The sequence below is a fragment of the Acinetobacter sp. KH_038 genome (assembly GCF_057839405.1).
On the sequence record NZ_CM174489.1, the window covers coordinates 1,960,457 to 2,191,142 of the forward strand.

A 230,686-nucleotide genomic window follows, 5' to 3' on the forward strand; every position below is an offset into this window, starting at 1 on the left:
GGCTACTAAAAGCCAAATTATTTTCGAAGTCAGCGTGGACTTCTTTTGTAAAGTTTCCATTCAATCCCTCATATTGTGATGCATATAAATCAGCGCGGTTGTTGTTGTTCGAAGTACTGCTGTTTTCCCTTGCGACTTTACGCCTGTTCTTTTCGCTTTCCTCTAAGACTTTGGCATAAAAAAAGGGATGATCTAGATCATCCCTCTCGATAATAGTCTATTTTAAAACCATTATGCACGTTCTAAATAATCACCAGTACGGGTATCTACACGAACGCTTTCTTCTTGCTGTACGAATAATGGAACACGTACGACTGCACCTGTTTCAAGTTTCGCTGGCTTACCGCCACCGCCTGAAGTATCACCACGAACACCAGGGTCAGTTTCAACGATTTTAAGTACTACGAAGTTCGGTGGAGTTACGTTTAACGGCACACCATTGAACAGCATAATAGTACATTTTTCATTTGAATCGTCTTTTAACCATTTTGCAGCATCGCTCATCGCTGTTTTATCAGCTGCGATCTGTTCAAAAGTTACAGGATCCATGAAGTTCCACATTTCACCGTCGTTGTACAAGTATTCCATTTCTACTTCAACGATATCAGCCGCTTCTAGGTTCTCGCCTGATTTAAATGTTTTTTCCAGTACTTTACCTGATTTTAGGTTACGTAATTTTACGCGGTTGAAGGCTTGGCCTTTACCCGGTTTTACGTATTCGTTTTCCATGATTGAACATGGGTTACCATCAAGCATAACCTTAAGGCCTGACTTGAAATCATTCGTAGAATAATAGGCCATGACTGGCGCACTCCAAACTTACTAACTTTAATCTATAGATGCTAAGGGCTGTTGCAATGTCATTTAGCAAGTCTGACACGAACATTGGGTGCCACATGCACATTCATTTGATGTTGCGTATTCTAAATGAGCAATACACTTTGCCGCAATGAAAAATTCCGGTTTCAGCCGTTGACACTGCCTAAGTTACACTCAGACATGAAATTCTCTTGTTTATTCATGTCTTGCTCAACGCTAAAATGCCATTAGGCTGTCATCATTTTTAGCATATCTGATGATGCGATCAATTTTATCGCGCAGCGGATTATTCTGGTTTGCTACAAGCTGTTAAACTGCAGCCATCAGGCTTTGCCCTCCCATTTCTACTGTTAATTTTCCAGCATGACGAACTATTTATATCAAGAACAAAACTGGCAATCCCAGCTCAGCGACCTGATCACCGACCCGCGCGAACTGCTTGACGTGTTGCAGCTTTCACCAGAGCAGCTGCTTTCGGGCGCGATTTTGGCCACCGAGCAGTTTAAATTGCGGGTGCCGCGAGCTTTTGTGGAAAAAATGCAAGTGGGAAATCCTTTCGACCCGCTGCTGTTACAGGTTCTGCCGCATCATCTGGAACTGCAAGAGCATCCCGAATTTGTTACCGATCCCTTGGGCGAAGAACAGGCCAATCAGCAGCCTGGGGTACTGCACAAATATAAATCACGTTTTTTACTGACCCTCACCGGCGCCTGTGCCGTGCATTGCCGCTACTGTTTCCGCCGGCATTTTCCCTATCAGGAAAACCTGCCTAAAAATGAAGACTGGCACAATATCCGGCAATATCTGGAAAGCCAGCCCGATATTAATGAAGTGATTTTGAGCGGTGGTGACCCACTGACCTTATCCAACCGGAAACTGCAACTCTGGATTGAACGGCTAGAATCTCTACCACAGCTCAAATTTTTAAGAATACATTCACGAGTTCCCATTGTGATCCCAAACCGGATCGATGAAGAGCTACTAAGCATGTTAAAAAACAGTAGGCTGCGTATTATTCTGGTGGTACACTCAAATCACGCCTCGGAGCTGGATGACTTCACCTGCAAGCGTTTGAACCAGTTGGTTCAGCAACAAATTACTGTGCTGAATCAGGCAGTTTTATTAAAAGGTGTGAATGATTCTGCTCAAGTTTTGACAGATTTAAGCTATCGCTTGTTTGATGCCGGGGTAATGCCGTATTATTTACATGTACTTGATAAAGTAAAAGGTGCACATCATTTTGATTTACCGCCTGATGTCATTCATGAGATTTATACTGAAGTTTTAGCGGACCTTCCGGGGTATTTGGTTCCTAAACTGGTTCGAGAAATAGCGGGCGAGAACAATAAGACACCGCTTTTTGGGGTTTCAACATTTTTGAGTTAAATAATAAAGATGAGCAAGCATACGTCCGACATTTTTCAGACACCTACGGAACTCACACGCGATCAGCTGAGCTTTTGCCCGACGACTGCCAAAGCTTTGCAAGAATGGGTTTCAGGGATTTCGATTTTGCAGCTGGGGAATTCATCCAAATCTCTGTTCAATGCCTTACTGGAAGTTTCCGAGCTAAAATGTGCGGAAACTCTGCGCTTCGACCTGATTCAGGTCTTGCATCCAACACTTGAAAATGTCCTGAGCAGTCTGGAAAAACATTTTGTCAATCAGGGACTGATTACTTCGGATCGTAACGATCAGATCATTGAGCTGGCCATGCTGCTACGCAGCCATTTTGCCAAAATCTATATTGATATCGTCAAACGCTGCAGTCACCAGCTGGCCCATCAAAAATTTTCCCTGTTTTCTTTAGGTAAAAAGAAAAGCATTCAGACTGCCCGAATGGTTTCGATTTATTATGCATTGCAACAGCTCAGCCTGCTGTTATATCAACAGCATATGCTATATAGCACACCGGGTATGGGGCAATGGCTGGCTGCACATCAACTGCTTGAATGCGCAATCGAAAATAATTTTTATCAAAGCAATATCAATCAGGTACTGGGTACACAACATGAAATCCAGACTATCGCACATGCTTATGCGCAACTGATTTTACTGGATATTTTCAATACCCACCAGATTCGGCCTGCTGAAATTCAGGGACTGTACCTATGCAGTTTTGACTGGGCCAAACTGGTACAGATTTTACCCAAAGAAACCACACTGTCCCGCTATGTGGTCGATGCCAGCAAAGATTATCCACCGATTTTCAACTCGCATCAGGGTGAACAGTTTCAGCCAAGCTTCTATATTTCCACCCAAAAGCTGATGGAGCATTTGACCAGTACTCAAAGTAAAAATGCCCAGTATCTGTCACGTAATGAAAAACTGTTCCTGACCCCTGCGCTGCATTTTCATATCTACAATCTGCTCTCGAATAATGTCGAGCGTCGTCATGAACGTTATGAATATTCTGCCCAGATCAATCTCTGTTTTGGCTTGAGTGTGGCACATTTCTATCTTTCCAAAGGCAAGAACTTCAACGAAACCCTGGAACTTGGGGCCAATTTTAATTTCCAGAGTGAAAGCAGCTTTGTCAGTTCAATGGAAAATGCCATTCCAAGTGGTTTTAGCAGTATCAAGGCTCTCGACCGGGAAACCAAACAGATTCATAGCGCTGAAGTGCTGGACATTAGTGTCAATGGTTACCGGATTAAATGGTCAGGGATTACGCCGGCCAATCTGAAAACCGGTGAATTCATTCTGGTTCAGGAAAAAACACAAAGTCAGTGGCGAGGCGGTGTAATTCGCTGGATCAAGCAGTCGACCGACAAGAGTCTGGAAATTGGTCTGGAAATTCTGGCTCAGGAACTGTTCCCTTGTGCAGCCTACAGCCGTACAGAACGTCATTATGTCAATTACCAGCCTGCACTGCTGGTAAAAATGACACAACTGGATCAGGTCTCGACCAGTCTTATCGTCTCTGGTTCACAAATGTTTAGGGAAAAACAGACCATTCATTTACGTCTCGGTCAGGAGGAACTCAAAATCTATCTGACCAAAGCACAACTGATTACACAAAGTTTTATCCGTTTTGATTATGAGTTACTCAATGATCAGGAAGAAGACATCATAGAAAACTTTATCGATCAGCAGATGAATGAAAGCAGAAATCATGATTTATGGGAAGCATTGAAGTGAGAAATCCATTATTGTCTAAAAAGTTAAAACGTACCGAAACACGTTTACTGATTATTGATGATAATCAAATTAGATATAACCAAATCCGTGATCTTCTGACCAGCAATGACTACCAGGTTGATGCTGTCCTGCTTGATGATCTGCAATCTTTTGAAAAACAGTTAAATTTCAACTGGGATCTGATTATTTTTGGCCGCGCTTATGATCTGAAATATGAACAGGCCCTAAGTCTGGTGCGTCTTTCCCAACAGCCCCACTTGCCAGTGATCTTGCTTAAACCAGATGATTACCAGGCTGAACAATATGCGCAGTATATTCATAAGGGAATTTATGACATTCTCAATTTTGATTATCTGGAACGCTTTTATGTGGGACTGGTTCGAGCATTGTCATTTAGCCGCGTGTCCCAGGCTCAGCAACATCTGATCAATGAACTGGAAACAGCACAAAGTCAGACTCAATCCTTGGTTGAAGACAGTAACCGTGCCATTGCCACCATTCAGGAAGGGATTCATATCCAGGCCAATGAGGACTATCTGAAGCTGTTTGGTTTACAAAGTGAAGACGAGATTATTGGTCTGCCACTACTGGACTTGTTACAACCTTCTGATCTGAACGACTTTAAAACGCGTTTTAAAAAGATTTCTCAAGGCCAGGTCGATTTGGGCCGGTTTGAAATTCATTCGCTGAATTCGCGTGTCGCAGCCTCCAACCCCTTGAAACTGGAATTCTTGCCCTCCAGTGCTGAAGAAGATGCACTGCAAATTAGCATTGACACCCAGGCTCAGTCTCAAACCGGCAATGCCGAAAAGCCGGCTGGAAAACCAAGTCCTTTCCAGCTGCTTAAACGTGAAATCAGCAAGCAGCCTGCGCCTGTAAATGCATTGGTAACCTTTTCTTTAAGCGCTTATGATCCAGAAGTTCTACAGTCTGACTGGGCGACTTTTAGCGAGTATTTCAAAGCTGTTAAAGAATTCCTCAAGGAACAAACCCATGTTCCGCTGTTTAAACTGGAACATGAAGTCTTTGTCGGGTTATTCCAGGCAGATGCCAAGGCAATTCTCGATTCGAAACTGATCGGATTAAATGCGCTTAGCAAACCACAGCTGATTACAGTGGGACAAAATTCATTCCCTCTAAACCTGCGTATTGGCTATGTAGTGCTGGAGCAGGGTTTAAATGATGAAGCGCATTGCAATGAGCTGATTGCTCAAGCCTTTTCTAGCTCTTTGCCTCAGGCAGAAGCAGCACCTGAATTTGCTCTGGATATTCCTGCAGCACCGGCTAGTCAATCTCCTCTGGGAATGCCGCAGATCGATTTTAGTGTGGCTGAAACCCCAATCGTCAGCCCGACCGTCGCAGCGATCAGTCCTGCAGTCACCGCTATTCCTGCGGCCACACCGCATATTTTGAAAGCGTTAAGCGACTGTCTGGATCGTGGTGAAATCCACCTGAAATATCAGCAGTTGTATGATAAAGAAGATAGCCGTCTCTATACCTATGAAGTCACCAGTGGCTTTATTTATGAAAATAAATGGCAGGATATCTCTACCCTGCTTGAGCTGCATGAAGATGATGAGCTGTCGATTAAACTGGATCGCTGGATTCTGGTAGAAGCGAGCAAACAGTTGCATAACTTTATTACCCAATACCAGGATGCAACCTTAATCATTAACTTGAACCGTGCCGTACTGTTTAAAGACCGCACCTTCCCGGAATTTATTTCCAAGCTGATTACGATTATTCGCAGTAAAGTGCAGCATCCACTGATCTTGCAATTCTCGGAAGAAGATATTTTACTCAATCAGCAGGATGCCCAGAAATATCTGCGTACTCTGCATGAACATGGCGGCCTGATCGCTCTTCGTGATTTTGGTCAGTCCATGTATGGACCAAATTTACTGCGTGAATTACCGCTAGATGGTGTCAGCTTGCATTCCAGCCTGACCCAGATGCTGAATAATGAGCCTGGAATTGAAGAACTACAGGAAAAGATCACCGGTTACCTCGATATCAAGCCGCTGAATATTCTGATCCGCGAATTAAATGATATGACCCTGTTCGCCAATGCCTGGAATGTCGATGCCCGTTTTATTCAGGGAGATTATTTCCAGAAAAAACTTGATCACCTGATTGATGTACAAGAGCATTAACATTAAATAGTTATATGCCTGCCATGCGGTTATTTTCCAAATGGCAGGCACAAAAAAACGGGCTTGAGGCCCGTTTTTTTTATTTTGGGTATTAACGTTTAACAGAACGTGACATACCAGCAAAACGTTGTTTGAACTTGTCGATACGGCCGCCAGTGTCAACGTTCTTTTGCTTACCAGTGTAGAATGGGTGGCAAGCTGAACATACGTCTAGATAAAGTGTATCTTTACCAAGAGCTGAACGAGTTTCGATTACGTTACCACATGAACAAGTAGCAACTAAAGTTTCATATTTTGGGTGAATATCGGCGCGCATCGTCGATTACTCCATTAGATTCAAGAAGGTTTAGCTGTCATCGCTATTGATCACTCTCAAATGAGGAAGCAGGAACCAGAGTTCATGCAGATCAACACCACAACAGACCATTCTTTTGGCCCACCGAGACGGATACCGTCAGAGCTAAGCGCAACAAGTGGGCGTTATTATACGTCAAACAAATCCAATATGCGAATTAATCTTCACTGGCCGGCGCATCCTCTTTGGCCCAGATATTGGCAATAATGCCGCAGACCATCAACTGAATCTGGTGAAAAATCATAATTGGCAAGACAATCATGCCCAGCGGCTGTCCAATAAATAAAATCTGCGCCATCGGTACGCCACTGGCCAGGGTTTTTTTAGACCCACAAAAGAATGCGGTTTTCTGGTCAGCGCGGCTAAAGCCCAGCCAGCGTGGGATATACAGTGATAACAACATGACAATGGTGAGCAACACCGAACACGCCAGCAACAGCAATAACAAGGTACCCAGACTCACCTCATTCCATAACCCGGCCACGACTGCACTACTGAAGGCTCCATAAACCACCAGTAGAATCGAACCCTGATCAAAAATCTTGACGATTTGTGGCATTTTCAGCATATGAGGATAAATCCAGGGACGCAGAATCTGCCCCAGAATAAACGGCACCAGTAGCAACAAGGTAATCTGGATAATCGAGGCAGTCGGATCAAAGCCATGTTGCGATTGACCGAGAATAAAGAATGCCACCAGTACCGGGGTAATAAACATGCCGATGAGATTAGAAAAAGAGGCACTACATACAGCCCCGGCAACGTTGCCATGTGCTACTGAAGTAAAAGCGATTGAAGACTGTACAGTCGATGGCAAGAAACACATAAACAGGAAGCCCCAATACAGTTCCTGTCCGAGCATCGGCAATAAAATCGGCTTGGACAAAAGTCCTAAAATAGGAAACAGGGCAAAAGTCAGTGCAAAAACCAAAGTATGCAGTCTCCAGTGCATAATGCCTTCGACAACTGCCTCACGGGACAGCTTGGCACCATGCAGAAAAAACAGGATGGCAATTGCACCTGTGGTCACCCAGCCAAAGACTTCAGCAGCCTGTCCGGAAACTGGCAAGATACTGGCCAGCAAAACCATTACAAATAACAGTATCGTAAAACGATCCAATGCCAATAATTTAAGCATAGCCCTTTAATCCTTCAAATTTTAGATTTTATTGTTTGATATAAAAATGCCCGGCTATCTTAACAGATGCCGGGCTGATGCTACGCATTCAGATTGATGTAATATTTTCATCTATACATGAATATCTTTCATATATTTCACTACAGCATTCTTAGTTGTTACGTGCATCCTGATCTTGCTGGATCAGCTCGATTTTATAACCGTCTGGATCTTCTACAAATGCAATCACCGTCACGCCACCTTTCATTGGCCCGGCTTCACGCACCACATTACCGCCACGCGCCTTGATCTCTTCGCATGCCTTGTAAGCATCATCAACAGCAATTGCGATATGACCATAAGCATTGCCCAGTTCATAGCGGTCCGTATCCCAGTTATGGGTTAGCTCAAGTACCGTATGGTTTTCTTCATCACCATAACCGACAAATGCCAGGGTAAAACGGCCCTCTTCGTAATCACGCTTACGAAGCAAAGTCATGCCAAGTACTTCAGTATAGAACTTCAGCGACTGTTCTAAATTGCCTACACGTAACATGGTATGCAGCATGCGCATATTAATCATCCTTCTGTACAGATTGTTGTTGGTGTTCACCGAGCAGTTTTGCAACCCAAACCACCAGAATCAGGATGGGTATCCCAATTAATGTGGTCATGAGGAAGAAATTCGGATAACCGATATTGGTGACTATAGTACCGGAATATCCACCTAAAATCTTAGGGGTCAGGGTCATGAGCGAGCTAAAAATCGCATATTGCACCGCAGTAAATGACACACTGGTCAGGCTTGACAGGAAGGCAATAAATGCAGCACCCGCCAGTCCGGCAGCCAGATTATCGACAATAATCGCGAAATAAAGCCACTTGTCGCTATAAGGTTTGATCACCTTGCCGCTGACTTCGATGCTGTCTGAACTGCTGCCATCTACCACCGCCAAAGGCTGAATATCGACATCCAGATTCTGGCTAGGGGTGAGCTGATCATTGACCTGATAAACATGCGTGGTTTGCTGAAGCATCTGTCCATCTTGCATCAATACTGCGCTGAGCATGCGGGTTGGTGACTGAACCAGTTGCTGCGCAGGAATCGCGGCAGTAAAGACACCATCGCTTTCTAATTTGGCATCGGTATTCTGCTCATTAATTTGCAGCACCAGCTTTTGATTCGGCTGCAGGGCTGCACCTACATATTGACCGCGTACCACAATGGTCTTGTCCTGCTCAGTCAGACTCAGGGTATTGTCACTGGTAATCGGTAAAATCTGTAACTGCGTACTGCCCTGTTCTGCAGTCAAATACGGCATCGCGACCTGCACAGGCTGAGTAGTGTTATCTGAGTTGAGATAACTTGCTGTCACTTGCAGCTGTTTGCTCTGTGCCAGCATATCAGCAGGTAGATTCAGCTTCCAGTAGCCGACTTCATCAGTTTCGGCCTGATAAACCTGACTACCCACCGCGACTTCAACAGCAGCCAGTTTTTCACCGGATTTCACCAGTCCAATAAAAATCAGGTTGGTCGAACAGGCCAGTACGGCACCAACAAACATCAGCTTCATGATGTTCATTTTCTGGGCCAATAAACCACCAAGGAATCCACCGACCAAGGAGAAAATCACCCCGTAGACCTTGACCGCTTCTGCAATCTGCTCTTTGCTGAAATTCAGGTCCTGATAGAAGACGTTGGAAATGACACCGGCAATAATATCTGAGACACGATAAAAACCGATCAGCAACAACAGCACCAATGCCAGTTTCAGTCCATAACGCTTAAAGAAGTCTGCTACCGGATGAACCCAGGTTTCGTAGGCCATCTGCTTGTTCACTGCACCCATTTTCACCAGGCTTGCGCCAATGGCAAAGGCGGCTGCACCCGAGCCAATAAAGCGCAAGGCCTCAAAACAGAACAAGGCAAAGGTATCTTGAATGGCAAACTGCCGGGTAATACTGGTTACCAGATTGCCTGAATAAATATAGCTCAGTACAAAACTGATCACCGCGACAAAAAACACGGCCACCAAGCGGAAATAATCACTGCGCACATAGTGTTTACGCACACGGTCAACCTGCGGTTCCCGAATACAAAGTGTGGTGATAATCCCGACCAGCATCACCGCAGCCATGGCCAGATAGGTCCATTTCCAGGCATCGTAGATATAATTACCTTTGGCAGTGCCCAGATAGGCCGCCAGAAACAAGGCCCCTGCACCGGCGACAATCATCCCGATCCGGTAACCGGCATTATAGGTCGAGGCCAATACGGTCTGCATCTGGGTTTCCGCCAGTTCGATCCGGTAGGCATCAATCACAATATCCTGCGTGGCTGCGGAAAAGCCGAGCAGGACTGCACCGAGCGCCATTTGCTGCAAATGGCTACTACCCAGTGCCGGATCAGAAAAGGCCATAATCGAAATGGCACAGACAATCAGAATCTGCGCAACCAGCAACCAGGCACGACGGCGTCCCAGAGCCTTGGTCAGAAAAGGGAGTGGCAGTTCGTCAATGAGCGGGGCCCAGACGAATTTAAACGAATAACCCAACGCCGCCCAGCTAAAAAAAGTCACTGCACTTTTGCTGATTCCGGCTTCACCTAACCATAAAGACAGACTGGAAAAAATCAGAAGAATCGGGACACCGGCCGAAAATCCCAAGAACAGCATGATCAAGGCACGTCGATCTAGGAATGCTGTAAATGCGGATTTCCAACCCGTCGTTTGTGTGGTCATTGCTTTATTATTTTCCGCGGAAAAATCAATTGCTGCTATTCAATCCTGTAATAGCGTATCTTTCAACAAGATTTATATATTTATCACATTTCCGGTTTTTTTATTTTATGACAAAAGCGACATGTTGGCTTGAATTTTCCAAGCAAATCTGTATACCTTAAGCCTTATCAACGTAATATTTCGTTTTGGATTTCAACAGTGACCCAGAGACTCGATCAAATTAATTCTTCTATCGCCAGCAACAATACGACAACACCAGAAAATATCCGCTCAGATTTACTTATCTCGGCATTTGAACAAAGCGAAATTCACAACACCCTAGAACATACCCGCTTAAAATCCACCCAACTGACGCATATTCCAAACCTAGAAAAAATTCCGGCATCAACCAAACGGATCAAGCCACTGAATAATTTTCTGGGGCAAGACCGCGCGCGGGCTTCGGTCGAGGCCGGGATTGCCTTACCTTATTCCGGCTATAACATTTTTGCCGTGGGTACCGCTGGCTTGGGTAAACGCACCATGGTAAAACGCCTGCTGCAACAGCATGCCAAAACCATGGACACGCCCAATGACTGGGTCTATGTCAACAACTTTCAAAACCAGCGCCAGCCGATTGCATTGGAGTTGCCCGCCGGTCAGGGTCCAAAGTTTCAGGCCATGCTAAATCAAAGCTGGCAGACCATTCTGAAACAGCTCGAACGCCGTTTTACCGCAGAAACCTATCACAACCGCATTGAAATGATTCGTCAGGAAACGGGTGATGAACAGCAGCAGGCACTGATCGAACTCACCAAAGAAGGTGCAGAACTCGATCTGAAACTGATCTCGCGACACGATGAACACTGTTTTGTTCCGGTACATCTGATTGATGACAAGTTACAGGAAATGACTCAGGAAGATCTGAATGCACTCAGCAATCAGGATCGGGCCGAACTGGCCACCAATATGCGCTACATGGACAAAAAACTGGAGCGTCTGGGTTTGCATCTGGGCGATCTGGAAGATGATGCACGTGATCGTGTACAGGTGCTGAATCGTGATATTGCCAAACAAGTGGTGATACCGCGTGTAGAGCAGATTCTGTCCAAGTTCAAACATGTGCAGGGTTTGGAACATTATCTGAAATATTATGCCGAAGACATTATCAACAATGTCGAAATTGTGCTGGAACAGGAAGAAGATGATTTTACTCCGGCACTGTTCAGCCGTGTTCCGGCACGCTATCAGGCCAATGTGATTATTACCCACAAGCCGAATAGCGGCGCACCGGTGATCTTTGAAGATTTTCCAACCCATTACAACTTGCTCGGGCATGTAGAACAACTGACCCAGAATGGCACAATTACCACAGATTTCACTTTGATCCGTCCGGGTACACTGCATAAAGCCAATGGCGGTTTTCTGATGCTGGAAGCGGAACAATTGCTGGAACAGCCGTATGCATGGCAAGGCTTGAAACGTGCACTAAAATCCGGGCATTTAAAACTGTCTTCACTAGAGCACATGATTACGCTGACCGGCAGTATTTCGATTGAACCGGCCTCAATTCCACTGAATATCAAAGTGATCCTGCTGGCCGAGCCTGAAATTTATTATGAAATTTTGGAGCTTGAGCCGGAACTGGGCAGCATCTTTAAAATCCGTGCCGATTTTACCGATACATTACAACGTAATGACGACAATGAGCAGGCCTATATGCAGCTGATTGCCGACTATGTGCAATCGGATAAATTACTGCCTTTTGACCGTTCTGCTTTGGCTGCATTGCTCACAGATTCCAGCCGTCAGGCCGAAGATCAAAGTTCATTGTCATTGCATGCTCTGACACTGGGCGACCTGATCCGTGAAGCGCATCATCATGCCTTTCAGGCCGGTGATAAAATGGTCTCGGAAAAGCATATCAATACTGCACTCGATCATCGTAAGTATCGCTTAGGCTATTTACGTGAGTTGTATTGGCAAGACCTGACCCGCGGTACACAGCTCATCGAAACCAGTGGCCATCGTCTGGGACAGATCAATGCCCTGTCAGTAATTCATTATGCCGATGTCGAATTTGGCCTGCCTTCACGTCTGACTGCTTCGGTGTATCAGGGTGGTGGCGACATTCTGGATATCGAACGTAGTGTCGAACTGGGTGGCTCTTTACATGCCAAAGGCGTGTTATTGATGTCATCCTTCCTGAAAGCCCATTTTGGTCGTGAACAGACCCTGCACTTCTCTGCTGCGCTGGCATTTGAACAGAGCTATGGTCAGGTCGATGGCGATAGCGCCACAGTGGCGGAACTGTCTGCCCTGCTCTCGGCGATTAGTCAGTTACCGATTGATCAGTCCTGGGCCATTACCGGCTCCATGAACCAGCTCGGACAAGTACAGCCAGTGGGTGGCGTGAATGCCAAGATTGAAGGTTTCTTCGATGCCTGCAAGCTTCAAGGTCTGACCGGCAAACAAGGCGTCATTATTCCACGTCAGAATATGCAGCATCTGATGCTGCGTAAAGATGTCACCATTGCGGTAGAAGAAGGTCAATTCCATATTCATGCGATTGATACCATCGATCAGGCACTGGAAATTCTGATGGCACGCCCGGTCGGGACGCTGGATAAAAAAGGTCGTTATAGCAAAAATTCAATCTATGCCGCAGTGATGGCACAGCTGGATTACTGGCAAGCGATTGAAGATGGCGGTGAGCTGGTCGAAGTACCGAAGAAAAAGAAAAAAAAGAAGAAAAAAGACAAGAAGCAAATTGCGGAGCCGCAAGCTGAACTTAAAGCAGATGCCTCTACAGTCGAAGCAGCAGCTGCAACGACTAAAGATTAACTCTGACCTTGATCTATCTTTAAAATAGCAATAAAAAAGCGCTTCTCAATGAAGCGCTTTCTTAACAGCTGGGCTTAATTTAAATCTGAATTAAGCATCAGCTGCCGGGCTGTACTGTTCAACCAAAGACTTTAATTCGCCTTTCTGGAACATGTCGAGCATGATATCACTACCACCGATCAACTCACCATTGATCCAAAGCTGTGGAAAGGTCGGCCAGTTGGCGATTTGTGGCAACATCGCACGAATGTCCTGGTTTTCCAGAATGTTTACATAAGCAAACGGACGACCAATCTGACTGAGTGCTTCTACTGCACGTGCAGAAAAACCACATTGTGGAAATTGCGGGGTGCCTTTCATGTAAAGAAGTACTGCGTGTTTTGCAATTTGGTCACGAATTAACGCTTCGGTATCGCGTGCTTGTTCAGTCATTGATAAATCCTCAACTCATCTGTCTCGCATTATACCCAAATCCAGGCAAAACAGTATGTCTAAAGCAATAATTCCAATTATATTTACAATTACTCTTTAAATCCGGGCGGGTTTTTGCTTATATAAGTTTTTCTTTCCACCTAACAGTTAAGAGTTAGTCATGAATAATATTACCCTCGCACCGGTACAAACTGATCAACCTTCTCATTTGATGCCTGTATTTGGCCGTCAACCGATCAGCTTTGTCCGAGGACGAGGTGCATATCTTTATACCGAAGATGGTACAGAGTATTTAGATGCATTAACCGGAATTGCGGTGTGCGGTTTAGGCCATGCACATCCGGTCATTGCCGAAGCGATTGCAGAACAGGCAGCTACCTTGATTCATACCAGCAACCTGTTTGAAGTGCCTTGGCAAACTGCAGCAGCACAAAAACTGGCTGAAGTCGCGGGTATGGAAGAAGTATTTTTCTCCAACAGTGGCGCAGAATCAAATGAAGGTGCAATCAAAATTGCACGTAAATTTGGTCATATGCAAGGCATTGCCTCGCCTAAAATCATTGTTGCTGACCAGTCATTCCATGGCCGTACCATGGCCACGCTGTCTGCGACAGGCAATAAAAAAGTTCAGGAAGGTTTTGGCCCGCTGGTCGAAGGCTTTATTCGCGTACCTTTTGGTGATATCGAAGCGATTGAAGAAGCCGCAATTCATCATCCGGATATCGTGGCGGTACTGATCGAACCAATTCAGGGTGAAGGTGGTGTGAATACCGCACCGCAAGGTTTCAGCTATTTAGACGAAATCCGTCAAATCTGTAACCAGCATAACTGGCTGATGATGCTGGACGAAGTGCAAACCGGGAATGGCCGTACCGGTAAATACTTTGCGTATCAGCACACCAACATTATTCCAGATGTACTAACCACAGCTAAAGGCTTAGGAAATGGCTTCCCGATTGGTGCGGTGATGACTCAAGGGCGTGGTGTGGGTGTATTAACTGCCGGCAATCATGGCTCGACTTATAGTGGTACAGCTTTAGGTTCGCGCGTGGTCTACACGATTCTCGATATTATGCAAAAAGAAAATATCGTCGCCAATGCTGCGGAAAAAGGTACTTATATTGTCGATCAACTGCGAAATAAACTGACAGATCAAAATGTCAGCGTGCGTGGTTTCGGCCTGATGATCGGGATTGAATTACCGAAAGAATGTGCCGAGCTAGTCGCAATTGCCCGTGATGAATACAAGACCATCATCAATGTTACTGCCGGCAATGTGGTACGTCTGTTGCCTACCCTGAATATTACCCAGGAACAGGCAGATCAGCTGATTGAACGTCTAGTGAAAATGATCAAGGCTTTTTTGGCATAAACTTCCTTCTTCAGCATAAAAAGCCGCTTAAAAGCGGCTTTTTTATCTTCTGCAGTTTATGATGCGGCCTGTAACATACGCCCACCAGAAATCTGGTTAAAATATTGTTTCAATGTATCAAGGCAACGCAGAATTTTTATCGGTTGCTGTTCACGTTTTGGCATGACTGCATACAGCGTAATCGGTGGCAATCTCCATTCAGGCAAGACCTCAACCAGAGTACCGTTAAGCAGATCCTTTTTGGCATCCAGATATAAAATCTTGGCAACACCATTGCCCTGCAAGCACATCGATTTCGCCACCAGACTATTGTTGGTACTGAAACGGGATTTCAGTTCAAACTCGGCTTTTTCTGCAGTATTGACATGCTGGAAATGGAAATACTGATGATTTTTGATATGGGTCAAATGCAGCATGTCATGATTTTTAAGATCATCAGGACGTGAAATAATGCTGTTCTGATTAATATAACTCGGTGTCGCCACCAGAATTTGTTCAATCTGCATTAAAGGCATAACCTCAAGATTATGCTCATCATTTTTCTGTTCAAATCTCAGGGCAATATCAATACGCCCATCAAACAAATCAACCTCTTGATTGTTGGTTTCCAGATGTACTGCCAGGCCACGATGTGCGGACATCCAGTGTGAAAGTGCGGGAATCACATGATTCGCGCATAATTCTGGCAAAGAAACGATACGTAATTCACCCACAAGATCATCACGTAACTCATTGATCCGGACTTTACCGCGTTCAGCAGCAGATAGCATTTCTTGACAGCTATAGAAAAAAGCTTGTCCCGCTTCAGTCAGACTTAATTTTCGCGTCGAACGATTTAAAAGTACTACTTCCATATCGTGTTCTAATGAGCGAATCTGCTGACTCACGGCGCTGGTCGTAATCCCTAATTCACGGGCAGCACCGCTAAACGAGTTTTTTTCCACAACACAAGCAAAGACACCCATTGCTCGAAGTTGATCTAACATAAATTTCCCTCTAAACTTATGAGGTGCTTCATCATTTGATAAAAGCAACCTATTGTATTATACGGTGAAATTTACACTTTGCATTATTTTATTTAATTGCTTGGTAAAACTGTCGCTGGATTAATCGGTTTGCCGTCTAAGCGCACCTGAAATTCAAGCATGGTACGCGTAGTGCCGGTTGAACCCATTTCTGCAATTTTTTGCCCCGCTGTGACATTCTGGCCACTTTTCACATCCAGCTTGCTGTTATGCGCATATGCAGTGATATAACCATTGATATGCTTGATCAAGACCAGATTACCGTATTCTTTCAGACCATCTGCGGCATAGACCACCTGCCCATCCGCTGCTGCAAATACAGGATCACCGACATTGCCGCTATAGCGTGTCCCCTTGATATTCGACGCCAGATTATACGGCTCCAAAATCGCGCCATTGGATGGTTTTACCCAGCGCAAGCCTGCGGCAGTAGAGACCGGAGTCACTGGTGCTGGTGTGCTGACGCGTGGCGCAGTTTGTACGGTGGTCGCTGGTGAAACCGGTGCAGGGGTTGGCACGGCTATGGTTTGACGCTGGATAGGTGCTGCCTGAGTGACTGCCTGCGTAGCGGTACTGCGACGTGCAGTATTGTTTTTCAGGCGGATCGACTGACCGACATAAATCCGGTAAGGTGCCGCAATATCATTCATGTCGGCAACACTGATATAATTCAGTCCATAACGTGCTGCGATCCCACTCAATGTATCTCCTGAACGCACCGTATAGAAGTCAGGAGCTGTTGCATAACGCGTCGCATTATTCACTTGCGGTTTGGTAGCACAACCGCTAATCACGACTGTAGAAATAACAACGGTTGATAAAACTAGGGTTTTCATCAGGGCTGCAGGCGAAGCCACGATACATTTCGGTAACACCAAGAACATTATCTTCCTCTCTAAAATCTATACGGTTGCAAAAACCCGTTAAGATTAGCAAAGTTTTACTGCAATATACTTGCAATCGCGACTTTTTCACAAAGTTATAACACTGAGAACGCATTTTCTGCCAATTGTGTTTGCAAATTCTGCAGAACCTGATAATTGGTGGCATCCATATGAATTGGGGTAATGCTGACATAGCCATTGGCGACAGCAAAGAAGTCCGAATCAATCTCGCTGAAGCCTTGCTTGGGTTCTGCCACAGCCTCTCCAGACAGCCCAATCCAGTACACCTGACGACCACGCGGGTCAACATGACTGCTGATCGGTTTAGACTGACGGCGGCGGCCTTGATAAGTCACTTTTTCACCCTGCAATTCAGCGACATCCGGAATATTGATATTAAAAATATGCCGTTCCGGCAGAACCGGCAAGCCGCGTGCAATAAAGTCATGCACCCACTCGGCAGCCAGCTGATAGTCCTGCGGCTGTTGATAACTGCGCACATTTGGGCCACTCAATGACACGGCAATGGCAGGATGCTTGCTTAAGCGACCTTCAAAGGCTGCCCCGACCGTGCCGGAATACAAGACATCATCGCCCAGATTGGCACCACTATTAATCCCACTGACCACCAGATCAAATTCAAGGTCAAATAACCCGTTCATCGCCAGATAAACACAATCTGCCGGAGTGCCATTGACCGCCCAGACATCCGGAGAGATCTGAACCGGGCGTAAAGGACGGTCCAGGGTTAAGGCACTGGAATAGCCGCTGCGTTCACTTTCCGGTGCCACAATCACCACCCTGCCTAAAGGTTTTAACGCCTGTGCCAATGCCTGAATACCGGGTGCAAACACCCCATCATCATTTGAAACTAAAATATTCACTGAAAAATCTCATTACGCCAAAAAATGACTGGTTAGAACATTTAATTGTATTAGTGCTGGAATTATATATATTTATCGCTCGACATCCATCTTTAAAATATGTGGCTCAAGATGATTAAAAAATTCGCTTTATTTGGCACTTTTGCTCTAAGCCTGGCAGCATTGGTTTCTCCCTCTGTGATGGCGAGCGATCTGACTGCTGAAGAAAACAATACTATTGTCAAAGAAGACATCGCATCGGCACAAGTCATGGCCGAGGTTTGCCCGGTTGTGATTGGCAAAAATGCAAAATTTGATAGCACCATTCAAACGCTTATCCAGTCGTATCTGGCAGACTATTCAGATAAAGGCATGAGCTATCAGAAACTACAGGCAGACAGCGAATATAAATCTCTGCTTGAAGAAGCACGCCAGAGTGCCAAACAAACCTCAAGTGACGAGCAAAAAACCGTCTGTGAAGAAGTGCTCGATTATCAGGGCTAAGCTAGTCAAATCCTCAAATAAGGCGGTGTAAACATCGTCTTATTTTTTTCTTACAGATTTCTTCATAATTCTACAGCTTCGCTACATTTCCATACTTTTCAATTTCAAAAATAAGTTTAAGCTAGGCAAATCATTGTTCTAAATCTATTTTTTGAGTTTTTAATGAAATATCCATTACTTCAAGCCATGACAATCTGTGCAGCCTCTGCTGCAGCCCTTTTTACAACGTCTGCATTTGCAGCCGATGAAAATATTAACGTCACCCCTACCCAGCAAGTAACCAAGCAGGAACTGGCGGCTATTTATGTGCTTTCTGAAATCTGCCCAGGCATGGTGAAGGACAAAGCACAGTTCAATCAGGGTTATACCAAACTGGTGACTGAATATATGCCGGGTCAGAACAATCCGGTTGAACGCCTGAATCAGATGGCAAAACAGAACGATTTCCGCAATATTCTGGCCGAAGCACAATCCGATGCCAAGAAAGCAGGCAAGAAAAAAAATCAGGTGATTTGTAATGAATTAACCACCTATAACAATTAATCGTTTTTTCTGCCGACTACTTACAATACTTTTAAAATAAGACCGGGTTTCCCATAGAAGTCTGCCTAGCTTTGTCCTAAAATGCTAGGCTCTTCGTGCTTACATCAAGATATTGGAACCCACTAGAAATGACCCAAAAAACTGCCCTTGCTGCATTATTATTAGTTCCTAGTTTTAGCTTTGCAGCAACTGTCTTATCTGCACCACCAGAATTGAATAATAAATCCTATGTGCTAATGGACTTCGAGACAGGGCAACTTCTCGCTTCAAAAAATGAAAATGAAAAATTAGCCCCTGCTTCAATGACCAAGATGATGACCAGCTACATCATCGAACAAAAACTCTTGAGCGGTGAACTCACTGAAGACGAACAAGTACGCATGAACGAGTCAGCATGGTGTCGTGGTAGTAGCGCGGAATCATGCATGTATGTGCCTTTAAACGGCACGGCCACTGCACTTGAAATGCTTCGCGGGATTATCATTCAATCGGGTAATGACGCATCTAAAGCCATGGCTGAACATATTGCAGGGAACGAGGGTACCTTTGCACATATGATGAACCAGGAAGCTAAACGTATTGGCATGACCAATACCAGCTTCATCAACTCAACCGGTATGCCTGCTGAAGGTCATTATTCGACTGCCAAAGATATGGCTACACTGGCACAGCACATCATTAAAGACAGTTCCAAGTATTATCCGATTTATGCGGAAAAAGAATTTACCTTTAATGGCATTAAGCAAGGCAACCGTAATGCCCTGCTGTATACCGACCCAAGTGTAGATGGACTAAAAACCGGTCATACCAATGAAGCGGGTTATTGCCTGACCACTTCTGCAAAACGTGGCCCGACTCGCTTGATTTCAGTCATTTTTGGTGCACCAACCATGCAGGAACGTGCAACGCAGACCCGCGAATTGCTGGCCTGGGGTTATGCAAACTTCGAAACCAAAAATGTTCAGCCTGCGAAACAGGTACTTGCCAAAGCCAAAGTCTGGTTTGGTAAGGAAGATGAAGTGCAGATCGGTCTGGCTGAAAACTTTAATGTGACCATGCCAAAAGGTCAGGCCAATGCGATTAAAACCCAGCTGGTGGTACAGCCTAAACTGACTGCCCCATTACAGCCAGGTCAGGTCGTGGGTAAATACGTAGCGACTCTGGATGGTAAAGTCATTTCAGAAAAACCGCTGGTGGCTTTAAATGCAGTTGAAGAAGCAGGTTTCTTCGCGCGTATGCTCGACCATATCAAACAGTTCTTCAGCAACTTGTTCTAAGTCTGAACAGATCATTTCAGTCTTGAACCAAGACCAAAGCACTCACTCAGATGGGTGCTTTTTATTTTATACTATACACATGATCCTTCATCATTTATCGGACAGATCTCTATGAGCCAGAATATTCGTTCTTATTTAGACACGACCCCGCAGATTGACACTTCATGTTATATCGATCCGATGGGAATTGTAGTCGGCGATGTGGTCCTAGCTGAAAATGTTTCGGTCTGGCCATTTGCGGTGATTCGGGGTGATGTCAATTCAATTCGGATTGGTAAAAACTCGAACGTGCAAGATCATTCGATGCTACATGTCAGTCACAAGAAAGCCGACAAGCCTGAAGGTTCCCCTTTAATTATTGGTGAGGATGTCACGATTGGTCATCATGTAAAATTACATGGCTGTACCATTGGCAATCGGGTTTTGGTCGGTATTGGTACGATTATTCTGGATGATGTGATTGTTGAAGATGATGTAATGATTGGTGCGGGTTCGCTTGTTCCACCCAATAAGATTCTAGAAAGCGGTTATTTGTATGTAGGTAGCCCGGTAAAGAAAGTACGTCCACTTACGGATAAAGAAAAAGCATTTTTACAGTATTCGGCACAAAATTATGTGAAGGTTTCGGGGAGTTACAAATAAAATATAAAGTCAGATACAGAGTTTCTGTTTAAGCCGATGCTTTTATTCAATGTATCGACTTAAACAGAACAGAATTGATCAAATAGTCTGTTTAAAACTTTCTAAATGGATCAATATTTTTATTCTTGTACTCAAGAAAAGCAAGCGCTGCTGCTATAAAAAATAAACAAGCCACTCCCAAGAAAAAATTATCATGAACACTAACCCCCAAACCTACAAGCCCAACACCTATAAGTATAAGTAAACAAATTAAAAAGCGATAGAAATTTAACAGCATAAAAGTCTCGAATGAATATATTCAAAGCCGCTTATTAGGTAGCCACAAATCCCAATGTAAATCAGGAGAAAACAAATTACCTCAACATCACAAAAATTATACAATAAATATTAATTAATTAATATTTTTTATTAAAATCTCCGAAAAATAAGTATAATTTAAAAAAAATGTGCCCTAGTCGTTGTTTTGGTTTTTATATTATACTCAACAATATATTATTAAGTTTACGTTCATAACGTTTAAAAAATATTCTATAATTTCATATATTTGTTTTATTTTGAGTTGTCTAAAATTATGCTTGATCAAAACAATCATTAGATACCCTAAACAATAAAGATGTTAAGCTTTTCCTGTTTTTTACTTAAATCCGTTAAGAACAACCTCTTTACATCTCTTGATCCTATGAGTTGATATGGTGATTTTGAGCTAGATATTGCCCTAAAAACAGGCTTTTTATTGATAAACTTCTGCTTTAAATTCTCTGCTTTATAGTACACTTTTCAAGCTCATTCACTTTTTGATAAAAGAAGATCAAAACCTATCAATAGGACTTTTTCACATAGCAGGATTTGATTAAGCTTAAAACATCCAATCCCGATTATTTAAACAATTAAAGAAATCCCCACCCCTCATAGCCACACACCGCAAAATTTTATACAATAGTGCATCATTTTCCATGGTGCTGCTTTATGACCGCTTGGACTGCTCACGTCACTGTCGCGACCGTCGTTGAAAAAGACGGAAAATTCCTGTTTGTAGAAGAACATACAGAAGGTGTGACACACACAGTATTTAATCAGCCAGCAGGTCATGTAGAATGCGGTGAAAGCATTGTCGAGGCCGCAATTCGCGAAACCATGGAAGAAACCGGACATACGGTTGAAGTAACCCATCTATTAGGGATGTATACCTACACCCCGCCGATGTTCCCGGATCGTACTTATTTCCGCTTCTGCTTTTTAGCCAAATCGATTGACTACGACCCAAATGCCACTTTAGATACAGACATTGTCGGTGCAGTCTGGATGAGCTTAGATGAACTGCAAGAGTCGGCTCGTGCGCGCAGCCCCTTGGTGATTAAAGCCATTCAAGATGCCCTGTCAGGTCAAAAATACCCTTTATCGCTCATTTACGAGCACCAAAACTCTCCCTTAATTTCAAATTTGGATGCCTAATCCTATGCAACAACGTGTCATCGTCGGAATGTCAGGTGGTGTAGATTCATCTGTTTCTGCTGCGCTTTTACTTCAACAAGGTTATCAGGTTGAAGGCCTTTTCATGAAAAACTGGGAAGAAGATGACGGCACAGAATATTGCACGGCGATGGATGACCTTGCTGATGCTCAGGCCGTTTGTGACAAAATCGGGATTAAACTGCATACCGCAAACTTTGCCATGGAATATTGGGATCGTGTATTCGAACATTTTCTTGCAGAATATGCGGCTGGCCGTACCCCAAACCCAGATATTTTATGTAATAAAGAAATCAAATTCCGCGCCTTTCTGGATCATGCGGTAAATCTGGGTGCAGACTTTATTGCCACAGGTCATTACTGCCGTCGTGGTGAAACTGCTACGAACTCACGTGGCGAACAATATGCACCATTGCTACGTGGCGTGGATCAGAATAAAGATCAAACCTACTTTCTGCATGCCGTACATGGCCGTGAAATTAACAAGACTTTATTTCCTGTCGGTGAAATTGAGAAGCCACAAGTCCGCAAAATTGCTGAAGAATTAGATCTGGTTACGGCCAAGAAAAAAGACTCGACCGGAATCTGTTTTATTGGTGAACGCCGTTTTAATGACTTCCTGAAGCAGTATTTACCCGCTCAACCCGGAAAAATCGTGCTGGAAGATGGTAAAGAGGTTGGTGATCATCACGGCTTAATGTACTATACGCTCGGTCAACGCGGCGGCATCGGTATTGGCGGAATGAAAGGCGTTGCTGAAGGTGCCTGGTTCGTACTACATAAAGATATCGAAGGCAATCGTCTGGTGGTGGGTCAAGGTCATGAACACCCACTGATGCAAAGCACCATGCTTTGGAGTGAAGCGATTGACTGGGTGGCCGGTGAGCAGGATATTCCTGCAGCAGGTTTCCGCTGTACAGCCAAAACCCGTTACCGTCAGACTGATCAAGCCTGTACAATATATCAAGATTCAGAATTACCAAATGGTGTGCGTGTTGAATTTGATGAACCGCAACGTGCAGTGACCCCGGGTCAAAGCGTGGTGTTCTATTCAGGTGAAGTTTGTTTAGGCGGCGGTGTGATTCATCATACCAATGCACCTAAACCTGATTTTATAAAAGGATGAATTCGGCATGACGGAGTTACCATTTCAACCAGCGACAACGTTGAATACTCGTCAAAATCGTGCTTTGGCGTTAGCGGGTGTGTTTCAAGCCACTCAGCTGACTCATATGACCGCATTGAGCGGTCAGCAAAGCATTGGTGAAAATGGTAATTTCTATTTTGAACAGTTGATTAAAGCCAGTCTCAATATCCGTCCCGGCAGCAATCAGAATGCCCAGACCCTAGATTTTTTTAATCAGCTGGCCGATATTGCCTTAGGTTTAAAAACCTTAGAAAGCAGTATCATGCAACCCTTCAATACTTCACCCAAATCCAGAATTCCAAAGCTTTCCAGCACCAAACTTCCCATGAGTTATGCCATGGCACTTCTTCAGTTAGAAAAGAAGGTCTATAGCAATCCAAAATTCGTGGAAATTATCGAACAGTCCCAACAGAAAATTCTCAGACAGCTTTCCTTCTTCGATAACAATTACCTGCACCCCAGTATTATTGCCAATCTTGCCCAGACCTATGTCGAAACTGCGGGATCAATCAATCCGCGCATCATGGTTCGTGGCAATGCCGAAGCCTTTAAAGATGCCGGGCATACCAACCGCATCCGTGCTTCCCTCTTTACCGGTTTGCAAATGGCGCACCTGTGGCGTCAGCTCGGAGGCAGCTCCTGGGGCATGGTATTTGGCAAACGCAAGTTGCTACAAGATATTCAGAATCTGGCGCGTTTACAGTTTCAGGTGGTTTAACTGATACTGCACGTGTTTCGTTTTACGTTTAATTCCAAAATTTAAGGAATCGATATGAACGCTTTAACTGCACTTTCTCCATTAGATGGACGTTATGCGAGCAAATGTGATGCTCTACGTCCCTTTCTTTCCGAGTTTGGTCTCATCCATGCTCGTGTAACTGTTGAAGTGCGTTGGTTACAGGCACTTGCAAACCACCCGGAAATCACTGAAGTTCCGGCATTTTCAAGCGAAACTAATGCAGCGCTTGATGCGATTGTAAGCAATTTCTCTGAAGATGATGCCAATCGCATCAAAGAGATCGAACGCACCACCAACCACGACGTTAAAGCGGTTGAATATTTCCTGAAAGAAAAAATTGCCAATATCGACGAATTGAAAAATGCCGGTGAATTCATTCACTTTGCATGTACTTCTGAAGATATCAACAACCTGTCACATGCCTTAATGCTGAAAAATGGTCGTGATGTGCTGGTTGCATCTATGCAGCAAATCATTGATTCAATCGTTGCGCTTTCTGAAAAGCATGCTGACCAGCCAATGTTGTCTCGTACACATGGTCAAACTGCCAGCCCAACGACTTTGGGTAAAGAAATGGCGAACGTGGCTTACCGCCTTGCACGTCAAATTAAACAGTTCAAAAATGTTGAACTTCTAGGCAAAATCAATGGTGCAGTAGGTAACTACAATGCGCACTACTCTGCTTATCCAGACATCAACTGGCCTGCGCATTCACAAGCATTTGTAGAATCTTTGGGCCTAGATTTTAACCCGTACACCACCCAAATCGAGCCACATGATTACATGGCGGAACTGTTTGATGCGCTACGTCGTTTCAACACTATTCTGATCGATTTTAACCGTGATGTTTGGGGTTATATCTCGCTTGGTTTCTTCAAGCAAAAGCTGAAAGATGGCGAAGTCGGTTCTTCAACCATGCCGCATAAAGTGAACCCGATTGACTTCGAAAACTCTGAAGGTAACTTGGGTCTTGCCAATGCTGTATTGGCTCACTTGGGTGAAAAACTGCCAATTTCTCGCTGGCAGCGTGACCTGACTGACTCTACAGTACTACGTAACATGGGTGTTGGTTTTGCACAAAGCTTAATTGCTTTCGAAGCATGTGCTAAAGGGATCGGCAAACTTGAACTGAATGCTGCACGTATCAATGAAGACTTGGACAATGCGCAAGAAGTATTGGCTGAACCAATTCAAACAGTAATGCGTCGTTACAACGTTGAAAAACCATACGAAAAATTAAAAGCCCTGACTCGTGGTCAAGCCATGACTCGCGACATGATGGTTGATTTTGTAAATGGTAACGAGTTAGAAGCGGTTCCTGCTGCTGATCGTGCGCGTTTAGCAGAAATGACACCTGCTTCTTATACAGGTAATGCTGCTGAACAGGCCAAACAAGTGGCTGAGCTGATCGCTAAAATCTAATTTGCAATAAGACGAAAAGGCGAAGCTCAGGCTTCGCCTTTTTATTTATAATGTCTTTTATTCTAAAAAGATATTTCATAATAACCACATGATTGAACTGCGACTTTCCGCCAAGCATTATGCAAGCCTGGGCATTTTAATTCTGGCGATTCTGCTTGCCAGTATTCGTCCTTTAGAACTGGAAGCGTATCTCTTGCATCAGGCCGGCACGGTTTTCATGATCATCATGCTGCTACTCTGTCTGTATAGAGTTGGGCTAAATTTTTTAAGTTTTAATCTGTATATTCTTTTTTTGATTATTCATGTGATTGCTGCACACTATCTGTATTCCTATGTGCCTTATAACCAGTGGATTGAACAGATTTTTGGTTTTAATCTGAATGAAGCGATGCACTGGTCACGCAATATGTTTGACCGTTTTGTTCATCTGGCCTATGGATTATTACTCTACCCCATTTTCTATCGCCTGTTTCAGGTCTGGTTGCCGCAGCAAAAACCTGTGGTCATTTTCCTGCTGGTGATTCAGTTTGTAGTGGCCAGTAGCATGCTCTATGAATGGCTGGAATGGTTGATCGCGATTGGCTTATCTCCCGAAGAAGCGGAGAAGTATAATGGACAGCAAGGTGATAGCTGGGATGCGCATAAAGATATTCTGCTTGCCACATTAGGCGCGATATTTACCGGTAGTATCCTGCTTTTACAAAAAATAAAAAGCCCACCGAAGTGAACTTTTGAAATCAGAATTTTATTGAATCAAAGTTTGTGATCACACCTTTCATGACATTTATATTTTGCAATTATGGGAGTGGGCAATAGCGCGTCCAGTCATCTTTCATTTTTTGCAATTCACTCCCACTCAACGTTTCGCTGTAATAAATGAAATAGCTTGCATCAGGATATTGGATTTCATGGCGGAACATCATGCCACGCAGTGACACAGATAACTCCTCAGGAAAATCATCCAGATTCAATTCTTCAAACTCATAATTAAAATAACAGTTTTGCGTTGCAAGATATGCTTCAGCTACAGCCATGTTTCTGCTCTAACAGTAAAATATGCTTTATTTTATCTGATTAGCTTCAGCAATGGTCGGCATTTCAGTCGGGTCAATCCATTTAACAAACTTAGACTTTGACAAGTGGGGGTATTTAAACTTATCTAAGTATTCAAAACAGACCTTTTGACCTTTCGGCATTTTCTCAAAATTCTTATCGAAATATAAATAACGACTATACCTGGCACCATTAAAGCGAATGATCACGCTTTCATGCTGAGTTCCACCTCGAGTTTTATATATCTGATACGACTGCACCACACCACATTCTTTCGATGGAGTAACGGGTGGATTATTTGGCTTTAAAACACCATATAATAGAAAAATACATGCACCGGGTAGAAAGCTTAGCCAAAACAAAATTTTCTTTGAATCATCTTTTATGAATTTGGCTTCAGCATAAAGCATAGATAACATCGGAATAAACACGATGCTAAAGAATCCTAATAATAAAATAAACGTGAGCATATGAGCCTAGACTCAACCAAAACACTTCATTTATATCATAATGATTTGATTTCAAAAATAAAAAAGCCCACCAGAGTGAGCTTTTCATATCATTTACAGAGCAATAAATTAAAGTTTCGGATCGCGCATTTGCACCAGATTCGCATTGGCTTTGCTTAAGCTTTCCATGACCTTATTCATTACGGTCGGAACCAGTGAATCCGCAATTTGTGCTGCTTGCAGGCCGAGTTTTTCACCTAAGGTTGGTTTCTTGCGGGTCTGGATCGAATAAACATCATGTTGGGTTAGCAAGTTCAGTAAATATTCATCTGAAGTTTGCAGTTTATCTACCAGATTCAGATCCAGTGCATCACGGCCATACCAGTGCTCGCCAGTGGCCACTTTTTCAACATTCAGCTGTGGGCGATACTTCTCAACAAAGTGTTTGAATAAAGCATGAGTCTGCTGCAATTCTTCCTCAAACTTGGCTTTGCCCTCTTCGGTGTTTTCACCAAACATGGTCACGGTACGTTTATACTGACCTGCGGTATAGAGCTCAAAATCAATCTTGTTTTCTTTGAGCAGACGGTTAAAGTTCGGCACTTGAGCAACTACACCAATTGAACCCACAATCGCAAATGGTGCAGAAATAATTTCATTGGCGATACAGGCCATCATATAACCGCCACTGGCCGCGACTTTATCGACACAGATGGTCAAGTGAAAACCGGCATCACGTAAACGTACCAGTTGAGCAGCAGCCAGACCATAGCCATGCACCATACCACCCGGACTTTCTAAACGCACCACAATACGGTCACGTCCCGCTTTAGCCGTGGATAAGATCAGGGTAATTTCTTCACGTAAACTTTCGACCGCAGAAGCAGCCATATCGCCTTTAAAGTCCAAGACATAGATTTTTTGATTGGTTTTCTTACGGGCACGTGCTTCTTTAGACAGCTGCTGTGACAGCTGTAACAGCTCGAATTTAGATGCAGTCGTTTGCGCTATTTTTTTTCGTTGTTCATTGATACGCGCATTTAAATGACTGATACGGATTTCAGCGGGCAGTTTCGGACTATGAAATAACATAAAAAATCTATTCTCTATTTAATTCGGCTTATACCCTTAGATTAGGTCAATTTCGGCTTTTTTCAACTTTATTTCGCGAATTATTACGATTATCACCATCTACTTCATCTATAAAAAAAGAGCCTTGCGGCTCTTTTTTTATATTTAGGATTAACCAAAACGCCCGGTAATATAGGCTTCAGTCAACTGATGATCTGGCTGGGTAAAGACTTTTTCGGTCGCATTCACTTCAATCAAATCACCCAGATGGAAATATGCAGTACGATCAGAGACACGCGCTGCCTGTTGCATGGAGTGCGTTACAATCGCAATGGTGTATTGCGTTGAAAGTTCAGAAATCAGCTCTTCCACTTTTGCTGTTGCAATTGGATCGAGTGCAGAACATGGCTCATCCATCAGAATCACTTCAGGAGAAACGGCAATGGTACGTGCAATACACAAACGCTGTTGCTGACCACCCGACAAGCCTGTACCCGGCTGGTTCAAACGATCTTTCACTTCTTCCCATAAACCGGCTTTACGTAAACTACCTTCGACAATTTCTTCAAGATCGTATTTATCACGCGCCAAGCCATGCAGTTTCGGGCCATAGGCAACGTTATCAAAAATAGACTTTGGAAACGGGTTTGGCTTCTGGAATACCATACCCACCTGAGCACGTAGCAAGACCACATCCAGGTTTGGATCATAAATGTCCTGATTGTCCAGCATGACTTTACCGGTCACACGACAACTGTCAATGGTGTCGTTCATGCGGTTCAAGGTACGCAGAAAGGTTGATTTACCACAGCCTGATGGGCCAATAAAGGCAATCACTTCATTTTCATAAATGTTCAGGTCAATGCCTTTAATCGCTTCCGCTTCCCCATAGTACACATGCACATCAGATGTACTCAGTTTCACATTCGTCGACTTCGCATCTTTTTTGCTGCTACTTTGCGTATCGAATTGGGAGATAAACGACGTTGCTGGTTTTTGTGTAGCTTCATCACTGGTGAATTGTGTCTGTTGTGGATTCACGGATTGATCCTTTTTTAAGGAGTTTTGAATAACAGTTGTGTTCATGATTCTGCCCCTTCTTACCAACGGACTTCAAATTTTTTACGTAACCAGATGGCCAGACTGTTCAAGCTGATCATCATGGCCAGAAGTACAATAATTGCTGCGGCGGTACGTCCTTCAAAGAAGTTACGCAACTCATTGCCCTGCCACAAGAAAATCTGTACAGGTAATGCGGTCGCCTGATCAAATGGCGTGGCCGGAACGCTGGCAACAAAAGCACTCATCCCGATTAATAACAAGGGTGCAGTTTCGCCCAAAGCTTGTGCGACCCCGATAATGGCACCGGTTAAAATACCCGGCAAAGCCAACGGCAAAACATGATGGAAAACCGTTTGCAGTCGTGAAGCACCCAAGCCCAAAGCTGCCTGGCGAATTGAAGGTGGAACCGCTTTAAGTGATGCACGTGTGGTAATGATCACAGTCGGCAAGGTCATCAGACTCAGAACTAAACCGCCCACCAAAGGTGCCGACAGTGGCATATGCATCCAGCCAATAAAGATCGCGGCACCCAGTAAACCGAATACAATCGATGGGACTGCTGCCAGGTTGTTGATATTGACTTCGACAACATCAGTAATCCAGTTCTTCGGTGCAAACTCTTCCAGATAGATAGCAGATGCCACCCCGATTGGAATCGAGATAAAGATCACGATCATCATCATGAACAGTGAGCCCATGAAGGCGCCTGCCAGACCTGAAGTTGCCGGTGAACTGCGTGAGTCAGGGCTGGTAAAAATATTAGTATTGAAACTATTTTCAATGATTCCAGAAGCTTTCATCTCGTCCGCCACCTGACGTACTTCAGGACTCAGCTGCTGCTGTTCATCTGGAAGATCCCGGTCAATATTCCCCGCCAGCCAGACATCGACATTGGCATCAGCCAGAATTTTAACTTCCTTGCTCTGACCGACCAGACTCGGATCATTCATCACCATGTCACGTAAGCGATAAGCTTCAGAACTGGTATATAAATAACCCAGCGCATCACGCTGGCTTTCCAGCTTGCTGTCTTTCGCAATCATGCCGTTGATAATCAAGGCATCCCAGTCCACCATGCCGACATCCATTTGCCAGGCAATCATACGCTCCTGGAACTGCGCCGGAGACTCTCCAGCAGCTGGCTTGGGTTTTGGACCAATATCGACAATGGCAGGATCGAAATGAATCGGCACACTCATACTGCTTTGCCAGAAGGCAGGCAAACCTTTGGATAAAATACTACCGAACAGCAATACCACAAAGAACAGACCGGCCAATACTGCAGAGAAACCAAATAGACGGAACGTTTTCTCTTTACGATGACGTCGTCCCAGCGAGCTTTGAATGGTCTTCTTACGCTTTTCACGCAGCTCGGCAGCGATGGATGGATCAATACGCTGATCCACAGGCGTTGTATTTGAAGTACTCATTAGTCGTATTGCTCACGATATTTACGCACGATGATCAGTGCAACAATGTTCAAACCTAGGGTAATCACAAACAGGGTAAGACCCAGGGCAAAAGCCACCAGTGCTTGCGGACTGGCAAAGTCAGTATCGCCGGTTAATTGATTGACGATAGTGATTGTGACCGTAGACACGGCTTCAAGTGGATTGGCATGCAGCTGCGGACTGTTCCCGGCTGCAAGAACCACAATCATGGTTTCACCAATCGCACGCGAAGCTGCCAGCAGGAATGCACCAATAATACCGGGCAAGGCAGCAGGTAAAACCACCTGACGGATCGTTTCAGATTTGGTCGCACCCAAGCCTAGTGAACCATCACGTAGGGCACGTGGCACCTGTGTAATAATGTCATCTGACAGCGAAGATACAAATGGAATAATCATGATGCCCATCACCAGACCCGCAGTCAGTGCGCTGGTGGCATTAATCTCGAGTCCCACCATGGCACCCATGGCTTTTAGAAATGGACCGATGATCATCAAGGCAAATACACCATAGACAATCGTAGGAATACCGGCCAATACTTCAATGGTTGGTTTGGCCCAGGAACGGAAGCGCGGTGAAGCATATTCTGCCAGATAAATCGCGATCATCAGGCCGACCGGTACGGCAACCAGAAGTGCGATCGTGCTGACCATGAGTGTGCCCCAGAGCAATGGCAATAAACCATAACTGCCCTCGGCATTACCAGAAGTACTAAAGCCCGGGTTCCACTCGGTGCCAAAGAAGAAGTCCAGTGGACTGACGAAACTGAAGAAGCGCATCGCCTCGCCAAACATCGACATGACAATCCCGAGGGTGGTCAGAATCGCCACACCTGAACACAGTGCCAGGCCGATATTAATCATTTTCTCGACTTGGTTACGTGCGCGGAATTCCTGGCTAATACGTTTTTTGGCCCAGACCAGTCCGGCCAGTGCAGCCGAAATCACCACTGCGAGCTTGGCAAAAGTGCCGATGGTCGAAAACTTCGCCAGCTGCTCGGCAGCGGCCAGTTCATAGGCTGCAGGTGTATCACTGACACCGAAACCTGATGCAAGTGCCTGAACGCGATCAACCACAACGCCCAGACTTGCCTGATCCAGACTGGCCGAAATATCCTGCGGCAAATGGTTGAGTACCACCTGCTCCAGAAAACTTGGCTCAACTATATTCCAAACAATCAAAATTAAAAACGCAGGGATACCACACCACAGTGCAACCAGTGCACCGTAATATCCGGGACGCGAGTGTAGGTTTGCAGAATTGCTTCCCTTACCTGCTAAGCTACGGCTTTTACTTAATCCGATTTGATAGGCTATGGCCATGATGGCCAATAACACACCTATAAGTAGCAGATTCATGTATTCTCCACTGTTTTCTCAATTTTCATGGTTTGAAAAAACTTATTTATCGCAAAAAGCCGATGGTAGGTTGACCCTACCATCAGCGATTTCAAAATCATCGATTACTTTACAACAACCGCTTTACCAGCCTTGAAATTTGCAAGGACTGCTGCACGCTCTTTATCAGACATTGAAATCAGACCGGCTTTTTCCAGTTTAGAACCCTTACCAGACACTTTCTTGCTCAGGAAGTATTCAGTGAACTGTGGCAAGCCTTTGATCGATTTCAAGTGTTCGCCTTTCACGTAGAAGAACAATGGACGTGATACCGGATAAGCACCGTTCAAAATCGTCTTCTCAGAAGGCGCTACATTGTTTACTGTGGCAACACGCAAGCGGTCACGGTTCTGGTCATAGAAGCCCAGGCCAAACACACCGACTGCACTTGGTGATGTTTTTAAACGTGCCAGTGTTTCGGTATAGTCACCTGAAATTTCAACTACACGGCCATCTTTACGGAAATTGGTACAGGCTTTTTTCTTGGCATCTTTGTCTAGAGACTTAATTGCAGCATACGATTCACAACCTGCATCCACCATTTTCTCCTGGAACACTTCGCGCGTACCATGATTCGAAGCAGGAATCACCAGTGTGATCGGCTCATTCGGAAGTGCTTTATCGATTTGGTTCCAGCGTGTATACGGGTTTGCTACCATTTTTCCATTTGATGGAAGTTGTGCAGCAAGTGCAGCGAAGACATGTTGCGGACGTAACTTGTAAGCTGCTTTGTTGGCATTTGACGCAAATACGATACCGTCATAACCGATTTTAATTTCTAATACCTGATTCACGCCGTTCTTTTTACATTCAGCCAACTCGGTAGATTTGATTTGACGAGAAGAGTTAGCGATATCAATAGTGTTATCGCCCACGCCATTACAGAACTGCTTCAAACCGCCTGAAGAACCGCCTGAACCGACAACAGGAGTTTTAAATTGTGGGAAGGTATTACCAAATTCTTCTGCGACGATACTGGCATATGGCAGTACAGTCGATGAACCTGCAATTTGAATTGTGTCACGAGCTGCGTGTGCGGTGGTTACAGCAGTTGCCCCGGTTACTGCTAATGCTAATGCTATATTTGTAAAGCGCATTCTAGTATCTCTCTCATTTATGCAAATTTGGAGTACGCCACTTTTTATTCAGTTTTGTACTTATTTCGATACCTGCATTTTGATTTTAGAATATGACAAATAAGTTACAGCTTTATTACGATTTAGTGATTTTTAATCTGGCAGTCTTATCCCTAAAAAATATCCATACATTTCAATAATTAAAATATTTCTATCACTTTTATGCGGCAAAAAATCAGCTCAGCAATATGTAACACTTTTTGTAAAACTGGATCCCGGACAAATCTTGCTCCCCAGCTTTGCATAAACAGATGACAATTTTATAACAGGCTAAAATAGATCAAGATATTCGGTATTTTTCTGATGATTGTGTAGCTAGAAATTGTCCGTTTTATAACTCAAAAATAAAAAAAGCAGATCATTGCGATCTCCTTTTGAGTTGTTAAATATAAAACTTGAATCGAGCTGACTGACAAAAGATCAGGCAGTTGTTTGAGCTTGTGACATCCGATACTTAATCAGGAATACGCAGCACAGCGCCAATAACAAAGGTATGCCGAGCGCATAAAAATAACCTGAAACACCATATTGAGTGACGACCAGACCACCAATGGCCGAGCCTAAAATCGCCCCCATACGTCCCATGCCAATTGCCCATCCAGTTGCGGTTGCACGAACCTGAGTGGGATATGCAGCAACCACCAAGTAATTTAAAGCCAACTGCTGACCGCCAATTCCAAATCCTGCCAAAGCAATCAAAGCGAAGATATAAGCCCATTGACTGCTTTCAATAAGCAGACCTAAACCCGCCACAATCATTAACCCTGTAACCAGCATAAAACTCAGAATTTTAGCGGTGTTTAATTTAGGCAACCAATACGCCAGTGGCAAGGCAAACAAGATAAAGGCAGCATTTACCGTAACAGACGCATAAGGTGCATTTTCCGCTGCCAGTCCGGCCTGTTTCAACACCGTCGGCAACCACGACAACAACATGAACCAGGCAATCCAGTTAAAGAAATAGGTGCCCCAGACGCCCAGAGTGGTACGTGCTAAATTATCTTGAAACAAGATGCTTAACTTGGCTTTTTGTTCTGTCTTGATCGGTGCAGGCAGATCTTGCGCGTGAATAACCCCAGTTGCTGGAGAAATTCTATTGAGAATTTTCTGAATCGAGGACAAAGAAGAACTTTTATTGTTTTGGGCCAGATATTCTAGAGATTCTAGGCAACAAGAAATACAAGACAAACACTAGCAGCAATGGCAATCCGCCACCAATCAGATAAATCCCTTGCCAGCCCAGCACGGGTAAAATCTTGGCAGCCAGCAGACCACCCAACATTGCCCCTGCTGGTAATGCCAGCAACACACCTGTCGTGACTACACCCTTGAAACGTTGCGGAGAATATTCGGCAGCCAAGGCAAGTAATACAGGTGTCGCCCCGCCCATCCCCAATCCGGCAATAAATCTCAATACTAATATTTGATCAACATTTGTCGCATACGCAATCAACAAGGTTGCTATAGAAAAAATGGCCGTACACATAATTAGGGTTTTTCGACGTCCTAATTTGTCTCCCACCAAACCCAACAACATTGCACCTATGGTCATTCCAATGATGCCTGCCGTTAAAATGGGGGCTAATGCACCAGTTTCCAAATCAAAGTGTATGAGTAAGGCAGGTGCGGTAAATGCAACAGCTTGAGTATCGAAACCATCAAATAATGCAATCAGGAAACAAAGTGCTATCACCATCCACTGATATCTGGAAATGCCTTGATCAATCACGGTTTTAATCAGTGATTTTTCTTGTATATTTTGCTGCATATCCTTAAGTTTTCCAGTTTATTTTGAACAGCTTATAATTTTGAAAAAAATGCAGCAAAGACTTAAAAGGTATATTTATATATTGCAGCAAGCCTGCTCAGTGCAGTCAAAACTAAAATTCAGGCATCAAAAAGGAGATCGTGTCGATCTCCTTTTTCTTACCATAAGCGCTTAAGCGATTGGTGGTGTATAACTACCATCAGCGATTGAAGCCTTGATACGATCTGCTTCTGCCAGCACCAATGCCAGCAAGTTCTTCACATTATCAAGTGTTGCAACCGGACTTAAAGTCGTCATTTTCAATGATTGAACCTGACCTACTTTGGTCACACCAATATTCGCTTCACCACGTGCAAACAGTTCATCTGCAACGTTCTGGTTCAGTGTATCGAGCAATTCAACCGGATAACCCGCTGGAACTACACGGAACAAGACAGATGCGAATTGCGGCTCAAGCAGCAGTTCCAGACCGTCAGTCGCTTTAATGTAGTCTGCCACATCACGGGTTAATTTCACGCCATGATCGATCATTGAACCATAAAGCTCTTCGCCCAGTGCTTCAACCGTCATCCACAATTTTAACGCATCAAAACGACGTGTTGTTTGTAGTGATTTCGATACCAGGTTCGGCACACCATGTTCTTCATCATAAGCAGAGTTTAAGTACTCTGCTTCATAATGCATGAAACGATAGTTGGCTTCATCTTTCAGCAAGAATGCGCCACAAGAAATCGTCTGGAAGTAATGCTTATGGAAATCTAGCGTGATTGAGTCAGAAAGCTCGATACCATCCAACATGTCACGGTGATCATTCGACAGAATTAAAGCACCGCCCCATGCCGCATCGATATGCATCCACGCGCCATATTTGTTGGTGATTTCACGTACTTTATGCAGTGGATCGATTGCACCGGCATCGGTTGTACCCGCAGTTGCAACCACACATGCCACAATTTTACCTTCAGATTGAAGGTGCGCCATGGTTTTCTCAAGTGCGTCCATGTCCATGCGAGCGTTTTCGTCCACAGGAACAGTAACGACCGACTGGAAGCCCATGCCCATCATCGCCATGTTCTTTTGCACAGAGAAATGCGCATTTTCAGAACAGATGACTTTGACATTACGCATCGCATCCGCAGGGATACCATCACGCTGAACCGACCACGGATTGCCGTTTTCGTCTTTCCAGTTTTTCGCGATGCATGCATCACGCGCAAGCAAGACGCCCATCAAGTTCGATTGCGTACCGCCAGAGGTGAATACACCTGCCTGACCTGCACCATAGCCCACTTTTTGGCGAAGCCAGTCAATCAGCTGGACTTCCATCAGTGAACCTGCCGGGCTTTGATCCCAAGAGTCCATTGACTGGTTGGTTGCGTTAATTAGTACTTCTGCAATCTGGCTGGTCACCATGGTTGGGCAATGCAAATGCGCAAGCGAGTGCGGATGATGAACTTTTAAGCTCTTGTTGAGGAACAACTCAACCATACGCTCTAAAGATTTCTCTACACCCAAACCCTGTTTAGAAGGGTTAAAAGCAATGGCGCTACGCAGCTCGTTAATGCTGCCACCGGTGTACATTTTGTCGTTCTGCAACCATGCTGCAACCGCTTTGGTCGCTTGATCCATAGCTGACTGATAGTCAGCGATGGATGCAGCATCATTACAAAGTAAAGCTTTACGATGTTCTGCAAAATCTACCATAAATTATGCGCCTCGAACTGCAACAAGCGCTTCAGCAACTGCTTTCTTAAAGCGAGCAATCACTTCAACACATTCGTCATGCGTGATGATCAATGGGCAAAGTAAACGAATCACTGTACCGTTACGACCGCCTTTCTCAAGCAACAATTTATTGTTGAAACATGCGGTCTGGATCGCTGCAGCCAATTGGCCATCCGCAGGTAAAGAACCCATATGATCCGCCTTTTGGCGCTCGTCGACAATTTCAACACCGATCATCAGACCACGGCCGCGCACGTTACCGATACATGGGAACTCGGCAGCTAATTTTTTAATTTCAGCTTGCAGGAAATCACCGCGTTTTTGCGCATTTTGTGCAAGGTTTTGTTCTTTAATGGTGTTGATCGTTGCCAGACCTGTACCCATTGCCAACTGGTTACCACGGAAAGTACCGGTATGACCAGCAGGTTGCCAAGCATCAAACTTACGCTTGATACCCAGTACTGCAAGCGGCAAGCTACCACCTACAGCTTTAGACATTACCACTACATCAGGTTCGATACCCGCATGTTCAAAGGCAAACATTTTACCTGAACGCGCAAAGCCCGCTTGAACTTCGTCAAGAATCAATACGATGTTGTGCTTTTCAGTCACTTCACGGATTTTCTTCAACCATTTCACAGGCGCTGTAACCACACCGCCTTCACCCTGAATCGCTTCAAGAATGACAGCTGCTGGCTTCGTTACACCGCTTTCAACGTCTTCGATGAAGTTTTCAAAGAAATACGTCAATGCATCAACGCCCGCTTCGCCGCCAAGACCCAATGGGCAACGGTATTCATGCGGATATGGCATGAATTGAACGCCTGGCATCAAGCCATTCACGGCATTCTTCGCAGACAGGTTACCTGTCATGGCCAATGCACCATGCGTCATACCGTGATAGCCACCAGAGAAGCTAATCACTGAGCTACGACCGGTAAAGGTTTTCGCAAGTTTGATCGCTGCTTCTGTTGCATCTGCGCCCGACGGACCACAGAACTGCAAGCAGTACTCTTCTTGACCACCTGGAAGATAAGAAAGAAGTGCTTCAGTAAAAGCATCTTTTAAAGGCGTAGTTAAATCCAGCGTATGCAGGGGCAAACCGCTTGCAATTGTGTCCTGGATACTTTGAATGACCGCAGGATGATTATGGCCTAATGCCAACGTCCCTGCCCCAGCTAAACAATCAAGGTACTCAGTACCTTCAACATCGGTAACCCAGCACCCTTGTGCTTTCGCTATCGCTAACGGTAATTTACGTGGATAACTACGCACATTCGATTCCATCTGACTTTGGCGAGTCAAGTAGTATTCGTTTGTGGAATTGGTGGCAGGGTTTACAGAAGTAACGCTCATATCGAATTACCATCTCTGATATGGGTGAAAGAAATAAGTCTGGTGACGTTTGGTCCTTTGACTCGGCGCTTTATAAAGAGGTTCTAGCTAGCAGTATGTATTTAAATAACTAGGAGGCGGATGATACCGAATTTTTCAGGAAAATAAACAACTTTCAGTCGCATTTTGTCCTAATTTTTATCGAAAAAAAACATCATGCCAACGCATCCCCTGAATTATCATCTTACAGTGTGACAGCAGAAAGAAAAGCGTGTTCTTTTATACTTTTTTGTAGCCTGAGGTACATTCAGGCAATAAATCCTAAAATATTCGAATAAACCTCTAATTATTAATGATAAATATAAATCAAGTAATCGCGTAAATTTAAAGAAAATTTAACATTCTTACCACAAATATTTCGCAAGAAGATCACAATTGAGATTTAATATTTTAACAACGGCTTAGATAGCCAATTTTAAGAAAAACAGGACAATTTCATGCGTCTCTTAGCACTTACCAGTTTTATCCTTGCATCTACTTTAGCCACAGGCGCATTTGCAGCTCCGGCTGAAACGCTGAATTATAATGTTGTGAACCTTTCAGCAGAGGCCAGCCGTGAAATCTCAAATGATGAAATGCATGCGGTGCTTTATATTGAAAAATCCAACAAACAACCGGCTGAACTGGCCACGCAAATTAACCAGCTAATGAATCAGGCGATTGCCACAGCGCGCAAATATCCAACTGTGAAAATCGAAACCGGAGCACAAACGACTTATCCTATTTATGACAATGACAACCGCAAGTTAAAAGAATGGCGTGGGCGTGCCCAGATTCGTCTGGAATCTAAAGATTTTAAAGCGACTTCTCAACTGATCGCCGAGTTACAGCAACATTTCCAGACCCAGTCGATTAACTTCAAAGTTTCAGATGAAAAGCGTAAAAAAGTTGAAAGCGAGCTAATGATTGAAGCCTCTAAAAACTTCCAGCAGCGTGCACAAGCCCTGACTCAAACCTGGAACAAACCGGGTTATCAACTGGTAAATCTCAACCTGAATACCAATAGCTACTCACCGCAGCCAGTACCGCGCATGGCCATGATGAAAGCCGCATCAGCCGATATGGCCGTTCCAGAGCAGGAAGTTGCCGCGGGGGAATCGCAGATGACGGTGAGTGCCAATGGTGCGATTCAATTTAAATAATTAAAGTTAGCTCTCCCCTGAGCAGAGAGCCTGGGAGAGATCAGACAACTTCTCCTATAAGAAATCCCGCTCGAAAGCGGGATTTTTTGAATCTCTAAACCTGAATCACTTAATAAATCGCCATATGATTGCGGTGAATCATCTCAAGTGAACGTGCCTCACCTAAAACCTGATGCACTTTATCAGATGCAAGTCCACGTACAATATCTGCCGACCGTGAACTAAAGTTAACACGCCCAACTGCAATCCGGTGACCCTGTATATCGACACATTCCACCACATCACCGCGTTCAAAATGCCCTTCAACCGCTTTCACACCGACGGGCAACAAGCTGCGATGATTGTCTTTGATGGCCTTAACCGCACCATCATCAATCACCAGACGGCCTGCGGTTTGCAGGTGTGCTGCCAACCATTGTTGATGCGCGGTCATTCGATCCTTGTCAGTCACAAACAAAGTGCCTAACAATTCACCAGACATTAGCCGTGAAAGCACCGCATCACTGTCACCACTTGCAATCAAGGTCGGACAACCCGACTTTGCCGCCAGACGTGCAGCACGAACTTTGGTCAGCATACCGCCACGACCAAATTTACCGCCACCGCCTGCCATGTCAAACAGGCTTTCATCCATTGCACGTACCGTATGGAACAGTTTGGCATCTGGATTAGAACGCGGATCTGAGTCAAACATCCCTTCCTGATCGGTTAAGATAATCAGAAGATCTGCATGCACCTGACCTGCAACCATGGCAGCCAGGGTGTCGTTATCACCAAAGCGGATTTCATCGGTAGAAACCGTATCATTTTCATTGATCACCGGAATCACGCGCCAGTCAATCAGGTTCTGCAAGGCATCACATGAATTGAGATAACGGCGACGGTCTGCCAGATCATCATGGGTTAATAATACCTGCGCAGTCTGAATCTGGTGTTTCTCCAGTACGCTTGACCAGGTATGAATCAGGCCCATCTGACCGATGGCAGCACAAGCCTGAAGACTGGGTAGATCGGTGGGTCGATTCTCAAGTTTCATTCGCACCATACCTTCAGCCACAGCACCGGAAGACACCAGAATAATCTCGTGTCCTGCATTGTGTAGATCTGCGATTTGTCCCGCCCAATGCGAGATGGCATCTAAATCTAGACCTTGTCCGTTTGCTGTGAGTAAAGATGATCCGATTTTAACAACGATTCGTTTACAACCCTGGAGCTGACGCTGCCCATCTACCACTTCTATCATCTTGTCCTCAGACTCTTTTTCAGAGATTAGCGTACGTAGTACACTTCCACATCACTATCATCATCGCCATCTTCATCATCTTCGTCATCGCCCAGAATACCGGCAAGACGTTGCTGACGACGCATCTCACGATACGCTTCTTTTGCAGCGATGGTTTGTTCACGTGTTTCAGCTTCAAGCTGATCACGGAATGCTTTCATTTCTGCTGCATATTCTTGATCTTCAGCTTCGCGTTCACGCTGCTCTTCGATCTGATCCATCAGGTAGTAAACGACGTCTTTGGTGCCTTCGGCGGTTAAGCCAGAAGTTTCAAAAACCGGACCTTCCCACTGCAATTCTTCAAGAATATGAGTACACCATTCTTCACGTGTTTCTTCAGCCAATTGATCGACTTTGTTCAGCACCAGTACGATCGGCAGTTTTGAAAGTGTCGGAGAGAAGTTTTCTAACTCTTTCATAATTGCTTTGGCATTGTGGGCCGGATCTGAGCCATCAATCGGTTGTACGTCAACGATGTGCAACAGGATACGGGTACGTGCCAAGTGTTTCAGGAAGCGGATACCCAGACCTGCGCCCTCAGATGCACCTTCGATCAGACCCGGAATATCGGCCATCACGAATGAACGGTGACTGTCGGCATCGACCACACCCAGATTTGGCACCATGGTGGTGAATGGATAGTCTGCAACTTTCGGTTTTGCCGCAGATACTGCACGAATGAAGGTTGATTTACCCGCATTTGGCATACCCAGCAAGCCCACATCGGCCAGAACTTTCAGTTCCAGACGGATTTCACGGAATTCACCTTTTTGACCATGCGTACACTTACGTGGTGAACGGTTGGTCGATGATTTAAAGTGCGTATTTCCTAAACCACCGTCACCACCTGCTGCCACTTTCACGCGTTGACCGTCTTCGATCAAATCGCCAATAATGTCACCAGATTCAACATCTACAATTGTTGTTCCTACCGGAACTTTTAATACGGTGTCTTCACCGCCACGACCAGCACAGTTCGCCCCACGGCCATTCTTTGCTCGTTCTGCACGATATTTACGTGTATAACGATAATCAACTAGCGTACTGGTATCGTCGTCAGCCTGAATATAAATGCTGCCGCCACGACCACCATCACCACCATCTGGACCACCAAACGGCACGAATTTTTCACGGCGAAAACTGGCTACGCCATTGCCACCGTCGCCAGCCTCTACGGTAATGACTGCTTCATCAACAAAGCGCATATTGCCAATCCTCTAAAAACTTTAAAACCCCATATTCTGCCATATTTTAAAGAATTTCTCGACTATATTTATACGCTATTCCATCAAGATCGCTTATTTACTTCGCCAAGTTTATTTAGCAGCAATCAATTTTTTATAAGTTCAAGAACTGCGTCTTATGTTTTTGTTTTAATATACTTTTCAATGATCGTCTGATTGTTTTTAATTATTTCTGCTTTACTACACAACTGCCTATAGTGCACACAATCTCAAAAGAGTCGAGCATATGAGCAATTCAGAAAGGCAAGCTGTCAGTCCATTGTCATCACAATTTGTATTATTGATGGCAATTGCCTGTGGCTTATGTGCAGGATCTGCCTATTTTAACCAGCCCCTGATCTATTCAATCGAAAGAAGTTTGAATGTCAGTACCAGTCAGGCCGGTTTTGCCGTAGTGATTGCACAGATTGGCTATGTTTTGGGTTTAATGCTCTTGGTGCCATTGGGTGATTTTCTGAATAAACGCAAGCTGATTGTCAGCCTGATGGTTTTTGCAGCCATTTCGCAGATTCTGCTTTCATTCAGCACGACTTTATCAACGCTGTATCTGTTTACCTTGTGTGCGACTTTTGGCGCAATCTCAGCGCAGGTTCTGATTCCTTTTGCTTCTACCATTAGCCCACCAGAATATAGCGCAGCAACTGTCGGAAAACTCATGAGTGGTCTGGTCATGGGAATTATCCTGTCACGTACCTTTGCCGGCTTTGTTTCCACTTACTGGTCCTGGGAGGGCGTGTACTTATCTAGCGGCGTCATTACCTTGCTCTTTGCAGCCCTGATGTGGAAAAAACTGCCAGATACTCAAGCACAGGCCGGCTTAACGATTGGCGATATTTACCGTTCTTTATTAAACATTGCCTTTCAAAATCCACATTTAATCCGTCGCGCCTGTGCGGGTGCCTTGGGCTTTGGTATTTTGTCGATGGTCTTTACCTCGATGACTTTTGTCTTGGGTAGCGCCCCTTATCATTTCACCGACTTTGAAATCGGCCTGTTTGGCTTACTCGGGATCATCGGGATTTATTCATCGAGCTGGTCCGGCAAAACGGTAGGACTAGGCAGAGAAAATCTGGTTGCCAAACTGTGTATTGCCTTGATGTTTGGCTCAACATTGCCCTTATATTTTGCCCAGCAGAATATTGTGATCTATGCGATTGGTGTGCTGATGGCCTACTTTGGTCTGACCGCTTTCCATGTATTGAACCAGAATCTGGTTTATCGGATTGATTTAAAATCGCGTTCACGGATTAATGCGGTCTATATGACGATTTATTTCTCTGGTGCTGCTTTGGGTTCCTTGGGGACAGTCTATGCCTGGGAGCACTTTGAATGGATTGGTTGCGTGATCCTTGGCTTTATTTTTTCGGTAGGGATTTTGCTGATTGATCGATGGGATTTTAGGAAGATGAAATAGTTTTATATCTAATAAATAATCAACTTCTTTCATAAGTCAGAGAATACTCTATATTAAATTTTTAAAATCAGCACTGCCTCACATTGCATTTATTTTGATACCTTTGAGTGGGCAATTGCTCTACTTTTGAAAGGCCAAAAGTAGCAAAAACCTTTTGTTTCCCATACACAACATCCTTGTTGTGATGGGAAACATGTGGCATCCCTGCCACACTCATGAAGCAAATACCAACTCAAATTTATTGTTTATATTAGATATATAATTTACTTATAGTCATTAAAAAGAAATTCCCTCTCCTTGTAGGAGAGGGCTAGGGAGAGGTTGTTTCTAAGAATTACCCTCATCCTAACCTTCTCCCAGAGGGAGAAGGAACTTCCAAACTTCATTAAATATGAATGTAACGATCATTTTTTGATTTATGAAAGATATCTTATGAAAGGAATTTAATAAATTTATTTTTGGTGTTTAAAATATGCCATAAGTAAGTATTTAGCTTCTTTAATTACTTCACGCATTACCTCAACTATGAAAGGAAAATCATTATCTAGAATGATATTTTCAAACTCAGCTCCTTCAAATTTTTCTAATGTCTTATATACTCTTGTAATCTCATCTTTTAGCTCTAATAGCTCATCATGCTTATTAGAGGTAAGTTCATAAAAAAACTGGGCTTTCGATCTTACTTTTAAAGCTATATTCTTAAGATTTTCGAGTTCTACTATAGCTCTTCTTTGGTTCATAATTGCACTATGAATTTCTAAGCATTGACTATCATAATCATTTATTAACATTAATAATGATTGAGCCTCATTAGCTATTACTTCACTACTTTTCTGAGTCTTCCATTCCTTTGAAATCAGCCCTGCCGCTATAAGCGCAGCCATTGCCCCCAGTCTCAATTAGATATATTCATTTACTGTCTCTTCTAAATTCAATCTAATTTAAATTTGTTATATACGTTGTTTATTTTCCAAAATCTCAGGCAGGCTTTTTTCAATCCAGCCAATTAAATTCATTATTTTTTCAGCTGCTTGTGAACCGGTAATGGTCAACTGATATTCCACTTTGGGCGGCACAACAGGATAAACCGTTCTGAGCACAAAACCATCTTGTTCCAGCATTTTCAAAGTTTGGGATAGCATCTTCTCACTCACCCCTTCAATCCGCTGTTTTAGCTCACTAAAGCGGTGCACACCTTCACTCAGGCAACGCAAAACCAAGACCGACCATTTATTGGCCAGATGCTCCAATATTTCACGTGATGGACACTCAGTCGATAAAACCTGTCCTAATAACGGACTAATTGCATAATTTTTCATAAATCTATCCCGGTATTTTTATTACTTACTGATTTTAATATACTTACTCTTTGTAAGCTAACAAATTAATATTTCATCGGCAAGCTGAATTACATTTTGTGATTGAATCGAATCCACCCGACTTCAATAAAAAATAAAGATAAAAAAAGAGCCTCCATAGAGACTCTTTTTTAGACTACATCAACAGATTATGCATTTGTTTCTGCAGGAACTTTAGGATAGCTTACGCCACCCATTTGTTCAGCAATACGCAATACCTGGCAGCTATAACCTACTTCGTTATCGTACCAAACATACGCAGTTAAACGGTTGCCTGAAGTGATTGTTGCTTGCGCATCAAATACACCTGCAGTGCGTGAACCGATAAAGTCAGAAGATACCACTTCAGTCGAGTTGGTATAACCGATTTGACCTTGCAGGCTAGAACCGATTGAAATCTGACGAATATATTCATTCACTTCATCACGATCAACATCTTGGCCTAAAGTCAGGTTCAGAATCGCAAGAGATACGTTTGGCGTAGGCACACGTACAGAGTTACCTGTCAATTTACCTTGAAGAGCTGGAAGCGCTTTTGCTACCGCTTTCGCAGCACCAGTCTCAGTAATAACCATGTTCAACGTTGCAGCACGGCCACGACGGTCCGCTTTATGGTAGTTGTCAATCAAGTTCTGGTCGTTAGTGAACGAGTGAACTGTTTCAACATGACCATTCAACACTGTGTATTTGTCATGCAATACTTTCAGTGTTGGGGTAATTGCGTTAGTCGTACAGCTTGCAGCAGAGATGATAGTATCTTCATCAAGAATATCAGTCTGGTTCACACCGTAAACCACGTTCTTCATGTCACCTTTACCAGGTGCAGTCAGAATTACCCGAGCGGCGCCCGGGCATTTAAGGTGTTGAGCAAGACCTTCTGCATCACGCCATTTACCTGTATTGTCGATTACAAGTGCATTGTTGATACCATATGCCGTGTAGTCTACTTCAGAAGGATTAGATGCATAGATCACTTTAATGAAGTTACCGTTTGCAATAATTGCTTCGTTTTCTTCATCTACAGAAATCGTGCCTGCAAATGGACCGTGAATAGAGTCACGACGTAGTAAAGATGCACGTTTTTCCAAATCACCATCAGATGATTTACGAACTACGATTGCTTTCAGGCTAAGACCACGACCCAGACCTGATTGACCAATCATCAAACGAGCCAGGATACGACCGATACGACCGAAACCATAAAGAACCACGTCTTTATGTTCTACAGCAGCAGCATTGCCTTCTAGAGATTTAACAGCGTCTGCAACAAATGCATCAATGTCGCCGCCTTTTTCTTTAAATTCAACAGCAAGTTTACCTAGATCAACTTCAGCTGAACCGATATTTTCAACTTTCGCCAATGCTTCAAGAATTGGGAATGTATTTACAACTGAAAGTTCAACATCGAGTACGCGAGTACGGCGGTGTGCTTTCAAGATCTGAATAACAGAACGGTTAATTAAAGAGCGACCATAAACTGTAGCTACAATATTTTTTTCACGATATAACTGACCTACAAGGGCAATCATACGTTCCGCAAGTTCTTCACGGTTTTTCCAGCGACCTTGGTGCTCTGCATGTAGGGCAACGATAGTGTCTTTGCTCACAGATACGTCCTCTAATTAATTGTAAATCTAGGCATAAATTTCAAAACCCGATAATTGTAATGGAATTAGCGGCAAGTTTGAATCAAAAGCTCACCGAGACGGGCGGTTTTTAACGTATATTCAGTATAAATTTAAGAAATAGTTGCAATTAGCTAAATGATTTTGCATCCAAAAATTTTAAAAGCATCAATTTTGCCACGCAAAGCAGAAATTTGTTAAATGTTGTTTATTCAAACAAATCTAAAATTTAAAACCCGGCCCATTGTCCTGACTGTATGCAACTTGAATTTTCGCAGAAAACTTTAGCTCCAGAATCATTAAGGAAATGAGGTTGCCAACATCAAAATCAGCATCGGTTTATGCAGTACGACTTTAAGCCCCTCACCTTTCAGTTTGGCTTGCAGTGAAGGAAAAGCCACAACAACCAATATCGCTACATGATCCCATGCTTATGCTTTATCCTTATTCTTTAAACTATTTCACTTTTATTATCGTGCTTGCCTGCATAGACTTGTATACAGTTTAGAGTACAACTCCATCAGTATTTGCTGAAGGATATTCAATTTATTTAGCAAGTGTCACTCAGCATTTTTCTTGATTTTTTCCAGTTGTTGCAGTTTATATTGCAAATTACGTCTATTACGCTGCTGTTGATATAAATGCAGTATGCCTTCTATAACCAGCAGTAGCACAGCCAGCCAGATCGGAATATAAGTGAGCCATTCGCCAGATTCCACACGCTCACCCAATGCCATCGAGGCAAAGGCCAGAAGCACAGGTTCTAAATAGCTCAATAACCCAAAAATAACAAAGGGTAAATATCGGCTGGCGAGAATATAACTCCCGAGTCCTAATGCACTTAAAAAGCCAAGCACCAGTACCGCCCAAATCAAATGAGAATGATCAAACATTAACGGCATCGAGTCGCTATAGACAAAGCCCAGATAAAATGCGACAGGCAAAATCAGACATAAATCCCACCAGAAGCCACCCAAGTGATCGGTCGCGAATTTACGGCGCATAAAGAAATACAGTGGATAGGCCAAAGCCACATAGACTGTTTCCCATGCAATAGAGCCGATACGCCAGATTTCATGTCCCACACCCAGTACAGCCAAAGCCACAGCGACCATCTGAAATAATGATAATTTTTCTTTATAGACCACACAGCCCACCAGTACCATCACCAGCGGCAACAGAAAATAACCGAGTGACACTTCGAGACCGCGACCATTGATGGGGCCCCACAGGAACAGCCATAACTGTGTCGTACATAGGAAGGAACTTATCAGTAGCCAGATCAACAAGGCAGGTTGTTGCAAAACCCGTTTAAAGATACTGCTAATATGTTTTAAATCACCAGACCACCACATAAATGCTGTGAGAAATGGCAAGGTTGCCAGCATGCGCCAGGCAAAGGTTTGTTCACTGTCTAAAGGCTGTAAAAAAGGCGTAAATACATAGAGCACTCCAAAAACCACTGAAGCCAATACAGATAACGCAATGCCTTTATACATAGTCAAACTCTACTTTGATTCGCCAGCATTATAACGATTAGCACCATAGAAAGCTTGATAATTCATCTATTTAAAACAAAGTCTCTATTCAGCTTGCCAACCTGTTTTTAGCTATACAATAAAAAAACCATGCCTTAGCATGGTCTCTATTCTGCAGTTACTTCGCAGTAGCTGTCTATCTTTGACTTTGTTTGGTATGAATTACATCACTCAGGTCATAACCCACCGACTGTGCATATTGCAAATATTCATTGACTACATTTTTATCTAATTGCGGATCACGTGAAAGTATCCACATGTATTTACGCTTAGGCTCGCCTACCAGAACTGTCTGATAATTTTCATCCAGTTTTAAGACCCAATAATCACCACGAGCGACTGGAATCCAGCGAATGAAATCTGGCAGGAAACTTACTTTTAACTTGGTATTCTGCGGTGGATTTTGTACAAATGCCTCACCCAGTGACTGGGTTTGTCCGCCATCTTTTTTAACACAGCGGTTATCGACCACGATATTGCCATTTTCATTCAAAGTATAGGTTGCAGTGACATCACGATCGCATTTATTTTGAAAAGACAAAGGCTTGCGCGCCACTTCATACCAAGTCCCCAAATAACGATCCAGTTCTACTTTTTCAACAGTGGCTAATGGCTCATTTTGCGCATAGGCCATCGTCGCCGCGCCCAAACCCAGAAGAATCGCACTACCCACAGCAATTTTTGCCAGCTTCAATCCATTACCTGAAGAATTTTGAGTTGTCATAAAAATACCTATTATATGTTCACAAAATATTTATTTAAAAATTTTCTGTTCTTACAATAGCCTTATCCAAGCACTTGATTTGTTACATTATGTTTGGTTTATGATTGACTTTAGGTCATTGAAATAAAACTTCATGTAAAAAAATCAATCAAACATCTGGGCTTTCAAGCGCAAAATTTCATCACGCATACGCGCAGCCTGCTCAAACTGCAACTCTTTAGAGGCTTTCAGCATTTCCTTTTCAAGCTTGCTAATATGTTTTGCAAACATTTTCGGATCCGCCATGATGTACCGTTCATCTGCACTGATTGCACGTGCCTGATCAGAGACTTTCAATTCAATTGAATCATCATCCAATATTTCACCGGTATCAATTTCCTTGATTACCTGACGCACAGCGCTGCGCGGAGTAATACCATGCTCTTCATTAAACTGAATCTGCTTGGCGCGACGTCGATCCGTTTCATCAATCGCCTTCTGCATGGAATCAGTAATCCGGTCTGCATACAGAATCGCCTTGCCTTTCAGGTTACGTGCTGCGCGTCCAATGGTCTGAATAAGAGAACGCTCAGAACGCAAGAAGCCTTCCTTATCGGCATCCAGAATCGCGACCAGCGACACTTCCGGCATGTCCAGGCCTTCACGCAGCAGGTTGATTCCGACCAGTACATCGTGTACACCAGTACGCAATTCATGAATAATCTTTACCCGCTCGACAGTATCGATATCCGAGTGTAAATAAGCGACCTTAATCCCGTATTCTTTCAAATAAGAGGTTAAGTCTTCGGCCATACGCTTGGTCAGGGTAGTGACCAATACCCGCTCGTTGATGTCTTTACGCAGATTAATTTCTGAAAGCACATCATCGACCTGTGTCAGTACCGGACGAATTTCAATTTCAGGATCGATCAGACCGGTTGGACGTACGACCTGTTCGACAATCTGCTGCGATTTTTCCAGTTCATAACGTGCTGGCGTGGCACTGACATAAACAGTGGTCGGAACAATGCGTTCCCATTCCTCAAATTTCATCGGTCGGTTATCCAGTGCGCTTGGCAAACGGAAACCATAATTCACCAGATTTTCCTTACGCGAACGGTCGCCCTTGTACATCGCGCCAATCTGCGGCACGGTGACATGTGATTCATCAATAATCAGCAAGGCGTCATCGGGAATATAATCAAACAGGGTTGGTGGCGCCTCGCCGGAAGGACGTCCGGATAAATGCCGCGAGTAGTTTTCAATACCATTGGTATAACCCAGTTGCTGCATCATTTCTAAATCATAACGGGTACGCTGTTCAATCCGCTGCGCTTCCAGCAATTTGTCATTTTCACGGAAGAACACCAGACGCTCTTTAAGTTCTTCCCGAATGGTTTCAATTGCACGGGATAAATTGTCTTTCGGCGTAACATAGTGACTTTTAGGATAAATCGTCACCCGCGGTACTTTACGCACCAGTTTTCCGGTCAGCGGATCAAACCAGCGGATTGAGTCGACTTCATCATCAAACAGTTCAATCCGGATGGCATCCTGATCCGATTCTGCCGGGAAAATATCGATAATTTCCCCACGGATACGATAAGTACCGCGCAGGAATTCCAGTTCATTGCGCGAATACTGCATTTCGACCAGACGGCGGATAATATCATCACGACCAATGCGGTCGCCTTCCACCACATGCAGCAACATGCTCATATAAGCATTCGGATCACCCAAACCATAAATCGCAGATACCGAAGCCACAATAATGGCATCACGACGTTCTAAGAGTGAACGGGTCGCAGAAAGACGCATCTGGTCAATATGGTCATTAATTGCCGCATCTTTCTCGATAAATGTATCTGAAGATGGCACATAGGCTTCCGGCTGATAATAGTCATAATAACTGACAAAATACTCGACGGCGTTATTGGGGAAAAATGCCTTAAATTCACCATAAAGCTGTGCTGCCAAGGTTTTGTTATGTGCCATGACAATGGTCGGACGCTGGGTCTGAGCAATGACATTGGCCATGGTATAAGTTTTACCCGAGCCGGTAACCCCCAGTAAAAGCTGATCATGAAAGCCCTGTTCAATACCTTTGACCAGCTTTTCAATGGCCTGTGGCTGATCACCTGCGGGTTGATAACTGGTTACTAATTCAAAGGGTTGCTTATCAGTCACAGGTACATGTCTCAACTCGAATGCGGATCAGGAATTTTAGCAGATTTCAGAATTTCTGGCGCAGATTCCACAGCCGAAATACCGAAATCCAACAGATGTTGACAGTCGTGAAATATATTGAGAATTCTCATATTTAGTCAGCTTGGCAACATGCTGCTCTTGCCTGCTTTGTACTTGACCCCAACCAAGATCAAAGGCAACATGAAGATCAGGATGGCTTAGAATAGACAATTATGACTTACCACTATCACGATGAAAGTATTGTTAAATCCCTTCCGGAAAATACCGTGTTTGTATTTGGAAGTAATCTGGCGGGACAGCATGGAGCAGGTGCAGCCAGAACGGCGCTTGAGCACTTTGGTGCGGTGATGGGTGTTGGTCGTGGCTGGTCTGGCCAAAGCTATGCCATTCCGACCATGAACGAGCATTTGCAACAGATGCCGCTGTCACAAATTCAGCACTATATTGATGACTTCAAGATTTACACAAAGAACCATGCTAAAAATAAATATTTTATTACATCCTTAGGCTGCGGGATCGCGGGTTATAAGGTGGAAGAAATTGCACCGATGTTTAAAGGCATTTCACGTAATGTGATTTTCCCGCAATCTTTTCGCCCTTTTGTAGAAAAACCTTTACCCAAATTAACAGCAAATTTCCTACATACCATATTCCGTGATTCAGTCATTTTAACTCCGGCGACGGATGAACTGATTGAAGAGCTGCCACTAAGTGAAAATGAAAAAAGTCTGGCGAGAATTATTTTAAATACCCAGATCTATCCGACCGACAGCAATGGGCGGGAACGTGTCTTTGAAATTGAAGATATCCTGCATAATTTAAATACCAAACTGGTCGACTTCCAGAGTCATTCAGAAGGCGGCATGCTGTTTGGCGGTGTAATTTTAGCGCTACTTGAGCTATATAATCTCAATGAAAAAGACTTTATTGATGTATGGCAAGGAGTACGAGAAATTGCGCCACCGAAACCGGAAAATAAAGCGCGTAAAACTATTCGCTAACCAGATCTTACTGAAAGCCAATTTTTGAATTGGCTTTTTTTATGGGGAGAAGCCATGCAATAGCTCAGGTGAACGTTTAGCTTCCCTGTCGATACGATGTTCTATATCTTGAATGCAGCAACTCAAAGGAATAAAGAATATGGATAATTCAATGGGATTCAGACTGTATTTTGCGGAAAAATAAATAGACCAATAAAATTGTGATGGCTTAAATGCCAAATATTACACACAAAAAAAGCCATGGTTCATCATAGCTTTTTAAGTTCGATCAATTAGCGCTTGCCCATTGAACGACGAGTACCGCGTGGCGGCATCCAGGTGCGGTCAGCATAACGCTGCGGTCTTGGTCTTAAATCTTCCAGAACTTCTTCTGCTGCATTCTGTTCTGCCTGCTTGATCGGAAAAGGCAAATTAACCAGGGGCTTTTTTTTGGGAGGCGTTTGGGTGCTCATATGATTCACTCAATAATATATGTGCCTATTGTACAAAAAAACTCAGGTGACTGGGTAGCATGATCTAGGATAAATTCATCCAGCTTTTTTTCTGGCTGCAATCATGCAGAAAAAAATTAGCCAATTCTCAAACCACTTCCCCCCCTGTGCTTTGTCTCAACTCAAACATGAGCGTCAAATATAAAATCAAAAAAGTGCTGATAAAAAGACCAAATGTTTTCTAAGGCCAGCTTGGCATAATGGACTTAAATAGTTATTTTTCAGGTAGTTTTATTTAAACAACTCAACCCCACAAAACATAAAATGTACGATAGATACAAATATTAACCAACGGTTAACCTTTGACCTATTGTTCTATAACTGAATTTTTTAATGAAATTCACATAATAAATTTACTAGAAAAACGAATAAACACAGTGGACATGGAGTTCCAAATCAATGAAAACAATGCTGGCATGTATGGCAGGCCTAGCCACTTTACCTATGGTTGCACATGCAGATTCACCTTATTTTAGTCTGCAGGATGGAGATGGCTTTAAGCGCTTTTCTGTATCAGTCGGTGCCTTGCATGTCATGCCGCAAGGTAAAGCACAGCCATTTTCAGTCAATACTGCTGTCAAAAATGCTGAAACATCACAAGTGGGTGATATTTCAATTGCCTCAGTAAAAAACAACCTTGATCCAGAGATGGATTCTAATCTTTCTACAGTTTTTGTAAATATCCTGGATCAATTCGGTAGCGAAACGCTGCCGGCGGCACTGAGTGGTCGTGCTGAAATTTATGGCCTAGAGAGCTGGAATAACCCGGGTACAGGTCTGGAGGCTGATGATGTCACCACCTTAGGCATTATGACCAACTACTATTTTACCGATAATATTTCCTTTGAAATGAAAGCCGGCATTCCTCCCAAGGTTGATCTGCAAGGCAGCGGTAAAATTTATGCGCCTTTCTCTGCAATCGCTACACCGAGTCTAGGCGTTATTGATCTACCTGCTATCGAATTAAAGAATGATATTCTCATTACTGATCTGGAGGCTTATGGACCAGCAGCTTCAGCACGCGCCTGGACACCCGCATTTGAATTCCAGTATCATTTTGGTAAAACCGGGGTCAATAAATTCCGGCCTTATGTTGGCTTGGGTGTGATGTATGCCTATTTTAACGAGCTGGAAATCAACTCGCGTACCGAACAGGATCTGATTGCTGCAGGACACATGATTGCCAACATCAAACAAGGCAAAGCCGGGGCTTCTCTGGATGGAATAACAAGTGATGCAGATCCGAAAGTAAAACTTGAAGCTTCGGATGCATTTGCTCCCGTAGCGACTGTGGGCTTCACTTATGATTTTAATGATAAATGGTTTGCAGTCGGTTCAGTGTCTTATGCGCATCTGAAAAATGACACCACCATTACTGTCACTGACAGCACACTAGGTGAACTGATTCGTTCTAAGGCCGATATTGAGGTCAATCCTATTCTGGCCTATGCAGGATTCGGGATGCGTTTCTAATTTCAATATCAGATTTTAGGAAAACGGCTTCGGCCGTTTTTTAGGCTTAAAATATTGATAAAAAAAATTTATCTTTTGATTAATTTTTATTTTATCGCCTCCATAGCTTGAATCGAATACCATAAGCGCTTATTTCATCTGCATGCTTGCCCCTATGTCCAGTACTCCATTTTCCAAAGCGCTTATTTTTATGCTGATTGGCTCCGCTATCATTCTGGCATTGTCATTGGGCGTGCGTCATGCATTCGGTCTTTATCTGATGCCAATGAGTGAGGAATTTGGTTGGGGACATAATGTGTTTAGCCTGGCCATTGCCATGCAAAATCTGATCTGGGGTGCAGTCCAACCTATTACCGGTGCTTTCGCAGATAAATATGGCAGCAAGATTGTGGTTGCCGTAGGGGGTGCACTCTATGCCGTGGGCTTGTTGCTTATGGCGGTCAGTTCTACTGGCCTTCTCTTAAATCTGAGCGTTGGTCTGATTCTGGGTCTGGCGCTGTCTGCTACATCTTTCCCGGTTTTACTGTCTGCAGTCGGGCGTGCTGCGCCACCAGAAAAGCGCAGTCTGGCAATGGGTATTGCCAGCGCGGCAGGATCTTTTGGCCAGTTCATCATGCTGCCTTCGACCCTGTTGCTGTTACAGAATGTCGGCTGGTCAGGAGCATTGGTGGTCAGTGCGATTTTGATTGCACTGATTGTGCCACTGGCCTGGATGCTGAAAGCACCGATGTATGTTCATCCAAATGCAGCCTCTACATCCAATAAAGTCTCACTCAGCTTTAAACAGATTCTGGTGGTGGTAAAAAATCATAAACCCTTCTGGTTTCTGTCCATGGGCTTTTTTGTCTGCGGTTTTCAGGTGGTGTTTATTGGCATTCACCTTCCCGGCTACCTGATTGATCACGGTTTTAATGCCACCACAGGCACCATTTTCCTGGCATTGGTGGGTTTGTTTAATGTGGTGGGAACTTATACTGCAGGTTGGCTCGGCGGCAAATACTCCAAGCCCCATCTGCTGATGGGTCTCTATGGCCTGCGCGGTATCGCGATTATTGCCTTTTTAATGCTGCCACTGAGCACATGGACAGTCTATGCCTTTGGTGTCATCATGGGATTACTCTGGTTATCAACTGTGCCACTGACCAATGGCATCGTGGCCAATATGTTCGGGGTAAAATACCTGACCATGCTCAGCGGTATTGTGTTTTTCACCCATCAGGTCGGTTCATTTTTTGGTGGCTGGCTCGGTGGTCTGAACCATGACTTAAGTGGAAATTACAACGCCGTCTGGATTCTGTCGATTGCATTAAGTATTTTTGGCGTGTTGGTACATTTCTGGGTCAATGAGGAGCAAATCGTGCATGACTGATTCTATGCGTCTACTTAAAATCTCGATTACTGTGACCATCCTGCTTTTGCTTGCGCTGTCGATCGGGCTATGGAGTCAAACACCGCAGCTATTTGAGTATTTTAATCAGGCCTTTTGTGCACACTGATCATTAAAAGTTTGATATTGCTCAGCAGCTTTAGGACTTTGTATTGTCAAATTAAATAAAAGATATCAAATCAAGTATTTATATATTTTTCTTTATATTTTCATAAGTTTAGCAATTCTTGTGATTTCATTTCTGCTCTGGATTTTTTTAGATTTTCTGCAACAAGAAAATTCAGAGACATTCAAATGACCAGCCTAAGCCAACTTTCACAAGCGATTCATGATGCACCGCGCTGGCATCAGCCAGATCAATTACAACATCCGGATGAAATCAAAATCGTAGCGCAGACCGATCAAGCCTTAGGTGCCGTGGTTTATGGCCTCGATGCACGCAAGGCGCAATCCGGTGAAACCATTCTACGCCTTAAACAGGCTTTGGCCGAGCATCTGATCTTGATCTTCAAGCAGCAAAGTCTCGATGATTTACAATATCTGGCCTTTGCCACCTATTTTGGGGCAATTTTCCGTCCGGGAGCAGATACACCCGTATTGGCGGCACAATCGGACAGCGGCGTTCCACCCGATGTCGTGCCAGTCTCCAATGCTGTCGGCCAGGGTGACTATACCGGGCATGGTGAACTGACCCCTCATGCCGATCATCAGTGGACGCCATTGCCTTCTTTTGGTTCCCTGCTCTATGCGATTGAACTGCCTCAGGATGGCGGCCAGACCACCTGGATCAACACCATCAAAGCCTATGATGCTCTGGATGATGCCACCAAAGCAGAGATTGATCAGCTGCAACTGATTACCTATAACCCATTTGTACGTCGTCAAAAAACCAAAGATACCAGTAATGATCAGGGTTATGGTTCAAGTCCTTTATATCGTTTTAAAGATCAACCAATCTTAGGTCATGCTTATCCACATCCTTTGGTTCGTATTCATCCTGAATCTGGCCGTAAAGCCTTATGGCTGAATACGCATACCGAAGTTGAGCTGGTGAATTATGACGATCAGGCTGGCAGTGAACTGATTGCCAGATTACGTGAACATATTTCTAAACCCGAATTCGCGTATCAACATCATTGGGAAATTGGCGATATCGTGTTCTGGGATAATCAGGTGACTTTACACTCCCGTCGTCCTTTCCCGGCCGATCAGCGTCGTTTGCTCAAACGGATCAGCCTTGCAGGCAGCCGTCCGTTTTAATCAGGAAAATTACAATAAAAAGAAAGGACGATTCAGCCTTCCAGAATAATAAAATCCATGATTTATACATTTTGCACCATTGAGGAATTGACCGCCTCAATGGTGTTTTATTTTTAGAATGATCGGTTATCTAACTCAAGCTGAGTTCATTTTTAAGTGTGACAAATCAATAGCTCTTTTAATTACTCTTTCACAAATGACAGAATCTGTTTACTTTTCCTCACCGAATTTGCCTGGTGTATTTTCCTTTTCCTGCTTAGCGTATTAAAAAACCTACCTGCCGAATGACTGTATAAAGGAGAATCCAATGAATCAGAATCTATTATCAGATTGTGTTCTGGCCTGTATGAGCTGTTCGCTGGCCTGTAGCAACTGCGCCAGTGCTTGCCTAAAAGAAGAACATTTAGAGATGATGCGGGAATGTATCCAGCGTTGTCTGGATTGTGCCGACATCTGTCAGCTTTGCGCCCGTATGGAGCAGAAACAGTCGCCTTTTATGCAGGAAATCTGTGAATTATGTGCCAAAGCCTGTGATTATTGCGTAGAAGAATGCAGCCAGCATCAACATGAGCATTGTCAGCAATGTGCTGAAGCCTGCCGCCGCTGTGCAGAAGAATGCCGGAAAATGGCGGCTTAAAAAGCTGACTGGATAATATTTTGCTTGATCCGGCATTGACGGGATAAATCGTGTTATTTTTTGCCTGCCTCAAGACTTCCCAATAAAAAACCCGCAAGCCTGCACTTACGGGTTTTTTGATCTGAGAATAGCTAACTTAGAATAGACGGTTCATACCGTTCAGTGTTGCAACACGATACGCTTCCGCCATGGTCGGATAGTTAAACGTCGTTTCAACAAAATACTTGATGGTGTTGTTTGGACTGTTCATGACCGCCTGACCAATATGGATAATTTCAGAGGCATTATTACCGAAGCAATGCACGCCCAAAACTTCCAGGGTTTCACGATGGAATAAAATCTTTAATTCACCCATGGTGTCACCGGTAATTTGCGCACGTGCCAAATGACGGAACGAGGCCTGACCCACTTCATACGGAATTTTTTCTTCAGTTAACTGCTGTTCAGTTTTACCAATCGAAGAAATTTCAGGAATGGTATAAATCCCGGTTGGAATATCCGTTACAGGTGCAACGTCTTTCTCACCGCTCATGTTCGCGCCTGCGCAACGACCTTGGTCATAGGCAGCAGAAGCGAGTGAAGGCCAGCCAATCACGTCACCGGCAGCATAGATATTTTCAACTTCAGTCTGGTATTGATCATTTACTGTCAATTGACCGCGACTGTTCGGTTTCAAGCCGACATTCTCCAGACCCAGACCATCGGTATTGCCGGAACGGCCGTTACACCACAAAATTGCATCGGCTTTAATTTTCTTGCCGCTTTGTGTGTGCATCACCACATGGTCGTCAAATGTTTCTAAAAAGTCGATCTGTTCATTATGACGAATCAGCACGCCCTGTTCACGCAAGTGATATGACAGTGCATCGGAAATTTCATCATCCAGATAACTTAACAGTTTGTGCTGGGTATTAATCAAGTCGACTTTATGCCCAAGACCAATGAAAATCGAGGCATATTCACAGCCAATAACGCCTGCACCATAAATAATGATTTTCTGGATAGAATAGTCCAGATCCAGAATCTTGTCTGAATCAAATACGCGCGGATGATTGAAATCCAGAATCTCGGGACGGTAAGGACGCGAACCGCTGGCAATCACCAGCTGCTTAAACATCAATGTTTCTTTGATCCCGTCCGGATTAAATACAAAAATGGTATTTTGATCCTGTACATAGGCACGACCATGATAGATATCGATCTTATTCCGGTCATAGAAACGTGAATGTGTATCTACTTGTTGTTGAATTACTTTATGCGCATGACGCAGCACTTGCTTCATGGTGAACTGTTTCCAGTCCCCGACTTTTTGAAACAGTGGATCACGTTGATAACGGATAATACTGGATACCGTTTGACGCAATGCTTTACTTGGGATTGTACCGACATGAGTACAGTTACCACCAAGTTGTTCACGCATCTCAACGATCGCAACACGCTTACCAGATTTGGCAAGTTTCATTGCCGCGCCTTCGCCCGCAGGGCCTGAACCTAGAACTACCGCATCATACTTAACGAAAGTCCCACTAACGACCTCTTTCTTACGTGGCATTCAACGCTCCTCAAAATTAAAAAAATTACTTTAATCTACCTCTTATTATGACGTAAATCATGTTGATTTGCTGTATTTAACTCGCATATATTGTTTGATGAGAACATTTTTTAAATGAATACCCCTTTTTGCCCTATTTAGCCCTAAGTCCGTTATAATAAACGCGCTATCTTTGATCATCTCCCCCTTCAAAAACAGTGGAAAAGTTGAATATGTCTGAAAACCGTAAACCTGAACAGGGTGTCAAACTTCGTGGCGCAGAGAAAGTCGCTCGTATTCCTGTAAAAGTGATCCCTACGGTTGAAACACCGCGTAAACCGGACTGGATTCGCGTGAAGATGGCAGCGCCGGAAGAAGTGCAACGGATTAAAACAACACTTCGCGAGCAAAAATTACATACTGTCTGTGAAGAAGCAGCCTGCCCTAACCTGCCTGAATGTTTTGGTGGCGGCACTGCAACCTTTATGATTATGGGGGACATCTGTACCCGCCGCTGTCCTTTCTGCGATGTAGCACATGGCCGTCCTAATGCACTCGATGCCGATGAACCGCGTCATATGGCAGAAACCATTGCCAATCTTGGTTTAAAATATGCCGTAATTACCTCTGTCGACCGCGATGACTTACTCGATGGCGGTGCGCAGCATTTTGTCGACTGTATTAAAGAAGCACGTGCGCTCAGTCCAAAAACCTTGCTTGAAATTCTGGTACCGGACTTCCGTGGCCGCATGGATATTGCGCTGCGTATCATGACCGAATGCCCGCCAGACGTGTTCAACCATAATATTGAAACTGTGCCGCGCTTATACAAAGCCATGCGCCCAGGTTCTGACTATCAGCACTCTTTAAACCTGTTAAAAATGTTTAAAGAATACTGCCCGGACATTCCAACCAAATGTGGTTTGATGGTCGGTATTGGTGAAACTGAAGAAGAAGTCCTTGCACTGCTGGACGACCTGCATGCACATGGCGTGGATTATGTCACCATTGGTCAGTATCTGCAGCCTTCAAAAGAACATGCTCCAATTGATCGCTTCGTAACACCTGAAGAGTTCGAGCGTTATACCGAACACGGCCAAAAACTGGGCTTCCGCAATATCTGGGCGGCACCAATGGTTCGTTCAAGTTACTTTGCCGACCGTCAATACTACGGCGAACCGGTTCCGGCAGTACGTCGTAAAGCCGATCCTGCCAAGAAAATTGCTGTACAAGCCATTGAAGCTTAAAATATGCAAGTGTTGAAAAAGGCCTTCTTATGAGGGTCTTTTTTTTGCCGAATCAAAAATCTTTCTACGATTAAAAATTATGAAAAAATATTTGTATATAAAAATGTATTCGCTGGAACGACTGCTTTAATCATATTTTAGACCCAGGAAATTCGGTCGCCTATCTTCTGTTACATACCTGCCCATACAATAAAAACGATCTAGAGCATCGCTGGTTTTAATTTCCAGATAAAATTTTCAGTATCTGTCTTCATTCTTCTCAAACTAAGTCATTACTTATTTTCACATTTCTTTGCGTGTTCTCACTTGAATACTGTTCATATTTCAAACAATCTCGAAATATAAGATTGCTTTAAAAATATATACTGCTATCGCTTAAAAACGACAACTCTTGCAAGAACATCTAGTGCTATCCAGCATGATTATAGTGAGTCAAGCAAATATCTGAACACTGGAACTAGATGTACAATACTGGAGAAATACAATAATGCTCTTTCTTTTTGCTGTACTGATTTTACTGTTAAGTGTCTGGGCTATTTTTTATTTCCAGCTCTCCCGTAGCACGGGTGCAATCGCACTTATCGTCGTCTCAATTGTCTGTGCCTTTATCAGTCCATGGTCACTCCTGCTTGGTATTCCGCTTATTCTGGCCAGTCTGGTGGTACTGATTGAACCACTGCGTCTGGCATGGATTTCCAGACCGGCCTATAACGCTCTTGCCAATGCCATGCCCAGCATCAGCCCGACTGAACGTGAAGCACTGGATTCCGGCACCAGCTGGTGGGAAAAAGAACTGTTTATGGGTGCACCGAACTGGGAAACATTTAACAGTTATCCCTATCCAAAACTATCGCTCGAGGAACAGGCTTTTCTGGACAATGAAGTCGAAAAACTGTGCAGCATGCTGGATGAATGGGAAATCTATCAGCAAAAAGACCTGCCTGAACCGGTGTGGCAATTTATTAAAGAGCATGGTTTTCTCGGCCTGATTATTCCCAAAGAATATGGCGGTCGTGCTTTTAGCTCTTTTGCCCAAAGCCGGATCATGAGTAAAATCGCCTCCCGCTCCCTGACCACAGCCGTCAGCTGTATGGTGCCCAACTCATTGGGCCCCGGTGAATTACTCCTACATTATGGCACCGAAGAACAGAAAAACCGTTACCTGCCAGGTTTGGCCAAAGGCGAAGAAATTCCCTGCTTTGGTTTGACCAGCCCTGAAGCCGGCTCTGATGCAGGTGCCATTCCCGACACCGGTGTGGTCTGTTATGGACAGTTTGAAGGTCAGGAAGTGCTGGGACTGAAAATGAATTTTTCCAAACGCTGGATTACCCTTGCCCCGATTGCTACCGTCATCGGTCTGGCTTTTAAAATGTATGATCCAGATAAACTACTCGGTGATCAGACCGAATATGGCATTACCTGTGCGCTGCTACCGGCCAGCCATGCAGGAGTAAAGATTGGTGCGCGGCATAATCCCGGCCCACCATTTATGAATGGTACAGTTGAGGGTAAAGATGTGTTTATTCCCCTCGACTGGATTATTGGTGGCGTTGAAAATACCGGCAAGGGCTGGCGTATGCTAATGGAATGTCTGGCAGTTGGTCGAGGTATTTCATTACCGGCCCTGTCTACGGCAACAGCGGAAATGGCCTATTTAAATGTTGGTGCCTTTTCGCGGATTCGCCAGCAGTTTAAGATCTCTGTGGGGAAATTTGAAGGCGTTCAGGAAGCCAATAGTGAAATTGCCAGCGAAACCTATATGCTGGAAGCATTCCGCTACTTGGTGACTTGTGGACTGAATCAGGGTGGCAAACCGGCCGTCATGACCGCAATTGCCAAATATTATGCGACTGAATCGATGCGTCGCGTGGTGAATCTGGGTATGGATGTGGTCGGTGGCCGGGCCATTCAGATGGGGCCACGTAACTTTTTATCACCTTATTATCAGGCTGTTCCAGTCTCAATTACCGTCGAAGGGGCGAATATCTTAAGCCGTTCCTTAATGATTTTTGGTCAGGGTTCCATGCGCTGCCATCCCTATTTATATGAGGAATTACAGCTATTGCAGGCCGAAGACCGTGAATCTGTTTTAAGAAACTTCGATGATCTGCTATTTAAGCATCTGGGCTATACTTTTAACCGCAGCGCCCGCTCCTTTGCCTATGCCTTGAGTGGCGGTTCTGCTGCTGCACCGCAAAGTGCCACCGACTTTAGCCGGCCTTATTACAAAACCATCAATCGCCTCAGTGCCAATTTTGCCCTGACTGCCGATATGTGTCTGGGCTTATTAGCCGGCGATATTAAACGCAAGGAGATGCTGTCTGGACGACTGGCCGATATTCATGCACAGCTATTCATTGCATCGTCAATTCTGAAATTTTTTGAACACAGTAAAAAAACCGAAGCTGAACGCCTGCATGCCCAGCTTGCAGTAGAAAAATCGCTATATAAGGCACAGGAAGCATTTTTTGATCTGTTTGAAAACTTCCCGGCCACCATGACATCGGGACTGGTCAAATTGCTCTGCTTCCCATTTGGTCGCCCTCTGAAAAAACCATCTGACCAACTCAAGCAGCAGGTAGCAAATAGCATGATGGAAGACAACTCATTTCGTCAGGACTTGCAGCAACATGTTTATTACAACACTCTAGACGATGACATGACCGGTCGTATGGAATCGACATTTAAGATGTTGCTTGAGATTGAGCCGCTGTGGGATCGCTTTAAAAAGGCTGAATCCAAGGGACAGTTCAAAGGTTTAAGTTTTGAAGAACGTATCGCAGATGCACAGCTTAATGGTTTTATCAACGATGCTGAGGTAGGAAAACTGCTGACTTATAATGCCAAGCGTTTTGACAGTATGCTGACCGATATTTTTGATCTTGAGCTAAAAGAAACCTTGCCCCTAGATAATCCACATCATGTTCATGCTTCTAACATACAGGTCGATCAGCCTGCACCGGCTGAACTACATAAGACCAACTCTGCTCCGCTTGCTACGCTGGCGGGTGATCACAAGTCCGATGGCAAAGAAGCAGATGAGAAAGAACCCTTTCTACGTTTTTAAATAACCTATTCTTTTAAGTTTCTTTCAAGTGGCTTTCCAGCCACTTTTTTGTACGACCATTTCATAATAGTAGACAGCTCGGAAACGATTAAGCTAGAGCAATAATAAAATCAGGGAAATAAAATGTCACAACAAGATTATGATAATGGTCTAAAGGTGCGTACTGAAGTCATGGGCGAAAGTTTTGTCAAACGTGCGCAGGACAATACTGTACCTTTTACCGAGCCTCTGCAGGACTGGATTAATGAGCATGCCTGGGGTTCAACCTGGCAGCGTGAAGGTGTCTTAACACGTAAATATCGCTCTCTCATCACGATTGCATTCTTGACGGCACTAAAAAGTCCGACTGAATTAAAAGGCCATATCCGGGGTGCATTGAATAACGGTGCCAGTGTTGAAGAGATCCAGGAAGTGTTATTACAGAGCCTGCCTTATTACGGCGCACCTGCTACCCAGGAAGCTTTCCGAGCAGCGCTTGAGGTGATTCAAGACTATCAGGCAAATCAGCAAAATTAAAAATAATTCTTTTTGCAGAATAGGATTGCGCCAAAAATTCAAGATTCTTGGCGCATTCGGATCAGATTTTTTGACTGAATTGATACTGTGATTTTTGCACAAATCATCTAATTAATTCAGCACATTGCTTGATTTAATTCACTAATCTGCTGTATCGACTTTTGATATTTGCAGGATTGGCTATGCCCAATATTCGATATGGTCAGGTTTTGGCAAAATGCTAGAATTCTAATGACGGCCTGTGTGCTTATAGATGAGTAGATGAAAATCTGCTGGTCGCGGGATTGGGTTTTACCCAAGCTCAATAAACACACAGATAAGCAACTTATACTTTAAATATGAGTGCTATACAGCAAGATATATATCGCAATTCTGCTACTTCTAATCAAAAGTGAAAATTATAGCCAGTACACATTAAAGCTATAATAAAACTCCAGCACTTCAAAACGTACGTTATAGCCCAGTTCAGTCAACTCGGCAGATAAGGCCCGAATGTCTTCTAAAGGCAGATGCTTCGGAAAAACAGTAATCACTGCGGTATTTCCCTGTCTGGCATTTTCCTCAATTAATTTGGCTAAACGTGGCTTGTAGACTTCAATATTTAAATTAGCCACATCTGATAAAACCTTGGCCTGATCCGCTGTCATAAAGCTCATATTTGTCTGCTCTTCTTATGTAATTTGATTAAATTAAATGATTTATATCAAGCCTGATATCTTATTTTTGTATCAAATCAGATAAATAGATGACATAAAAAATCCCTCATGGGAGGGATTTTTTAAATCAATGCTTAACAGGCTTACTGGCCTGGTAGTGGAATATATTGTGAAGAACTGCTTTGTGCTTTACGCTCAGTCACCACAACTTCCAGCAGCATCATTTTGCCGCCACGTTCAATTTCAATCTGGATGGTGCTATTCGGCTTTTGCAAGGCTACAAAATTAATCAGATGTGAAGCCGAATTAATTTCTTCTTCATTCACTTTCATAATTTTATCGCCACGCTGGATTCCCGCTTTCGCTGCCGGTCCATCCGCCAGTACTTCTGCGACGGTGACACCTTTTTCTTTAGGCTGCAACACATCATCACGTTCTGTCGGCAATAAACTGATGCCTAACCAGCCACGAACGACACGGCCATCTTTCAGAATGGCATTCATCACCTGCTGACAGATTTTGGCTGGAATCGCAAAACCAATCCCGAGTGAACCGCCAGTTTGCGAGAAGATTGCCGTATTCACCCCAATCAGGTTACCAGCCACATCAATCAAGGCTCCGCCTGAATTGCCCGGGTTAATCGCAGCATCGGTTTGTACGAAGTCTTCATAGGTATTAATTCCCAGATCTGAACGACCTGTTGCCGAAATAATCCCCTGCGTTACGGTTTGACCCACGCCAAACGGGTTACCAATGGCCAGAACAACATCACCCACTTCATTGCCACTCAGTTTAAACGGCAACACCGGTAATTGATCCAGTTCAATTTTAATCACGGCCAGATCGGTATCTGGATCTGTACCCACAACTCTGGCTTCGGCACGTCGTCCATCCTGCAAAGCCACCACAATCTGGTCTGCCTGTGCAATCACGTGGTTATTGGTCAGAATGTATCCATCCGGACGCACAATCACCCCGGATCCCAGACTGTTTTCGTTCGGACTTTGTCCAAACTGATCGGGCAACTGGTCGCCAAAAAACTCGCGGAATACCGGATCTGTCAATAATGGATGGGCCTGTTGTTTGATTTTTTGAGTGGTAAAGATATTGACTACAGCCGGTGCTGCCACTTTCACCGCAGCACTATAGGAGACCACGCCTCCTGAACGCGAAGTATCAATCAACGGCTCTACTTTTTCAGCAGGCATCTTTACGCCATCTGGCGCAACCGGTGCTTTGGGTTTTTGCAGCTGTTGCCACCCCACAAAACCGATAATAACTAAAATCAGTAATATCCAGGGCAACCATGTAAAGGTGCGACGCACGTTGTTATCCTCTAAAATATTTTAATTCGTTGATGACTAAGTAATTTGTATTCTATTGTAATGCCAAATACATAACTAAACACAAAATATTCCACAGAGTTTTGTGCAGCTTTAGTTACAATTCAATCTACAGATAAATAGTGACAAGTTTTTAAACAAACAGGAATTTTATGGCGAATTTGAACGATATTATTCAGTGGTGCGACCAGACTTTAGCATCTCACGAGTTTAAGGATTATGCACCGAACGGTTTACAAATCGAAGGTCGTGCACAGGTCAATAAAATCCTGTGTGCCGTAACAGCGTCCCAGACCGCGATCGAAGCTGCAATTGCACAAGGTGCGGATTTACTGCTGGTTCATCATGGCTATTTCTGGAAAGGCGAAGCCTATCCAATTACCGGTATGCGCGGAAAACGGATCAAGTCCTTAATTCAACATGATATCTCACTGGTGGGCTATCATTTGCCTTTAGACAGTCATCCAACCCTGGGGAATAATGCTGCCATTGCAGACTTGCTTGAGCTTGAAAATATCGAACAGCTTGATCCGAGTGAAAAATGCCCGATTGGCAATATTGGCTATTTAAAACAGCCCATGACTCCAGAAAACTTCAAAACTTTTGTTTCGGAAAAATTAGGCTTTGATGCAATCCATCTACCTGCTGAAAAATCATTGATTCAAAAAGTCGGTTTTTGTACAGGTGGTGCACAGGATTATATTCATAAAGCTGCAGCACAAAACTGCGATGCTTATATTTCAGGTGAAGTGTCTGAACGTACCTTTTATGATGCTCAGGAATTGGATGTACATTATTACGCCTGTGGTCACCATGCGACTGAAAAATACGGTGTACAACGCCTGGCCAAGGCTATTTCAGAACAGTTTAATATTGAGTATGATTATTTCGAATTAAACAATCCGATTTAATTCGACTGACGGTTATACGCAGTGGCTTTATTCATATATTTTCAGGCTTTATTCTGTATTGTTATTTATACACGATGCCCATTTCTGCCCGATTATCTATTACAATAAAGCCACTTATTGTTAAAACCCAGCAAAATGCAAGGAATTGAAAACATGACAACCATTACTTTACCAGCATTACCTTATGGCTACGAAGATCTTGCTCCGCACATCAGCAAAGAAACTTTAGAATACCATCACGACAAACACCACAATACTTATGTGGTTAACCTGAACAACCTGATCGCTGGTACTGAGCTTGAAGGCAAAACTCTAGAAGAAATCATTAAAGCAACTGCTGGTGATGCTTCTAAAGCAGGTGTTTTCAACAACGCTGCTCAAGTATGGAACCACACGTTCTACTGGAACTGTATGGCTAAAAACGGTGGCGGTAAAGCTACTGGTACTTTGGCTGCAAAAATTGACGAAGCTTTCGGTTCTTACGAAAAATTTGCTGAAGAATTTGCTGCTGCTGCAACGACTCAGTTCGGTTCAGGTTGGGCTTGGTTAGTTGCTGACGAAGTAAACGGCAACCTTTCTATCCTGAAAACTTCAAATGCTGATACGCCAATGGCGCACGGTAAAGTTGCAGTATTGACGATTGACGTTTGGGAACACGCTTACTACATCGATTTCCGTAACGCACGTCCTAAGTACATCTCTACTTTCCTGGAAAGCCTGGTAAACTGGGATTATGCAAACGCGAAATATGCAGGTCAGCCTGCAGGTGTTGAGAAATAATATTTTATTTCTTCACTAAAAAAATCACCCATTTCGGGTGATTTTTTTATTTTTATGTCCTAAACGAATATTTATAAAGCAAACAATTCATTTCTTTACATTAATTGATTGACGGCCTGGTGATTCATCCCTAAAATGCCGATCAGATTCTCCAATAGCTCAGTCGGTAGAGCGACGGACTGTTAATCCGCAGGTCCCTGGTTCGAGCCCAGGTTGGAGAGCCAATCTATTCTCCCATAGCTCAGTCGGTAGAGCGACGGACTGTTAATCCGCAGGTCCCTGGTTCGAGCCCAGGTGGGAGAGCCAAGATTCTAAAAAGTCTACTCATGATGCAGTAGGCTTTTTTTATGTCTATATTTTTTAAATCAAGATCGTATTCATTTCTATCGCTTGAGCAGCCAGTCTATTCTAGCCAGCAAGCTGCCTGATCATAAGCACTGCTCATCGCGGTTTAATCTTGCTCTTGGCATTACACAAATATAACATTTTGAACTACAAGCCTTTTCGATTATTTTTAAAACACTTGATTCAATTTCTGCAGCTTTTTTTTAAAAGTGCCTTGACCCCTTTTTAAATCTCTCTATAATCGCTGTCAGATTCTCCAATAGCTCAGTCGGTAGAGCGACGGACTGTTAATCCGCAGGTCCCTGGTTCGAGCCCAGGTTGGAGAGCCAAATCTATTCTCCCATAGCTCAGTCGGTAGAGCGACGGACTGTTAATCCGCAGGTCCCTGGTTCGAGCCCAGGTGGGAGAGCCAAGATTCCGAAAAAACCCACTCATTACGAAGTGGGTTTTTTTATTCTTCCCTATTTGTGATCTGTGTTTAATTTGAGTCAGTTTATATTTTTTGTGATTGGCTGCCTGGCAACTTTTGCATTAGTTTGCCTGCTCTTCCCGCATCTGTTTACCCGTCAAAAGAAATTTTATCCAAAACGTGTGATTACTGCTTTTGAAAGCAGGATGTTTACACGCCTGAAAGAAGCTTTTCCACATCATCATATTTTGGCTCAGGTGGCTTTTAGCGCCCTGATTACCCATGATCAGATGAACATGCGCAATCAGTTCAACCGTAAAGTGACAGATTTTGTGATACTTGATCGTGAATACAATGTACTGGCCATTATTGAGCTGGATGATCCCAGTCATATTGGCAAAGAGCAGGAAGATGCGGAACGGGATGCCATGCTGATTGCAGCAGGCTATACCGTGATTCGCTATACTCAGATTCCAAGTATCAGACAACTGCAAAGAGATTTAAGATAGTTTAAGGTGAAGTTGCCACGCTTTCAGATGCAGCCTGGGTCGAGTTGGCATCCTGTTCAGCCTTGAGCTTTTCCGCAGCTTCTCGCGCTTCAATCCGCGCAATCATCTCTGCCTGTTGCTGCTTGTATTTTTCCTGATTTTTTGCATCACTATTCACCGCAAGAAAAGCCATACTAATTAAAAATACCGGAATACAAAGTGCAAGCGTACCGAAAATCAATAATTTTTTGATACTGCGGGGCTGTGGCTGCTCAGACATAACAAACCTACTTTAATTTCGTAATTTAATTGCAGTGCCCAATATAACAAAATAAAGTCATCACTCAAATCTTTGCAAAATTTTCCTGCAAAAAAAGGAGCCGAGGCTCCTTTATAGATTCTTAGATCAGCATTTGAACAAGGATATTCTTTACTTAGCCGGCATATATTTTTCAATAAATGCGACTAGATCAGAATTTTTCTGCACAATTGCCTCAGTATGTCCTGCACCCTCAACCCCAAGGAAAGTTACATCTGTACCTAAAGCTGCCAAATTCTTTTGCAAACTATCTGTAACATCATAAGGTACTGCCATATCATCCTTACCTTGAATAATCATGACAGGGACATTGATTTTTTTAGTTGCAGGTTGATTTTCCTCCAAAAACTCTCTCACAGATTGGTTTTGATCAAAAGTATCTATCAGCCCCGGATATTCAGCCACTGTGCTTCCAGGATTTTGCTGCAACCACGCATCTATATCTGCACTGAATTCTGTCATTAAATCGCCTAGACACAGGCCATTTTCACCAGTGGTTCCTTCTGCACGCTCAGCAACCAGTCCTGAACTAGATTCAAAAACATCCTGATATACAAAGTTTGGTTCATAGGCTTTAATTCCAACTGCTACATATGCCGCATAGGCAAGCAGTTCCGAATACACAGCTCTGGCGGTTCCTGCAGGAACAACACCAGCACTTTCACCCAAAACCAGTCGATTTAAAGCCTGGGGTGCAACTGTACCAATGATATAACCCAGACTGGATGCAGGGGCTGCAGCAACCGCTGCCTTATAGTTTGGATCATCTCCTGCAAATTGTGCTGTTGCAAGCGAAGCGTGTCCCCCTTGCGATTGACCCACAGAAACCCAGGCGCCATTAAATCGACTCCCTTGCTGCTGCTTAAATCCTCTTACTGCATAAATTGCAGATTGTGCCGCACTCTCTAGATGCAAGTAAGGATGAATGCCCTGTGTACCCAACCCTTCATAATCAGGTGCAACAATCACATAACCTTTGGCAAGCAAACTTTCAGCCATGGCTTTAAAACGTGGGTTAAAAGCATTTCGGCTTGGTGCACAACTGTCACCACTACCCACCGTGCCATGCTCCCATACAACGACACGCCAACCATCTCGTGGTTGTGGTACTCGGGGATAAATCACCAAGGCAGTCGCTTCTGCCGTTTTACCCTGTACATTTGGCATGTTATAACGCATGACCCGAATACTAGATGCTTGAGACATCACGTCTTGAGTATATGCTTGTTCACTGAGAAAAACCTGGGGCTGCGGGACAAAGAAATCATTGTCATCATCATCGTTACACGCAGATAAAAAAAGTACTGAGGAACACAGCACACCCAACATCAATTTTTTATAACCGTTCTGCATATTGCTATCCTCTTATTGTTATTCCCTATCTCTTTCGAGATCATTCAAAATTAAGCATAAAAAAAGCATCCTTATAGGATGCTTTTGTTATTATCCGATACACGGTCATTATCTGAGAGCAAGCAGTATTCCTGCAAAAATAATCAGCCCGATCCAGCGGTTATGGCGAAATGCCCAAAAACATAGTTGTGGATTTTTATCTCGTGTTTTAATCCATTGGTAAATAAAATCAGCAGCAACCAGCAAAAGCGCCAACAAGCCAAATGGAAGCAATAAATTTTCCAGCCAAAGTGCAGCAGCAATCAATACAATACTGCTCGCCTGTAAGGCACTAATGATTGCAATATCATGCCGGCCAAATAGGATGGCAGTCGATTTCACCCCAATCTTTAAATCATATTCACGGTCTGCAATCGCATATTGGGTATCGTAGGCCACGGTCCAGGCCAGATTACCGAAATACAGCAACCAGCAGGTTAAATCGGGAGTTTGCCCGACTGCGGTATAGGCCATAGGGATGGCCCAGGAAAATGCCGCGCCCAAAAATACCTGAGGCAAATGAGTGTAGCGTTTCATAAATGGATAAATGAACGCTAACAGCAAAGCCCCAAAAGACCAGTAAAAGGTTTCGATCGGCAGGAAAAATAACAGACAGGCACTAGCCGCAACCAAGACCAGAAATACCATAATCGCTTCTTTGGCACTGATCACACCGGTGGCCAGCGGACGGTTTTTAGTACGCTCCACATGCGCATCAACCTTACGATCCGCAAAATCATTAATGGCACAACCCGCCGCACGCATAAAAATCACCCCCAGAATCATGGGAATCAAAATTTCAAGGCGTGGCATTCCCTGAGCTGCAATCCAGAGTGCCCACATGGTTGGCCAAAATACCAGTTCAGTACCAATCGGTTTATCAAAACGACAAAGATAATAATAGGCGTTAAGACGTTCACGCCAGGTAATTGCTTGTGCGATTGCCATAAAAGTCACACCTGTGAATTTTGTATAAAATGTTCAAATGCCGGTAAAAATGTTTCTTGTACGATAAATTTACAGCCATGCCAAGTATAGCAGCTCTGACGGGTCCAGCCGTCTTCTAACAGCACAATCCGGCGTTGGCACAGTGGGTTGGTGCGCTGAAATAGAAACCAGCCAATCGGTTTGCTACCAATATGCTGAAAAATTCGGGCTTTTTTTTGCAGGCTCAAGATCGGAAAAATACTTTTAGCCTTGACCCACGGCGTCTGCTCCGAGCCATACAGATAGCTTTCACGCACCCAGGAGGTATGCTGATGTGACATCTGCATCCATTTGGCATCAGCAAAACTTAAACGCTGAAAATGCTCCTGGACCGGTTCAACATGAAATTGCCCCTGGGCCAAATCGGTCAGTTGCTGCGTCAATGAGCCTGATGCATATAACCAATGTTTTAACGCAGGAGATAGAGTCTTATTTATTCTGACTTGCACAGAACCATCCGTTTTGGTGACCATCATTAACCATGATCTGCTTTAGCAATCACTTCAAATTTACCTTGTGGGGTTTTAATTAAAATCAAGCCTTCCGCACTTAAATAAAACTCTTGTGGATAGTCGAATGTAAGTGCCAATTCAGGATTTTTCAGTTCAATAAACTGTGCCTGTTTATAACCTTCAATGGTACGCCCTACTTCCAGATAGGTAACTTCAGAAAAATTTAACTTAAAACCTTGCTCATGGTCTTTAGGATCATTCCAGGGAAAAAATCCGGTATGCTTTTTACGTGGTTTGGCCATAACAATCTAATTCAACATTCTTTTCTTTATATTAACCCAATATAGAAAAAACCCGCGACAAGCGCGGGTTTTTTACAGTGAAATTCTTAAAAGAATTACAGGCTGTAGTACATGTCAAATTCAACTGGATGCGTCGTCGTGTTCAAACGGCGTACTTCTTCAGTTTTAAGCTCGATGTAAGCATCCAGCATTTCTTTAGTGAACACGCCACCTTTAAGCAGGTAATCATGATCTGCTTCAAGTGCTTCAAGCGCCATATCAAGGCTATGTGCCACTGTTGGGATTTTAGCTTCTTCTTCAGGAGGAAGATCGTACAAGTTTTTGTCAGCCGCTTCACCTGGGTGGATCTTGTTCTGGATACCGTCAAGACCAGCCATCAACAATGCAGCGAAACCTAGGTACGGGTTCATCATTGGATCTGGGAAACGAGCTTCAATACGTTTGCCTTTCGGGCTAGAAACATAAGGAATACGGATAGACGCAGAGCGGTTACGCGCTGAGTAAGCCAGCATGATTGGTGCTTCGAAATGCGGAACCAGACGCTTGTACGAGTTTGTAGAAGGGTTGGTCAAAGCATTCAATGAACGCGCATGTTTGATAATACCGCCAATGAAGTACAATGCCATTTCTGAAAGGCCTGCATATTCATCACCAGCAAACAGGTTCTTGCCATCTTTAGAGATTGACATGTGAACGTGCATACCAGAACCGTTATCGCCAACCATTGGTTTAGGCATAAAGGTCGCAGTTTTTGCATATTGGTGCGCAACGTTCCAAACAGCATATTTGAACTGCTGCACTTCGTCCGCTTTGCGAACCATGGTGTTGAAGCTCACACCAATTTCTAACTGGCAAGATGCAACTTCGTGGTGATGTACTTCTACACGACCTGGACCCATGATGTCTTCAATTTTTGCACACATATCTGCACGCATATCATGTGAAGAATCTACTGGAGGAACCGGGAAATAACCGCCTTTTACACGTGGACGGTGACCAGAGTTACCGCCTTCGTAGTCTTTGTTGGTAGACCAGGCAGCTTCTTCAGCAATCAATGTATGGCGCGCGCCAGACATGTCGATTTCCCATTTTACTTCGTCAAACACGAAGAATTCTGGTTCTGGACCAAAGAATGCTGTATCACCAATACCTGTTGATTTCAGGTATTCTTCAGCACGGCGAGCAATCGAACGCGGATCACGGTCATAACCTTGACCAGTTGAAGGCTCAATCACGTCACAAGTCACAACAACTGTAGGCTCAGCAAAGAACGGGTCGATGAAACCAGTTTCTGCATCTGGACGTAAGATCATGTCAGATGCTTCGATGCCTTTCCAGCCAGCGATTGAAGAACCGTCGAACATTTTACCGTCTTCAAAAGTATCTTCGTCGATTGTATCTGCTGGGTAAGTCACATGTTGTTCTTTACCTTTAGTATCCGTAAAACGGAAATCGACCCATTTTGCGCCACTTTCTTGGATGAGTTGAAGGACTTTGTTCGCCATGCTCATTTTGCTCCGATGAATTTTTGTTGCACTCGTTACGTGCGTGTTAGTAGTTGGTAGTCATTAAGCAATTACCGTACCAACTATTAAAAGTATAGATAAAATCTTGAAATCTATATAAGAAATCATGAAGTGACAAAAATACTTTGCGGCTATTATACTAGCTGAAAAACTAAATGCACTATATTCAAGCATTCTTCATTTATTTTATTTCAGCTTTATTTTTTAGCGCACCTAAATAGTGCAATCATCTATAAAAGTGTATTTAAAACATAATTTTTTATATCAAATTTGCTGCTTTTTCGTATTATTGTTTAAAATCCATCCTAATCTTGCTAAAAAGCACATGCTTTCTGATGGTTTTAGGTAAATAGAAAGCTTTGGCAGAGTGTGGTGCAGGTGATTATTTTGAGGCATTTTCTTTAAATGGGCTTGCTAAACGACAGTCTATATAAAGCTTAATTATTCAAGTGATGCTTTTTTCGACAGCTCAACCCTCCATATTCTCGCTTAGATTTTTAATATAAGCTTTTTCCTAAGTTGTCATCTTAATCTTTCTAAAAGTTAGCTAATTCCTTTAAGTTATGTTAAACCTTTATTCAAGTTAATAAAGCTGCCTTCAGGCCAATAAATTGGGCAAAATTGTTGCGCCGAATGCGGCTAATTTTTGCTATGATGAAGCGTGCTTTATTTTCACACAATGAAATCAATGATTTAGTCGTGTCACAACAGTGCTTGCAACAAGCACGAATAAAGTACGATCTGGACAACTTTAGCACAGTTAAGTGCATTAATTTCAATAGGTTAAGCTCATGCTTTTAATGGTCGAGAATTATCATAATAATTAAATACTGTAAAATGCTATTAAATTAAAATCCCTATGTCTTTATTTTCAAGCCTTTCCCGTTAAATACCATAAAATAGAATTAAATTGTATTAATCGCTTTTGTGAGTAATATAGTGAGTAACCACATTTAATCTCTTGCGTTACTCACATGCTTAACGATACCAAGCTAAAAAAACTAAAACCAATGGAAAAAGCATACCGTATTGCTGATCAAGGTGGGCTGTGTATTGAGGTTCGTTCGACCGGCACAAAGCTTTGGCGTGTACGCTATCGTTATGCGGGTAAGGCCTCGATGATTAGTCTGGGTGAATACCCTATCGTAAGCTTGGCGGAAGCCAGACAGAAGCAAGATGAAATCAAATCACTACTCGCTAAAAATATTGATCCAGCCGTGCATCGTCAACAAGAAAAAGCTGCTCTGCTGTGTGATGAAAGTAGTTTTGAAGCTATCGCAAAGGAATATGCTGCGGATCGACTAAAGGATAAATCTCAAACCTATATAGATGCCTTTCACCGGGCAATGGAAAAGGATATCTACAAAGTCATCGGACATAAAAATATTAAAGATGTGACCTCTGCTGACGTTTTGAAGATTATGCAAAATACAGTAAAGCGCGTTAAGGGTCAGGATAACCGTGGCACTGGTGAAGTCACAGCAATTGAAAATAGGAAGAAGATTGGCTCTGTGATGAGATATGCCATTGCTACATTAAGAGCTGAGAATGATCCAACCTATGCGGTACGCGAAGTTATTGCACGACCAGATGTAGAGCATGCAAGACCGTTAAGCCCGGCCGAACGGAAGGTATTTAGAGCGCGGATCGATAGTTATGGTGGCGCCGAGTCGACGGTCAATTCTATTTTATTTTTGTTCTACACTATGCTTCGCACAATTGAGGTGCGCCGACTGCAATGGTCATTTATTGATTTTGACGAAAGGACTATTACTTTTGAAAAGCAAACTAGGGAGCAACTTAAAAAAGGCTTGCGACTGACCAAGAAAAATAGGACTCATGTGGTGCCAATGTCTGAACAGGTTTACCAACTCCTGCTCAAGCAAAAAAAGCTTACTGGCCGGAAAAAATATGTTTTTGAAGGTGTTTATAATGGCGGGATGATGCCAGCCACTACAGTCAACCGAGCATTGCAGTACATCATGCAGAATGTCACAGCACATGACTTTCGGGCTACAGCATCTACACTACTTAATGAACTTGGCTATGATGAAAAGTGGATCGAAACTCAACTAGCCCATGCTGATGAAAATAAAACTCGTGCATCGTATAACCATGCCAAGTATCTAGCAGATCGTAAAAAAATGATGCAGGATTGGGCTGACATTGTGGATGGGTGGAAGGAATGAAAGAAGCTCAAAAAACTATAGTCAATGCGCTGGCTGTTATGATAATTGCAACACTGTTTTTCTTTGCTTTGACATTCATATTGTTTGATTTTTTTAAGGCTGGGACATCATTAAAAGATGCTTGGGATGTGCTTGGGAGTTTCTTTGGTGGAATAACTACATTGGTTGCAGCCTATATTGCTGCTCAACTATTCAATGATTGGCGGGTGGTTAAACAATATGAAATAAATCATCAATATGTTATTTCAATAAAATCTAAAATGGCTGAGTTACGATCCTATATCCGCAATCAGAGAAATTCATTTACAGTGATTCAGCTGAAGTTGAAAAGAGAGAATTTAACTATTAAAGAATACCAATCTTTAAATATAGAAGTTCAACAAACAATTAAAAACATTATCGGCATTTCTGTGGAAATAATTCTTGATATGCAAGAGATAAACTATTTAAAAACACAGAACTCGAAAAGTGACCTAGTCGCCCGCTTTGAGGAAAAATTATCTGAATTACAAGATAAGATAAAGACTGAAGAATACTATTCAAACTTTTGTTCAGTAGATAAGCATGTTGTTTTCGAAAGCTGTTTTAAATTTATAACTAATGATTTTCAAACTTTTGTATACGAGGATGTTTTTATTAATTACCTAGAAGACCTAAAAATATAAAAATATAAAAATTAAAATAACCAAAGCCCTCAAGTGAGGGCTTTTTAATTCACGCACTGTACACATACGGTGACATGAACCCTAGTTGAAATCGAATGAGCTGTGCAGCCCGATAGGAGGAGGCACAGCAAAATGCTTCTTACACCCATTGGCGCAACTTCACAAGATGAGCTTTACGATCTGCAAGACCATTGGTGCCGCCATTGATCCGGCGCGTAATGGTCAGCACATCATCTTTATCAGCCAAGGCATTTAAGCCATTATCAGACCAGAACTTACAAGCAACTATAAGGCCTATGCTTGGAATTGCCACAACTTCAGGATTGTTTTCAAAGTCGATGCCGAGTTGCTGACCATACTTGCGATAGTTTGCGCGGCCAGTCAATTGAATTGGGCCACGACCTTTAAACCGTTTCCCATCTCCTGCCTGAGTATTACCCAAATCCTTTCGACCTTCATACGCCGCACCTGATGCAATTTCTTCCATATAGCGGAAGTTGCCGGACTCATGTGCCAGCTGTGCAAGAAAGTGAATAAAGCGAAGTGGGTTGTCCAGGATGCCATAGGTACGCATGTGAACATTGGCAGCAAGACCGAGTTCTTCAGCGCGTGCTTGGCTGGCACCCAACTTCTTAAATACCGCAGTCAAGGTGCCACGGCCAATAATGCCATCATCATGCACGCCTACTACTTTTTGGAGTTTTTTAATTTGAGTGATGTTCATTGAGTGCCATCCTCTTTGACCAGTTGTGGTTGTTTCACCAGTCGGGCCAGCTGCCCTGCAATCACCAATAATAAACCAATCCACTTAATTGTTTGTGGTGCCAAGAAGGGGAAATAGTCCGCAGCATGAATCATCCACCACGCTGTAATTTCACTGCCATATGCAAACCATGCAGACAATAAAAAAGCGCCTAAAGCGCTCAATCGGATGGACCAGAATTTATACCACTGTCGGGCATTATCTACTAATTTCATTTTAAAGTTTCCTCAAGTCGTGTGACTTTCTCTTTCATTAGTGATTGTGTTTGATTGATTTGAATGATTGATGCGCCAACCCAAATACATGCGCCGAGAATCGAACCACCACAAAGGCCGAGCAAAACCCTTAAAACCCCAAGGCCCCCATCCTGAGTCGCAGACTTGTTTTCAAGGCTTGATACCTTTAACTCAAGGGCATCAAGTTCTTTTTGGATTTTGGCAATTGCATTCTCATGGTGTTCGTTAATGAAGGTTTGGCGTGCAACATGTTCCAGGATCAATCGAATGTCTTTATGGATGGAGTCAATCTTTCCCTCCCATCCATTATTGTTGTACGGCCTATTTTCAGGCATACATCCCCCTATAAAATTGGCATTAAAAAAGAGCCTTTCGGCCCTGGTGGATAATTCGACATTGCGCCCCCTAAATTTTGGTAACAAAAAAGCACCTAAAAAGGTGCTGTTATTTGGTTAAATTTAAACTTCTATTTCTGAGTGCTGACCAGTTGGTGCTGGTCGCAAGATCACCTGATTTGAGATAAATACTCTGGCACCTAAATTATAAGCTGTGCCAGATGTGCAAAGGACTGGACCAGATCCACCATCAATCTGAACCCGATACTCTGGATGCCTCACTGATGTAATGGTGCCAATGTATTCGGCATGGGCTGGATTAAGCAACTTACGCAATTCAAATAAAGGATTATTCACGACTGATACGCTCCACGGTAATGGTTTCATTCACCTTTTCATGCGAGAAACTGCCACTCACCCCATCAATCACGCCCCACCACTGGCCATTAAAGGCAATCGATTTACCGGGTAGCATCTCGCCAATTTCTTGACTGACCGGAATATCTGAGAAAGTATGCAGCTCCTGAATGTTGGCTTTGACCAGTTCATTTTTGCCGAAACTCGCACCCGATACCACATTAAACAATGGACCAGTGCCCGCTTCTAACGGTATATCACCCGAAGTACCACGCTGCTGTACTTTCAGACTTTCACCGCTACGGCTATTCACCACAGTAATGGCATTAAAGTCAGCAATGTATTCATCGTTCTGTTTGATATTTTGCTGCATCACCAGGCTTTCAGATAACAGAATATCGTAATCCCCTACCGTCATCGTATCCCAGTAGCCTTTCTGGTACCGGGGTAAAATGGTTAGTGTATTGCCTGCTTTCTGGCTATAGATAAAGCCACCGCCTGCATCCACTACCTGTTTGATTGCATCGATGGGTGCAAGTTCTGCATAACTCAGGCTCTCAATCGGTACAATCCAACCCAGTTCATCAATCAGTTTCCAATCCAGGTTGGTACCGCTATTCGCCCGATCAATTTCAGCCTGCACCAGTTGAACAGAGGTACGCTCATTGTCCTGAATAAATGAGCGTGTTGTCCCATATTTATCTGAGTTCAAAGCAGTAACACTTCTCCCTGGATAAGTGTAAAGAACACTGGCAAAGCGCCGGGTTTCTTCTGGATCTTCCAGCAAAATATGATGCTCAAATCCATTGATCGTAACTTTAAGGATAACAGGCTGACCATTGATTGGTTGCAGCTTATCTTTTTCGGTATGAGCAACTGTAATCGAGTAGGTCCAGCACCACTGTGATCGGCTGGTACTGTAACTGCCATCCATGACCTTGATCTTCTCGCCGGTATCCAATCGCTCGGCTGTTAATGTATTCACGATATACCACCAGTTCCTTTTCGGCAGTGCTGGAATACAGTCATCTGCACCAAAATTTAAAACAACATTGTGTGAATCAACGTCATGACAGAGACAGATAAAGTTTAAATCTGTACTGCCTTCATATTTGGGTAATTCAGGCTTTGGCCAAGGCAAAACCGGATGCTTGCGATAATGAATCGCTTTGGCTTTATCCCAAGGCAAATCTGACTTGGTGACAATCTCAAGGCCTTTATCCCACTCAAATGAGAATCGCTTTTCAAAGACTTGAGCCACTTCATGTGAATAAGTAAAAGTCTTACGCCGACGGATCATTTCCTGCCAGACTGTTTCCCTGTTATGACGCAGCTTAATTGTTTCTTCATGCAGGTAGCGCTGGTGAATAAAGCGTTTATCGCCTTCTTCCCAAATGACATACGCATCCGAACTTAAACCGGTTGCTTGCTCATGAAGGGATCTAATCGCCCGGGTTAATGATCCTGCCTGCTCATACTGAATATTTGCCTGATTGGAAATCACCAAGCCTTGCTCATAAAAAAGAGCCTCATTCGAGACTCTTAATATTGGCTTGGCCCATGGTACTTCTGTGGTACTCAGACAAGCAATGGCCTTCTGATATCGCATGTCAAAGCCATAAGACACCCCCACCAGATGATTGATATCGAATAGCGCCTGGAATTGGGCATTAAATCCGGTTTGAATCACAGCATCCACTGCACAATACTGATCAATTCGGACTGCAGCCAATTCAGCTATAAAGCCGGTTTGCAGCTGTACATCTAGCTGAGCAGACTGGCCTGTAACCGCACTGAACTCCGCATTAAACCCGGTATTGATCCATGCATCCAGTACATCATTGCTGTAGCTGACTGCCTTAATTTCCGCAACCAATGCTGTACTGAAAACCGCATCCAGAGAGGCAAGATTTTGACCGTCACTACCGAAGTTAAGATCAGTGGAACCTGTGACGGGATCTTTAAAATTAAGGTTTACTTGGTGGCCATCGGGTGGAATATAGTTCGACACATGTCCACCTCATTTATGTTGATGGTCGTAGAATCAGTGAATTCATCATAAGAGTGCTGCCCAGCACTAAATTAGGATTTGCCAGAGTTATGTCAGATCCAACCGCAAAGTCAGCAACTGCTTTCCCTTCACCATTGAATAAACGCGCCCAAACTGCAGTACCTGATTTTATAACTGTCGCCGCATCTGTCTGATTCAGCTCAACGTAATCGGTATGCACCTGTTTAATTGAGGGTTTAGGCAGCGTTAAGGTACCCAATCTGGCGCTATTGTTTGCCGCTACCGTTACATCTGCAGGCTTTGCATCATCATAAAAAATAAAGGTAGCATTTGCGCTACCTTGATCTAAAAAGTTTGCTAGTGCCTGAAGTTGGGCCAGTCCGGCAGCTAAAGAGGTTTGAATCATTTGGCTACCACCTTATCTGAAATCACTGCGTTATATTCTTCATTTGGATCAAAGGCCACTACAAAGCATTCCAGCCCAACTGCAATATTGCGAAATGCATAGGAGCCATCAGTTTTGGATTTGGTTTCCCAAAGCAATTGACGATTATCCCTACGGAATACACAAACAGGGACTGGTGAGTAATTAGTACCCACTTTTTTGGTTGTCCCTTTGATTTGCCCGAGGCCTTGATCAGGGCTTAACACCGTTAATATTGTTTTCGGTAGAGATAGTGTTTTAACTTGATACTGCGTTAGCATGGTAAGATCTGCTTCGTAATCCCCAAGAAAAACACGCATAATTTTAAGCATACTTAATTGGCTCCACTGGAATTGCATAAAAAACTTGGTTTCCAGGTGATTGACTGTTTACAGACAAGTAATGCACAACAATATCACTATCTAAGTCAATATCCTTCGCGAGAAATGGTGAATTACCTCCTCCTATCGCTGGCGCATTTAAAGTCGCATACTTTAATCTAAAGATTCCTAGCATCACTCCAATCAATTGTCCGTTTGCTCTGTGATAAAGCATCATAGGTTCTGCGCTTGTTGTATTAAACCCCAATATGTCACTATCATAAAATGAGCTTGCGGCTTGGTTTGGAGTATCAAAATTTACTGCCCCTTGAGATGAAGTTAATACAACCGCATACTTGCCCACATATGCAAGCTCATTTGTTTGCACTAGATACGAAGATGAACTAGCTGATGATGCTTGATTACCACGACTCTCACCTATTACCACAACCTTTTGCGTATCAACAATTGTTGAGCAAGGTACAACCCCCGCAATTCGGGACTGTCGATTATCGCTACTGCCGTTATAGTTAAAAATTACGTGATACTTGCTTCCCGCCACCAAAGCTTTTCCAAAAGTTGACAATCCTTGACTGTATGTATAGTTATTGAATGTACTGTTTGCTGCGTTTGTAAACTCCCAAGCAAAAACATTTGGCGTTTGTATACCTGATGTTTGCTCTAAAGCAGAACTATCTGTAATAACTCCTGTTGCTTGATCAAAACTACCGCCGACGCAAGGGGCTACACTGTTTCTGTATGCCACATTGTTTTGAAAGCACAGACGTAAAAAAATATCAGACCCATCAAGTTGTTTAAACTTGTAAATATGCACATTGGAGTTTTCATACTCAAGCGACCACCCCAAACTCGCTATACGCGTCGTAAATCCAGCCAACACTACACTTGGCGCACCATCAAGCGTAAACGTCACCGTGTTAGTTGTGACGGAATCAATCCAGAATTCACCATCGTTGATCGAGGCTAGAGTTCCTGAATCCACCTTTAACACACGATCAGATGCATATCCATGCACACCACCGTATGTAAAAGTGACTTGATTGCCTACTACAGCTACACTTGTGACTGTTTGTACGTTATAACCAAGCGACAACATCTTCTTAAAACGATCTGGAAACAGGTTTTTTGAGCCTGCGCTAAAATCCAGCCCAACATCAGAGAAATCAAAAAGTTTGGTTTGTGTCTGCTTCATCACCATATTCTTTTACTCATAAAAAAGACCGCACAAAGCGGTCATATTCGATTTGGATTTTAAACAACGCGATCAATATCGCCACGTAGCATGATCTGGAATTGGTCTGACAATACGGCTGGTTCTGACTGTTTTACGGTGCGAATCACCCAGACAGGGAAATTTGCGGCCACGGTATTGAAACGCAGGACATTTCCATTGGCCCAGCCTGTACCCCAACCTTCTTTTTTAATAATGAAGTATGGAACTCCAGTGACTGGATTTAAGGGCGCATAATCAACACTTATTGAGCCAGTAAGAACCAAGCGACCTATATATTCACCTACACAATAGAATGTTTCATTGCCTGTGAATACGATTGCCCAGCGTTCCTGAATCGCACCCTTATTCATCACTTGAAGTGGGTAAAGCGAATCGTTGAAATTTGCGGATATGCCTGCACCAGTTGGCTCATCATTCCAGATGCTATTCCAGGCTTGCTGTACAAACTTACGGGTATAACGCGCCTGCATATCCCCAATCACTAAAGCAGACCCAACAATGGTATCCACCGCATCATAGTTATGGGTTAAAGGCTTAGTAAATGTCAGCTGACCATTGATCTGCACATCACGGATCAGACCCATATCCTGATAGCGGTATTTAACTATCAGCGGTGCGACCAGATTACCCAGCACAAAGTCGCCACCCAGCGTCACACGACCATAGTCATAATCGACTGTGTAGAGGTCAAATAACACCTTCGTGCCATTTGCATCTTCAAGTTCAGCCCATGAAATGCGCTGATCATTTAGATCGTATGTGGTTCCAGCACTCGCACTTGGCAGCTCTTGCGCTTTGCTTGAGCTGACAATACCAATACCACCAACCCGGAAGATCGGCACCCGACCATCAATCGGCAAGCGTGTAGCAGACAGACCTAGAATTTCAGAGTCTAGTGGGATATAGGTATAAGCCACAGCGTTATAACGCACTGATGAAGCATCGACCCAGACCGGCACATTGATATAAGTATCGACTCCCTCCTGATATTCCAGCAGCGGGTCATACCAATCGTTTGCCTCAATTTCCGCACGGTTAGCTTCGGTGATTTTGGTTTTGGTATAAAAGTAAATCGTGACAAAGCCATTATCCCAATTGACCTGACCATGCGCCCGGCTGGTTTCGATCACCCCATTTTCATCAGCGGTCAGTGTTAGCTGGCCATATTCAAGTGATGTCACCACGATAGTCATCGACTGCGGGCGAACTGGGATAATTGGTGTTCTAAAGCTGATTTTATTGATTGGTGGTAAGTTGGTCGTGGTAATTAGCGACTCAAGTGTCAGTGAATTGGCTTGCCCTGGTGTCCATGAGCTCAGTTCAATTTCACCAGTGCCAAGGCGAATTAAACCCGATTGAATACCACTACCATTGCTCGGATTGATATCACGATAAATCAAACCATCTCTATCAATGAAGGTGCTGTCACCGAGTTTAAAGCGCACCGATCCAGATAAAATCTGCTCACTAAAGCCATAGGTGAGATCAAATTTCATTGCATCTGCTTGCACAGTTTCGGTTGAGCTATTGGTACCCGATGTATCTCGATAATGTGCCTTAATCCCGGCAGTTTCGCTATAGGCTTTATATGTCGTACTTGAAAGCACCACATTACTTGGTTGCGACTGATAAATTGTCATAATTTCACCTATTATGCTGAAACATAGCCAGCCCACGGGTTGACTTGAATTTTGTATTGCGTTACAGCACTTCCACTCACGGAAGGTGTGGCGGCTGGCGATCCTGAGTTTGAACTACCTATGGTTGCACTATTTACCGGTGGCTTAGCTACTTCTTTTTCATAGAAGTAGCCAGTGACAATACTTGGAGTCATTACAACAGCGCCTGTGGTGTAATTTATTGTGCCCTGCGTGACACCAAAGCCGTCTTTCAGATTTCCAAGCCCATCATCAATAACAACCAGTGTGACCTGATCACCTAAATTTGATGTTAACGGGATTTCTAGCATCACAGAGTTTGGCTGTAATGCATTGCCAGTTCCTACGGTAAAATTGATCTGCTGACTTGCGTTTGGAATAACTGGTGGCACTGCCTGCTCTTTCTTATCGCCATAGTTGTAAGTAATGGTGAATATTGTGCCTTTTTGCGGCAACTCATTCGGTATGATTTCACCAATCCCTAAAGCGCTATTCACAAAACCTGTTGCATCGCCAGTTAAATTCCCCGTTGCATTCGATGTTGCTGACTTGGCCACACCATTCAACATCCAGTTAATCGTCAAACTATTCGCTGCAACTGCCTGATGGTTAAGCTCAAATGGTATTTTGGCGGGTAATACAGGTAAGTTGGCGCGCTGATACGTTGCAATTGGTGTTCCCCAGTTCAGCAGAATTGGTGTATCTACATCCGGTAGTGCGCCAGTCGTTAATAACCATGAGCCGGTTTCATAGTTGATCATGCCTGAGCCAAATGACGGACTGGCAGCCTTTAACTGCCCCGAGCCATCATCTTTCAGTTCATAAAACTTGCCTTGTGACATATACGAGATGGACAAAGCGCCTGGTGCCGGAATTGGAATTAAAACTCCGGTCCAGTTGGTGCTCTGGTTATTTTGAGTCACTGGAATCGCATGACTCTGATAATACTGATTTGGTGCAGCTGCAGGCTTGAATGTAATATTTAAATTCACAGTTCCGGCTGGTGCTGCTGCAGTCCATTGAATCAACCCACGCTGATAATCAATCGTTCCGACTTGCGTGCCTTGGGTGTTTTTAAGCAGGCCGCCTTGATCAATGATCTGCTGGCCTTGTAAAGTGAAAGCCACGCTAGATGGAATCACCGCAGAACCGATATACAGGTTTTGGCTCACTCCAATAGTCATACCGGGATAGTTAACCGTGATGGTGCCTTCATTACCCGCCACCAGCACCACGCTTTCACCTGCAGCGTTCACATCAATAATCGGGGTTTCAGTCTGGGCCGATGGAATGAGCTGGGCAAAGATACTCTTGGCATTCACTGTAAACTCACCCACACCCGCATCAGAAGCCAGCGCTGTAGAGGAATAATACAGACCGGTGTCAGCAACAATGGTATCGCGGATGATGGTTTTTGATTTCTCACCGTTGTACCACTGGCGTGCCGATAAACCGACAAAATCAACTTCAAGCGGATCATTAAGTGAGTAGGTCGCCACCTTATATTCAACATTCTTACCATCAATGACCATGATGGCAGTACGGGTTTCAACCTTGGTGATTCGCACGTACTGTTCGCGCTCCAATACCTTACCTTCATCACTGATCAGCACAATGGTATCACCCACGGAAGACTCCACTTCCTGAGGAAACATAGCCACCTGAAGTGAAGACATGCCCTGCCAGTGAGTATCCAACGGCGTACCGGCGATCTGACCACCTTTAGCCAGGTAGTTTTCTACACGGTTCTGGGCAGCCTGGCGCTCATCGTTCCAGTTCTTGGTACTGAAAAGTAATGCCGAGACGTTTGGGTCTTCTGGTAGCTCAGATACAAATACCGTTGCCCCCATCAGTAAATCAGTGTCTTCAGTCGTGACTGCCGGGAAGACCTTACGCATGGAGACGTCACCCATGGTGTGGTCCATCTCTGATACATCATTAAACAGGTTGTTGCTGATCCCGTCCTGCACCACCACACCAGAGTATTTACCACCGCCATCCGAGTTGTCGGTCAAGCGTTCAGACTTGTAGATTACTAAATCCTTGGTTTCAATCGCCATCGTTCAACTCCGTAAAGCGCAAGGTCACATTAAAATAATCATCCAGTGATACCGCTGGAATTCCTTTTACCGGTGCAGCCTCTAAGGCCCCATCCTGGTGATTAAACTTGACGGTGAATTGCCGGCTATCATGTGGCTGTTCAAACTGCAGTCTGAAATTTTCACCCTGCAGCCTGGACCATTCCAAAACAGTCCGTAGTTCACGTAGCTTGATCCAGCCCATTTGCGGATCTGCTGGTTGTAAAGTAATTGGTCGACCCGACTTCTTTTTGCCCTCTTGAATGATTAAAGTGCCATCCATCGTATAGGCCTGATTCTGCTCAATGGCCTTCCATGAAAATTCATCAGGCCATAAAAAACCGTCCTCTAATGGGACGGTTTCGGATGTTGCTAAGCGGATAAGCTTCATGTTGATTTCGCCTGTATTTTTAATTGATTCACAAGTTCATTCATTAAAGATTCCTGTCCAGCAGGCCCGCTAAATTTCATCTGCTTACCATTGAAGTCAAAGTTATAGGCAACCTCCTTGCTTGGTTGTCCTGCATCCCTGACTGAAGGCGCAGAAGGGATAGACGGCGCATAGTCACTCAGACTGGAACCAGTTGAAGCTACATTGATAGAACGAAGCAGCTCATTGATCTTGTTAGTTCCGTGTTGAGTTGTCAGTCCGTTAGCAGCTGCCCGATCAAATTCAGCATTAATCAGTGCTTTCATAGCTGGATTACCATCTTTACCCAGTCCTTGGGCCTTAGCATCACGATCTGCTGCCAGAGCTTTGGACCAGATATCACCAGCCAGTTTTTGAGCCTCTTTGTCGCTATAACCTTTACTTTTCAGCTCGGAAAGTACTTCATCTCTGGTGTAGGAGTCATAGCCATAAATGCCCTTGCTTAATGCATCACCTTGACGCTTCATTTCCTTATTGAAATCACCTTTGGCCTTGTTGACTGCATCAGCCCAGGCTTCGGTAGAAGATTTGGCTTCTTCACGTGCGATCTGGCCAGCATGACGGTATCCATCACCAATGCCGCGTGCTGAATCTCTGACACGATGATTGGATTTCTCCCATTCATCCATGGATTTGACGGCAGCAACGCCCGTATCATCAATCTGGATTTCAAGATTACGGCCAGCATTTGCAGCATTGGTTGCAGCAATGACACCAGCGTCACCGGATGCAGCTGCCGACTGAGCAGCTTTTTCATAGGCCTTTTGAACACCCTCAGCAGTAGCCTTGCCGCTATCCCGGATAGTGATGTAGTCCATCAAAGCCTGTTGAGCTGCAAGCTTTAGATTTTCCTTAGTCTCAATACCGAGACGCCTAAAAGCCTCTGTGACAGGATCGATATCATCCGGTAGGCCTTGAGCCTGAAATTTAATTGCAATCAGGCCTTGCTCTACCTGCCCTGTTGAAATCTTGCCTTGATCACCAAACTCTTGAAGTTTTGCTTTTGCATAGTCAATTTCAGCTTGGCTTTTGGCTGTTTCCAACCATTTAAGCCAGGCTTGATAAGTCATGTCACCGGCCTGCTGCCCCTCAACACCTAAATCTTCTAAGCCACTTGCAAAGTTATCTAGCTGACCTTCTGTTTCCTTGAATTTTGCAGAAACCCGATTAAGCGAAATATCTAAATCAATGCCAAGGGCAGTGGCAGCTTTACGGGCTTTGTCTGTTGCATTAACTTGACCATCAGTGGCGATGGCAGCATCCTGCATCGCTTTCACAACCACCTTGCCAGCACCATCAAATTCAGCCTGTAAACCTTGAGCGGCTAACTGGGCGTTAAGAACCTTTAGTTGTGCCATCCCTGCAGCATCTGCAGATTGAATCATTGCACTAGCTACGACTTGGGCAGCCTGAATTTTGGCATCTGTGATTTTCTGACTTTCAGTCTGATAGGCTTTTTCCTTGGCATCCAATTCAGCAAGGCCTTTTACAGCCTGATCAATTGCAGCCTGATTTCCTGTTTTGCGTGCTTCATGGAGTTGCTGCTCTAGTTGAATACGCTCATCACTGATGGCCTTGTAGTCAGCCTTATGCTTTTCCTCTTGAAGTTTTAATTCATCAAGAGTTTTTTGGCTCTCAGTAATGCGTTCCTGGTTTGCCTCATTCTCAGTCTGACGAATCTCTCGAATTGCTTCTCTGGTAGCTGACTTGCTTTCAAGTGCCAGTCTGTTTGCCTCGGATGCATTCTTTTCCGCCTGCATAAATAGTGCATCTGAAGCATTTTGTGCTTGAGCAGCCAGATCATCAAAACCAAGGAAATCTAATACTGATGCACTAAGCGCATGAATGCCACCGGAAATAAACTGGATACCTGAAAGAAGTAGCTTTAAGGCAATATTTAGCCCAGTTGCAGCATCCGATACTACTCCCAGAGCAACTTTAAAAACATTGAATAGAGTGGTTAATCCACTAACCTCTTCCTTGCCATTAAGTATTGCATTGAATAAAGGAGCTATTGAATCCAGGACAGATGTAAAGGTACTCCATGCTGTTTCAGCAATTCCTGCCATACTGGATATGACATTTTTAATCGTGTCATAGACAGCAGATAAAGTGCTTCTAATCGCCTCAATAGTGGATGGGTCAATCTCTGATAACTGATCTTTAAACCACCCCACACCAGTAGCAACATCATCAAAGAATACTTTTAGAATCCCTAGATTATCTGCAATCACTGATAAAGCATTTGCTACTGTTGCACTCGATCCATTAGCCTGATCCATTTCCCCGATTAGAATCTGCCACTGTGTAGAAATCTTCTGTAGCGCATTACCAATGGTGGTCGGGAACTTGGCATAATCAGCTTCAATCGCAGCAGATTGGCTTTGTAATGCCTTAACGACCTTCTCTGCTGATAACTCACCGTTCTCAGCCATCTTACGCAGCTCACCAGTAGTCACGCCAAGTGACTGGGCCAGTGCTTTTGAGATACCCGGAGCCTGCTCCATGATGGAGTTGAATTCATCACCACGTAAAACGCCTGATTGCAAGGCTTGTGTCAGCTGAACAATTGCGGCTTCTGATGCAGCCGCTGATCCACCACCGGTCTGAATGGCCATGTTAATAGTTTTGACCAGATCCAGGCTTTGCTGCTGGGTCATGCCCATCTGCTTACCAACATCATTCACTTTTGTGAATAGACCTGCAGTAGCATCAAGGCTTGAATTGGTTATTAATGCCACCTGGTGCACACCAGCCATTGCTTGCTGGAAGTTACCACCATCACTGGTTGCGATATTAATTCGAGCTGAAAGGTTGGTATAAGCATCTGCTGTTTCGGCAAGCTCACGAATACCCAAGCCAACACCAATTGCAGCCATAGCACCAACAAGAGCATTTACTGCAAATTTTGCTCCATCTATTCCTTTTTTCGCTGACTGAGCTGCTGTATCCGTTTCTTTTAAACTTGCATTGGCTTTTCCTACTTCTGCCTGAAACCCATTAAAAGCTTGATCTGCCTGCTGCACTTCTTTTTCAAGTTGATCAACCTGAACTTGTGCTTTTTCAATATCTGCAGGTGAGGCTTTAGTTTTTGAAAATGCTTCAAGGTTTTGCTTGGCCTGAGCCAAGTCACTCTTAAGTTGACCTAAGGCTTTTTCAGTTCTATTGCCAAAATCTGTAAAGTTTCCAGCTGTAGATTTCGCATTATCGCCAGCACTTTTAATGATGCCTGTAGCAGCATTTAGGGACTGGGTCAGTTTGTCTGCTAATTCACTAGTGCCTTTAGGGATGATATTTCCCATTTCTTTCGAAGCATCGGTAGTTGCTTGTTTTAATCGATCAGACTCTTGCTTGATCGTATTAAATACTGACTTTGCTACATCTTCAGACTGTCTGATATTGCCAACAAAACCTTTGGTATCGGCATCCATCACCAGTTTAAACGTTAAATTTTTACCAGACATGCTGACCTCTAAATTTTGGCAATAAAAAACCCGCCGAAGCGGGTATTAAAAAACCACCCGTAGGTGGCTAGTTAGAAACTGAAGTTATTCTTCCGTTTGTAAAGTGCAAATACTTAGATCCAGAATATGGTGTTCTATAGACCCATTGCTCAAATACATTGCTTGCAGTAGTTGTCGTATTAATTTTATCTGGATAACCCCATGTGGACTTCTCAGCTTCTGCTTTAGTCATTCCTATGCGTGGTTCTTTTTTTGCAGCTCGCTCAGCTTTTTCTTTGGCAGCTGCTTCTTGTCTGGCTTTGATCTGATTCTGTGATTGTTTAACTTTGTTATCTAAATCTTTGCCAGCACACGGTTTACCTTGATAAACCGTTTTTCCATTTATGGTACAAGTGTAAACCTCAGAAGCGAAAGAGCTTTGAACTAAGAGACCCAACATAATCCCTATAAAATATTTCATCTGATATCTCTCTTAAAGATTGCGCCAGAGAATTTTCACAATTCTGTCTCGGCATAAAATGATGTTGTATTCCTGGAGATCAACACTTTTTACATATTCAGTCGCTGCACAATGGAGACGACCATCTTGTAAAACATAGAATCTCGGCTTACCAAGTTCGAGCTTACCTTTAAGTGCCTGATGACTATCCCCGATTCTTACCAGATCGCCAGATGGAGTGCGAATGCTGGTAGTTGTCTTTTCAGCATATGCGAACCCCGACACCAAACATAAAGCTAATAGTAATTTCTTCACAGTAACCCCCAAATTTATTATTTCTACATCATAACTTTAGGGTGCTACTTGATCAATCAGAGACCATTTCTTTCTTAAATGATTCAAAGCCTTTTTTATCGGATTGAGCCACACGTGCTGCAACGGCGTTATTGAAGATTCCCTGTTTATACATCTTGTTTGCTGCCTTAACGTAGCCTTGGAATGCGCCGTAGGTCATTTCCATGATTTCGCTATGCTGATGGCCCATGGATACCAGAAACTGAAATGAATCAAACCAGGTGGAATCATCTTTCTTTTTGATACCGCGTTTCGGTCTTTCATATTTGAAGTAAGCCTGATTGACCAGAAGCACTGCCTTGAGTAGCTCTTTAAATCCTTGCTCATCAGCAGCAAGCTCTACCAGTGATTCATTGTCCAGATCGGTAACGCATGCCATGGTTGAAATGACTTGCACACCGTGAGCTTTAAATAGCCCTGTCAAAATCTCATCTGAATGATTTTGGTCTTTGATGAAGTTCTTTAATGCTTCAGCATGCATTGCCCAAGTGTCGAAGTCTTTTATCTGGATCTGGCGTACTTCGATATCATTAACTCTGATACTGCGATTTGTTGCTAAGAAAAAATCATTCATGATGGGATCTCGGGTATTAAAAAACCACCGCAAAGGTGGTTATGTATTTTGTTTTTATCGGGGACACAAAGGATCGTCAGCAATAAAAACCTTCTTATCAATCTGATTTACTACTTCATCAAAAAGCTCTTTATCATTTGATTCATATTTTATAAATGTTTCATCACCAGTGGTTTGAGCGGATACATGCACAACAGGTATCTGATCGATATCATCAAAACTTAGTTTATTCATTGTTTTCCCCAGATCATGGTTTAACTTCCATCTGCATACACCGCGGATGAGTATACGGTTTCCCGTTTCGCAGCAAGTGCATCACTTTTACAGATTGTTTGGCGGTTTCCGCACACTGAGCCATTGCTTCATTTAATTCTTCGCAGCTCTGCTGCATTTTAGCAATACCCTTACGAGATTCCTGTAAATACTCTTCTTTTGATAAAGTTTTTTCTAGCTTACTCATTTTCTCACTCATTCACATCATAAGAGTAAGGCTTTCCAGTAGAGGGATTGATTGGTGATAGTACGGTTTTTAATATCACTCTTTTTAATTCATCAATCTCAATATGCTCACGCTTGCTAACGTACTGGCGAAACTCACCGCGGCTCATGCCATAAGCATTTGATAACTTTTCATGAATTAATGGGGCGTATTCAGCAATCGCGTTTAACAAGTCAACATCAAGAAGGCGATCCCGAAGGTGTAATTCAATTGCTTCTATGAGGAGTTCTCTATTTACATCTTGTTGCATGCCCCAAGTTTCTTCACACGCTTTTTTTAATAATTTTGATTCAGAATCGTTTGTTTGATCTATTGTGGCTTGAATGTTTGGAAATCTCTCTGAGAACCATTCATTAAACTTTTTCATCTTCTCACCAATGCTTATAATTCTGCCTAAATTATAACATTGATAAAAAACAGGCACAAAAAAAGACGCTAATGCGCCGTGGAGTTCTTTGTGCCTGTATGGGTTAGGCTGCTACAGTAAAACGCTCAATATGGCCAAATACACTGAGTTCAGCATCATTCGCTTTTGAGATATCTGCCAGCGCTTCGCCTTCGATCGAATAAGACCCAAAGTCTTCATGGATCAGATCAAATTCAGTATCTGGTGAGAATTTCACACGCCATAACGTCATGACAACCTTGTCACCAGTGAGGGTATCAATGCCTTTGAAAAGGATTCGATATTCATTCCCGATGTTATTAGCAATTGTCGTACGTGTCTTAGCACCAGCTTTAGCAGAAAATTTAATTGGGCCAGCTACAGCCTCGTTAAAAATTACCGTTCCATAAACTGAGTCAAGCAGGTATTTACCTGCATCAATAGCAGCATCTGAACTATCTTTAAAAGCCACATCGCTTAAATTGCGATGGCCCAGATCGATCATGGCACCAATCTGTACTGTACCTAAATCGATATCAGTCAGCTGAGCTTCAGGAATTTCAATTGATTTACCGCTAAGGATTAACTCTAGATTTTCCTTGGTAACCTCTTCAATTGTTCCTGAGATAGCAACGCCTGTCTGCTTATACAAGACCGCATCTTTCGAACGTAGACCAGTTTTACTTTCATAGTGGTCAGTAGACTCAGTTGAAATAGCAATCTGTAATTCTGGAGTACTACCAACCGGCAGTAATGCAGCAGGTACACCACTAACCATTTTTGCCAGATGAAGTTCACCTTGAAGTGAAATCACATTTGAATTAGCCATTACTTTTCATCCCCTGTGGTTTTCTTGGCTGGAGCAGCTTTAGGTTCAGGCACTTCCTGAATTACGCCATCTGCCAGTAATTTTTTGATTTGCGCATCATCCAGCCCACCAACGATGTCATCTTTCTTAAAACGACCGACGGGCTGAGTTGCCTTGTATTGTTTTGCCATGACTGGCTCCTAAATGAATTTTTGTGATTCAAAAATAATCGTGATGTATGCAAAGCCCGGACTATAACCATCCCGTACCGAAATCATCTCCAGCGCCGTCCGTGATGCTTGTGGTTGCCAACCGGAAAGCAACTGAATAATCTTTTCAGTTAAAAGACCAGCTTCATCACTGACTGCTCGACCATCGGTCATTTGAGACTGAGCATTACGACATGCCACGGTAACCGCCCATTGCTGACCAATCTGGTTAATACTTCCACGACCCGCACTTGCCTTTTTACCTATACGAACAAAGTTCACATGAGCTGAGGGGGTGACCTGTGACATCTCTGTTACGCTGACTGAGTTTAACGGCGTATAGATCTTTAGAAATTCTGGAATCTCTTTCAGTTTTTCTGCAATCTCATCACGCACCGCGAAGAAGGTGCTCATCTATAAAACTCCCAACAATATCCAAAACCATAACCTCATCTTCAGCATCAAGACCGAGTTGAGTCCGGGGCGGTAGAATCGACTGCTTAACTTTCCGATATTGGACACCCACTGCAAAAGTGATGTATTGGCCATTCTTAGGTAGGATTGTTGCGCCGTAATGCAGATGTGGTGCGTAGTCAACATCTGTACCCACTTCCACACCACTTGAAAGTACATTGTGTGTGTAGGAATTCATTAAGCGGCCAGTATCGCGCAGCGTCTCGCCACCCTGCATACGTGCACGCCATGAAATCTTCCATGGGTTACCATCTACACCAGTACCAGTTAGGAACCGATGTTGAATACTATTGACCAGTCCAGCACCAATCTCATCAAACAACTGGCTTTTGAGTGAATCAAAATCACCCAATTGATTCAGCACCGCTTCAATGGGTGAGCTATCAGCTTGAATGGTTATTGCGAAAGCCATAAACACCTCACTTCATGCTGGGCATTTGATCTAGGATAGAATCTCCAAATACACCACCGGTATACGAAGTACCGACTGGCGCCGTTGAAGGTCGTCCTTTAGGTTGGTCATCCACGATCTGGTTTGTTTCAGGTAACTGAATCTGCAAATGTGCTTTGTTGTCAGCCACACGCTTTAAGAATGCAATTGCATCTTCATAGCGTTTTCGCACCTCATCGGTTGGCTGCTCAAAATGAAGGCGGTAGCGTGCAATATCACACGCCATACGCTTTAAATTACTCGGCACATTGGGAAGCGGCAAAGGATAACGACCACCGATATGACCGTTAATCTCCTCCATTGCATCCTGGATTGCATCATTAATTGCTTGAGAACCTTTTGCTGCATCTTCATACATCAATTTCAGGTTCTCAATTGAAGCCCCAAATCGTGCGACCAAATCTGCTTCAGTCGCGTACATAGATCACCTACTTGGTTTCATCAGCAGGTTTTTCACCGGCTTTAGGTTTAGCAGCTGGTTTAGCCTTTTCAAGCTCAGCCACTTTAGCCTTCAGATCAGCAACTTCTTGATCAGCTTTCGCTTTCGCAGCTTCAAGATCAGTGTTGGCTTTCGTCAGATCAGCATTGGCCTTTTCAAGTTCAGCCAAACGTGCAGCGGCACCATCTGCTTTAGGTTCTTCCGGCTCTTGATATTCTTCAATAGCCCCAGATGTTAAAAGGGCCTGAAGTTGTTTAGCTTCAAGCCCTTTGATTTCATCACCTGGCATAAAATGCCCGATGGATTGTTTTGCTGTGTACTTCGGCATGTCTTGCTCCTTATAGGGTGATAAAGCCAGTACCACCAACGACACCGTTCTTATTAGACGGCACAACCAGTGGAGCAGATTCAGTCATCAGCATAATGCCGCTTGGATCTTCGCAGTACCATTGACGATCAAAGTACTGCTGAGCAACGCCGTTGGCCAACATGTTTTTAATCTTACAGTGGGCAACTGAACCATTGGTATCAGAAATCAAAGAGAAGTAATCCTTAGGAATAAAGCGTTTTACTTGACCTTTGTTGCGGTAGGTCGCGTCATATACCCAGAATTCGATTCCATCAAAAGTACCTTTGAAGGTCGCTGATTCCTTAACACCAAAACTTGGATTCACTGGAACAGAAATACCGGCATACGGCGTGATGAATTCTTTTTTGAATTCTTCATTGTTCCAGAGGGCTGCCCAAACCAAGCCAGACATAACAGACAGCTTAGCTTCACCGCCATCAGCAGCCAATTGACGTTCAAGCATGGTGCGGATATCCGTTACTGGCTTGGCACCTACTTCATTCCATTTGACCAACGGCGTATATGTCAAAGACGCATCACGACGGTAATCCACCAGGTTGTATTCATAATCATCTGAGTGAAGCGCATATTTACCATTTTTCAGTAAATCAATCGCCATCATCATGACTGAGTTATCAATCGCATCATGGTTGCGCTTCATCACTGAGATTTGAGCAATGATCATTTGCTCTTGCTCAGATAGTCGCTGGTTACCAGTAGAGATGATACCTGCGGTACGTAAACGCTCAAGCAAGGCAATTTCAAAAGTTTCAGCCGGAGTGACTTGGTTCTTTGGCTTGTAGTAAGCCGGTTTAACATGGCGTACTTCACCAGATTGAGTGGTATCAAATGGCTTACCAGGCTGTTGCGGAGATACCAGCGGCGCCAGATCATGTTCGGCAGATACTTCAGCCAAAGGCACATCATCACGGTTAAATAACGGGCGGTTTGGGAAAAGCTTGTCTAAAAGCCAGGTATCCATTGGACGGTAATTTGAGTGGATCAGTGCAAGCTCGCCCACATCAAGAAGTTCAAGTGGAGCACCTTCAATATTAAAAGACTGTGGCATGTTAATTACACCTTAGAAAGTTCGATTTTGTTTTTAGTTGCCTGTGCACGCGCTGCATCGTATTGAGCAGTAGTCAGCAAGGTTCCATTAAGTGAGACAGCTTCAATACTGAACACCCCGCCGTAATACACTGGAATTTCAATTCCATCAGCAGCCTTGATAGTGGCTTCTGCAGCCGACACATCCTGACCACAGATCACATCCCATGTTTTTTCATCAGTAGCATGAGCCAGCACATTAGCATCTGATAGCGTTAATAGATCACCGTATTTAAATGCTGTGGCGGTTGGCACCTTGGCATTGGCACGACGTAATTTTTCATTGTCCAAGATCAGTCGTTTTGAAGTGACCGAAATAGGCGGTACATAGTGAATAGCCATGAATTATTTCCCCTTTTGTTCTGCAAATGCTTGTGCACCTGAAGTGAATTTATGAGTGTCGTTATTATTCGACTGACCACCTTGCCCCGGGTTTGCTTGATGACTAAACAAATGTGCAAATGCTGGATTTACACCTGGTACTTGCTGTGTCTGTGGTGCAGTTGGTGGCTGTGTATTGCCTGCCGAGAATTGACGAAGTTGTTTGGCTGAGAATGCAAATGCACCATCATCAAGCTTTTTCATTTCTTCAATATCTTCGGCGCTAAACTCTTTACCCAGGTCTTTACCCAATGCACTGATTTCAGCTTCACGTTTTGCTGCGGCGAATTGTTTATTTTGAGTTTCAAGCTCAGAGTTTTTAGTCTCAAGCTCTTTAATTTTGGCCTGCGCCTGTTCTAATTCGGTCACGTTGGTGTCCTCTATGGTTGGGTTTGGATTGGCTTTGCCCGAGAAGGCTTTAATTGATGTATTGCGATCAGCACCTGTTGAGCAGATCGTAAATTCACGAATACGGTTTTGACGGAAGATTGTGATTGGGCCTTCAAACGACTGACCATTCACAGTTACCGCTTTGCCTTGTGACACTTCTTCAATAGATCCAGGATCAATCATCATTGACATCTGGAATGGGAAGCCATCATCGGAGTCTTGGACAATTTCCTGTGCCTTGGCATTCGTAAGGAAATCACCAGATACGTCAATCTTTCCGTTGGTATCTACCGTTTGAACAACACCGATTCGACTTGAGCCAAAGTGTTCTTCTAGTAAGGCTGTCGGCTTATCAATCTCGATACCATCAAGATCAAAGACCACGCCAGAGCGCCCCCAATACCAGTGCCCATCTACTCGGCCACCGGCATAGGCAGTGCCTTTAAATTTCCGCTTCTGCCCTTCCTCGGCTTTGGGTACCTCAATCGCAGAGGCATTAAATAAATACTTCAGCCGTTCTTCATTTGGATCTGGCATTTTTCATGCTCCAATAAAAAAAGCACCCGAAGGTGCTTAAGTTGAATTTGATTTATGGTTTTTTGGGTGGATTAATTCGCACTAAAGGCGGTGGTGGAACATATTCAGGTTTAGCCTCAGGTTGATAACCTGAGCTTGCTTTACATGAGCAACTACAGCAATTTTTACAACACATCTAATTCACCAACGCCTTTAATGTATAAACCATTTGCCCTTCAACCGCTTCAATCGAAACCACCTCAAACGACAGTCCAATTGGAAATAAAACACCATTGCCAGCATTCAACATATCAAGATCAATACCGAGACCTTTCGCATTCTCGATCTTAATCACAATGTCCGAAGTCGAATCAGCTAGAAGTAACGGCGCATTAAATTGAATCGTCTGCCCTACCTGATAAGCTGCTACTTGATTAAGTGTCGCAGCACCCACCACGGTTGAAGCCGTATTGCTTGCAACAGCCTGAATTACTGCCATATCCGTAGTAAGCCAGCGCTTAAGCACATCGTCAGCCAGAGAGCTTGTAGCAGAGTTTAAATAGCTGGTCAGCGATGCATCATTCCCCTGTACATAGTCCAGAAAGGTACGAATCGCACTTGGCCGAATACTTGGATCAAGTGGAATTACCGTATTGGCCACCGTGTTGAATATGTCTCGGGCTTTATCATCCATCGGAGCAAATAGACTGGTGAGCTTTTTACTCGCCGTCCATTCTGCTTTGATGACTTCCTTCTGCTCCAAGAGATATTCTTTATCTAAACTTGAAGTACTGATCTTTTTATCGACCAGTGATTCAAGCTCACCAAACTGCAATGGATGAGAACTCCAATCTAAAGCCTCGGCTACTTCAGGCAATTGATCCTCAGGTGTAATACCGTATTTCAATGCCTGCTTCTCGGTTAAGGCAATCACGGTGCATCGGCAACGAAAGCCCAACGGCGGGTAATGTGTCAACCAAAACGGATGATCAATCGGCAGTACAATACGATTCAAAGCCAAATGACTGGGACGCACCCGACTATCATTGATCGCCGAGTACATCAGGTAAGGTCGTTTAGCCTTATTCCGTTGCTGTTGTTGCCACCGGCCATGACCATATGCACTTTGAATATTGGTACGAAATACATTGTCTAGGTAATGCTTTGGCAGGATGATTTCAGATTCTTCAATGAGTTCCTGAAAATCTTTAAAGGTACCGCCGTCGGCAATGGACTTGTTCACAGCCTTGATGACTGTTTCAATCTGCTCAAGACTCGATAGAAAGCTGACTGTCGTCGCCATCTGCCGGGTCTTGAGGTCCATTGAATAAAACTCATCAGGTAGCACGATCTTTTTACTGTGAGCGTATTGAAGCGCCTCAAGGAAGGTAACTGGTTGCATAACTTACGCCCAATAAAAAACCACCTTTCGGTGGTTGGGTATTATTTCCATTCAAACCATATTTCACTATCTGGCGTAATCCTTATTGGCAGACCATTAATTGTCTTATTCATCTTAGCGTTGTTTAATGGCTGTTTAGGCTTGATAAGTTTAGCTTCCATTTCTTTTAAAATTATATCGAATGCGGCGCTACTTAACTCCAAGCGGGTTAGGTCACCATGATTATGATAATCACTCAATATTTTATTTACCAGCATTTCACACCCCTGTAATAACTCAATCATTGGTGCGGAAAACATTCAGATTGAATGCCTTTCTGGAGCAATCCTATCCGCACAAACATTATACACTAGAACAACTATTTTTCATTATTGGCCGTCACATATCCCAGTACATCTGCTGCATACAAAGCCTGATCCAGATTAGCCGTGAACTGTGTCTGAGTTGCACCAGGTATTAACTGCATCAAGTTATAAGCCAAGCTTTCAGGGCTATCAGACTTGAATACCAATTCCTTGACCTGATCCGGTTTTAATAGCTGCAATTCATCCTGGCCATCAGTCAGTTCTTCAACTTCCTGCTGTTCAGGTGAAAGCTTGTTTGCTGAGGCTTTAAAGTTGAATGCTTGGCGAGGTAAAGCGGTGAATTGAGTATTAACTGGAATCTGGTCTGAACGCATTTTGAAGTGCTCAGGCTTAATACCATACGTCTCAATTACATACTGATCAGTAAACTCAACACCTAAGTTTTTAAGCTTTAGGTCACGCTCAACCACTTTTACATTCAGGTCTTGTTCACCACCCAGAATAATCGTGTGCTTTTCAAATCCATTCAGGAAGCAAATAGCATCAACAATATCCTGAAAGGTCGGGGTGATCATGCGTAAGTCTGAGTTACGCTTATCCATACGCACATTTTCATGTACTTCGCCCAGCGCACGACTCCCTGTGCCATCAGTTCCCGATGTAAGGGTCTGGCCTAATACAACCTTTTGAATACGGCGTGTTAAAACGGTATCAAATGCCTCAAATGCAGAGCTACCTGCACCAGAAAAGTTAGTACCTACTGTATTTACGTCATCTTCAGATCCAATCGAAATAACCGACTGCGAGTGAGCATTCAATAATGCGGAAGTCATTGCATCAATATCATCTTGCTTTCGACTATTACCACCCACTTTACCTACAAGTAGTGGGGAGCCGAAACGCTCCAGGAACTTAACCCAGAATTTTGTGGAGTTAGTTCTGAAGAACCATAACCAATACAGCTTTGATAGTAATGGGTCGCCATAAGGCTGCTTAAATGAAGGCTTGCGTCGAGTTAAAAAGAACTTTAATGGCCACTTCTGGAATACATTAATTTCTGTATTGGCCTGCGACTCCCGATAAATTAGTTCACCGTTATTCTTTGGCTCGAACCATTCCAGCGGCTTTACCTGGATGCCATTGAGTGTGAATCTACCACCCTCAAGAATCTTGTAATTGGCCTCCATGACTGAATAGCCAAATGGGCAAGCCTCCCATGCGCCGGTGATAATTTCATTGTGCCAGTAAGCAACCTGTTCTTTTAAGAACTCAGTTTGCTCCCCGTGATCTTCTTTGAACCGCCATGGTGCATTAATCACCGAATCAAGCCGGGTCTCCATAGCCTGTGATATTTCATCGTCTGCCATGAGCACACTTAAACGCTGCCGGGTAACACCAGCCTTACGCAGAACCTCATCGACATCCGCAGCACGCCCCATACTGAGCGCAAGTTTCTCAACAGCAACTTCGGTTAACAAGCCTGCTGCTTTTGGCTTGGCCTCTTTCTGCTTGTTTTTGGATTTTGCCATTTTAAAAAACCTTAATTAAAACTTCGTGAGCCACCCCCGCTCGGTCTTACTCGTGGAGGTTCATTTAATTCATTAAATGCATCACTGCCAGCATCCACCTGGTCATCGTGTTTACCATTTGGGAAGTTTCTCAATTCCTCAATGAATGCCTTATTCCAGTCACCACGAAGCATTTTCACGTTGCCTACGTTGACCTGAGCTGCAAAAGGCTGAGCCCGAGTAATCTTGTCACCCGATACCGTTTCGGCCTTTACATTGAAACCAGATAACTTGGTGATAAAGTTCTTCGCTTGAGCCTTACCAGCTTGACCAGGATCCTGAGGTAATCGAATAGCGACCGATTTACCATCCATCTCCGCAGTTTGCTTAATGCGCTTTTCAACGCCGTCAGGGCCTAGCTGAGCATACTGCACATCTACGATATAGATATAACCATCTCGGCTTTTGGCCTCACGCACACCCGCTGTGAAGTCACCTTCATTTTCAGAAGATGCTAAATCCCAAGCACGTACTTGATGAGTGATATCCGCAGGCAATGCATCCACAATTTCAATATTGTCAGGTTTAAAAAAACCACCGGCTGGTGGCGATGGTCTCTGACGATATTGGCCAGCAAAAACATACGGCGCTGCCAGCTCCATTCGCTCAAGCGTTTCAATGCTATGTTTAGCTGGCCAGAGTGCTGAGCCATCATCCTGGATTGCAGAAAGGCATAAGTGTTCCCATTCTTCACCATTACCGCCGTCAAGCAGCCAGCCTGCCAAATCTTCCTCATGCAAACGCTGCATGATGACAATGATGGGTGTATCTGGTGAGTTGGTACGAGATTCAAGTGTATTTTGGAACCACTCAATTACACCCTTACGGATCGTATCTGAACGTGCTTCACTGGCTTTATGCGGGTCATCGATAATGATTGCCCCGCCAAATGAATCTCGAAATTTACCAGCACCGAATCCCGTAATCGTACCGCCTGTACCTTGTGAATAGCAGACACCACCTTTTGCAGTGCGCCAGTCATCTTTAGCTTTACTATCATCACGTAATGCAAAATCAGGAAATACACGTTTGTATGCTTCTTCCTGTACTAGGTTTCGCGTCTGGAAGGCATTATTGGCTGCAAGTGTGGCTGAGTAGCTGACATGAATAAACTCACTGTCTGGTGCTTTACCAAAACACCAGGCCATGAAATTAATTACAGCTAATTCTGTTTTGGAATACCGTGGTGGAATGTTAATAATAAGTCGCTTGGTTTCGCCCCGATACACCTTCATTAGTGCATCACATACCACACGATGATGCCAGTTATGCAGCCACTTGTATTTGCGCCGTTCCTTAAACATAAAACGCGAAAAGAAATACAGATCCTCTTGAGCTTCGATCTGTATGGCCAGTTCACGTGCTGGGTCAGTATTCATCCAAGACCTGCTCCCTTGCTTTCAGGTAGCTATCCGTAGGTACATTCTGATTAATGGTTTCTATTGGCTTGCCGTCTTTACCAGTAATCTCTTGCCGGTTAGTAAATTGACCACCCAGATCCTGCGCTGCCTGCTTCATGATGTTTAGTGACATCACCGTGTTTCTAGCATTTTTCTCAAGATGCTTTTGATATTGACGCATTCGATAAAACTTCTGAGCAATTGGAATATCGATCAAGCCTGCATCAAATTTTTCACGGGTTTCATTAAAAAGATCGATAAATTTTTTGGAAAGATTTTTTCCTGCTGCCTTTGTTGGATCATACAAAGCAACTTGTGAGCGTTCGATTTTAATCCCATATTCTTGCTTAACAATATCCGCAACTTCTTGAGGGGTGTCACGGCATGCAAGAGCTTGAACTATAAATATTTTTACAGGCTCTTTTAGGGCTGCCATAACCACCTCTTTGTATAGCTACGTATAGCAAGATAGACAAAAAAAATCCCCTTTAATCGGGGAGCTTTTTTAAATCATTTCAAAATGCCTCAATGCTTCTTCAACCTTACCCTTATGTTCTTCAGGACAAGGATGAACACGGTTATCTGGATCATACCTATTAGGTGCTTGCCTTTTAGTTAAACCATGCTGATTTTTAATATCTGCTATCCAGCAACTTTTAAAAGTACGCCCATGTTTTTCAGTAAGGAATTCTTGAATTTGTTTATATGTAGCCATACGCGCCCTCCTTTAGATCAAATCTACAAAAAAATGAAATAAAGTAAAGCTAAAATCTGATCCCATTTTAATTAATCACACAGTTCCCACAACATGCTGCAATATTCGTTTCAGATACAAACGGCGCATTCTTGGCAATTTCTAGAAGTCTTTTAACAGACTCATCAGCACCCCATCGTTTTGTTTCACCAAAGAACACTTCAACATCATGGCCAGCCAGGTAATGCTTAGGCAGTCCGGTCATATCGCTATAAATGATTTCCCCATCTTCATCCCGTTCAACTCCGATGTGATATAACTCATGTTCAATCAGTCGACAGAATTCACGATCTGAGGCTTGTTCACAAAAGGCAGCATCTACAGTGATCAGGTATTGAGGTACAAAGCCGTACCAATCCCGCATTTGTTGTTCCTGGCGTGCTTTCTTCCATCCGCCCACGTTAAACATGACCTTTTCACATTGGCCTAACACCATACGTTTTTTCGCTACGGCGGCAGATGAAGCCCAGGCGAATGCAAGGAACTCTTCATTGTCATGCAGTAATTCAGCAATATGATCATGATCCGGGTTATGTAACTCACCACCTAAAGTAAGCCAGTTATTCACGGCCCATTCTTTAAGCTCTGGCGCAGGTGCCAAACGAATAGCCTCCTCTTCCTCAGCCTGATCAATCAGCTCCGTCGGCGGGAATGGTCTGAACTGTTCCATAAGATGCCTTTAAATTTCTCAGCCATGCCGTTGCACGGCCCATGTTGATATCATTGACTTCAAAACGCTGATAGCGGTAACCCATTTCTTCAGCATGGTCATAGCGATCTATGCTCCAGGCTTTTGTGGCTAATTTACCTTTTCGACCACCAGACCAAGGCCCACCAGCAATTTCAATTAATGCGAGATAGCCAACCAGGTGCAAATCGAAACGCCAGTGCTTAGTACTTTTGAAATGAAAATACTCTTCATACTTAATTTCCATCCGATCCAGGATCTCTTTCAATCGATCGAATGCTTCTAGGTATTTTTCGCCAGCTTTGGGTAGTGGTCTGGTGCGAAGCTTCTTCTTAAGTGGAAGCTTATTGGTTAGGGTTTTATATGCATCAAGTTCCATATTTCCCCCATTAAAAGCCACGCTTGGGTAGATTTTTGCATTTGCTGACATCAGTACTTATCATGATCCAATATTAAAATATCAAGAAACCATAATGCTCTATCTTATTAGCATCATATTCCTAGTCTTCATTATTTGTTACTACAGACTAGACCAGACCACTTCCGTAACCAGTGAGTTTGTCTTATACCTATGTATTTCATTAATCGTAATTTGCATTACGAGAGCTTGGCGTGTTTTAACCTAATTAAAACGCTTCCTTATACCGCATCACACATACAATGCCACACGCAAATTCTTAATACGCTCTTTCAACTTAATCATAATGCCATCAATTGCCAGCAGCTCATTTCGAGTCAGGCCGGATCGACTGAGATTCTGATACTTAGACAGCTCGATACTGCAATATTCTAAGTCTTGTTTCGCTTGTACTTTATCTGTCATGGGTATCACCAATAAGAAAAGAAAAACCCCTCAACATCTAGAATGCGAGGGGCTTTGTTTGCCGTAATACGTCCGGCGAATTTAAAACTAAAAAGAAAGCCCGCTTAACTCTCTCTCAGTCAAGCGGACCAACTTTGTTTGCAAATTCATTTGCAGTATCAAAAAATATCAATTAAATATTTCATTATTGTGACAGGTTGTTTTAACTGAGCAACTATTATTCGACCTCCCTTAATCAACCCCAGCATTCCTTCTTTCCATTATTAATCTCAGTAACACATTGAAGGTCAGATAAGCTGAAATATAAATTAGAGTACATTTCTATCTTAATAAAAAAAACCTGCTTAACTCTCCCAAATTAAGCAGGCTTATCCCGTGTCATGTACAACTGTATCTAATAGTTATTATGTTCAAGAATCCTAGCAGAAAATTTACTTATAAGAATGTAATTATTTGTTTAAAGCAGAAGAATGTCGAATGATAACTGACCACTCAAATCGTCTAAGTATCTTTTATTAAGTGAAAAAAATACCCACATGATTGGGGTCAGTGTGGGTAAAAACTTAAATCCAAATGTGGAGTTTTTTGAACACTTGGTAAAATAATAAGATATTCGAAACGATCTTAATCGTCAAAGATTTTTTTACTTAAATTATTAGTTTATAAATGGAGATAACGATTGCCTTGCCTATTTTTATAACTAATTTCTTTCAAACAATCTCGACACACTTTGATTTCTTCATCATCAACCGTGTAGTCGATCTCAGTCGCACCATGTAGGCCGAATAAGCAAAGGAAAAATTGGAGCATACTTTTCTCCTGACAAAAAAATACCTCCTTTATAGGGAAAGGAGGCAAAAACTCAACAGAAACTACAGCCATAGAATCTGGGCCGCATTATATACACAATAATATTATATGCAAGACTTTATTAAAATCTTAGTAAGACAGCCCTTTTCGCAGGGCCAAACGCTACTCACAATCACACACACCTAACATGCACGGTCTGCTTTACCTGCTTTCAATCCTCTTTAGGTCGGGGCACTACTCCCTGGTTTGGATTCCCGAAGGAGGTTTACTCGAAGGCATGTTCCACTGGTCAGCACTCCAGTAGGCTTGGGTCGTCTTTTTACAGGCAATAAAAAGCCCACTTACTCGTCAAATAAGTGGGCCAGTGCTGTAGTCACTTTCTTCGTATTGCATCTTCTTCTTATCACAAAAACAATATAGCACCAAGGCTTCGATCAGAAAGTATAGAGAATATTAAGAAATTGTTTTTCATTGTCTAATTTTGGTTGCTTTTCGTTTTAGGCAATAAATTTTAAACAATAAAAAATCCCCCAAAGGAGACTCTCTTAGCAAATCCGATTACTTAATTTCTGAGTCTTCAAAATTTTCAGGGAGATTTAAATTGATTTTAAAATTTCCAATTTGATCAGCATTCCCCCAATCCCCATAGATAAGTGCCTTTACTTCAATTCCAGTATCCTTGTATAAATCTTTATCTTTCAAGATCTTCAGAAACTTTTCAGCATCTTCATCACTTAAATAACCAACTTGAATATCACTTACAATCACCATAATTGCATAGGTATATTCTGTGTTTGTGCTATCCATGATAAGAAGGGCATTAACGACTTTACTCACAGAATCTTCAAGTTCTGGACCAACTATTTCAATTATGGGGTGTTGGAAGTTAATTGCACCGGAAATCTGATGACTAAACTTATTTTTAGTCATTTCTTTGAATTTTCCACCAGACTTCTTGTGGGTAGGTTTAACCATTACAAATACTGTTATAAAAAGGATAATAACAATAAGAAAAATTAGAAAAATTAGTTCCATGACTCATGCTCTTTCACATGGGAAAGATAACAACACCTTAACACGAAAGGACTACATTCTTTGAGTCTTGAACCACCATCACAATTTATTTAATTCAGAAGACAGATACTCAACGAACTGCTTTTTATCCCCTATCTCAGGCATATCAAATACCCAATAACACGTAGATCTAGACCTGCATTTAAATATGACAGTCAATGTATTGATTTCAATGAATGCATCTTCATCCATGAGTTCTGCAAATAATCGCAGAACTATTGAAAAAAACTTTAGCTTATTGACTATTTCATATTTTGACGGCTCATACTCCTTTAGAGCTTCATCATAAATAAAGTCAAAGATCTCTTGGACCATAGCAATCCAACGGGTTAACTAGGCCCATTGAAGATAAACCAACACCTCTTATTACGATGTACAAAAAGTGTATTTGCAGTTCGTTTTCTTATTCTAATTTTAAAAGACTATAGAAACAAAAAAGCCCACCATTTGGCGAGCTTTTAAATCAATCTAGTGCTTTAACGTACACTTCAGTCACTATAACAGAAATATGCCATATCCCGTGCGCACGGTCAATAACCATTCAATCTATTTTCAAGCGTTTATCATGGCCGCATAAATAAAACTTGCCGCAGTAGATCATGCTCTTGATTGAGGTTCTGCCCAAAGTAAATTCACGTACCATTTGATCGAGTGACATCCCTCTCACATTCTTTTCGATAAACAATTGCACTGCCACCTTTGCCGAGGCACAAACCGAACCCGACTTGTTAAAATCCACAATCAACTTCCGCACCTGCTCAGCCTCAAAATCATTAATCTTGCAAATGATCTGGTCCTTACGTGGTGCCACCCCTTTGTTGTTTTCAAGAATCAGCCAGTATATTTGATTGACCCCAAGCGAGTCTGGTTGATTTCCCGACTTCATACGTGAAATCTGGATGTATGCCCCATACTGCTTAAGCCAATCTTCAATACTGAAACGATCCCAATCCATTACTTCAGTCTTAACCATCGCATTCATCCCTATTCCCCTACCATCTTCTCTATTTGCTGGATCGCGTGACCTGACTTCACTTGATCTGTACTAAACCGTATTACCTGATAACCCATCATGGTTGCTACGTTATATTTTTCCATATCCCCGATATACCCCTTGCCTCTGGTATGCCTTCCTCCACTCCAGATCGCACCTTCAACCTCTACCAGTATCTTTTTTCCTACCAGGTGGAAATCTGCTCTCCATTTCCGCTTTGGGTGAAACTCAAATTCCTGCTCAAACTCAATTTTTAAAGTCTTTAGTTCTCGGGCCAGTTTCGCCTCAAACTCATTCGGTACTTTTTCGCCTTTCACCTTAGGACGCTTGGAGCGCCCTTTCGGTCTGGTGGCTTTCACCATCTTTTTGTATTCAGCGATTGAGTAGCTGGTCATTCACACCACATCCTCAAAACGACGGCGCCAATTGCCATGAAAATAAACATCAATGTTTTGTTTAGATCCTTCACGCCGCCACCTTCACTGTGAAAATCTGCTTAGTCTTTTCAGTTACGGTGAAGCCTGCAGGTGTAGCGCCATCTCTCTGGATATATCCAGCATGCTCCAACTGACCTAAATAACGCTGTACAGTGCGACGATTACCCTCCATTAGTACCATCACATCAGAAACGCTTGTTTTGCCCCGTTTAGCCATCATTTGACGCAATATACGAATCATTTTCTCGCCTTGGGTTACGGCATGCATCGATGGGCACCAATCCATGGTTTGAAAGTCATATTCTTTTGACATGATCAGTGACCTCCCAATTGCTCACGAATAACCTTAGGCACCTTCACCCCATCCATCTCGCATTTTTCCAAGTACGACTCAGGATTTTCAAAAGGATCTGGCCAAGGATCAGCTATTGCAGTCGGCTGGCACTGGAGACGTTGAGGCTTTGGCACATGACGGTTTTTCACATTCATGCGTTTTTTAAGTTCTTCAAGCGCTTGTTGAGCCACTGCATTCGGCACAGGTTGATGATCAATATCATCAGGCTCCTTTGGTTCGGCCAATTGCTTAACTGCCTTTAGCTCTTCATCAGGTTCGCCACGCTCTTTCGCTTCTGTGATCAGTCTCTTGTAAACACTGCAATACACGTTATGCACAGTATCGGTAGGCTTTAAGCTGCCATACGGCCCAACCACTGCATAGAATGCCTCCTGGGCAATACGATTGATGCGACAAACACGGTTTGATTTCTCGTAGTTCAAAGCTTGCAACCATGCTTCATCTGGAGTCTGATATTCATAAACACCTTTGCACCAGTTCTTGAACTCAGGAATTGATGGCGGCCATTCAGCTGTATCCAAACGTTTTAAGCCGCGAAGAAACTGCTCATAAGTTAGGCCTGAAAGTTTTTCGACAAACTTCTCAATAACCTGGCCCTTCTTGAGACCTGACCATTGATCAGTAAATTTCTTGCCGTACATGAGAAGCATGTCTTCAACCAGCTTACGTGCATCCGATTCGCCGAATTGCTGGATGGCCTGAGTATTTTCATGTTGAGCCAATTCATTACGCATATTTACCGCCCTCCACTTCGTGCACATCACGCATCGCAGGCCGATCATCACCGCCGATCTCAGACATCCAGTCGTTTACTTCGTTCTGGGTGCGACCTGCTGAATTTGAAAAAGACTTTTGTTGTTTAGGAAGAGACTTAGCTTCACGTAGACGGCGTACTTCGTCTTTGTTGTTTTGAATCCAGGTAAACCATTTCACCAGCCATAAGCTTGGAGTATTTTTGCTATCCGACTTAGCTGAGAAGAAATCACCGAAGTTTGTAAACATGGCAACTAGATCTTGCTCTGATAGACCAGGATTACGTTGCTTTCCAAGTTCTATGAAATCGTAATGAATTGGATATACATGTACGCATTCAAGAATCGAATAGCGTTTGTGATCCTCAACTTGATATTGAGAAAACTGAATGGGTGGAAAAGAAATTTTTTCTTCGCACACATTACTACTACTATCAATATTGGTTAATGGTTTTTGGTTAACGGTTAATGGTTTATGGTTAAGGTTTTTTTGGGTTTCAATTTCAGAACCCAAATTAACCGACTGGGTTTCTTCTGGGTTTTGAGGTTCACCACTTTCTTCGCTATGTGGGTTTTCATCCGGTTTCTTTTTTGGCGGACGCCCACCTTTCTTACCATTTTCACGATTTTTGTCAGCATGAAGCTTATAAGCTTGAATTTCTGCATCACATCGTTTGTTGTGAAACCCGTCTTCCTCTTCAGTAAAGAAGTCACCGAGAACATTTAAAACTGCCTGTTTCTCTTCTTCGGTTGTTGCGCGTAACCGACGAAAAACCGACTGGGTTTCTTTGGGTAATGGGCTTTCATTGAGGTAATAAAAATCCAGAGCACGTCGATAGAAACACTCCTCAAGTGTTGAGAGGTGAACTGTGTCACGCATGAAGTCACCAATATGGTGTAAATATTTATGCATTAGTTGCACCCCACTTTTAAATAAGCACCGACTCGCTCGCCTTCACGCTTTAATTCATCAAGCATGTCGTCTAAGCCAAATTGATTGTTTCGTTCAACTAGATAGTGAATAAACTCATTTTTCACTTCAGCCATTTCTTCATCGTGATGACATTCATGCTCTTCACATTCATGGGTCTCACATTCGAGACATTCATACTCAAAGCCACTTTCTTTCATTTCATCGGCAATCGTATTTAAGTTAGAACCACTAGCTGAAGAAATGAAGCCAAGAACATCTTCTAAAGTTATGCTCATGCCGCCACCTGCTGTGCTTTACGCATTTTATTGACCAGGCCTGTAATACGAGTCAGACCAAAAGCAGTTACACGCATATTGGTGTGCACCATTTCTTGACCGGTATACTGGTTGGTGATGACTGGTGAAATACGGTTAATGAAAACTTTGTTCGTCACAAATTGAGCATGAGGTTGAAGTTTTCCAGACTTACCTGGTGTCTTCGATGGTTCACGGTAGATCCACTTTTTATCAATGAGCAGTTGGATCAGATCCGATTCGCGAATACCAATTGTTTTGGCACATTCACGCAGGCAATAAGTATTGGATGTATCAGCAATCGCTTCTAGTGCTTCAGCCTTAGGTGCAAGTACGGCGATTTGTTTTTCAGCCAACTGCTTAGCTTCAAATTGCTCCGCCCAGGCGCGTGCAGCTTCTGCTGGATCGGTGAAGTTTGGTAGAACCGGGTAATATTGAGCGATTTGTTGCTCTAACTCACGTAGCCGATTCAAAACAGCATGACGCAATTTAATGCTGTACCCAGTAATCAATGTTTCTACCAAATCACGCGGCAGCATGTATTCCATGTAAGTTTGATTGTTTTGAGGGTGTGTCCAAGGTTGGGCATACCCCACTGGTTTTAACCCAAGCTCTTTGAACATGACATCGCAGTCACGTTTTACATGCTTTGGTTCTTTCCCGATTAGGCTGGCGATCTCACGATGACTCATTGTTTGCGTCATGGTTTGTGGTATACTTATTGGCATATTCATATTTGACTCACCTCGAATTGAATTACTCGAAAAGCCTGATTTCTGAGATCAGGCTTTTTCTTTTTGTGTGAATTTATGCATTTGCTTGCTTAAAGCCATATCTGCTGCCTTAGCGTTTTCAATAATGCGATTAAGGATTTCACTCGCTTCCGCATATTCTTGTGGTGTCACCATTCCATCCTCTAAAACCTCATAAACCTTTTGATTGGCTTTTCCAGTTTCAGAATTCATTTGAAGTAATGCTTCCACGATAGTCATCTGACGATGTGAACCTTCCCCACCTGCAGGCATAAGAACAAAACCAAGCATATGAGCCCAGACTTTCAGAACTACTGGGTTCTGGGTCAAAAGCATGATTGCTTCAAACTTCTTAAGACTTGGATCATGGTTTTCCATATTTGGATTGCCATAGTTGCAAATCGTCTTATGCGCATCACCAGTGACTTGAGCTATATCCTTTGGATCAAACCCTTCAGACTGATTAATCATCTGATGAATCGCTATTCTTGTTTCTTTCTTTAGAATCATGTGAATCCCTGTTTTTGTTCACGTTTCTTTAAAACGATTACTGATTGATAATTGGTTTTAAGCGGCTGTCTTTGATGAGCAATTCTTTTTCCAAAGCTTTTCAAGACTTCTTCCCTTATCGTAGGAAAGGCGCTTACCGCAAATTCCGTGCTCCAGATTGCTTACATAGTTCTGTGAACACTTAATTTCGTTAGCGATTTGAGTCTGTGTTAATCCCTGTCTCCGCAAATCAGAGATCATTGTTTGCCATTGATTCATAAGAACCTCCGATACTTTTCAACAAATATATAGTTTTTCCGATATTTAAACAATAGCCAAACCGATAAGTATTTGTATCACAATTCCGATATCAGAAATCAAGGAAATATGCATGGCAACTTTGGGTGAGAATTTAAAACAAATTCGAAAAGCGAAAAAAATGACCCAAATACAGTTAGCTAAAAAGTCCGGAGTTAAGCAGTCTGTTATTTCTGATTTAGAAACTGGTAATGCCAAGTCAACTGGATTTATTTTGGAATTAGCTAGTGCTCTTGGGGTTACTGCTGAAGAACTTAAAAAAGGGCTTACAGGGGAAATTGAGCCCGCTAATGCTGTGCCCGTAAAAGCACGCATGGCCCCTGTCCTATCTTGGGTTCAGGCTGGTAGTTTTACTAATGTCGCCGCAGTAGATATGAGTGAGGTAACTGAATGGTTGCCCTTACCAGAAGATGAATGCTCAAACTGCTTTTTTCTAAAAGTTCAGGGTTTGAGTAACTTCCCTGATTTCATGGAAGGTGATTACATCGTTGTAGATCCGGATGCCTATTATGGGGATATGCAGTCTGGTGATATCATTGTGGTCCGTCGCGGTGACGATGCTACTTTCAAGAAACTGGTTATCGAGACAAACGGTAAGAGATATCTTCAGGCTCTAAACCCAGAATTTAAGCCAAATATTATTGAGTTAGATGATCAATGCCTTTTTGTAGGCCAAGTGGTTGACTGTGTTCGTTATGTCTATCGCGCAAGACCAAGGGTGAGAAAGAATTAACAAAAGCCAATATATCCAGCTTTGTCTAAATTGGTAGAATTGCCGTTTTCTACAGAAAACTTAAGATTAATAAGGATTGAAGTGAATACGCAATATGGCTTACCCGAACTAAGTAAATACAGTGAATTAAGTAGTGATGAACAAGCGACAATCCATCAAATGCTTATCTCTTACGTACGGTCAGATCAACTTTACAATATTATTCTGACCCATAATGCTGAACCTTATGATTTAGTGAAAATTGTAAGTATTAGTTTTGAGAATAGAGACGCTGCTATCTGGGTTCATTTCGAAACCATTACTGCTGAGAGACTGACGATGCCTCTCGATTTTATTTCAAGAATAGAAGTCTGTAATTACGAAGGATTTTAAATACTGTGAATCTGAGGCGGCTTGAGTTGATTTTTAGGTTGTCTCAGGGCGCTTAAAGATTAAATACTAATGACTAGGGATAGCCAATAAACATAATGAAAAAAATTGAAATAAATTCACCCAAGATCAGTCATGTACTTTACCAGCATCATCTACTGACAGTAATACTTAAGACGGGCGAAAGGTTTCTTTACCGTCTTCTTGAATCTACTACTTTTGCTAAATTTATGGATTCGACTGATAAAGACAAATTCTATAAAACAGAAATTGAAGCAAATAAAAAGTTTAAGCGAATTCAGCTTTTTAAATAGTTAAATCTATCAATAATTCAACACGGGTTCTTGATCGTAAAAATTACTAATAGGGATTAAAGATAAAATCTAAAGTGGATATTCCTAACATGCCTAATTTTGCAGTTATTTCTCACACTAAAAGTAAAGAAGCAGCAATTTTAGCGTGACTTAATTTTGTTTTCTGGATAAAACAAGGAGATTTGGTCTCCCCTTGCATATAAAAAGATTAGAACACAAAAGTAATTTATTTATACTTATTTAACCACTCATTCATCATTTTGATTTCAGTGTCCTGAGCAGAGATAACATCTTCAGCAAGCTGGCGTACTTCTGGATCAGAACCATATTGAAGAACCACTCTAGCCATATCAATAGCACCCTGATGATGTGGAATCATGCCTTGAATAAAATCTACATCTGCGTTCCCTGTAAGTGGAGCCATCATATCTGTGTGCATTTCATTATTAACCTTGAGATATGCTTTAGTTGATGGGCTATCCATTTTTTTACTGCCCACATGCTTTTTGTTTTTTATTAACCATTCATTCATTATTTCAATTTCTGACTCTTGAGCAGAGATAACATTCTCAGCAAGCTGATGTACTTCTGGATCAGAACCATATTGAAGTACTACTTTTGCCATATCTACTGCAGCTTGATGGTGTGGAATCATGCTTAATATAAAGTCGGCATCTGTATTTCCCGTGAACTGTATATCCATTCCACTGTGCATGCGAGTATTTATAGCCTTATAGGCGTTTCTAGCGGGATTATCCGTCTGAGCTGAACCATTTACATCACTGGGCACCGAATGGTTCTCCTGTTGAGTCTCACTTGTTTCATTTTCCTTTGTAGTATAGGAAGAGCATCCCGCACTAAATATAATCATTCCAATTATTGACAATAAAGCTAAATGATTCATGGAGCATTCCTCTTAATATTATTAAAAAATAATAGGTAATAAAGATTAGAAAAAATTCATAACCAGTGAATTTCTTATTACCTTTTCTGAGGTGACTGTAAACTTTACAAATATGGGAAGGTCAACACCTGATCGAACAAAAATATAATTTGCTAATAAAATAAACAATAAAGTTATTTATAAATATTTCATATTCATTTAGCTAGAAAAGCTAGAGTCAAAATTCACTACTCACACTGTACGAATAAAGCTTTTATGTAGAGACTATCCGCGGGGGTATGAAAAGAACTATATGTCAATATGTTGAAACTCTCACTAGGTGAATACAGTGAACCGAAGCTTTTGGCTGACATGGATCTCGTTTTAGATCATTACAAAACTATGAATGAGATCCAGTGCTTGACATTTCTCACGACTGAAACATTGGCTCGATATATTGAGCCTAAGGTCAAGCATGAGAAGACCTGTGATAACAAAAGCAAGGCATCACTAACTCAACTATATGTTGGGTTTTCTTTTGTGTTGTAAATGTCTTGTTAAAACCCTTTTCTGACTGATGGAAAATTCAACTATTTCAGGTAAAGTAAATTAAGTTGCAGAATACTCCATGAGCTAGTCAACTTCAGGTTACGATCTATAGGACCGTGATTTAAACGTTATGATTCTGCGGCGCTTCTCTTTGCATGGGCAATAGGTTTACTTAATGGATAATATTAACTTTAAGAATTTTGAAGAAGCGGGCCAAGCTATTTTAAAATTCTTATCTCGACGCTTTGGCTTCAAGCTATGGATGATTACCCGTGCGGAGGGTGATGATTGGATCGTCTTACTAAGTGAAGATAATGGTTATGACGTTAAGCCAGGTCAGGTATTTCGCTGGGCAGACTCTTTTTGCTTCCAAATGGTACAGACTAACGCACCTCGTATTGTACCGTACTCGCCTGATATCCAAGTCTATACGGATGCTCCCATAAATCAACTTATCTCTATTAAAGCCTATATTGGTCAGCCTCTCTTTCGAGAAGATGGTTCCCTTTTCGGCACACTTTGTGCAATAGATCCTGAGCCTCAATCTAAAGTTCTGATTGAAGATGCTCCATTATTCGAGTTAATAGCAAAAGTTCTTAGCTATACCATTCAAGCTGATCTTAAAGCTGCTGAATACGTACGTAAAGCTGAACGTTTTGAAATGGAAGCAATGTCTGATCCAATGACTGGTCTTTATAATCGTCGTGCCTGGGATAGATTAATTGAGTTAGAAGAAGAGCGCTGTAAACGTTATGGCCACCCTACTGCTATTCTTATGATTGATCTCAATGATCTCAAGATTACAAATGACACCATGGGACATGCGGCCGGTGATGAGCTAATCCAGAGAATGTCTAGAACATTAAAAGGTATTGTTCGCAGTAATGATATCGTTGCTCGCTTAGGTGGTGATGAGTTTGCTGTACTCAGCATAGAAACCAATCTACAAAATGCTGAGAAACTCGTAACGAGAATTCAAGATGCCTTTTCAGAGGCAAATATTAGTGCGGCAATTGGGCTTGCAATGCGAAATCCAACATTTGGTCTATCAGCAGCTATCATAGAGGCAGATGAAAAAATGTATCAGGATAAAATCTTAATTAAAGCTACTAATAATAATTAATAAAAAGCCGCATACCCAAGCGGCTCTTGGATCGGGTAGAGAAAAGAATGAAAATATTATTTATTTGTAGTGGTCGAAACTTTTCTGACAAAGAGATACAACACCTAAATCAAAAAGAATTAGATGGATTTGAGAGAGTTTCGAGCAATGCCTTTATGTTCGATGCCTCTAAATCATCCTCATTATTAGCTGATTTGCAAAGCTACTGCCATGGCTTAAGAATAAAATAGAACTTATTTTATTTTGAACAAGAACCTATTGTGTTCACCTTACCATAAGCTACCAGGGTTATTTGATGAACCAGTTCGGTTAATGTTGTGAATTGATACTGCTGGATTATTTTAAGGGCAATTTTAGCTTCAGCTCTTTGCTTTTCGATAAGTTCATAAACATAATTCTCAGAAGGCTTACCAAGAGCATATGAATCCCCATGCATTTGTTCTTTTGGTTTAGATTTTTGGATAATATTTTGGTAAAGATCTCCAGTAGTCTTATTTATTAATGCTGACTCCTGCACCCCAGCCTTAATAAGAGCTAAGGTTAGCTCCATCTTTATATCTTCTTGACATTTACTCATAACAGACTCCATGCAACCCACCCTGTGTGGATTTTTTCATGTATGAAAACATAGTTCAAAATAAAATTATCGGTTTTTCTATATTAATATCGGTTTTCCTATTGACTATAAATATCGGAAATGCGATATTATCTTCATAGACAACAAAAAGCCCCAGCGTTGTTCGAGCAACCTGAGGCATGACCCACACTCTCTCTGTGAGTAAAGTAATTATGAACACAAAATTAATTCCATACAATAGCTTCAAGGTAACTCTGTTTGCTGCTGCTTTAACAGTAAGCGCTTTATCAGTCGCTTTTCATGCCGACTTAAATGCTGAGCAACCAGCTCCAGTACAAAATGTTCAATCTGAATACGGTATTGTTTCACTGAAAATGCACGATGAAACCCGTGGCGAAGCAGTGCTTAACCTGGATGGCTTCCGTTTAAATATTTCTTCATTTGAAGTTGAAGCTTATCCAGATAGCTACGGTGTACCTGGTTCAGAGTTCACTGCAGTCGAAGTGGCAGAGCTGGGTGAAATCAATATATTTGATGCAAATGGCAATCCATATAAAGACTTCACCGATCATCAGGATCACCGTGAAATCAATTCAATGATCGCCGGCTACATCATGAAGCATCGTCTGGTGGAGGTGCAGTCATGACTTGTAATTGCAAAGAAACTCTTACAGAAAAAATGTTAGAGCGCGCAAAGGAAACGCTTCCAAACTCAAAAGACCATTCGGTTGAAATGACAGGCTACACCCTTGTCTTTGGTGAAAATGAAGCAGGTCAGTCAACACTTGAAACCTGTGGCTTTATGCCTGTGGAAATAAAGCACACTGTCACCGTGAAGAAAACTGGATTGGATCGAGTTAAGAAGGATAAAACCAGCTTCTTATTCACTTACTGTCCATTTTGCGGTGAGCGCTATAAGCCAAAGAGTGAGGTGAAATCATGATTTTAACTTCCCCTGAACAAATCTTTGCAGCGTTAAGCAAAGGCCAGTCAGTGATGTGGTGTGAGGATGGTAGTCAAGATTGGACTACTTTGAACAGTCAGACACAGATTAGCTTTTCTGATTTGTATACCGGCTTCCTTCAATTCAAAACCGAAGAATTGCCAATATTCAAACTGCCAATTGAGTCTGCCGTCTATGCAGCTCAAGCCAGATTCTTTGTTGAATACGTGCATAACCTGCATGGTTTTGAAGTGTACCGCGTTGGCAAGGAAAATCGATTCAGCTACTACGCTGTCCGGGTTAATGGCAACCGCCCTTCTACACGTGACTACTTTGTCAATCTGGATGTTTTCCGTATTGGCAATACCAGTGGTGTTCTACAAAGCGTAGATAAGTTGACGTTGCACCCTTCTATTGCAAAAGGCATAGAGCGTGCCCGATCTGTAAAGCGTAATGCTCAGTACAACCAGGTATTAGAAAGCACTGGTCATTTTGCTACTCAGGCATATCAAGACCATAAACGCAAAAACCGTCACCCAGGAGCTGTGTAATGTCGACTGTATTTTTTAAGAAAGCTGAACGTAAAAACGCGAAATTACGCCTTGCTCTTGCTGGCCCTACCGGCTCTGGTAAAACCATGGGTGCCCTACTTATTGCCAAAGGTATTGGAGGTAAAGTCGCTGTTGTCGATACTGAAAATAGTAGTGCCGAGTTATATGCAGATGTAATGCAATTCGACACTGCAAACCTCCAGCCACCTTATTCACCTAAAAAATTTATTTCTGCAATTGAAGCTGCGGAAAAGGCCGGCTATACGACGGTGATCCTGGACAGTATTACCCATGAATGGTCTGGTGTAGGTGGTTGCCTAGAAATGGTTGATGCCTTAGGTAAAGGTAAATTTAAAGGAAATACCTGGGGGGCATGGAGCGAAGTCACACCAGAACATCGTAAGTTCATTGATGCCATGCTTCATTCCAGCATCAATATCATTGTGACCATGCGCAGCAAAATGGAAACGGTTCAAACCAATGATGGTGGCAAAAAGAAAGTTGAAAAACTAGGCCTTAAAGCTGAACAGCGTGATGGAATTGAATATGAATTTACGACCGTTCTGGATATTACCCATGGTGATAATTACGCCATCGCCACAAAAGACCGTACTGGTCTGTTTATTCAGCCTGAGCGTATTACTGAACAAACAGGCATAAAGCTTAGCCAATGGCTATCGTCTGGATCTGCCGATGCAACGATTAACGGCAATCAGATCTTAGAGCTTGAAGCTCTCATGATCGAAGCTGGAATTGATATTGAGAAATATTGCTTAAAGCGCAAATTAAATAGTCTTCAGGATGTGCGTCAACAAGTTTTTGAAGAAACTTGCAACAGCATTAAGAGAATTATTACTCAGAGATCTCATGCAAGCCAAGAGTCTGAAAAACAGCTGCAACAGGAGCAAGAAGCACTACTTGAAGCTGATTATCAGAAAGCAATCGCTGCTATTCAAAATGCACAAAGCTCCGATGAGCTCCAGTACCCTGCTAATTACTTCAAAGGCAGTAAATACGAACAAAACATTTTAAATGCCTGTCAGGCGAAATCAGATATGGAGGGATGGTCAGCATGAAAACTTTAAATAGCAAAGAAGCTTTTGAAGCAATGATGGCCGGCCGAAATATCATGTGCCGCGCTGTTGGTAAGTTAATGGATTTTGATGATCTGTCTCAATTCCCTGCCACGATTTTCGCTATGCCAGGCTATGAGTTCTGCATCAAGGTTGAAACAATGGAATTGGCTGGAGTCACATTTGCCAAACCTTTAACTCTTGAGGATGTCGTGGAAGATCAGGAAATCTTTATTATTCATCCTGACCATATCTCAAAGATTAAATACAGCAAACAGTGTATGGAGTATTTCAAAGCTGTCGACAATGGTTTTGCTCAGGCGGATAAAGAAAATGCCGAATTACAATTAGTGGCAATCGGTGAACTATTTGGTCGAATGATTGTCTATCCTACAACTATAGACAATACAGGCAAACCTAAAAAGAGACGCTCAACCAAAGCTAAGAATGAGACTGAACAGGCTAGCATTCCAGCTGGCCCAGGTGATGCTGTACTAGATATACAGCCTGAGCCAGAGATAGTTCAACCTGTTGAGGTCGTAGAGCAAGAATCCACAGTTAATACTGAAGCTCCAGTAGCAGAAACTGAAGAGGATTCAATTGAAACCGACCCGGTAAAGCTTGTTGAAAAGTTTACAGCTCAAATTGCCCAGTTTACTAAGGCCGATGACGTTCTTTCATTCCGTCACGTATTTCTGGCCAATGGACACTTAGATCAAAAAGATCAACAGCACTTGTGCAAGCTTGCCGAAGATAAATTGCTTGAGCTGGATCCTGAGCAATACACGCCTAAGGTTGAACCTGAACCAATCGCAGATGAAGTTATTGAAGTCGTACAACCAAGTTTGATTGATCAAATTGAAAACGCTGCACGCAAACAAGCATCGGTGGAAAGTGCTGAACATGGTAGTGCCTCTATCGATCTGTTCTACAAAAAGAAAAAGCAGGTTTTGATTAACCGGATCTATGACATGGATTCAGTAGAAACTTTAGAACGACTGGCACCCGCAATACCTGCAGCCAAATTGTTACCAGCTGATCACCAGGAGCTACTCAGTATTTATGCACAGCGCAAAGATGCTTTGGCTGCTGAAACTGGGGAGGCTTCATGAGTTATTCCTACTCTTCTATGACCCGCGTGCTGCTTGTGCAGCACAAAGGTCGGGTTAGAACTTACCGCAACATCAACCTATTCGGTATGGATGATTGCCTACGAAATTTTGCAAACACCTGGGGGTACAGATGATCTTCAGAATTAAAAAGAAGCATGAAGTCGGCTTTAAATTGTGGTTAGAAAAATTGGGTTATACCAAAAATGAACTTGCAGATGGCAGTTCGACATTTTCAGGCAAAGGTACACGAAAGGCATTGAGTTATGTGTTTTTGAAAAGTGATTTAACAGGCAATGCAGCATGCCAGGTGCTATTTGATGAATATGAAGAACACTTGGATAACCCTGATTATTTAGATGTAAAGGTGGCGTGATGGTATTAGCAAAATTCACAGCAAGCGCACAAAAGCTTAAAAAGGCTGGCTTGTATCAAATGGGTGCAAGAAAAAACGGCTTAATCAAAGTTAATAGATATGCAAATTGCACAATGAAGCTTACAGAAAACGGCCCTGTAATCATCCCTGAAAATCTTATCTACTTTTTCACTGAAAAAGAACTTCAAGCATTAAAGGATGGGAAGACACTAATTAAAAATGGGAAGGTGGTGTGATGGATATTCAGAAACACACAGTAGAAATAAATGAATTGGAATTTGCAGCCCATGCTTTGGATTGTCAAATTGATGAGCTTAAAGCGGAAATTGCTGAAAAAAACTTTATGAGTAATGAGTCGGAAGAGAAACTTGAAGACTTGGTCACTAAAGCTATGAAACTTGGCGAATTGTATGCAAAACGTGAGGCCAGAGCCCAAGCGGTGCCGGAGGGATTTGTTTTGGTGCCAAAGCAGCCGACGCAATCAATGATTGAAACAGGAATGGACGGGTTCTACTTTCCATTGGATGGCGGTTGTTTTGGTAATAGTGATCTTGCATGCGCTTATATAGCCATGATTTCAGCCGCTCAGGAGCCAGCCAATGACTGATAAATGCGTAAATACTGGCAACTGGCTGAATATGTGTGATGCCTTAAGTGAAGTCACCCGCAATGAATATGGTGATATTCAAGCACAGCGCATGAGCCACCGTGAAATAAATTCTGCCCGCCTTCAGATCGTAGCGGGTCGATTTAAGAAGAATCGCGTTGCTTTAAATCACTGCCCTTTTTGTGGTGTTGATATTCGCACTGAGCATAAGGAACAAGCCAATGACTGAAATTCAACAAACAAACATTGCTGTGGCCAACTTCATCATTGATGAATTGTACAAAGAGAAGCCTTTTAATTTGGTTTTAGATGCTGGTGAAACTGGTGCTCTTTATCACATTGCGAGTGAGTCGCATCACTTGCATTCAAATCTGGTTAAGGGTTTGACGGTAACGACTTGGCAGCGTGTAAGAAATGGTACAGGTATTATTTTGGAAATTAATGATTCAAATGCTGACCTATATTACCACATGTTGTCGTCATATATCGCAAAGCACGACTTGCCGGAATCAGTAGTTCAAAGCTTAAAGGAGGTGTCTTAGATGAGAGCTGAATCTGAGCATAATCTACTCCAAGCCATTTTTGATGAAATGCAGGAGCTTAAAAGAGCAATGGCAAATCAGGATGAGCGCCGAGTGAGTATCAAGGAATTTGCGAAACGCATGAACATGAGTGAGCCGACTTTATATGACCGCATTAAAAAGGGAGAAATTGACCAGCCAAGCAAAGATGGTCCACGAAGTTACTATCTAAATAGTTATGTGAACGAAGTTGTCACAAGGCATTCAAAAACTGGTAAAGTAGCCGCTTGATTGAGCGGCTTTTTAATGCCTGTAAAATCAGTCACTTTCTATAAAGTGAGTAACATAGTGAGTAACGATTAAAAACAAAGATACTCATTTTCATAATTTTCAAGAGGTTACATGCGATATGCTTCTCATGGTCGACAACTATGACTCCTTTACTTATAACATCGTGCAATATTTTGGCGAACTGAATCAAGAAGTAAAAGTAGTCCGTAATGATGCCGTGACATTGGAAGATATAGAGCGATGGCAACCGAAGTATTTAGTCATTGGTCCTGGCCCATGCTCGCCAAGTGAAGCAGGCATTTCAATTCCTGCGATTCAGCATTTTTCTGGAAAAATTCCCTTATTGGGCGTTTGTCTTGGTCACCAGAGTATTGGTCAGGCATTTGGCGGCGATATCATACGTGCCAAACGGGTGATGCATGGCCGTCTGTCCGATATGTACCATAGCGATACCGGGATTTTCAGCAATCTTCCTTCACCCTTCCCTGCAACGCGCTATCATTCCCTGGTGATTGATCAAGCTACCTTGCCTGAGTGTCTGGAAGTCACCTGCTGGACCAATGAAGCAGATGGCTCTATGGAGGAAATTATGGGCGTGAAACATAAGACATTGCCAGTCGAAGGCGTGCAGTTCCATCCTGAATCGATCCTGAGCCAGCATGGTCATCAAATCTTTAAAAACTTTCTCGAAATTTATGCCTAAGAACACCTTATGAATATTCAACAAGCTTTAAGCAATATTACCAAAAACATTCACCTGACCCAGGAACAAATGCAAGATGTGATGCGTGCCATCATGTCAGGTGAAACCACAGATGCCCAGATTGGTGCGCTGCTCATGGGTTTACGCCTTAAAGGCGAAAGTATTGATGAAATTACTGCAGCTGCACGGGTCATGCGTGAGCTTGCCACCAAAATTGATGTGAGTGATATTCCGTATCTGGTCGATATCGTCGGTACAGGCGGTGATGGTCAAAACCTGTTTAATGTTTCTACCGCTTCTGCTTTTGTAATTGCAGCAGCCGGTGCCACCATTGCCAAACATGGTAACCGTGGCGTTTCCACCAAATCGGGATCTTCTGACTTGCTGGAACAGGCCGGAATCAATCTTGACCTGAACATGCAGCAAACCGAGCGCTGTATCCGTGATGTCGGCGTCGGTTTCCTGTTTGCCCCGAATCATCATACGGCAATGAAGTACGCAATTGGCCCGCGTAAAGAATTGGGTATTCGCAGTATTTTTAATTTACTCGGCCCGCTGACCAATCCGGCAGGTGTCAATCGCCTGGTGATTGGCGTATTTTCCAATGAGCTGTGCCGTCCGATTGCAGAAGTCATGAAACAGCTCGGTGCTGAACATGTGATGGTGGTACATTCACGTGATGGTCTGGACGAAATTAGCATTGCGTCATCTACTTACGTGGCTGAACTAAAAAATGGTGAAGTGACTGAATGGGAAATTACCCCGGAATCGGTAGATGTCCAGTCACAAACCTTGACCGGTCTCGTTGTACAGGATTCGGCACAGAGCCTGGCATTGATCAAGGATGCCCTAGGCAAGAACAAATCAGAAATCGGCGATAAAGCGGCCAATATGATTGCCCTGAATGCGGGTGCAGGTATTTATGTTTCAGGTTTGACCAGCAGCTATAAACATGGGGTTGCACTTGCGCATGACATTATTTATGGCGGTCAGGCACTGGAAAAAATGAGTGTGCTGTCTGAATTTACCAAAACCATTAAACAATACGAAGCTTAATTCGGTCAGGAATTTTGATCATGGTGGATATCGCAAATACAATTTTAGGCAAAATTGTTGACCGTAAAACAGAAGAATTTGCACTACGTTTAAAGCAAAAAAGCTATAAGGATCTGGAAGAACTAGCACAAGCTGCATCGCCTGTGCGTGGTTTTGCCCAGTCCTTAATGTCGAAACGTCCGGGCGTCATTGCTGAAATCAAAAAAGCCTCGCCTTCCAAAGGGATTATTCGCGAGAACTTTGACCCTGCGGAAATTGCGGCACAATACCAGGAAGCAGGTGCAGCCTGCTTATCGGTACTGACTGATGTCGACTTTTTCCAGGGTCATGACGAGAACATTCAAATTGCCCGTTCAAATTGTGATTTACCTGCGCTACGTAAAGACTTTTTGATCGATCCTTATGGTGTCATCGAAGCTCGCGCCTTGCATGCCGACTGTATTTTACTGATCGTGGCATGTTTGTCAGATCAGCAACTGGAAGAAATGTCCAAGACCGCTTTTGAGCATCATCTGGATGTTTTAGTTGAAGTGCATGATGAAGCTGAACTTGAGCGTGCACTGCAACTTTCAGATCGCTGCTTATTGGGTGTGAATAACCGTAATTTAAAAACTTTCGATGTCAATTTAGATACCTCGATTCGTTTAAAGAAATTACTCAATCCTTCACGTTTGCTGGTGACTGAAAGCGGAATCGCGACACCTGCCGATGTGGCCATGATGCAGGAACATGACATTCATGCCTTCCTGGTTGGTGAAAGCTTTATGAAACAGCCACGCCCGGATCATGCTTTCCGTGATCTGTTTGGTAAGCCTGAAGCAGTTTAAGTTGTAAAACACTGATCTAAAATTGAAAAGCCCAGTCTCAAGATTGGGCTTTTTTTTCTTCTACATAACCATGATCAGAAATCAAGATTCAGCTTGTGCTGTTTATTGTCATCTTTAAGCCAGGGATGAACCGGTTTCATTTCTTATCTAGCGGTAAAAATACGCTTTTAATGTTGCAAAGTCCGGCAGTTCTGCATGGCGCTCATCGACCTGAATATTTTCTGCCCAAGCTGTTTTAGAGTTTAGACAAAAACTCATTTTATATTGAATCTGTGCTGAGGCATCTAAGAGCCCCAATGGAATCCACATCAATGAACTGCTTCCGACCTGGTTCGGAACAGGTGAGCCACAAGACTGACAAAAATCGGAACGAAATCCTGTCTGTTTCTGATAATGAGAAATCCAGGATTCCCCTGCAATCCATGCAAAATATTGAGTATTGACTAAAGTTGCTGCATTACTCGCAGTACCACTCTGCTTGCGACACAAACTACAATGACAGTGATACAAAGTATGAATATCCGTCTTGACTGCAAAACGAATCTTGCCGCATAAGCAGCTTCCGGCATACTGCATGTTTTTTATTTCTATTCATGATGTGCTTTATATTTAAAAAGAGATTTATCGCTCAAGCAACAGCTTAATCTATAATTAATTCATCAATGGGAAAATAAATCCTCAACTTTATTTTTCAGCAAGATCAATAGTCTGGTTTTGCCATAATATAGTTATACTTTTATAGCTTGAATATTTTGATTGCGTGGGCTGAACGCAATTCAGTTCTCCTTTAGCTATTTTCAGACTATAATTCTATTAAATTCCGCATCTCCCTTGTTTTTACACTATGAGTAAACACGATTCTTCATTATCTAAAGATCAGTACAACCTGCTGAAATCTTTAAAGAAGCAAATTTCTAAACCGCACACGCCTGCGGTGGTGGCTGCACCTGTTGAAAAGACTGTCGAGCAAGAAGCTTTAGAAGAACTCGAATTATTCCGCAAGCAAATGCAGGGCGTACAAAAAATTGAATCGGGAAATACCGTTCAGTTAGACAAACCACGCAAGAAAAAACCGGATGCACAAATTCTGGCAAAGCGCGCGGCAGCGACTGGACCCATGGAAACCGATGCCATGGCCTTATCGGATACACAGGCCATGCTTAACCCGGTGGGCAGTCAGGCAACCCTAAGCTACCGGATTGCAACTTTACAGCATAAAGTTTTCGAAGATCTGAAAGCCGGTAATTTACGCTGGTTTGAGGCTGTGGATCTGCATGGCTGTACCGTGGAAGAGGCTCGTCAGGCTGTACTACAGATTATCCAGATCGCCAAAGATGAAAACCAGAACGTGATCAAGATCGTGCATGGTAAAGGCCCGGAAGCCATTTTAAAAACCTATGTCAACGGATGGCTGCGTCAGCATCGTGATGTGCTGGCTTTTGTCAGTGCGCCTGAAAAGCAAGGCGGTACCGGTGCGGTTCTGGTTCTGCTGAAACGTGCAGAAAAAAATCCAAAGTTCAAACAGTAAACGGTTTTCGCCTCAAAACAAGGCATTGCGAAAGTTTTCTGCTACAATGCCGTCCTTGTTCATTCTCAGTTTAAGTGAATACGTCATATGACTATGCAGCAATCCTACGCAAACATTCTTACTGCCGTTGGTGAAGATATCAATCGCCCTGGTCTCAAAGATACGCCTATGCGTGCTGCGAAAGCATTTTCATATTTAACCTCGGGTTATAGCCAGACACTTGAAGAAGTGACCAACAAGGCAGTCTTCCCTTCTGACAACCATGAAATGGTGCTGGTCAAAAACATCGAATTTTATTCGCTATGTGAGCATCACTTACTGCCATTCCATGGCCGCGTACATATTGCCTATTTGCCAGAAGGTCATGTACTGGGTTTATCCAAATTTGCCCGTATTACTGAGATGTTTGCACGCCGTTTGCAAATTCAGGAAAACCTGACCCAGCAGATTGCCGAAGCAATTGCCGAAGTTACTAAAGCACGTGGTGTTGCAGTGATGATTGATTCTGCACATATGTGCATGATGATGCGTGGTGTCGGCAAGCAGGAATCGACCACACGTACCGTATCATTTATTGGTGAATTCAAAACCAATAAAGAAACGCGTCGTGAATTTTTAAGTGCGGTTCCAGAAAGCTATTAAGCCTTTAGCTTTTATAGTAAATAAATCAAAGCCCCGATTATTCGGGGTTTTTTAATGTCTAGTTGCCAGCTTTATTAATTTAAATCTTTTTAAATATGATTTCTTCTCTATTTACTCAGCCAGAGTTCATAATTGAATCGCAAATATGGACTCAGTTTGCATTGCTTATACCTGAAACCAAACAATATCTGCTTATCTTTGCAACAAGCCTACATTTAGATACATGATAAAGTTTTAATCCGCTCACGCCTGCCTTACAGTGAATTGAAGTCGATATATAGCAAGGTGCTGTATATCTTTCTGATTGATTTTTAATGATAAGGAAACTAATCATGGCGAATAGCAAAAATAACCAGGCAAAAGACGGCAAGAAATCTGCAAAAACGACTAAAAAGACTCAAGATGAAAAAGTGAAGAAGTCGAACAAAGGCAGTGACAAGGACAGTGATCGCAAAGTCACTAAAAAAGCTGAAAGCACTAAATCTAAAGCGGCATCATCTAAGAAAGACAATGCCAGCAAAGATGAAAAAGTGAAGGCGAAGAAAAGCGCCAGCACTAAAGGCAGTGACAAAGCCAAAGACCAGAAAACATCTACAGCGAAAAAACCTGCTAAAGCAAAAAGCAGCAACAAGAGCAAAGATGACGCTAGCAAGGAGAAAAAATCTTCTTCAAAAAAATCGGCTCCTGCCAAAAAGCAGTCGAGCAGTTCATCCAAAAGCAAGTCTGACAAGGCCAAAACCTCGAAGAGCAGTTCTAAAAAATCCAAGTAACAGCCAAGCCCCATGATCGGGGCTTCTCTAAATCTTGATATTCAATTTTAAAATATTTTTATGCTTTGATCGGATCAGTTATGCAGTGTGAGTACCCATACGTCCAAGGCCAGATATGACTTTAGCAGCTAAAAAATCACCCCCCAAACGTCAGTCACGTGTAGTGTCAAAGAGTTTTGATTACTCTCTGGACTTCGAAAAAATTGATTTCCGCAAACGACCTGAATTGTATCGAATTGGCCGGGGAGAACAAGGCGTATTACTGGTTGAGCCTTATAAGTCGGAAATTCTGCCTCACTGGCGCTTTGCAGATGCAGAAAAAGCCCAAGCCAGCAGTGACCAGATTTATCAACTTTTCTTAGATTATCTAGAACAAGAGGACTTTATCGGCGCGGACATGGCACGCAAGTTTTTACAGATGGGTTATACCCGTGCCCGCCGTTATGCCAATCATAAAGGCGGTAAAAAATATGACGGGCCAGTTCCCGCAGATAAAAAAGGCTTAAGCGGTGCACATGGCCGTTCAGAACTGCCACGCAGTCAGGAAGATCCGGTTAAAGCCGCGGCTGCCAAAATTTTCAAACAAAAATGGGATGATGCTAAAAATCATCCCGAATATATTCGGCAAAAGGAAAAATTTCAGGCCTTTATTCAGCAACAGATCACCGGTTAATTTCTATTTTTGAGTAAGTGAGTGTCCTGCCGGCATCATAGGCTGCTGTGCCATGTAGACCCGGTTACGGCCGGTATTTTTTGCCATATATAATGCCGTATCTGCAGCATCCAAAAATCTCTGATAATCCGGATGTCCATCATATAGAGCACATCCGATACTGATGGTGATTGTAAACTGTTGTCCTTGCGTCGTGTTAATCATGCCATTTTCAACATATTTGCGAATACTTTCAGCAATATTCAAGGCACGTTGCTGATCCGTGTCGACTAACAACAATAAGAACTCTTCACCACCAATCCGGAATGCATAATCACTGCCCTGACTGTATTTTTGCAATGCTTCTGCAATAAATTTAAGCGCCAAATCCCCTGCCGTATGGCCAAATTTATCGTTGATGCTTTTAAAGAAATCGGCATCTATGGCCAGTAAAGACAAGGGCGTATGATTTTTGCGGGAAAAAGTGATTTCACGGGAAATCACCGTATTTAAATAACGGCGATTTAAGAGTTGGGTCAATGAATCATTGCCTGATTCAATATATTCTGCAACCTGAAATAACTGATCGACCAGCAGTTGGATCTCACGATTGAAGTCACGAATTTGCTGAATTAAGCCCAGCGCATTATTTTTATCAGTACAGTTTAGCATGGCCTGATTAAGTGCATCTACTTGGTAAATCCGTTCAATAATCAGGTCGACCTGATCGGAACCGGTAAAGGCATAGGAGGCTTTGTGTATGAACCATAAACCAAATTCAGACTTGGATAGCATCGGATGCTTCAAGCCGATATGACCAGAAAAGACCTTGAACATCAGTTCATTTTCCCAGTCCAGCAGTGAGCTGCGCTGTTTATCTTTTTGTACCGCCACATCCTGCATTGCAGAAAAAACCCGGTAACTGTGTTTGATTTCCTGATTCATGGCGGTTTTGGCTTCATAAGAACGGCACATGATTTCAGTGGCAAAGCCCATGATTTGGATAATATAGCTACAGGTTGTCAGCATGTTTGGCTGGGGGTTCAGGCTCAGCAATTCAAACATTTTACGCTCAATTTCACGGATGCCGCGCATGATCAGCCAGGATGGAATACCCACGCGCGCATGTACATGTCCCACGATATTCTGTTTTTGCACTGCTTCGACATAGCGCTTATTGATTGGCACACTGAAACTTTCTGATAACCATTGAATCAGGGTATTGCGTAAACGTTTTTGTACCAGCTCATCGGTTAAAAAATGTGCCGATTCTTGTTCGAGCAGCATATTTTTATAGAATTCTTCAACCAGTACCTGAGAATGATCTTGAATGAACTGAAAGGCATGTAACAGGTCATCTGATGAATAATTCTGACAAATCTGCTTCCATTGTTCGGCCAGCATTGCCATGCATTCATTATTCATACAGCCTATTCCCCAAATATTGCAATTTGTATTAACATTATGTGACAAATATAACAAAATTAAAAAAATTTAACTGATATATCGCTAAGATTATTTTGATCAGGCTGATCGATTTTTCACACAAAAAGCGGGATGAGCAAATCATTAAAGTACTGATATGGAGTGCATCTTTACTCTAAATGATATTAAAAATAACGGATCAGACCCAGACTCCATTGATCCCAGTCTTGATCCTGTTGCTGCTGATATTCCCATGACAGGCGAATTGCATTTTGTGCCGTAAATGCATACTGAAATTGGGTATTCAGCTTTAGATGCCAGCGATGTGAATCTTCCCAGTAAGGCAGTTCTACTTGTACCAGACTGTTGATCTGATCATTCCAGATATTTTGACAACCCAAGGTCGGCCCTGCACCCACGCGCCAGCCCTGATCAAGTGCCTTGCCCGCCTGCACATGACTTTGCATTTGTGCATAACATAAATGTTCGCGGCTCGCATTTGCCCAGCTATAGCCCACTTGGGTTTTTAAACTGGCGACGCCATGCTGTTGCTCTTCACTAAACTGACCATGGCTATCTAATGCTTCCTGTTTCCAGCCCAGATTAAAACCCCAAGATAAGGGTGTATTAAATGGATTAATCGGATTATAGGAATTGACTGCCAGCAGCTCCAGATGTTCCAGTTTGAGTTCACTGTCACGATATTGTAATGCCCCATCCAGAAACAGCAGTTGTGTCCCCGTACGCAAACCACCCTGTGGATCGATCAAATCATGATAGGCCTGCCGCTGTCCAAGCTGAACAACGGATTCGCCCTGAACCTGTCCGGCCTGAATACTGATATTGCGCGCATGATGGCTTTGTACTGGATCTGTTTGCGGCCGCTGAGGTGCTGCGCGCTGTTTCTCGATATCCAGCTGGCTTCTTAAACCCAGCAACTTGCGAAAACGTGGCTGGGCAAAAGGCTCATCTATCTTTTGGCGCAGAAAATCCAGATACAAATGATCATAGGCCATTTCCAGAATTTTAGCCTGATCCTCTGCCGGATAAGCTTGCAAGATCGCAGGCATTTCGACTGTTTCCGCATAAGCGAGCTGATGCGCAGTTTTTGCCAAAGCTTTACCATGTTGTCTGGACTGCGCTAGCAACTGCGTTTCCAGAGCCGGACGATACACTTTCTGTTTGATCAGGCCCTGCTGTTCCACCACTTTTAAGGTTTCGATTGGAATTGCAGTCGAATTAAACTGTTGCTGTAAATTCAGTTCCGGACGCACCAGATCGAATAGCCCCAACAGGCGATAAGCACAATTATCATTAATAAAATAATAAGGGAAACTCACCTTTTGCATTTCCCAAAGATGCTGCACCAGAAACTGGGTCTCTTGCGGAGTTAAATTTAATTCATATTCCCACAAATCCCGACTTTCAAAGTCGCCATATTCTTTGACCTTGCGATAATAGGGCATCAAGGAGTATTCACCCGGATACTGCCCGGTCAGTCCTTTCCAGGCAAAGGACCAGTTGTCATTGCCATCGACAGTTGCTGCATAGTTGACTGCATAGGAAATCAGGTTGAGCTGTTGCTGATCTTTGGGATCCAGACGCAATAAGGTATGCCCGAACATCGAGCTGGGATTGCCCATAAAGTCTGTGGCATAAATCAGCGTGGCCTGATAAGGCTTGACCTCAGCAATCCATTGATCAAACTCGGGACAGCTCACTTCAGGCAATTGCTGTTCGGAAATATCCAGCTGCTGCATTAACCAGCTGCTGCGGGCCGGAAACTTACAGCGCACGGACTGATTCGGTGCTGCAGTCGAGAATAAAGCCTGAATATTATGCTGTATTTCTTTTTTTAAATTGCTCTTGCCCTGTTCTGCCAGAAAATAGCCTGAATAATCGACTTCGCTTTGGCCTTTCGAATTGGCATACATCAGACGCTGCCAGGTGATGCTCTGATCCAGACCTTTGCTTTCAGCCTGATCAAGATAATGCTGGATATCTGGATTAATTTCGCTTGCAAAACTTAAGGGGCTGAAGGCCAGTCCCAACATGAAGAACGCATATTTCATTCAGTTAACTTATTCTCGTAAATTTCTTTGAGTCATAAGAAAACCCTGCCAGAATAGCAGGGTTTTCAAAGTGCGGATCAGATGTAAGATTTCAATACTTCATCTTTGGCCATCACCGTTTGTAATGAGCTTAGAACTTGAAGTGTATTCTGGTTTTGCTCAGAATAAATTTCAGCAAAATTCTGTTTGGAAACACTAAAGAAACGGCCTTTGTCTTCAGATTTAATCTTCAGCAGTTCAGCCAGTACATTCAGGCTTTCACCTTCGCCAACTGCCATGTCACGTGCCAATGCTTCAGCATTTTCATTGGTAAAGGTCACCACTTGAGCAGTCACTGTCCCGCCCTGGCTACAGCCTAAAGTACCAAATGTAATCCCAAGCCATTGATTCGTGAAAAGAACGTTGGTGGTACCAGCTAAAAGTTTAGGAATAATACCCGTCTGCCCTGCCCATACCTGGCTTCCGATACCACAACCGACATCTCGGTCAGCCATGGCCATACTTGAACCAGTCGCTAATACTGCCGCCAGCATAATTTTTTTCAACATCGTTATTCTCCAGTTATTCTCATGCAATCTTTGTTATTACTCTAATAATGTAATTTAAATTACATACTCAGCAGAGTAGCGATAAGTCAAGTTTGGCGCAATCGAAAAAATGTATGCTTTACATAAACATAACCGGAGAGATTTTACTGCTGTCTGAGCGTCCAGTTGCCTTGCGAATTACGCTGTCCCAGGATCTTCAACACCAGCACCAGACTCAGCAATAACAACAAATACCAGGAACCGAGTTTGCCCCAGCCCACCATATGCCATTGTTCAATCTGACTTGGATAGAGCCAGATCTGATAGAAGGTACTGATGTTCTCGGCAATCCAGATGATAAAGGCCAGTAGCAGCAAAATCGGTAACATCGGCAACTGAAAAGCATGCCGATTCAACTGAAAGCGAATTTTAGTTTTCCAGAACATTAGCACGCTCCAGACAAATAAAAGCATGCGGTAATCTGGAATAAAAAACTTGCTCATAAAGTTGATATAAGACAACACTGCCAAAGTCAGCATATGGCTAAAGCGCGGCAATTTTTCAAATGAGACCTGATATAAACGCAGGGAGCGCGCAAAAAAACTGCCGACCGCAGAATACATAAAGCCGGCAAATAAAGGCACGGTCAGAATTTTAAAGATTGCCGGCTGCGGATAATGCCAGGATGCAATCGCCGGATGGGTCAGGAAGATTTCCATCACCATGGCCATGAGATGGAACAGCGCAATCACTTTGGCTTCTGCCCAGGACTCCAGCCTGGTATATAGCAGCACCACCTGAATCAGCAGGGCAAAAAATAACAGATAGTCATAACGGTAAAAACCGTAAAAGAGATCGCTGCCCATGGACGCAGTAAGGGCAAAAGCCAGCAGGAGCAGAATCCCAAATAAGGCAGCCGAAGCTGCCTTATAGCTAAACTCAAACCCTGATTTGAATAGATCGATCAAGGTTTACATCCTAAAGATATTTGGCACTATACTCATGTACGGTATCAATAAAGGCTTTTGGATTGGCCGGATCAACCCATTGGGTGATGCCGTGTCCCAGATTGGCGACATAACCGGTTTTTTCACCATTGGCATAAGCATCATCCAGCATGGCTTTAGTGGCTTTAATAATTGTTGCTGATGAGCCATATAAAGTAGCCGGGTCAAGGTTACCCTGAAGCGCTGCACGACCTGCAACCGTTTGACGTGCTACATGTAGTGGTGTGGTCCAGTCCAGACCGAAGGCATCTGCGCCTGTCGCAATCATTGGTTCCAGCCACTGCCCGCCACCTTTTGTAAACAGAATCACCGGAATCTTGCGACCGTCTTTTTCACGTTGCAGACCAGCCACAATCTTCTTCATATAGTTCAGCGAGAACTCGACATATTCACGATGTGCCAGTGCCCCGCCCCAACTATCAAAAATCTGTACAGCCTGCGCACCGGCATCAATCTGTGCATTCAAATACTCAGTCACGGCATCGGCCAAACGTTCCAGCAAGGCATGCAATACCTCAGGCTGTGCATACATCATGTTTTTGGTAAAACGGAAATCTTTGCTTGAACCACCTTCAACCATATAGGTCGCCAGCGTCCATGGACTGCCTGAAAACCCGATCAAAGGAACCTGACCACCTAACGCTGAACGAATAGTCGATACGGCATTCATCACATAATCCAGATCCGACTTTGCATTAAAGGCAGGTAGATTCGCAACATCTTGCTCGGTACGGATGGTCTTGTGAAATTTTGGGCCTTCACCGGCTTCAAAATACAGACCTAAGCCCAGAGCATCAGGAACTGTCAAAATATCTGAGAATAAAATCGCGGCGTCCAGATCATAACGGCGTAAAGGCTGTAAAGTGACTTCACAGGCCAGTTCAGTGTTTTTGCAAAGAGAGAGAAAATCTCCTGCCTTGGCACGTGTTTCGCGATATTCTGGTAAATAACGGCCCGCCTGACGCATCATCCATACAGGAGTAGCATCTACAGGTTCACGCAATAAAGCGCGCAGAAAACGATCATTTTTTAAGGTCGTCATTTACTTTCCTATCTTTCTTGGATATTCGCCATATCATAACAAAAAGGTTGTATTTTTAATAACTTCTGCTGACTTTAAAAACCGATCAGCTTTAGCGGCCGAATATGGTTATATAAACAAAACAACTACTGCATCTCCACATTTTTTCTGTAATACTTATAGTGTTTTTTCACATTTTTAAAGACATAATTTTAAGGTTGATTTACATGTTCGTTCGCACAATGCTCGCTGTGAGTTTAGGTTGCATTTTCGCAGGTACTGTTTTTGCTGCGTCTACTGCTGAACAACCGTTAAACCCGCAAGTTGTTACTGATGTTTCAGTTCAAGATCCAATTGACCCATTAGCCACTGAAGCCTCAGCTGCCCAAGCACCCGCAGAAGCCAACATTACTGCACAAGAACAACAAGACTTAAATCAGGCATCTGAAGCACTGAATGAGCTACAGGACACCGAAGATCAATCTGCCGATATTGGCGCAGCGCCAAATACCAAGGCTCCGACAAATTCTGCTGCGACTAAAGCTTCGTGGACTCTAGACGGCTTAAACAATGCCCAATGGTATGAAAATATTGGTGCAGGTCAATTCCCGGTTTACGCACGTGCGCATGTCATGCTCAATAATGCACATGCTTCACCAGGTGCGATTGACGGCACTAGTGGTAAAAACACGCTAAAAGCAATTGCTTCTTTTCAGCAAATGAATGGCATTAAACCGACAGGTGTGTTGACTCAAGAAACCTGGGACAAACTGGTGGCGCGTCAGGGTTCTAAACCAACCTTTGTTGAATACACGATTACCGAGAAAGATCTGGCGGGTCCGTTTGCCCAGTCGATCCCTTCTGATTATGCATTACAGGCCAAGATGAAAGGTTTGTACTATACCAGTGCTTCTGAAATGCTCAGTGAAAAGTTCCATATGGATGAAAATTTCCTGAAGAAGCTGAATCCAGGTGCTAACTTTAACAAGGTCGGTCAAAAGATTCTGGTAACCAATGTGCGCAATGACTTACCAGAAGGTATTCACTTGATTGTTGCACATAAAGGTGCAAAACAACTGTACTTGTTTAACAGTAAAAATCAAATGATCGGATCATTCCCAGCCAGCATCGGGAATACCAGCACCCCTTCACCAACCGGTACCTATAAAATTACCGGTGTTGCGCCAAACCCATGGTATAGCTACTCGCCAAGTAACTTTGTCCAGGGCAATAACAAGAAGCCATTGTCTTTACCACCAGGTCCAAACGGCCCAGTCGGCAATATCTGGATTGGCCTCAACAAAAAATCTTTTGGTATTCACGGAACACCAAACCCGTCAATGATTTCTAAATCCTATTCACACGGTTGTATTCGTCTGACCAACTGGGATGCCAATGATCTTGGTCGCAAAGTGAAATCTGGCGTGACTGTTCGTTTCTTAGAATAATGATCGGCTGAGCAATCTGAAGAAAATAGCCCGCTTTTGAGTGGGCTTTTTTTATGACTTATTTTTAGTTTCAAATATATCGTTGCAAAAATGCAATGATATGTCGCCTATTTGAGATTTTTTCGCTGTTAAAACGCCAGTATCATAAGTACAAGTTCAAAATAATATCGAGATGAAATCATGAATGCTTTTCTACATCCTAGCGAAAATCGTGGTCATGTAAAAATGGGCTGGCTGGAGTCTAAACACAGCTTCTCTTTTGGCAACTGGTATAATCCAAATTATATGGGGATCAGTGCCTTACGTGTCATCAACGACGATTTGATCGATGGCCGTCAAGGATTTGGAACACATCCACATGACAATATGGAAATCCTGACTTGCGTTCTGAAAGGAACCATTACCCATCAGGACAGCATGGGCAATCGTGGCGGAATCGCGGCGGGTGAATGGCAACTCATGAGTGCCGGAACAGGTGTGCGACACAGTGAAATGAATCAGGGTGATGAGCAGGTACATTTACTGCAAATCTGGATTATTCCAAATGAACGGGATGCCAAACCGAATTATCAGCAAATTTGTCTGGATCCACATGAGCAGCCAAACCAATGGCATCTGATTTGTGGGCCAAATGACAATGCGCCAATGCATATTCGCCAGAATGCTGAAGTCAAAACTGCGGTGATTGCGCAAGGCCAAAGTCTGGAAGTGAAAGCGACCCAGCATATCAACTATATCCATGTCATTGCTGGATCTGTTCAAATTGCCGAACATACAGTTGAAGCAGGTGGTGCAATTGCTTTTCTGGATGACTCAGAAATTAAGGCCATTGATGATGCACAAGTGATCTGGTTTGATTTACCGGAAAATGCCGGCTAATATCTCAAATTAAATAAAAACGGTTATTGAAAAATCAGTAGCCGTTTTTTATTTTTTATAGTTCACGAATGAGCTTATTTTAACTATTAAATCTCAAAAATACTTAAAACTCATCTAAGTTAAAATCATATTTTGATAGCTGGTAGATTTTTTCATGAATCTAATGCCCCTCTATTTCAATTAATATTTTCATTCTGGCTTAAATATAGCTTGATAAAATCTGTGAATACAATATTGCAAGTCATACTGTTTTTAGGTATGACTCCAAAAATACTCGTGCATCTGCTGCTTAAGTTTCAAGTTAATGTTTCAACAGTTAATAACTCTCAGGTTTAGGCATATATTTAAATAGCGAGAAAATCCTTAAAATTTTGAGCAAACATCAAAAAACAGCAGCAACTGACCAAGCTTAAATCTAGATTTAATCAGTAAAATCTGATATTTATTAGAGTTCTTTCATAAATCATTTTTTAATCATAAAAAAGAAATTCCCTCTCCTTGTAGGAGATGAGCAGCACTGCTGCGCAAGGGAGAGGTTGTTTCTAAGAATTACCCTCATCCTCTTGCGAAGCTATGCTTCTCATCCCAGAGGGAGAAGGAACTTCCAAACTTCATTAAATATGAATGTAACGATCATTTTTTGATTTATGAAAGATATCTATTATCAAATAAAAAACATTTCCTGGCTAAAAACTTGTCGAGCATGCTTCTCAGAAGATGTTCTATACCTCCTCTCTCCTTGGTAAAACCTTGCTTCTCACCCTAAAGAAAAAAGAATTTTTGATGGCTATTTAAATATCCAGCGAATGACTGTTTCTATCGTTAAGCAAGAATTCCAATCAAATATTCTAAATTAACAAAATTCATATTCTTATATACACAAAATCACTACTTTATTTTTAATATGCTCTCTGACTATAAATATATACCCAGACGGTTTTTGACGTATTGATCTCCTATGTCTACTTTATTCACATGACATGCTAATGAATAAAATTAGGAAAATTTTAAATATTTGTCATGTTCGCAACAATAAAGAGGCTCTTTATTGCCAACAACCAGGATGGAAATAATAATGAAACAATTGTCCCCAAATGCTCCGAAACAGTCTTCAGTGCATGCAGGCTGGCGCCGCTTTTGGATGGGTTCAGCGGTAATCAGCACCCTTGCACTCGCCTTGACTGCATGTGGCAGTGATGACGATGAGCAACATCAACAGACGAAACAGGCAGACTTGATCTTTGAAAGTGCTGCGGTTTATACCGCCGATACCAAAGGTACCCAGGCACAGGCAATTGCAGTAAAAGATGGAAAAATTGTGTATGTCGGAAATAATGCCGGACTTGAAACATGGCGCGGTGATGACACCCGGGTAATCAATCTACAGGGCAAAACTTTATTACCTGGCTTTGTCGATACCCATAACCATGCCTATCTGCGTGCAGAATCCATGTATTGGGTGACCTTAACCACACCAAGTCTGGAAGGTTATAAACAGGAAACTCAGGCTTTTTTAGCCACACAACCAGAAGCCAAACAGATTCGGGGTGTGGGCTGGAATTTGAGATATATTCTTGAACAGGCAGCAGTAACCGGCCGTTCGCCAGCACAATTATTAGATGATATTGTAGGTAAAGATATTCCGGCGGTCTTTATTACTCATGGTCATCATGAAGTCTGGGCCAATACTCGTGCCATGCAAAATGCTGGCATTACTAAAGACACGCTTGATCCACCGGGTGCATTTATTGACCGAGACAAGGTCACTGGTGAGCCAACCGGTATTTTACGTGAGTTCGGTGCCCAGAACCTGGTGATTAGTACCCTGCCACAACCAGACTTTAGCGTGGAAGAGTATAAAAATGCCGTACTATCCTTTCAGCAGGATCTTGCGCCACAGCGCGGTGTAACCTCAGTCATGGTGCCTATTCATTACCCAACCGATAGCTTCCTGGATGCCATGCAAGCCCTGGATAATGAAGACAAACTGACCGTTCGTTATGACCTGTTACAATGGGCTGATGAAAATCGCGGAACCGATCAGATCCCAGAATTTATCGAGCGTCGTGATAAATATAAAGGAAAATTCTTTAAAACTGATTCGATTAAAATTTTTGGTACTGGTGCCAGCAGCACCTATGGTTCCGTGGTCTGGAATCAGGAGGTATTAAAGAAAACCGTAGCTGAACTCGATCGAGAAAAGTTCCGGGTTTATATCCATAATATTGGCCCGACTAGCACCTATAACCTGATGCTGGATGCGTTTGAATATGCATTACAGCAAAATGGTCAGCGTGATGCCCGCCATATGATCACCCATGTCAGCGATGAAGCCATTCCTACCATTCCACGTTTTAAAGCACTGAATATTCGTGCCGATGGTCATCCATTACCGAAAGCATTTTTTGATGCCGGGGTATTGGTCAACTCTTCCAGCGATTATCCGGTACGTGAATTCTTCCCAATGACCCGCATTGCCACTGGGGTAAAATCAGGTGTGCCTTTAAATGTCATGCTGAATAGCCATACCATTCAAGGAGCTGAAGCCATCTTTGCAGAAAAGGAAACTGGCTCGATTGAAGTCGGTAAAGCTGCCGACCTGGTGGTGATGGATCAGGACCTGTTTAAACTGCAAGCCGATCAACTGGAAGGTTCGCAGGTCTTAATGACTGTATTTAATGGCCAAGTAGTCTATGACGATTTGAAAGGAACAGCCAAAGCCAGTAAGGAAATGGTAGTTGAAGTAGACGATGGACATGGACATTAATAAATAGGAAGCTGGGTGGGGTTTAAACCACGCTCAGCGATTCATTGGATTCTATTATTCCAGAATAAAAAAAGCCCCTGTAAATACAGGGGCACAATACCCTAACCCTAATTGTGGTCATACCGATAATGGCTAAGGTATTAAAAAACTTTCAAAGGCGTTTAGCTAAAGTCGAACCCCATAGAAAAAATAAAGCGACTACTATTCGGTTAGTAGCCGCTTTTCCACCTATTTTGTCTTATGATGAGTGGGAAGCTATTGCTGTACCACATCAACAACAATTAGTTGACGATACTAGACATGATTAGACTAAATCTGATTTATGAAAGAATCTCCAAAAATGGATTTTTATCAATAATTGCAGCATTCGACTTCTTACTTAGGAAATCAACAAGATCGCCTTGACGTTGTAACAACATAACAATTTCACGTAATGAACATAAAAAAATTGTTTTTTGACTAAGTGCATCTTTACATACAGACTCTACCGATGAGGTATAACCATTTGCTGAAATAAAAATACCATTAGCATTTTGACGAAGAAACAAGCGACTTAAATGTGGTGAAAATTCGCCTATGCCAACTGGTGCATTAAGCCACTTCATTTCGACAAGATAAATCTGACCATTTAATTCAATAACTCCATCTATTTGCTCAACCACTATAGATGTATCTGGATCTCTACGGCGAAAATCTTCTCTAACTAGTACCCCATAAACTTTAAATAAATCGTTTAATATGCTTTCTAAAAGTTTACCTCTTTCATGCGGTTTCTTATCCAAACCGAATAATGCTGAAAGACGGTGGTTAATAGCATCAATATCCTCTAATTTTTTTGTAGCTATGGCACGTTCTGCACGTAACTTTGCCATATGTTCTTCTCGCTCAACAGCTCGTTCCTGTTTTATACGAGTAAATGAGTCTTTCTTACCAACAGCCTCACGAATACTTGCAACTAATCCTTTTGCTTTAAGTTGATCATTTTCCCAACATGTTTCAAAGCTTTCGAACTCTACAACACGTTTAATAATCTCACGACGAGCACGAAGACCACTGTCACCACGGGAATTTACCTGAGTTAAAACACTGCGAACAATTTCAAATTTATTAATTGAAGCTTGATTTTTAGATAAGACGCTAGCGACATCCCTCAAGTCTTCTTGAGCAACTCCTGCACCTTGAAGAAAAAGAATCACAGCTTTCTTACTTCGAACTAATCTTGGAATAGTCTCAACAAGCAATTCAAATACATCGGGAGGGTAATGATAAATGTCTGCCATTTTATTCTCTACATTCTATAAAACTTAATCTATTTTAGGCTTATATTTAAATGTTATATCAGTAATATAAGTTATTGTAAGAATCTTTGGCTTATATTTTTTTGCTTACTACAGGCTTACGTTGCATAACCCTAGAAACAACAAAGCCCTGAGAATGTCAGGGCTAAGTCGTTGATATTTGGCGGAAGCGGTGAGATTCGAACTCACGGAGGGGTATAAGCCCTCGTCGGTTTTCAAGACCGGTGCATTAAACCGCTCTGCCACGCTTCCATGTGCGCAATAATACGGAGCTTTTGACAGGCTGACAAGTGAAAATTACAGCGAATCTGATTAACTGCATATAGTTTCATCAAATCCTTATAATTTTGCTGCCAATTCTGCTCCTTCACGAATAGCACGCTTGGCATCCAGCTCGGCAGCCAGCTTGGCTCCACCAATAATATGGTACTGCGCCAAGGTATTTTGGCCCGCAAGCGGCATTAGATCTTTTACCGACTCCTGACCTGCACAGACCACAACCGTGTCCACCCGCAATAATTGAGCATGGCCATCAACTTCAATCCATAAACCTTCATCTGTCACAGATTTATATTGCACACCGCGCAGCATACGTACTGCATGCTTTTTCAACTGGGCACGATGCACCCAGCCCGAGGTTTTACCCAAGCCTGCACCGAGTGGCGTGGTTTTACGTTGTAACAAATAAATTTCACGCACCGGTGCTTCAACTTCTGCAGGTTGCAAGCCGCCTTCGCTGATATAATCTGGCTGAGAATCCACGCCCCATTCACGTTTCCATTCATCCACAGGTTGCGGCTGTGCCTGATGTGGCGGCTTTAACAGAAATTCAGAGACATCGAAACCGATACCGCCTGCACCAATCACCGCAACACGATCACCTACTGGCGCACCACGTAATACTTCAGTATAAGACAAGACTTGCGGCGCCTGACTGCCTTCAATATCAAGCGTTCGTGGCACCACTCCTGTAGCCACAATCACCTCATCAAAGCCCTCACGTTCTAGCTGCTCACGATTTACCTTGGTATTTAACCGGACTTCAACACCGGTTTTTTCCAGTTGGACTTTAAAATAACGGATAGTTTCGTGAAACTCTTCTTTTCCTGGCACCACTTTAGCCAGATTAAACTGACCACCCACCTCAGAACTTGCTTCAAACAAGGTTACATCATGCCCACGACTGGCTGCCACAGTGGCAGCTGACAGCCCCGCAACACCACCACCCACTACTGCAATACTTTTGGGTTTTTTAGTCTTGACATAGACCAGTTCGGTCTCATAACCGGCACGTGGATTGACCAGACAGGTTGCGCGTTGGTTCTTAAAAGTATGATCCAGACAGGCCTGATTACAGGCAATACAAGTATTGATTTCATCGACACGATTGGTCGCGGTTTTATTGACCCAGAAAGCATCTGCCAACAGCGGACGTGCCATTTGCACCATATCTGCCTGCCCAGCAGCAAGAATCGCTTCAGCAGTGTCTGGCATATTGATCCGATTCGATGCAATCACAGGCACAGACACATGCTTTTTCACTTCAGCGGTATAATCGACAAAGGCCGCACGCGGTACAGATGTCACAATAGTGGGAATACGCGCTTCATGCCAGCCGATTCCAGTATTGAGCAAGGTAATGCCGGCCTTTTCCAAAGCTTGAGCCACAGTAATGACTTCCTGCATGGTGTTGCCATCATGTACCAGATCGAGCAAAGACAAGCGAAAACATATAATAAATTTTTCACCAATTTCTTCACGAATTGCTTTAACAATTTCTACGGCAAAGCGCATCCGGTTTTCAATTGGCCCGCCCCATCGGTCGGTACGCTGGTTGACATGCCGGCTTAAAAACTGGTTTAGCAAATAGCCTTCCGACCCCATGATTTCCACACCATCATAGCCGGCCTTTTTGGCAATACTGGCAGTTTTGACATAATCCTGAATGGTATTCAGAATTTGTTTATCTGACATTTCCCGCGGTTTAAAAGGAGAAATGGGCGACTTGATCGGACTGGCCGAGACCACAAAAGGCTGATAGCCATAACGTCCGGCATGCAAAATCTGCAATAAAATTTTAGCGCCATGCTTATGTACGGCATGCGTCACCAGACGGTGCGGGGCAATATCCCCCAAAGTATTCATGGTACCACCAGCTGGTAATAACCAGCCCTGGCGGTTCGGCGAAATTCCGCCGGTAATCAATAGCCCCACGCCACCCTTGGCCCGCTCACCAAAATATGCTGCCAGTTTAGGGTAATTATAAAAACGATCTTCTAAGCCGGTATGCATTGACCCCATCACCACCCGGTTTTTAATCGTAGTAAAACCTAAATGCAGTGGTTTTAAAATATTGGCATATTGAGTCGTAGTCATAACAAATCCCTGATTATATTTGGCTGAGCAAGTCACTCCCTTACTTTAACTGATTTTCAGTGGCTTTTTATGACCCGGAGTTCAGCATTTTCAGGCACAAACATCAATCTGCAAAATTGGCTCGCAATATGAATGCCGGATTAGTTTTGCCACTGTTTTGCGCTGGCTTTCCATAGGGCAATCACGCCAAGGACTGTACCAATCGGAAAGCTCAGCAACATCAGAACTGCCATTATTCTGGACAGGGTTCGCCCCGAACCATTGCCCTGCTTGACCTTGATACTGGCCTGAATATTAAAAAACACCAGTAAGCTTAACAGCAGCAAGACGATCCCCAGACTCAACATTGAAATACTGGCTTGCTGATATTCCAGATATAAAAATACCAGTGTGCTGAAGCCAATCAGACCGGCATAAATGCCATGCAGAAGCGCCAGGGTTTCATTTTTGGTTTTAGGATTAAAATTGGCTAAAGGGGGTATTCGGGTGGTCATGACACTTATCCTGTTTTATCTGTTTTTTTAGGCTGTTCCAGCTGAATATAGCGAATTTTTACATTTTTCAGCTGAATTCTGCTCAAAATCGTGCGATTTATGATTATTTAAGCCTATTGAATACAGATTTTAAAACGAGTTTTTCTTTTCTAAAACAAACCTAAATAAATTAATGATACAATTGACGCAATATGTATTTTTTCAGGCCACCAATTCTGGCGTGCCTATTTCATATCATTAGGATGAACAATGTCTGATAATGCAACTATCTTGCAGAATGTCCCAGTAGGTAAAAAAGTTGGTATTGCCTTCTCTGGTGGTCTAGATACTTCTGCTGCTCTTTTGTGGATGAAACAAAAAGGCGCTGAACCTTATGCTTACACAGCGAACCTGGGTCAGCCAGACGAAGACGATTACGATGCGATTCCAAAAAAAGCTGAAGCTTATGGCGCAGTAAAAGCACGTTTAATCGACTGCCGTTTACAGCTTGCATTAGAAGGGATTGCTGCAATTCAATGTGGCGCATTCCACATTACGACTGGTGGTGTGCCTTACTTCAACACGACCCCGCTTGGTCGTGCTGTAACAGGTACCATGCTTGTCACTGCCATGAAAGAAGATGACGTCAACATTTGGGGTGACGGCTCGACTTATAAAGGTAACGACATTGAACGTTTCTACCGTTATGGTTTATTGACCAACCCTGCGCTTAAAATCTACAAGCCTTGGTTAGACCAAACCTTTATCGATGAGCTGGGTGGCCGTGCAGAAATGTCACAGTTCCTGATCGACAACGGTTTTGACTACAAAATGTCAAAAGAGAAAGCATACTCAACAGATTCAAACATGTTAGGTGCGACTCACGAAGCCAAAGATCTTGAATACCTCAATGCAGGCATCAAAATCGTTGATCCAATCATGGGCGTTGCCTTCTGGAAAGACGACGTTGAAATCAAACCTGAAGAAGTTTCAATTACTTTCGAAGAAGGTTTCCCGGTTGCAATCAACGGTCAACGTATCGAAGATCCAGTTGAATTCATTCTTGAAGCGAACCGTATCGGTGGCCGTCATGGTCTAGGTATGTCGGATCAAATCGAAAACCGTATCATCGAAGCGAAATCTCGTGGTATTTACGAAGCTCCGGGTATGGCGCTGCTTCACATCGCTTATGAGCGTCTGGTGACAGGTATTCATAACGAAGACACTATCGAACAATACCGCATCAACGGTTTACGTTTAGGTCGTTTGTTGTACCAAGGTCGCTGGTTCGATTCTCAAGCGCTGATGCTGCGTGAAACTGCACAGCGTTGGGTTGCAAAAGCCATCACTGGTACTGTAACGCTTGAGCTTCGTCGTGGTAATGACTACACCATCATGAACACTGAATCTGAAAACCTGACCTATGAAGCTGAACGCTTGACCATGGAAAAAGGCGATTCAATGTTCTCTCCAATGGACCGTATCGGTCAGTTAACCATGCGTAACCTGGACATCACTGATACCCGTGCAAAACTAGGTATCTACACAGATACAGGTTTACTGGCAGTCGGTACAGCATCGGCAGTGCCACAATTGAAAGACAAAAACTAAGTTTTAGTTGAGTCAAAAAAACCGCTCTTGATGAGCGGTTTTTTTTATTGCTGGCGGTTATGAATGCTTAAAGCACCGAACCATTGGCAGTATCCGAATTGACCGAGCGAAGGGATTGATAATAAATCTGATTGCGTCCAAGCTGCTTGGCACGATAAAGCGCCTGATCCGCAATGCCCAATAAGGTCTCTTTATCAATATCATCCTCACCACGATACACGGTAATACCCAAACTGATGGTGATGTGTTTCGCAACCGAGGATTTTTCATGCGGTATTTCCAGCCGGTCAATTGCTTTAAAAATATTTGACGCCACCGCATAAGCACCATGTGCATCGGTTTCTGGCAATAACACCACAAACTCCTCACCACCATAGCGTGCAACAAAATCCATATGCCGGATGGCATTCTTGATGGTCTTGGCAATGCTTGAAATAACATCATCACCTTTCTGATGCCCATAAAAATCATTATAATTTTTAAAGAAGTCCACATCGATAAATAGAATTGCCAGAGCAATGTCTTCACGACGGGCACGCTCAAAATACACTTCCAGCGTTTCGTCAAAGGTTCTTCGGTTGGAAATTTTGGTCAGCTCATCATACTGGCTTAAATGCAATAATTCAGTGGTGTGAATACGCTGGATTTGTTCACTGATTCGTGCCCGGATACTGTACAGAAAAATCACCCGCTCACGCGCAAAAATCATATGACTAATTACATAACCCAGTAAGCAACTACCAATCAGGATTCGACCAAAAACCAGCGGATTAAACTCTACGGCCATGATTGATAATACAATAATGGTTGTTGCAGCCGCGACCATTCCAGTGACTAGCATCTGTACAGGCTTAATACCGGTCAGAATATAACCCAGAATATAAATAATCGTGGCAATCGCCATCGACTGATGCTGTAAAGCGGGCGTTTGAATCAACATGGCAATACAGGATGTCGACACCAGCATCCAGAATACCAGCAGCATCGAGGCCTGCGGGAAAAAGCGCTTGATCTTGGGTAAACAGGAAAATAGATAAAACAGGATTAAAGACGTACCCCCATTGAGTAGTCCGAGCATACACAGCACAAAATCATGTACGAAATATTCTTGGCTGATAATCCAGTAATCGGTGGGAATCATCACCACCAAGAAAATAAAATAAGCCAATACCCCGCCCCAAACATATTTTTCGACATGTTTGCGAGCACGTTCCAGATTTTTGCTCCAGAATTCCTGTTCCAGATTTTTAGGGAAGATCGGACCTACACGCTGACTTTGCCGTGTAATTAATTCTTCTATTTCTTCCTTATCATCTTGTAATTTCGCTAGATTGTACTTGTATTCCATTGCCAAGTATTTATGTAATTTTTTTATTAATTTTAAAATATCATACTTTCATCAATTAATTTATACATATCCCTTATTTTGTATATATTTCTCGTTACCATTTTCAGCATAGATGCATTATCATTTGTTTTATTTCTCCGATTGAATTCACCTTGAATACGATTACGATTCTCCAGCCAGATGATTGGCATGTTCACCTGCGTGATGGTTTAGCACTTCAACGTACCGTTCCCGATTTAGCCAAGCAGTTTTCTCGCGCAATCTGTATGCCGAATCTGGTGCCACCGGTTAAAACCGTAGAAGAAGCGATCAGCTATCGCGAACGCATCATGGCGCATGTCCCTGAAGGGACAAATTTTGACCCGCGTATGGTGCTGTATTTCACTGACAATACGCCGCCAAGCGAAGTCAAGAAAATCAAAGATTCTGCGCATGTCAATGCCATCAAGCTCTATCCTGCCGGTGCAACCACCAACTCCGATAGTGGTGTCAGCGACATGAGCAAAGTCTATGGCGTGATTGAGCAGCTTGAAGAACATCAGGTGCCTTTATTGCTGCACGGTGAAGTGACCCATAATCATGTCGATATTTTTGACCGGGAAAAGCGCTTCCTGGATGAAGTTCTGGCGCCCTTGCTCAGACAGTTCCCAAAACTGAAACTGGTACTGGAACACATTACCACCAGCGAAGCGGCAAACTTTGTGCTTGAGCAAGACCGTAATGTTGCTGCAACGATTACTCCACAGCATTTACTGTTTAACCGTAATGACATGCTGGTCGGTGGCATCAAGCCGCATTTCTACTGCCTGCCGATTTTAAAGCGTCAAACCCATCAGCAAACATTGCTTGAAGTGGCGACCAGCGGCAATCCTAAATTTTTCCTGGGAACAGACAGTGCACCGCATTCAAAAAATGCGAAAGAAAATGCATGTGGCTGTGCAGGATGTTATAGTGCGCCGACTGCCATCGAGCTCTATGCTCAGGCATTTGATCAGGTAGGCAAAATTGAACGTCTGGAAGGTTTTGCCAGTCATTTCGGTGCAGATTTCTATGGTCTGCCACGCAATACCAGCACCATTACCCTGGTAAAAGAAGATCAAGTAATTCCTGAAAGTTTAGACTATTTGGATGGTGAACAGATTATTCCGCTGTATGCGGGTAAAACCATTCAATGGAGAAAAGTGTGACAAATGAAACGCTCCCAATCATTGGTCAACGTTTTCGTGGATTTTTACCTGTAGTTGTCGATGTCGAGACTGCAGGTTTTAATGCACAGACCGATGCATTGCTGGAAATTGCGGCCATTCCGATTGTTTATAATGAGGATGGCCAGTTTGTGCCGGGTCAAGCTTACCATGCACATATCAATCCGTTTGAAGGGGCCAACCTCGATCGCCGATCACTGGAATTTATCGGCATTGATCCTTCGAATCCAATGCGCATCGCCATGGCTGAAGATGAAAAAACTGCATTAAAGCGTATTTTCAAATCGGTCAATGAAGTGCGCCGTCAGCAAAACTGTACTCATGCAGTTTTGGTCGGTCACAATGCGCATTTCGATTTAGGTTTTGTCCAGGCAGCAATTGCCCGTACCGGAACCAAAAACCAGAACCCGTTTCATAGTTTTTCTGTGTTTGATACAGTGACTTTGAGTGCGGTGATGTTTGGGCAAACCGTACTGGCAAAATCCTGTATTCAGGCCGGTATCGAGTTTGATGGCAAAGAAGCACATTCTGCGTTATATGACACACAGAAGACGGCTGAACTGTTTTGCTATATTTTAAACAAACTCGCACCTCACCTGCTTGACACTTTGGTGGCGGATCAATAAGATACCGCCATCTTCTAAACGTCCCTATCGTCTAGAGGCCTAGGACATCGCCCTTTCACGGCGGTAACCGGGGTTCGAATCCCCGTAGGGACGCCATCTATTTTTCTTCTCTTTCTTATACTTCCATTATTCAGCCACTTAGCCTGATTAAATCTTGCGCAGCCAAAATCCAATTAATGCAAATAATTCTCATTATTATTGATTAATACAACAAAGTTAATGATAATCACTTTCATTATCTTTTAAAGATTCAACGTCCCTCATGCGTTTTGCCCACTCAACACTTTCTATTGCGGTTTTGTCAGCTTTATCAACATCTGGTTTTGCAGAAGAATCCAGTTATCAAGAGCCTCCCCTCAATAAAGCAATGATTAAGTTCAACACAATTATTATCGAAGCTCAGCAAGAAAATGAGCTTGGAAAAACCATTTATTCAAAAGAAGATTTAGAACGGACGCCGAATAGCTCTAAAAACATCACTGACTTTTTAAAAGTAAATCCAAATGTACAGTTTAGCAATGAACATATGGCAGCCAGCTCACAAGCTGATTTAAAACCGGCTGAAATTTCGATTCATGGTGCACAATCATTTAATAATAAATTTGTGGTCAATGGCATCAGCAACAGCAATAACCTCGACCCTGCTGGTTCAGGAACAACCAACTACGGTGCAGTGTCTGGCGGTTCACAAGGTGTGGCAATCAACACCGATTTATTGTGTAATTTAGAAGTATTAGACAGCAACATTAGTGCAAAACACGGTGGCTTCACGGGTGGTGTGGTTCAGGCAGAAACCTGTGCGCCTAAATCTGAAATTAGCAAAGTCCATGGTAGCATCACTTATGACTATACAGAAAGTGAGTGGAACCGCTACCACTTAAAAACTGATGCAGACAAAGGACTCTTTGAAGGTGCATCAACCCAGTCAAACCAAAAAGAGTATGTTCGCCAAGGTGTTAGTGCCAATATCTTTGGTAAGCTTTCAGAGGTCTATGGCTTCGATCTCTATGCTTCACAACGTAAATCAACAATTCCTGTTGAAAGTGGCTTACCTGCACCAAAACAAATTAATCAAGAAAAACGTAACACCAATATCGGCGGAACATTGTATGTCGATCTAAATGCAGACACCAGTATGAAATTTGGTTTCGCTTTAGGTGATTTGGAAGACAATACTTACGCAGACAAACGTCGTAACTCTCACAGCAGCACTAATAATCAATCAGCTTTGATTTTCGCAGAGATGCAACAAAAACAAGATTGGGGACAATTAATACACAAGCTCAATTACCAGAAAATTGACAATGCACGTGAATCATCATCTGATCGCGGTGTGAACTGGATGTATGCAGCAGGGAGCAAAGACTGGGCAAATACTGAAAAAGTATGGGAAGGTACAACCTCTGCAGATATTGATTTAAAACAATCTTCTGTGAATTATGAATTAGATGCGCTATTTAATAACTTTAAATTTGCAGACACCGACCATCAAATCAGCGCCGGTTTTGCCTATCATTATGATGATGTGCAATGGGAACGTACCAAAGATTTTTCAACTTTCTATGGCGTAACATCAGGGAAAACCCAAAACTTGTTTGATCTTAAAGGTCAACAATGTCAAATCAATGATCCTCTCTGCGATGAAAATACTACGGCTGTATTCCTGAACAATAAAGTCCCTACGGTCTTTGATGGTCAATACTTTAAAAAGGGTAATTTATACAAAGCAGGCAGCTTTGCTGGTCAATATCATCAAGCAGCCTTATATCTAGAAGATAATATTCGTTGGAACAACCTCAATGCCCGTCTAGGTATACGTGCTGATTATGATGAATCAAATAACAATCTTAACTTTGCACCACGTAGCAGCATTAGTTATCAGCCTTTTTCCAATAAATTATTAACCCTGACTTCAGGTTGGAACCGCTACTATAATGCCCCAACTTATATGACAGACTTGCGTCAACATCTGACCTCATTAGATTTTGACATCAGCCGTACTGATCAAAGTTCTGAATGGGTTGAAGAAGCAAAAGTTTCAGCCAATGATACACGCCGCAAGGATCTTAAAACCCCATTTGCAGATGAATTTATCCTCGGGTTTAATAGCCAATTTAAAAACACTAATCTCAACTTAAAATGGGTGAATCGTCAGTATGATGATGAAATCACCCGTAATAGAACTGATATTTCAAACGACTATTTTACTTATTCTTATGAGTTTGAAAACAGCGGTTATGGCGAAAATGATACCGTAACGCTAGAACTTAATACGATTGAGCCACTTAAATTTAAAGGCACTCAACATAATTTAGGCTTAGCGGTCAATTACTCGGATGTGTACCGTAGCGCACCAGATTATACGGAAAACTTTACCGAAGAAGATCTTCAGGAGCTGATTTCCTATGATGGCAAAATCATGCCTTATGGTGACCGTCCGGCATCAAACTATAACCAACCGATTACTGCACGTATCATATGGAATATTGGCTTTGATTCTCTTCCTTTAAAAATTTCCAACTTCTTTAGCTATAAAGACACCTATGAGCAAGTGTTAGAAGCGAGCTCTGCTGACAAAGTGGTGCATGATGGCGTGAAAATCGATACTTATACGTTACAAGATGTAAAACCTCGTTTTACATGGGATATGCGAACCACCTATGATTGGAAAATTTCAAAAGATTATTCAGCGATTTTTGGCTTAACAGTAAATAATATAACTAACCGCAATAATTTATATGTGAGTGGAAGCAAACTGTACTCTGAAATCGGCCGTCAATTTATCGCTGATGTCACTTTCAAATTTTAAATGTTATCAAAGAGCATACCGTGCTCTTTTTAAGTTGCTTAGGCTATAATTAAGTAAATTCATACTGTGCATTTACATCATGTTAAAAAAGATCTTACTGGTTTTGCTGATTTTAGCGCCCTCTGCACTTTATCTCTATCTGGTGAGTGGCGACAGTTCAGATACACCTAAAACCGAACAGGTGGCTACACCTGAAGAAAATACTCAAAATTCCTATCAAACTCCAGATCACTAAGATAAGTGATCTGTTTTATGTATTTGTTTTTTAAATCAACTTTCTAAATGTATTTGATAATTCCAATCCAAGTTATTTTCAGCGCGTAAAAAAATTAAAATATCCGCGTTTATATCTGTCCATCTGATTTTATTATGCAGTCTCCCTCTCCACCTTCGCAGCATCCGACTGCCGAAGGTCAAAATAGTACGTCATTAAAACGTGCTATGACGACACGTCATCTCATTATGTTGTCACTTGGTGGTGCAATTGGTACAGGGCTTTTCATGGGTTCTGGCACCGTCATCTCTCAAGCGGGGCCATTGGGTGCAGTGCTTGCCTATATTATCGGTGGCCTGATTGCCTATATGGTTATGCTCTGTCTGGGCGAGCTTGCAGTACATCTGCCGGTTTCCGGTTCATTTGGGGCATTCGCAACCAACTACATTGGCCCGGGTACCGGCTATATGGTGTCCTGGATGTACTGGCTCGGCTGGTCAGCCACGCTCGGCACCGAATTTACCGCAGCAGCAATCTTGATGCAGGAATGGTTTCCTCAAACCTCGATCTGGTTATGGACGCTGATTTTTGCAGGCGGTGTACTGTTATCCAATCTGAGTTCAACCCGTACTTTTGCCGAATCTGAATTCTGGTTGTCGATGATTAAGGTCGCAACTGTATTGCTGTTTATCATTCTCGGCTTTGCCTGTATTTTTGGGCTTATTCCATTTCAAGGTTATGAATCGGCACCGCTTTTCAGCAACCTGACCGAACACGGCTGGCTACCAAATGGTTTGATTCCGTTATTTACCACCCTGCTGATTGTAAACTTTGCTTTTAACGGTACGGAAATGATCGGGATCGCAGCAGGTGAAACTGAGAATCCTGAAAAAAATGTTCCCAAAGCGATTCATGCCGCAGTCTGGCGCCTGATCATTTTCTTTGTCGGCACCATTATTGTGATCAGCTCATTGCTTAATTATACCAATACCGGCTTACAGGTCGGTGGTGAAGGTGGCTTGAGCAGCAGTCCATTTGTCTCTGTGTTCAATCAGATGGGCATTCCTTATGCAGAAGATTTTATCCGTTTTGTGATTATTACCGCCCTACTTTCGACTGCAAACTCAGGGCTATATGCAGCCTCACGGATGATGTGGGCGCTGTCTGCACAAAACCAGTTGCCACGCGTATTTACCAAACTCAGTAAATCTGGTGTGCCTTATATTGCAGTCCTGGTGACCATGATTGGCGGTTTACCGGGCTTGTTGTCTGAACAGTTTGGTGCCGATGTAATCTTTAAAAACCTGCTGGGTGTTGCTGCATTCACCATGGTCATTGTCTGGATGAGTATTTGCTGGAGCCAGTTTAACTTCCGCCGCCAATGGTTGAAACAGGGCCACAGTGTTTCCGAGCTTAAATTCCGCACCCCATGGTTCCCACTTGTACCGGTTTTAGGTTTTATCTGTTGTACCGTCACCGGTCTGAGTATGGCGGCTGACCCGGAAATGCTGTCCGGGTTTATTGGCTGCTTGCTGTTTATGGCAGGTTGTTATGCCAGCTATTACTGGTTGTATCACAATAAAAAGTAATTCTTTTTAAAAAGATAAACGCAGCTTTCGAGTTGCGTTTTTTTATTTTGCTATGCTTAGATTTGGCACAATCTTATGTCCTTTTAAACCCGAGGCTTTAGAGGGAAGGCATACAGCATGTTCGAAAGCTCCCTTAATAACCCATAGATCGAACAGCTTAAGCTGCTACAAGGTCATAGGCACTTCTGTACAGCCCAAAACTACGTTGCACAGGCCTCGCAAGGATAAAATAAAGAGCAGTTGCTTCCATCTGCATATACCCCCATACAGCGGATGACTTCAGGATGATAAAATTCATCCTTCTCAAATTTCCCTTTTGATTTTAAATATTTGCTTGAAAATACGTCACTTTTAGAATTTTGCTAGGTTTTTAATCAATTAGTAAAAAATAATTTAAATCTTTAAATATCAGTTTGACACCCTAAATAAAAATCCTTACTATACGCATCACCTCGCAACGTCCCTATCGTCTAGAGGCCTAGGACATCGCCCTTTCACGGCGGTAACCGGGGTTCGAATCCCCGTAGGGACGCCATATCCTGATCTCATACGATCAAGCCTTATTCAAAATTATTATTAATACATTGCAGATTTGTAGTTTTTCACTACAATAACTCGCTTCATTCTTCTGATTTTTTTCAATTCCTATGCACTCATCTCCGAATGATGCTACGCATCAGGGCAATTCTGCGCCTTTAAAACGCGCTATGAGTACTCGACATCTGGTCATGATTTCGCTTGGTGGCGCAATCGGGACAGGCCTATTTTTAGGGTCGGGTGAAGTCATTGCACAAACGGGGCCTGTAGGTGCCATTATTGCTTATCTCCTGGGCGGCATTATCGCGTACATGGTTATGCTATGTCTGGGCGAACTTGCCGTTCACATGCCTGAATCCGGTTCATTTGGTGCTTATGCCAAACGCTATATTGGACCCGGTACTGGCTATACCATCACCTGGCTGTACTGGCTGACGTGGTCAGTCACGCTCGGGACTGAATTCACTGCTGCTGCACTGCTTATGCAGGAATGGTTTCCAGATATCTCCATGTGGTTATGGACCATTATTTTTGGGGTATTCGTTTTTAGCTTGAACATGATTTCCACCCGCTGGTTTGCCGAATCTGAATTCTGGTTGGCACTGGTCAAAGTGGTCACTGTGGTTGCCTTTATTCTGCTGGGCTTATTGGCCATTTTTGGTGTTCTGGGCTATCAGGGCTATGAAGCGGCACCTCTATTTACCAATCTGACTGCCCAAGGCTGGTTCCCTGAAGGCCTGTTCCCTATTTTTGCCACCATGCTGATCGTGAATTTTGCCTTTTCGGGTACAGAATTGATTGGGGTGGCTGCGGGTGAAACCGAAGATCCAGCGAAGAATGTACCTAAAGCAATTAATACCGCGATTTTCCGTCTATTAATTTTCTTTGTGGGTACGATTATCGTGGTCACAGCATTACTTCCGCATCAGGAAGCTGGCTTGGCCGCTGAAGGTGTAAGCAGCAGTCCATTCGTGACAGTATTCCAGCACATTGGTATTCCCTATGCTGAAGATATTATCCGCTTTGTCATTATTACTGCACTGCTTTCTGCTGCCAACTCAGGATTATTTGCTGCATCCCGTATGATGTGGTCATTGTCCTACAGCAAACAGTTACCTGCTGTATTTTCGAGACTCAATGCGCGCGGCGTACCTTATATTGCCGTCATGGTGACCATGCTTGGTGCATTGCCAGGTTTATTGTCTGAACAGTTTGCGCCAGAAACCATCTTTACCAACCTGCTGGGTATTGCAGCATTTACCATGGTGGTGGTCTGGATGAGTATCTGCTTAAGCCAGTTCAACTTCCGTCGTCAGTGGTATAAACAGGGCCGCACTGTCAAAGAACTGGGCTTCGCAGCACCCCTGTTCCCGATCGTGCCGATTTTAGGTTTCGTTTTCTGTTTTATTACCTGTGTCAGTATGGTCTTTGATCCGTCCATGCGTATCAGCTTCTTTGGCTGTCTGCTGTTTATCGCAGCCTGCTATGCCAGTTATTATGCCTTTTACCATAACAAGGCTTAAGCTTCGGCTTTAAAAGAGCGACTCCGGTCGCTCTTTTTTTTTGTCTATACTGAGGAAATATTAGCCAGCCTCAAGGGTGCGTCGATGAAAATTGTGTTTATTCATGGCATGAACAAGCAACAGTATACGGCAAGCTCATTACGCCAACATTGGCTACAGCTGCTAAAAACAGGTTTAGGAAAAAATTCACAACAGCAACCCCGTTTTAGCGATTTAAAACGGCATATTCGCATTGCTTTTTATGGTGATTTACTCTCCCGGCATCATTTGCATAATCTGCTGAATGCCAGCACCTTGCTGCCACAGCAGTGGCCACATTTCCCCTTTTTACATCCCGTACAGCGACAACCCAGACCGCCGATCAAGCAGTGTAAATATCAAGTTTGTGAAGCTCCGCTGTTAAACTTTGATAAGACGCTGAATTTCGATCAAAAACTGGATTTTATTACCGCGTTAAGCAAAGATATTGCCTTGCGCGATTTCGCGATCCTGATCAATTATTTTCCCAGCTTACATGCCAGTTTTTTGCATAAATTTTTACTGGAAACTTATCTCTATCTGGCCAATCCGTCTTTTATGCAGGAAGTTCATCGGCGTATTCATCATCAACTGCATAGCAGCACACCACAAATTCTGGTGGCACATTCACTTGGCAGCGTGATTGCCTATAACTATCTGCTTCAGCATCCAGAACTGAATATCCAGCGGTTTATCACCCTCGGTTCACCTCTGGCATTTCGGGTCATCCAGGCGCATCTTCCGCAACCGGTGACAAGACCTGCTGCAATTTCAGGCGATTGGATAAACTTCTATTCACATGATGATTTTCTCACCGCCTTTCCACTTTCAGAAGCACCTTTTAATTTTCAGCCGGCCATTATCAATCAGGAAATTCGTACCTTTATCCAACATCCACATGATATCGCAAGCTACTTGCAACATCCTCAAGTATTAAGCGCCATGCTGGAATTGCTTAAAAATCCAGCTCAATTCAAGTAATTTTCCAGTATTACCAGCATATTGTTTTAAATTTACCCACTCAACCCAGAAAATAAAAAAATTTAGGGAAATGCGTTTGACACCCCCCTATTTTCACCCTATTATACGCCCACCTCTGAAACGTCCCTATCGTCTAGAGGCCTAGGACATCGCCCTTTCACGGCGGTAACCGGGGTTCGAATCCCCGTAGGGACGCCAATTTCAGAAGTAATGTTTGTATTAAGTCCCTATCGTCTAGAGGCCTAGGACATCGCCCTTTCACGGCGGTAACCGGGGTTCGAATCCCCGTAGGGACGCCACAAACTTTCACTTGAAAGACAATGGTTTTACAAATAATTACTTCAGCTGTCCCTATCGTCTAGAGGCCTAGGACATCGCCCTTTCACGGCGGTAACCGGGGTTCGAATCCCCGTAGGGACGCCATATTCGAGATGGCAACATCTCAACAGAAAGCCCGAGCATTGCGACTCGGGCTTTTTTGTATTCTGGATATTTAAATATAATTTTTACCATGCATTAAAATATGCCCCTAGTTACATAGGCTGCCATGTAATTCATATTTTACAATTTGTATTAGGGTTCTTTCATAAATCATTTTTTAATCATTAAAAAGAAATTCCCTCTCCTTGTAGGAGATGAGCAGCACTGCTGCGCAAGGGAGAGGTTATTTCTAAGAATTACCCTCATCCTCTTGCGAAGCTATGCTTCTCATCCCAGAGGGAGAAGGAACTTTCAGAATTCATTAAAGATGAATATAACGATCATTTTTTGATTTATGAAAGATATCTATTCTTTTAACATTTCTATGTATATAAATATCCGTTCATTTTCATTTAAAGCAATCCATCAATAAATTAGAACAAAAATTCAACACCCAGGCTTTAAGCCGCACGTTAAGGTAACTGAAGAGATATCTGCAAGGATCAGATTATGTTCGTCAGCACAGAGTTAAGTTTACCTTTATCGCCAAATAAAAATCATAATTATCAATTTAAAAGCTTTAAGGATTGGGTCGACTTTTTTCAAGATACTGAAATCTCGACAATTACCAAGACCGAACAGGCTGAATCTTATTTGAGCGATCTGATTAAAAAACTAAATACAGAAACACTTGAATGGCTGGATCAACCATCACAGGTTGAACAGCATCTTTTAGAACAGCATCATCAGATTTGTGCGACTTTTCAGGCTTATCTGGGACGGCGTAAGCAGCAACAACCTCGGGAGTACTTTCCTACTGTAGCGCATGCCTTCGAATTTTTGAGCAAGGTGGCACCGGTCAAACTGGTGGATGGTTCCTGGTTATATTCCACCGTACATAACTGTCACCAGCCGGAACTGAAAGATCTGATTTATATCTATCTGGAAGAACTGGGTCTGGGACATCCACGTGCCAATCATGTCACCATGTATCAGGACCTGTTAAATCACTATGAATTGAACAGCTATGCCGAACAGCTGGATGCCAGCTATTACGAGCAGGCGGCGGTACAACTGGCACTGGCCTATGCGCCGGCCAAATACCTGCCTCTTGTCATCGGTTTTAATCTGGGATATGAACAGTTGCCGCTACATTTACTCATTACCAATTACGAACTGGCTGAACTTGGTATTGATCCGCATTATTTCAATGTGCACATTACCATTGATAATGCCCACAATGGCCATGCACAAAAATCCCTGCAAGCTTTTATCCAGCATTATGAGAATGCGGAAAATCCGCAGACTTATCTTGATTTAATCAAGCAGGGTTATCTGCTCAATGACATCGGTAAAAGTTCTTCTCAAATTGTGAAAGAGCTGGATACCGAGCGTATGGCTTTAAAAGTATTCCACAACAAGGCTCTGATTGGTCAATATATTCACAACCAGAAATGTCAGTTTAGCGGCAAGACCATCAATGACTGGCTATCAGATTCGGCACAGATCGCCGACTTTCTGAATGTGATGATTGAAAAAGGCTGGATTATCAAAAATGCACCCGTAGAACAGAGCCGTTTCTGGAAAATGATTGATCATCCGGAAGGTAAAATGTTTGGTGTGTTTAATGCGACTGAAAAACAGCTCATCAAAGACTGGATTCAGGGGGCAACTTTAGCGACACGTTTATCTTCACGTAGTGCAGCGCCATCGCAGACAAAAGTTGAACCGGCATTAAGCCGTATTGATCAACAGCGTTTAAATCAGCTAAAAAGCCGCTTTATGCGTTGTGAAGGTGCGGAACAGAAAATTGACCTGCTGATTCCTTATACTGCACCACATATCCATCATACTGAACTGGGCTTATGGGCGACTCGTCAGTTGAGCCAGTTATTATTTCCTTTTCAGACCCAGGCCATGCATTATTCCTAAAGCACGCCTAAGTGCCAGAAATTAAAAAACCGGACATATGCAGTGTCCGGTTTTTTAGTGCTTAGATTAGAGTTCTTTCATAAATCATTTTTTAATCATTAAAAAAACGCCCTCTCCTTGTAGGAGATGAGCAGCACTGCTGCGCAAGGGAGAGGTTGTTTCTAAGAATTACCCTCATCCTCTTGCGAAGCTATGCTTCTCATCCCAGAGGGAGAAGGAACTTCCAAACTTCATTAAATATGAATGTAACGATCATTTTTTTGATTTATGAAAGATATCTATTAAAATTTTAAGCCGACTTACGCGAATTCAATTGTCCTTTAATCACTGCTTTAACATTGCCTTTAAGATAGCTCAAAAAGACTTTTAAGGGTGACAGTTTTGGATTCGGCTGTTTGCCTTTGGCAATTTCCTTAAACTGCGCGGCATACCAGATAATTTCCATAATCGCCATTTTGTCGACCATTGGAATACCGGTTTTAATTTTCTCAACCGCATAACGTACATCCTGTCCTGCAATCAGACGATCACCCAGATCCGGCTCGACCGCAAAGGGACGTGCGATGCCGACAAAATCACAGGCGCCACTGTCGAGCGCAGCATTCATCGCTTCGACAGTTCTGAAGCCACCCGTCACCATGATATGACAATTAACTTCCTGACGGATCTTTTCGGCAAAATCGAGGAAATAGGCTTCACGGGCAATGGTTGAAGCTTTGCGCTTGTCTGCTTTGACACCGGCCATTGCTGGCGCTTCATAGCTACCACCAGATACTTCAATAATATCGATTCCGGCTGCATCTATTGCCTTAAAGACATAGATGACATCTTCTTCGCTAATGCCACCGCGCTGAAAGTCAGCAGAATTAAGTTTGACTGAAATAATAAAATTTTCCGAAGTTGCAGCACGAACCGCCCGATAGGTTTCCAGCAGGAAGCGAGTGCGATTTTCAATACTCCCTCCCCACTGATCCTGACGTTTATTGGTCAGTGGCGAGAGAAACTGGCTGATCAGATAACCGTGCGCACCATGCAACTGTACCCCTTCAAAACCTGCTTTTTCACAGATGGCAGCTGAAGTGGCAAAGCGCTGGATAATATCCAGAATTTCAGTTTCAGTCAGGGCACGCGGTGTCCCGAAGCTGACTGCCAATGCCGGACTGAAAGGCACTGCCGATGGCGCGACTGTTTCTTTATTTAAGCCTTTGGGACACTGACGACCCGGATGTGATAACTGCACCAGCTGTACCATACCCTGCTGCTTGCCGACTTCGGCCCAGACTTTAAGCTGCTCCAGATCACGTTCGGTTTCCACCACCACCACACCCGGTTCATTCTTGGCACGAAAGTCCACCATGACGTTGCCGGTAATGGCACAACCCAAGCCACCTTTGGCCCAGGCTTCATAGAGCTTCAAATGTGCCTGATTGGGCTGGCCGGCATCATTGGCCAGTGCTTCACTCATGGCGCCTTTAATGATGCGGTTTTTGAAAGTGGTATGACGAATTTGAATGGAATCGGCCAATTGGGTCATGATCTGTCCTGATACGTTACTTTTATTTTGTACTCGTTTATAACGCAAGCCAGCACAATTGACAATTCAACTTGTCAAATTTACACAATTTTCATCTGCTTATTTTTACGATAATTAAAAAGTTTCGTGCTTTATTGTCTTGGATCAAAGGCATTCCGCACTGCTTCGCCGATATACATCAGCAAGCTCAGCACAATCGCCAAGCTAAAGAAACCGGATAAAGCCAGCCACGGCGCATTTAAGTTATTTTTGGCCTGCAGCAACAGCTCGCCCAGGGAAGCCGTTTCCGGCGGGAGTCCATAGCCTAAAAAATCCAGCGCTGTCAGTGCAGTAATATTGGCAGTCAGCATAAAGGGCAGTTGTGACAGACTTGAACCGATGACATTCGGCAATATATGCCTGAACATGATTCGCCCATCCCCCACTCCGATACTTCTGGCGGCCCAGACGTATTCCAGATTGCGTGCACGCAAAAATTCAGCACGTACTATGCCCACCAGCCTTGTCCAGCCAAACAGCAGCATGATCAGAAATAGCCAGTAAATATTGGGAGTGAACAGACTGACCAGTACCAGCACCATAAACAGCATGGGTAAACTGCTCCAGACTTCAAGCAGGCGTTGTCCCATCAGATCGATCCAGCCGCCATAATAACCCTGCACTGCCCCGACTAAAATTCCGATCGCCGCCGACAACACAGTCAGCGCAAAACCGAACAATAATGAAATTCGCAAACCATATAGAATCCGCGCCAGAATATCGCGGCCCTGATCATCTGTTCCCAGCCAGTTTTGTGCACTCGGTGGCGAAGGCAGCGGTAGCGCCAACTCGAGATTCGGTGTTTGATAAGAGAACGGAATCACTGGCCAGATGGCCCAGCCTTTTTCTGCGATCAGTTGCTGTACAGCCGGATCTTTATATTCTGCTTCGGTTTCAAATACACCGCCAAATGCCGTTTCCGGATAAGACTTCAGGACTGGAAAATATAAAGCATGATCATATTTCACCAGCAAGGGCTTATCGTTGGCGATCAGTTCTGCGCCCAGAGAGAGGAAAAAGATAAGGCTAAACGCGATAAAACAGCCAAATCCCAACTTGTGCTGCTTAAAACGTTGCCAGTGTAATTGCATCAAGGACGACATTATTCTGATCCCCGGCGCGAACTGAAATGAATCCGCGGATCGATCAGTTGATATAGCAAATCGCTCAATAATCGCAAAATCAGACCAAGCAAGGTAAAGATAAACAAAGTGCCGAAAATTACCGGATAGTCACGCTGGATAATCGCTTCAAAGCCCAGAACACCTAAACCATCCAGATTAAAAATGATTTCAATAAACAGGTTACCGACAAAAAATACGCCAATCAATACTTCTGGCAAACCTGCAATCAGCACTAAAATGGCATTACGGAACACATGCCGATACAGCACTGTATTTTCATTTAATCCTTTGGCCCGCGCAGCCAGAACATATTGCTTACTTAATTCCTCAACAAAGGAAAATTTCACCAGATAGGTCAAGCTGGCAAATCCGCCGAGCACCATGGCCAATAGCGGCAAGACCATATGCCAGAAATAATCCTGAACTTTCCCAAAAAACGAGAGTTCAGCAAAATTTTCAGAACTGAGTCCCTGTAAGGGAAACCATTGCAGAAAAGAACCACCGGCAAAAAATACAATCAGTAAAATTGCAAATATAAAAGCGGGAATAGCATAGCCCACTGCCAGAATTAAAGAAGTGGCCTGATCAAAGACACTGCCATGTTTTCGGGCTTTACTGATACCTAAAGGGATGGAGACCAGATAGATAATTAAAGTACTCCACAGCCCCAAAGACAGCGACACCGGTAATTTTTCCCAGATCAGTTCAGTCACGGCCTTGTCTTTAAAAAAACTGGTACCCAGATCAAACTGTGCATAGCGCATCAACATGTCCCAAAAACGGACATGAAGCGACTGATCAAAACCATATTGAATCTTGATCTGTTCGATCATTTCCACGGTGAGGCCTTGCTGCCCCTGATACTGTAATCCGGTCTGCGCCAAGCCATTGACCTGTTGCGCCTGATAAACGGCTTGCTCCACCGGTCCACCCGGAGCCAGCTGGATCACCATAAAGTTGACCAGCAAGACGATCAGCAAGGTTGGAATCATCAGCAACAGACGCTTGAGTATATAAGTGCTCATGGCACTCCCTAATAGGCTTGGAGCTTAATGCTGTTTGAAATAATCTGCCACATGTCTGGCCTTTGCTGCATCGACCCACCAGTAATCAACCCCGGCAGAGAGTTTAGGCTTCAGCTTCGGCTGCTGATACATATTCCAGTAAGCATACCAGTATTCCCCCGTGCCATAAGTCGGAATATGATAATAACCCGCCCGCAATAACCGGTCTAAAACTCGGGTGAGATCAATCACCTGTGCCCGGCTCTGTGCCTGAATCAGCTGATTAATCACCGCATCAATGGCGAGGTTCTGAATACCGGCATAATTATAGTTACCGACCTGTCTGGCAGACTGACTGCTCCAGAACTGTTTTTGTTCCTGCCCCGGTGTCAGGGACTGTGGCATGCTGTCGACAATCATATCAAACTGGTAATTTCGCAGCCGTTCATAATATTGCGCAGTTTCCACCATACGAATATTGGCCTGAATCCCCAAACGCTTCAGGTGACGCAGATAAGGCATCAGATCACGTTGCTGTTCCACCTGATGCAGAAAAAACTCAATTTTGATCGCTTGCCCCGAAGCATTGACCAGTTTTCCCTGCTGATAACGATAACCCGCCTGTAGTAATAATTGACGGGCTTTTAACAGATTATTCCGGTTAAAACCGGAAGCATCTGAGCGAGGATATTGCCAGTCCTGAACTACCGCCTGGCGCTGAACCGGATGCAGTTTCTGCAAATGAGGCTGTAAAATTTGCAGCTCCTGGGCACTCGGTGGTCCCTGCGAAGCCAGCTCACTATTTGAAAAAAAGCTGTTCAGGCGCTGATATTCACCATAGAACATGGCCTTATTCAGCCACTCAAAGTCATAGGCAAGAGTGAGAGCCTGACGAAAATGGATATCATTCAAGGGCTGACGCCGGGTATTAAACACCAGACTCTGGGTCGGAATCGGATTATGGTGCCGAAAACGATACCGTTTCACCAGTCCTTGCTGAACTGCGGGAAACTGATAATCTCTGACCCAGCGATTCACCTGTTTTTCCTCATGCAAGCTAAATTGGCCTGACTTAAAGGCCTCAAACTTGATTTCCGGGCTGCGATAATAACGATACTGAATCCGGTCAAAATTATAACGACCGCGATTTACCAACAGATCTTTGCCCCAGTATTGAGGATTACGCCGATAAGCAATACTGCGCCCGGGATCGACCTTTTCAATGACATATGGCCCTGAACCCAGCATCGGTTTCAGGGTCAGGTCTTTAAAATTACGCCCCCGCCATTCCCGTTTGGCATAAATCGGCATCTGCGCCACAATCATGGCCATTTCCGGATTATGTCCGGATTTAAAATGGATTTTGATTTTTAAAGGTGACAGCACTTCCAGCTGATGTATATCTGCCAGATACATTTGCAGGCCAAAATTGGACTGGGTCCGATACAGCTCTAAACTGTACTGGACATCTTCAGCAGTCAATGGCTGACCATTGCTAAAGCGTGCTTTTGGATTTAAATGAAAAGTGATAAAGGCGGTTTTCTTGGGATCAAAACTGACTTTTTCCGCCAGCAAGGGATAATACACGCCCGGTTCATCCAGCGACTTGGACAGTAAACTGTCAAAAATATAGTTGATGCCCTCGGTGACATTGCCCTTGCCATTCATGCTATTCAGATTGTCAAAGCTGCCGTCGGCCGCCAAAATCAGGGCACCGCCTTTGGGTGCCTGCGGGTTGGCATAAGGCAGAGATGCGAGCTGGCTATATTTCGGTGGGCTATGTAGCGCAATATAAGGCGTGGTGATCACGGCCGCCCAACTGCTACTTACCAGCAGCGGGGCTAGCCATATCAGCCTGAAAGTTTTAAATAAATAAGCAAATCTCACGATCAGTTCATTAATTCGGCACTTTAATCACGTCACCAATACGTAATTGCGTATTCGGTTTGAGATCATTCATTTCCGCCAGCTGATTACTGTTCATGCCATAACGCGAAGCCAGGCCGATCAAGGTATCACCGCGTTTGACTTTATAATCCGTCACCAGTTTTGGAATCTGCAGGGTTTGCCCCACACGTAATCCTGCACGTGGACTGAGATTGTTTAACTCGGCCAGCTCAGTCACGCTCATACTCAAGCGGCTGGCAATTGCATTCAGGGACTCACCTGATTTTACGCTATAAGCTTCAGTCGCTCTGGTATTGCTGGTCTTGGCGGCAGCTTTGCTTTCTTCAACTTTTACATCGGCCGGCAGGTCGCCTTCAATTTTCAGACGCTGACCAATACGTACGTTGCTATTGGCATTCAGCCCATTTAAGTCAGCCAGATACCTAAGCTGAAGATGATACTGACGGGCAATAGAGCTTAAGGTTTCACCAGATTTCACCACATGCGTATCCGATTTCACATTTTTCGACACGGTTTCAGTCACAGTTTCACGGACGGCTTCAGCCCCCTCACCCGTCAGCTTTAAACGCTGACCGACACGTAGACCCGCATTACGCGACATTCCATTGAGACTGGCCACCTGATCCATCGACAGATTGTATTTTGCGGCAATGCCGGTCAAGGTATCGCCAGATTGAACCGTGTAGCTTTCCGGAACAGTACTGCCGGCTGGGATCTTGATCGTTTGTCCCATCCGCAAACCGCTGTTGGCCGAGAAACCGTTTAAGGCAGCCAGCTCGGCAACGCTCAGTTTGCTTTGATTGGCAATGCTATACAGGGTTTCACCACGTTTGACCTGATAGTTTTCAGTCGTTGTCTGATCGACTTTGACATTGTCAAACTTCTGTTCAGTCTTCTGGGTTGATGCACTCACCACTTCAACTTCCTGAAGGGGTACATTGATTTTCTGACCTACCATCAAACTGCTACCCGCAGTTAAACCCGAGGTTAATGATGCCAGTTCGGCATTTGACAGCCCGTAACGATCGGCAATCATTTTCAGGTATTCACCGCGTTTCACCGTATAGGATTTGGTCTGGACTTTGGCAGTTTCAGCTTTTTTAGTGTCTTCAACTTTGGCCTTCGCTGCGGCAGTTTCTTTCAGTGACAGCTTCTGACCGACAAACAAACCGCTATTGATACTGAGACCGTTAAAATCAGCCAGCTGTTTGAGACTTAAACCGAACTGGTTGGCCACACTGGTCAAGGAATCATTGGCCTGAACCACATAAGATTCCGGTTTTTCTCGGGTTTTAGTGGTTTCCTGCACCGGCTTGGCATCATACAGATAAATCGTGGTGCCCACATACAGCGTAGAATTTGGATCGATCTGGTTCCATTTCGCCACATCGCGCCAGTTCACACCATTTTTAGCCGCAATGAGCGCCAGATTATCACCTGGTAGAACCTTGTAAGTACTGCGCTTGCCTTTTGGTGCCACCACTACAACTTCAGAATCAGTCTGCAGGTAATTTTTACCCTGGTTCAACTGCGCTTCAACCGAGTTCGCGGTGGTATTTTTGGCAACTTCCTTAGGATAAGAGAAGCCTTTGGTCAACTCCCGACCTTGCTGCTCGGCCACAGACAAGCTGGTTTGAATGGCGGTCAGCTTGATCTTGCCATCATAAGGATCGACAATTTCTGTTCCTGCCGGAGCCAGTGCTTTCAGTTCTTTGACCACTTCGGCCTGTTCTGCCGGTGTCGCCACAGGTTGCAGAATTTCATCTACCGTTTTGTTAATTTCCTGTGCGGTGGCAGCCTGCTGTACTTGCTGACGTTCGGCTGCGGAAATCGGTGGCTCAACCTGAATCTGTTTCGCTGGCGCTGCCGGCGTTACTGCAACCGGAATACGTGGCGCACTTGGGATCGGCAAATCACTTTGAGCAGCAAAACTGGCTAGTGCAGATGAACCTTTAGGCGTTGAAATTTTCTTTGTGGTCTTTGCCACTGTATTTGCGCTCGTCGCAGTACTTACAGCTGCTGGGACTACGACGGTACTGCTGGCAGTTTTTGCTGGTGTCGTGGCTTTGGCCACTGTTGTTGCAGGCTGGTTACTGGCAAGAACCGGTGGCGTCTGTTTTACAGGTGTAATTGTTTTGCTATTTAATTCTGGAGGAGCAGTTTTTGCAGCTACAATGGTATTGTTTTGTTTGGGTAAATTACTGCTACTACTCGCCAATAAACCGCTAGCACCAGACAACCGTTTCAGTTTTTCATCGACTGAAGGACTCAGGTCGGCAGGAATAAGAATGCGCCGCGGACTGGCTGGATCAATATGATCACCACGATGTCCCGGGTTTAATTGATACAGCTCTGCACGGCTTAAACCGGTAATGGCAGCAATTTCATTTAAACTGGCAATTCCTACAGGAACTTCACGAAAGTGCGGACGGTTGGCAATTGGCGGCAGACTGACCCCATACTGATTTGGATTTTTAATAATCTGGGCAACTGCCAGGAAACGCGGTACATAGCTCATGGTTTCTTGTGGCAGTTTCAGTGACCAGTAATCGGTCGGCAGACCGGCTGCCTTGTTACGGTTAATTGCCTGCTGAATACGTCCAGGACCGGCATTATAAGACGCCAGCGCCAGTTCCCAGGAACCAAACTGGTTATATAAACTGCCTAAAAATTCATAGGCTGCACGGGTGGATTCCACCACATCACGACGGCCATCATACAATGGCGTCTGCTTTAAACCATAAATACGACCGGTACTTGGAATAAACTGCCATAAACCTGCGGCAGCGGCACTACTGGTCGCGGCCGGGTCATAAGAACTTTCAATAATCGGTAACAGTGCCAGTTCAGTAGGCATACCACGGCGTTCTGCTTCTTTTACCGTATAGTATAAATAACGTGAAGCACGCGCACTTAAACGGTCCAGATAAGGCTGACGCGAAATAAACCAGCCACGCTGCGCATCAATCCGCGGATTCCAGACGCTCAGATCCATCTTGAAGCCAACAATCATGCGTTTCCAGACATCACCATGCTTCAGAACCAGTAAACGGTCGCCTTCTACTGCACGCATATCGGTTGCAGAGAGTAAATCTTCCAGTCCATCCAGACTGCTGGCATCCAGATATTGTGATCCAACTTGCTTGCTTTTCGCTGTTTGGGTCGCACTTTGTGTAGATGAACAGCCCGTCAGTCCCAAGGAAGCAAGTGCAGTTCCCAGTACAGAAAATTTTAGAAATGTAGGTAATGTCGGCTGCCACAAGATTGCGGTTGGTTTATACATAAAAAAATCCAAACAACTCGTATATAAATTTATTTTTTAGATATGCCATTGTAGTGAAGCAGGTCGAAGACACAAGGCAATAATTTACCGTGATTTCACGTTAAATGTTACAAGAAATTAAAAAATCCGGGACATATAGATTGATCGACTGCATTTGCGCTATACAATAAGCCTTCCAGCTTGTTCTATTTCGATCGGATTTCAATTTATGTCACACACTATCACACTTTATGTTGATGGCGCTTGTCGCGGCAACCCGGGTTTAGGAGGTTGGGGTGCATATATTATTCATGGACAGCAAGAACACAAGATCTGCGGGGGCGAAGACCATACCACCAATAACCGTATGGAACTGACCGCCGCCATCGAAGGCATTCTGTTTTGTGACAAACAGGACAAGCTGGTGATCTATACCGATTCCAACTATGTCAAACAAGGCATTACCGAATGGATTCACGGCTGGAAAAAGAAAAACTGGAAAGACGTCAAAAATCCGGACCTGTGGCAAAAGCTGGATGCCGTCTGTCAGGGACGCGAGATTGAATGGCACTGGGTCAAGGGTCATTCCGGACATCCGGGCAATGAAATGGCCGATCAGCTGGCCAATCAGGGCGCCGATGAAACCCTGAAAAAATCCAAACAGACTGCTTCAATTTCTGAAGATAAAAAAAAATCTGAACCCGACTGGCTGCTAGATGATCCTTTCGGTCTGGATCTGGCCGAGAGCGAAGAAGAGCTGGATGCTATGCAGGAAGAAGAAAATATTGTAGCGGATGAAGTTGCCGAGAGCGAACACAGTGATCCAGCGCTTCAAGATGCTGATGCAGCTGCTGCCAATACCTCGCAATTACATCCCCAGATTGTGATTACACCAGCAAACCTGAAGCTGCATGGCCCACGTCAACTGATTCTGGATACCGAAACCACCGGTTTTTATTATCAGGATGGTGACCGGATTATTGAAGTCGGTGCACTGGAAATGGTCAATCGCAAACTGACCGGCAGCTCGATTCATATCTATATCAATCCGAAAACGCCAGTCGGTGACTCGGTCAATGTCCACGGCATTACCGATGAATTCCTGCAAGACAAACCACTGTTTGAAGAAATTTCTCAAGTGCTGTTTGACTATTTGCATGGTGCTGAAATCATCGCGCATAACGCTAGCTTCGATATGAACTTCCTGGATATGGAATTCAAACGTGCAGGTTTTAAAGCCCTGTCCGAAGTTTGCGAAGTCACCGACACCCTGGCGATGGCCAAGTCCAAGCATCCGGGACAGAAAAACTCGCTCGATGCACTGGTGCGCCGTTACGAGATTCCAAAGCGTGACCGTACCTTCCACGGCGCCTTGCTCGATGCGGAAATTTTATCCGATGTTTATCTGGCGATGACCGGTGGCCAGGTATCCTTTGATATCGATGCCCTGTCCCATTCTGAAGACCAGAACAGCCGTTCAGGAGTGGCCAGAGTTGAAATCGAATTGCCTGTGATTCTTCCTTACGAGCAGGAATTGCAGGAACATGAGAAATGGGTCAAACAATTCGAAGAAAAACATGGAACTGCTTGCCTTTTTGCCAAATAAAATCTACATTTTCGAGCATGCTTTAGGTTAAAAACTACAGTTCTTCAGTTATAGTAAATACAAAGAGGTCCCGCAGCTTTAAGCGGGGCTCATATATAGATAATACTTCAGGAAAGGTGCAGATCCATGTCTTACCAAACCTCTATACATTTTGATCCAACAGCCTTACTGATAATAAAAAATGAGGTTGATAACTCGATCAAGTTAGTCGAATCAGCAGTAAGCACCTTGGTAGAAGACCAGACTTTACCTTTTGGTATTGATGATGCCTTGAATCAGTTTGAACAATGCGCCCAGGTTCTGGCATTGATTGACATGTCCAGTCTGGCAAAAATCGCTCAGTATTCAGCAGAATTAATGCGCAAGATTATGGGGAATCCGGCGCAGGTCAACACTCAGGAGGTGATTGCCTTGAGTGAAGGCACGACTATGCTGAAACGCTATATTGAATTTATCTGCCTGCGTGAAGTAAAAATTCCACAGTTCCTTCTTGACACCCTGAACCGTCTGGAACTGGCTTTAGGAAAGCCATTGACCACTGAAGGCCAGCATGTCGAATCACTGCTGGATTGCATCACACCAGAATTCAATCTGCCACAAGCACCGAATCTGGAAAAATCGGCCTATGTACACCGCCTGTACAAGCTGTCGCTGAACAAGCTGCTCAAGCAGGAAGAAACTGAGCTGGATCTGCAAGCGATTAAACTGGTCGGTGCCTATCTGGCTGGACTTGCCCAACCACATGCGAGCAAGCAGTACTGGAATCTGGTCTTTGTGGCATTCAGCAATATTGATCAATTGCTGATTAATGAGCCACGTCTACGCACACTGGTGAGTATTGAGCGCAACATGGCTCAATATTTTGGCTCGCCGGACAGTTTCAAGGCTGCACTTGCTGACCTGGCCAATGTGCTCAGTCTGTGCATCAGCCAGGAAGACGAAACTGCACAGCATATCCGTAGCCAGCTGAATATTGGTGAAGACCTGCTGACCGATATGCAGTTACAGGTTTTTAGTCGCCATCTGTATGGGCCTGACTTTGACACCATGCATACCATTAGCGAACTGGTGACCACGGAAATGGCGCAGATTCGTAATGATATTGAATTTAACTACCAGAACATGAGTCCTGAAAAGACGCAGGAATTGCAGGTACAGCTCAATAATCTGGCCAATATCTTCAAGGTATTGAACCTGAATGAAGCTTATCATGACCTGACCCGTCAGGCCGCTTCACTCAGCCAGACTGAAATCCTGAAAGATCCGGGCTTTGCCCAGCAGTTGATGAATGTAATTCTGTCTGCCATGAACTCGATTGGGGTACTGGAACGTCATCATACCTCGAGCCGCTTGCAGCTTCGGGTAAACAACATGAATATCTCGCTGGATCGTCTGGATGAGGCACATGCTGCATTACTCAATGAAACCAAGTCGGTCATCGCTTTAAGCAGTCAGATTCTGGTCAACCATTTGCAGGATCAGAATCTGGCCGCATTAGCATTATTAGCACCACAGTTCCGTGAAATTTCTGGTGCCATGTTGTTCCTGAATGCGGAAACTGCGCGAACTGCCTTAAGTGCCACAGCGGACTTCCTGCAAAGTCGTGTAGAACTTGGTGTCGCGCTAAGTGCCGAAGATGTGGATCGTGCCCTGGATTCACTGGCGAGTGCAGACATGATGATTGATAACTTAAAGAGCAAACAGCCTGTCCTACAATCTATGTTTAAGGTAGCATTGGACAGTAGTGAGAAACTCAAAATAGTTGCCTAATGTCCAAATTATCACTTGCTTATATTTTTCAGCAGCAACAACTGCTGGTCGATCAACATTTTCAGCTACCACAGGTTGAAGCCTTAGCAAGCGATTTGCTATTGCATACGGGTGATCAGGTGATCGCCCGTGATCTTCTGCCCGATGAGCCCATTCCTGCAGGCTTGCAACTGGTTCCGATTCGCCAGCTGTTACAGTTCTGGAATACCCAGCAATTTGAACAGGCCAGCCGTGCAGTACAGCTTTTAGAATGGCGTCGTAACCACAAATTCTGTAGTCATTGCGGTACAGCCACTGAAGCGCATCCAAGCGAACATGCCATGGTCTGTCCAGCATGCCACTACCGTCAATATCCACGGGTGCAGCCTTGCGTTATTACCGTCATTACCAAAGGTCAAGACGAGATTTTACTGGCCAAAAATGCGCGCAATAAAAACAGTCAGATGTATGGACTGATTGCCGGTTTTGTTGAGGTGGGAGAAACTCTGGAAGAGGCTGTACGTCGCGAAACCCTGGAAGAAGTGGGTCTGCAACTGAAAAATATTCAATACCTGGCCAGCCAGCCCTGGCCATTTCCAAGTAATCTGATGATTGCCTTCAAGGCTGAATATGCCGCGGGAGAAATCGAGCTACAGGAAGAAGAAATTAGCGATGCGCAATTCTTCAAATTCGATCAACTGCCTGAAATTCCGTTCAAAGGCAGTATTGCGCATGCCATGATTATGCACGTGACCCAAGGCAGCACGGTTGCAGATGATACCAAAGCCTGGCTTTAAGTCTCTATTGCACCCACATTCAAGCAGCATATAAAAAAAGAATCCGGCAAATACTCTTTGCTGGATTCTTTTTATCGCAATTCAGTTTATTCTGATGAAACTAAATGCCTTTAAATGCATCTTCCAGTGCCCAAAGTACCTGTGACTTGGTCTGAAAATAGCGGCTAAACAAACTCGATAATGAACCGACAATGCTAATATGGCCAAGTTTCGGGATACTGATCAGCTGACTGTGATTGCCCTTTTCCCGCAATGCCCGATCCAAATCCTGACTATTGAAATGGCCAACGATATTGTCTTTTTCTGCGATAAACAGATAGTGCCGGATTGGACTATTTTTCACAAAATAATAAGGCATTACCTGTTGATAAGGGACAGTCTGGTCAAAAGCATCGGCACAAATCGGATCATTTTTATAATCAAAATGATAAGGGCCAGCCAGACCAATCATCGCACGAATTTGACTATAATCAATACTGGCTGACTGCGGATGATACAGTGCCGACATAACATTAAAAGCCCCAGCCGAATGTCCCATCAATACCAGATTTTCAGCACAGATATCTAACTGTTCGGCAGACTGCTGCAAATGCTCCAGCAACAGATGCAGATCATGAATATAAGCCGGAAAAATATGCTGCGGCGCCAGATGGTAATTCATCACCACCACGTCATAGCCTTCTTTGGCAAAGGCCTCACCAATAAACCGATAATCCTTTTTATCGCCATGCAGCCATGCACCGCCATGTACAAAAACAATCAGGGGCCGATGAGGCAAAGGCTGCTGGCTACGAAACAGATCAAAGCGCTGCCGCGCCTTTAAACCATAGGCCAGTTGGGTTTCAACACGATAGCCCTGTTTAGGGGTTAAACGGTTCAGCGCATAACTGCCAAAATCATAGATTCTAAACGCTTTATAACGTTGCTGGACTTCAAGAACCTGATTCGACAGTTGGGTTTTAAAATGATCAACCTTATGCAGCATCGGTCGGTTCAACTGTATCAGGATCAATTGCAACTGGGGTCTGTTCAATACCGGGCTGTGCATAAGCAGGTGCTGCAAAGTTCTGATTGTTCAGATTTGAAGACTGTTCAACATTATCAATCAGCGTCACGATTTTGGTGACATTGCCCACTTGCTGCAATATCTGGTTCAGGTCAGCAATTTCGGCACCATTCAGACGACCCATTACATACAGCACACCATCTTCGGTATGTACATGCACTTTACTGTCCGAAACCACGGTGGCTTTCATGATCAGGCCACGGGTATTCGCAGTCACCGCAGTATCCTGCATGATGGTGCTATAACTGATCTGGTTGCCTACAGTGATAAAATTATGCACTGCCTTGACATCACTCATGGATTTGACATTGTCTTCAGCCAATTGTTTTAAGTGTGCATCCGGCACCTGACCGGTCAGCAAGACATTGCCATGAAAACTTTCAATATTGACCCGGGCCTGTTTAAAGCGCGAATCTAACTTATAAAGATTAATTTTTGCAGTACGGACAATCGAGGAATCAATAAACACCTGCCCCAAGGTACGCGCCCCACTTTCAGTTCCTACCGGAGCCGTACCAGTGCCACTGGAAATGAAACTGGCACAACCTGATAAACTTGCGACACACAGCATTGTTATTGCAATACGCTTAACCACTCAGCAAGACTCCTTCATTTTATGACGTCTTTTCAATCTAATAATCTGTCTTTCAGCTCAGATCATGGCAATTCTGTTTGAACTTTACAATGACCCTGAAGCAAATATAAGCATCTTTAGACCTTATTTTATTCAAAGATTAATAAACTCTTGATCAAAAGTAAAAGCATTTTCAATCCACTCCAGATCATAAGGGTATTGCGAAAAGTCATGCTGTATGGTTTTTGCAAATTGCTGTTTAAAATCAAAACAAATCACGTCAAAACGATAGTAATAGTGTGCAAATTGTGGATTTTTCTGGATAAAACACATTGCAGTCTTGAGCATTTTAGCCTGTTTGACCTTCGATACTGACTCGATCGCCTGCGCATAGCGGGTATGCGCACGTGCCTTGACTTCGACAAAGACCAGCTCCTGTTCACGCTCCAGAATCAGATCCAGCTCACCATAACGACTGTGATAATTGACTGCAACTAACTGAAATCCCTGCTGCTGCATCAGTTGGGCGGCTTGCTGCTCTGCCCATACTCCAAGTTTCTGTTGCATCATGCGTCCTTCCCCTTAAAGCAGCCTGACACCGGTGCCGCTATATTGAAAGCATTGCGGAGTCCGCTGAACACCCTGTTCAGTGATCTGAATCCGGCCGGTTCTGCCCTGAAATTCAATATGCTGCAAACGTGGTTGGGACAGGTACTGCTGGGTAATCTGCCAGGCATCACCACCAAAGGCAATCAGGCGCTGATAGGACAGATTGACCGGTTCCTTGGCATAGGCTTGTAACACATCCGGCCAGTCCGCCAGATATAGTACGGGAACATCACAGAACTTGATCCCTTGTGGCGGTCTGTGCTGTTCGCTGATCGCATTGGCTACGGTATATATCCGCTTGCGGCCTAATTCGGGAATGGCAGCCAGCCCTTCAGCATTGCCGAGGAATAACACGCCCTGCCTTGGCATTAACAATCGCGGTGGCCTGTCCACAATCTTGAATTTCAGATTACTCTGGCTCAACAGGGACATCAGCAACAGTTCATGTTCTGCTTCACTGCCCGGCTGGCGCAAAACCAGCACCTGTTGGATCCCGTCTTTAATCAAGAGAGTTTTTAAGGCGGCAGCATCCTCTTTTTTGGATAAACTGAATTGCCAGACCTGTGGCGATGATTCTGCGACATCATTCAGGCTGAGGGTACGCACTTTGGGTCTGCTCTTGAGCAGTTGTTCCACATCGCTACGTGCCAAGGGCCCCACTACCATTTGGGTGTTTTTATTAATATGCTGTTTGAGTAATCGGGAAATATTTTTCTGATCGGAATTGACCCATTTCAATGGAACTTTTTGTCCGGAAGTCGCATAGGCACTCAGAAATCCGTGTTTGATACTCGATGCAGCTCGCGCCAAAGGCCCGGATTCGGGTAGAATGATCAGCACTTCTGCTTGTACGCTGCTGATGTAGCTGACTAAACACAAGCCCAATATTTTATTTTTCATCTTCCATTTTTTATTATTCGATTTATTCCACATGGAGAAACCTATGAGTGCTCAGTTATTTGTTGTTGCGACTCCAATCGGGCACTTAGATGATATTAGTTATCGTGCAGTTCAGGTCTTGAAATCGGTGAGTCTTATTGCCGCCGAGGATACACGAACTTCCGCACAGTTGCTCAAACACTTTAATATTCCAACACCTTTGACTGCCTGTCATGAACATAATGAAAGCAACAAGATTGATCAGCTGATCCAGCGTCTGCTCAATGGCGAAGACATGGCTCTGATCAGTGATGCAGGCACGCCGCTGATTAGCGATCCCGGCTTTAAATTTGTCCGCGCTGCACAAGCACATAATATCCGTGTGATTCCTGTGCCGGGTGCATGTGCCGCGATTGCGGCCTTAAGTGCAGTCGGCTTGCCGAGTGACCGTTTCAGTTTTGAAGGTTTTCTGCCATCCCGACAAAGTCAGCGTCTGCTAAATCTGGAAAAGCTCAAAGATGAAACCCAGACTTTAATTTTTTATGAAGCACCGCACCGGATTCTGGAATGTGTCAAAGATATGGCAACAGTATTTGGTGCAGACCGTTCTGTTGGCTTTGCGCGTGAAATTACCAAAACCTTTGAAACCATCAAGAAAATGACTTTGGGTGAATTGGTCGAATTCATTGCCAATGATCACAATCAGCAAAAAGGCGAAATTGTTCTGGTGATTGGCGGAGCAACCCAGGAAAAAGATCTGGATCAGGAAAAGCTGGATAAATTATTGAACCGCTTATTGCAGGATCTGTCAGTTAAAGCAGCTTCACAACTGGCGGCAGACTTGACCGGTATCAAAAAGAAAGTGGCTTATCAGCGTGCATTAGAACTGACGTCAGCCAACGACTAGTCTGATTGCAGATATTTTTCCAGCTGTACTTTTCGCAAAAAAAACACCACATTCATTGTGGTGTTTTTTTTATCTGGCCAATCAATGAGCGACTTATTCTTTAGCCACTGACTCATCTGCCGGGACTTCAACAATACGGCCACCACTGGCAAGGAAAGCCGCAATTTCATCTTCAAGTGCCTGACGCTTCTTTAATTTGGCAGTTACAGTCAGGGTTTCAGCTTCTGCAAGATCGGTATCATTTACGACCTCGGCAGTGTTTGCTGCGCCTTTCTCGGCTGCTTTTGCTTCATCGTCATCGACGATTGAATCTTCAACGTCGTCATCATAATCATTCATGTCTGTCATGTGCTTCTCCCCAAAAAATGAGCGCTGGCTTTGCATTTAAAGTCAGGTGTCGAATTAAGTGAAATTTAGCAATCTATCTGGCATTCGCCTAGTACCAAACATTAAAAAATCGTATCTTTTTTAAACAAAATCGTTACTCTTTATAGATGTTTGTTTAAAAAATTTACACTTCAACACGAAGTAGCATAACGCGTGTCTTTTAGTAAGCTCAGACCATTGGCCTGCGCCATAAAAGCATCTTTTAATCTAGGCTGATTTTCGACCTGTTTCAGGCCAAAATTACGAGCCCAGACCACTGGGAAAAATAAAGTCGTTTCCATCCAGCCAATCGCAGACATGCTATGCATCATGGCATCATTTTGGCCTTTACGGCGATGCTCATAGCGCTTGAGGGTTTGCTCGTGCGCCCAAACGCCACGCGCTCGGTCATGCAACAATACATCACAAAGCACAGCAGCATCCAGACAGCCAATATTCACCCCTTGACCTGCCAGCGGATGAATCACATGGGCAGCATCGCCAATCAAAGCCAGACCATCTTGCACATAGTGTTGGGCTGCACGGGCCTTTAATGGAAAAGTGGCGCGCGGGGTGGCCTGTAATACTTCGCCAAGCATATGATGACTTTCACGGGTCAATAGCTGAGTAAATTCGGCATCAGAGAGTGTTGCATATTCTTCAGCATAATCCTCTGGCAAGGTCCAGACAATCGATTGCCAATGTCCCTGCTCTTCGGTTTCAAGACTGGCCATCGGCAAGAACGCCAGAGGGCCAGTTTCCAGAAAAATCTGGCGTGCCATATGCTGATGTGGCTGTGCGGTTTGAATGGCACAACTGATCCCGGCCTGTTTGTAATCCAGGACATCAATATCAATGAAGGCTTGTTCACGGACAAAGGAGTTGGCCCCATCTGCCCCAATCACCAGTTTGGTTTTCAGCTGCGTGCCATCGGCCAGATGAATGATCCAGACGCCTACGCCACGCTCGACCCGGCTGACCTTGACCTGGGTACGGTAATCCTGCACATCTGCAAGCATCTTTTGTTGAATAGCCAGATTCAGAATACTCGGTTCCACCATTGAGCCTAAAGCTTGCTCTACCGATGGTGTTTTTTCTGAGGGTTGGCCAAAATTGATTTCACCATAACCATTTTTATTCCAGACCTGCATGCCGGTATAAGGCTGCTGGCGCGCCAACTTGTCCCAGACACCTACAGTTTTTAACAGATGGATGGTGGCCTGACTCAAAGCCAATACACGCGGATTGGCCACAGTTACGGTTTTATCTGCATCCAGAATTGGTGCTGCATCCAAAACCGTAGGCTGCACGCCACCTTGAGCCAGCAAAAGCGCCGTGAGGCCACCGACCAGTCCACCGCCAATAATGACCACATCCAATATTTCATTATTCTGATTCAAGCTCATGCTTTTAACCCCATGGCATAATTCGCGACCAAAGGTTTAATGCCTGGAATATTCTCAAAGCATATTAAGCCCGTATTACGAATCAGTTTAAGGAATGGATTCTGGTTACTGAAACCGCGTACTACCGAATCACAGAATTTAATGACACGCTGCTGATCTTTCAGGCGTGATTTTTCGTAGTCCTGTAGCATTGCAGCATCGCCTAAATCAGCTCCCTGCTCAAGCTGTTCTGCTAGATAGCGATTAAGCACATGTGCATCACGCATACACAGGTTAAAACCCTGACCGGCAACCGGATGAATAGTATGCGCGGCATTGCCCATGAGTACCACGCGGCCCACTGCCTGCTTTTCGGCCAGCACTTGAGAAAGCTGGAAACTGAAACGCTTGCCGGTTTTCTGGAATTTTCCGGCACGGTCGCCATAGGTTTGCTGCAAGGCATCCAGAAAATGCTGGTCATTTTCCTCACCTAGCCATTCTCCTTCAGTGCCTTTTTTCACTGGCCAGACTACTGAACGACGATATTCACCCGGCAATGGCAGTAGCGCCAAAGGGCCTAAATGACTGAAACGCTCAAAACCGACACGAGCATGTGGCTTCGAGGTTTGCACGGTCGTGACAATCGCCACCTGATCATAATCATGCTCTGAAGCACCAATGCCCAAGGCTTTGCGGCAGAAAGAATCCCGGCCATCGGCTGCGATCACCAGTTTGGACTGTAATTTTAGTGAAGCTTCACCACGTTGAGCCTCAATATAGGCAAAATCTGCATCCTGGGTTAATGCAGTGACCTGAACGCCATCAATCAGTTCAATGCATGGCTGTTTTTTGACTTGAGTGAGAAGCACCCGGCCGAGCCAGGCATTTTCGATCACCTGACCAAAACTTTCGACTTTTTCCTGTTCGGCTTTCAGGCGTGCCTTACCAAAACTGCCCTGTTCGGTAATATTTACTTCCAGAATTGGCGTGGCATGTTGCTGTAATGCATCCCAAAGGCCAAGTTCCTGATAAATCTGCACACTACGGCGTGACAAGGCACTGTTTCGTGCATCAAAACTGGAATGATACGGGGCAAGATTTTCATCATCATAATCTGGATATTTGATGGCTTCCAAAAGTTTGACTGCAATATTGGTTTTCGCCAACATCAGTGCGAGGCTTAAGCCGACCATACCACCACCGACAATGATGACTTCTTGTTGCATGCTGTAATCCTTTCAATGTCGTATCTATCTAGATAGATACTTATAATCATGATGGATTTTATATTAGCTCAAAAATTTTCTTTTTTATAATGAAATAGCGTGTCTCTCCCGGCAATGTTCGATTGCGAGCCGGTTTGGGTCATTCAGCTGCTTTTGCGAATCGTTCCGATTAACTGCAAATTGTCTGCCAAGACAGATCTGCCTGCCTTTTAGTCATAGCTGATCTAAAACAATCCGAACTGTTCCTTTGACATGACTCATCTCGACCTTTATTCAACATAACAGGATTTAAATAAGAGAAAAAGAAATCTGAGTGTTGCTCCAAGCTTCTGTTATTTACTGTTTTCGGGTTGCGAGCCAACATAGAATTGCTCCTGCCGTGACCATTGCCACACCTTGCCAGAAGATAAAGGACAAAGATGTGCTCAGCAATAATGCCGCAAACAAAGCAGATAACACCGGGGTAAAATAAGAGGCACCAGCCAGTAAGGTCATGTTTCCGGAAATAATACCGATATTCCAGGCTCCATATCCCAAACCTAAAGCCCCAGCTGCCATAATCAAAGTGACGGTATTATCATAAGTAAAATTAAGCGCCGCGCCCTCCATCAGGAAATATTTGACCCAGAGCACCACTGCCGCCAGAGCAAAGAATATAGTGACTAGATTTTTACCCTGAGAGGTTTTTACTGTTACAGAACAATATGCAGCCCACAAAACAGCTGCAGCAAAAGCTAAGCCATAGCTAAGAGGATTCGCTTGTAAGTTTGTCCATATTTGAAAAATATCAAAACCCGTATCTCCTCCTAGAACCCAGCAAATTCCAACCAGGGCCAATATACAGCCAGGAATAATGAGAAAATTAGCTTTAACGTTATTGAACACAATTGCAAATAATAGGGTAAAAGTCGGCCATAGATAATTAATCATGCCAACTTCGATTGCCTGTCTACTATTTTGAGCATAGCCAATAGAAAGAGCAAAACATAATTCATAAGCGACAAATAAAAGACTTCCCCACCATAAATAAGATTTTGGAATAGTAGAAAATTTAGGCATGCCAATCGTGAAAAGTAGAATCACAGATGCCACACTGTAAATTAGAGCAGCGCCTGCAACCGCGCCAAAACTCTCACTGACACTACGAATTAAACCCACATTGGTACTCCAGAAAATGACTGCAGTAAAACCAATTAAGGTTGCGATATTTCGATTAAATACCGGTAGAGCGTTTAAAAGCATGGGCTATTTACTCAAAATTAGAGATATGCTGAGGTGCTATCTTTTAGTTTTAAAGGTCAATTTTTCTACTTATTGGGATCATGCAATTAATAAGTGTGAGAGTAAATAACAGATACTTCAATTTTAGATAAAAACTGTAATTTTCCGGCAAGTCTGTAGCGCTGTTGCGATAAATCCAGCACAAAAAATTCTGTTTTTGACAGTTCGATTCAGTTTAGAAAGTCTAGAAGCTATAGCTTTTATGGGGGGATGATTTACTGTATCAGGATTTTTTTTGCTATGACTGCTTTTTTAAAGCCATGCAAAATCCTCCAAACAACGGCTTTCCCAGTTAATGACACGATGTATGATACAACTGCTAAAAACGGAGCCAGAGCTCCGTTTCTAAAAATTTGATCATTAAAACCAGTTAACTATATCCAACATACAACTCGTTTTTATTTAACGCTGGCTTGCAGCCAACTGTTAACGCACAACGTTGGTATGGTGATCTGTATGATGAACTGTTTTGCCTAATTTGGTACCGGTATAGATCAGGTACAATGCAGACAAACCAACCAGTACATACACAATTCGAGATAAGGCACTCATATCACCAAAGATCGCAGCAACCAGGTTAAAGTCGAATGCACCAATTAAGCCCCAGTTGATACCTCCAATAATGGTTAAGGCATAAGCTATCCAGTCAATCGTATTTAGTCTCATAAGTCTTCTCCTGCTGTTCTTTAAGTTTATTTAAGGATCAGAGAAAGTATGGGAAGCAAAGCAGATTTAATATGTAGCTTTGATGCTAAAAACCGATTTTCTGTGTTGAATTCCTGTCAATTTTTAAGCGGCAAATTTTAACCGGGTTAGTTTTACTTGAGTTATTCGCGATTAGTGTAATTAAAATCTTTTTTATAGTTCAGACATGGCTGAAGATCACTGGCTTCGAAGCCATCCAGACATACATAAAAAAAGCCGGCCCAGTGACCGGCTTTTCATTTTTCCAGAATTAAGCAGCCTGATTTTTTGCCATTAATGCTTCAATGTCTTCTACGGTTTTGACGACTTTTGCAGTTAAAACCAGTGGACCATTTTGAGTCGCGACAACATCATCTTCAATCCGGATACCAATGCCACGCCATTTTGCATCTACAGTTTCATCATCCGGGGCGATATATAAACCCGGCTCAACGGTCACTACCATGCCTTCTTCATAAGCACGCCATTCACCATCGACCTTGTAGGCACCCACATCATGTACATCCATACCGAGCCAGTGTCCGGTACCATGCATATAAAATTGGCGGAAAGCTTCTTTTGCTATGATCTCGTCAATATCACCTTGCATCAAGCCAAGATTAAGCAGCCCCTGTACCAGGATGCGTACCGCAACATTGTGAGGTTCTTTATATGAATTGCCAATTTGCACGGCATTAATTGCCGCGATTTGAGCATCCAGCACCACGTTATACAGGGCTTTCTGTTCAGGGCTGAATTTACCATTGACCGGGAAAGTACGGGTAATATCTGAAGCATAGAGCTGATATTCAGCCGCAGCATCAATCAGCACCAAATCACCATCTTTGAGTTCTTTGTCATTTTCTACATAGTGCAGGATGCAGGCATTTTCACCGCCCCCGACAATACTATTATAGGCTGGCACACCGCCATTCTTGCCAAAAATATAATTCAGTTCGGCTTCGAGTGCATATTCCGTCATGCCCGGTCGTACTGCGCGCATCGCTTGCGTGTGTGCATCCGCAGAAATATCGGAAGCAATCTGCATCAGTTCAATTTCATTGGCATCTTTATGCAGACGCATTTCGTCAATGATACGATCCAGCTGAATGACTTGCGCTGGCGCAGAGGTACCCCGGCGGCTTTCACCACTTGCAGTCGCAATCCATTTGGCTACACGTGCATCAAATTCGGCATTGTGTCCAATCCGATAAAATAACTGATCTTTATTTTGTAATTTTTCCAGTATTCCTTCATCGAGCAGATCAATCGCATAGGCTTCATCTGCATCATAATCCTGCATTGCCCCATCAATTCCGGCACGATAACCATTCCAGATTTCCATTTCCCGGTTACGTTCCCGGCAGAACAAAGTGTAGCTATAGCCTTCTTCTTCAGTGTCAAAAGTTTCAATCACAGCCACTGCTTCAGGTTCGGCAAATCCGGTTAAATAGAAAAAACTGCTGTCAGCACGGTATTTATAATCTGCATCACGGTTGCGCATTGCCACCGGACTGGTCGCGATAATCGCGATACTGCGTAAACCGATTTCCCCTGCGAGAATACTGCGACGTTCCTGAAAATCAGCTTGTGTTAATTTCTTCATTACACCTTACTTCTTATCGATTCATGCTTTTATTAAAATATAGTCTTGAAACCAGACCCACATTTTTACTGTAACAGCAGCAAAATAGATGCCTGATTTCAAGCAGTACGATTATACAGCTAATGGTTTAGTTAGCTTGGACGTTTAGGCGAGAAAATCTCGACCACGCTTTGTGCTTGTGTAGCAGCGGCTGTAGGCTGATTTTTTTGGCTAAATTTCTGCAACAGTGGCGTTTCTTCAACTTCCACTTTTTTACGCCCTAAAGACAAGCTGACAGGAATCAGGCGCACGAATTCGTACAATTCCTGATAGCTTTCTTCACCTTCGGCATCATCGTCAGAATCTTCAAATTCAACCGCTGCAACATCTTGTAAATGTTCAATCAGTTCAACTTCATCCTGACGGATATGTCCCGAAGCCAGACCAAAACCTAAGACCACACCGGCACACCAGTCTGCCAGTGCCTGTACACGTTCCGAAAGCACGTGCTCATCATCAGGCAGCAAAGGTAAATAATCCAGTTCGTCGTCAGACAGTGCATGGAACACGTCTTCAGCTTCGCCCGTCAACAGTTCTAATGCTTCGGCATCCAGTTCAGGTACATCCAGTGTTTCTAAAATCTGTAACCATTCTTCACTGCTTGGCGCCTGAGTGACACAAACAATGCCGGTCAGCAAACCATGCAGTTCACTCGGGCTAGAAATTTCTTCAATTGAAGAAAAATTGCGGTGCCATTCGGTCCAACCTGAAATATCGTCTTGCATTCGTTTATCCAATCTCTATACTGCTTATATATTACCTTTGTTTGCAACACTGTGCGACCTCGATATGTTAGAAGAATTACAGCGTCTACAAGTGCAGATTGGCGTATTAAAAACGCGACTTGCACAGCTTGAAAGTGAAAATTCCAGTTTGCGCGAAGAGCAAGACTCTTCCATCGTGCAACATCAACAGCAAATTGAACAAAAGAACAGCGTGATTGCGCAAAAACAACAAGAAAATGAAAACCTGACCGAACAATTGACAGATTCGCGTGCCCAGTTTCAACTGCTGAATAATGATGCAACTGCACTGGCAGACCGTTATGGCCGTCTGGAAAAAAGCTGTACCGATCTGAAAAACCGTTTCCAGGAAATTCTGGCAGAACGCAATGAGCTGCGGGTATTAAAGGAAAAGATGCTGATTGAACAGCGTCATGCCCAGCAGGAAATTCAGCGTTTGAACCAGGAATCTGAACGTTTAAGCCAGAAAAATGAAAATGCCAAGGCCAAAGTTGAAGCGATTATTCAGCGTCTGGCCATTCTGGGAACTGCGCAGGACCATCATGCCCAGGAAATCCAGCAACTGGCCCACCCGACTGAAGCAACTGAGGAAGCCTCTTCATGAGCGAACAAATTGCAATTGATCTTCGAGTATTGGGGCACAGTTTCCGTCTGGCCTCTACCTCTGACAAGCAGGAAGAATTAGAGCGTGCAGCTCAGTTATTAAATGACAAATACGATGAATATCGCCGTAAAGCACCGCGGATGGAGCCTAGCAAGCTGATTATTATGGTGGCACTTGAGCTGATGCAGGAAGTCCTGAGTATGAACAGATCCCTGCAACAATATGCGCATTGCGAACGTTTGTTACAAACTATTTTAGAAGAAGTTGAAGAACTCACTGAATAATTTCATATTCTGTTTAAACTTCGGCCATTCAACTGATCTGTTTACAGTTCAGGAACAGCATAGAGTTGCCACACCGGCATTATCGTTTATAATTAGCTTAACTCTGAGGTGTTCGCCAGCGGGTCTATTCCCCTGCCGATACTAACACTTATGGGTGTGTTCTGTATATTTAGAGTGTATGCCCATCTTCGTATGGGAAACCCAGCAAGTATACGTCGCATCCTCCTTGAACTCATCGGGTTCAGGGTAACGACACATGCAGCGGCATCTTCGGAGTACTCTAGTTTTTATAATAATTTTAAATATACATTTCTCAAATTTTCGACGCTTCCTTTCAGTCTTTATTTCTATTTTATCTTTCTTATATCCAGTACCACTCAAGTTTGCTCATCTCATATAGCTATAGCCAGCAAGTGGAAAAATCACTGCCAATCTTATTGCTTTGCTGAAAACCATAAGCAGGCCTTGGCAATCCAATCACTGTGATGGCCAGCATATTTTGCTTAAATATTTTATTATTTCTATGATTTTCAATGTGCTGATCCGGGTTAAGTACACAGCTACCCCCCTATAACTTATCTCGATTTGCTTATATAATAGACACTTTATAAAAATAGAATTTAATTAAAATATATCTTAATTACAGTCATTTAATTTTAACTCATAGTCCAAGCCAAAGTGATTTTCATATTTCTGTCACAATTTCTTTCTAATATCGCTGCCAAGTCAAATCAGGCTTGTTCTAAGATCGGTATTTATGACGTCGGCTGCAAAAAAAAACTTACATAACTCTCATACCTATATCAACCGTGAACTTTCTTTGCTGGAATTTCATAAACGGGTGCTGGCACAGGCTAAAGATAGCTGCCATCCTTTACTGGAAAGATTGAATTTTTTAATCATCTTTTCGAGTAATTTAGATGAATTTTTTGAGATTCGAGTTGCAGGCTTAATGAAGCAGCTTGATCTAAAGCTGATTACCTCGGCACCGGATAGTATTCCCAATGAAGTGATTTTGCAGCAAATCTCAGACACAGCACATCATGCAGTCGAAGAACAATACAAGATATTAAATCAGACTCTATTACCGGAACTGAAAAACTACGGAATCCACTTTATTCAGTTTAACGACATTCTGGAACGGCACCATGAGTGGATTAAAAACTATTTTTTCAAACAAATTCAGCCAGTTGTAACCCCGATCAGTTTGGACCCTGCACATCCATTTCCACGTCTGGTCAATAAAAGTCTGAATTTTATCGTTTCATTAGAAGGCAAAGATGCTTTTGGCCGTCATATCGATCTCGCCATTGTGCCTGCACCCCGATCTTTGCCGCGTGTGGTTCGCTTGCCAGAAGAATTATGCCCCAAAGGCGAGCAACATTACATTTTACTGTCGGCCATGATTCAATATCATGTCAACGATCTGTTTCCTGGAATGACCGCTACAGGTTGTTATCAATTTCGCGTGACAAGAAATGCAGATTTGACTTTAGCTGCAGATGTAGATGATCTGGCAATTGCCTTAAAGGATGAACTTTCATCTCGGCGCTTTGGTCGTGCCGTACGACTCGAAGTTGCTCAGAGCTGTCCGGAAAAACTGAATAACTATCTGTTGGAACAGTTTAATCTGACCCAGCAAGAACTGTATCGTATCAATGGACCGGTAAATTTGACCCGCTTCTTTACCAACTTCGATATTGCTGAATTACGCTTCAAACCCTTCCAGCCGGTTATTCCCAAAGCGTTGCGCAATCAGAGTCTCATTTTTGATGTATTAAAAAAAGGCGATGTGCTTTTGCATCATCCTTTTGATTCTTTTCAGCCTGTAATCAATCTGCTCAGGGAAGCAGCCAAAGATCCTGATGTTTTAGCAATCAAACAGACTTTATATCGAAGTGGCCCCGATTCTGAAATTGTCCAGGCACTGGTAGAAGCAGCGCGAAATGGTAAAGAAGTCACTGCAATCATTGAGCTGCGGGCACGTTTTGATGAAGAATCCAACATTATCGTGGCCAATCTGTTACAGGAAGCAGGCGCTGTGGTGGTCTACGGCATTGTGGGCTATAAAACCCATGCAAAAATGATTCTGATTGTACGTAGAGAGGGAGAAAATCTGCGTCGATATGTACATCTGGGCACTGGCAACTATCATGCCGGCAATGCAAAAATGTATACAGATTACGGCCTTCTGACCACTGATAATGATATGGCAGAAGATGTACACAAGATTTTCCAGGAGCTCACCGGTATGGGCCGGATGGCGAAACTAAAAAAACTGTTTCATGCGCCATTTACCCTGCATGACCAGCTATTGCACTATATTGAACAGGAAACCCAGTTTGCCCTTGCCGGTCAGACTGCGCGTATTATTATTAAAGTCAATGCCTTGACCGAACCGCAACTGATTTCGGCTTTATATCAGGCCTCACAGGCCGGGGTGAAAATTGACCTGATTATTCGTTCAATTTGCTGCTTACGACCGCAAGTTGAAGGCCTGTCTGAAAATATTACGGTACGTTCTATTGTCGGGCGTTATCTGGAACATACCCGGGTTTATTATTTCCATCATAATGGTGCAGAAAAATTATATTGTGCCAGCGCCGACTGGATGGGCAGAAATTTATTTTCCCGAGTTGAAAGCTGCTTTCCTATCGAGGATAAAAAGATTAAGAAACAGATTATCCAAGATGGGCTGCTTAACTATTTAAAAGACAATACCCGTGCCTGGGAACTGGATAAAAACGACCAGTGGAGCTTAACCCGCCCGAAAGAAAATGAAGAAGTTTTTATGGCACAACAATATTTGACCGATCAACGGGAAAAGAATCTGATAAAGAAAGTTTAGCAAAACTGGGCATTCTGCCTGATGAAGTAGCAGTCAATCATTTCATTGATTCTGATTTCTGCACAAGCCCATTCATGGATAGAGTTAAAATCTAAAATTGAAGAAGTCTATTTAAACTGGGCTTCTTCAATACGCCACTTCTGTATGATCGCTCACTATATAAATACACCAGGTACCCATCACCACGACAGCACATCTATAGATATCTTTCATAAATCAAAAAATGATCGTTACATTCATATTTAATGAAGTTTGGAAGTTCCTTCTCCCTCTGGGATGAGAAGCATAGCTTCGCAAGAGGATGAGGGTAATTCTTAGAAACAACCTCTCCCTTGCGCAGCAGTGCTGCTCATCTCCTACAAGGAGAGGGAATTTCTTTTTAATGATTAAAAAATGATTTATGAAAGAACTCTTATAATTTCAAAAAATAAAAAATGTGCTGCTATTGTACCCTTATGGCTTTTGGATCAAGATAAAATCAGGCTAAAAATTAGCCTATTTCCTATCCAATTCACACGTTGTTATTTTTAATCTTAGATTGATTTATGGATATTTTAAGCCACTTTTAAGCTTGCCGTTTTAGGCTGAATCATCTCAAAGTCTTTGATTGATCCATGATGGCCAAGCTCTTCATAAAAAACTTATTTGCCCAATTCCGTATCAGCAAGCAAAAATCTATTTCTCTTCTATATTTCAACCTGTTATTGGCAATATGGCTGGGTTTGATCCTGAATTACAGCTTTTATGAAAAAATCCAGCAATTTACACCCTATCAAAACCTGAAGTCCGGACTGCTTTTGGTTGCTACAGCGCTGGTGATTATTGCTGCCTATAATCTGGTGATTCAATGCCTGAGCTGGAAATGGAATGCCAAATTCGTTGCAAGTTTGCTGATTGTTATCGGCGGCTTGAGTGCCTATTTTGTCAACAGTCTGGGCGTAGTGATTACCCCAGATCAAATCCAGAATATGCTGCAAACAGATGTACGAGAAGTTCGAGATCTCTGGTCGATCCGCCTGCTGGTCTGGACGGCTGTTTTTGTGGTTTTGCCTTTATCGGTCATGCTGTTTTTAAAGATTGAAAGCACCTCACTGGGACAGCAGCTCCTGCAAAAATCACTCAGTAGCGTATTTTCCGCTTTGATCATCGTCAGTTTACTGTTTTGCTTCTATGTCGATTATGCCGCGATCTTTCGTGAACATCGTGATTTAAAAGGCATGATTTCACCTCAGAATACGATTGCCTCTAGCCTGTCTTATTATCGGAAAAAAGCACCTCAACAAAATTTGCCCCTGGTGCCTTTTGCTGAAGATGCTCATCGGATTCAACAGATTCAAGCAGGACAGAAACCGCGGGTCATGGTTCTGGTGGTCGGAGAAACCGCCCGTGCGGAAAGTTTTGCCCTGAATGGTTATGCGAAAAATACCAATCCTGAATTATCTCAACTCAATATTATTAACTTTTCCCAGGTCAGCTCTTGCGGTACAGCCACTGCCGTATCGGTTCCCTGCATGTTTTCTGGGATGCCACGAAAAAGTTATGATGAACAACTGGCCAGCCATCGCGAAGGCTTACTCGATATAGCACAACGTGCAGGCTATCAAGTGACATGGATCGATAATAACTCTGGCTGTAAAGGTGCCTGTGACCGGGTACAGCAGTATCAAATTCCTGCCAGCTTGAAACAGAAATGGTGTGATGCCAGTGGTGAATGTCTGGATGAAATTCTGGTCGACAGCTTGCAGGACTATTTAAGCCGCCTTAAACCGGAGGATAACCAGTCGCATTTGATTGTATTACATCAAATGGGCAGTCACGGACCTGCCTATTTCAAACGCTCAACAGCAGCCTATCAGCCTTTCCAGCCGATGTGTAATAGCAATGCCATTCAGGGATGCAGCGCCACAGAATTACGCAACAGTTATGATAATTCGATTGTATATACGGATCATGTCCTGAGCCAGCTGATTAAAACCCTGCAACAGCAAAGCCACTACCAAACCGGTTTCTGGTATGTATCCGATCATGGTGAATCCACAGGCGAACATGGGCTGTATTTACATGGTGCACCTTATGCCATGGCACCGACCCAGCAAACCCATGTACCGATGCTGATGTGGTTTTCAAATGACTGGCAGCAGCAACAAGCCTCGCAACTTGCCTGTTTAAAAGCTCAGAAAAATTCTGCTCTGAGTCATGACCATCTGTTTCCCACCCTGTTAAGTCTGCTGGATATAAAAACCCAAGTGATTGACCCTAAAAATGATATGCTCAATCAATGTCCACCACTGACCCAAACTCGAGCCTAGCCATGCATAAAATACTCATTATTGAAGATGACTTTATGATTGCAGAGTCTACGCAAACGCTGCTAAAGCTGCATCAGTTTGAGGTGAGCTGGGTTAACAATGGTCTGGATGGATTAAAGCTGCTCCAGCAGACTCCCTGTGAGCTGGTACTGCTTGATCTGGGTTTGCCCAGAATGGATGGCATGCAAGTACTGAAAAACATCCGTCAATCTTATCCGCATTTACCGGTCCTGATCATTTCGGCCCGTGATCAGTTACAAAATCGGGTCGATGGCTTGAATCAGGGTGCAGATGATTATTTGGTTAAACCTTATGAATTTGATGAACTGCTGGCGCGTATCCAGGCATTGTTAAGACGCAGTGGACAACTTGCTGCTGCCCCTGAATCTTGTCAAATTTTGCACTACGGCGATTTAGTTCTAAATCTGGAGCAACACGCTGCCACATTCAAAGGACAGGCGCTGGATTTGTCCAATCGCGAATGGGCCATTCTGACCCCCTTAGTGACACATCCCAATAAAATTTTTTCCAAAGCCAATCTGGAAGATAAATTGTATGATTTTGACAGTGAAGTGAGCAGCAATACGATTGAAGTTTATATTCATCATTTACGTGCCAAACTGGGCAAAGACTTTATTCGTACCATTCGCGGTCTCGGTTACCGTCTAGGACCGATTTAAATGCAAGCCGGCTATTCTCTACAAAAACGCCTGATTCTGTATGTCTCTGCTTTTAGTATTATCCTTGGCTGCGTGTTGATTTTTGCGGCTTACCGGATTGCGCTGGAGGAAATTAATGAGATTCTGGATGCCCAGATGCAAAGTCTGGCAGAGCGTATTGCACAAAATCGGCCCCAGCCGGTACAAAGTCAGATCAATCTTGATCATCGCTATAGCGAAGAAGATTTATTTGTAGATATCTGGGCCTATGCCGATAGCCAGCAACAGGCTCATCCGCAGGATCTACGGGTGAATGCTGTACAAACACCCGGTTTTTATACCCAGCAGACCGAACATGGTATTTGGCATACTTATATTCTGCCCCAGCAGGATTTTCAGATTCAAATCAGCCAGCAAAAATCGGTACGCCAATATCTGGCTCTGGAGTTGGCAGCCAATATGTTTATTCCTTATGTGCTGTTTCTGCCCTTTGCTTTATGGGCATTGAGCTGGCTGATCCGACATAATTTCCGGCCTTTAAATGACTTTAGAACCGAATTGGCGAGTCGAAAAGCACAGCAACTCAGTCCGATTCAAAGCCAGCATTATCCTGTCGAACTCATGCCGACCATTCGAGAAATGAACCAGTTATTTGAGCGTATTTCTCTGGCACAACAGGAACAGCGCCAGTTTGTGGCCGATTCGGCACATGAATTAAGAACACCGCTTACTGCACTAAATTTACAACTGCAAATTTTACTGGAACAATTTCCACATAATGATGCGCTGAAAAATTTAAGTCAGGGTTTATTGCGGATGCAGCATCTGGTCAATCAGCTGCTGAGTCTGGCCAAACAGGATGCCGTGCTGAGCGCTGCAGAACCGGTGCAGATCTTGTCTTTAAATCAGCTGACCATTCAGTGTATTGAACAAGTGATTCAACTGGCAATTCAGAAAGATATTGATCTAGGCGTGGTTCAACAACAGGATCTGCTGATTCAGGGACACGAAGCAGCCCTGAATTCGATTATTTATAATTTAATCGACAATGCAATTAAATACACGCCTAGCCAAGGCATCATCAATGTTTCCATCTTCAAGCAACACGACCAGGCCATTTTACAAGTTGAAGACAGTGGCAGCGGCATAGAACCAGCGCAATTTAACCAGATTCGCAAACGTTTTTACCGGATTCATCATCATGCTGAGATAGGCAGCGGTCTGGGTCTGTCGATTGTAGATAAGGCTGCAGAACGTTTAGGCGGACAACTGGGATTTTCCAGAAGTACCAGTTTGGGTGGCTTGTGTGTTCAGGTTAAATTTCCACTCTTTACGCTAGAATAGCGCCTTGCTTGAGGCAGCTTATGATAAAAAAGCGCATAGGCAATCACATTGAGACACCAGATGATCCAGCCGGTCCAAAGGTTATGACTGAAAAAATGTGCGCCGCGCATCATTTGTGCCCAGCCCATGGCCAGTCCTAAAATGCTGGCAGAAAACAGCAAAAAATAGGCACGAGACCGGTTCGAACCTCGATAAACAAAATAGCCAGCCATTAAGGCAAATCCACTTGAAGCATGGCCGCCGGGAAAACAGTGGCCGGCTGTGGCACTGAAATTCCAAGACATTCCCTGAGGGCCTGCAATAGCCATATTCCATGGGCAGGCATGCGCAGATTGTGACTTTAAAATACCAATCAGTACGGTCGAAATCACCACCATGCCAAAATAATAGCCAAATTCCCAGCGTCTGGTCTGCCATGCCTGAAACTTAAACGAAGCCAGCCAGCCCAATAAAAATGATATATAGACTAAAATTAAAATATTTTTAACATAACGATGATTCAGCTGTGCCAAGGCCCAGTGATTTTTCAGTGGAAAATGTCCAGTCAGATCAACAAAAGGAGCAATCAGCTTTAAATCGAGCCTGCCACCGATGCTGAAAAAACTGCAAAGTATTACCAAAGCTAATGCCAGAAGCAGGCTTTGCTTTAACAGAAACTGTGAACGATCTTGCATAATAAGCTGCTCAAGAGGAGTCAGAATTTCGCATTAAATCAGAATAATGCCCCAGGTCAGCACAATCAGGGTTAATGCCACAAATTGAGCCGCGCTTCCCATATCTTTGGCATTTTTAGACAGCTCATGGCGTTCCAGCGAAATACGGTCTACTGTGGCTTCAATAGCAGAATTAATCAGTTCAATGATGAGTGCCAACAGACAGACTGCGATCAGCATCGCCTGTTCAACCCGGCTGACGGGTACAAAAAAACTGAGCGGAATTAAGATCATATTTAGCAATACAATTTGCCTGAATGCGGCTTCATTTTTAAAAGCCGATCTGAATCCTGAAAGTGAATAAGCAGTGGCTGCCAAAATCCGTTTCAGACCTGTTTTACCTTTATCAGCAGAATACAAACTCATTATCTTCAACCATTAAATACAGACCTAAAGCATAGTCAAGCCAGCTTAAAGAAAGATTAAAAATACTGTCATTCAGTTTAAATTCTTGTATTTCTATCTGACCAAACTTGTATTGCTGGAATCTTAATCAAGCATGGGTTTATTAAGCTATTTGATCTCGATCTAGAACATGCATGGCCCAGATGGCAGCAGGAATCCAGCCTAAAATCGAAACCTGCAATAAAAGACATACGATGGCTTCAAAGGGTTTATGAATGGTCATAAATAACGACCAGGGGAAAATAAATGCAATCACTAGCTTCATTTTAAAAATCCTCTCTTTCCAAAGGGTAAATGGATCGAGTAAAAAGGATAAAACGTAAAAATCACTTATATTTTGGATGACCTGCTATTGTTAATTTTTAATCTCTGGCTCAGGTGGCACTCCGCTTTATGGGATATTTTCTGGCATGATCAAAATAATGGGTATTCATGAAGAATCACTCTAAACAATATTTTTAAAGCCTAATGCAGTGAGCTTAAATCAAGCTTAAAAATATATTGAATCATTTTCATGCTCTGATATTTTCAAGTAAGATATTGACGTTTTAATGAAATACCCTTTACTTTCATCAGTGTTATGCAACAAGTTTTGATTCGAATCGAAGCTTAGAGCCTCAAGCTTCTTACTGTAAAACTGATGGCGACTGGGCAGGTTTCAGCTCGGGAGACACACGCCAAATGGTATCACCCACATCATCCGCCACTAAAATGGCACCCGAGGAATCTATAACAACACCGACAGGCCGCCCAAACGCTTCGCCCTGATCACTTAAAAAGCCAGTCAAGACATCTTGAGGTTGGGCTGAAGGCTGGCCATTTTGAAAGGGAACAAAAATCACTTTATAGCCACTATGCGGCTTGCGGTTCCATGAACCATGCTGACCAATCAGCGCACCATGACGATATTGCGGCATCAGGTCTGCTGTATAAAAGCTTAAGCCCAATGATGCAGTATGATTTCCCAGTGCATAATCTGGCGGAATCGCCCGTGCAACCAGCGCAGGGTTTTGCGGTTTGACCCGTGTATCGACATGTTGGCCATAATAGCTATAAGGCCAGCCATAAAAAGCACCATCTTTAACGGAGGTCAGGTAATCGGGCACTAGATCATTACCGAGTTCGTCACGTTCATTGACCACTGTCCAAAGGGTGCCGCTCTGAGGTTGCCAGTCCATGCCATTCGGGTTGCGTAATCCGGTCGCAAACGCTCGTGCCTGAGCAGTGGCCAGATCAAACTCCATAATCAGTGCCCGGCCCTGTTCCTGATCCAACCCATTTTCGGCCACGTTACTGTTGGAACCGACCGTAATATAAAGTTTGTTGCCGGCTGGATTGGCAATCACGTTTTTGGTCCAGTGATGATTTAAGCGTCCGGCTGGTAAATCCAATACCTTGCTGCCGGCTGCGGTAATTTGAGTAGCTCCTGCCTGATAAGGAAAACGCATCAGGGCATCAGTATTGGGCACGTACAGCATATTGCCGACCAGCGCCATGCCAAATGGAGAATTGAGATTCTGTAAAAATACGGTTTTCTGATCAGCGACCCCATCGCCATTGGTGTCCCGAAGCAGACTGATACGGTTGGCACTCGGATGCGATGAACCTGCTCGCTGCATCACCCACTTCATGATTTTGCCTTTAATGCCTTTGCTATCATCGGGCTTGGGCGGTGCATCGGTTTCGGCCACAAGTACATCTCCATTTGGCAGTACATAGAGCCAGCGCGGATGCTGCAACCCTTGGGCAAATGCCTGAACGTTTAAACCTGGAGCAGCGGTTGGCATCTTGCCTTCAGGCCAGCCTTTGGCAGGTGCAATATTGACTGTAGGCAACAAGCTGGATTTCGGTTTGGGCAAGTGTGGCTGGGAACCGTAGCTATCAGCAACTGGAGACTTGGATGGCATCGCACAAGCGGTCATCGTCAATAAAATTGCAAAGCTACCAGGCAAAAAAAAGTGAAGCAGCTGAATAGGCATTATTGTCTCTTGTTATTTTTTATCATGATTTACTTACTTTAAAAAACAATTGGCGCTGCCACTAGTTTGTTCATGTTTTTTCTGGTTATGAATTGGTTATCAGGATCGAGTCATACCCGTTTTTCTGTTCACTGCAACCTGAAAACAAGAGTTTTAAGCGAATAACCATCAGTCACTCAATCCGTGCTGATGGTCATTCATTCAGACATGATACGTCCCAACATTAGGTGTCTTGCTCAGGTCTCATTTACAAGGACTACGTTAGACCTGACGATAAGACAGCATTTCCAGGGTGATTTTTTTCACTTCATTGCGGCTTTGCCGAATATGCAGCTCTAATGTGCCCAGACAGCCCACTAAGTCTCGAGCCAGCAGCTGTGTTAAAATCTGCTGATGCTCGGCATAAGTCGCTTCGATCCGGTCATCTTTGGAAAAATCCAGACGGCGTATGATGCGAATTTTTTCACTGAGCTCATGATGAATCCTGGCCATTTCTGCATTACCTGCCGCAATGACCAGCTGGCAGTGGAATGCTTCATCTTGTACAGATAACCGTTTGAGGTCATAGATATACTGCTCAGGCTCGATACACCAGGTTTGAAGCAAAACGGCCAAGGCAGCTTTGAGCTGAAGGTCAGGCATGTGACAGAGTTGTTCCACTGCATGACATTCAAGCAAAATCCGCAGATCATACAGCTCTTCATAAGCCTTGAAGTTCAGCGGCCGGACTTGCCAGCCACTTCTAAACTGCACGTCGACATAGCCTTCTTGCTGTAAACGGTACAAGGCTTGCCGAATCGGAGTACGGCTGACCGCATAGGTTTCAGCAATTTCAGATTCAGTAAAACGCTCCCCCGGCATCAGTTTAAAGTCGAAAATGTCATTTTTAATGTTCTGGAATACCCGCTCAGACAGATTGTCTGAGCTTTTTCCTGATTTAGGGATCGGATTGCGGACAAGGGTCATAGCTTGAATCCATCATTCCATATAGACCAAGGGTTCACCACTATGCACGGTCTGGCCAGACCGGCAGATAATGGCTTTGACAATGCCATCATCATCGGCATATACCGGCAATTCCATTTTCATGGCTTCAATAATGGCCACCGTGTCGCCTTTTTTCACAATCTGTCCGGCTTCAACAAAGACTTTCCAGATATTGCCCGTCATCGAGGCATTTAAAGGCACATACTGGCTATAGTCGGTATTATCCTGCACGATTTCCATTTCTGCCGGTGCATCGAACTCGTCTTTCCAGCGTGCAACTTCGCTGCTAAAAGCTGCCTGTTGCTGCGCTTTAAAGGCGGCAATACTGTCTTGCTCGGTGGCAAGAAAGTCTTGATACGCTGCAAAATCAAATTCGCTTTCTTCAATTTTGATTTCGGCCTGACCATGCGCAAAGTCAGCGCGGAACTGATCCAGTTCGGCTTCAGTCACTTCGTAATATTTGATCTGGTCAAAGAAGCGTAAGAACCATTGCTGATCGCCAAACTGCTTGTTCTTTTTAAACTTGTTCCAGATGGGCACGGTGCGGCCAATCAGCTGGTAGCCACCCGGTGAATCCATGCCATAAATGCACATATACATGCCGCCAATGCCGACTGTGCCTTCAGCGGTAAAAGTACGTGCCGGATTATATTTGGAACTGAGCAAGCGGTGGCGTGGATCTATCGGCACTGCACATGGAGCCGTCAGATAGACATCGCCTAGACCTAAAATCAGATAATTGGCATCAAAAATAATGTCCTTGACTTGCTGACGGCTGCATAAACCATTAATACGCTGAATAAAATCGACGTTGTTTGGCAACCACGGTGCTTTGGCACAGACGCTTTCCTGATAACGTTCCACTGCACCCAAAGTTGCGGAGTCTTCAAAGGCCATAGGCAAATGGATAATTCGTGATGGCACCTTAATGTCACGTAAATCACCCATCTGCTGTTCAAGGCCGAGCAGGAAGTGAATCAGTTGCTGCTGGCTAAAACGCAGGCCATCATATTTGATCTGTAATGATCGTACTCCTGGCGACAATTCTAAAATGCCGTCAATATCAGCTGCACGAATTAACTGCATCAAGCGATGTACACGTAAACGTAAGGCTAAATCCAGTACGTTATCGCCATATTCCAGCAGGATATAGCTGTCACCGGCCTGACGATAGACTGCTTTCGGTGTATCTTGTGTCGCCTCACGCAGTGCAATAATACTGTCCGAAGATACTGCAACAGCTTCCGTTTCGACGCTCATTGCACCCTTGGCAAAATTTTCAATCGTTTCAATTTGCTGCTGTTCCAAGGCATTGGCCTGTTCTACCGAGATTGGATAGAAGCTAATCGTGTCATCGGCTTTCAACTGTCCGATTTTCCAGAGTTCAGCTTTGGCGATGGTGACCGGACAGACAAAGCCACCCAGACTTGGGCCATCTTTGGCCAGAATGACCGGAAAATCGCCAGTAAAGTTAATTGCACCAATCGCATATTCACAATCATGTACATTGGACGGATGTAAGCCTGCTTCACCGCCATTTTCACGCGCCCAGCTTGGCGTCGGCCCGGTTAAACGGATACCCAGACGATTCGAGTTAAAATGCACTTTCCAGCTTGAGGCAAAAAACTCATCAATATATTCAGCTTTAAAGAAATCCGGTGCACCATGCGGGCCATACAGCACACCAATTTTCCATTCCTTGCCATAACGTGGAATCAGATCGGTTGCCAGCGCTTCAGGTGCTGCAATTGCCAAAGGTAGACCATCGGCAGCCAGATCGGGATTGACCATTTTAATCATGTCGCCAGCACGTAATACACGGCCTGCATGTCCACCAAAATTACCTAAAGCAAACGTGGAACGACTGCCCAAGTATTCCGGTACATTTAAACCATTTCGCACCGCCAGATAAGTCCGGCAACCGGACTCAACCTGACCGATTTTTAAGCTTTGTCCAGCTTTGACCTGAACCGGTTGCCAGAAATCTACGGCAGCACCATCCAGACTCACCGCACACGGCGCACCGGTTAAGGCAATCACATTATCTGCATGAAACTTCAAGACTGGCCCTTGTAAGGTAAATTCAAAACCGGCAGCAGCCTGGGCATTGCCGACAATTTTATTGGCCAGCTGGAATGCATAATCATCCATTGGGCCTGATGGCGGTACACCAATATCCCAATAGCCAACCCGTCCCGGATAATCCTGAATTGAACTTTGAGTACCGGCCTGAATCACTTCGATGACATTTGGCACATACTGGAAATCATCCAGCATGCGGGTCCAGATCTGCATCTGTTCAAAACGCGGATCTGAAATAACGCTATGGGCATAATCCAGATTGGTGCTAATGCCATTGAGACGGGTTTCAGCGAGCGCTGTTTTCAATTGATTAATTGCAGTTTCACGATCTTTGGCATGCACGATAATCTTGGCAATCATTGGATCAAAGTATTGCGAAATTTCAGTTCCTGTACTGACCCAGGTATCGACCCGGATATTTTCAGGGAAAAACACATCGGTCAAAACACCCGGACTTGGCTGGAAACTCTTGATCGGATCTTCGGCATAGATCCGTACTTCAATCGCGGCACCTTGTGGCTGAAGACTGCGTAGCTGCTGCCAGTCAAGGGCATCGCCGGCGGCAACTTTGAGCATGCATTCAATCAGGTCTAAACCGGTCACCATTTCAGTGACAGGATGCTCTACCTGCAAACGGGTATTCACTTCAAGGAAGTAAAATTCATCACGTGCTGCATCATAAATAAATTCGACTGTACCAGCACTGCGATATTTGACCGACTGGCCGAGTTCAACCGCTGCTTGATGCAGTTTTTGCCGCGTCGCTTCCGGCAAATGTGCCGCCGGAGTTTCCTCAACCACTTTTTGGTTACGGCGCTGCAATGAACAGTCACGCTCACCCAAAGCGACAACCTGTCCCTGACCATCCCCAAAAATCTGTACTTCGACATGGCGGGCTTTATCGATAAAGCATTCCAGAAATACCCCGGCATCTTTAAAGAACTGCTCGCCCAGACGTTTCACACTCTCAAATGCATCGCGCAAGGCTTCTGCATCATCACAGCGGGTTAAACCGATACCACCACCGCCTGCCGTGCTTTTTAGCATGATCGGATAGCCAATTTTTTCCGCTTCTGCCAAGGCTTCATCCAGACTGTTTAACAGACCTGTGCCCGGTGTCATCGGGACATTGGCCGCAGCAGCAAGTTCACGGGCACGATGTTTTAAACCAAATTCTAAAATCTGTTCGGCGGTCGGCCCCATAAAGGCAATGCCATTTTCTTCACAGACACGTGAGAACTCGGCACTTTCAGACAGGAAACCATAACCCGGGAAAATTGCTTCAGCTCCCGTTTGCTTGGCTGCGGCAATCAGTTTTTCAATACTTAAATAGGTATCGCCTGGTTTGCTACCGTCCAGTGCCACGGCAATATCGGCATCCAGTACATGTTGCGCATAACGATCTGTGTCTGAATATACCGCGGCACTGGTCACGCCTAATTTTTTCAAGGTGCGAATGGCGCGAACAGCAATTTCGCCCCGGTTTGCAATCAGTACAGTTTTAAACATGGGAATCCCCTATCTTTCTGAATTTTTTTAAATACTTTTGAATACTGTTTATTTCTTTAAGCTGTAGTCTTGGTGTTTTGCTGATGAAGCTGCTGGATATAGGCACGCCACCCGCCAAGCTCGCTGATCTCTGTTGCACCCTTTAAGCCATAAGGTTCACAAATAAAGCCTTTCACCCAGCGGCCGTCGGCAAGTTCGACATTTCCCATACCAAGCGGTGTTGGAATTTCTGCGACAAATTCACCAAAACGGGCTTGGGGAATATCCCAAAGTTCGACAATAATCTGATGGCCTGCCCCATCCTCAACCCGCGCCAAACCTGGTTTAGGCGGTACAGTTCCCGGCAAGGCATACAGGGCGTAATCGGCAGAGGTCTGGGTGGTCTCGACATGCACGGCATTGCGTGTGCTGAGCTGAAAATTTAGCGGCATGCCGGTCAGATGTGCACCGACAACGGCAACACGGAAATGATGCTCTGATACCTGGCTATTGGTTGGCTGAAATAGTGGCAGGGTTTTGTTTAAAGCCCCGAGTGACAGTTGGGTGTGCTGCTGCCATTTGCTGGCAAAATCAGCCAAGGCTGCATCATGCCAGGCCGGTGCAATCAGGGTAATCCCAAAGGGCAAGCCATCCGCACGGAAACCGGCAGGTACTGCCAGAGCACTTAAGTCTGCAAGATTGGTAAAATTGGTATACGTTCCAAAATGGCTATTATTTTCAATCGGTGCTGCGGCCATTTCAGCAAGGGTATGGATAGTTGGTGAACTCGGTACAATCAGGGCATCAAATTCGCTTAATTGTGCTTGAATCACCCGGGTCAGATCCTGTTTGAGATATTCAGCCTGATAGGCATCCACTGCGGAATATTGCTGACCTTTTTGAATGATCTCTAACACGGTTGGATCAAAAGCTTCAGCATTGCTTAGCAGTAAATCTTCTACCGCAGCTGTACGCTCTGCTACCCACGAACCCTGATAAAGCTGTGCAGCCAAAGCTGAAAATGCCGAGAAATCAATCGGTGTAATCGTAGCACCCATCGCCTCAAGTTCTGTTAACGCTGCTTGATAGGCCGCCGCAGACTGTTGATCTGCGAAAAATTCCAGTTGTGCCGGAATGGCAAAATGAGGTTTGCCATTAAATTTTGCTGGTGCGGTATTCGGATTTTGCCGTGAATAGCTGTCTTTGGCATCATAGCCTTCTATCACTTTAGCCACAGCTTCAGCATCTGTGACGGTCAAGGCAAATATTGAAATGCAGTCCAGACTTTTACAGGCAGGTAATAAACCGCTATTTGAAAAACGTCCCTTGGTCGGTTTTAACCCCACAATATTGTTAAATGCAGCCGGTACACGGCCAGACCCCGCGGTATCGGTTCCCAAGGCAATCGGCACTAAACCACGTGCCACCACACTTGCAGAACCAGAGCTTGAGCCACCACTGACATAGTCCGGATTGAAGGTATTCGGCACAGCACCAAATGGAGAACGTGTCCCAACCAGACCGGTAGCAAACTGATCCAGATTGGTTTTAGCCACAATAATCGCACCGGCCTGTTTCAGACGTGTCACGACAAAGGCATCTTGCTGTTTAATGTCGCTTAAAACTTTACATGCCGCCGTAGTGGCAAATCCTGCTACATCAATATTGTCTTTGACGGCAACAGGGATGCCGTATAAAGGCAGTTGCTCGGCATTTTCTATTGTTTTGAGTGCAGCAATTTGTGCACTGAGAACTTCATTCGTCGCAATTGAAATCCAGGCCGGATCATTTGGGTCAAATTGGGCAACCAGCTGATAAAGATCATCCAGTTGAATCTGTTTTTGTTGATAAGCTTCGCGCCATTCTGGGACTGTCCAACCGATCATTTTTTGATTAAGCATTTTGCATCCAATCTTGTATCCAAGTTTGAATACTCTATGCAGAACTTATGCCAATTTAATTTTTATATAAATTTCATCAACTTAAATTATTTCGGAAGTTTTGATAATTACAGGATTGCATGCGGTGTTTATTTTTGGTTCATCTGGTTTTCAATTCAGTGCAAAAATCTGGCTAGTTCAATCTTTGGCTTTTGCGATGATTTGCACATCCGATTATTTTCATTACCCAACTTTAAACATCCCATATAAAAGCCCATTTTTTGATGAGCTTTTAAGTTTAGACAAGACTTGGATGATCCTAAATCGGGGGGATTGATGCACCAGAAAGTGCGATATTTGTCTGCTATGCTTTACATAAATAACCAAAACAGATGATCCGAACAGTTGAATAGGCTTGCGCTACCAAGCCAGTGAAACGACTAATCAGATCTTCACAGCTCAACCACGAACTGCCGCTTCGATCACGGCGATATCAATTTTCTGCATGCTCATCATTGCATCAAAAGTGCGCTTGGCAGCGGCACGGTCAGAACTGGCCAATCCCTGCATGAGCGCGATGGGTATAATCTGCCAGGAAATGCCCCACCTGTCTTTACACCAGCCACACTCGCTTTCCTGACCGCCATTGCCAACGATTGCATTCCAGTAACGGTCGGTTTCTTGCTGATCCTCCGTCGCGACCTGAAATGAAAAAGCTTCGTTATGCTGAAATGTCGGACCACCATTCAGCCCCACACATGCAACACCCAGCACCCTAAATTCGACAGTTAATATATCGCCTTCTTTTCCGGATGGATAATCTCCGGGTGCACGGTGTACCGCGCCAACCGAGGAATCTGGAAAGGTCTCGGCATAAAACCGTGCAGCAGCTTCAGCATCATTTTCATACCAAAGGCAGATGGTGTTCTTTGTAATATTCATCATGTTTCATCTCCATTGATCCAGGTCTTACGCGCTCTGCCTAACTACAATGTTTTGTCTATCAGGTTAAGCAATCAGCTCCCCCTTTCTCTATATTTCACCCAAAAACACAATCACCCTGTTCCAGATTTGTACCTTTATTAATCAAAATCTGTTTCATACATAGCAAAAGGATCATGTAGAAACCAATCACTCAGAGAAAATTAAAAATATGGCATTTTAAGGAGCAAATAACTCAATGCCTTGGCTTGACCAATTTTAATCAAGTTGCAACAGATTAGATTCATGGCAAAATCTGCTGAATTTAAATAATTTTATAGCTCGTCATAGCAGAACGAAGATCACAATTATTTTTTACTTTTCCCGAATTCCCACTTAGACTAGAGCACACTTTTGTTAGATCTGCTTTTGCCTTATGACCATTCAAGAATTAAGAAGATACCTGCGTAAAACACGTCGTCATCTTTCTAAATTTGAGCAAAGGCAAGCTGCACAAAAAGTACTAAACCACCTGTTAGGTAGTCCACAGTTTATTCATGCCAAGCATATCGGTATTTACCTGCATGCCTTTGGTGAGATTCATACCCAAGCCATTATTGAAAGCTGCTTTAAACTGGGCAAACAGGTCTATCTGCCTGCAATTTGCGACATGAATCAGCAACTGGTCTGGATTCGGATTAGCCGGCATCAATATCGCAACAGGCGCTTTGCCTATCATCGTCTGGGAATGCGGGAGCCGATGAGCACCCGTGGCATGCATGTTTCCAGACTGGATCTATTGATCATGCCACTGCTGGCCTGTGACTATTCAGGTACACGCATTGGTATGGGTGGCGGTTTCTATGATCGCACCTTGGCCTCTGCTCGTGCTCGCCCGTTCCGTCTGGGTCTGGCGCATGACTTTCAGCTGCTGGCACAGCCTTTAAAACGGGAAAAATGGGATCAGCCCCTGGATGCTTTAATTACCCCAACTGTTTTTTTACGCTTCAAACGTTAATTTTGCAATTTCCCGGTTGTGAACTACTTTAAAATCACATAATTAGTCATTTTTTGCACAATTTAATCCTAACTCCCCTTGTATTTTTTAAATTACCCATCACTATTAAAAACATGGCAACACCGTTGTCACTCATTAGGAGTGCTCATGTCTGAAATTATTATGAATCAAGAAACCTTAGAGCCTCAGGTTCCAAGTGTACTACCCCTTTTGGCGCTGCGTGATGTGGTGGTTTATCCGCACATGCAAATTGCGCTGTTTGTCGGTCGTGAAAAATCGATCAATGCAGTTGATGTGGCTCGTAACAGTGACAATCTAGTATTTGTGGTTGCGCAAAAAGATTCGCTTACAGAAGAAATTGATCACGACAATTTATATCAATACGGTACTGTCGCGAAGATTGTGCAAGTTGTGAATCACGAAAATGATGAAAACTGTATCAAAGTCCTGATTGAAGGACTGCATCGTGCCAAGCTGAAAACTATCATTGACGAAAATGAGTATCTGACAGCAGAGCATGAACTCAGCCCAATGACGGTTACGGTTGATGAAGACACTCAAGCTGTACGCTTGCAAGAATTACGTGCGCTTTTCGCTCAATATGCAGAAGCGAAGCTACGTAATGCGCGTGAACTGATCACCGCAGCCAACAAAATTGAAGACCTGTTACAGTTATTATTCTTTGTCGCAACCCGTGTGCCGTTGAATATTGATGTTAAACAGAAATTCCTGGAACACGACGAATTCGAAGCACATCTGACTGAGCTGATGACCTATCTATTGCAACAATCTGAAGAACAGCAGATTGAGCAAACCCTGCATGATTCGGTTAAACGTCAGATGGAAAAGAACCAGCGCGAATACTTCCTGAATGAAAAAATGAAAGTCATTCAGCGCGAGCTTTCTGATATGAACGGCGGCGCGGAAGATGATGTCGCTGAAATTGAAAAACGTCTTGCTGAAGCAGATTTGCCTGAGCATGTGCGCAAGAAAGCTGAAAACGAATTCCGTAAACTGAAAGCGATGCAGCCTGCTTCAAGTGAAGCGGCAGTGGTTCGCAACTATCTGGAAGTCATTCTGGATACACCGTGGAATAAAGCCAGCAAAGTCAGCATTAACCTGAACAAGGCCCAGGAAATTCTGGATGCAGATCACTACGGCCTGGACGATGTCAAAGACCGTATCGTGGAATATCTTGCGGTTCAGTCACGGGTGAAAAAACTGCGTGGCCCGATCCTGTGCTTAGTCGGTCCTCCAGGTGTAGGTAAAACTTCACTCGGTGAGTCGATTGCCAAAGCCACTGGTCGTGAGTTTGTGCGTATGGCCTTGGGTGGTGTACGTGACGAAGCCGAGATTCGTGGTCATCGTCGTACTTATATCGGTGCGATGCCAGGTAAAATTGTGCAGTCATTGACTAAAGTGGGCGTGAAAAACCCGTTGTTCCTGCTCGATGAAATCGACAAGATGGCCCAAGACTACCGTGGCGATCCGGCTTCTGCGATGCTCGAAGTCCTCGATCCATCACAGAACAACAAGTTCAGCGATCACTATCTGGATCTGGATCTGGACCTGTCTGAAGTAATGTTTATCTGTACTGCAAACAGCATGAACATTCCTGAAGCCTTGCTGGATCGGATGGAAGTGATTCGTCTTCCAGGGTATACCGAAGAAGAGAAAGTCAATATTGCTGACCGTTACCTGGTACCCAAAGCCATCAAAAATAATGGCCTGCGTGCTAAAGAGTTAACTGTGCATGAAGAAGCGATTCGTGACATCGTGCGTCGTTATACCCGTGAAGCCGGTGTACGTAGTCTTGAGCGTGAAGTATCCAAAATTGCACGTAAAGTGGTCAAAGAAGCAGTCAGCAAGAAAGCCAAAAACCTTCATATTGAAGTTGATGCAGGCAATCTTCCAGACTACTTGGGTCCACACAAATTTGACTACGGTATGGCGGAAGAAGAAGCGCAAATCGGTCGTGTCAATGGTCTGGCCTGGACTTCTGTTGGCGGTGAATTGCTGACTATCGAGGTTGCAGCAGTTCCTGGTAAGGGCAAGTTCATTACCACCGGCTCTCTGGGCGATGTCATGAAAGAGTCGATTACCGCTGCGATGACTGTGGTGCGTACCCGCGCAGATGAGCTTGGCATTGAAGCCTCTCGTTTCGAAGAAACCGATGTACACGTACATTTGCCGGAAGGTGCGACACCAAAAGATGGTCCATCAGCAGGTTTGGCACTCACTACGGCACTGGTCTCTGCGTTCACAGGTATCCCGATTCGTCCGGATATCGCGATGACCGGTGAAACCAGTCTGGGCGGCCGTGCACTGCGTATCGGTGGTTTGAAAGAGAAACTTCTTGCAGCCCATCGTGGTGGCATCAAGCTGGTGTTCATTCCACAGGAAAACGTACGTGACCTGGCGGAAATTCCAGAGAATGTAAAAGAAGGTCTAGAGATTAAAGCAGTGAAATCGATTGATGAGATTTTACCGCTGGCACTGACCTCTTTGCCAAAAGCTCTGGTTAAAGCGCCTATTGTCAAAACCAAAGAACAAGCAAAAGCAGCACGTCATTAAGATTGGCTGATTTGCACAAAAAAACCCTGCTCCGGCAGGGTTTTTTATCAAGTATAGAAACTGATTAAGGTTGTAAGGCCATTGCCACCAGTCCATCAACCACATAGCTCATCTTCCTCAGATCCAGTTTATCCAAGGTATCCAGCTCAGTATTGTAATAAGGATTACGATAATGCGCAGTATCGGTAATCAGCATGGTCGAATAGTTGAATTTGGCATAATTCAGATAACCCGAAAAATTCATATCCTGAGCAAATGTCGGACTGACAAAACGCTGACAATCCAGACGGTTAAGACTTTGCATGGCGGCACAATAATCTCCGGTCATTCCAGTCGAGGCTAAATGTCCAATCGCTGCAATAAAGTTGCCATGATCTGGGTAGATCCATTTCAATCCTAGCGGATAAGTCTGCACCAGATTTTCATCAAAATAGCCAATTGAATCCAGAATCACCACGCCTTTCAGTTTTTGCTTTTGTTTCTTGAGCGACTTGGCATGAATATAGCTGCCCATATGTTCTGTCTTGAAAAAAGGCGGCTCTTCCAGGGTATAAAAAGCAAATTCGATCTCATGTTTGAGTCTGGATTTCTGTAAGGCCAGTAATCTTGCAGTTTCCAGTAAACCTGCCACTCCCGAGGCATTGTTGTCAGCACCATAACGATCACTCAAGACATCATAATGCGTGCCCATGACCATTTTAGTTTTGGCCTGGGGGTTGAGCCGACAAATCACATTTCGGTAGCTTAGGCTATTTACGACATAAACCTGAAATTCACAGGGAATACCAAAACGCTGCATCTGCCCTTTAATCCATGCAGACACCCGGTTCAGCTCTTTAAGATTCTTATAATTTCGAAATTCATCGACACTCATGATCTGGCTGAAAAACAATTCCAGATGAGGGATCTGGGCACGTGTGTTGCTATTGGCGGCACTGAAACTTGAACCGATCAGACCGACCGCTAACAGCAGCAAAGTACAACATCCTTTTATGATGACCTTAGTCCGCATTTATTATTATTCCATTGCTTTATCAAGCGGAGACTTGAACTCAGGACATTAAAGCAACACTAACTCCCTCATTTCAATTTCAATTTGTTTCCTGACTCAACTTCGTGTTGTTTGATCGTTATAATGAAGTATCCAATTATTGATCTGTCTGTATGAAAATCCGTATCCTGACCATTGGTCAAAAAATGCCAGCTTGGGTGCTGACTGGTTTTGAAGATTATTTCAAACGTATTCAGCCTTTTGTACAGACCCAGATCATTGAACTGCCGATGGCCAAGCGTGGCAAAAATGATTCTGAGGCAGATATTCTGAAATACCGCAATATCGAGGGTGACAGTATTCTAAATGCCCTCAAGCAGAATGAAACCCTGATTGCGCTGGAAGTTGGTGGACGTGAGTTCAGTACCGAAAAGCTGGCCGACACCATGAAAGGCTGGATGCAGGAAGGGAATGATGTCGTGCTGGCGATTGGTGGACCAGATGGGCACTCGGAAGCAGTTCGTAAAGCTGCTGCATGGCATTGGTCCCTGTCTAAGCTTACGCTACCGCATCCCATGGTTCGGGTGATGCTCATTGAACAACTATATCGTGCCATGACCATTAACCACAATCACCCCTATCATCGCGCAGGTTAATGATTTTGTTGAAGCGTTCTGTTTATGCAACGTTTTGTTGAATAATTTCCCCTGCTTTTCTCGCTATTTTTAATGCATTATTGAGACATCTTCTGGATGCGGTTTGACTTATGAACTTACAAACGTTGCCTGGCTTATTTATCTCTCACGGCTCTCCAATGCTGGCGCTGAATCCTGAGCAAGTGGGCCCTGCTCTGCATCGTTTAAGCGAAAACCTGCCACGTCCGGAAGCCATTATTATCATGTCAGCACACTGGGAAAGTGATGCATTGGAAGTCAGCAGCGCCATTCGACCAGAGACCTGGCATGATTTCCGTGGCTTCCCACCGGAGTTATATCAGTTACGCTATTCTGCACCGGGTCATCCTGAACTGGCCGAGCAGATTTTAGGCTTGCTGGCCAATGCCGGTTTTTCGGCACATGCCAACAGCACTCGCCCACGTGATCATGGGGTATGGATGCCGCTGCTACATATGTATCCAGATGCCGATATTCCAGTGGTCGAAATTTCCTTGCCTATGTCAATGAGTGCCGATGAAATCTATAAAATTGGTCAAAGTCTGGCGCCGCTTCGTGAACAGCAAATCCTGCTGATTGGTTCAGGCAGCATTACGCATAACCTGCGCGAACTGTCTTGGGACGGAACCGCTGCCGATGTCCCCGAATGGGCTTCGGGTTTCCGCAATTTTGTCGTGCATAAACTTACACATAGCGATTATGACGCGGTACTGGACTGGTCCAATATTCCTCACATGGCACGTAATCATCCTACCCTGGAACATTTTGCCCCGATTTTCTTTGCGATGGGCACGGGCACACGTTTTAGTGTGGTGCATAGCAGTTTCAGCATGGGTTCACTCGGCATGGATATTTATCGTTTCGACTAAGGATTATCGTCCCTCAACACTTTAAATATGGATACATTTTGCAACCAAAAAATGCAAGATGTATCCATATCTTTTAGAAATGTATCCGTTATCATTTTAATTCTTTGATCTTTATTATAAATCTATGAAATTAAAATTTATTGTACTGGCATTATTACCGCTCACCCTTGCAGCCTGTCAGTCAAGTGATATTCAGCAGGCTGGAGAGCATACCGTGACCATCCTACAACAAAAAAATGCAAAGCAGATTCTTTCAGCCTACCACTGGCAACTGGACCGTAGACTGGAACGGCCTATCGTACTCAGTTTTGATGCTCAAGGCCGCCTAAGCGCCGTGACGGGCTGTAATGGCCTTAGTACAAGCTGGTCTATAAAAAACAATATCATCAGCACCAGCGAAGTCATAGGCACCGAAATGGCTTGTGATGCGGCACTGATGCAACAGGAACGTTTTGTCAGCCAGCTTTTACAAAAGCGTGAAATTCCTTTTACGCTCAATACCACAAATCCTGACCAGCCGACTTTAATGCTAACTGCTGCCGATGGCCAAAAATATCAATTTAGCGGAAAAATGACTCCGGAAACCCGGTATCAGGGTCAGGCAGAAATGATCTTTCTGGAAATTTCCCCAGAAACCAAATCCTGTAGCGGTGTGGCTCAGCAAAGCTGCTTGCAAGTCAAAGAAGTTAAATATGATCAAAATGGTCTGAAGACTCAGGTGGATAAAGACTGGACATTATTTTATGACCAGATTGAAGGTTTTCAGCATTCCCCAAATGAACGCCAGATTATTCGGGTCAAACGTTTTGAAATTAACAACCCTGCGGCCGACCAGTCCAAATATGCTTATATTTATGACATGGCAGTCGAACGAGAAGCCGTAAAAGGCACCCTCTAAAAGACTCAGCCATAAAAAAACCGAGGCAATGGCCTCGGTTTTTTAAAGCGATACTAAGTCAGACTTAGAATACGCCCTGAGCAAGCATTGCATCAGCTACTTTTACGAAGCCTGCAATGTTGGCACCATCTACGTAGTTTACAGTACCGTCTTCTTTGGTACCGAATTTCACGCAGTTGCGGTGAATTTCTTTCATGATTGCATGTAAGCGCTCATCTACTTCTTCGAAAGTCCAGCCTAAACGCAATGCGTTTTGAGACATTTCCAGACCAGAAGTGGCAACACCACCAGCATTTGATGCTTTACCTGGTGCATACAAGATTTTCGCTTCAACGAATTTCTCAACAGCTTCCAGTGTAGAAGGCATGTTTGCACCTTCAGCCACACAGATCACGCCGTTTGCAAGCAGCTTTTCAGCATCATCGGCATCAAGTTCATTTTGAGTAGCACATGGCAATGCGATATCACATTTGATACCCCAAGGACGTTGGCCTTCAAAATATTCAAAACCATGTTTAGATGCGAACTCTGAAATACGGCCACGTTTCACATTTTTAAGTTCCATGACTTCAGCAAGAAGCGCATCAGTGAAACCGTCCTTAACGTGAACTGTACCGGCAGAGTCAGAAAGTGAAACCACTTTCGCACCCAGGTACATCGCTTTTTCAGCAGCATATTGCGCAACGTTACCAGAACCTGAAATCGCAACAACTTTATCCTTGAAGCTTTCGCCACGAGACTTGAGCATTTCCTCAGCGAAATACACAGTACCGTAACCTGTTGCTTCTGGACGTGCCAATGAACCACCGAAGGTTAAACCTTTACCGGTGAATACACATGCAGTGTCGTTACTTAATTTTTTCATCATGCCGGCCATATAGCCCACTTCACGACCGCCTACACCAATATCACCAGCCGGGATATCTGTGTTCGCACCAAGGTGACGATACAGTTCGATCATTAAAGCCTGGCAGAAACGCATGATTTCGCCTTCTGATTTACCTTTAGGGTCAAAATCAGAACCGCCTTTACCACCACCCATAGGCAGTGTAGTTAAAGCATTTTTAAATGTTTGCTCAAAGCCTAAGAATTTTAGGATTGAAAGATTCACTGAAGGGTGGAAACGCATCCCCCCTTTAAATGGACCGATCGCTGAGTTGTATTGTACGCGGAACGCACGGTTTACCTGAGTTTGACCTTGGTCATCTACCCAAGAAACCCGGAACTGGATCGCACGTTCTGGCTCAACTAGACGTTCTAGTAAACCATGTGCTGCGTATTGTGGATTCTTTTCAATGAATGGCCACAAACTGGTCATCACTTCTTCAACAGCTTGAAGAAATTCTGGTTGGTGTGCATCACGTGATTTTACGTAATCTAGGAACTCATTAAGTGTGTTGTATTTCAACGCTTAATCCTCAGCAGAAAATGGATCAAAATTGGTCAAATTTACAATCAATGTTAAATTTTGGCGCAAAATATTAAATATCTTTTGTAACTAATCTACAATACTTTTTTTTAAAATACTTTAAAAATTATTTGATAACAAATAATTATATTGATTATTAAAATTTTTTCTATGTTAGGAAATGCCAATTGAATCAAGGCTTAGATCATAATTTATGCTTAATAATATGGCATAAAATGACCTTAAATTGGGCACAACAGCATCAAGAAAAAATATGTTAAAATTCATAATTCGACATATTTTGTTTCACTCTACACGCACGCTTGCTCTGAGCAACTCTGGTTATACATGAATTTGCAAACTTCTCTGGTCCAGTCGATTGATGCCTTACTTCCTCAAACCCAGTGTGGATTATGTGGTCATCGGGATGGATGTTTACCTTATGCCCAGTCGATTGCAGAGGGTGAAAATGCCAATAAATGTGTCCCGGGTGGACAACCGGTTGCAGATGCGCTGGCGGCATTATTAAACCGGCCTAAACTTGTGGCTGAAGAAAGTGTCTGGCCCGTTCAGGCCGATGGTCGTCCGCAGCGTATCAAGGCGGTGATTCGTGAAGATGAATGTATTGGCTGTACCAAATGCATTAGTGCCTGCCCGGTCGATGCAATTATTGGCTCTGGCAAACTGATGCATACCATTCTGACCGACCTGTGTACCGGTTGTGAGCTGTGTATTCCACCTTGTCCGGTCGACTGTATCGATCTGGTTGAAGACCTGCAGCCTTTACCAAATCAAGCACAGCGTATGGCTGAACAGGATGATTTGCGTCAGCGCTACTATGCGCATATCCAGCGTGAAGAAAAACGCCGTACTGACCGCAAGGGTCCAGTGGTCCGTGCAGAAATTAATACTGCCCTATTTGCCCAGTTCTCGGCTTTAAATGAGCAGCTTCCTGTGATTGAAGTCCTGAACAAGCCGGCAGATACAGCGGTGACGCTAGATTCCAAAACCACGATTGAACTGGCCAAACTACGCACCCAGATTAAAAAACTGGAAAAACAGCTTTCGGTTCGTGAAGATGCGACCAAACGCCAACAACTCATAGAATTGACTGACAAATTACAGACCTTACAGGGATAAGCACATGACCACTGCCAACACCAGACCTGTAAAAAACATGACCAAAAAACAGGTTCAGACTTTTTTTGAACGTTTGCGTGCACAACGCCCCAATCCAAAAACCGAGCTGAATTACTCCAATCCGTTTGAATTGCTGGTAGCAGTGACGCTTTCGGCCCAAGCCACCGATGTCAGCGTGAATAAGGCCACGGACAAACTGTTTCCGGTCGCCAATACCCCTGAAGCAATTTACGCACTCGGTGTGAAGGGGCTAAAGGAATATATCAAGACCATTGGTTTATATAATTCGAAAGCTGAAAATGTCATTAAAGCCTGTGCGATGCTGATTCAAAAGCATAACAGCGTGGTGCCGGATAATCGTGCCGATCTGGAAGCATTGCCCGGTGTGGGGCGTAAGACGGCGAATGTGGTGCTGAATACAGCCTTTGGTCAACCAACCATGGCGGTAGATACCCATATTTTCAGGGTCGGCAACCGCACTGGACTGGCAACAGGTAAAAATGTGCTTGAAGTTGAACACCGTCTGGTCAAAGTGATTCCCAAGGAGTTCATCATTGACTCGCATCACTGGCTGATTTTACATGGTCGTTATTGCTGTATTGCGCGTAAACCGAAATGTCATGAATGTGTGGTGGCGGATGTGTGTAACTGGCCGGAGCGTTTTGAATTTGGTGCAGCACGTGCAATTGCAGTGAAAAATATTGATCCTGCTGAATAAAATTGCACAACCAGACCGAGATCCCAAAAGGTGACCAGCCTGTCACCTTTTTCTATAATTTTTCAGCGAACCGTAATTTATTTAAAACCGGATTTCTGTTTTAGTTGAAGCCCTGTAAATCATTTATCCTGATCGTGTTGAGTCTGTTCCTGCTGTTGCTTGCGCTGTTCCAGCTCTGCCTTTAACTTTGGATGTAACTGACGTTCTGGATGCTTGGCTGCATTTTCTGCGCGCTCTTCCCGACGCACTTTATTCAGTATTTTAAAACTCATATAAAACAGACCGAGCAATACTGCCAGAAATATCACCATCAACACCAACACGCCAAATTTCATAGCAACAGCACCCAGTTCAAATATGCAATAAAAAAGAGCCCTAATATGACTTAGGGCTCTTCGATTGTCAAAATCATCGTTAACCGATTATTTTGCTTGATCCAGAATTGCGAAAAGTTCAGTCTGAACTTCGTCAATCGGACGCAGACCGTTTAACTTGTCATAAGTCGGTGCATTTTCACCAGACGCTGCTCGGCCCTGGTAGAAACCAACCAGTTGCTCAGTTTCAGTATGGTATGAACCCAAACGCTTACGAATTGTCGCTTCCAGATCATCTGGACGCTGAACCAGATCTTCACCAGTTTCGTCATCTTTACCTTCCACTTTTGGCGGGTTGTAAACGATGTGATACACACGGCCAGATGCCGGATGCTGACGACGGCCAGAAAGACGTTGTACGATTTCTTCGTCTGGAACATCGATTTCAATCACGTGATCGATATTGATGCCTTCGTTTTCTAAAGCTTCTGCCTGAGGAATGGTACGCGGGAAACCATCAAAAATGCAGCCATTTACACAATCAGGCTGAGCAATACGCTCTTTGACCAGGCCAATGATCAACTCATCAGAAACCAAACCGCCATTGTCCATGACACTTTTAGCTTGTAGACCTAATTCAGTTCCTTCACGAATTGCAGCACGGAGCATATCACCGGTTGAAATTTGTGGGATATTGTAGCGCTTACAGATCAACTGAGCTTGTGTACCTTTACCTGCTCCAGGTGGTCCGAGTAAGATAATGCGCATATATAAACATCCTCAATTTAAACAATATGTATGACGCCACGACCACAATCGCCCGATTGTGTCCCCCGGCATCTCATTATAAGAAAGCCACAAACAAATGGATTAAACCCGCGACAAAACCGGTTACCCCACCCAATAAAATCAGAATCCATTCATCTTCCTGAAACGCAGGACGCAAAAGATTCTGAAACTCCTTCGGAGTCAACTCGCGTATGCGGTCTCTAAACATTTGATAGATTTTCTGTGCACGGCTCGCATTAAATGCGGGGTCGCATACAGGCACCATCGTAATTTCAATCGAGCGATCGATCAAGTCCGTCTTGAGTTTTGCATACTCTTTTGGCCCTAAAGACAGCTGTAAAGAGGTCCGAACCAGGGGTGTTTCCATAATTTCATTAATATGACGTTTGACAATACGGCGGGTTTTGTCTTTTTTCCCGCCATACATCATCTCGGTCATGATCGATTTTAACGTAATCAGATCTTCTGTGACTACACTTGCGAACACATCAGAGACTTCATCCTGACGTTTCATAAATGCGCCTTGTATGTTATAGGTGCCAATACGCGGAATCACCGGTTTAATCCATGGAAACTTGCGACTTTCGGTACGGCTAAAGAATTGCGGGTACTTCACCGGGTGCGGATAGAGCGGATTGAATACCATCCAGATCGCAATCCAGTTGGTCAAAAAGCCCCAGATCGCAGCCCAGAACGGTACAGTCCAGTGCCACGGCACCACAAACCAGACAATCATCTGGAAAATACCAAAGAACATCCCAATTAAGGCACTGATATGCCAGATAAAGTTGATTTCTTTTTGTCCTACTTTCAGGAACATGCGCACCATCAGGCGACGGTCACCTTCCATCTGGCTGACCACCATTTCACGCATATCAACAAGTGACTCGACGTTCATGGTCAGCTCAGTCACTAATTCACGCAAAATTGTCGGCATTTGTTTCTGTGCCTGTGCATAAATTCTGCGTTTGATGGCAAAAGGCAGGTTTTCCCACAGAACCGCATTACGATCCATCATCACTTCATCGATCAGATGTTCCAGTTCAAAACCGACCTGCTCACCAATAATCCGTGCCATATCATCCGGATCCATCGCCTGTAAAAATTCGCGGATGGAACCCAGTTTAGATAAGGTATTGTCGGTAATAATGCCTGAAATACGGCCCGCCTTGCGGGGCACGATCCCCTGCCAGCCAACAGGTAAGGGACCCAGATGAAAACCCCAGAAATTGATTGGATAAAACACCATTTTCAGTGCCATCCAGACATGAGCCCATGTTACAAATGCGGTCACCGGAATAATGCTGAGCACTGCCCAAAAATCCGGGCGATTCACAAAGGTTTGCCACAATTCGTTGACGTACTCAAGCATGCATAACTTCCATATTTAATTTTTTGTTCACAGAATACACATATTCATAAGGTCAAATATTTTGTCTATAAACCGATACTTAAAGTATAGGAAAATTGTAGTCGGGGCTCTGTTTCAGCCACAGTGCGACCATTTCGGTCTTCGAGTTTCTCTCCGGCACCGATGCCGACACTAAAACTGCTGATGCGTTCTGAACTAAGCAAAACATAGGCCAGATCAATTCCTGCACCTAAGCGGGCTTTGTATTCATTGTCGACTCGCTTGCTGTCAATATGCCCGGCATAAACCCCGACATAATAACCATTTTTGTCCTTGCCGGTGAGATGCGCAGGATAACGAAAGCCTGCCTGGCCTCCGATCGTACGATCATCATCCAGAAAAACCCCACCTTTCACATAAGCAATACCATAAGGATTCACCCATTCGGTATTTAAATGTACCAGCTTCTGGGTAAAACCGGCGCCCACATTCCAGGTTTTTGCCTGAGTAGCCTCTGTTGCAGCTACAGTATTATTGCTTTGATCATGTGCATAGGCCCCGTTCGCCCACAATGCAAACGCCAACAAAGGGTAAACCTTGTTCATTCCTTCACCATCTTCCCTAATTATAGTTTTTGGTATAGCCCTATTTTTATTAGATTTTACTCTATCAGAATTATCACAACTCTTATATACAGCACTCTACAATTTTAATGTCTGCAAAGTCAAAGCCTAAAGGAACTGCTTGAGACAGCAGTTTTTCATTATCAAATCAAGCCCAGTTGCGTTAGAATATTCCACTTTGATTCTTTCCCTCTTTCCTCAGGTCTCAAGTCGATCGCGTATGAAGCAGCACTTTCCTTTAAAAAACGCACAACAAGAAAAGCGCATCTATCGTAATCGAGTATGGATTTCTGTTGGAATAGTCATCTTTTTCATGCTGCTGCTGGTCAGCCGCTACGCCTATTTGCAACTGTTCAATTTTGAAACCTTTACCACGGCCTCTGACCAGAACCGGATTCGTCTGCAACCATTGCCGCCGGCACGTGGCTATATTTATGACCGCAACGGCGTGTTGCTGGCCGACAATTACCCGGTATTTACTGCGACCTTAAGCCGTGCCGATGTACAGGATATCGATCAGACCCTGGAACGTTTAAAGCCGATTCTGGAACTGACCGAAGAAGATATTGAGCGTTTCCAAAGCCGGATTAAAACAGCACGTAAAACCGAACGGGTGTCGATCAAGCTCAATCTGAATGAAAATGATATTGCCCGTTTTAGCGAGGTCAAATATCAGTTTCCGGGTGTGAACATTGAAACCCAGATGACGCGCTATTACCCGCATGGCGACCTGTTTGCCCATGTGATTGGTTATGTCGGCCGGATTAATGACAAAGAACTCAAAGCCATTGATAAGGATCTGTATGCCGGGACCAACCTGATCGGGAAAATCGGGGTGGAAAAATCCTATGAAGAGCTTTTGCACGGTGTGCCGGGAAATGAATCGGTAGAAGCCGATGCCTTTGGTAATGTGCTGCGTCATTTGGGTCGCAAGGATCCGGTACGTGGCAATGATCTGTTTTTATCTTTGGATTATGGTCTGCAGGTGGTGGCTTCAGAGCAACTGGCCGGACGCCGTGGCGCGATTGTAGCGATGAATCCGAAAACCGGGGAAATTCTGGCGCTGGTTTCCAGCCCAAGTTTCAATCCAAATCTGTTTGTGACCGGAATCAGCCATAAAGACTATAGTGATCTGCGTGACAATCTGGATCAACCTTTATATAACCGTGCCGTGCAAGGGGTTTATCCACCCGGCTCTACCATTAAACCGATGTTTGCACTTGGCGGCCTGCATTATGGCCTGGTGGACTGGGATACCACCATTTCTGATCCGGGCTATTTCAGCCTGCCGGGAGACAGTCACCGCTTCCGTGACCATAAAAAATCCGGGCATGGCGCAGTAAACATGCACAAAGCCCAAGTGGTGTCTTGTGATACCTATTTCTATGTAATGTCCTACCGCATGGGCATCGAGAAAATGAATAGCTGGATGCGTCAATTTGGTTTTGGCGAAAAAACCGGGGTGGACTTACCTAGCGAAAGTACAGGGCTTTATCCAAGTCCTGAATGGAAAATGCGTACCCGTAAGGCCAAATGGCTACGCGGTGAAACTATTTCTGTGAGTATCGGTCAAGGGGCTTTCACTTCAACGCCTTTACAGCTGGCCATGGCCACCGCAATTACCGCCAACCATGGCAATAAAGTCGTTCCACATGTATTACGTGAAAGTCGCGGTGCCAAATCGTTTCAGGTACATAATGGCACTCATGGCAAAATCGATTTTAATGGTCAGGAAGAAGACTGGATCAAGATGCGCGATGCCATGGTAGACGTGATTCAATCCGGTACAGGCCGCGGCATCAAGAGTGGTTTACAGTATTCTATTGCGGGTAAAACCGGTACCGCGCAGGTTAAAAGTATTGCCCAGGGCAAGCGCTATAATGAATCCTTATTGACCGACCGTCAGCTGGATCATGGACTGTTTGTCGGTTTTGCACCTGCTGAAAATCCTGAAATTGCGATTGCGGTTATTCTGGAAAATGGGCGTGGCGGTAGTGCCGCGACTGCGCTGGCTCGTCCAATTTTTGATTACTGGTTACTGCATAAAGATAAAAATCCCTTACGCCCGCAAGGTCACCAGCTTAGCGGCGGCCTGATGACAGCCGGAATCAAGCCTGCTGAATTGCCAAGCGGTGCAGGCATGTTAAGCCAGGATGCAGAAACTGTAGCGCCAGACAATATTCAGGCAGCAGAGCCTGCCGCCAATCCATCGGCAAATACAGCTGCATCAGCTGTAGTAGCGCCTGCTCCCACACCGGTAGAACGAGACTAAAATGAAAAACCAACTTCGAATTATTGGTGGTGACTGGAAACGCCGTCAACTGCCTTTTGCCAGCATTGAAGGTTTACGCCCCACGCCTGATCGAGTACGCGAAACCCTGTTTAACTGGCTGATGTGGGATGTACAAAATACACAGGTATTAGACATATGTGCCGGTTCTGGGGCGCTGGCCTTTGAAGCCTTATCGCGTGGTGCTGCCTCAGTGCTTATGATTGAACCGGATCGGACTCAGGCACAATTTTTGACCCAAAATCTGGAACTGTTAAAAGTCACCAAAGCACGAGCCCAACTGAAAGTGGCCCCGGCGCAGCAAGTCTTGCCGACGCTTCATACACAATTTGATCTGGTTTTTCTCGATCCACCCTATAGCCTGAATCTGTGGGAAGAACTGGCACTACAGGCAGATCCTCTTATCAAGAACAATGCTTTTATTTATGTGGAAGCAGACCGTGATCTACACACGCTTAAGTTACCCGCATCATGGCGACTGCTTAAAAACACCAAGGCCGGTACGGTGCGTGCAGGACTTTATCAAAAAAGCATTGCTTGATTAAAATTGCACTTAAAACCGCATTAAAAAAGGATTCCGCCATGGAATCCTTTTTGGTCAAGAGTCGTCGGACTGCACGACGATATGCTTCTTCTAGTTACGGTCACGGCGCCAATCACGGTTATCATTTCGGTCACGTTTCCAATCCCGATGATCTCCTCTATGATCCTTGTTTTTCCAGTCACGATCTTTGTGGTCGCGATCATAATGTGCATTACGATCTCGGTTACCACGATAATCATCATCCCAAGGATCGACCATACAACCGGTTAATGACACTGCCAATACAGAAAGTAAAATCACTTTTTTGATCATATCCATTCTCTCTTGCTGCACCCTATCAGTATCAAATAAATTCATGAAGAGTAAACGAATTCATTGTTGTGCTCTTGTAGAGATTTATGCATTTTCTATGCAGGAATAAATTACCTATTCTGTAGTTACATTTTAATCTTTTATGAGAATTTGAACTTTAATTTGCATAAATACAGCTAACTGGAGGCTTGGCTTTTGTGCTGATCTTTAGAATACTGCTGCCTTTGCTTCTGACCTGATCTGTATGACCTGGCTATTATTTATTCTTGGGGCAATGGTGGCTGGTTTTGTACAGGGACTGACCGGCTTTGCCTTTGCCCTGATTGCCATGTCATTCTGGGTCTGGGTATTAGCTCCACAACTGGCTGCACCCTTGCTGGTATTTGCTTCCATTTGGAGTCATGTGATTTCACTGACGCAGGAACAGCAACAGCCGGTATTATCCAGACAGCTGCTACTGCCTTATTTATTGGCGGGTTTGATCGGCGTACCACTCGGCACTTACCTGTTACAAATAATTCAGGCCGATACCTTTAGAATCATTTTAGGTTTTTTTCTGGTGCTCTGGTGTCCGCTCATGCTGCTCAATCCACAAATAAAAACCATACAGCATTCTGGAAAAATAGCCGATAGTGGTATTGGCCTGATTGGCGGAATCTTAGGAGGACTGGGAGGCTTCTGCGGGGCGGTTCCTTCTGCCTGGGTCATGTTAAAACAGCTCCCCAAAGCCCAGCAACGCTATATTTTAAGGCATTTTAATTTTGCGGTTCAGCTCTTCGCTTTCGCCGCCTATTTATGGCAAGGCATGATTAACAAGAGCCATTTACCTTATATGGCTGTATTGATTATTTTTGTCAGCATTCCGGCCATTTTGGGTGCAAAACTATTTTATAAAATTTCAGAACTGCTGTTCAAACGCATTATCCTGAGTTTACTGTTCAGTGCCGGCTGTTTTCTCATAGCATCCCAATTTATTTAAACCCGATATCAGACTGGAGCCGCTTACTCTGGCTAAGGCTTGAATCCGTTGAAATAACTGCTATGTTAAGCCCATATTTCACAATCTCGCTCATTATTATGCACATTCGTGATCAGATCGTTCTCGTTACCGGCGGAGCACGGGGTTTGGGTTTGGCCATTACTCAGGCCCTGTTGGCAGAAGATGCCCGTGTCGTCGTCAATTATCAAACTAGTCAGCAGCAAGCCCAACAGCTAGCCCAACAGCATCCGGAGCAGGTGTTTATCTATCAGGCCGATGTAACTCAGGCCGACCAGATTCAGGCTTTATTTGCTGCGGCAAAACAGCATTTTGGGCAAGCGATTCATGCCGTAGTCAATAATGCGCTGATTCAGTTTGAATTTAATGGGGACGATCGTCCTAAGGTGGAAGATTTAAGCTGGAATACAATGTCGCGCCAATTTAGCGGAGCTGTACAGGCGGCGCTCAATACCACCCAAGCCGCACTGGCTGACATGAAACAAATGGGTTTTGGCCGGATCATCAATATTGGTACCAATCTCGTGCAAAATCCGGTGGTGCCTTATCATGACTACACGGCAGCCAAGGCAGCATTATTGGCCTTTACCCGCACTACAGCGCAAGATTTGGGGCAATATGGCATTAATGTCAATATGCTCTCTGGTGGGCTGTTACAAACTACAGATGCCAGTAAAGCCACCCCAGATTTTGTTTTTGATCTGATTGCTCAGTCAACTCCGTTACGGCGCGTGATTACACCGGAAGAATTTGCTGCTGCCATCCTGATGTTTTTGTCGCCTTATTCACGTGCAGTGACAGGACAAAACCTGATTGTAGATGGTGGCTTGGTGGAAGGCTAAATACCCAGAAAATAGACCACGGTTTCTAAATCCTGTTGTGCTATTTTTTGAACATCTGGCAGGTTAAAAGGGTTTTATGGCAAGGTTTTAATTTTACAATAGTGCCCTCCCATAAATCCTTTTGTCTATTTGCTATGAAATTTATCACGACATTGCTCAGTACTTTGTTGCTGGCAGGTTGTATGTCTGGCGATCTTAAAAAATCGGAACAGTTATTGCAAAATTTCCAGTGCGCCAAGATTGAAATGGCACAAATGCCGCATACCAGCATGACCGACTACTATCAGCATTCGCTCTATAGCAGCAAGTCCAAGGCCGAATCCTATATCGAACATTACCAGCAAGGTGACAAGTTGTTTGATATTCCATTATCGGAAGTGGTACAGCAGCAATATGATCTGTATAAAGATGCCTGTCAAAGCCTGGGTGGAATTTTAGCTTCTTCTGAAAACCAAAGTTAATTTAGCCCAGATATATGATTTTCAGACAATAAAAAAGCAGGGAAAATGCCCTGCCGGTTTTTACAAAGCAATTTTAATTCTGATAATAGCGCTGGTCGACACTGAAGCTTTCAGGAAATTTTGGCTGAATATCTGCATAAAATTCCATGATTTCTGCCATATCCTTTTCATAATCCCCTGTCGGATAAACAATTTTACCTACGCCAGTTTTCTTTTTGGCATAGTCCATATAGGCCAAAGCAATCGGTACACCCGCATTGATGGCAACATGATAAAAACCGGTCTTCCACTGTTCCTGTTTGGCACGTGTCGCTTCTGGTGTGACCAGCATGACCAGCTTGGGATGGGTTTTAAATAAATCCGTCATCACCTGCACCATGCTCGGACGAGGTTCACCCGGCTGTTTAGGACGACGGTTAATGCCAATTCCACCCATGGCACGCACAAAAGGCCCCAATGGAAATTTCATATAACTGTCTTTAATGGTCAGGCGCACATTTACTCCCAGCGCTTTTAAAGCCAGACGTGCATAGAGTGCATCCCAGTTACTAGTATGCGGAGCAGCAATCATGACACACTGGTCTAAATCTAGCGGCCAGTGATTATCAATTTCCCACCCCATCATGTTCAGGCTTTGTTCTGCTAACTTCTCAAACACGTTATGCACCAGTTCTGTTCAAATTGGCGCAAATTCTAGCAACCTAAGCAAATATAGATAGTGCAATATGATCAATAAATAATCAATTAATCTATATTTGTATAATTAAACTTTTCAAATAACAAGTGTACTAATCCCCCTGTACATTTCAACTAAATTGATACTTCAATCAATCGTCCGCTTTGCTCGCCTTACTACCAAAACCATGATTGTGAGCTAATTCCAAGAATTTATTCAATAAAATGCGCTTAACCTCCTCATTTTGGGATATGGCAAGACACTGCGTCTTTTTATACTGCCTCTACATTATAATTTCAGGAAGATTCTGATGAAAAAGACTTTAATTTGTCTGGCTTTAGCGGGGTTACTCACAGCATGTGGCGGTTCGGACAACAGTATAGAGACACCGACTCCACCAGCAGCGAATGTCGGCACGCAGACCGGTGTACTCACGGATGGAATCATTTCAGGGGTAAGCTATATCACCAGTAGTAGAGCAACAGGAGTTACCAATGAAAAAGGAGAATTTAAATTTAATGATGACGAAACAATAAAATTCTTGATTGGAGACGTACAACTAGGCGAAGAAATTACAGCCAAAGCACGGGTCACCCCGCTGGACCTGTCTGAAAATCCACAGGTGCGTACCAACCTGATGGTATTTTTACAGTCTCTGGATACGGATAACAATCATGACAATGGCATTGCAATTGGTTCGAATAGCGTCACTGCATTAACCGGACAGAAGCTAAATTTTGATCAAGATTATGCAGCTTTTATTACAGATCCAGTTAGCCAGCGTGTGATTCCAGAAGAAAAACGTGTTAGCCCTGAAAAAGCGGCAGAAAACTTTCAAGCCACTTTTTATAAAGATATTGCCGGCACCTGGGAAATCAACCGTACCGGCAGTAGCGCGGTATTGCTCCATATCTTAGAAGATGGCCGTTATGCCTTGGGTGAAGCCGAGGAAAAAGATGATGCAGGTGAACCAGGTATTGAAATAGGACACTTGAAGTGGGATGCAACGACTAGTGGGATTCAACCTGTCATCCTTCATGATACTAACGGCGAATGGGGGCTTTCACATCCTGCAGATCAGAAATCTTATACATTAAACTTTGATGGCACGCGTCTGGTACTGAACGAACCTGGTGCCAATGCGACCTATTATTTAAGCCGTGTTCAACAGTCCAATGGTCTGGTCGGTAGCTGGCGTTTAAACGATACGCATCTGTTTGCCTTCTTTGACAATAACTATTATTTCTTCCTCGATACTCAAGGTGGAGATGATTGTGGCTGGCCGGGCATTGAATATGGCAAATACACCTTGTCGGCAAACACGCTCACCACCACTGAAGTCTTATTCGACACCAATGAGTGTGGCGGATTACAAGACAGTTGGGATGGCAGCAAAACGATTGCATCGATTAATATCTCTGGCACTACCCTTGTCCTCCACCCGCAAGGTGAAGGTCCTGTAAGCTTGCAACGCGTTAAATAACTGTACCGACCGACCTGAATTTTAAATTTGGGTCGGTTCAGTCAATATGTTCAAAATGAATCGTACATCCCATCAATAAATGCATCAGCTCAATTTGTGAAGTGCAGTCAGTCTTTTCATAAATATTTTTAAAATAGGTTCGGACTGAACTCAAGGTAATGCCGCATTGTTCTGCAATATCTTCCAGTTTATAGCCATTGATCAACAATTCACATAAATCAAATTCCCGTTTTGAAAGATGGTAACACTGCTGTAGATAAGCTTTGGATAGTGAATAATGCTGGTTTTTATCGGTGATAAACAATGCAATCTGATGCTGATCTATTTCTAACGACTGTATATTTCTTAATTTGTTAAATGGCAGGATGCTAAGCATCAATTGAGAGCCGGTATTATCACTCAGGGCCAGAACCCCACCGACCTCAGTCTGGGCAGTAGTATCATCCAGTAAGGCACTTTCTAACAGCTGATCAAAACGTGCCTGTTGAGCAGGATGAGTCTTTAGATGATTATGTGCATCCAGATCCAGACATGAACTTTGATGAATCATATTCTGCGCAACAGGATTGGCATAACTTAAACAAAAGTTTTGATCAAGCAGCACAATCCCTGTTTTTAAACCATCCAATAGCGTATACAAGTTCAGATTATCTTGTTGAATCAGGCTGACTTGTCGATGAATTTGTAAAGCCCGGCGTAGATGAATACTGATACGCCTAAGAAAATCCAGCTCGGCCTGTTCAAACGGTTGCACCTCAGGGGCACGGTGAATACCGAGTACTGCCCAGCGATAATGACCTCGATCCAGCAACACGCCCGCCAGATAACAGACTCCCGTCGGCTTCAGGCACTTTTCATAAAATATATAATGATCCGTACCAGGCTGCTCGGCATAATGCTGACAGTTTTGACTTAGCGCGTCGCCTATCTCAATGCTATTCCATAATGGCATATGCAGTTTCATATCAATCACCCGGATACGCTCATCTTGATAGGCACTCAGGCTTTTATTCGGGATATTGTGCGTATAAACAAAATCATAACCAGGATTGAGCTGATCCAGACCGGTAAAAATGGCGCTCTTACTTTGGGTATAGCTTACGATATCTTGAATCACCTCAAACCACAGAGCCGGTAATAATGCAGCATCATAAATTTTTGCAATAAGATTATTTTCTTGTTCTAATTTCATTACTGCCTCATTTTTTATCATTCTTTCTGCATCATAGCGCCAAGCACAGTCCGCTGAAACGACATAAAATGACTTTAATATTTTACAAAAACTCTTTAAACCTACTGATTGATGAATAAATTTGGTCTGATTCACCTAATGAATCAAACTTTAACAAGACTGCCCTATTTATCCATACAGACTACTTTTAATGTAATGTCTAATAAAGAAATCTACAGGGTCAGAACAATGAAGAAAGTGATACTCTCTGCTGCAATGGCAGTCGCTCTTGCAGCAACGTTGACAGCATGTTCGAAACAGAATGACAATGAGCCAGTGAATAATAATGCACAATCCAGTCCGGCAATGATGGAGCAAAATAATGCAAACAGCAGCTTGACTGGTGCTGACAACGCAGAAACCTCACTAGATTGGGCGGGTGAATATGAAGGTGTGTTTCCTTGTGCGGACTGTGAAGGCATCAAAGTCGAGTTACAGCTTCATTCAGATAAAACCTATGAGCTGAACGAAGAATATTTGGGGAAAGCCAATAACAATGAATCTGAGCTCAAGGGCAGTTTTAGTTTTGACCCGCAAGATCCGTCAATTATCACATTAGATAACAAAGCTGAAAACCGTAAATTCTTTGTTGGCGAAAATTTTATTGAAGCGCGTGATGTGGAGTCAGGTAAGAAAATTGAGAGTAATTTAAATTATAAATTAGTTAAAAAGTCTTCATCATAATTTTGTAAAGACATAAAAAATCCCCGCAATATGCGGGGATTTTTTATAGATCAGTATAAGTTGTAATTACTTACCGCCAAATACGTATGATACACCTACACGGCCACCAACTTCGTTACCGCCAGCGAAACCAAGAGCAGCACTTACAGAAGTACGGCCATCAGCAAACACGCTTGCAACACCTAGAGCACCAGCAGACTCACCTTCATAGTGACCTACACCGCCAAATACAGCGAATTGACCAGCACCGATGTTAGGAATTTGTTGTTGAGCAGCTAATGCAATTGCCACACCACGGTAAGCAGTTTTTTCTACGTCATCAACACGTGAATTCAACTGATCTACACGGCTATTTAATTGACCAGCTGTAGTGTTGAATTGAGTCAAACGAGAATCAACTTCAGTAATTTTGGCATCGATTGCTTTATTAGCATCAGCAACTGCAGTATCAACAGTAGAAGTAATGCTTTGGCCATTTACAAGGAAACCAGCAGCATCGATTGTACCAGTAGTTTTGATACCATCTGCTGTAATAGTGGTTTTAGCATCTGTTGTACCATTTGCATCGGTTGTAGATTTTTTAACTTCTAAACCATACACATTACCGCCTTCTGAATCAGTAGCGATAATACCAGTTTCTACACTTTGAGACTTAGTTGTAGTTGGACCATTTGTACCAACCTGGAAATCTGTACCTGCTGGAATTACACCTGCAGATGCATTGGTATCACTACCACCCACTAAAATTTGACCAGCGTTGTCAAAAGATTGTACCGATTCACCATAAACAGTTTTGGTAGCACCTACAAATGCTGTTGAATTAATTTGGTTTGTAACACCACCAAATAAGCCTGAAGCTGCGCCAGCACCTACTAATGTAAGGTTTTCGATTGAGTCGGCAGTTGTTTCAGTAAGTTTCTTATCAGCAGAAACTGAATAATATTTACCATTAAATTCAATAATTTGGGCATCACGAACACCAGCTTCACTAATTGTACCATAAGCTTTTAGCGGTGTAGTATCTACAGCTGTGCCACCAACAATTTGCTGTGATGTCAAAGTACCTGTTTCATAATTAATAGAAACATCACCATTCAAATTTTCTGGGTTAACTTTAATTAATGTTAAACCATGTGCATTAAGTGCAGTTTCAGCAACAGTAGTTGTGCCATTTGCAGCAACAAGCACCTCTGTTGAAACTAGACCAAGGTTGTTACCATTCGAACCGTCAAAAGCACCTACAGAAAGATTTTGGAATTTACCATTACCAACAATAGAGCTATCTGCTTCTTGCAATAAACCATCAATCGGTTGCTCATCACCTTCGATTTCGCTGGTTACGTTACCAGAAAATTGAACTTCATCGCCTATTACAGTTGTATTAGAAGATAATGAATATTCCCAAGTATGAGCTTCACCTGCAATTACTTCTGTAAGTTGAGGTTGTTCAGGACCACCGACAATAGTCTCAGTACCTACTAAACCACCACGTACAAACGTATAACCTTCTGCCTTAATAGTTGCAACTGACTGATTTGCTAATTCATTAAATTTATAATCAGTAGTAGAACCATCAATTAAGTCACGTGTATAAACTTTGTTACCAATTGCATATACATAAGTTGGCTCTGTCGCACCTTCTGCAGTAAATGCATACTGATCGACAACTTGCTCACCTTTTTTTGGCTCAGCCGCATTCGCCATTGTGAATGAAGCTAAAGTTAAAGCAGCTGCTAAAAGAGTCTTTTGAAATTTCATGTAAATTTCCTTCAATTTTTATAAAAAGACTGGTCTACCCTAGGATTGATGTAAACCAGCAAAACTGAGTTGAATGTCTGGTTGTTCTGGAGACTGCCATCCACTACCTGCCGCTGCTAGAGCGGACCTGAGGCAATAATATACAAAACGAAACAAAAATATCAATCAATATTTGATTTATTTTTAAATTTAAAATTGATTTTAAGGGTGAAAATAATATGGAATTAACTTAAGATTTTGTTTTAAATAGCAATTTAAGAATTAAAAAATGATAAAGTAACCTTGATTAATTAACAGATTGATTACCTGATATTTGTATTAAGCTAAACTAAACATAAATTATAGAAACAAATAATAATTACAAATAATTACAACAAGATAGGCTAAAAAACTTTGTTACAATTGAAATATGAGTCGAGTTTTCTTAAAATTATGCTCTTAAAATCATTGTAGTATTTTAAATACATTTTTAAGATAAAACTTATAAAGTGTATGATGAGATAGAAAGAGAGAACTTAATTTATGAGCAATCAACAAGAAAAAAAATTATTTGCTGAACGATTGAAACAAGCTTTACTGGATGCTGCCCACCCTATTAGCCCTACTTTTTTATCTAGGGAGTTCAATCACCGTTATGACGGCAGCCCAATTTCAGTACAATCTGCGAATAACTGGTTATTAGGTAAGGCCATCCCTAGCCAAGATAAGCTTTCTATTTTAGCAATCTGGCTAAATGTATCTAATCAGTGGTTAAGATTTGGAGACCAGGATATTAGTCCGAGTGCTCAGATTTCAGAACATGATATTGGAGATCTAGACTATTATCTGAAGTTTCGCGCTTTAAAAAATCATCATAAAGATATCATTAAAAAGTTGATTGATGAGTTAAATCAATTGTAATTTTTATGCGTGAAATAAGCTAAAATTTTTTTATGCTCATGTTCATATCTCCGTAAACGATCTTCATATTCCTTTAATTTCCGATATAAAGACTTTAATTCACATTTACTAATCAATACCAGTTCAGAATGATCCTCTGAACTTTTCCCCTCATTATTTATAACTGTACTGTTCATATAGCTGCATATCAATTATATTTTGATTAAATGATAAATCAAAAATTTATATATTCCAAGATCAAATGTTACAAAAATAAACATTAATCAATTTTTCAATAGAAAATGGTGCCCTGTTGGCATTTTCTAATCTAGATTAAACTTATGTCTCAAATTTTACTCTATTTTTTATTGAAATCGTACTTTTTTATCAAGAAATAAAAAAATCCCTACCTGAGGTAGGGATTTTTCAAGATCAAATGATCAACATGAATTACATCATGCCGCCCATTCCACCCATGCCGCCCATATCAGGCATTGCAGGTTTGTCTTCAGGGATATCAGTGATCATACATTCAGTTGTTAGCATTAAAGCAGCCACAGAAGCAGCATGCTCAAGTGCAGAACGTGTTACTTTTGCCGGGTCAAGAATACCCATTTCAAGCATATCGCCATAAACACCAGTTGCAGCGTTATAGCCGAAGTTGCCTTCGCCATTTTTCACGGCGTTGATTACCACTGAAGGTTCATCACCTGCATTCGATACGATTTGACGAAGTGGTGCTTCGATTGCACGACGAAGGATGTTAATACCTACATTTTGGTCATCATTCGCGCCAGTCACGCTATCAAGTACTTTTGCTGCACGTACAAGTGCAACACCACCACCTGCAACAACACCTTCTTCAACCGCAGCGCGAGTTGCATGAAGCGCATCGTCTACACGGTCTTTCTTCTCTTTCATTTCAACTTCAGTTGCAGCACCGATTTTAATAACTGCTACACCGCCTGCCAATTTAGCAACGCGTTCTTGAAGTTTTTCTTTGTCATATTCAGACGTAGATTCTTCAATTTGTGCACGGATTTGTTGAACGCGTTCAGAGATTTGACCTGCATTACCTGCACCATCCACAATCACTGTGTTTTCTTTAGATACAGTCACTTTATGTGCAGTACCTAAATGTTCAAGTGAAGTTTGATCTAACTGCATGCCGATTTCTTCAGAAATCACAGTACCGCCAGTCAAAATCGCGATATCTTGAAGCATTGCTTTACGACGGTCACCAAAACCAGGTGCTTTTACCGCACATACTTTGATAATGCCGCGCATGTTGTTCACAACTAAAGTTGCCAACGCTTCGCCTTCAACATCTTCAGCGATAATTAAAAGTGGCTTACCAGTTTTTGCAACTGCCTCAAGTACAGTAATCAATTCACGAATATTGCTGATTTTTTTATCAACAAGAAGGATGAATGGATTTTCAAGTTCAGCAGTTAAGGTATCTTGCTTGTTTGCAAAGTATGGTGAGATATAACCGCGGTCAAACTGCATACCCTCTACCACATCTAGAGAATCTTCGAAGCCTGAACCCTCTTCTACAGTAATAACACCTTCTTTACCCACTTTTTCCATTGCTTGCGCAATCAGTTTACCAACAGTGGTGTCAGAGTTTGCAGAGATCGAACCTACTTGTTCAATCGCTTTAGAATCAGATGCAGGTTGAGCTGTTGCCTTGATTTCAGCAACCAAAGATTTAACTGCAATATCAATACCGCGTTTCAAGTCCATTGGGTTCATACCCGCTGTAACTGACTTGATGCCTTCATTTAAAATAGCTTGTGCCAATACTGTTGCAGTAGTTGTACCATCACCTGCGATGTCATTGGTTTTTGAAGATACTTCGCGAACCAGTTGCGCACCCATGTTTTCGAATTTGTCTTTCAGGGTAATTTCTTTGGCAACCGTTACACCATCTTTAGTGATGTGCGGCGCACCGAAAGAACGGTCGATAACAACGTTACGGCCTTTAGGACCAAGAGTTACTTTTACTGCATCGGCAAGGATATTCACACCAGCAATCATTTTACTGCGCGCTGAATCACCAAATTTTACGTCTTTAGCTGACATTTTTGACTCCAAATACTTTTAATATCTTTTAAATTCTGATGAAAATAAGACGACTTTAAACGGGAATTAAGCAAATACCGCTAAAATGTCAGATTCTTTCATGATAAGAAGTTCTTCACCGTCAACTTTTACAGTTGTACCCGCATATGTACCAAACAATACTTTATCGCCAACTTTTACATCTAGTGCACGTACACCGTTGTCAGTGATTTGACCATTACCTACAGCAATTACTTCACCTTGAGCTGGTTTTTCTGCAGCAGAACCAGGAAGTAAAATACCGCCAGCTGTTTTAGTTTCTTCTTCAACACGACGAATAACAACGCGGTCATGTAATGGACGAATGTTGCTCATATTTAACTCCATCAGACTAAGTCTTTTTTAGGTCACTGATGACGACTTAATTATTCCATGGGTCATCATCAAAAATTTTTGATGTCACTTTTATGGTGATGGAATAAAACGCTTCAAGGGCAAAAATGAAAAAAATTTGCTTTTTTTTAATGAATACTGGTTTTTCGTCTATTTATTCAACACATCAGACTTTAACAAAAAGGCTTGCGCCGCGTCATCGAATAAATACTGGGAAATTTTTCCTGCTGCATCAATTACATTAAAACTATTTGGCTCCTGTTGATGTAGCCGGTGCGAGGCTGAAGTCCCGGCATGTACATCATAAACCGGATGATCTGCCCCCAGTTCGAATATAAGATTCAGATCATAAATCGCAGGCTGATGCAGATGCCCATGCAAGACTGCAAACAGGCCATGGGCGGCCCAAGCCTCTAAAGCGATTTTGGCCATGAGTGGACTATCCTTGAAACCGCGCTTATTTTGAAATGGCACATAAAAAGGCTGATGGCTGACAATGATTTTTAATTTAGATGCAGGTGCCTGCTCTAATTTCAGGTCAATGCGCCGGATCTGCTCGAGGGATAAATGCCCTTTGGTATGATAGCGACGCCGGATTGAATTCACCCCGACCAGATAAAAGTTGTCTGTTTCAAGTGTCGGTTCAAGTTCACCAAAAAAAAGCTGATAACGGGTAAATGGATTAAACAGCCGGTTCCATAAATGATAGAGCGGAATATCATGATTCCCCGGAATCACCATATACGGTGTAGCCAGCTGATCTAAAAACCGCTTGCAGGCAAAAAACTGGCCGAAACGTGCACGCTGGGTCAGATCACCACTCACGACCACCGCTTCTAATGGATGCGTCTGACAGAACTGCCGAATTGCCTCTAAACACTCGGGTTTTTCAGTACCAAAATGCAGATCAGACAGATGCAGGATCATGCGGCACCATCACACTCAAACTATTTTTTAGAACGGAAATATTTAAAGGAGGAGTCATTACCACGATTTCTCCATCAATGGCTACCATCAACTTCTTGGATCTGGATTCGATACGAACTTGCTCTGCAGCAAAACTGTAGACATCTGAAGCTTGATCAATCCGACCTCGAACCAACTGATATACCAACTTAAATAAAGTTAGCTTGTCACTTTTAGAAACCACCATACCTGCTACTTTGCCCTGCTCGGCCGCTTCAGCAATCTGCATTTTCATATCTGCGAGCTGCAAGGGATTATTACCAAAAAAAATCAGCGGTGTTTTTAGCGGATATTTCTTGTGATCGACCCAAATTTCCAGTTTAAGTTCTTTACGGTCACGAATCAGCACATCTAGAGCTGAGGTATAGGCATGTAAAGGCAGCCGGCCGAAAATACGATTATAATCTTCACGTTTTTTAATAAATAAAGGATATAGCCCCAGACTGGCATTATTCAGATAAATTTCCTGATTGATCCGGGCCACATTGATCCGTTTATTCTGTCCTGTGGCAATCACTTTGGCCGCTTCCATTAAATCCAGAGGAATATCCAATAATCTGGCCACATAGTTAAAGGTACCCAAGGGTAGAATTCCGACAGAAATTCGCGTATTCAATAAATGCTTGGCGACTGTATTTAAAGTTCCATCTCCACCTGCTGCAACCACGACACCTGCTTCATCGGAAGCCAAATGTCGCGCCCGGACTTCTGCCATAATTTTATCAAATTGCTGTGAATCATTGATTTCATAAGCTTTCGTTTGATAGCCCTGTGCTGAAAATATTGCAATCAGTTGCTCATATATCCCTTCTGGGCCTTGTATACGAAAACCAGCATTATGATTATAAATGAGCGATAAGGGTTTAGATTGATTAGACATTTTTCGCACAATTTCATGAAGGCCTATTGGCATTTTGTCCAATTCCTAAACAATTAACAGTAGCTTTATGTAAAATTCAAATGGTCACCATTTATTTAATCAATAACGAATATAATTCACCCCACAAAAATAAGATTATGATTTTAAATTAAATTTTCAAAATAAATACTATTCATAATTGAAATAAATAATATCAGAAATTCAAATATTTAATTTTATCTTGTTGTTTTAGTTATATTTATAATTTGAATAGCATTATATTCCAAAAAAAATCTAGCACTTCTTTGGTCTTATTTTTTTTATCATTTTATGCTTTAATACAGCCACTTTTTTTCATATATCATCTGGGCGATATTTTTATTGCTCGGATTGTACTTTGTACATCCTTTTGTACACATTTGAGATAGGCCTCACCATGACCCAAGTGAACGCACCAGAATTCGTTCGTCACCCTAAGCTTATTGCTTGGGTGGAAGAGATTGCTAAATTAACAAAACCAGCAAAAATTGAATGGTGTGACGGTAGCGCAGAAGAATATCAACGTTATATCGACTTGATGATCGCTAACGGCACAATGCAAGCGCTTAACCAAGAAACACATCCTGGTTCATATCTTGCAAATTCTGATCCTTCTGACGTAGCGCGTGTTGAAGACCGTACTTATATCTGTTCTGAAAATAAAGACGATGCTGGCGCGACCAACAACTGGGAAGCACCGGCTGTCATGCGCGAAAAACTGAACGGTCTATTTGACGGTTCAATGGCAGGTCGTACACTTTATGTGGTTCCATTCTCAATGGGTCCATTAGGTTCTCATATCGCACATATCGGTATCGAGTTAACAGATTCTCCTTACGTTGCTGTAAGCATGTCTAAAATGGCTCGTATGGGTAAAGCTGTTTATGACGTTCTGGGTACTGATGGCGAATACGTTCCATGTGTTCACA

The 230,686-nt window shown here is 43.5% G+C and carries 226 protein-coding genes, 10 tRNA genes, 1 other RNA gene and 1 pseudogene (2 of these 238 cut by a window edge); 101 read left to right on the forward strand and 137 right to left on the reverse strand.

Going from position 1 to position 230,686, the window contains the following annotated elements; genetic code table 11:
- Both AC3IT7_RS09195 and efp read right to left on the reverse strand, forming a co-directional pair.
- Positions 1-60, reverse strand: partial view of a carbon starvation CstA family protein gene (locus AC3IT7_RS09195; RefSeq protein WP_489248243.1) — the start only. Its footprint begins 2,040 nt before the window's first position; 60 of the gene's 2,100 nt are visible here — the first part of the coding sequence; its start codon is at positions 58-60; its stop codon lies beyond the left edge, outside the window.
- A 171-nt stretch (positions 61-231) separates the two neighbouring features.
- Positions 232-801: an elongation factor P gene (gene efp / locus AC3IT7_RS09200; protein ID WP_004279747.1), complete on the reverse strand. Its 570-nt coding sequence runs from the start codon at positions 799-801 to the stop codon at positions 232-234.
- A 381-nt stretch (positions 802-1,182) separates the two neighbouring features.
- Between efp and epmB the strand changes: the two genes are divergently transcribed.
- From epmB to AC3IT7_RS09215, 3 genes are read left to right on the forward strand one after another with little or no spacing between them, the layout of a single operon-like run.
- Positions 1,183-2,205: an EF-P beta-lysylation protein EpmB gene (gene epmB, locus AC3IT7_RS09205; protein WP_489248244.1), complete on the forward strand. Its 1,023-nt coding sequence runs from the start codon at positions 1,183-1,185 to the stop codon at positions 2,203-2,205.
- A gap of 9 nt (positions 2,206-2,214) precedes the next feature.
- Positions 2,215-3,960, forward strand: coding sequence for a GTPase (locus AC3IT7_RS09210; RefSeq protein WP_489248245.1), 1,746 nt, complete (start codon positions 2,215-2,217; stop codon positions 3,958-3,960).
- Positions 3,942-6,113, forward strand: a complete 2,172-nt coding sequence (locus tag AC3IT7_RS09215; protein ID WP_489248246.1) for an EAL domain-containing protein — start codon at positions 3,942-3,944, stop codon at positions 6,111-6,113. Before AC3IT7_RS09210 ends, AC3IT7_RS09215 begins: the two co-directional genes overlap by 19 nt.
- Positions 6,114-6,204: 91 nt before the next feature.
- On the opposite strand, the gene rpmE is transcribed toward AC3IT7_RS09215, so the two are convergent.
- The 4 genes from rpmE to AC3IT7_RS09235 form a co-directional block, all read right to left on the reverse strand.
- Positions 6,205-6,429, reverse strand: coding sequence for a 50S ribosomal protein L31 (gene rpmE, locus AC3IT7_RS09220; protein WP_475653933.1), 225 nt, complete (start codon positions 6,427-6,429; stop codon positions 6,205-6,207).
- A 196-nt stretch (positions 6,430-6,625) separates the two neighbouring features.
- Complete coding sequence (locus AC3IT7_RS09225) at positions 6,626-7,606, reverse strand: bile acid:sodium symporter family protein (RefSeq protein ID WP_489248247.1); 981 nt, start codon at positions 7,604-7,606, stop codon at positions 6,626-6,628.
- A 151-nt stretch (positions 7,607-7,757) separates the two neighbouring features.
- Positions 7,758-8,159 (reverse strand): lactoylglutathione lyase, encoded by a 402-nt coding sequence (gene gloA / locus AC3IT7_RS09230; RefSeq protein WP_475653931.1) that lies wholly within the window; start codon positions 8,157-8,159, stop codon positions 7,758-7,760.
- 1 nt (position 8,160) lies between these two features.
- Positions 8,161-10,326 (reverse strand): AmpG family muropeptide MFS transporter, encoded by a 2,166-nt coding sequence (locus AC3IT7_RS09235; protein ID WP_489248248.1) that lies wholly within the window; start codon positions 10,324-10,326, stop codon positions 8,161-8,163.
- Positions 10,327-10,524: 198 nt separating this feature from the next.
- On the opposite strand from AC3IT7_RS09235, the gene AC3IT7_RS09240 reads away from it, so the two are divergent.
- Positions 10,525-13,149 (forward strand): Lon protease family protein, encoded by a 2,625-nt coding sequence (locus AC3IT7_RS09240; RefSeq protein ID WP_489248249.1) that lies wholly within the window; start codon positions 10,525-10,527, stop codon positions 13,147-13,149.
- Positions 13,150-13,239: 90 nt separating this feature from the next.
- Here the strand turns inward: AC3IT7_RS09240 and grxD are convergent, their stop codons facing one another.
- Positions 13,240-13,581: a Grx4 family monothiol glutaredoxin gene (grxD, locus tag AC3IT7_RS09245; protein ID WP_004730069.1), complete on the reverse strand. Its 342-nt coding sequence runs from the start codon at positions 13,579-13,581 to the stop codon at positions 13,240-13,242.
- A gap of 160 nt (positions 13,582-13,741) precedes the next feature.
- Here grxD and AC3IT7_RS09250 point away from each other — a divergent pair, with 160 nt between their 5' ends.
- On the forward strand, positions 13,742-14,953 hold the full coding sequence (locus tag AC3IT7_RS09250; RefSeq protein ID WP_489248250.1) for an aspartate aminotransferase family protein: 1,212 nt from the start codon (positions 13,742-13,744) through the stop codon (positions 14,951-14,953).
- 56 nt (positions 14,954-15,009) lie between these two features.
- Here the strand turns inward: AC3IT7_RS09250 and AC3IT7_RS09255 are convergent, their stop codons facing one another.
- From AC3IT7_RS09255 to surE, 3 genes are all read right to left on the reverse strand, one after another.
- Complete coding sequence (locus AC3IT7_RS09255; protein ID WP_489248251.1) at positions 15,010-15,939, reverse strand: LysR family transcriptional regulator; 930 nt, start codon at positions 15,937-15,939, stop codon at positions 15,010-15,012.
- A 92-nt stretch (positions 15,940-16,031) separates the two neighbouring features.
- The gene (locus AC3IT7_RS09260; RefSeq protein ID WP_489248252.1) at positions 16,032-16,862 is read right to left on the reverse strand and encodes a peptidoglycan DD-metalloendopeptidase family protein; all 831 of its coding nucleotides are present in this window, start codon (positions 16,860-16,862) and stop codon (positions 16,032-16,034) included.
- Between the two features lie 95 nt (positions 16,863-16,957).
- Complete coding sequence (gene surE / locus AC3IT7_RS09265) at positions 16,958-17,746, reverse strand: 5'/3'-nucleotidase SurE (RefSeq protein ID WP_489248253.1); 789 nt, start codon at positions 17,744-17,746, stop codon at positions 16,958-16,960.
- 111 nt (positions 17,747-17,857) lie between these two features.
- Here surE and AC3IT7_RS09270 point away from each other — a divergent pair, with 111 nt between their 5' ends.
- The 4 genes from AC3IT7_RS09270 to AC3IT7_RS09285 all read left to right on the forward strand — a co-directional run bounded on the left by AC3IT7_RS09270 (position 17,858) and on the right by AC3IT7_RS09285 (position 20,691).
- Entirely contained in the window at positions 17,858-18,229 is a 372-nt protein-coding gene (locus AC3IT7_RS09270; RefSeq protein WP_489248254.1) for an MCR_0457 family protein, read from the forward strand.
- 162 nt (positions 18,230-18,391) lie between these two features.
- On the forward strand, positions 18,392-18,772 hold the full coding sequence (locus AC3IT7_RS09275) for an MCR_0457 family protein (RefSeq protein WP_489248255.1): 381 nt from the start codon (positions 18,392-18,394) through the stop codon (positions 18,770-18,772).
- 128 nt (positions 18,773-18,900) lie between these two features.
- Positions 18,901-20,049, forward strand: a complete 1,149-nt coding sequence (dacC, locus tag AC3IT7_RS09280) for a D-alanyl-D-alanine carboxypeptidase PBP5/6 (protein WP_475653922.1) — start codon at positions 18,901-18,903, stop codon at positions 20,047-20,049.
- Between the two features lie 111 nt (positions 20,050-20,160).
- Positions 20,161-20,691, forward strand: coding sequence for a gamma carbonic anhydrase family protein (locus AC3IT7_RS09285; protein WP_489248256.1), 531 nt, complete (start codon positions 20,161-20,163; stop codon positions 20,689-20,691).
- A gap of 91 nt (positions 20,692-20,782) precedes the next feature.
- Here AC3IT7_RS09285 and AC3IT7_RS09290 read toward each other — a convergent pair whose 3' ends face one another.
- A complete protein-coding gene (locus tag AC3IT7_RS09290) occupies positions 20,783-20,968 on the reverse strand; it encodes a hypothetical protein (protein WP_180096466.1) in 186 nt (61 codons plus the stop codon).
- Positions 20,969-21,657: 689 nt separating this feature from the next.
- Between AC3IT7_RS09290 and AC3IT7_RS09295 the strand changes: the two genes are divergently transcribed.
- The 5 genes from AC3IT7_RS09295 to AC3IT7_RS09315 all read left to right on the forward strand — a co-directional run bounded on the left by AC3IT7_RS09295 (position 21,658) and on the right by AC3IT7_RS09315 (position 26,196).
- Positions 21,658-22,143 (forward strand): NUDIX hydrolase, encoded by a 486-nt coding sequence (locus AC3IT7_RS09295; RefSeq protein WP_489248257.1) that lies wholly within the window; start codon positions 21,658-21,660, stop codon positions 22,141-22,143.
- A 4-nt stretch (positions 22,144-22,147) separates the two neighbouring features.
- Positions 22,148-23,287 (forward strand): tRNA 2-thiouridine(34) synthase MnmA, encoded by a 1,140-nt coding sequence (mnmA, locus tag AC3IT7_RS09300; RefSeq protein WP_475653920.1) that lies wholly within the window; start codon positions 22,148-22,150, stop codon positions 23,285-23,287.
- Between the two features lie 7 nt (positions 23,288-23,294).
- Positions 23,295-24,026 (forward strand): high frequency lysogenization protein HflD, encoded by a 732-nt coding sequence (hflD, locus tag AC3IT7_RS09305; RefSeq protein ID WP_489248258.1) that lies wholly within the window; start codon positions 23,295-23,297, stop codon positions 24,024-24,026.
- A gap of 54 nt (positions 24,027-24,080) precedes the next feature.
- Positions 24,081-25,469, forward strand: a complete 1,389-nt coding sequence (gene purB, locus AC3IT7_RS09310) for an adenylosuccinate lyase (RefSeq protein ID WP_489248259.1) — start codon at positions 24,081-24,083, stop codon at positions 25,467-25,469.
- Between the two features lie 88 nt (positions 25,470-25,557).
- Positions 25,558-26,196: a DUF2238 domain-containing protein gene (locus AC3IT7_RS09315; protein WP_489248260.1), complete on the forward strand. Its 639-nt coding sequence runs from the start codon at positions 25,558-25,560 to the stop codon at positions 26,194-26,196.
- 70 nt (positions 26,197-26,266) lie between these two features.
- Here the strand turns inward: AC3IT7_RS09315 and AC3IT7_RS09320 are convergent, their stop codons facing one another.
- The 11 genes from AC3IT7_RS09320 to AC3IT7_RS09370 all read right to left on the reverse strand — a co-directional run bounded on the left by AC3IT7_RS09320 (position 26,267) and on the right by AC3IT7_RS09370 (position 37,937).
- Positions 26,267-26,503: a hypothetical protein gene (locus AC3IT7_RS09320; protein ID WP_286380273.1), complete on the reverse strand. Its 237-nt coding sequence runs from the start codon at positions 26,501-26,503 to the stop codon at positions 26,267-26,269.
- Between the two features lie 27 nt (positions 26,504-26,530).
- Complete coding sequence (locus tag AC3IT7_RS09325; RefSeq protein ID WP_489248261.1) at positions 26,531-26,992, reverse strand: hypothetical protein; 462 nt, start codon at positions 26,990-26,992, stop codon at positions 26,531-26,533.
- Positions 26,993-27,100: 108 nt separating this feature from the next.
- On the reverse strand, positions 27,101-28,063 hold the full coding sequence (sohB, locus tag AC3IT7_RS09330; protein ID WP_489248262.1) for a protease SohB: 963 nt from the start codon (positions 28,061-28,063) through the stop codon (positions 27,101-27,103).
- 150 nt (positions 28,064-28,213) lie between these two features.
- Entirely contained in the window at positions 28,214-29,128 is a 915-nt protein-coding gene (gene pstB, locus AC3IT7_RS09335) for a phosphate ABC transporter ATP-binding protein PstB (RefSeq protein WP_475653917.1), read from the reverse strand.
- A gap of 14 nt (positions 29,129-29,142) precedes the next feature.
- Positions 29,143-30,534: a phosphate ABC transporter permease PstA gene (gene pstA, locus AC3IT7_RS09340; protein WP_475653916.1), complete on the reverse strand. Its 1,392-nt coding sequence runs from the start codon at positions 30,532-30,534 to the stop codon at positions 29,143-29,145.
- Entirely contained in the window at positions 30,534-31,913 is a 1,380-nt protein-coding gene (gene pstC, locus AC3IT7_RS09345; RefSeq protein WP_486396590.1) for a phosphate ABC transporter permease subunit PstC, read from the reverse strand. Before pstC ends, pstA begins: the two co-directional genes overlap by 1 nt.
- Positions 31,914-32,017: 104 nt before the next feature.
- A complete protein-coding gene (locus AC3IT7_RS09350) occupies positions 32,018-33,049 on the reverse strand; it encodes a substrate-binding domain-containing protein (RefSeq protein WP_475654081.1) in 1,032 nt (343 codons plus the stop codon).
- Between the two features lie 459 nt (positions 33,050-33,508).
- Complete coding sequence (locus tag AC3IT7_RS09355) at positions 33,509-34,210, reverse strand: MFS transporter (RefSeq protein ID WP_489248263.1); 702 nt, start codon at positions 34,208-34,210, stop codon at positions 33,509-33,511.
- A 10-nt stretch (positions 34,211-34,220) separates the two neighbouring features.
- On the reverse strand, positions 34,221-34,856 hold the full coding sequence (locus AC3IT7_RS09360; protein ID WP_489248264.1) for an MFS transporter: 636 nt from the start codon (positions 34,854-34,856) through the stop codon (positions 34,221-34,223).
- Between the two features lie 171 nt (positions 34,857-35,027).
- Positions 35,028-36,560, reverse strand: a complete 1,533-nt coding sequence (locus AC3IT7_RS09365) for a pyridoxal phosphate-dependent decarboxylase family protein (RefSeq protein ID WP_489248265.1) — start codon at positions 36,558-36,560, stop codon at positions 35,028-35,030.
- 3 nt (positions 36,561-36,563) lie between these two features.
- Complete coding sequence (locus AC3IT7_RS09370) at positions 36,564-37,937, reverse strand: diaminobutyrate--2-oxoglutarate transaminase (RefSeq protein WP_489248266.1); 1,374 nt, start codon at positions 37,935-37,937, stop codon at positions 36,564-36,566.
- 476 nt (positions 37,938-38,413) lie between these two features.
- Here AC3IT7_RS09370 and AC3IT7_RS09375 point away from each other — a divergent pair, with 476 nt between their 5' ends.
- Positions 38,414-39,118 (forward strand): SIMPL domain-containing protein, encoded by a 705-nt coding sequence (locus AC3IT7_RS09375; RefSeq protein ID WP_489248267.1) that lies wholly within the window; start codon positions 38,414-38,416, stop codon positions 39,116-39,118.
- Positions 39,119-39,227: 109 nt separating this feature from the next.
- Here AC3IT7_RS09375 and proB read toward each other — a convergent pair whose 3' ends face one another.
- Together proB and cgtA are read right to left on the reverse strand one after the other, a co-directional pair.
- Complete coding sequence (proB, locus tag AC3IT7_RS09380; protein WP_486396587.1) at positions 39,228-40,361, reverse strand: glutamate 5-kinase; 1,134 nt, start codon at positions 40,359-40,361, stop codon at positions 39,228-39,230.
- 26 nt (positions 40,362-40,387) lie between these two features.
- On the reverse strand, positions 40,388-41,605 hold the full coding sequence (cgtA, locus tag AC3IT7_RS09385; protein WP_004646519.1) for an Obg family GTPase CgtA: 1,218 nt from the start codon (positions 41,603-41,605) through the stop codon (positions 40,388-40,390).
- Positions 41,606-41,870: 265 nt separating this feature from the next.
- On the opposite strand from cgtA, the gene AC3IT7_RS09390 reads away from it, so the two are divergent.
- Entirely contained in the window at positions 41,871-43,058 is a 1,188-nt protein-coding gene (locus AC3IT7_RS09390) for an MFS transporter (RefSeq protein WP_489248268.1), read from the forward strand.
- 452 nt (positions 43,059-43,510) lie between these two features.
- Here the strand turns inward: AC3IT7_RS09390 and AC3IT7_RS09395 are convergent, their stop codons facing one another.
- From AC3IT7_RS09395 to uvrB, 6 genes are all read right to left on the reverse strand, one after another.
- Positions 43,511-43,942, reverse strand: a complete 432-nt coding sequence (locus AC3IT7_RS09395; protein ID WP_489248269.1) for a hypothetical protein — start codon at positions 43,940-43,942, stop codon at positions 43,511-43,513.
- A gap of 66 nt (positions 43,943-44,008) precedes the next feature.
- The gene (locus AC3IT7_RS09400; protein ID WP_489248270.1) at positions 44,009-44,377 is read right to left on the reverse strand and encodes a winged helix-turn-helix transcriptional regulator; all 369 of its coding nucleotides are present in this window, start codon (positions 44,375-44,377) and stop codon (positions 44,009-44,011) included.
- Between the two features lie 188 nt (positions 44,378-44,565).
- A complete protein-coding gene (locus AC3IT7_RS09405; protein WP_489248271.1) occupies positions 44,566-46,023 on the reverse strand; it encodes a glyceraldehyde-3-phosphate dehydrogenase in 1,458 nt (485 codons plus the stop codon).
- 578 nt (positions 46,024-46,601) lie between these two features.
- Positions 46,602-47,540 (reverse strand): EamA family transporter RarD, encoded by a 939-nt coding sequence (gene rarD / locus AC3IT7_RS09410; RefSeq protein WP_489248272.1) that lies wholly within the window; start codon positions 47,538-47,540, stop codon positions 46,602-46,604.
- Positions 47,541-47,715: 175 nt separating this feature from the next.
- Positions 47,716-48,303, reverse strand: a complete 588-nt coding sequence (locus tag AC3IT7_RS09415; RefSeq protein WP_489248273.1) for a lipocalin family protein — start codon at positions 48,301-48,303, stop codon at positions 47,716-47,718.
- Between the two features lie 144 nt (positions 48,304-48,447).
- Complete coding sequence (gene uvrB, locus AC3IT7_RS09420) at positions 48,448-50,469, reverse strand: excinuclease ABC subunit UvrB (RefSeq protein ID WP_489248274.1); 2,022 nt, start codon at positions 50,467-50,469, stop codon at positions 48,448-48,450.
- 233 nt (positions 50,470-50,702) lie between these two features.
- On the opposite strand from uvrB, the gene AC3IT7_RS09425 reads away from it, so the two are divergent.
- Positions 50,703-51,491: an A1S_2505 family phage non-structural protein gene (locus AC3IT7_RS09425; RefSeq protein WP_489248275.1), complete on the forward strand. Its 789-nt coding sequence runs from the start codon at positions 50,703-50,705 to the stop codon at positions 51,489-51,491.
- A 272-nt stretch (positions 51,492-51,763) separates the two neighbouring features.
- Here the strand turns inward: AC3IT7_RS09425 and AC3IT7_RS09430 are convergent, their stop codons facing one another.
- Entirely contained in the window at positions 51,764-51,943 is a 180-nt protein-coding gene (locus AC3IT7_RS09430; protein WP_004646507.1) for a hypothetical protein, read from the reverse strand.
- 438 nt (positions 51,944-52,381) lie between these two features.
- On the opposite strand from AC3IT7_RS09430, the gene AC3IT7_RS09435 reads away from it, so the two are divergent.
- The 5 genes from AC3IT7_RS09435 (at position 52,382) to AC3IT7_RS09455 (ending at position 56,739) form a co-directional block, all read left to right on the forward strand.
- Positions 52,382-53,455, forward strand: a complete 1,074-nt coding sequence (locus AC3IT7_RS09435) for an OmpW/AlkL family protein (RefSeq protein ID WP_100328756.1) — start codon at positions 52,382-52,384, stop codon at positions 53,453-53,455.
- 154 nt (positions 53,456-53,609) lie between these two features.
- Positions 53,610-54,824 (forward strand): MFS transporter, encoded by a 1,215-nt coding sequence (locus AC3IT7_RS09440; RefSeq protein ID WP_489248276.1) that lies wholly within the window; start codon positions 53,610-53,612, stop codon positions 54,822-54,824.
- Positions 54,817-54,951, forward strand: a complete 135-nt coding sequence (locus AC3IT7_RS09445) for a hypothetical protein (RefSeq protein WP_489248277.1) — start codon at positions 54,817-54,819, stop codon at positions 54,949-54,951. The genes AC3IT7_RS09440 and AC3IT7_RS09445 overlap by 8 nt, the downstream gene beginning before the upstream one ends.
- Before the next feature lie 185 nt (positions 54,952-55,136).
- Positions 55,137-56,102: a TauD/TfdA dioxygenase family protein gene (locus AC3IT7_RS09450; protein WP_489248278.1), complete on the forward strand. Its 966-nt coding sequence runs from the start codon at positions 55,137-55,139 to the stop codon at positions 56,100-56,102.
- A 307-nt stretch (positions 56,103-56,409) separates the two neighbouring features.
- Positions 56,410-56,739, forward strand: coding sequence for a four-helix bundle copper-binding protein (locus AC3IT7_RS09455; protein WP_475655177.1), 330 nt, complete (start codon positions 56,410-56,412; stop codon positions 56,737-56,739).
- Between the two features lie 136 nt (positions 56,740-56,875).
- On the opposite strand, the gene sthA is transcribed toward AC3IT7_RS09455, so the two are convergent.
- Complete coding sequence (sthA, locus tag AC3IT7_RS09460; protein ID WP_489248279.1) at positions 56,876-58,291, reverse strand: Si-specific NAD(P)(+) transhydrogenase; 1,416 nt, start codon at positions 58,289-58,291, stop codon at positions 56,876-56,878.
- Positions 58,292-58,503: 212 nt separating this feature from the next.
- On the opposite strand from sthA, the gene lipA reads away from it, so the two are divergent.
- The 3 genes from lipA to AC3IT7_RS09475 all read left to right on the forward strand — a co-directional run bounded on the left by lipA (position 58,504) and on the right by AC3IT7_RS09475 (position 63,100).
- Entirely contained in the window at positions 58,504-59,517 is a 1,014-nt protein-coding gene (gene lipA / locus AC3IT7_RS09465; protein WP_489248280.1) for a lipoyl synthase, read from the forward strand.
- Positions 59,518-60,004: 487 nt separating this feature from the next.
- On the forward strand, positions 60,005-62,584 hold the full coding sequence (locus AC3IT7_RS09470; protein ID WP_489248281.1) for an acyl-CoA dehydrogenase: 2,580 nt from the start codon (positions 60,005-60,007) through the stop codon (positions 62,582-62,584).
- A gap of 123 nt (positions 62,585-62,707) precedes the next feature.
- Positions 62,708-63,100, forward strand: a complete 393-nt coding sequence (locus AC3IT7_RS09475) for a carboxymuconolactone decarboxylase family protein (RefSeq protein WP_489248282.1) — start codon at positions 62,708-62,710, stop codon at positions 63,098-63,100.
- Between the two features lie 398 nt (positions 63,101-63,498).
- Here the strand turns inward: AC3IT7_RS09475 and AC3IT7_RS09480 are convergent, their stop codons facing one another.
- Both AC3IT7_RS09480 and AC3IT7_RS09485 read right to left on the reverse strand, forming a co-directional pair.
- Positions 63,499-63,756, reverse strand: coding sequence for a hypothetical protein (locus AC3IT7_RS09480; RefSeq protein WP_475655182.1), 258 nt, complete (start codon positions 63,754-63,756; stop codon positions 63,499-63,501).
- A gap of 143 nt (positions 63,757-63,899) precedes the next feature.
- A complete protein-coding gene (locus AC3IT7_RS09485; RefSeq protein ID WP_489248283.1) occupies positions 63,900-65,081 on the reverse strand; it encodes a trypsin-like peptidase domain-containing protein in 1,182 nt (393 codons plus the stop codon).
- A 170-nt stretch (positions 65,082-65,251) separates the two neighbouring features.
- On the opposite strand from AC3IT7_RS09485, the gene AC3IT7_RS09490 reads away from it, so the two are divergent.
- From AC3IT7_RS09490 to AC3IT7_RS09520, 7 genes are all read left to right on the forward strand, one after another.
- On the forward strand, positions 65,252-66,010 hold the full coding sequence (locus AC3IT7_RS09490) for a Nif3-like dinuclear metal center hexameric protein (protein ID WP_489248284.1): 759 nt from the start codon (positions 65,252-65,254) through the stop codon (positions 66,008-66,010).
- Positions 66,011-66,163: 153 nt separating this feature from the next.
- Positions 66,164-66,790, forward strand: a complete 627-nt coding sequence (locus AC3IT7_RS09495) for a superoxide dismutase (RefSeq protein WP_475655185.1) — start codon at positions 66,164-66,166, stop codon at positions 66,788-66,790.
- A gap of 148 nt (positions 66,791-66,938) precedes the next feature.
- Positions 66,939-67,014 (forward strand) — tRNA-Asn (locus AC3IT7_RS09500).
- A 6-nt stretch (positions 67,015-67,020) separates the two neighbouring features.
- A tRNA-Asn gene (locus tag AC3IT7_RS09505) sits at positions 67,021-67,096 on the forward strand.
- 292 nt (positions 67,097-67,388) lie between these two features.
- Positions 67,389-67,464, forward strand: a tRNA-Asn gene (locus tag AC3IT7_RS09510).
- Positions 67,465-67,471: 7 nt separating this feature from the next.
- Positions 67,472-67,547: transfer RNA gene (locus AC3IT7_RS09515), tRNA-Asn, on the forward strand.
- A gap of 62 nt (positions 67,548-67,609) precedes the next feature.
- Entirely contained in the window at positions 67,610-68,053 is a 444-nt protein-coding gene (locus AC3IT7_RS09520; protein WP_489248285.1) for a DUF2726 domain-containing protein, read from the forward strand.
- Between the two features lies 1 nt (position 68,054).
- On the opposite strand, the gene AC3IT7_RS09525 is transcribed toward AC3IT7_RS09520, so the two are convergent.
- The 6 genes from AC3IT7_RS09525 to glnA all read right to left on the reverse strand — a co-directional run bounded on the left by AC3IT7_RS09525 (position 68,055) and on the right by glnA (position 72,995).
- The gene (locus AC3IT7_RS09525; RefSeq protein ID WP_475655187.1) at positions 68,055-68,312 is read right to left on the reverse strand and encodes a hypothetical protein; all 258 of its coding nucleotides are present in this window, start codon (positions 68,310-68,312) and stop codon (positions 68,055-68,057) included.
- A gap of 150 nt (positions 68,313-68,462) precedes the next feature.
- Complete coding sequence (locus tag AC3IT7_RS09530) at positions 68,463-69,704, reverse strand: alpha/beta hydrolase family protein (RefSeq protein WP_489248286.1); 1,242 nt, start codon at positions 69,702-69,704, stop codon at positions 68,463-68,465.
- A gap of 108 nt (positions 69,705-69,812) precedes the next feature.
- Entirely contained in the window at positions 69,813-70,691 is an 879-nt protein-coding gene (gene ubiA / locus AC3IT7_RS09535) for a 4-hydroxybenzoate octaprenyltransferase (RefSeq protein ID WP_489248287.1), read from the reverse strand.
- A gap of 5 nt (positions 70,692-70,696) precedes the next feature.
- Positions 70,697-71,203: a chorismate--pyruvate lyase family protein gene (locus AC3IT7_RS09540; protein WP_489249999.1), complete on the reverse strand. Its 507-nt coding sequence runs from the start codon at positions 71,201-71,203 to the stop codon at positions 70,697-70,699.
- A 2-nt stretch (positions 71,204-71,205) separates the two neighbouring features.
- On the reverse strand, positions 71,206-71,484 hold the full coding sequence (locus AC3IT7_RS09545) for a hypothetical protein (protein WP_475655191.1): 279 nt from the start codon (positions 71,482-71,484) through the stop codon (positions 71,206-71,208).
- A 95-nt stretch (positions 71,485-71,579) separates the two neighbouring features.
- Positions 71,580-72,995 carry a type I glutamate--ammonia ligase gene (glnA, locus tag AC3IT7_RS09550; protein ID WP_489248288.1) on the reverse strand — a complete coding sequence of 472 codons (1,416 nt, stop codon included), beginning with the start codon at positions 72,993-72,995 and terminating at the stop codon, positions 71,580-71,582.
- Between the two features lie 989 nt (positions 72,996-73,984).
- On the opposite strand from glnA, the gene AC3IT7_RS09555 reads away from it, so the two are divergent.
- Both AC3IT7_RS09555 and AC3IT7_RS09560 read left to right on the forward strand, forming a co-directional pair.
- A complete protein-coding gene (locus tag AC3IT7_RS09555) occupies positions 73,985-75,199 on the forward strand; it encodes a tyrosine-type recombinase/integrase (protein WP_489248289.1) in 1,215 nt (404 codons plus the stop codon).
- Positions 75,196-75,864, forward strand: coding sequence for a hypothetical protein (locus tag AC3IT7_RS09560; RefSeq protein WP_489248290.1), 669 nt, complete (start codon positions 75,196-75,198; stop codon positions 75,862-75,864). Before AC3IT7_RS09555 ends, AC3IT7_RS09560 begins: the two co-directional genes overlap by 4 nt.
- A gap of 139 nt (positions 75,865-76,003) precedes the next feature.
- Here AC3IT7_RS09560 and AC3IT7_RS09565 read toward each other — a convergent pair whose 3' ends face one another.
- The 46 genes and pseudogenes from AC3IT7_RS09565 to AC3IT7_RS09790 all read right to left on the reverse strand — a co-directional run bounded on the left by AC3IT7_RS09565 (position 76,004) and on the right by AC3IT7_RS09790 (position 110,679).
- On the reverse strand, positions 76,004-76,588 hold the full coding sequence (locus AC3IT7_RS09565; RefSeq protein WP_489248291.1) for a glycoside hydrolase family 19 protein: 585 nt from the start codon (positions 76,586-76,588) through the stop codon (positions 76,004-76,006).
- The gene (locus tag AC3IT7_RS09570; RefSeq protein WP_489248292.1) at positions 76,585-76,842 is read right to left on the reverse strand and encodes a DUF7940 domain-containing protein; all 258 of its coding nucleotides are present in this window, start codon (positions 76,840-76,842) and stop codon (positions 76,585-76,587) included. The genes AC3IT7_RS09565 and AC3IT7_RS09570 overlap by 4 nt, the downstream gene beginning before the upstream one ends.
- Positions 76,839-77,198, reverse strand: a complete 360-nt coding sequence (locus AC3IT7_RS09575; RefSeq protein WP_005103701.1) for a hypothetical protein — start codon at positions 77,196-77,198, stop codon at positions 76,839-76,841. Before AC3IT7_RS09575 ends, AC3IT7_RS09570 begins: the two co-directional genes overlap by 4 nt.
- A gap of 123 nt (positions 77,199-77,321) precedes the next feature.
- A complete protein-coding gene (locus AC3IT7_RS09580) occupies positions 77,322-77,555 on the reverse strand; it encodes a hypothetical protein (RefSeq protein WP_489248293.1) in 234 nt (77 codons plus the stop codon).
- Positions 77,548-79,566, reverse strand: a complete 2,019-nt coding sequence (locus AC3IT7_RS09585) for a hypothetical protein (RefSeq protein WP_489248294.1) — start codon at positions 79,564-79,566, stop codon at positions 77,548-77,550. Before AC3IT7_RS09585 ends, AC3IT7_RS09580 begins: the two co-directional genes overlap by 8 nt.
- A gap of 13 nt (positions 79,567-79,579) precedes the next feature.
- Entirely contained in the window at positions 79,580-79,972 is a 393-nt protein-coding gene (locus tag AC3IT7_RS09590) for a hypothetical protein (protein ID WP_489248295.1), read from the reverse strand.
- Complete coding sequence (locus tag AC3IT7_RS09595; RefSeq protein WP_489248296.1) at positions 79,969-80,322, reverse strand: carboxypeptidase regulatory-like domain-containing protein; 354 nt, start codon at positions 80,320-80,322, stop codon at positions 79,969-79,971. The genes AC3IT7_RS09590 and AC3IT7_RS09595 overlap by 4 nt, the downstream gene beginning before the upstream one ends.
- Positions 80,315-81,523: a hypothetical protein gene (locus AC3IT7_RS09600; protein ID WP_489248297.1), complete on the reverse strand. Its 1,209-nt coding sequence runs from the start codon at positions 81,521-81,523 to the stop codon at positions 80,315-80,317. Before AC3IT7_RS09600 ends, AC3IT7_RS09595 begins: the two co-directional genes overlap by 8 nt.
- 59 nt (positions 81,524-81,582) lie before the next feature.
- Positions 81,583-83,205 (reverse strand): hypothetical protein, encoded by a 1,623-nt coding sequence (locus tag AC3IT7_RS09605; RefSeq protein ID WP_489248298.1) that lies wholly within the window; start codon positions 83,203-83,205, stop codon positions 81,583-81,585.
- 158 nt (positions 83,206-83,363) lie between these two features.
- A pseudogene (locus AC3IT7_RS09610) lies at positions 83,364-85,283 on the reverse strand (hypothetical protein); the annotation flags it as partial.
- Positions 85,273-85,692, reverse strand: coding sequence for a hypothetical protein (locus tag AC3IT7_RS09615; protein WP_489248299.1), 420 nt, complete (start codon positions 85,690-85,692; stop codon positions 85,273-85,275). The pseudogene AC3IT7_RS09610 and the gene AC3IT7_RS09615, both read right to left, overlap by 11 nt.
- Entirely contained in the window at positions 85,689-89,195 is a 3,507-nt protein-coding gene (locus AC3IT7_RS09620) for a tape measure protein (RefSeq protein WP_489248300.1), read from the reverse strand. Before AC3IT7_RS09620 ends, AC3IT7_RS09615 begins: the two co-directional genes overlap by 4 nt.
- Before the next feature lie 67 nt (positions 89,196-89,262).
- Entirely contained in the window at positions 89,263-89,655 is a 393-nt protein-coding gene (locus AC3IT7_RS09625; RefSeq protein WP_489248301.1) for a DUF4124 domain-containing protein, read from the reverse strand.
- Positions 89,656-89,667: 12 nt separating this feature from the next.
- On the reverse strand, positions 89,668-89,949 hold the full coding sequence (locus AC3IT7_RS09630) for a hypothetical protein (RefSeq protein WP_489248302.1): 282 nt from the start codon (positions 89,947-89,949) through the stop codon (positions 89,668-89,670).
- Positions 89,950-90,001: 52 nt separating this feature from the next.
- Positions 90,002-90,562, reverse strand: coding sequence for a hypothetical protein (locus tag AC3IT7_RS09635; RefSeq protein WP_489248303.1), 561 nt, complete (start codon positions 90,560-90,562; stop codon positions 90,002-90,004).
- Between the two features lie 54 nt (positions 90,563-90,616).
- The gene (locus AC3IT7_RS09640; protein WP_489248304.1) at positions 90,617-90,796 is read right to left on the reverse strand and encodes a hypothetical protein; all 180 of its coding nucleotides are present in this window, start codon (positions 90,794-90,796) and stop codon (positions 90,617-90,619) included.
- Positions 90,797-90,809: 13 nt separating this feature from the next.
- A complete protein-coding gene (locus AC3IT7_RS09645; RefSeq protein ID WP_489248305.1) occupies positions 90,810-91,022 on the reverse strand; it encodes a hypothetical protein in 213 nt (70 codons plus the stop codon).
- A gap of 4 nt (positions 91,023-91,026) precedes the next feature.
- Positions 91,027-91,428: a hypothetical protein gene (locus AC3IT7_RS09650; RefSeq protein ID WP_489248306.1), complete on the reverse strand. Its 402-nt coding sequence runs from the start codon at positions 91,426-91,428 to the stop codon at positions 91,027-91,029.
- A gap of 103 nt (positions 91,429-91,531) precedes the next feature.
- Entirely contained in the window at positions 91,532-92,275 is a 744-nt protein-coding gene (locus AC3IT7_RS09655) for a phage tail tube protein (protein WP_489248307.1), read from the reverse strand.
- On the reverse strand, positions 92,275-92,445 hold the full coding sequence (locus AC3IT7_RS09660) for a hypothetical protein (protein ID WP_489248308.1): 171 nt from the start codon (positions 92,443-92,445) through the stop codon (positions 92,275-92,277). The genes AC3IT7_RS09655 and AC3IT7_RS09660 overlap by 1 nt, the downstream gene beginning before the upstream one ends.
- A 9-nt stretch (positions 92,446-92,454) precedes the next feature.
- Positions 92,455-92,877 carry a phage tail terminator protein gene (locus AC3IT7_RS09665; RefSeq protein ID WP_489248309.1) on the reverse strand — a complete coding sequence of 141 codons (423 nt, stop codon included), beginning with the start codon at positions 92,875-92,877 and terminating at the stop codon, positions 92,455-92,457.
- Positions 92,852-93,349, reverse strand: coding sequence for a phage virion morphogenesis protein (locus AC3IT7_RS09670; RefSeq protein WP_489248310.1), 498 nt, complete (start codon positions 93,347-93,349; stop codon positions 92,852-92,854). The genes AC3IT7_RS09665 and AC3IT7_RS09670 overlap by 26 nt, the downstream gene beginning before the upstream one ends.
- Before the next feature lie 7 nt (positions 93,350-93,356).
- A complete protein-coding gene (locus tag AC3IT7_RS09675) occupies positions 93,357-93,809 on the reverse strand; it encodes a gp436 family protein (RefSeq protein ID WP_074382909.1) in 453 nt (150 codons plus the stop codon).
- A gap of 7 nt (positions 93,810-93,816) precedes the next feature.
- The gene (locus AC3IT7_RS09680; protein WP_489250000.1) at positions 93,817-94,155 is read right to left on the reverse strand and encodes a hypothetical protein; all 339 of its coding nucleotides are present in this window, start codon (positions 94,153-94,155) and stop codon (positions 93,817-93,819) included.
- A gap of 10 nt (positions 94,156-94,165) precedes the next feature.
- Positions 94,166-95,245: a major capsid protein gene (locus AC3IT7_RS09685; RefSeq protein WP_489248311.1), complete on the reverse strand. Its 1,080-nt coding sequence runs from the start codon at positions 95,243-95,245 to the stop codon at positions 94,166-94,168.
- Between the two features lie 5 nt (positions 95,246-95,250).
- A complete protein-coding gene (locus tag AC3IT7_RS09690) occupies positions 95,251-95,625 on the reverse strand; it encodes a hypothetical protein (protein ID WP_253143997.1) in 375 nt (124 codons plus the stop codon).
- Positions 95,626-95,628: 3 nt separating this feature from the next.
- A complete protein-coding gene (locus tag AC3IT7_RS09695; protein WP_489248312.1) occupies positions 95,629-96,591 on the reverse strand; it encodes a hypothetical protein in 963 nt (320 codons plus the stop codon).
- A 175-nt stretch (positions 96,592-96,766) separates the two neighbouring features.
- Positions 96,767-97,972, reverse strand: coding sequence for a phage head morphogenesis protein (locus AC3IT7_RS09700; RefSeq protein ID WP_489248313.1), 1,206 nt, complete (start codon positions 97,970-97,972; stop codon positions 96,767-96,769).
- Between the two features lie 41 nt (positions 97,973-98,013).
- On the reverse strand, positions 98,014-98,229 hold the full coding sequence (locus tag AC3IT7_RS09705; protein WP_489248314.1) for a hypothetical protein: 216 nt from the start codon (positions 98,227-98,229) through the stop codon (positions 98,014-98,016).
- Positions 98,230-98,330: 101 nt separating this feature from the next.
- On the reverse strand, positions 98,331-99,806 hold the full coding sequence (locus AC3IT7_RS09710; protein WP_489248315.1) for a phage portal protein family protein: 1,476 nt from the start codon (positions 99,804-99,806) through the stop codon (positions 98,331-98,333).
- A gap of 11 nt (positions 99,807-99,817) precedes the next feature.
- Positions 99,818-101,224 (reverse strand): phage terminase large subunit, encoded by a 1,407-nt coding sequence (gene terL, locus AC3IT7_RS09715; RefSeq protein WP_489248316.1) that lies wholly within the window; start codon positions 101,222-101,224, stop codon positions 99,818-99,820.
- On the reverse strand, positions 101,214-101,681 hold the full coding sequence (locus AC3IT7_RS09720) for a DUF2280 domain-containing protein (protein ID WP_489248317.1): 468 nt from the start codon (positions 101,679-101,681) through the stop codon (positions 101,214-101,216). The genes terL and AC3IT7_RS09720 overlap by 11 nt, the downstream gene beginning before the upstream one ends.
- A gap of 69 nt (positions 101,682-101,750) precedes the next feature.
- Positions 101,751-101,960 carry a hypothetical protein gene (locus AC3IT7_RS09725; protein ID WP_004279609.1) on the reverse strand — a complete coding sequence of 70 codons (210 nt, stop codon included), beginning with the start codon at positions 101,958-101,960 and terminating at the stop codon, positions 101,751-101,753.
- Positions 101,961-102,027: 67 nt separating this feature from the next.
- Positions 102,028-102,669 (reverse strand): putative metallopeptidase, encoded by a 642-nt coding sequence (locus AC3IT7_RS09730; protein WP_489248318.1) that lies wholly within the window; start codon positions 102,667-102,669, stop codon positions 102,028-102,030.
- Positions 102,629-103,066, reverse strand: a complete 438-nt coding sequence (locus AC3IT7_RS09735; protein WP_489250001.1) for a hypothetical protein — start codon at positions 103,064-103,066, stop codon at positions 102,629-102,631. The genes AC3IT7_RS09730 and AC3IT7_RS09735 overlap by 41 nt, the downstream gene beginning before the upstream one ends.
- 270 nt (positions 103,067-103,336) lie before the next feature.
- Positions 103,337-103,510, reverse strand: coding sequence for a hypothetical protein (locus tag AC3IT7_RS09740; RefSeq protein ID WP_191730662.1), 174 nt, complete (start codon positions 103,508-103,510; stop codon positions 103,337-103,339).
- 1,368 nt (positions 103,511-104,878) lie between these two features.
- The gene (locus tag AC3IT7_RS09745; RefSeq protein WP_489248319.1) at positions 104,879-105,355 is read right to left on the reverse strand and encodes a hypothetical protein; all 477 of its coding nucleotides are present in this window, start codon (positions 105,353-105,355) and stop codon (positions 104,879-104,881) included.
- Between the two features lie 580 nt (positions 105,356-105,935).
- Positions 105,936-106,376, reverse strand: coding sequence for a hypothetical protein (locus AC3IT7_RS09750; RefSeq protein WP_489248320.1), 441 nt, complete (start codon positions 106,374-106,376; stop codon positions 105,936-105,938).
- 2 nt (positions 106,377-106,378) lie between these two features.
- On the reverse strand, positions 106,379-106,783 hold the full coding sequence (locus AC3IT7_RS09755; RefSeq protein WP_489248321.1) for a DUF559 domain-containing protein: 405 nt from the start codon (positions 106,781-106,783) through the stop codon (positions 106,379-106,381).
- A gap of 70 nt (positions 106,784-106,853) precedes the next feature.
- Positions 106,854-107,138, reverse strand: a complete 285-nt coding sequence (locus tag AC3IT7_RS09760) for an IclR family transcriptional regulator (protein ID WP_174894564.1) — start codon at positions 107,136-107,138, stop codon at positions 106,854-106,856.
- Between the two features lie 2 nt (positions 107,139-107,140).
- Positions 107,141-107,914 carry a hypothetical protein gene (locus tag AC3IT7_RS09765; protein ID WP_489248322.1) on the reverse strand — a complete coding sequence of 258 codons (774 nt, stop codon included), beginning with the start codon at positions 107,912-107,914 and terminating at the stop codon, positions 107,141-107,143.
- Entirely contained in the window at positions 107,907-108,845 is a 939-nt protein-coding gene (locus AC3IT7_RS09770) for a YdaU family protein (protein WP_489248323.1), read from the reverse strand. Before AC3IT7_RS09770 ends, AC3IT7_RS09765 begins: the two co-directional genes overlap by 8 nt.
- Positions 108,845-109,141: a hypothetical protein gene (locus AC3IT7_RS09775; protein ID WP_489248324.1), complete on the reverse strand. Its 297-nt coding sequence runs from the start codon at positions 109,139-109,141 to the stop codon at positions 108,845-108,847. The genes AC3IT7_RS09770 and AC3IT7_RS09775 overlap by 1 nt, the downstream gene beginning before the upstream one ends.
- The gene (locus AC3IT7_RS09780; RefSeq protein WP_489248325.1) at positions 109,138-109,893 is read right to left on the reverse strand and encodes a phage antirepressor KilAC domain-containing protein; all 756 of its coding nucleotides are present in this window, start codon (positions 109,891-109,893) and stop codon (positions 109,138-109,140) included. Before AC3IT7_RS09780 ends, AC3IT7_RS09775 begins: the two co-directional genes overlap by 4 nt.
- Before the next feature lie 48 nt (positions 109,894-109,941).
- Entirely contained in the window at positions 109,942-110,421 is a 480-nt protein-coding gene (locus AC3IT7_RS09785) for a phage regulatory CII family protein (RefSeq protein WP_253134933.1), read from the reverse strand.
- A gap of 57 nt (positions 110,422-110,478) precedes the next feature.
- Positions 110,479-110,679, reverse strand: a complete 201-nt coding sequence (locus AC3IT7_RS09790; protein ID WP_489248326.1) for a helix-turn-helix domain-containing protein — start codon at positions 110,677-110,679, stop codon at positions 110,479-110,481.
- Positions 110,680-110,791: 112 nt separating this feature from the next.
- On the opposite strand from AC3IT7_RS09790, the gene AC3IT7_RS09795 reads away from it, so the two are divergent.
- The 3 genes from AC3IT7_RS09795 to AC3IT7_RS09805 all read left to right on the forward strand — a co-directional run bounded on the left by AC3IT7_RS09795 (position 110,792) and on the right by AC3IT7_RS09805 (position 112,134).
- Positions 110,792-111,451 carry a LexA family protein gene (locus AC3IT7_RS09795; protein WP_489248327.1) on the forward strand — a complete coding sequence of 220 codons (660 nt, stop codon included), beginning with the start codon at positions 110,792-110,794 and terminating at the stop codon, positions 111,449-111,451.
- Positions 111,452-111,532: 81 nt separating this feature from the next.
- Positions 111,533-111,823, forward strand: a complete 291-nt coding sequence (locus tag AC3IT7_RS09800) for a hypothetical protein (RefSeq protein ID WP_489248328.1) — start codon at positions 111,533-111,535, stop codon at positions 111,821-111,823.
- Positions 111,824-111,918: 95 nt separating this feature from the next.
- A complete protein-coding gene (locus AC3IT7_RS09805; protein ID WP_489248329.1) occupies positions 111,919-112,134 on the forward strand; it encodes a hypothetical protein in 216 nt (71 codons plus the stop codon).
- A gap of 226 nt (positions 112,135-112,360) precedes the next feature.
- Here AC3IT7_RS09805 and copM read toward each other — a convergent pair whose 3' ends face one another.
- The gene (copM, locus tag AC3IT7_RS09810) at positions 112,361-113,038 is read right to left on the reverse strand and encodes a CopM family metallochaperone (protein WP_489248330.1); all 678 of its coding nucleotides are present in this window, start codon (positions 113,036-113,038) and stop codon (positions 112,361-112,363) included.
- Positions 113,039-113,741: 703 nt separating this feature from the next.
- On the opposite strand from copM, the gene AC3IT7_RS09815 reads away from it, so the two are divergent.
- Positions 113,742-114,689, forward strand: coding sequence for a sensor domain-containing diguanylate cyclase (locus AC3IT7_RS09815; protein ID WP_489248331.1), 948 nt, complete (start codon positions 113,742-113,744; stop codon positions 114,687-114,689).
- A 238-nt stretch (positions 114,690-114,927) separates the two neighbouring features.
- Here AC3IT7_RS09815 and AC3IT7_RS09820 read toward each other — a convergent pair whose 3' ends face one another.
- A complete protein-coding gene (locus tag AC3IT7_RS09820) occupies positions 114,928-115,266 on the reverse strand; it encodes a hypothetical protein (protein WP_489248332.1) in 339 nt (112 codons plus the stop codon).
- 212 nt (positions 115,267-115,478) lie between these two features.
- Here AC3IT7_RS09820 and AC3IT7_RS09825 point away from each other — a divergent pair, with 212 nt between their 5' ends.
- The 14 genes from AC3IT7_RS09825 (at position 115,479) to trpC (ending at position 123,323) form a co-directional block, all read left to right on the forward strand.
- Positions 115,479-115,913, forward strand: a complete 435-nt coding sequence (locus AC3IT7_RS09825; protein WP_489248333.1) for a hypothetical protein — start codon at positions 115,479-115,481, stop codon at positions 115,911-115,913.
- Complete coding sequence (locus tag AC3IT7_RS09830) at positions 115,910-116,209, forward strand: hypothetical protein (RefSeq protein ID WP_489248334.1); 300 nt, start codon at positions 115,910-115,912, stop codon at positions 116,207-116,209. Before AC3IT7_RS09825 ends, AC3IT7_RS09830 begins: the two co-directional genes overlap by 4 nt.
- Positions 116,206-116,760, forward strand: a complete 555-nt coding sequence (locus AC3IT7_RS09835) for a hypothetical protein (RefSeq protein ID WP_489248335.1) — start codon at positions 116,206-116,208, stop codon at positions 116,758-116,760. The genes AC3IT7_RS09830 and AC3IT7_RS09835 overlap by 4 nt, the downstream gene beginning before the upstream one ends.
- A complete protein-coding gene (locus tag AC3IT7_RS09840) occupies positions 116,760-117,836 on the forward strand; it encodes an ATP-binding protein (protein WP_489248336.1) in 1,077 nt (358 codons plus the stop codon). Before AC3IT7_RS09835 ends, AC3IT7_RS09840 begins: the two co-directional genes overlap by 1 nt.
- A complete protein-coding gene (locus AC3IT7_RS09845; RefSeq protein ID WP_489248337.1) occupies positions 117,833-118,945 on the forward strand; it encodes a hypothetical protein in 1,113 nt (370 codons plus the stop codon). The genes AC3IT7_RS09840 and AC3IT7_RS09845 overlap by 4 nt, the downstream gene beginning before the upstream one ends.
- A 130-nt stretch (positions 118,946-119,075) precedes the next feature.
- On the forward strand, positions 119,076-119,318 hold the full coding sequence (locus AC3IT7_RS09850; RefSeq protein ID WP_489248338.1) for a hypothetical protein: 243 nt from the start codon (positions 119,076-119,078) through the stop codon (positions 119,316-119,318).
- Entirely contained in the window at positions 119,318-119,554 is a 237-nt protein-coding gene (locus tag AC3IT7_RS09855; RefSeq protein WP_489248339.1) for a hypothetical protein, read from the forward strand. The genes AC3IT7_RS09850 and AC3IT7_RS09855 overlap by 1 nt, the downstream gene beginning before the upstream one ends.
- Positions 119,554-119,925 (forward strand): hypothetical protein, encoded by a 372-nt coding sequence (locus AC3IT7_RS09860; protein WP_489248340.1) that lies wholly within the window; start codon positions 119,554-119,556, stop codon positions 119,923-119,925. Before AC3IT7_RS09855 ends, AC3IT7_RS09860 begins: the two co-directional genes overlap by 1 nt.
- Positions 119,918-120,154 carry a hypothetical protein gene (locus AC3IT7_RS09865; protein ID WP_489248341.1) on the forward strand — a complete coding sequence of 79 codons (237 nt, stop codon included), beginning with the start codon at positions 119,918-119,920 and terminating at the stop codon, positions 120,152-120,154. The genes AC3IT7_RS09860 and AC3IT7_RS09865 overlap by 8 nt, the downstream gene beginning before the upstream one ends.
- The gene (locus AC3IT7_RS09870; protein ID WP_489248342.1) at positions 120,147-120,467 is read left to right on the forward strand and encodes a hypothetical protein; all 321 of its coding nucleotides are present in this window, start codon (positions 120,147-120,149) and stop codon (positions 120,465-120,467) included. Before AC3IT7_RS09865 ends, AC3IT7_RS09870 begins: the two co-directional genes overlap by 8 nt.
- Positions 120,468-120,737: a helix-turn-helix transcriptional regulator gene (locus AC3IT7_RS09875; RefSeq protein WP_489248343.1), complete on the forward strand. Its 270-nt coding sequence runs from the start codon at positions 120,468-120,470 to the stop codon at positions 120,735-120,737.
- A 118-nt stretch (positions 120,738-120,855) separates the two neighbouring features.
- Positions 120,856-121,440, forward strand: coding sequence for an anthranilate synthase component II (locus AC3IT7_RS09880; RefSeq protein WP_489248344.1), 585 nt, complete (start codon positions 120,856-120,858; stop codon positions 121,438-121,440).
- Between the two features lie 9 nt (positions 121,441-121,449).
- On the forward strand, positions 121,450-122,496 hold the full coding sequence (trpD, locus tag AC3IT7_RS09885) for an anthranilate phosphoribosyltransferase (protein ID WP_489248345.1): 1,047 nt from the start codon (positions 121,450-121,452) through the stop codon (positions 122,494-122,496).
- 20 nt (positions 122,497-122,516) lie between these two features.
- The gene (trpC, locus tag AC3IT7_RS09890; protein ID WP_489248346.1) at positions 122,517-123,323 is read left to right on the forward strand and encodes an indole-3-glycerol phosphate synthase TrpC; all 807 of its coding nucleotides are present in this window, start codon (positions 122,517-122,519) and stop codon (positions 123,321-123,323) included.
- Positions 123,324-123,470: 147 nt separating this feature from the next.
- On the opposite strand, the gene AC3IT7_RS09895 is transcribed toward trpC, so the two are convergent.
- The gene (locus AC3IT7_RS09895) at positions 123,471-123,899 is read right to left on the reverse strand and encodes a GFA family protein (RefSeq protein ID WP_489248347.1); all 429 of its coding nucleotides are present in this window, start codon (positions 123,897-123,899) and stop codon (positions 123,471-123,473) included.
- A gap of 268 nt (positions 123,900-124,167) precedes the next feature.
- On the opposite strand from AC3IT7_RS09895, the gene AC3IT7_RS09900 reads away from it, so the two are divergent.
- The 4 genes from AC3IT7_RS09900 (at position 124,168) to AC3IT7_RS09915 (ending at position 126,936) form a co-directional block, all read left to right on the forward strand.
- On the forward strand, positions 124,168-124,851 hold the full coding sequence (locus AC3IT7_RS09900) for a Smr/MutS family protein (protein ID WP_489248348.1): 684 nt from the start codon (positions 124,168-124,170) through the stop codon (positions 124,849-124,851).
- 93 nt (positions 124,852-124,944) lie between these two features.
- Entirely contained in the window at positions 124,945-125,493 is a 549-nt protein-coding gene (folE, locus tag AC3IT7_RS09905) for a GTP cyclohydrolase I FolE (RefSeq protein WP_475654087.1), read from the forward strand.
- Positions 125,494-125,825: 332 nt separating this feature from the next.
- On the forward strand, positions 125,826-126,263 hold the full coding sequence (locus AC3IT7_RS09910; RefSeq protein ID WP_489248349.1) for a hypothetical protein: 438 nt from the start codon (positions 125,826-125,828) through the stop codon (positions 126,261-126,263).
- Positions 126,264-126,378: 115 nt separating this feature from the next.
- Positions 126,379-126,936, forward strand: a complete 558-nt coding sequence (locus AC3IT7_RS09915) for a DUF4385 domain-containing protein (RefSeq protein WP_489248350.1) — start codon at positions 126,379-126,381, stop codon at positions 126,934-126,936.
- Between the two features lie 3 nt (positions 126,937-126,939).
- Here AC3IT7_RS09915 and AC3IT7_RS09920 read toward each other — a convergent pair whose 3' ends face one another.
- The 5 genes from AC3IT7_RS09920 to hemE form a co-directional block, all read right to left on the reverse strand.
- Positions 126,940-128,340, reverse strand: coding sequence for a diguanylate cyclase (locus tag AC3IT7_RS09920; RefSeq protein WP_489248351.1), 1,401 nt, complete (start codon positions 128,338-128,340; stop codon positions 126,940-126,942).
- Between the two features lie 185 nt (positions 128,341-128,525).
- Positions 128,526-130,412 (reverse strand): Lnb N-terminal periplasmic domain-containing protein, encoded by a 1,887-nt coding sequence (locus AC3IT7_RS09925; protein ID WP_489248352.1) that lies wholly within the window; start codon positions 130,410-130,412, stop codon positions 128,526-128,528.
- Between the two features lie 77 nt (positions 130,413-130,489).
- Positions 130,490-130,960, reverse strand: a complete 471-nt coding sequence (locus tag AC3IT7_RS09930; RefSeq protein WP_489248353.1) for a DUF3015 family protein — start codon at positions 130,958-130,960, stop codon at positions 130,490-130,492.
- 143 nt (positions 130,961-131,103) lie between these two features.
- The gene (locus AC3IT7_RS09935; protein WP_489248354.1) at positions 131,104-131,907 is read right to left on the reverse strand and encodes a DUF817 family protein; all 804 of its coding nucleotides are present in this window, start codon (positions 131,905-131,907) and stop codon (positions 131,104-131,106) included.
- A 10-nt stretch (positions 131,908-131,917) separates the two neighbouring features.
- The gene (gene hemE / locus AC3IT7_RS09940; RefSeq protein WP_475655273.1) at positions 131,918-132,988 is read right to left on the reverse strand and encodes a uroporphyrinogen decarboxylase; all 1,071 of its coding nucleotides are present in this window, start codon (positions 132,986-132,988) and stop codon (positions 131,918-131,920) included.
- A 206-nt stretch (positions 132,989-133,194) separates the two neighbouring features.
- On the opposite strand from hemE, the gene AC3IT7_RS09945 reads away from it, so the two are divergent.
- The 4 genes from AC3IT7_RS09945 to AC3IT7_RS09960 all read left to right on the forward strand — a co-directional run bounded on the left by AC3IT7_RS09945 (position 133,195) and on the right by AC3IT7_RS09960 (position 138,369).
- Positions 133,195-134,415: a L,D-transpeptidase family protein gene (locus tag AC3IT7_RS09945; RefSeq protein ID WP_475655274.1), complete on the forward strand. Its 1,221-nt coding sequence runs from the start codon at positions 133,195-133,197 to the stop codon at positions 134,413-134,415.
- A gap of 180 nt (positions 134,416-134,595) precedes the next feature.
- Complete coding sequence (locus AC3IT7_RS09950) at positions 134,596-135,294, forward strand: pirin family protein (protein WP_489248355.1); 699 nt, start codon at positions 134,596-134,598, stop codon at positions 135,292-135,294.
- Between the two features lie 1,075 nt (positions 135,295-136,369).
- A complete protein-coding gene (locus tag AC3IT7_RS09955) occupies positions 136,370-138,061 on the forward strand; it encodes an amidohydrolase (protein WP_489248356.1) in 1,692 nt (563 codons plus the stop codon).
- Between the two features lie 128 nt (positions 138,062-138,189).
- Positions 138,190-138,369 carry a hypothetical protein gene (locus tag AC3IT7_RS09960; RefSeq protein ID WP_489248357.1) on the forward strand — a complete coding sequence of 60 codons (180 nt, stop codon included), beginning with the start codon at positions 138,190-138,192 and terminating at the stop codon, positions 138,367-138,369.
- Between the two features lie 12 nt (positions 138,370-138,381).
- Here the strand turns inward: AC3IT7_RS09960 and AC3IT7_RS09965 are convergent, their stop codons facing one another.
- The 4 genes from AC3IT7_RS09965 to AC3IT7_RS09980 all read right to left on the reverse strand — a co-directional run bounded on the left by AC3IT7_RS09965 (position 138,382) and on the right by AC3IT7_RS09980 (position 142,229).
- Complete coding sequence (locus tag AC3IT7_RS09965; RefSeq protein ID WP_489248358.1) at positions 138,382-139,341, reverse strand: restriction endonuclease; 960 nt, start codon at positions 139,339-139,341, stop codon at positions 138,382-138,384.
- Positions 139,342-139,520: 179 nt separating this feature from the next.
- Positions 139,521-139,611 (reverse strand) — tRNA-Ser (locus AC3IT7_RS09970).
- 87 nt (positions 139,612-139,698) lie between these two features.
- Entirely contained in the window at positions 139,699-141,735 is a 2,037-nt protein-coding gene (locus tag AC3IT7_RS09975; RefSeq protein WP_489248359.1) for an FAD-dependent oxidoreductase, read from the reverse strand.
- Positions 141,736-141,875: 140 nt separating this feature from the next.
- Positions 141,876-142,229: a hypothetical protein gene (locus AC3IT7_RS09980; RefSeq protein ID WP_475655320.1), complete on the reverse strand. Its 354-nt coding sequence runs from the start codon at positions 142,227-142,229 to the stop codon at positions 141,876-141,878.
- 249 nt (positions 142,230-142,478) lie between these two features.
- Between AC3IT7_RS09980 and argG the strand changes: the two genes are divergently transcribed.
- Positions 142,479-143,819, forward strand: coding sequence for an argininosuccinate synthase (gene argG, locus AC3IT7_RS09985; RefSeq protein ID WP_489248360.1), 1,341 nt, complete (start codon positions 142,479-142,481; stop codon positions 143,817-143,819).
- 67 nt (positions 143,820-143,886) lie between these two features.
- On the opposite strand, the gene AC3IT7_RS09990 is transcribed toward argG, so the two are convergent.
- The gene (locus AC3IT7_RS09990) at positions 143,887-145,167 is read right to left on the reverse strand and encodes a GGDEF domain-containing protein (protein WP_489248361.1); all 1,281 of its coding nucleotides are present in this window, start codon (positions 145,165-145,167) and stop codon (positions 143,887-143,889) included.
- 152 nt (positions 145,168-145,319) lie between these two features.
- Between AC3IT7_RS09990 and pyrC the strand changes: the two genes are divergently transcribed.
- The 13 genes from pyrC (at position 145,320) to AC3IT7_RS10055 (ending at position 157,021) form a co-directional block, all read left to right on the forward strand.
- Positions 145,320-146,354: a dihydroorotase gene (pyrC, locus tag AC3IT7_RS09995; RefSeq protein ID WP_475655282.1), complete on the forward strand. Its 1,035-nt coding sequence runs from the start codon at positions 145,320-145,322 to the stop codon at positions 146,352-146,354.
- A complete protein-coding gene (rnt, locus tag AC3IT7_RS10000) occupies positions 146,339-146,998 on the forward strand; it encodes a ribonuclease T (protein ID WP_475655281.1) in 660 nt (219 codons plus the stop codon). The genes pyrC and rnt overlap by 16 nt, the downstream gene beginning before the upstream one ends.
- Positions 146,999-147,018: 20 nt before the next feature.
- Positions 147,019-147,094: transfer RNA gene (locus tag AC3IT7_RS10005), tRNA-Glu, on the forward strand.
- Positions 147,095-147,260: 166 nt separating this feature from the next.
- Positions 147,261-149,807 carry a TonB-dependent receptor plug domain-containing protein gene (locus tag AC3IT7_RS10010; protein WP_489248362.1) on the forward strand — a complete coding sequence of 849 codons (2,547 nt, stop codon included), beginning with the start codon at positions 147,261-147,263 and terminating at the stop codon, positions 149,805-149,807.
- A 79-nt stretch (positions 149,808-149,886) separates the two neighbouring features.
- A complete protein-coding gene (locus AC3IT7_RS10015; protein ID WP_475655154.1) occupies positions 149,887-150,042 on the forward strand; it encodes a hypothetical protein in 156 nt (51 codons plus the stop codon).
- 134 nt (positions 150,043-150,176) lie between these two features.
- Complete coding sequence (locus AC3IT7_RS10020) at positions 150,177-151,610, forward strand: amino acid permease (protein ID WP_489248363.1); 1,434 nt, start codon at positions 150,177-150,179, stop codon at positions 151,608-151,610.
- Between the two features lie 459 nt (positions 151,611-152,069).
- Positions 152,070-152,145 (forward strand) — tRNA-Glu (locus tag AC3IT7_RS10025).
- A 112-nt stretch (positions 152,146-152,257) separates the two neighbouring features.
- Positions 152,258-153,670 carry an amino acid permease gene (locus AC3IT7_RS10030; protein ID WP_489248364.1) on the forward strand — a complete coding sequence of 471 codons (1,413 nt, stop codon included), beginning with the start codon at positions 152,258-152,260 and terminating at the stop codon, positions 153,668-153,670.
- An 84-nt stretch (positions 153,671-153,754) separates the two neighbouring features.
- On the forward strand, positions 153,755-154,669 hold the full coding sequence (locus AC3IT7_RS10035) for an alpha/beta fold hydrolase (protein WP_489248365.1): 915 nt from the start codon (positions 153,755-153,757) through the stop codon (positions 154,667-154,669).
- A gap of 122 nt (positions 154,670-154,791) precedes the next feature.
- Positions 154,792-154,867: transfer RNA gene (locus AC3IT7_RS10040), tRNA-Glu, on the forward strand.
- Between the two features lie 25 nt (positions 154,868-154,892).
- Positions 154,893-154,968, forward strand: a tRNA-Glu gene (locus AC3IT7_RS10045).
- Positions 154,969-155,016: 48 nt separating this feature from the next.
- Positions 155,017-155,092, forward strand: a tRNA-Glu gene (locus AC3IT7_RS10050).
- 507 nt (positions 155,093-155,599) lie between these two features.
- Complete coding sequence (locus AC3IT7_RS10055; protein ID WP_489248366.1) at positions 155,600-157,021, forward strand: iron-containing redox enzyme family protein; 1,422 nt, start codon at positions 155,600-155,602, stop codon at positions 157,019-157,021.
- Between the two features lie 289 nt (positions 157,022-157,310).
- On the opposite strand, the gene AC3IT7_RS10060 is transcribed toward AC3IT7_RS10055, so the two are convergent.
- The 5 genes from AC3IT7_RS10060 to AC3IT7_RS10080 form a co-directional block, all read right to left on the reverse strand.
- A complete protein-coding gene (locus tag AC3IT7_RS10060) occupies positions 157,311-158,555 on the reverse strand; it encodes an NADH:flavin oxidoreductase/NADH oxidase family protein (RefSeq protein ID WP_489248367.1) in 1,245 nt (414 codons plus the stop codon).
- Between the two features lie 131 nt (positions 158,556-158,686).
- Entirely contained in the window at positions 158,687-159,697 is a 1,011-nt protein-coding gene (locus AC3IT7_RS10065; protein WP_489248368.1) for an ABC transporter permease, read from the reverse strand.
- Entirely contained in the window at positions 159,697-160,743 is a 1,047-nt protein-coding gene (locus AC3IT7_RS10070; protein ID WP_489248369.1) for an ABC transporter permease subunit, read from the reverse strand. Before AC3IT7_RS10070 ends, AC3IT7_RS10065 begins: the two co-directional genes overlap by 1 nt.
- A gap of 24 nt (positions 160,744-160,767) precedes the next feature.
- Positions 160,768-162,609 (reverse strand): extracellular solute-binding protein, encoded by a 1,842-nt coding sequence (locus tag AC3IT7_RS10075; RefSeq protein ID WP_489248370.1) that lies wholly within the window; start codon positions 162,607-162,609, stop codon positions 160,768-160,770.
- Between the two features lie 10 nt (positions 162,610-162,619).
- Entirely contained in the window at positions 162,620-165,913 is a 3,294-nt protein-coding gene (locus AC3IT7_RS10080; RefSeq protein ID WP_489248371.1) for a LysM peptidoglycan-binding domain-containing protein, read from the reverse strand.
- 208 nt (positions 165,914-166,121) lie between these two features.
- Here AC3IT7_RS10080 and dnaQ point away from each other — a divergent pair, with 208 nt between their 5' ends.
- The 3 genes from dnaQ to nudC all read left to right on the forward strand — a co-directional run bounded on the left by dnaQ (position 166,122) and on the right by nudC (position 170,044).
- Positions 166,122-167,498 carry a DNA polymerase III subunit epsilon gene (gene dnaQ, locus AC3IT7_RS10085; RefSeq protein WP_489248372.1) on the forward strand — a complete coding sequence of 459 codons (1,377 nt, stop codon included), beginning with the start codon at positions 166,122-166,124 and terminating at the stop codon, positions 167,496-167,498.
- A 126-nt stretch (positions 167,499-167,624) separates the two neighbouring features.
- Positions 167,625-169,268 carry a chemotaxis protein gene (locus tag AC3IT7_RS10090; protein WP_489248373.1) on the forward strand — a complete coding sequence of 548 codons (1,644 nt, stop codon included), beginning with the start codon at positions 167,625-167,627 and terminating at the stop codon, positions 169,266-169,268.
- Positions 169,268-170,044 (forward strand): NAD(+) diphosphatase, encoded by a 777-nt coding sequence (nudC, locus tag AC3IT7_RS10095; RefSeq protein ID WP_489248374.1) that lies wholly within the window; start codon positions 169,268-169,270, stop codon positions 170,042-170,044. The genes AC3IT7_RS10090 and nudC overlap by 1 nt, the downstream gene beginning before the upstream one ends.
- Before the next feature lie 100 nt (positions 170,045-170,144).
- On the opposite strand, the gene AC3IT7_RS10100 is transcribed toward nudC, so the two are convergent.
- The 4 genes from AC3IT7_RS10100 to AC3IT7_RS10115 form a co-directional block, all read right to left on the reverse strand.
- On the reverse strand, positions 170,145-171,029 hold the full coding sequence (locus tag AC3IT7_RS10100) for an alpha/beta hydrolase (protein WP_489248375.1): 885 nt from the start codon (positions 171,027-171,029) through the stop codon (positions 170,145-170,147).
- A complete protein-coding gene (locus AC3IT7_RS10105; protein WP_475654430.1) occupies positions 171,019-171,705 on the reverse strand; it encodes a BON domain-containing protein in 687 nt (228 codons plus the stop codon). Before AC3IT7_RS10105 ends, AC3IT7_RS10100 begins: the two co-directional genes overlap by 11 nt.
- 132 nt (positions 171,706-171,837) lie before the next feature.
- On the reverse strand, positions 171,838-172,254 hold the full coding sequence (locus tag AC3IT7_RS10110) for a YraN family protein (RefSeq protein WP_489248376.1): 417 nt from the start codon (positions 172,252-172,254) through the stop codon (positions 171,838-171,840).
- Between the two features lie 12 nt (positions 172,255-172,266).
- Positions 172,267-173,226, reverse strand: a complete 960-nt coding sequence (locus tag AC3IT7_RS10115; protein ID WP_489248377.1) for a penicillin-binding protein activator — start codon at positions 173,224-173,226, stop codon at positions 172,267-172,269.
- Between the two features lie 10 nt (positions 173,227-173,236).
- Between AC3IT7_RS10115 and rsmI the strand changes: the two genes are divergently transcribed.
- Positions 173,237-174,079, forward strand: coding sequence for a 16S rRNA (cytidine(1402)-2'-O)-methyltransferase (gene rsmI, locus AC3IT7_RS10120; protein ID WP_489248378.1), 843 nt, complete (start codon positions 173,237-173,239; stop codon positions 174,077-174,079).
- 93 nt (positions 174,080-174,172) lie between these two features.
- Here rsmI and AC3IT7_RS10125 read toward each other — a convergent pair whose 3' ends face one another.
- From AC3IT7_RS10125 to AC3IT7_RS10155, 7 genes are all read right to left on the reverse strand, one after another.
- Positions 174,173-174,427 (reverse strand): hypothetical protein, encoded by a 255-nt coding sequence (locus AC3IT7_RS10125; RefSeq protein ID WP_244782529.1) that lies wholly within the window; start codon positions 174,425-174,427, stop codon positions 174,173-174,175.
- A 170-nt stretch (positions 174,428-174,597) separates the two neighbouring features.
- The gene (locus AC3IT7_RS10130) at positions 174,598-175,851 is read right to left on the reverse strand and encodes an FAD-dependent monooxygenase (protein WP_489248379.1); all 1,254 of its coding nucleotides are present in this window, start codon (positions 175,849-175,851) and stop codon (positions 174,598-174,600) included.
- Positions 175,848-177,056: an FAD-dependent monooxygenase gene (locus tag AC3IT7_RS10135; RefSeq protein ID WP_489248380.1), complete on the reverse strand. Its 1,209-nt coding sequence runs from the start codon at positions 177,054-177,056 to the stop codon at positions 175,848-175,850. Before AC3IT7_RS10135 ends, AC3IT7_RS10130 begins: the two co-directional genes overlap by 4 nt.
- A gap of 336 nt (positions 177,057-177,392) precedes the next feature.
- Positions 177,393-178,298 (reverse strand): aromatic amino acid DMT transporter YddG, encoded by a 906-nt coding sequence (gene yddG, locus AC3IT7_RS10140; RefSeq protein ID WP_489248381.1) that lies wholly within the window; start codon positions 178,296-178,298, stop codon positions 177,393-177,395.
- A gap of 465 nt (positions 178,299-178,763) precedes the next feature.
- On the reverse strand, positions 178,764-179,003 hold the full coding sequence (locus AC3IT7_RS10145; RefSeq protein ID WP_475653611.1) for a DUF378 domain-containing protein: 240 nt from the start codon (positions 179,001-179,003) through the stop codon (positions 178,764-178,766).
- A gap of 289 nt (positions 179,004-179,292) precedes the next feature.
- A complete protein-coding gene (gene pepP / locus AC3IT7_RS10150; RefSeq protein WP_489248382.1) occupies positions 179,293-180,627 on the reverse strand; it encodes a Xaa-Pro aminopeptidase in 1,335 nt (444 codons plus the stop codon).
- 131 nt (positions 180,628-180,758) lie between these two features.
- Positions 180,759-181,391: a UPF0149 family protein gene (locus tag AC3IT7_RS10155; RefSeq protein WP_489248383.1), complete on the reverse strand. Its 633-nt coding sequence runs from the start codon at positions 181,389-181,391 to the stop codon at positions 180,759-180,761.
- A 64-nt stretch (positions 181,392-181,455) separates the two neighbouring features.
- Here AC3IT7_RS10155 and AC3IT7_RS10160 point away from each other — a divergent pair, with 64 nt between their 5' ends.
- The 7 genes from AC3IT7_RS10160 (at position 181,456) to AC3IT7_RS10190 (ending at position 189,457) form a co-directional block, all read left to right on the forward strand.
- Positions 181,456-182,013 (forward strand): hypothetical protein, encoded by a 558-nt coding sequence (locus AC3IT7_RS10160; protein ID WP_489248384.1) that lies wholly within the window; start codon positions 181,456-181,458, stop codon positions 182,011-182,013.
- Positions 182,010-182,297, forward strand: coding sequence for a cell division protein ZapA (locus tag AC3IT7_RS10165; protein ID WP_475653607.1), 288 nt, complete (start codon positions 182,010-182,012; stop codon positions 182,295-182,297). Before AC3IT7_RS10160 ends, AC3IT7_RS10165 begins: the two co-directional genes overlap by 4 nt.
- A gap of 97 nt (positions 182,298-182,394) precedes the next feature.
- Positions 182,395-182,578: non-coding RNA, 6S RNA (ssrS, locus tag AC3IT7_RS10170), on the forward strand.
- Between the two features lie 476 nt (positions 182,579-183,054).
- Positions 183,055-185,145 carry a polyphosphate kinase 1 gene (gene ppk1 / locus AC3IT7_RS10175; RefSeq protein ID WP_489248385.1) on the forward strand — a complete coding sequence of 697 codons (2,091 nt, stop codon included), beginning with the start codon at positions 183,055-183,057 and terminating at the stop codon, positions 185,143-185,145.
- A gap of 617 nt (positions 185,146-185,762) precedes the next feature.
- Positions 185,763-187,454, forward strand: coding sequence for a phosphoethanolamine transferase (locus tag AC3IT7_RS10180; RefSeq protein WP_489250002.1), 1,692 nt, complete (start codon positions 185,763-185,765; stop codon positions 187,452-187,454).
- Positions 187,455-187,456: 2 nt separating this feature from the next.
- A complete protein-coding gene (locus AC3IT7_RS10185) occupies positions 187,457-188,134 on the forward strand; it encodes a response regulator transcription factor (protein WP_489248386.1) in 678 nt (225 codons plus the stop codon).
- Positions 188,135-189,457, forward strand: coding sequence for an ATP-binding protein (locus tag AC3IT7_RS10190; RefSeq protein WP_489248387.1), 1,323 nt, complete (start codon positions 188,135-188,137; stop codon positions 189,455-189,457). It begins immediately after the preceding gene.
- On the opposite strand, the gene AC3IT7_RS10195 is transcribed toward AC3IT7_RS10190, so the two are convergent.
- The 8 genes from AC3IT7_RS10195 to AC3IT7_RS10230 all read right to left on the reverse strand — a co-directional run bounded on the left by AC3IT7_RS10195 (position 189,424) and on the right by AC3IT7_RS10230 (position 199,933).
- Entirely contained in the window at positions 189,424-190,134 is a 711-nt protein-coding gene (locus AC3IT7_RS10195) for a phosphatase PAP2 family protein (protein WP_489250003.1), read from the reverse strand. The two genes, AC3IT7_RS10190 and AC3IT7_RS10195, sit on opposite strands and share 34 nt — an antisense overlap.
- Before the next feature lie 30 nt (positions 190,135-190,164).
- On the reverse strand, positions 190,165-190,536 hold the full coding sequence (locus AC3IT7_RS10200; protein ID WP_005093618.1) for a diacylglycerol kinase: 372 nt from the start codon (positions 190,534-190,536) through the stop codon (positions 190,165-190,167).
- Between the two features lie 142 nt (positions 190,537-190,678).
- Positions 190,679-190,840: a YqaE/Pmp3 family membrane protein gene (locus AC3IT7_RS10205; protein ID WP_475654093.1), complete on the reverse strand. Its 162-nt coding sequence runs from the start codon at positions 190,838-190,840 to the stop codon at positions 190,679-190,681.
- Positions 190,841-191,201: 361 nt separating this feature from the next.
- Entirely contained in the window at positions 191,202-192,497 is a 1,296-nt protein-coding gene (locus AC3IT7_RS10210; RefSeq protein WP_489248388.1) for a PQQ-dependent sugar dehydrogenase, read from the reverse strand.
- A 318-nt stretch (positions 192,498-192,815) separates the two neighbouring features.
- On the reverse strand, positions 192,816-193,520 hold the full coding sequence (locus AC3IT7_RS10215) for a GntR family transcriptional regulator (RefSeq protein ID WP_489248389.1): 705 nt from the start codon (positions 193,518-193,520) through the stop codon (positions 192,816-192,818).
- A gap of 12 nt (positions 193,521-193,532) precedes the next feature.
- On the reverse strand, positions 193,533-197,132 hold the full coding sequence (gene uca, locus AC3IT7_RS10220; protein ID WP_489248390.1) for an urea carboxylase: 3,600 nt from the start codon (positions 197,130-197,132) through the stop codon (positions 193,533-193,535).
- Positions 197,133-197,188: 56 nt separating this feature from the next.
- Positions 197,189-199,012, reverse strand: coding sequence for an allophanate hydrolase (atzF, locus tag AC3IT7_RS10225; protein ID WP_489248391.1), 1,824 nt, complete (start codon positions 199,010-199,012; stop codon positions 197,189-197,191).
- A gap of 438 nt (positions 199,013-199,450) precedes the next feature.
- Positions 199,451-199,933: a VOC family protein gene (locus AC3IT7_RS10230; RefSeq protein ID WP_489250004.1), complete on the reverse strand. Its 483-nt coding sequence runs from the start codon at positions 199,931-199,933 to the stop codon at positions 199,451-199,453.
- Between the two features lie 415 nt (positions 199,934-200,348).
- On the opposite strand from AC3IT7_RS10230, the gene AC3IT7_RS10235 reads away from it, so the two are divergent.
- Positions 200,349-200,930: a 5-formyltetrahydrofolate cyclo-ligase gene (locus AC3IT7_RS10235; protein ID WP_489248392.1), complete on the forward strand. Its 582-nt coding sequence runs from the start codon at positions 200,349-200,351 to the stop codon at positions 200,928-200,930.
- Positions 200,931-201,077: 147 nt separating this feature from the next.
- The gene (lon, locus tag AC3IT7_RS10240) at positions 201,078-203,504 is read left to right on the forward strand and encodes an endopeptidase La (protein WP_489248393.1); all 2,427 of its coding nucleotides are present in this window, start codon (positions 201,078-201,080) and stop codon (positions 203,502-203,504) included.
- Between the two features lie 64 nt (positions 203,505-203,568).
- Here lon and AC3IT7_RS10245 read toward each other — a convergent pair whose 3' ends face one another.
- On the reverse strand, positions 203,569-204,516 hold the full coding sequence (locus AC3IT7_RS10245; RefSeq protein ID WP_489248394.1) for a M28 family peptidase: 948 nt from the start codon (positions 204,514-204,516) through the stop codon (positions 203,569-203,571).
- A 152-nt stretch (positions 204,517-204,668) separates the two neighbouring features.
- Here AC3IT7_RS10245 and rlmH point away from each other — a divergent pair, with 152 nt between their 5' ends.
- From rlmH to AC3IT7_RS10260, 3 genes are all read left to right on the forward strand, one after another.
- Positions 204,669-205,151, forward strand: coding sequence for a 23S rRNA (pseudouridine(1915)-N(3))-methyltransferase RlmH (gene rlmH, locus AC3IT7_RS10250; protein ID WP_475654077.1), 483 nt, complete (start codon positions 204,669-204,671; stop codon positions 205,149-205,151).
- A gap of 110 nt (positions 205,152-205,261) precedes the next feature.
- On the forward strand, positions 205,262-206,038 hold the full coding sequence (locus AC3IT7_RS10255; protein WP_489248395.1) for a DODA-type extradiol aromatic ring-opening family dioxygenase: 777 nt from the start codon (positions 205,262-205,264) through the stop codon (positions 206,036-206,038).
- Positions 206,039-206,162: 124 nt separating this feature from the next.
- Positions 206,163-206,936, forward strand: coding sequence for a DUF4377 domain-containing protein (locus AC3IT7_RS10260; RefSeq protein WP_489248396.1), 774 nt, complete (start codon positions 206,163-206,165; stop codon positions 206,934-206,936).
- Positions 206,937-207,000: 64 nt separating this feature from the next.
- Here the strand turns inward: AC3IT7_RS10260 and gdhA are convergent, their stop codons facing one another.
- Entirely contained in the window at positions 207,001-208,344 is a 1,344-nt protein-coding gene (gdhA, locus tag AC3IT7_RS10265; RefSeq protein WP_475654074.1) for an NADP-specific glutamate dehydrogenase, read from the reverse strand.
- A 348-nt stretch (positions 208,345-208,692) separates the two neighbouring features.
- Here gdhA and AC3IT7_RS10270 point away from each other — a divergent pair, with 348 nt between their 5' ends.
- Both AC3IT7_RS10270 and nth read left to right on the forward strand, forming a co-directional pair.
- Complete coding sequence (locus AC3IT7_RS10270; protein ID WP_489248397.1) at positions 208,693-209,484, forward strand: RnfABCDGE type electron transport complex subunit B; 792 nt, start codon at positions 208,693-208,695, stop codon at positions 209,482-209,484.
- A gap of 4 nt (positions 209,485-209,488) precedes the next feature.
- On the forward strand, positions 209,489-210,202 hold the full coding sequence (nth, locus tag AC3IT7_RS10275; protein ID WP_489248398.1) for an endonuclease III: 714 nt from the start codon (positions 209,489-209,491) through the stop codon (positions 210,200-210,202).
- 119 nt (positions 210,203-210,321) lie between these two features.
- Here nth and AC3IT7_RS10280 read toward each other — a convergent pair whose 3' ends face one another.
- From AC3IT7_RS10280 to AC3IT7_RS10295, 4 genes are all read right to left on the reverse strand, one after another.
- The gene (locus AC3IT7_RS10280) at positions 210,322-210,537 is read right to left on the reverse strand and encodes a hypothetical protein (protein ID WP_475654071.1); all 216 of its coding nucleotides are present in this window, start codon (positions 210,535-210,537) and stop codon (positions 210,322-210,324) included.
- Positions 210,538-210,624: 87 nt separating this feature from the next.
- Positions 210,625-211,284 carry an adenylate kinase gene (adk, locus tag AC3IT7_RS10285; protein WP_475654070.1) on the reverse strand — a complete coding sequence of 220 codons (660 nt, stop codon included), beginning with the start codon at positions 211,282-211,284 and terminating at the stop codon, positions 210,625-210,627.
- A gap of 76 nt (positions 211,285-211,360) precedes the next feature.
- Positions 211,361-212,677, reverse strand: a complete 1,317-nt coding sequence (locus AC3IT7_RS10290) for a DUF445 domain-containing protein (RefSeq protein ID WP_475654069.1) — start codon at positions 212,675-212,677, stop codon at positions 211,361-211,363.
- 65 nt (positions 212,678-212,742) lie between these two features.
- Positions 212,743-213,261, reverse strand: coding sequence for a hypothetical protein (locus AC3IT7_RS10295; protein ID WP_489248399.1), 519 nt, complete (start codon positions 213,259-213,261; stop codon positions 212,743-212,745).
- A 238-nt stretch (positions 213,262-213,499) separates the two neighbouring features.
- On the opposite strand from AC3IT7_RS10295, the gene mrdA reads away from it, so the two are divergent.
- On the forward strand, positions 213,500-215,551 hold the full coding sequence (gene mrdA / locus AC3IT7_RS10300; RefSeq protein WP_489248400.1) for a penicillin-binding protein 2: 2,052 nt from the start codon (positions 213,500-213,502) through the stop codon (positions 215,549-215,551).
- A 1-nt stretch (position 215,552) separates the two neighbouring features.
- Positions 215,553-216,110, forward strand: coding sequence for a 16S rRNA (guanine(966)-N(2))-methyltransferase RsmD (gene rsmD / locus AC3IT7_RS10305; RefSeq protein WP_489248401.1), 558 nt, complete (start codon positions 215,553-215,555; stop codon positions 216,108-216,110).
- Between the two features lie 93 nt (positions 216,111-216,203).
- On the opposite strand, the gene AC3IT7_RS10310 is transcribed toward rsmD, so the two are convergent.
- Positions 216,204-216,425 (reverse strand): hypothetical protein, encoded by a 222-nt coding sequence (locus AC3IT7_RS10310; RefSeq protein WP_489250005.1) that lies wholly within the window; start codon positions 216,423-216,425, stop codon positions 216,204-216,206.
- A 244-nt stretch (positions 216,426-216,669) separates the two neighbouring features.
- Here AC3IT7_RS10310 and AC3IT7_RS10315 point away from each other — a divergent pair, with 244 nt between their 5' ends.
- The 3 genes from AC3IT7_RS10315 (at position 216,670) to AC3IT7_RS10325 (ending at position 218,725) form a co-directional block, all read left to right on the forward strand.
- Positions 216,670-217,404 carry a sulfite exporter TauE/SafE family protein gene (locus AC3IT7_RS10315; protein WP_489248402.1) on the forward strand — a complete coding sequence of 245 codons (735 nt, stop codon included), beginning with the start codon at positions 216,670-216,672 and terminating at the stop codon, positions 217,402-217,404.
- 98 nt (positions 217,405-217,502) lie between these two features.
- Complete coding sequence (locus AC3IT7_RS10320) at positions 217,503-218,264, forward strand: 3-oxoacyl-ACP reductase (protein WP_489248403.1); 762 nt, start codon at positions 217,503-217,505, stop codon at positions 218,262-218,264.
- 134 nt (positions 218,265-218,398) lie between these two features.
- Positions 218,399-218,725: a hypothetical protein gene (locus AC3IT7_RS10325; RefSeq protein ID WP_489248404.1), complete on the forward strand. Its 327-nt coding sequence runs from the start codon at positions 218,399-218,401 to the stop codon at positions 218,723-218,725.
- Between the two features lie 73 nt (positions 218,726-218,798).
- Here the strand turns inward: AC3IT7_RS10325 and AC3IT7_RS10330 are convergent, their stop codons facing one another.
- Entirely contained in the window at positions 218,799-219,347 is a 549-nt protein-coding gene (locus AC3IT7_RS10330; RefSeq protein ID WP_489250006.1) for a 1-acyl-sn-glycerol-3-phosphate acyltransferase, read from the reverse strand.
- A 364-nt stretch (positions 219,348-219,711) separates the two neighbouring features.
- Between AC3IT7_RS10330 and AC3IT7_RS10335 the strand changes: the two genes are divergently transcribed.
- Positions 219,712-220,884, forward strand: coding sequence for a lipocalin-like domain-containing protein (locus tag AC3IT7_RS10335; protein ID WP_489248405.1), 1,173 nt, complete (start codon positions 219,712-219,714; stop codon positions 220,882-220,884).
- Positions 220,885-220,921: 37 nt separating this feature from the next.
- On the opposite strand, the gene AC3IT7_RS10340 is transcribed toward AC3IT7_RS10335, so the two are convergent.
- On the reverse strand, positions 220,922-222,076 hold the full coding sequence (locus AC3IT7_RS10340) for a helix-turn-helix transcriptional regulator (RefSeq protein WP_489248406.1): 1,155 nt from the start codon (positions 222,074-222,076) through the stop codon (positions 220,922-220,924).
- 228 nt (positions 222,077-222,304) lie between these two features.
- On the opposite strand from AC3IT7_RS10340, the gene AC3IT7_RS10345 reads away from it, so the two are divergent.
- Positions 222,305-222,799 carry a copper resistance protein NlpE gene (locus AC3IT7_RS10345; RefSeq protein ID WP_489248407.1) on the forward strand — a complete coding sequence of 165 codons (495 nt, stop codon included), beginning with the start codon at positions 222,305-222,307 and terminating at the stop codon, positions 222,797-222,799.
- A 66-nt stretch (positions 222,800-222,865) separates the two neighbouring features.
- Here AC3IT7_RS10345 and AC3IT7_RS10350 read toward each other — a convergent pair whose 3' ends face one another.
- Positions 222,866-224,557 (reverse strand): YadA-like family protein, encoded by a 1,692-nt coding sequence (locus AC3IT7_RS10350; protein WP_475653603.1) that lies wholly within the window; start codon positions 224,555-224,557, stop codon positions 222,866-222,868.
- Positions 224,558-225,079: 522 nt separating this feature from the next.
- Here AC3IT7_RS10350 and AC3IT7_RS10355 point away from each other — a divergent pair.
- Positions 225,080-225,457 carry a hypothetical protein gene (locus AC3IT7_RS10355; protein WP_180077226.1) on the forward strand — a complete coding sequence of 126 codons (378 nt, stop codon included), beginning with the start codon at positions 225,080-225,082 and terminating at the stop codon, positions 225,455-225,457.
- A gap of 429 nt (positions 225,458-225,886) precedes the next feature.
- On the opposite strand, the gene groL is transcribed toward AC3IT7_RS10355, so the two are convergent.
- The 4 genes from groL to AC3IT7_RS10375 form a co-directional block, all read right to left on the reverse strand.
- Positions 225,887-227,521 (reverse strand): chaperonin GroEL, encoded by a 1,635-nt coding sequence (gene groL, locus AC3IT7_RS10360; RefSeq protein WP_475653399.1) that lies wholly within the window; start codon positions 227,519-227,521, stop codon positions 225,887-225,889.
- Positions 227,522-227,587: 66 nt separating this feature from the next.
- Positions 227,588-227,875 carry a co-chaperone GroES gene (locus AC3IT7_RS10365; RefSeq protein WP_475653400.1) on the reverse strand — a complete coding sequence of 96 codons (288 nt, stop codon included), beginning with the start codon at positions 227,873-227,875 and terminating at the stop codon, positions 227,588-227,590.
- Between the two features lie 168 nt (positions 227,876-228,043).
- Positions 228,044-228,820, reverse strand: a complete 777-nt coding sequence (locus AC3IT7_RS10370) for a metallophosphoesterase family protein (protein WP_489248408.1) — start codon at positions 228,818-228,820, stop codon at positions 228,044-228,046.
- The gene (locus AC3IT7_RS10375; protein WP_489248409.1) at positions 228,801-229,739 is read right to left on the reverse strand and encodes a diacylglycerol/lipid kinase family protein; all 939 of its coding nucleotides are present in this window, start codon (positions 229,737-229,739) and stop codon (positions 228,801-228,803) included. Before AC3IT7_RS10375 ends, AC3IT7_RS10370 begins: the two co-directional genes overlap by 20 nt.
- A gap of 415 nt (positions 229,740-230,154) precedes the next feature.
- Between AC3IT7_RS10375 and AC3IT7_RS10380 the strand changes: the two genes are divergently transcribed.
- Positions 230,155-230,686 carry the 5' portion of a phosphoenolpyruvate carboxykinase (GTP) gene (locus AC3IT7_RS10380; protein ID WP_489248410.1) on the forward strand. Its footprint extends 1,298 nt past the window's final position, so the window shows 532 of its 1,830 coding nt (coding positions 1-532); it begins with the start codon at positions 230,155-230,157; its stop codon lies beyond the right edge, outside the window.

Coding starts and splice junctions, on each gene's coding strand:
- groL (WP_475653399.1), bottom strand. CDS start 227,521: ATGTCAGCTAAAGACGTAAAATTTGGTGATTCAGCGCGCAGTAAAATG.
- AC3IT7_RS09670 (WP_489248310.1), bottom strand. CDS start 93,349: ATGGCTTTCGCAATAACCATTCAAGCTGATAGCTCACCCATTGAAGCG.
- AC3IT7_RS09790 (WP_489248326.1), bottom strand. CDS start 110,679: ATGAATCAATGGCAAACAATGATCTCTGATTTGCGGAGACAGGGATTA.
- AC3IT7_RS09430 (WP_004646507.1), bottom strand. CDS start 51,943: ATGAGCACCCAAACGCCTCCCAAAAAAAAGCCCCTGGTTAATTTGCCT.
- AC3IT7_RS09625 (WP_489248301.1), bottom strand. CDS start 89,655: ATGAAATATTTTATAGGGATTATGTTGGGTCTCTTAGTTCAAAGCTCT.
- AC3IT7_RS10355 (WP_180077226.1), top strand. CDS start 225,080: ATGAGCAATCAACAAGAAAAAAAATTATTTGCTGAACGATTGAAACAA.
- AC3IT7_RS09525 (WP_475655187.1), bottom strand. CDS start 68,312: ATGTCTGAGCAGCCACAGCCCCGCAGTATCAAAAAATTATTGATTTTC.
- efp (WP_004279747.1), bottom strand. CDS start 801: ATGGCCTATTATTCTACGAATGATTTCAAGTCAGGCCTTAAGGTTATG.
- sohB (WP_489248262.1), bottom strand. CDS start 28,063: ATGTTATTTCATAGTCCGAAACTGCCCGCTGAAATCCGTATCAGTCAT.
- AC3IT7_RS10345 (WP_489248407.1), top strand. CDS start 222,305: ATGAAGAAAGTGATACTCTCTGCTGCAATGGCAGTCGCTCTTGCAGCA.
- rsmD (WP_489248401.1), top strand. CDS start 215,553: ATGAAAAACCAACTTCGAATTATTGGTGGTGACTGGAAACGCCGTCAA.
- AC3IT7_RS09835 (WP_489248335.1), top strand. CDS start 116,206: ATGATTTTAACTTCCCCTGAACAAATCTTTGCAGCGTTAAGCAAAGGC.
- AC3IT7_RS10135 (WP_489248380.1), bottom strand. CDS start 177,056: ATGCAACAAGAAGTCATCATTGTCGGTGGTGGTATGGTCGGCTTAAGC.
- argG (WP_489248360.1), top strand. CDS start 142,479: ATGTCTGATAATGCAACTATCTTGCAGAATGTCCCAGTAGGTAAAAAA.
- AC3IT7_RS09575 (WP_005103701.1), bottom strand. CDS start 77,198: ATGCCTGAAAATAGGCCGTACAACAATAATGGATGGGAGGGAAAGATT.
- AC3IT7_RS10315 (WP_489248402.1), top strand. CDS start 216,670: ATGACCTGGCTATTATTTATTCTTGGGGCAATGGTGGCTGGTTTTGTA.
- AC3IT7_RS09440 (WP_489248276.1), top strand. CDS start 53,610: ATGTCCAGTACTCCATTTTCCAAAGCGCTTATTTTTATGCTGATTGGC.
- AC3IT7_RS09270 (WP_489248254.1), top strand. CDS start 17,858: ATGATTAAAAAATTCGCTTTATTTGGCACTTTTGCTCTAAGCCTGGCA.
- AC3IT7_RS10160 (WP_489248384.1), top strand. CDS start 181,456: ATGTTAGAAGAATTACAGCGTCTACAAGTGCAGATTGGCGTATTAAAA.
- AC3IT7_RS10035 (WP_489248365.1), top strand. CDS start 153,755: ATGAAAATTGTGTTTATTCATGGCATGAACAAGCAACAGTATACGGCA.
- AC3IT7_RS09745 (WP_489248319.1), bottom strand. CDS start 105,355: ATGGAACTAATTTTTCTAATTTTTCTTATTGTTATTATCCTTTTTATA.
- AC3IT7_RS09215 (WP_489248246.1), top strand. CDS start 3,942: ATGGGAAGCATTGAAGTGAGAAATCCATTATTGTCTAAAAAGTTAAAA.
- AC3IT7_RS10080 (WP_489248371.1), bottom strand. CDS start 165,913: ATGTATAAACCAACCGCAATCTTGTGGCAGCCGACATTACCTACATTT.
- AC3IT7_RS09900 (WP_489248348.1), top strand. CDS start 124,168: ATGAGTAAACACGATTCTTCATTATCTAAAGATCAGTACAACCTGCTG.
- AC3IT7_RS09675 (WP_074382909.1), bottom strand. CDS start 93,809: ATGTACGCGACTGAAGCAGATTTGGTCGCACGATTTGGGGCTTCAATT.
- AC3IT7_RS10145 (WP_475653611.1), bottom strand. CDS start 179,003: ATGAGACTAAATACGATTGACTGGATAGCTTATGCCTTAACCATTATT.
- AC3IT7_RS10290 (WP_475654069.1), bottom strand. CDS start 212,677: ATGCTTGAGTACGTCAACGAATTGTGGCAAACCTTTGTGAATCGCCCG.
- AC3IT7_RS09415 (WP_489248273.1), bottom strand. CDS start 48,303: ATGACAACTCAAAATTCTTCAGGTAATGGATTGAAGCTGGCAAAAATT.
- AC3IT7_RS10020 (WP_489248363.1), top strand. CDS start 150,177: ATGCAGTCTCCCTCTCCACCTTCGCAGCATCCGACTGCCGAAGGTCAA.
- adk (WP_475654070.1), bottom strand. CDS start 211,284: ATGCGCATTATCTTACTCGGACCACCTGGAGCAGGTAAAGGTACACAA.
- AC3IT7_RS10100 (WP_489248375.1), bottom strand. CDS start 171,029: ATGCTGCATAAGGTTGATCATTTTAAAACCCAACTGTCGAATCAGGTT.
- AC3IT7_RS09840 (WP_489248336.1), top strand. CDS start 116,760: ATGTCGACTGTATTTTTTAAGAAAGCTGAACGTAAAAACGCGAAATTA.
- AC3IT7_RS09595 (WP_489248296.1), bottom strand. CDS start 80,322: ATGCTTAAAATTATGCGTGTTTTTCTTGGGGATTACGAAGCAGATCTT.
- glnA (WP_489248288.1), bottom strand. CDS start 72,995: ATGAGCATGGCGAACAAAGTCCTTCAACTCATCCAAGAAAGTGGCGCA.
- mrdA (WP_489248400.1), top strand. CDS start 213,500: ATGAAGCAGCACTTTCCTTTAAAAAACGCACAACAAGAAAAGCGCATC.
- nudC (WP_489248374.1), top strand. CDS start 169,268: ATGTCCAAATTATCACTTGCTTATATTTTTCAGCAGCAACAACTGCTG.
- AC3IT7_RS10310 (WP_489250005.1), bottom strand. CDS start 216,425: ATGATCAAAAAAGTGATTTTACTTTCTGTATTGGCAGTGTCATTAACC.
- hemE (WP_475655273.1), bottom strand. CDS start 132,988: ATGACGACCTTAAAAAATGATCGTTTTCTGCGCGCTTTATTGCGTGAA.
- gloA (WP_475653931.1), bottom strand. CDS start 8,159: ATGCGCATGCTGCATACCATGTTACGTGTAGGCAATTTAGAACAGTCG.
- AC3IT7_RS09545 (WP_475655191.1), bottom strand. CDS start 71,484: ATGGCCAAACCACGTAAAAAGCATACCGGATTTTTTCCCTGGAATGAT.
- pstB (WP_475653917.1), bottom strand. CDS start 29,128: ATGAACACAACTGTTATTCAAAACTCCTTAAAAAAGGATCAATCCGTG.
- AC3IT7_RS09620 (WP_489248300.1), bottom strand. CDS start 89,195: ATGTCTGGTAAAAATTTAACGTTTAAACTGGTGATGGATGCCGATACC.
- AC3IT7_RS09850 (WP_489248338.1), top strand. CDS start 119,076: ATGATCTTCAGAATTAAAAAGAAGCATGAAGTCGGCTTTAAATTGTGG.
- AC3IT7_RS09570 (WP_489248292.1), bottom strand. CDS start 76,842: ATGAAATTAGTAGATAATGCCCGACAGTGGTATAAATTCTGGTCCATC.
- AC3IT7_RS09370 (WP_489248266.1), bottom strand. CDS start 37,937: ATGAGCGTTACTTCTGTAAACCCTGCCACCAATTCCACAAACGAATAC.
- trpC (WP_489248346.1), top strand. CDS start 122,517: ATGGTGGATATCGCAAATACAATTTTAGGCAAAATTGTTGACCGTAAA.
- hflD (WP_489248258.1), top strand. CDS start 23,295: ATGACGGAGTTACCATTTCAACCAGCGACAACGTTGAATACTCGTCAA.
- AC3IT7_RS09615 (WP_489248299.1), bottom strand. CDS start 85,692: ATGAAGCTTATCCGCTTAGCAACATCCGAAACCGTCCCATTAGAGGAC.
- AC3IT7_RS10205 (WP_475654093.1), bottom strand. CDS start 190,840: ATGAAGCTAGTGATTGCATTTATTTTCCCCTGGTCGTTATTTATGACC.
- terL (WP_489248316.1), bottom strand. CDS start 101,224: ATGAATACTGACCCAGCACGTGAACTGGCCATACAGATCGAAGCTCAA.
- AC3IT7_RS09350 (WP_475654081.1), bottom strand. CDS start 33,049: ATGCGCTTTACAAATATAGCATTAGCATTAGCAGTAACCGGGGCAACT.
- AC3IT7_RS10200 (WP_005093618.1), bottom strand. CDS start 190,536: ATGAGTTTGTATTCTGCTGATAAAGGTAAAACAGGTCTGAAACGGATT.
- AC3IT7_RS09375 (WP_489248267.1), top strand. CDS start 38,414: ATGCGTCTCTTAGCACTTACCAGTTTTATCCTTGCATCTACTTTAGCC.
- AC3IT7_RS09275 (WP_489248255.1), top strand. CDS start 18,392: ATGAAATATCCATTACTTCAAGCCATGACAATCTGTGCAGCCTCTGCT.
- AC3IT7_RS09830 (WP_489248334.1), top strand. CDS start 115,910: ATGACTTGTAATTGCAAAGAAACTCTTACAGAAAAAATGTTAGAGCGC.
- AC3IT7_RS09605 (WP_489248298.1), bottom strand. CDS start 83,205: ATGACAATTTATCAGTCGCAACCAAGTAATGTGGTGCTTTCAAGTACG.
- AC3IT7_RS10060 (WP_489248367.1), bottom strand. CDS start 158,555: ATGACCCAATTGGCCGATTCCATTCAAATTCGTCATACCACTTTCAAA.
- AC3IT7_RS09925 (WP_489248352.1), bottom strand. CDS start 130,412: ATGAAATATGCGTTCTTCATGTTGGGACTGGCCTTCAGCCCCTTAAGT.
- folE (WP_475654087.1), top strand. CDS start 124,945: ATGCAGCAATCCTACGCAAACATTCTTACTGCCGTTGGTGAAGATATC.
- AC3IT7_RS09490 (WP_489248284.1), top strand. CDS start 65,252: ATGGCGAATTTGAACGATATTATTCAGTGGTGCGACCAGACTTTAGCA.
- AC3IT7_RS09635 (WP_489248303.1), bottom strand. CDS start 90,562: ATGAATGATTTTTTCTTAGCAACAAATCGCAGTATCAGAGTTAATGAT.
- AC3IT7_RS09855 (WP_489248339.1), top strand. CDS start 119,318: ATGGTATTAGCAAAATTCACAGCAAGCGCACAAAAGCTTAAAAAGGCT.
- AC3IT7_RS09400 (WP_489248270.1), bottom strand. CDS start 44,377: ATGAAAAATTATGCAATTAGTCCGTTATTAGGACAGGTTTTATCGACT.
- AC3IT7_RS09750 (WP_489248320.1), bottom strand. CDS start 106,376: ATGAATGCGATGGTTAAGACTGAAGTAATGGATTGGGATCGTTTCAGT.
- AC3IT7_RS10335 (WP_489248405.1), top strand. CDS start 219,712: ATGAAAAAGACTTTAATTTGTCTGGCTTTAGCGGGGTTACTCACAGCA.
- AC3IT7_RS09445 (WP_489248277.1), top strand. CDS start 54,817: ATGACTGATTCTATGCGTCTACTTAAAATCTCGATTACTGTGACCATC.
- proB (WP_486396587.1), bottom strand. CDS start 40,361: ATGATAGAAGTGGTAGATGGGCAGCGTCAGCTCCAGGGTTGTAAACGA.
- ubiA (WP_489248287.1), bottom strand. CDS start 70,691: ATGGCAATCGCACAAGCAATTACCTGGCGTGAACGTCTTAACGCCTAT.
- AC3IT7_RS09965 (WP_489248358.1), bottom strand. CDS start 139,341: ATGGCAGACATTTATCATTACCCTCCCGATGTATTTGAATTGCTTGTT.
- sthA (WP_489248279.1), bottom strand. CDS start 58,291: ATGCCACGTAAGAAAGAGGTCGTTAGTGGGACTTTCGTTAAGTATGAT.
- atzF (WP_489248391.1), bottom strand. CDS start 199,012: ATGCTTAATCAAAAAATGATCGGTTGGACAGTCCCAGAATGGCGCGAA.
- AC3IT7_RS09785 (WP_253134933.1), bottom strand. CDS start 110,421: ATGATTCTAAAGAAAGAAACAAGAATAGCGATTCATCAGATGATTAAT.
- AC3IT7_RS09910 (WP_489248349.1), top strand. CDS start 125,826: ATGGCGAATAGCAAAAATAACCAGGCAAAAGACGGCAAGAAATCTGCA.
- lon (WP_489248393.1), top strand. CDS start 201,078: ATGTCTGAAATTATTATGAATCAAGAAACCTTAGAGCCTCAGGTTCCA.
- AC3IT7_RS09695 (WP_489248312.1), bottom strand. CDS start 96,591: ATGCCAGATCCAAATGAAGAACGGCTGAAGTATTTATTTAATGCCTCT.
- AC3IT7_RS09590 (WP_489248295.1), bottom strand. CDS start 79,972: ATGATTCAAACCTCTTTAGCTGCCGGACTGGCCCAACTTCAGGCACTA.
- grxD (WP_004730069.1), bottom strand. CDS start 13,581: ATGACTGAACAAGCACGCGATACCGAAGCGTTAATTCGTGACCAAATT.
- AC3IT7_RS09450 (WP_489248278.1), top strand. CDS start 55,137: ATGACCAGCCTAAGCCAACTTTCACAAGCGATTCATGATGCACCGCGC.
- AC3IT7_RS09680 (WP_489250000.1), bottom strand. CDS start 94,155: ATGCCGAAGTACACAGCAAAACAATCCATCGGGCATTTTATGCCAGGT.
- AC3IT7_RS09455 (WP_475655177.1), top strand. CDS start 56,410: ATGAATCAGAATCTATTATCAGATTGTGTTCTGGCCTGTATGAGCTGT.
- dacC (WP_475653922.1), top strand. CDS start 18,901: ATGACCCAAAAAACTGCCCTTGCTGCATTATTATTAGTTCCTAGTTTT.
- AC3IT7_RS09665 (WP_489248309.1), bottom strand. CDS start 92,877: ATGAGCACCTTCTTCGCGGTGCGTGATGAGATTGCAGAAAAACTGAAA.
- rlmH (WP_475654077.1), top strand. CDS start 204,669: ATGAAAATCCGTATCCTGACCATTGGTCAAAAAATGCCAGCTTGGGTG.
- AC3IT7_RS09735 (WP_489250001.1), bottom strand. CDS start 103,066: ATGGAACTTGATGCATATAAAACCCTAACCAATAAGCTTCCACTTAAG.
- AC3IT7_RS10065 (WP_489248368.1), bottom strand. CDS start 159,697: ATGTCGTCCTTGATGCAATTACACTGGCAACGTTTTAAGCAGCACAAG.
- AC3IT7_RS10325 (WP_489248404.1), top strand. CDS start 218,399: ATGAAATTTATCACGACATTGCTCAGTACTTTGTTGCTGGCAGGTTGT.
- AC3IT7_RS10230 (WP_489250004.1), bottom strand. CDS start 199,933: ATGAATATTACAAAGAACACCATCTGCCTTTGGTATGAAAATGATGCT.
- rsmI (WP_489248378.1), top strand. CDS start 173,237: ATGAGTGCTCAGTTATTTGTTGTTGCGACTCCAATCGGGCACTTAGAT.
- AC3IT7_RS09700 (WP_489248313.1), bottom strand. CDS start 97,972: ATGCAACCAGTTACCTTCCTTGAGGCGCTTCAATACGCTCACAGTAAA.
- AC3IT7_RS09870 (WP_489248342.1), top strand. CDS start 120,147: ATGACTGAAATTCAACAAACAAACATTGCTGTGGCCAACTTCATCATT.
- AC3IT7_RS09725 (WP_004279609.1), bottom strand. CDS start 101,960: ATGGCTACATATAAACAAATTCAAGAATTCCTTACTGAAAAACATGGG.
- purB (WP_489248259.1), top strand. CDS start 24,081: ATGAACGCTTTAACTGCACTTTCTCCATTAGATGGACGTTATGCGAGC.
- AC3IT7_RS10165 (WP_475653607.1), top strand. CDS start 182,010: ATGAGCGAACAAATTGCAATTGATCTTCGAGTATTGGGGCACAGTTTC.
- AC3IT7_RS09325 (WP_489248261.1), bottom strand. CDS start 26,992: ATGCTCACGTTTATTTTATTATTAGGATTCTTTAGCATCGTGTTTATT.
- AC3IT7_RS09470 (WP_489248281.1), top strand. CDS start 60,005: ATGCTCTTTCTTTTTGCTGTACTGATTTTACTGTTAAGTGTCTGGGCT.
- AC3IT7_RS09775 (WP_489248324.1), bottom strand. CDS start 109,141: ATGAGCATAACTTTAGAAGATGTTCTTGGCTTCATTTCTTCAGCTAGT.
- AC3IT7_RS09975 (WP_489248359.1), bottom strand. CDS start 141,735: ATGACTACGACTCAATATGCCAATATTTTAAAACCACTGCATTTAGGT.
- cgtA (WP_004646519.1), bottom strand. CDS start 41,605: ATGCGCTTTGTTGATGAAGCAGTCATTACCGTAGAGGCTGGCGACGGT.
- AC3IT7_RS09945 (WP_475655274.1), top strand. CDS start 133,195: ATGTTCGTTCGCACAATGCTCGCTGTGAGTTTAGGTTGCATTTTCGCA.
- rnt (WP_475655281.1), top strand. CDS start 146,339: ATGGAGAAAAGTGTGACAAATGAAACGCTCCCAATCATTGGTCAACGT.
- AC3IT7_RS10010 (WP_489248362.1), top strand. CDS start 147,261: ATGCGTTTTGCCCACTCAACACTTTCTATTGCGGTTTTGTCAGCTTTA.
- AC3IT7_RS09250 (WP_489248250.1), top strand. CDS start 13,742: ATGAATAATATTACCCTCGCACCGGTACAAACTGATCAACCTTCTCAT.
- AC3IT7_RS09730 (WP_489248318.1), bottom strand. CDS start 102,669: ATGGAACAGTTCAGACCATTCCCGCCGACGGAGCTGATTGATCAGGCT.
- AC3IT7_RS09495 (WP_475655185.1), top strand. CDS start 66,164: ATGACAACCATTACTTTACCAGCATTACCTTATGGCTACGAAGATCTT.
- copM (WP_489248330.1), bottom strand. CDS start 113,038: ATGAATCATTTAGCTTTATTGTCAATAATTGGAATGATTATATTTAGT.
- trpD (WP_489248345.1), top strand. CDS start 121,450: ATGAATATTCAACAAGCTTTAAGCAATATTACCAAAAACATTCACCTG.
- AC3IT7_RS09435 (WP_100328756.1), top strand. CDS start 52,382: ATGAAAACAATGCTGGCATGTATGGCAGGCCTAGCCACTTTACCTATG.
- AC3IT7_RS09950 (WP_489248355.1), top strand. CDS start 134,596: ATGAATGCTTTTCTACATCCTAGCGAAAATCGTGGTCATGTAAAAATG.
- AC3IT7_RS09990 (WP_489248361.1), bottom strand. CDS start 145,167: ATGGAATACAAGTACAATCTAGCGAAATTACAAGATGATAAGGAAGAA.
- dnaQ (WP_489248372.1), top strand. CDS start 166,122: ATGTCACACACTATCACACTTTATGTTGATGGCGCTTGTCGCGGCAAC.
- lipA (WP_489248280.1), top strand. CDS start 58,504: ATGTCTGAAAACCGTAAACCTGAACAGGGTGTCAAACTTCGTGGCGCA.
- AC3IT7_RS10055 (WP_489248366.1), top strand. CDS start 155,600: ATGTTCGTCAGCACAGAGTTAAGTTTACCTTTATCGCCAAATAAAAAT.
- AC3IT7_RS09780 (WP_489248325.1), bottom strand. CDS start 109,893: ATGAATATGCCAATAAGTATACCACAAACCATGACGCAAACAATGAGT.
- AC3IT7_RS09980 (WP_475655320.1), bottom strand. CDS start 142,229: ATGACCACCCGAATACCCCCTTTAGCCAATTTTAATCCTAAAACCAAA.
- AC3IT7_RS09290 (WP_180096466.1), bottom strand. CDS start 20,968: ATGCTGTTAAATTTCTATCGCTTTTTAATTTGTTTACTTATACTTATA.
- AC3IT7_RS09565 (WP_489248291.1), bottom strand. CDS start 76,588: ATGAACATCACTCAAATTAAAAAACTCCAAAAAGTAGTAGGCGTGCAT.
- AC3IT7_RS09395 (WP_489248269.1), bottom strand. CDS start 43,942: ATGGCTGCGCTTATAGCGGCAGGGCTGATTTCAAAGGAATGGAAGACT.
- AC3IT7_RS09600 (WP_489248297.1), bottom strand. CDS start 81,523: ATGAAGCAGACACAAACCAAACTTTTTGATTTCTCTGATGTTGGGCTG.
- AC3IT7_RS10375 (WP_489248409.1), bottom strand. CDS start 229,739: ATGTCTAATCAATCTAAACCCTTATCGCTCATTTATAATCATAATGCT.
- AC3IT7_RS10365 (WP_475653400.1), bottom strand. CDS start 227,875: ATGAGCAACATTCGTCCATTACATGACCGCGTTGTTATTCGTCGTGTT.
- AC3IT7_RS09915 (WP_489248350.1), top strand. CDS start 126,379: ATGACTTTAGCAGCTAAAAAATCACCCCCCAAACGTCAGTCACGTGTA.
- AC3IT7_RS10030 (WP_489248364.1), top strand. CDS start 152,258: ATGCACTCATCTCCGAATGATGCTACGCATCAGGGCAATTCTGCGCCT.
- AC3IT7_RS09640 (WP_489248304.1), bottom strand. CDS start 90,796: ATGAATAAACTAAGTTTTGATGATATCGATCAGATACCTGTTGTGCAT.
- AC3IT7_RS09770 (WP_489248323.1), bottom strand. CDS start 108,845: ATGCATAAATATTTACACCATATTGGTGACTTCATGCGTGACACAGTT.
- AC3IT7_RS09365 (WP_489248265.1), bottom strand. CDS start 36,560: ATGGTAGATTTTGCAGAACATCGTAAAGCTTTACTTTGTAATGATGCT.
- rpmE (WP_475653933.1), bottom strand. CDS start 6,429: ATGCGCGCCGATATTCACCCAAAATATGAAACTTTAGTTGCTACTTGT.
- AC3IT7_RS10350 (WP_475653603.1), bottom strand. CDS start 224,557: ATGAAATTTCAAAAGACTCTTTTAGCAGCTGCTTTAACTTTAGCTTCA.
- AC3IT7_RS10260 (WP_489248396.1), top strand. CDS start 206,163: ATGAAATTAAAATTTATTGTACTGGCATTATTACCGCTCACCCTTGCA.
- AC3IT7_RS09760 (WP_174894564.1), bottom strand. CDS start 107,138: ATGTCAAAAGAATATGACTTTCAAACCATGGATTGGTGCCCATCGATG.
- AC3IT7_RS09820 (WP_489248332.1), bottom strand. CDS start 115,266: ATGAGTAAATGTCAAGAAGATATAAAGATGGAGCTAACCTTAGCTCTT.
- pepP (WP_489248382.1), bottom strand. CDS start 180,627: ATGAAGAAATTAACACAAGCTGATTTTCAGGAACGTCGCAGTATTCTC.
- AC3IT7_RS09860 (WP_489248340.1), top strand. CDS start 119,554: ATGGATATTCAGAAACACACAGTAGAAATAAATGAATTGGAATTTGCA.
- AC3IT7_RS10125 (WP_244782529.1), bottom strand. CDS start 174,427: ATGACAGACATGAATGATTATGATGACGACGTTGAAGATTCAATCGTC.
- AC3IT7_RS09390 (WP_489248268.1), top strand. CDS start 41,871: ATGAGCAATTCAGAAAGGCAAGCTGTCAGTCCATTGTCATCACAATTT.
- AC3IT7_RS09360 (WP_489248264.1), bottom strand. CDS start 34,856: ATGCAGCAAAATATACAAGAAAAATCACTGATTAAAACCGTGATTGAT.
- AC3IT7_RS09285 (WP_489248256.1), top strand. CDS start 20,161: ATGAGCCAGAATATTCGTTCTTATTTAGACACGACCCCGCAGATTGAC.
- AC3IT7_RS10070 (WP_489248369.1), bottom strand. CDS start 160,743: ATGAGCACTTATATACTCAAGCGTCTGTTGCTGATGATTCCAACCTTG.
- AC3IT7_RS09480 (WP_475655182.1), bottom strand. CDS start 63,756: ATGAGCTTTATGACAGCGGATCAGGCCAAGGTTTTATCAGATGTGGCT.
- AC3IT7_RS10255 (WP_489248395.1), top strand. CDS start 205,262: ATGAACTTACAAACGTTGCCTGGCTTATTTATCTCTCACGGCTCTCCA.
- AC3IT7_RS09740 (WP_191730662.1), bottom strand. CDS start 103,510: ATGACAGATAAAGTACAAGCGAAACAAGACTTAGAATATTGCAGTATC.
- AC3IT7_RS10090 (WP_489248373.1), top strand. CDS start 167,625: ATGTCTTACCAAACCTCTATACATTTTGATCCAACAGCCTTACTGATA.
- AC3IT7_RS10185 (WP_489248386.1), top strand. CDS start 187,457: ATGCATAAAATACTCATTATTGAAGATGACTTTATGATTGCAGAGTCT.
- rarD (WP_489248272.1), bottom strand. CDS start 47,540: ATGTATAAAGGCATTGCGTTATCTGTATTGGCTTCAGTGGTTTTTGGA.
- ppk1 (WP_489248385.1), top strand. CDS start 183,055: ATGACGTCGGCTGCAAAAAAAAACTTACATAACTCTCATACCTATATC.
- AC3IT7_RS10155 (WP_489248383.1), bottom strand. CDS start 181,391: ATGCAAGACGATATTTCAGGTTGGACCGAATGGCACCGCAATTTTTCT.
- yddG (WP_489248381.1), bottom strand. CDS start 178,298: ATGCTTTTAAACGCTCTACCGGTATTTAATCGAAATATCGCAACCTTA.
- AC3IT7_RS09425 (WP_489248275.1), top strand. CDS start 50,703: ATGACTTACCACTATCACGATGAAAGTATTGTTAAATCCCTTCCGGAA.
- AC3IT7_RS10270 (WP_489248397.1), top strand. CDS start 208,693: ATGAATTTGCAAACTTCTCTGGTCCAGTCGATTGATGCCTTACTTCCT.
- AC3IT7_RS10190 (WP_489248387.1), top strand. CDS start 188,135: ATGCAAGCCGGCTATTCTCTACAAAAACGCCTGATTCTGTATGTCTCT.
- nth (WP_489248398.1), top strand. CDS start 209,489: ATGACCACTGCCAACACCAGACCTGTAAAAAACATGACCAAAAAACAG.
- AC3IT7_RS10370 (WP_489248408.1), bottom strand. CDS start 228,820: ATGATCCTGCATCTGTCTGATCTGCATTTTGGTACTGAAAAACCCGAG.
- AC3IT7_RS09865 (WP_489248341.1), top strand. CDS start 119,918: ATGACTGATAAATGCGTAAATACTGGCAACTGGCTGAATATGTGTGAT.
- AC3IT7_RS10130 (WP_489248379.1), bottom strand. CDS start 175,851: ATGAGCTTGAATCAGAATAATGAAATATTGGATGTGGTCATTATTGGC.
- pstC (WP_486396590.1), bottom strand. CDS start 31,913: ATGAATCTGCTACTTATAGGTGTGTTATTGGCCATCATGGCCATAGCC.
- AC3IT7_RS10320 (WP_489248403.1), top strand. CDS start 217,503: ATGCACATTCGTGATCAGATCGTTCTCGTTACCGGCGGAGCACGGGGT.
- AC3IT7_RS09320 (WP_286380273.1), bottom strand. CDS start 26,503: ATGGCTGTAGCTGAAGCATATCTTGCAACGCAAAACTGTTATTTTAAT.
- AC3IT7_RS09765 (WP_489248322.1), bottom strand. CDS start 107,914: ATGCGTAATGAATTGGCTCAACATGAAAATACTCAGGCCATCCAGCAA.
- pstA (WP_475653916.1), bottom strand. CDS start 30,534: ATGAGTACTTCAAATACAACGCCTGTGGATCAGCGTATTGATCCATCC.
- AC3IT7_RS10215 (WP_489248389.1), bottom strand. CDS start 193,520: ATGACCCTTGTCCGCAATCCGATCCCTAAATCAGGAAAAAGCTCAGAC.
- AC3IT7_RS09955 (WP_489248356.1), top strand. CDS start 136,370: ATGAAACAATTGTCCCCAAATGCTCCGAAACAGTCTTCAGTGCATGCA.
- AC3IT7_RS09705 (WP_489248314.1), bottom strand. CDS start 98,229: ATGCTGGTAAATAAAATATTGAGTGATTATCATAATCATGGTGACCTA.
- AC3IT7_RS09315 (WP_489248260.1), top strand. CDS start 25,558: ATGATTGAACTGCGACTTTCCGCCAAGCATTATGCAAGCCTGGGCATT.
- AC3IT7_RS09560 (WP_489248290.1), top strand. CDS start 75,196: ATGAAAGAAGCTCAAAAAACTATAGTCAATGCGCTGGCTGTTATGATA.
- AC3IT7_RS10340 (WP_489248406.1), bottom strand. CDS start 222,076: ATGAAATTAGAACAAGAAAATAATCTTATTGCAAAAATTTATGATGCT.
- AC3IT7_RS09795 (WP_489248327.1), top strand. CDS start 110,792: ATGGCAACTTTGGGTGAGAATTTAAAACAAATTCGAAAAGCGAAAAAA.
- AC3IT7_RS09710 (WP_489248315.1), bottom strand. CDS start 99,806: ATGGCAAAATCCAAAAACAAGCAGAAAGAGGCCAAGCCAAAAGCAGCA.
- AC3IT7_RS10280 (WP_475654071.1), bottom strand. CDS start 210,537: ATGAAATTTGGCGTGTTGGTGTTGATGGTGATATTTCTGGCAGTATTG.
- AC3IT7_RS09650 (WP_489248306.1), bottom strand. CDS start 91,428: ATGAAAAAGTTTAATGAATGGTTCTCAGAGAGATTTCCAAACATTCAA.
- AC3IT7_RS09825 (WP_489248333.1), top strand. CDS start 115,479: ATGAACACAAAATTAATTCCATACAATAGCTTCAAGGTAACTCTGTTT.
- AC3IT7_RS10245 (WP_489248394.1), bottom strand. CDS start 204,516: ATGCGGACTAAGGTCATCATAAAAGGATGTTGTACTTTGCTGCTGTTA.
- AC3IT7_RS10015 (WP_475655154.1), top strand. CDS start 149,887: ATGTTAAAAAAGATCTTACTGGTTTTGCTGATTTTAGCGCCCTCTGCA.
- AC3IT7_RS09210 (WP_489248245.1), top strand. CDS start 2,215: ATGAGCAAGCATACGTCCGACATTTTTCAGACACCTACGGAACTCACA.
- AC3IT7_RS09720 (WP_489248317.1), bottom strand. CDS start 101,681: ATGGCAGCCCTAAAAGAGCCTGTAAAAATATTTATAGTTCAAGCTCTT.
- AC3IT7_RS09655 (WP_489248307.1), bottom strand. CDS start 92,275: ATGGCTAATTCAAATGTGATTTCACTTCAAGGTGAACTTCATCTGGCA.
- AC3IT7_RS09530 (WP_489248286.1), bottom strand. CDS start 69,704: ATGCAGAACGGTTATAAAAAATTGATGTTGGGTGTGCTGTGTTCCTCA.
- AC3IT7_RS09920 (WP_489248351.1), bottom strand. CDS start 128,340: ATGAATAATGAATGCATGGCAATGCTGGCCGAACAATGGAAGCAGATT.
- AC3IT7_RS09555 (WP_489248289.1), top strand. CDS start 73,985: ATGCTTAACGATACCAAGCTAAAAAAACTAAAACCAATGGAAAAAGCA.
- uca (WP_489248390.1), bottom strand. CDS start 197,132: ATGTTTAAAACTGTACTGATTGCAAACCGGGGCGAAATTGCTGTTCGC.
- AC3IT7_RS09255 (WP_489248251.1), bottom strand. CDS start 15,939: ATGTTAGATCAACTTCGAGCAATGGGTGTCTTTGCTTGTGTTGTGGAA.
- AC3IT7_RS10235 (WP_489248392.1), top strand. CDS start 200,349: ATGACCATTCAAGAATTAAGAAGATACCTGCGTAAAACACGTCGTCAT.
- AC3IT7_RS09660 (WP_489248308.1), bottom strand. CDS start 92,445: ATGGCAAAACAATACAAGGCAACTCAGCCCGTCGGTCGTTTTAAGAAA.
- AC3IT7_RS10330 (WP_489250006.1), bottom strand. CDS start 219,347: ATGGGGTGGGAAATTGATAATCACTGGCCGCTAGATTTAGACCAGTGT.
- AC3IT7_RS09645 (WP_489248305.1), bottom strand. CDS start 91,022: ATGAGTAAGCTAGAAAAAACTTTATCAAAAGAAGAGTATTTACAGGAA.
- AC3IT7_RS09880 (WP_489248344.1), top strand. CDS start 120,856: ATGCTTCTCATGGTCGACAACTATGACTCCTTTACTTATAACATCGTG.
- AC3IT7_RS10115 (WP_489248377.1), bottom strand. CDS start 173,226: ATGTGGAATAAATCGAATAATAAAAAATGGAAGATGAAAAATAAAATA.
- AC3IT7_RS10110 (WP_489248376.1), bottom strand. CDS start 172,254: ATGATGCAACAGAAACTTGGAGTATGGGCAGAGCAGCAAGCCGCCCAA.
- AC3IT7_RS09235 (WP_489248248.1), bottom strand. CDS start 10,326: ATGACCACACAAACGACGGGTTGGAAATCCGCATTTACAGCATTCCTA.
- AC3IT7_RS09690 (WP_253143997.1), bottom strand. CDS start 95,625: ATGGCTATTCACTATGTACCGCCTATTTCGGTCACTTCAAAACGACTG.
- AC3IT7_RS10180 (WP_489250002.1), top strand. CDS start 185,763: ATGGCCAAGCTCTTCATAAAAAACTTATTTGCCCAATTCCGTATCAGC.
- AC3IT7_RS09260 (WP_489248252.1), bottom strand. CDS start 16,862: ATGTTCTTGGTGTTACCGAAATGTATCGTGGCTTCGCCTGCAGCCCTG.
- AC3IT7_RS09875 (WP_489248343.1), top strand. CDS start 120,468: ATGAGAGCTGAATCTGAGCATAATCTACTCCAAGCCATTTTTGATGAA.
- AC3IT7_RS09960 (WP_489248357.1), top strand. CDS start 138,190: ATGGCTAAGGTATTAAAAAACTTTCAAAGGCGTTTAGCTAAAGTCGAA.
- mnmA (WP_475653920.1), top strand. CDS start 22,148: ATGCAACAACGTGTCATCGTCGGAATGTCAGGTGGTGTAGATTCATCT.
- AC3IT7_RS09540 (WP_489249999.1), bottom strand. CDS start 71,203: ATGGTCACCAAAACGGATGGTTCTGTGCAAGTCAGAATAAATAAGACT.
- epmB (WP_489248244.1), top strand. CDS start 1,183: ATGACGAACTATTTATATCAAGAACAAAACTGGCAATCCCAGCTCAGC.
- AC3IT7_RS10210 (WP_489248388.1), bottom strand. CDS start 192,497: ATGACCGCTTGTGCGATGCCATCCAAGTCTCCAGTTGCTGATAGCTAC.
- AC3IT7_RS10295 (WP_489248399.1), bottom strand. CDS start 213,261: ATGAACAAGGTTTACCCTTTGTTGGCGTTTGCATTGTGGGCGAACGGG.
- AC3IT7_RS09930 (WP_489248353.1), bottom strand. CDS start 130,960: ATGTTGAAAAAAATTATGCTGGCGGCAGTATTAGCGACTGGTTCAAGT.
- AC3IT7_RS09475 (WP_489248282.1), top strand. CDS start 62,708: ATGTCACAACAAGATTATGATAATGGTCTAAAGGTGCGTACTGAAGTC.
- AC3IT7_RS09895 (WP_489248347.1), bottom strand. CDS start 123,899: ATGCAGTATGCCGGAAGCTGCTTATGCGGCAAGATTCGTTTTGCAGTC.
- AC3IT7_RS09225 (WP_489248247.1), bottom strand. CDS start 7,606: ATGCTTAAATTATTGGCATTGGATCGTTTTACGATACTGTTATTTGTA.
- AC3IT7_RS09295 (WP_489248257.1), top strand. CDS start 21,658: ATGACCGCTTGGACTGCTCACGTCACTGTCGCGACCGTCGTTGAAAAA.
- AC3IT7_RS09815 (WP_489248331.1), top strand. CDS start 113,742: ATGGATAATATTAACTTTAAGAATTTTGAAGAAGCGGGCCAAGCTATT.
- AC3IT7_RS09685 (WP_489248311.1), bottom strand. CDS start 95,245: ATGCCACAGTCTTTTAATATTGAAGGTGCTCCACTTGAACTTCTTGAT.
- AC3IT7_RS09805 (WP_489248329.1), top strand. CDS start 111,919: ATGAAAAAAATTGAAATAAATTCACCCAAGATCAGTCATGTACTTTAC.
- AC3IT7_RS09845 (WP_489248337.1), top strand. CDS start 117,833: ATGAAAACTTTAAATAGCAAAGAAGCTTTTGAAGCAATGATGGCCGGC.
- AC3IT7_RS09755 (WP_489248321.1), bottom strand. CDS start 106,783: ATGACCAGCTACTCAATCGCTGAATACAAAAAGATGGTGAAAGCCACC.